Genomic DNA, 223,084 nt, shown 5'->3' with positions numbered 1-223,084 from the left:
CCCGGCAGCACCACCACCCTCGACCAGGCCCTCGACTCCCTTCCCGGAACCGAGCGGCTCCTCGTCGACACCGCCTACGCGGAAGACCACCCCGACGGTGATCTCGGCATCCCGGTCACGCCCGACCAACTCGCCTACATCTACTTCACCTCCGGCTCCACGGGTGAGCCGAAGGGCGCGATGTGCGAGCACGCGGGGATGCTCAACCACCTCTACGCCAAGATCGACGACCTCCAGGTCGGCGAGGAGCACGTGGTCGCCCAGACCGCGCCCCAGTGCTTCGACATCTCCCTGTGGCAGTTGGTCTGCGCACTGCTGGTCGGCGGGCGGACCCTGCTGGTCGCACAGGACGTCATCCTCGACGTACCCCGCTTCCTCGGCACCCTCACCGACGGCGAGGTCACCGTCCTCCAGGTCGTGCCCTCCTACCTCGAAGCCGTCCTGACGGAGCTCGAACAGCGCCCCCGCCCGCTGCCCGGCCTGCGGTGCGTGTCGGTCACCGGCGAGGCCTTGAAGAAGGAGCTCGCAGAGCGCTGGTTCGCCGTCCAGCCCGGGATCAAGCTGGTCAACGCCTACGGGCTGACCGAGACCTCGGACGACACCAACCACGAGGTCATGGACCGGGCGCCGGAGCGCATCCTGCTCGGCCGCGCGGTCAACAACGTGCGCGTCTACGTCGTCGACGAACACCTCACCCCGGTGCCGCTCGGCGCCCCCGGCCTGATCGCGTTCTCCGGGGTCTGCGTCGGGCGCGGCTACATCAACGACCCCGAACTCACCCGGGCCTCCTACCTGGTCGATCCGCACCGCGAAGGCACACGGCTCTACCTCGGCGGCGACCACGGCCGCTGGCACCCCTCGGGAAAGCTGGAGTTCCTCGGCCGCCGTGACGCCCAGGTCAAGATCCGCGGGTTCCGGATCGAGATCGGCGAGATCGAGAACACCCTGCTCCGTCTCCCCGGTGTCCGCGACGGCGCGGTGGTGACGGTCGAACGCGCCGACCGGAGTAAGCACCTGGTCGCCTTCTACTCCGGTCCGAAGCCCCTGGACACCGGGACCCTCAACGACCGGCTCGCCGAGTCGCTGCCCGAGTACATGGTCCCGTCGGCCTTCCACTGGCGCGAAAGCCTGCCGCTGACCGCCAACAGCAAGATCGACAAGAAGGCCCTGGCGGCCCTCGCCGAAGAACCCGCCACCACTGACGACGAGCACCAGCCGCCGGCCACCCCGACCGAGCAGCGCCTGGCGGCCGCCTGGGCGAAGGTCCTCGGCGTCCCGCAAGAACGGATCGGACGCAGCGACCACTTCTTCGACCGCGGCGGCACCTCCCTCTCGGCGGTGAAGCTCGCCATCGCCCTGGACCGCGCCGTGTCCCTCAAGGACGTCACGACACACCCGGTCCTCACCGACCTCGCCGCTCTGGTCGAACACGGACCCCAACGCCACACGACCCCACCACCGGCCTCCGCCGGACCGGCATCGACCTGACCGGCATCGAAAGGAACAGCACCATGCCGTACGCGACCCCGGCGCCCCTCATCGAGGCGGACCCGCACCCCGGCGACACCTTCCAAGGACCACGCGAGGTCCTCCTCGCCATGGCCGGCCGCTGCGCCGGGCCGCGTGGCCGCCGGCCGGCGAGGTGAGCGCCGTATGACCACCGTCCGTTCCATCACACGGGAGCCCGTCATGTCCCAGCCGCACCTCGTGCCGGCATTCGCAGTGATCTCCGGCGCCCAGGTCCAGCACGCCCTTCAGGACCGGGAGAAGCAGATCGTGGACCTCGTCGAGGCCACCTATCACCTGCACGCCGCCGGAGAGTCGGTCAACCCCCCGTCCTCCTTCCTGCGCTTTCCCGACCGACCCACCGCCCGGATCATCGCGCTGCCCGCCTCCATCGGCGGACCGGCGCCGGTGGACGGCATCAAATGGATCTCCAGCTTTCCCGACAACGTCCAGGCCGGCGTCCCCAGGGCCTCCGCGGTACTGATCCTCAACGACCACGACACGGGCTACCCCTTTGCCTGCCTGGAGAGCTCCATCATCAGCGCCACCAGAACCGCCGCGTCAGCGGCGCTGGCCGCCGACCACCTCACCCGCAACCGGCTGCGCCCCACCCGCATCGGCTTCTTCGGTACGGGCCTGATCGCCCGCTACATCCACACTTTCCTGACAGCCCTGGGATGGTCCTTCGAGGAGACCGGTGTGTACGACCTGTCAGGCGACAGCGCCGCCGGATTCCGCGACCACGTCCAACAGAGCGACGCCGCGGGACAGGTCACCGTGCACGAGAGTGCCGAGGCGGTCATCCGCTCCAGCGACCTCGTCGTCTTCGCCACCATCGCGGGCGAGCCGCACATCGGCGACCCGGCCTGGTTCGACCACAACCCCCTGGTCCTGCATGTGTCCCTGCGCGACCTCGCACCCGAGATCATCCTCGCCTCGGCGAACATCGTCGACGACGTCGACCACTGCCTCAAGGCCGACACGTCCCCCCATCTGGCCGAGCAGCTCACCGGCAACCGCGACTTCCTGCACGGAACACTCGCCGACGTCATGACCGGCCGAGTGACACCACCCACCGACCGGCCCCTGGTGTTCTCACCCTTCGGACTCGGTGTGCTCGACCTCGCCGTCGGCACATACGTCTACAACGAGACGGCCCGTTCCGGGCACCTTCACGTCATCGAGGACTTCTTCCACGACCTGCGCCGACACGGCTGACCGGCAGAGCTCGCTTCAGAGGGAGTGAGACACGTGTTCTCGTCAACGAGAGGTGTGCTCTCAGGGTCCGACGAGGTCGGCCCACCGAGTGATCCCGCCGGAGTGGACACGTATGCCGTGCCGAGCCGCCAGCGCGTGGACGATCTCCTGGCCCCGGCCGTGCTCGTCCGGATCGATTCCGGGGGGCGACTGTCCGGCCGGAAGCGCGGATCCCGCGTCGGTGACCTCGACGCGCAGAGTGCTGAGCCCCTCGGCCCGCACCCAGGACAGCCGCAGCTCCGCCGGGGGCAGGGCGTGGACGATCGCGTTGGTGAGCAGCTCCGAGACCACCAGAAGACAGTCCTCGGCGGTCTCGCAGGACACGTTCCAGTCGGCGAGGACCGCCTTCACGCGCCGGCGTGCGGCCGAGACGACCTCGGCGACGTGGGGCAGCGGACCGACGTGTTCGACCGCCTCCCGAAGCATCGTATTGAGCTGTGCCGCCATGTCTTCTCCTCCGGTGAGCGCTGTCGGCCGGTTGCCGAGCCACAGCGCGCGTTGCCGGGCCTCAGTGAACGGTAGGAAGCGAAGTGGGGCCGGTCAATGAACGGCGGTCGCCATTACCGAACGCTCACCTTGACCCAGTGGTGAACCGGCGGCGGCCTGCACGTAAAGCGAACCCTCCGTGGCGGTACTAGGCTCGGCTCATGGCCGGCCCAGTCCAGTCGATCGAACGGGCGGCGGCGATCTTGCGTCTGCTCGCTGGTGGGCCCCGTCGACTCGGGCTCGGCGAGGTGGCGGCCTCGCTCGGGCTGGCGAAGGGCACGGCGCACGGCATTCTCCGCACCCTCCAGCACGTGGATTTCGTGGAGCAGGACGCGTCGACGGGGAAGTACCAGCTCGGCGCGGCGCTGCTGCACCTCGGCACCAGCTACCTCGACATCAACGAGCTACGGTCGCGCTCCATCAACTGGGCCGATGCCCTGGCCGCCCGTAGTGGGGAAGCGGTCCGCCTGGGCACCCCCTTCGAGGGCGAGGTCCTCGTGATCCACCACGTGTTCCGGCCGGACGACACCCTCCAGACCCTGGACGTGGGTTCACTGCTGCCGCTGCACGCCTCCTCGCTGGGCAAGGTGCTGCTGGCGTACGGGACCGCGTCCCTCGAGTCGGCTTCGGCAGCCGGGCTGGAGGCCTACACCCGGCACACCGTGGTCGAACCGGCGAAGCTCACCCGGGCGCTCGCCGAGGTCCGGGAAGTCGGCTGGGCCGCGGAGATCCAGGAAATGAGCATGGGGGAAGCCGGTATCGCCTCGCCGATCCGGGGGCACGGCGGCCTCGTCGTGGGTGCCGTCGGCCTCTCCGGCCCGGTCGAGAGGATCTGCGACAGCCACGGCCGTCCCCGGCCGAACCTGATCACTCTGCTCCGCGAGGCCGCACGGGCGATCTCCAGAGATCTGGGAGCAGCACGCTAGGAGAACCCCGCCTCCTCGACACATCGGAAGGCAGACCGGATCATGGTTGAACGGTATGTGATGTCCATCGATCAGGGCACCAACTCCACCCGATGCATTCTGTTCGACCACCATGGGCGGCTGGTGTCGGTCGTCCAGCGGGAGCATCAGCAGCACTTCCCCAAGCCCGGCTGGGTCGAGCACGACGCCGTCGAGATCTGGCGCAATCTGCGGCGCATCATGCCCGAGGCGCTCTCCGACGCCGGTGTCGGGGCGGGAGAGGTCGCCGCGATCGGTATCGCCAATCAGCGCGAGACGACGGTGCTGTGGGACCGGCGGACGGGTGCGCCGCTGGGCAGGGCGATCGTCTGGCAGGACACGCGTACGGCACCGCTCGTCGAGGAGCTGAGAAACCGGCCCGGGGACGAATTCTTTCTCGAGCGTTGCGGTCTGCCCCCCTCGACCTACTTCTCGGCACCGCGGATCCGCTGGCTGTTCGACCATGTGAACGGACTGGATCAACGCGCCAAGGACGGCGAGGTGCTGTTCGGCACGATGGAGAGCTGGCTGATCTGGAACCTCACCGGGGGCGCGGAAGGTGGCCTGCACATCACCGACGCCACCAACGCCAGTCGCACCATGCTGATGAACATCCGGGCCCTCACCTGGGACGAGGAGCTGCTGGAGTTCTTCGGGGTGCCCCGCCCCATGCTGCCCGAGATCCGGTCCTCGGCCGAGGGCTACGGGGATGCCCGCTCGGTCCTGCCTGGTGTCCGCATCACGGCAGCTCTCGGTGATCAGCAGGCCGCCCTGTTCGGCCAGACCTGCTTCACACCGGGTGAGGCGAAGTGCACGTACGGAACGGGCAGCTTTCTGCTGCTCAACACCGGTACCGATCTCGTGCGGTCCCGGCACGGACTCCTCACGACCGTCGCCTACAAGATCGGGGACCAGCCCCCGGTCTATGCCCTGGAAGGATCGATAGCCGTCACCGGCTCGCTGGTCCAGTGGTTCCGTGACCGCCTGGGGCTGATCAACAGCGCGCCGGAGATCGAGACGCTCGCGCGGACGGTCGAGGACAACGGCGGTTGCTACATCGTCCCCGCGTTCTCGGGTCTCTTCGCACCCCACTGGCGCAGCGACGCACGCGGTGTCATCGTCGGTCTCACCTCCTACATCACCAAGGGACACCTGGCCCGAGCCGTCCTGGAGGCCACCGGCTGGCAGACGCGCGAGGTCGTCGACGCCATGAACGCCGACTTCTCGGTCGCGCTGAAGGAGCTCAAGGTGGACGGCGGCATGACAGCGGACAACCTGCTCATGCAGTTCGTGGCCGATGTGCTCGATGTGCCCGTGGTGCGGCCCATGGTCGCCGAGACGGTCTCCCTCGGCGCCGCCTATGCCGCGGGGCTCGCCGCCGGCTACTGGCCGGACCTGGAAGTGCTGCGCCGCAACTGGCACCGGGCCGCCCAGTGGCTGCCGGACATGGACCCCGAGCGGCGGGACCTGGAATACGGCAACTGGCAGCGCGCCGTCGAGCGGTCGCTGGGGTGGATCAAACCGCCGAGGCCCACGTGATTCCCGGGCGACGCTGACAGCGCGCCGGAGTGACACCGCGCCGCCCGTACCCGCGGCGTGCGGGTACGGGCGGCGCGGTGTGTGCGGCCCAGGTGTGTTGTTACACGGAGCTGCGCCGGATGCGGCGCAGGAGCACCAGGCCCGCGATCACGAGAACCCCTCCGGCCGCGGCCGGCCAGAGGTTGGTGCCGGTGTCGGCCAGATCGCCGGTGACCGCCTGCGGTTCGGTCTGCGACTGCGACTGCGACTGCGAACCTGCCTGCGACGTTTCCTGCGCTGTCGCCTGCGTGGACGGGGCGTCCGCGCCCGCGGCCGGCGTCTGCGCGCGGTGGGTCGCTTCGCTTCCGTGGTGCTCGTGCGCGGCGGCCGTGTCGCTCGCCGCGGCCGAGGGCGACGTGTCCGCCTTGGGGACGATGACGGTGTGGCCGGTACCGGTGCCGGTGGTCTGGCCGCCGCGTGTCGGTTCGGTGGTGCCGGGCGTGCTGGCCGGAGGCTGCGTGGTCTGTGTGTCCGTGGGGGTTGCGGAGGCCGTCGCTTCGTTGCCGCCGGAGGAGGCGTCAGGACTCGGGGACGGCTCGCCCTGCGACGGCTCGCCCGTGCCGGCACCGCCGCCACCGCCGTTGCCACCCGCACCGCCATTGTCACCAGCACCGCCGCCGGTTTCTCCACCAGCGCCGTCGCCGCACTGTCGTCCGGCGTTGATGCAGTCCACCATCTCCCGCATGAGGGATGCGTCGAAGACGTTGATGAAGTCGTCGTGGTCGGTGATCGCCTTGTGCACCTGCTCCGGGAACCCGTCCACGGCGTACGGGTTCTTCACCTGGCCGTTCTCGAGGGTCGGCGCGGGAACGTCGTAGAGCAGGCGCATCGTCAGCTGCGGGATCGCCTTGAAGCCGCCCGCGCAGTTGCCGTTGGCGTCGGCGAAGGCGACGTGCGTGCGGTGGTTGGCGCTGTCGATGTTCTGACCGTCCCAGCAGCTCTGGAAGGCGAACGACCGCACCACGCTGCTGCCCTGGGGACAGATCGGGTACTTGTCCGTCAGTTGCACCTTGTCCTCGAAGCCGGTGCAGCTCCAGTGGGCGTTGGCGTTCGCGGGGCCGTTGGTGAACGCCTTCGCGTCGCCCGTGATGATGCGCAGGAACGTCGGCATCTCGACGACCTTGCTCTGCGGGTTGCCGATGAACTCGATCTGCGCCTGCTTCGCCTGCAGGACCTTCCCGACGTTGCCCTCCAGGCCGCCGCCGTTCTTGTCGGCGTCGAACTCCTGCGTACCGTCCTGCACTCGAAGCACCGGCCAGTAGTACGTGGACTTGTCGCCCTGGTTCTGGCACGTGGTCGCGGCTTTGGCGAGATCGTCGTTCGTGGCGAACGCGTCGTTCGACTGGTTGCCGACATAGTCGTGCAGGTGGTGGGCGCCGTTGGTGACACCGGGGGCGACGATCACGTTGTCGGTGTTGAACTTCTTGTTGGCGTTCACGCCGCACGAGCTGGTGAACGTGCCGGTCGATGCGTTGCCGCTGCTGCCCGGCTTCTGCGGCACGTTCGGCTGGAGCGTCGTGATGTCCACGAAGTCCGCTGCGACGGGGCCGCTGACGGGGCTCGCGCCGCCGCCCTGCTGGCCGCCGCCCTGTTGCCCGCCCTGCTGGCCGCCGTTGTTGTTCTGCTGCTGGCCGTTGCCGTTCTGGCCACCGGCGTTGTTCTGGGTCTGGTCCGCGGGGACCGCGGTGCAGGTGGCCAGCGCGTCGAGCGCGTTCGGGGCTTCGGCGCCCGCGTTCTTGAAGTCGGTCTTGATGCGGTCGATGACCGCACCCCGCTTCTCCTTCAGCGGACCGAGGATCGCGTTCTGGACGAAGTCCGCGTCCTGTGCCTTGGCCTGCTTCTCCGAGGTCATTCGTGCGTACGCCTCGGAGACCTGCTGGTCGAGAAGGGCGAGTTCCTTGTCGACCTCCGCCCTCGCCTGCTGTGGCACTTCGGCGAGTTCGCTGCCCACGTCCGGACAGTCGATCGTGGCGGCACCCGATGCCCAGGTCTGGTTGCTCGGGTTCGCCTGACCGGGCTCACCGGCCGAGCCGCTCTCGGTCGCTGAAGCGTAGACATTGACCGCTACCAGCCCTCCGCCGCCCAGTATCAGTGCGGCTGCGGCAAAAGTTGCACGCTGTGCCCCCATGGGGCGTCTGCGCGTGTTGCGTCTCACGTGTGTACTCCTACGTCCCGTGGCAGGCCAGACATGGAAATCCCCCATGCCATACGCAGACGGGCCCGGCAGCGTTCAAACGCCGCACGAATTCACAGCAGCCTCGTAGCTCGCGGCCAAACCTGCCACGTTGATCCCGGGCGATATCCGTCAAGCCCGCCCGTGTGCCTTCTGCGAGCGGCGTGACAGCGAGTCGATGACCACCGCGGCGAAGAGCACCCCGCCCGTGATGACGAACTGGACGGCAGCCGGGGTGTCCGTGAGCGCCATGCCCGAGGCGATCGACTGGATGATCAGCATGCCGAGCGCGGCAGACCAGGTGGTGCCGCGTCCTCCGAACAGGCTGGTGCCCCCGATGACGGCTGCCGCGATCGCGTTGAGCAGCAGGACGCCCGAGCCCGAACTCTGGCTCACCGAGGTGATGCGCGAGGCGAGGAACAGACCGCCGATCGCGGCCATGGTGCCCGAGATCGCGAGCACCGCGGTCCGCACCCCCGTGACACTGAGACTGGCGCGACGGGCCGCCTCGACGCTGCCGCCGAGTGCGTAGATCTGCCGTCCGTAGTGCGTGCGGCGCAGCACGATGTCCAGACCGGCCACCACGACGAGGAAGATCAGGAGGGCGAGCGGCAGGCCCTGAAAACGGTTGAGCAGATACGCGCCGGTGAACGCGATCACCGCGAGTACTCCGGTGCGCGCCACGATTCCCCGCAGCGAGCGATACGGCATGCCGACGGTCTTGCGGCGCCGTCTGTCCTCGTAGCGCACGAGGAAGACCGTGGCCGCGGCGATCGCCGCCAGGCCGTAGGCGACGGCGTCATTGGTGAAGTAGTAGCTGGTCAGCTTGGCGACGAGGCCGCTCTCGTCGAGGTTGACGGTGCCGCTGGACTCGAGGATGTACAGCATGAAGCCGTTCCAGGTGAGCAGTCCCGCGAGCGTGACGACGAACGCGGGCACCCGGGTTTTCGCGAAGGAGAAGCCCTGGATGGTTCCCGCCGCGGTACCCGTCAGCACCCCGATGATGGCGGCAAGCCACTCGGGCACGCCGCTGTTGACGTCGAGAACGGCGAAGACGGCCGCCGCGAGACCACTGATCGAGCCGACCGACAGGTCGAGTTCACCGATCAGCAGGACGAAGACGATGCCGACCGCGATGAGGCCGGTGCCCGCGACGTCCACGCTGAGATTGGACAGGTTCCGGGGCGAGAGGAAGTTCTGGTTCAGGGACTGGAAGGTGATCCAGACCGCCGCGAGGACGAGGACGACGGGCAGTGAGCCCAGTTCGCCGGCGCTGAGCTTGCGCCGGGCGACGGCGGCCCAGCGATCGACGACACGGGCGAGGGCACGGACGAAGGGCTGCCCGCGGTGGGGCTGCGGGGCCTCGGCGTCGGGTTCGGTGGGTTCGGCCTGAGCGTTGTCGGCCGTCCTGCGCATTCCTTTCACCACCCCGACTCGGGGGAGGCCATCCGGTGGGGCACGTTCTCCGTGGCGCCGGTGATGGAGGAGATGATCTGTTCCTGAGATGCGGTGTTCACGTCGAAGAAGCCGTTGTTGCGACCGAGCCGCAGCACGGCGGCCCGGTCCGCGAGGGCTTTGACGTCGCCCAGGTTGTGACTGATGAGCAGTACGCCCAGGCCACGGTCGCGCAGCTGGTCGACGAGGTCCAGGACCTCGCGCGTCTGCTCGAATCCCAGAGCCGCGGTCGGTTCGTCCAGGAGAAGAACTCGCGGGCTGCCGAGGAGTGAGCGGGCGATGGCGACTGTCTGCCGCTGGCCACTGGAGAGTGAGACGGTGGGAACCCGCAGATCGGGGACACCTCTGGTCAGGCGTTCCAGCAGGTGTTTGGTACGGCGCTCCATCTCCACCTCGTCGAGGAACCCGAACCTGCGGATCTCGCGCCCGAGGAAGAGGTTGCCGACCACATCGAGGTTCCCGCACAGCGCGAGGTCCTGGTAGACGGTGGCGATACCGAGGTCCCGGGCGTCGTGGGGGCGTTTGATGGGGACCGCCCGGCCTTCCCACTCGATGGTGCCCTTGTCCGCGGGGGTGACGCCGGAGATGACATTGACGAGGGTGGACTTGCCGGCCCCGTTGTCCCCGAGAAGAGCGAGGACCTGGCCGGCGTAAATCTCCAGTTCGATGTCGGTGAGGACCTCGACGACGCCATAGCGCTTGCACACGCCACGCAGCGCCAGCAAGGGGGGAGTCGGCACGGTCACCATCTCCTTCCCGGGGCCCGGACCTGCTCGGAACCCGCCTGTCAGGTGAGCCCCGCCTTGCCGCATGCGGCCGCGAGTTGAGGCGTGCAGATCTGCCGGATCGTGTAGACGCCGTCCTTCACCAGGGTGTTCTTGATGTTGCCGACGGTCACGGACACGGGGGTGAGCAGGGCGGCGGGAACCGTCCTCCCGTCGCGGGTCCGCACCTTGCCCGTGGCGACCCGGTCGAGGTTTTCATGGCGGGCCGCGGCCACGGCCATGGCCGCGGCGGCGGAAGCCTCGGGTGGGAAGGGTTTGTAGACGGTCATGTACTGATCGCCTGCGACGATGCGCCGCAGGGCCCCCAGTTCGGCGTCCTGCCCGGTGACGGGAGGCAGGGGGGCGACCTTGTTCGCCTTGAGGGCGGAGATGCTGCCCGCGGCGAGCCCGTCGTTGGCGGCGTAGACCCCGTGGATGGTGGAGACGCCGAGGGCGGAGATGGCGCCGGACATGTCGAGGTTCGCGGTGTCCGGCCGCCAGTGCAGGATGTCGTAGGCCTTGCCGATCTTCACTCTCCCGTTGAGCACGGACAGTGCGCCTTTCTTGAACGCCACCGCGTTGGGGTCGCTGGGATCGCCGTTCAGCATGACGATCGCACCGGTGCGCGCCTTGGCGCCCATCGCCTTCAGCAGTGCCCTGCCCTGGAGCCTGCCGACCTCTTCGCCGTCGAAGGAGGCATAACCGGAGATCGGGCCCTCGGAGAGACGGTCGTAGGCGATGACCGGGATACCTGCCGCATGGGCCTTCTTGACCGCGACGCCGAGTGATCTGGCGTCGACGGCCACGAGCACGATGGCATCGACCCCCCTGGTGATCATCGAGTCCATCTGTTCCTGCTGGGTGGCCACATCGCCCTTGGCGTTGACGTGCTCGACCGTGCAGTTGTGGCACAGCTCCGTGATCTTCTTCGTGAGCAGCGGCGTGTCCTGTGTCTCCCAGCGAGTCGTGGTGGCGTCCGGCAGCAGCAGACCGATCGTCAGGTTCTTGCCACCGCCGGAGCTGTTCCCGGCGTCGTGCCCGCAGGCCGTGAGAGCGACGGCCGTCGAGATCGCGGCCATGACGACGGCCGCGCCCCGGATGCAGGCCTTCATGCGAGAGACCTCCCTGTCCTTCACCTCGCGCGGCGAGGGCCCGGTGGCAGGACGACCACGTCGTAAGTGTGACACCGGCTGAGGAATATGTCCCATTAATACCCATATACGATTCTGGTGTGGAGCCACGGGCATATCAGGCCGACGACGCCGCCGCCGACGCTGCCGACACCGGTTCACCGCCTCCGGTGCCGGAGGCGGTGACGAGCGAGCGGGCCCTGACGTTCGCGGGGGCGGCGCTGACAGCGGTCTATCTGCCCGGTGCCGGGAATCAGGAGCTTCGGCTGGTGGAAACGGCCGGATGTGCCCGTTGCGAGTACGGACTGCCGGAGCGTTTGCCCCTGTCCGCTGATTCACCCGCGGCGCACACCTTTCGCACCGGCCGACCACTGTGGCTGACCCCCGATGCGCTCGCCTCCTACTCCACGGGCGGGCCCACGCCTCCGCGGCCGGAGACGTCGCTCGCCGCGCTGCCCCTCGGGACGGAGGGCCGGCGGCTGGGCTGCCTCGTCGTCGTGGGGGATTCGGCGGACGGCTTCGAGGCCGAGCAACGGCGCTTCCTGGAGCAGTACGCCGACGCCGTCGGCGCCGTGCTCCGGGCAGGAACCGGGCGGCCCGCTCCGCCGCTACTGAGTCCGGCCCTGCGGAGTCTGTGCGTCGGCTCCTTCGTCATCACGCCGGACACCGGCCTGATCGAGGCGGACGAGACGCTGCTCGAGCTCGCCGGCATCACGCCCGATGACTTCGACGGCAAGGCGGACACCCTGCTCGCGCATGCCCTCCCGGAGGACATGCACGCGCTGATGTCGGTGCTGGAGCCCTCCACCCAGACGGTCGGCCGGCGGGAACTGGAGTTCCGTGTCCGCCGCCCGACCGGTGAGATGCGCTGGCTGAGCCTGAGCTGCCAGGTGGCGGCCGGCTTCGACGGCCGGCCGGAGCAGGTCCGGGGTGTGGTGACGGCGACCTCGGTCCTGCGACAGAGCGCCGACGACGTGTCCAGGATCCAGTGGCTGACTGCCGCACTCGACGATGCCGTAACGGTCCGTGATGTCAGCCGAGTGGTGGTCACCGCGCTGGGCGAGCCGCTGGGCGCCGACCGGGTGGCGCTCGCCGAGTTGCAGGACGACCGGCTCGCCGTCACCGTGCTCGATCCGCCCGAGCCCGCCGCCTGGCCGCAGTGGTGGCGTTCCGAGTGGCGTTCGGAGTGGCCCGACGCGCCGGTCAGCGCCCTGCCCACCCTTCAGATGGCTCTGCGGGACGGACGTATGGATCTGTGGCCCGTCGGCGCGGCCCTCGAACCCGGACTCGCGGGCATCGGCGCCGGAGGTCTGGCCGTCCTGCCGCTCCCCGCCAAGGGCTGGGTCGCCGGCGTGTGCCTGGTCGGCTGGGACCAGCCGCACGAGTTCGTCCCCGAGGAGCGGTTCCTGCTGACCGCCACTGCGGCGCTGGTGGGACAGGCACTCAAACGTGCGCGCGCGCACGACGCCGAACAGGAGCTCGCGACGATGCTGCAGCGCAGTCTCCTGCCCCGGCGCCTGCCCGAGCTGCCCGGCGGGACGGCCGTCGCCCGCTATCTGCCCGCCAGACGGGGCTTGCAGGTGGGCGGTGACTGGTACGACGTCATAGCCCTCTCCGAGGACCGGGTGGCGCTGGTCATCGGAGACGTGCAGGGACACAGCGCCGGAGCCGCGACGATCATGGGCCAGATGCGCACCGCGATCAGGGCGTACGCCGTGGAGGGCCATCCGCCCGACGTGGTCGTCTCGCACGCCAACCGGCTCCTCGTCGGTATGGAGACCGATCTGTTCGCCACCTGCTGCTATGCCGAGCTGGACATGGAGGAGGGCAACGCCCTGTTCGTACGGGCCGGGCACCTCGCACCGCTGGTGCGCCATCCCGACGGCAGGACCGAGGAGGTACAGGTCGAGGGCGGACTCCCGCTGGGCATCCTCGCGGACGCGGAGTTCCCCATGACCACCTGCGCGCTGGCCCCCGGCACGGTGATCGTCATGGTCACCGACGGCCTGGTCGAGGCCGTCGACCTGCCCCTGGACGAGGGCATGGACCGGACCCGCAGCGCGCTCGCCGCGGCTGATCCGGCGGATCCGGGAGAAATGGCCGACGAACTGCTCGGCGAACTCGACCCTCGTGAGGACGACGTGGCGCTGTTGCTGCTGCGCTACGACGGCATGAAGACCCGACCGATACGGGCCGGCTGGGCGGTGTGGCGGCTGCCCGACGCCGTCATGCATGCACGCCGTTTCACCGCACGCGCGCTGCGTCGGTGGAAGGTCGAAGAAGTGACCGACGCGGCGTTGCTGGTCGTGTCGGAACTGGTCACCAACGGCCTCGTGCACACTCAGGGCCCGGTCCGCGTCGACCTGATGCTCCGCGGGGACCGGGTGCGGGTCAGCGTGAGCGACTGCTCACCGCGTGCCCCGGCCAAGCCGGTGATCGTGGACTGGGACGCGACCGGCGGCCGAGGGCTGCTGCTCGTCGAAGCGATGTCGGAGTCCTTCGGCTCCGTGCCGGTGGCCGGCGGCAAACAGGTGTGGAGCGAGCTCGTCGTGCCGCACTGCGAGCAGGCTCACGTGGACGCGGGGCCCCGGACGGAGCGAGGGGGTCTGCCATGAGGACCCGTACACGGCACGTCGTCGCGGTGCTCGTCGCGGGATTCATGACGACGTGCCTGGCCGCCTGCGAAGAAGTGGAAGAGGAGAGGGGCAAGGACGGCTTCACCGTCGGCCTGCTGCTCCCGAGCCGAACCGTCCCCCGCTGGGAGCGGTCCGACAAGCCGCTGATCGAGAAGCGGCTGAAACAACTCTGCCCCCACTGCACCTTGGACTACGCCAACGCCCAGAACGACGCGATGAGGCAGCGGCAACAGATGAGCTCCATGATCACCAAAGGGGTCAAGGTCCTCATCCTCGACGCCACCGACACCAGGGCGCTGCGCTCCTCGATCCAGGAGGCGCACGAGGCGGGTGTCCCGGTCGTCGCCTACGACCGGCTCGCCGAAGGCCCGGTCTCGGGCTACGTCAGTTTCGACGGCGCGCAGGTCGGCAGGCTCCAGGGCGAGGCGCTCCTGAAGGCCATGGGCGACAAGGCCAACGGCGCAACCGTCGTCATGATGAACGGCGATCCGAGCAGCCCCAACGCGGACTGGTTCCGCAGCGGCGCACTGTCCGTCGTCTCCGGCAGGGTGGAGATCGGAAGGGCGTACGACACCCAGGGCTGGAGCATGGACAGCGCCCACGCCAATATGTCCGCCGCGATGGCGGCCCTGGGCCCGGACCGGATCGACGGCGTCCTGGCGGCCAACGACACCATCGCCGCGGGCGTCATCGCCGCTCTCAAGAGCGCCCGGGTCAAGGACCTTCCTCCCGTCACCGGTCAGGACGCCGACCTCGACGCCGTGCGGCGCATTGTCAGGGGCGAGCAGTACATGACGGTCTACAAACCCTTCAAGGCGGAGGCTGCCGCGGCCGCCGCCATGGCCGTCGCCCTGGGACGCGGCGAGGACCTCGGCGAGTTCGCCACGACGACGACCGACAGCTCCACCACCAGACACATCCCCTCCGTCCTGCTCACGCCGAGGGCGGTGACGGTGGACAAGATCAAGCCGACGCTCCTCAAGGACGGCATGTACACGGTCGACGAGATCTGCACCCCCGAGCTCCGGCCCGCCTGCGACCAGGCCGGACTCACTCGCTGAAGGGTCGGACTCATCCGCTGAGAGGACGAGTGGCGGGTACTCAGCGCACGGGAAAGCCGAAGGAGTACCCCTGCTGCTTCAGCCAGGGCAGGACCTCACGCAGGGCGGCCACGGTCTGGGAGCGGTCCCCGCCGGCGTCGTGGAAGAGGATGGTCGGGCCGTTGGAGATCTCGCTCTTGACGGTGGCGATGATGGCGCCCGTGCCGGGGTGTTCGAAGTCCTTGGAGTCGACGTTCCAGCCGAGCGGTCGCATGCCGTGGGAGGCGGCGAGGTGGCGGCTGTAGGGGGTGAAGGCGCCGCCCGGGGCGCGGTAGTACTCCGGCCGGACGCCTCCGGAGGCCTGGGTGATCATGCGTTCGGCGTCCAGGATCTGCTGGGACTGGTAGGCCTGCGACTTGGTGTCCATGGTCGTGTCGTGCGAGACGGTGTGGTCGCACAGCCGGTGCCCGGCGGCCACCACCGCCTTGACCAGCTCCGGGTGGGCCTGGGCCTGGGTGCCCACCATGCAGAAGGTGGCCTTCACGCCGTTGTCCCGCAGCACCTGGAGGACCTGCGGCGTCCACGTGGGGTCCGGTCCGTCGTCGATGGTGATGTTGACACCGTGGGCCCCGCGGTCCGAGGCATGGGCGATGTCCACCGACACCGGCTTCCCGCCCGGAGCCTTGGACCCGGCGTTCGGCGCGCCGGAGTGCGCCGAGCTGCCGGCCGGCGTGTGCCGCCCCTCGACGGGATTGGCCTGCGCGGTCCACATCGAGGTGGCGGCAGCCGCCGCCGTCACCCCGACCGCCGCCGCGAGAACCCGCCCGTGCCAACCCCGTCCCCCATGCCGCGACATGTCCGCCCCACTCCTCGTCGTCCTTGTGGATCTCGTGCACCCGTGAGGACGGCGATGGACCGCCGGGGGATGCGTCTGTTACCGATCACGGACAATTCCGCGGGGATTCGGAGACAGAGCGACGGCACCACGCAGGGAAAGTCCTCCGAACGAGCGGCGGTGAGCGCGGTGTTGGTGACCCCGACCCCCTCTTCCGGTATGCGGCCCGGGCTACGGCTGAGCTCGGTCCGAGCGGGTTCGCTGCTGACCGACTGCCAGCGTGAGTGCCGCCGGCCGCAGTCCGGGTGAGCTCGCGGTGAGGGTGACGCGGCCCGGCCTCTTCGCGGGCCGGAGGATCGCGAGTGCCTGCCCGTGCCAGGTGTGGCGGCGTGGTTGCCGGAAGCTGTCGACGTTGTGCGGATTGCCGTTGCCCACGGCGGCGAGCTCACCCGCGCCGTTGACCCGGAACGTCACCTCGAGCGTCGCGTCGGGGACGAGACGGCCCTGGCTGTCGGTCACTTCGACGCGTACGTGCGCGAGGTCGTCGCGGCTCGTGGTGAGATCCGTGACGTCCGAAATGAGCCGCAACGCGGCCGGAGCGCCCACCGTCCCGAGCGTCGTCCGGCCGATCTCCTCACCGTCGCGGAGGGCGACCGCCGTCAACTCGCCGGGGGCGTACGGCACGGTGAACGTGGCCATGGAACGTTCGGGAGTCGCGGCGCCGCCCGGCATCTCGGCACCGTTGAGCAGCAGCCGCACACGGTCGCCCGGCGTGTAGACATGAACCGTCATCGGGCGGCCGGGCTCCACGTCCCAGGTCCAGCTCGCCAACTCGTCGAAGTAGCCCCACCAGACGGCCACTTGCTCGGTCCCCGGTAGCGTCGGACGCTCCACCAGCATCTCCACGGGGCTGACGCCGGACACGGCCGCCCGCCAGTGGTTCTGCGGTTTACGCCGGCCGATCAGATCGATGTCCCCGCAGTTCCCCTGGAAGTAGGGATACGGGTAGCCGAAGCCGCCCCAGGAGTGGTGCAGCGTCCGGGCGATCGACCAGCCGGGCATGACGTCCTGGTCGCCGATGCCCGCGGCCGTGCCCTCGGGGGCCATCGGCGTCTTGCCGATCCCGGACTCTCCGAGATAGTCCCAGGCGGCCCAGACCCAGTTCCCTACGGCCCACGTGTGGTCGTTCACGAACTTCGTGTCCTGGTGGATCGTCGCGGGAAAGCCCTCGCTCTGGGTCATCGCCCGCTCGGGGTGGGCGTCGTGCAGGGGCCCGTAGCCCTTGCCGTTCGCGTTGTAGTGCACGTCGCCCACATCGACGTAACTCCAGGACGGATCGTCCGCGCTGAAGGTCGAGCCGCCGCCCAGGGTGATCGGGCGGGTTCGGTCGAGGGAACGCAGACGATCCGCGAGCTGTGCGCCCCGCCGTCCGTTCGTCCTGTCGGTGATCTCGTTTCCCAGGGACCAGATCACCACGCTGGGGTGGTTGCGGTCCCGCAGCACCGCGCTGGTCAGGTCCCGCTCCCACCATTCGGGGAAGTACACGGAATAGTCCTGGGGGTTCTTGCCCGTGTCCCACACGTCGAAGAACTCGTCCATCACGAGCATGCCGAGCCGGTCGCAGGCGTCGAGCAGAGCGGGTGTCGGCGGATTGTGGGCGGTGCGCAGGGCGTTGAAGCCGGCCGCCTGGAGGATCTCGACCCGGCGTTCCTCCGAGCGGTCGAGCGCGACGGACCCCATCGGCCCGTGGTCGTGGTGGACACACCCACCGGTGATCTTGAGCGGTTCGCCGTTGAGCAGGAAGCCGACCCGGCCGTTGCACACCAGTGAGCGGATCCCGAACCTGACGGTGACGGTGTCGACGACCCTGCCGCGCACCAGCACTTCGGCGCGTGCGATGGAGAGGTTCGGTGAGCCGGGGGACCACAGCGCGGCCCGCTCGATCGGGATGTCGAGCGACGAGTCGGCCGTGACGCCCGGTCCGACACTCCGTGCGGGCGCGTGTCGCGTGGCCACGACGTGCCCGCGCGGGTCAAGGACCGTGACCCGTACGGACGCCGGGGCGGGCCGTGCGCCGAGGTTGGTGACCGACACCTCCACGTGAGCGACCGAGCGGCGCTCGCTCACCTCGGGCGTCGTCACGTGAACGCCCCAGAGCGGGATCCGCACGGGCCCCGTCACGGTCAGCCACGTATGCCGGTAGATCCCCGATCCCGAGTACCAGCGGCTGTTCTGGCCGCTGTTGTCGACCCGGACGGCGAGCACGTTCGGACCTGTCGGGTTCAGGTGCGGGGTCAGGTCGTAGGCGAACGCCGTGTAGCCGTAAGGGTGGAAGCCCAGGTGTACGCCGTTGAGCCAGACGTCCGCGTTCTGGTGGACGCCGTCGAACCGCAGCTCGACCTGTGGCCCGCCCGCGTCGAGGCCCGACGTGGAACGACCGCCGCCGAGCTCCGGCACCCTGAAGTGCTTGCGGTACCAGCCGATCCCGCCCACCGTGTATCCGGTCGAGCCGCCGTTCTGACTGTTCTTCGTGTCGAACGGGCCTATCACCTGGGGAGGTTCGGGCGGCGACGGGTCGGGTTCCTTGAGCACGAGGAGGGACGGGTCGCTGGTCGCTCCGCCGTCGGTGGAGGTGGCGTACGGGAGGTCCTCGATGCTCCAGTCGTGCGGAAGGTCGAGCGCCCGCCAGGAACCGTCGTCGAAGGACGGGTCCGCGGCGTCGCTCGTGTCGCCGCGGAAGAAGAGCCACCCTTCGTCGAACGACCGCTCCCTGGCCCACCCGACCCGGGCCGGACCGTCCTGATCGGACGCTGCGGCCGGCGGGTCGAACTCGAGCGCTGTCGTGCCCACGGCGACCGCGCCCAGTTGCAGAGCCCGACGCCGTGATACGCCGCCACCCGGGGCGCCGCGCGAGTCCTCGACCGCGTCGTCACCGGCCCGCTTCTCCGCGTCGCCGTCGCGCCGCTGTTCCTTCATCGTCATGTCGTCCACCCCACCCAGTGATTCGGCATTTCGAACAGGAGTCAGTATGTTGAACTGTCGCAGACATGACAGAACTAGAGGGGCGGAGCCGCCGAGTCAAGACGGCGAAGGGCGATCACCTCTCGCCGGAAGGCTCCATGAGGCTTCGGCCCGACGATCGTGGGAGCTGGGGCATGCTGGCAGGATGCGGGCCATGTCGAGAGAACCGCTGCTGGTCAGAGCCCGTTTGCTGTGGGAGGGCCTGGCCCGGGTGCCGGTGTCGTTCACGCCGACGGGCGGTGTGAACGTGGTGGTCTCCGCGGAGTCCGGGCTGTGCCCGGTCGGCTGGGTCGGAGTCGTCGCCCTGGGCGGATCGGCGATCGTGACCGTGCCGAGCGAGAGCGCCGCCGTGATCGTTCGCGACGCGGTGGCGGGTCTGCCGGTGGGAGACGTCGTGGATGGCGTCGCGGTCCGGGAGGTGCTGCCCGTGGCCCGGGTGCTGGGGCCGGCAGCGCTTTCTTACGTGTCTTTGGAGGCTTTTCGTCCGGTGGAAGCCGGTGCGGCGACAGTGGAGCGACTGCCGGCCGGCCACCCGGAACTGCGGCTGCTGGAGCAGGCGGCAGGTCGTGAGGACGCCGGTGAGGCCGCACTGGACGAGATCACGTCGCCCGTGTTCGTAGTCCGAGAACATGGGCAGGTGGCTGCCGCCGCCGGATATCGGGTCTGGCCGAGTCGGACTGCGCACATCGGCGTGCTGACGGCGCCGGGAGCGCGAGGACGCGGGCTGGCGCGGGTGACGGGCTCGGCGACGGTCGAGCATGCCCTCGCTGCCGGACTCCTGCCGCAATGGCGCGCGCGGCCTCCCGCCTCCCGGCGTGTCGCCGCCGTACTGGGTTTCGAGGAGCTGGGCTCCCAACTCAGCGTTGAGATCGCCGGTTGAGATCGCCTGGGAGCGGTCGACGGCCGGTCCCGGGCCGCCCACCGGTGTCGCACGGCCAGGCCTGGACGAGGACCCGTGCCTACGAGGGTGCGTTGTTCCGGCGCTGTTCCGCCGGTGCCGGGCCGGCCGCAGCGGGCGGTCGGCTCTGCGGCGGGTTGTCCTGGGCGGGACGCGGCCCGCCGCGTAGGGCCGAAGCGAGGGCGGAGACCAGCGCCATGCCCGCGGCGACGCTGAAGACGATGGCCAGTCCGTGGTGGAACGGGCCGGAGACCAGTTGCGGGAAGAAGGCGTGACCGGTCAGGGTGGCGTGCTGGGCCGCCGTGAGGTGGGTGAGGGTTCCGCCGGATCCGAGCAGGTGCTCGATGGGGTTGTTGCCGAGGAACGTGGCGAACAACGTGCTCACCGGGGGCAGCGACGCGGCGTGCTCGGCGGTGCCGGCCGGTACGCCGTGCGCCTGGAGTCCGCTGCTGAGCGCCGCGGGCAGGGATGAGGCCAGTCCGGAGACCATCAGGGAGAAGAACACACCGATGGACAGAGCGGTGCCCGAGTTCTGGAACGTGGAGCGCATGCCCGAGGCGACGCCCCGGTACTCGGGCGGCACGCTGCCCATGATCGAGGACGTGTTCGGCGCGGAGAACATGCCCTGGCCCAGCCCGTTGAGCAGGAGCAGCGCCGCGAAGAGCCCGTAGTCGAAGTTGATGGGCAGCGCGAGCAGCCCGAGGAAGGACACCGCGACGACGACCAGTCCGGCCGTGGAGAACATCCGGGCGCCGAACCGGTCCGACAGGTAGCCCGAGACAGGGCCCGCGATCAGGAAGCCGAGCGTCAGCGGCAGCATGAAGATGCCCGCCCACAGCGGGGTGTCCTCGAACGCGTAGCCGTGCAGGGGCAGCCAGATGCCCTGCAGCCAGATGATGAGCATGAACTGCAGCCCGCCGCGTGCGATCGCGGTCAGCAGCGCCGCCAGGTTGCCCGCGGCGAACGCCCGTATCTTGAACAGCGACAGGGTGAACATGGGGTCGGCCACGCGCGACTCGACGTAGCAGAAGAGCAGCAGCAGGACGACGCCGCCGATCAGGCCGCTGAGCACCCACGGATTTCCCCAGCCGGTGGCGTCGGAGCCGTAGGGCTGGATGCCGTAGGTGATGCCGGCCAGCAGGATTCCGGCGCCCGCGGCGAAGGTGATGTTGCCCAGCCAGTCGATGCGTCCGGGGCGCCCCGCCGCGGTCTCGCGCAGGCTCAGGTACGACCAGATGGTCCCGGTGATGCTGATCGGCACGCTCACCCAGAACACCGCGCGCCAGTCGACGGCGGCGAGGAGGCCACCGGCGAGGAGGCCGAGGAACTGGCCGGCGAGCGCGGTGATCTGGTTGATGCCGAGGGCCATGCCGCGCTGCCGGGTGGGGAAGGCGTCGGTGAGGATCGCGGCCGAGTTGGCGGTGAGCATGGACCCGCCGAAGGCCTGCACGATGCGCCAGAGAATCAGCCACATCGCGCCGGCGCCGGCCCGGAATGGGTCGAGGGACAGCGCGACGGAGGCACAGGCGAAGATGAGGAAACCGAGGTTGTAGATCTTGACCCGGCCGTACATGTCGCCGAGTCGGCCGAGGACGACGACGAGTACGGCCGACACCAGGAGATAGCCCAGGATCATCCAGAGCAGATAGCCGATGTTGCCGGGCGCGAGCGGGTCGAGCCCGATCCCGCGGAAGATCGCGGGCAGCGAGATGATCACGATGGAGGCGTCCATCGTGGCGATCAGTACACCGAGCGTGGTGTTGGACAGGGCGACCCACTTGTAGCCGGGGCCCGCGGGGGTGTCCTTCCGGCGCGTCCAGCGCGAGGTGGGCGCGGTCACAGCCGTTCCGCCAGTCGGTCGAGGAGGGGCAGGGCCGACGCGAGTGTCCCGCGCTCCTCCGGGGTGAACTCGTCGAGGACGGCCGAGAGCCGGTGTACGGACTCGGAGCGCCGCTCCGCCAGCATGGCCCGTCCCTCCTCGGTGATCGCCACGATGATCCGTCGCCCGTCCGCCGCGTCGGGGCCACGACCGACGAGCCCGCGCTGTTCGAGTACGGCGAGCGTGCTGGCCATCGCCTGTGGCCGTACGCGTTCCAGGTCGGCGAGGGATCCCGGGGAACTGGGGCCGTCGGCGGCGAGCCGCGCGAGCACCGAAACACCGGAGAGTGACACGTCCCCCACGGCGTGGGCCTGGCGCAGTCGTCGGGTCATGCGGCCCACGGCGAGGCGAAGGTCGGAGGCGAGCCGGACGGTGTCGCTCGGTCCGTGGGCGTGATCGGTACCTGCTTCTCTGTCCATCTGCACAAGTACTAACAATAGTTTTATCAGTCTGGACTGATCAATCAAATGTGAGTAATGATCGGACGGCTGACCCCTGGCGACGGCAGGTGATCCCCGACGGCGACACTCCGCTTCCCGTGCGCCCGCACTGCCGCGGCGCACCCTCTGTCGCGTCCGAATGATTGAACGTACTCTGACAAGTCATAGAACTTCGGGCGTGATTGACTGGGGGAGCCGTCATGTCCTGGGACAACAACGGCCCGCGCGCCGGATTCGTCGTACCGCCGATGCCGAGCGCACCGCCGCCCGCTCCGGCTGACGGGCCCCGAGCGGCCGCGGTGGCCCTGCTGAACCTGTGCGGACTGGGCCTGGGTTACGCACTGGTGCGCCGTCGGGGACTCATGGCGCTGTGCTGGGTCGCGACCGCGCTGCTGCTCTTGGTGGCCCTCCCCGCGGACCCGGACGGCGTCCCGGGTGCAGCCGTCGTCGCCTACCTGGTCTTCCTCGGTCTCGCGGCCGTTCATGGTGCGATCGTGGGGTTGCGGACCCGTCTGGTGTGGCCGCCGCGCGCCTGGCTCGCGATCGCGCTCGGGGTCGTCCTTCTGGCCGTGCCGACCGGAGGCGTCGCCCTGTACGACGGCGCGCGTGACGACGCGACCGAGGCGATGCTCATGGACCGGCTGGAGCGGGCGGACAAGCTCGTCCAGACCGCCGGCGAGCAGCCGTTCGCGACGGCGGAGGCCGCCTACCGCCGGGCCCTGGCGGTCTATCAAGGCCTGCGCGGCGACCATCCCGGCTCCCGCGCGGCAGCCCGGGTCCCCGACCGGCTCAAGACGTACTACGCCACAGTCGGTGCGCCCTACGACCAGAAGAACTACTGCGACGCCATAGCGCCCCTGAAGTACCTGCGCACCGTACCGAGGACCATGGGCAAGCGGGCACTCGGAGCACTGTCCACCTGGCCCGACGATCGGCTGGCGACCTCGCTCTACGAGTGCGCGTCGCAATCGCTGAGCGGTGGCGAGGCGGACTGGCCCACACACTTCAGTGATCTCCTGACGACGTTCCCGCGGTCCGCGTCGGCCGCGAAAGTGGAGCCGACCGTCAAAACGGCCGTCGACAAGGCCGTGAAACAGGTGGCCGGCGGCGATCCCTGCACGGCTGTCCAGCACCTCAACAGCCTGGGCACCCAGGTCCGTGCGCTGCCCGGAGAAGAAGCGGGTGTGGCCGGGGACCTCGGCAAGGACGCCGACCGGGCCGACAGGACGGCGGACTCGGGTACGTACGCCTGCGGAGTGGACCAGTACAAGGACGGGCGCTTCGACGAGGCCGTCACCACGATGAACGACTTCGTCAAGAACCATCCGCACCACACGAACCGAGCCCGCGCCCAGAAGATCGCCATCGCGGCGGAAATCGCCCAGACGGTGCCCGCCGCGGGCAAGAGACTGCCCACGACGGCGTCCGGTGGCAGTATCTCCGTCACCGTCAAGAACGACAGCCCCGACGACATCACCGTGATGTACACGGGGCCGGTGACGGGAAGCTTCCCTCTGAAGGCCTGCGGGAGTTGCACGTCCTACTCCCTCGCCAGCACGCTGGTGCGAGGCTTCACACCGTGCAACGACAGCGGGAAGAACTATCCACAACGGACCATCCGACTGCCCGCGGGCACCACGTACTTCGTGCACAAGGCCCGGAGCGGAACCGGGAAGTCCCCGGCCTCGGACACGGCCAGGCTGAGGTCCGGCTACATCTACACCGAGTGCGCCTACACGACGAGCTTCGGCTACTGAGGCCCCGGCGTGTGGGACGGTCGTGGCCCCGGCTGATCGCGACGCTGTCGCCCGGTGCGCCGGGAACTCGCCTCGCGGTCGTCCACGGCCGACTCGGTGACCGACCGCAAGGAGAGGGGCATCGTGGCGGACGAGCAGAGCGAGGTGCCGGACAGCACCGCGGTGCGCGTCGCCCTCTGGCGGGCGATGCACGTGCGGGTCGACCCGCCGCCCCACGTGATCGAGGACGAGATCGGGCTGCGACTGGCGGCACCTGAGGAGGGATGGCAGCTCCGCCCGGACATGGACCCGCGGGGCACCAGCGGGTTCCGGGCGGCCATCGTGGCCCGAGCCCGATTCATCGAGGACCTGGTGGCCGAACAGGCCGGCCACGGCGTCGCCCAGTACGTCGTGCTGGGCGCCGGTCTGGACACCTTCGCCCAGCGCAGGCCCGAGATCGCCGCCCGTCTGAGGGTGTTCGAGATCGACCAGCCGGGCACCCAGGCCTGGAAGCGCCGTCGCCTGATCGAACTCGGCTACGGGATCCCCGACTGGCTGCGCCTCGTGCCGGTCGACTTCGAGGCCGGTGCGGACTGGTGGGAGCAACTGTCCGACGCCGGCTTCGATCCCGGCCGGCCGACGGTCGTCGCCTGCACCGGCGTCACCATGTACCTCACCGAAGACGCCATCGCGGCGACCCTGCGGCGGCTCGCCCCGCTCGCCCCGGGCTCGACGCTCGCCATGACCTTCATGCTGCCGGCCGAACTCGTCGATGACGCCGACCGCCCCGCACTCGAGGCGACCAAGCCACAGGCGCAAGCGGCCGGAACGCCGTTCATCAGCTTCTACGCCCCGCAGGAGATGGTGGCGCTGGCCCGTGACGCCGGCTTCAAGGACGTCCACCACGTGCCGGGAACCGTCCTCGCCGAACGCTACTTCGCCGATCGGACCGACGGCCTTCGCCCGTCGAGCGGAGAAGATCTGTTGTTGGCCACTACCTGACGGGTGGCAGCTGACGCGACCGCACTGGAAGGGGCGTGGACGAGTACGCGCAGATGCGGCGCGTGGACATCGTGGAGGGGGCGTGACGGAGCACTCGGGCAGCGTGCCATTACTTCCCCCCACGCTCCTTTTGCCACCTATATCCGTTCGCCTAGCGTGGTGGCGCACGACCACCGCCGGGTCCGGACCGCCGACGCGGGGGCGGTCGGCGTGAACAGGGGGGTGGGGACGATCAACAGCGAAATGGCACGCCCACGGAGTCGGCGCTCTCTGGCGCGCGGGGTTCTGGGATTCGTCGCGGCCGTCTGCGCGGTGCTCATGCTGAGCACGGCGCCGGCACAGGCCGCGCAGCACCAGGACGCCAACGAGTACGCGATATGGAACTTCCACGGCGCCAAGGGGTTCTGGAACATCGACCAGCGGGTGCAGATCACCCAGAAGGCGAAGCACTCGTACTGGGCCATGATGTGGGACTTCACGGCCACACCGGGCAACGGCGGGTACATGGGCCTGCAGACCGACGGGACGCGCTTCAATCACACGACCGGTGAGACGGCGATCTTCTCGCTGTGGAACGCCAACGCCAGCAGGGGGAGCTGCGGGGCGTTCGGCGGCGAGGGGACGGGGCTCAGTTGCCGGCTCGCTTATGCCATCGACCGGCAGGCCGACTACCGGCTTCGGGTGTGGCGCCTGAACGCGGACGCGGGAGGGCAGTGGTGGGGCGCGTGGATCCAGAACATGAAGACAGGCGTCGACACCGCCATCGGAAGTCTCCGGGTGCCGCGCGATCAGACCCTGCTCGGCGTCCCGTCCAACTTCAGCGAGTACTTCGGCACCGCCGTCGCCTGCGACAAGGTGCCCCAGTCGGTCGCCTACTTCACCCAGCCCGCGGCGAACGCACAGGGCAACGGCACCTACCGGTACGGCTCCACGTATGAACGGTCGACCCGTGGCCGTTGCACGGGCGGAAACGTGCGGCTGGTCGACCTGGGGTGGACGAAGGCTGCCAAGGTGACGCTCGGCGGACGGTGACGTCACGCCGGGGCGCCGCACCACCGTGGCCCATCGCGAACCGGGAGTGCCGGTGCGGGAGCTCGCGTGGCGGAGACCGGGTTCCTCGTGAGGCCGGCTCGCAGCTGACCGGGTGAGCTCGGGCAGTCGGTGGCCCCGCGCCTGGTGGGTGGGCGCGGGGCCGTGCGGTGGGGTGGAGCTACCGGGCGGTCGCGGGGCCCTGAAGGTTCTTGGCGGCCAGCGCCAGTCCCTCGGTCCGGGAGTAGGCGGCGTCCTCGTGTTCTCTGTGCACGGCCATGTCCGGGTCGGTCTCGGCGAGGGCGCGCAGGAACTCGGTCCAGTAGGTGACGTCGTGTCCGACGCCGACGGCGCCCGACGGCGGTCACGACATCGGCGGTGCGCTCCAACTCGGCCATGGCGCGGGCGTCTTCCCTCGACCCGGCAAGAGGTTTCTCGCACGGCACGTGCTTGCCCGCGGCGACCAGTGCCTCGGCGATCGGCCGGTGCAGCGCGTTGCCGACGACGATGCTGACGGCGTCGATCGTCGGGTCCTCGGCGACGGCCGACCAGTCCGCCATTGGCGTCCTGGCCGCTCTGTCCCGTGCCGGGGTCGCCGTGCCGGGCGAGGTGTCCGTGGTCGGCTACGACGTCGACGACGCCCTCTCCCGCCTGAGCTGTCTCCATCTGACCACGGTCAGCCAGAGCGCCCGTGAACAGGCCCGGCATGCGGTGGTCGCCGCCGTCGAGCGCCTGAACCAGGGCCGCACCGAGCCCCGCGAGGTCGTACTGGCGCCACGCCTCGTCCTGCGTGGCACCACCGCGGAGCGGGTCTGACGGGCGCTCTGGGGCCACCGCCTGCACGCGGGCGCGGCGGCGCGAAGGGGAGGCGTGGTCTGCGGGGAGTGGCACCGTGACACGGACCTGCTCGCCGAGTCGGCGGCCTTGCGGTGCGGGTCGGCGGCCTTGCGGTGAAGGTCGGCGTCAGGCGGCCGGCCGCACCAGGCCCGTCTCGTAGGCGAAGGTCACCGCCTGCACGCGAGCGCGGGCGCCGATCTTGGCGAGGATGTGGCTGACGTGTGACTTGACGGTGGTCGGCGCGATGGACAGCCGCGCGGCGATCTCGGCGTTGGACCAGCCGGAGGCGACGGCGGTGAGGACGTCGCGTTCCCGCTCGGTGAGCATGTCGAGCCCGGTCTCCTGCTCGGCGGTCCGGGCCGGCCGCTCCTGGCGGACTGCGTCGATGAGCGCACGGGTGACGCTGGGCGTGGTGACGGCGTCTCCGGCGGCCACGATCCGGACGGCCGCGGTCAGTTCGTCGGGGGTGGCGTCCTGGGGGAGGAACCCACCGGCTCCCGCGCGCAGTGCCGCGTAGGCGTACCCCTCCTGACTGCTGGGGGTCAGGACCAGGACGCGCGGGGGGCGTCCGCCGGCTCTGACGGGCTCGCGTGCCGGAAACGGGGTGAGGGGCCGAGTGATGCGGCGGATGGCCTCGACGCCGTTCGGATCGGCTTCGTGGTGGCCCATCACGACGACGTCGGGACCGAGCGCGGCGCTCATGCGGACCGCCTCGGCGCCACTCGTCGCGTCGCCGACGACGGTCAGGTCGGGCTGGGCCGCCAGCAGCATGTGCAGACCGAGACGGTGCAGGGACTGGCTGTGCACCACGAGTACGGAGGTCATGACGGGCGCCCTTCGTGAGGGTGGGGGCGACTGCCGACGCGGGTCGGGTGGCCGCCACCGCACTCCCTGTGAACGAAACGGTTTCGTTCACTTCGTTGCCGTCAGCGTAGCTCGGGCGCTATCGAAACGGCATCGTTTTCTTTGTGGTCTCGGTCACTTCTCGATCGGCGGGGCGTCGGACCGTTTGTGGAGTGGCCTTGCATGACCATGCGGGATGTTGCATAATCTTGCCATGTCCAAGGTCCTCACTTCCCTCCCCACCGGCGAGCGCGTCGGCATTGCCTTCTCCGGCGGGCTCGACACTTCGGTCGCCGTCGCCTGGATGCGCGACAAGGGTGCCGTCCCGTGCACGTACACCGCCGACATCGGTCAGTACGACGAGCCCGACATCGCGTCCGTGCCCGGCCGTGCCACCGCGTACGGCGCCGAGATCACTCGGCTTGTCGACTGCCGTGCCGCGCTGGTCGAGGAAGGGCTGGCCGCACTCGCCTGCGGTGCGTTCCACATCAGGTCGGGCGGGCGCCCGTACTTCAACACCACGCCGCTGGGGCGTGCCGTGACCGGCACGCTGCTGGTGCGGGCCATGCTCGAGGACGGGGTGCAGATCTGGGGCGACGGCTCCACGTTCAAGGGCAATGACATCGAGCGGTTCTACCGGTACGGGCTGCTCGCCAACCCGCACCTGCGGATCTACAAGCCCTGGCTGGACGCGGACTTCGTCACGGAGCTCGGCGGCCGCAAGGAGATGTCGGAGTGGCTGCTCGCGCACGGGCTGCCGTACCGGGACTCGACGGAGAAGGCGTACTCCACGGACGCCAACATCTGGGGCGCCACGCACGAGGCCAAGACCCTGGAGCACCTCGACACCGGTATCGAGACGGTCGACCCGATCATGGGCGTGCGGTTCTGGGACCCGTCGGTGGAGATCGCCACGGAGGACGTGACGGTCGGCTTCGACCAGGGCCGTCCGGTGACCGTCAACGGCAAGGAGTTCGGCTCTCCGGTCGACCTCGTCATGGAGGCCAACGCGATCGGCGGCCGGCACGGCCTCGGCATGTCCGACCAGATCGAGAACCGGATCATCGAGGCCAAGAGCCGCGGCATCTACGAGGCCCCCGGCATGGCGCTGCTGCACATCGCCTACGAGCGTCTGGTCAACGCGGTCCACAACGAGGACACCGTGGCCGCGTACCACAACGAGGGCCGACGGCTGGGCCGGCTGCTCTACGAGGGCCGCTGGCTTGACCCGCAGGCGCTGATGGTGCGTGAGTCGCTGCAGCGCTGGGTCGGCACGGCGATCACCGGCGAGGTGACCCTGCGGCTGCGGCGTGGCGAGGACTACTCGGTCCTCGACACCCGGGGCCCGGCGCTCAGCTACCACCCGGACAAGCTCTCCATGGAGCGGACCGAGGACTCGGCGTTCGGCCCGGTGGACCGCATCGGCCAGCTCACCATGCGGAACCTGGACATCGCCGACTCCCGTGCCCGTCTCGAACAGTACGCGGGCCTGGGCCTGGTCGGCAGCGACCACCCGACGCCGATCGGCGCCGCGCAGGCGGCCTCGACCGGTCTGATCGGCGCCATGGACGAGGGCGGCGCCGAGGTGATCGCCTCGCGGGGCGAGGCCACGGACGAGGAGACGATGCTGGACCGCGCCGCGATGGAGTCCGGCACGGACTGACGCCGGTCACCGGTCGTACGTACCCGCGCGGCGGGCCCCGGCGGATTCTGTTCCGCCGGGGCCCGCCGTCGTCCGCTGCGCGAGGGGGAGGGGTTCACTGCCATGGCTGCTCCCGTCGCCTCCAGCGACCTCACGCATGGGTCGCCTCCAGCGACCTCACGCATGGGTCGCCTCCAGCGACGTCACGCATGGGGAGTGACGGGGCCAGGCCCACGGACGACCGTCCGCCGACGTTCCCTGTCCGCCGGGCAACTCCCCGCGCAGCCGGCAGGGCATCACATCGCGACAGCCGGCGAGCGGCAGTGGGCGCAGGCCGCGGTCCGCAGGGCTACGGGTGCAGTATCACCTTCGTGTAGCCCTCGATCCGCTTGTCGAACTTGTCGTAGCCCGACGGCGCCTGATCCAGGGGCAGTTCATGGGAGACGACGAAACTGGGCTTCGCCCTGCCCTCGATGATCATGTCGCGCAGGTACCGGTTGTAGCGCTTCACGTTGCACTGTCCCGTCCCCATCCGCAGGCCCTTCTCGAAGAGCTTGCCGATCGAGACGAGGAGCATGCCCTGCTTGGCCTGTTCGTCGGGGCCGCCGGGGTCGGAGGGCACATAGAGGCCGGGCACCCCGAGCGCTCCGGTGGCTCGAACCGTGCCGACGAGCGAGTTCAGGACGGTCGCCGGTTCCTCGCGGTCCGTGCCGTGCCCTGTCGCCTGATAACCGACGGCGTCAATGCCCTTGTCCGTGCCGATGCCCTCCGTCTGGTCCTTGATCTGCTCGATCGGGTTGCCCTCGGAGAAGTTGACCGGAACCGCGCCTATCTCCTCGGCCTTCTGCAGCCGTTCGGGGACCCGGTCCACGACGAAGACCTTCTTCGCGCCGCGCATCAGAGCCGAGTAGGCGGCCATGAGTCCGACAGGCCCTCCGCCGTACACCGCGACGCTCTCGCCCGGGCGGACCTGGGCGAGCTCACAACCGTGGTATCCGGTGGGGAAAATGTCGGCGAGCAATATGAAATCGCTCTCGTGCTCGTTTCCCGGCGGCAGCTTCAGGCAGTTGAAGTCGGCGTACGGTACGCGCAGATATTCGGCCTGGCCGCCCTTCCAGGGGCCCATGGCGACGTATCCGTACGCGCCGCCCGCGAAACCGGGATTGACGGTCAGACAGTAACCAGTGAATCCCTCGACGCAGTTCATACAGAACCCGCAGGCGACGTTGAAGGGCATGACCACACGGTCGCCCTCCTTGAGCGAGGTGATGCCCTGGCCGAGTTCTTCGATGATTCCCATGTTCTCGTGGCCGAAGACGATGCCGGGCTCAGCGGCGGTACGGCCCTCGTACATGTGCAGATCGGACCCGCATATCGCGGTGGAAGTGACCCGTACGATTACATCGTTCGGATGCTGGATGCTGGGCTTTTCAACCTCTTCGACCGCAACGCTGAACGGCCCTTTGTAAACGACGGCCTTCACGGCTGCCACCTCCGCTCGGTGACGCATGTATGTGATGTCCACGCGCCCGCCCACATTCTCCGCGTGACCCATCTCTCATGATTCTCCGTCCTACGCGATCGGACAAGCCGGTACCGTCGATGTGAATAACTGCCCGGTGCCGTGCAGAGAAATGCAGTGGAGAAGGAGGCCGAAAGATGTCAGCACAGCGACTGGGAACGCTGCTTGTCCCCGTGCCGGGATTGTCCGGCACCACCTATCCGCCGGGAACGACCGTGACGGTCCGCGGACGAGGCGCCACGGTCGACGCCTTCGTCAACGGCGACTGGCTTCCCCTGTCGTGGTGGGAATTCTCCGACGGCCTGCGCGAGGACATCGCCGACCGCTGACCCTCGGCGCCGATGCCGTCGCGGGCATCGGCGATGACGACGGTCCTGGGCGGGGTCGTGGCGTTCCTCTGGAGTCCAAAGCTCCCCGGCAGCCTCTGTGCCTGCCGGGGGCTTCGTGTACCCGCCCACCGTCATGGATCGGTGGTGAGGGTGTCCGTGTCGGATTGTCTCTAGCGCTGGGCCGTGGCGGGCCGGTCGCACTGGCCGGTGTTCCTGGCCCGTCCCGTGCGCAGCCTTTGGGCGGCGAGCGCGAGGGCGCTGAAGGCGATCACGGCCGCGCTGTAGACGACCGAGGTCTCGTGCAGGCCGACGTTCGTGGTGGCGATCCCCGCGACCACGGCCGGGATGCTGAAGGCCAGGTAGGAGATGACGAACGCGACCGCGAACAGTTCGCCCCGCTCGGCCGGCGCGGCGATTCGGGCCAGTGTGCCGAAGCTGGCGAGAGCCGAGCCGCCGAAGCCGATTCCGGCGATGGCGGTGCCGGACGCGGCCATGGTGAGCGAGTTCGCCTCCACACCGCCCAGACCGACGGCCGTGCCGAGCAGCAGCAGGGCGGCCGAAAGGGCGAGCGTGCGCTCGGTGGGCCAGCCGCGCAGCGCGAACGCCGTGATCGAGGCGGGCACGCAGAGCAGGGTGACCACCAGGCCGCCGATGACATGGCTGGACAGGCCGAACAGGTTGGCGGCCACGGACGGGCCGAGTGAGAGATACAGTCCGCCCAGTGCCCAGCTCGCCACCAGGATCGGCACGAGTGCCATCAGGTCCGCGCGCAGTCGCGGAGCGACGCCGAGGCGCGGCTGAAGCGACCGTACGACACCGGGCCGGCGCTGTGCCGTCTCGGGTATGAGGGCGATGAGCAGACCGGCGAGGACCAGAGCCGCGAGCAGCAGCACGTAGACCAGTCGGGTCGGGTGCGGCCCGTACTCCGCGAGGACACCACAGCCCAGTGCGCCGAGGCCCAGCCCGAACGCCGGGGCCGCACCGGTGATGACCCCGGCACGGTGCGGCGCGTGGGGCGGATTGAGATCGACGAGGGTCGCGCCGAGTGTGGTCATGGCCGCGCCGGTGGCGATGCCCTGGACGAAGCGGGCCGTCAGAAGGATCGAGACGTCGTCGGCGACGATGAACAGTGCCATCGCCACCGCTTCGAGGGCGATGGCCGATGCCAGGACCGGTCGGCGGCCGATGTGATCGGACAGTGCGCCGAGCACCAGGAGTGCCCCGATCATTCCGACGACGTACACCGCGAAGACCGTGGTCAGCGTGGTCGCCGAGAAGCTCCACTCGTGCTGGTAGATGACGTAGAGCGGCGACGGCGCGCTCGACGCGGCCATGAAGAGGACGAAGACGGCCGCGATGGACGCGAAGGCGACCGGTCGGCTCAGCCCCCGCCGCACACGGCCGGACGGTGGGCCACCTGGGGCTGGGGCCGACGGGATCTTCTTGTAGGACGTGGGTGCGTCAGACATGCGCTCTCTCTCCGAATGCAGCGATCACTGCGTTAGCAGTCTCCTCTAACGCAGCGATCAGTGCGATAATTTCCGCATGACCGAAGCAACAGTCCAGCCCCGTCCCGGCGGCCGCTCCGCGCGGGTGCGCGCGGCCGTTCACCGCGCGGTCGGGGAGCTGCTCGCCGAAGAGCCGACCGAGGTGCTGACCATTCCCGCCATCGCGGCGCGCGCCGGCGTGCACGCGACCACGGTGTACCGGCGGTGGGGTTCCGTGGCACAGCTCCTGGCCGACGTCGCCACCAGTCGCTTCAGTGGCGACGTCGTGGTGCCGGACACCGGCTCTCTGGCCGGTGACCTGGAGCGGTGGACGGGCGATGTCGCCACCGACCTCGCCGACCCCGACGTCCTCGCCCTGATGCGGGCGACGATCGGCTCGGGTCCGGAGGGCGGATGCGCCTGCACGGCCGACCGGCACGCTCAGCTCGAGTCCATCATCGAGCGGGAGCGAGGTCGAGGAGGCAAGGTGCCGAGCGTGGAGCGGGCCGTCGACGGACTGCTCGGTCCGCTGTACTACCGCGCGATCTTCAGCGGGGAGCCCGCGTCCGGGGAGTGGGCGCGGGGTCTGGTCGCGCCGTTGCTCGCTGCGGTCTAGGGCTGCGACCGGACAGGTCGGCCAGGACGGAGGGCAGTGGCCGCAACCGATCGTTCGGACGGCGGCGCCGCCTGCGTCACACGTCGTACGCCGAGAAATCGACGACCGCTGTCGAGTCCTCGCCGTACCGCACGTCTATGTCCACCGCCATCGCCCCGCCTTCGGCTTCGGGGTGCAGATCGATGTGAGCGCAGACGTCCACCGGTGTCCCGGAGCAGTTCTCCTGCGTGAGAGGGGTGCCGGGATAGGCCGCCTTCAGCCACGCGTCCAGATCCGTTCGTGGGATCGTGAATCGCGCCTGGTATTCCGTGTCCAGCCAGACGCGGACGGTGCACTTCGCGTCCTGAGCCCCCTTGGGCAGCCCGTCCTGGTCCGCGTAGTGCATGGCGTCCGCGCACGAGGCGGCTTCCACCTGGGTCATCGGGTCGGCGGTGAAGGCCGTGAAGACCGTGAAGACCGTCCAGACGATCCACCCCACGAAAGCCGCCGGGAACGCCACAACTGTGGCGAGCGCCCATTTCCGCCTCATGATCACCCTTTGCTGTTGTTCGCGCCCCGAGCGGCGGCCGTCACTCTGCAAGACAGACAGGACGCACAAACGTGCCCCGCGGTTCTTGGCCGAGCGATCCGCAAACTCGCCCCCTACCAGCGCCGGCGCAACGCCGACGCACGCCACCCCGACCTCCTCGTCGCTCAGCGGCGCATGGCAGGGTCATGGCTCTCGGTGCTCATGGGCCGCCGATTCCAGCGTCGCGATCTCCGCCTCGGCCAGGCGGGCCTCGGCATCGACGTCGATCGACCGGGTGAGCAGCCAATAGAGCACCGCGGAGACGGGGAGCCCGATGAACAGGGCGATGTCCGCACCGCCGAGCGCGTGGGCGGCGGGTCCGACGTAGAGCGTGCCGACGGAGAAGAACGGCACCATGACGGCGAAGCCGACCAGGTAGGCGATGATGCCGTGCCAGCCCCAGCGGCCGTAGATGCCGTGCGGGTTGAAGATCTCGGCGACCGCGTAGTGGCCGCGGCGCACCACGTAGTAGTCCATGAGGTTCACGGCGGTCCACGGAATGAACAGGTAGAGCACCAACAGCAGGAAGTTGTTGAAGTTCTCGAGGAAGTGGGCGGTGGAGGCCAGTGCCCCCACCACGGAGAGCGCCGCGGTGAGGCCGATGGTCACGAGCCGTACGGCGACGGTCGGCCGCACTCTCTTGAACGAGTCGATCGCGCTGATGAGCGTGAGGGACCCGCCGTACATGTTCAGGGCGGTCACCGAGATCAGACCCAGGGCGGAGAACAGCAGCACGATCGCGCCGAAGCCGCTGAAGACCTTGTCGCCCGCCGCGTTGATCGAGCGGACGGTCTCGAAGTCCTTGCCCGCCCACGCGGCGAGCAGAGCCCCCAGACACATCAGCCAGATGCCGCCGAGCGCCGACCCGAAGTACGTCCAGTAGAAGGTCTTGCGGACGGTCACGTCCGGCGGGAGGTAGCGGGAGTAGTCCGAGACGTAGATGGCCCAGCTGATCTGGTATCCGGCGACCACGCCGAACTGCGCGAGGAACGGGGTCCACTGGAAGCCGCTGAGGTCGAAGGAGCCCGGGGGATAGTGCAGGGTGAGCAGGATGCCCACGGTGAAGATCCCGAAGACGACCAGGAAGGTGTAGGTGAGGACCCGTTCGGCGCGGTGGATGACGTCGTAGCCCACCAGCGCGATGACGAACCCGATGAGTGTGACGACGACGACCCACAGCTTGACGCCGCCGTGCAATGTGGTGTGCAGGGCCTCACCGGCCAGGATCGTGTTGAAGATGTTGAACCCCGCGTACTGCACATAGGCGAACAGCCATACGAGCAGGGCCCCGACGTAGCCGAACTGCGGCCGTGACTGGATCATCTGCGGCAGTCCCAGCTGCGGACCCTGCGCGGAGTGGAAGGCCATGAAGAACGTGCCGAGGATGGTGCCGGCGGCGATCGCGATCAGCGACCAGACGAGGTTGCCGCCCTCGGTGATGCTGATCAGCCCTACCGCCAGGGTGGCGATCTGCGCGTTGGACATGAACCACAGAGGCCCCAGGTGCCAGAGTTTTCCGTGCCGCTCGTCGAGGGGGACGTAGTCGATGGAGCGGATTTCCAGACCCGATACCCGTGGCTGCGACGATGTGGTCACGAGTGCCTCCTTTGAGCGGGTTCGTCATATGATGAGAAGGTTATCCACTTGTGATCACGTTCATCTTCTTGTCGTACCGGCCGAGGGGGGCTGTACCGGTCAGCATGTCCGACCGGTACGCAGTGCAACCCCACGTGTGCCACGCCACCGGAAGGATGAAAACAGCCCTGCTCCCGGCGGGACGCCACCGGACGCGATGTGACGCTGGATTCCCTCAACAGGCCCCGGCGAAAGGCTGGTTGGCCGCTGCTCTCGTTCCGGCCGCGGAGATCAGTCCGTCGCGCGCCGAGCGGAATGATCGAACGCCAGCGAGTGCTGCTCGGGCTCGGGCCTGCCGCCGCGCCGGGCCTCGTGCTGGTCGAGGAGGGTCAGCAGGCCCTCTACGGTCAACCCGGCCTCCGCCGGGTGCCGGAGGATGGTCCCCGGTTCGATGTGGTAGATGTTCGAGCGGCCCTGGCGGGTGTGGGTGAGATAGCCGTCCTGCTCCAGATCGGAAATGATCTTCTGGACGGCGCGCTCGGTGAGTCGGCACCGTGCGGCGATGTCACGGATACGGGTTCCCTGATCCCTGGAGATCGCGGCCAGCACTCGGGCGTGGTTGGTGAGAAAGGTCCAGCCGGTATGCCCCTGCGGTACTTCACCCATGTCTCGAGGATACGGCTCGGCATTCGTGCATTCAAAAGGGTGAAAGAAAGTTCCTGTATCTCTTGACGTGTGAGGATCCGAAGGCCGACGCTTGGAGTAGTGAGATAGGCGGATGCCCCAGGAGCGACTGCCATGCACGAACGTCCACTCTCCGCCCAGGCCGGCAGCGAAGGCTTCTGCCCGCTTCTGAAGGGCGAGGCACGTTCGGCCGGTGGGCGGGCGGCCGCCGCGATCTCCGGTGCCATCGACACCGAGCACCCACTCCAGCGCTCCCTGTGCGAAGCCCCTGTGCGGTCGGTCGGCGGACCGCCGGCGGCCGTGACAGGCATCCCGGCAAGAACGACAGAGCGCACAAGGAGGATGGGTTGAGCGGCGACGCCGAGCAGGACCTGCGCACCGAAGTCGTCCAGCTCAAACGGGCCATGCAGACCCGGCCGGTCATCGATCTGGCCCGGGGAGTGCTGATGGCCTCGTTCGGCCTGAGCGCCGCCGACGCCTGGAATGTACTGGTCGAGGTGTCCCAGCACACCAACACCAAGGTCCACCATGTCGCGGGAGACCTGGTCGGCGCCGTCAACGGAGATCCGCTTCCCGACCCGCTCCGGCACCATGTGTCCGCGGCGGTCGCCGAAGTCCTCGGTCCCCATGCCCCCCACCATCCGAGCGCCGAGTGGACCTCTCCCATCGACCGGACGTCACGGGCGGGCGGTGACAAGGACACGCCGCCGATGTCCGACCGATGTCGCGATCTGTCGTCGGACCCACTCTGACCCCTGGTCCTTGGCCCCGTCACGCAAGCTTGCGGCCGACGCCTGCGTACACCCAGTACTCCGACGGGTTCTCCGGTATGTGGTCGTCCGGAGCCGGGCGCCACAGGGGTACGTAGACCAGGTCGGGCTCCACGAGGTCGAAGCCGTCGAAGAGATCCCGGATCTCGCCACGGGAGCGGGCGGTGACCGGGGATGTGGCCTTGGACCGGTACAGCTGCCCCACGGCGGCGGCCGTGTCCGGGCGATCCTGGTTCGTCGCATGCGTGAGCGCCAGCCAGCTCCCCTCCGGCAGGGCGTCCCGGAACGCGGCCACGATGCCGGCGGGGTTCTCCTCGGGCGTGATGAAGTGCAGGATCGTGATCATCAGCACCGCGACGGGCTGCTCGAAGTCGATCAGCTTCCGTACCTGCGGGGACGACAGGATGTCGGCCGGCCGGCGGATGTCGGCGTCGACGATGTCCGCGCCGGGATTGTCGGCGAGCAGGGCGGTGCTGTGGGCCACGGCCACCGGGTCGCTGTCCACGTAGACCACCCGGGCGTCCGGGCTGGCCGCCTGTGCCACCTCGTGCACGTTGCCCTGTGTCGGGATGCCCGATCCGAGGTCGATGAACTGCCGTACCCCGGCCTCGACCAGAAAGCGCACGGCCCGGCCGAGAAAGGCGCGATTGGCCCGCGCCAGCGTGCGCACCTGGGGGTCGATCGCCGTGAAGGCCGCCAACGCCTCCCGGTCTATGGGGAAATTGTGCTGTCCGCCGAGCATTGCGTCGTACATCCGGGCAACGCTCGCCTTGTCGGGATCGATCCCCTGCGGGAGACCGTCGTTGTCGGCCAACTCAACTCCCTGTCATGTCCTTGATCTTGACGCTCCATCATATAGTTGCCGATCAGGCGTGGCGGGTCGATGCCCAGGCCACGCTGCCGGACCCGCGTCCCACCGGAAAGGCACAACCCTGCGGAACGAAGCGCACTGTCCCATGGACGACGAACCCGCCACAGCGCGTTCACCGCGTCGGCCGGCCCTTTCCCCCGCGGCCGACGCCATCGGCTCGGAACTCGACCTGAGCCTGACCGGCAGCCATGTCGTCGACGCGCTGACGCCCGGGTTCTGCGACGCGGCCTCCGTCTACCTGCTGGAGCGCTGGCTGCTGGAGGAGAACGCGTACGCGTCCGCGGAACCACCGCAGATCGAGGCCCGCCGACTGGCGCTGCGCATCGGAACGGACGCGCCCGAGGACTGGGAGGGGCTGCTGCCGGTCGGCGAGGTCGTCGTCTTTCCGCGCGGGACGCCCTACACGCGTGCCATCGCCACCCTCGAGACGCAACTGCTCGACACGGTCGACGCCCATACGTCCGCGCGGCTCAGCACCGCCGGTGGCGGCGACGCCCGCATGGACGTCCTCCTGCGCACGGCCTCCTTCCTCGTCGTCCCGCTGCATCTGCGCGGTACCGCCGTCGGATTCATCGCCTGCACGCGCGGCCCGGACCAGGCGCCCTTCCTGCGCGCCGACGCCGAGGCCGTGGAGTCGCTGGCGGTACGCGCCTGTGTGGCCTTGGACAACGCGCGCCGGTACGAACGCGAGCGCCGTACGGCACTGGCCATCCGCCGAAGCCTGCTCCCCGCCACCGAGCAGGTGTTCGAGGGATGTCGTATCGCCCACGGCTACCTCCCCGCGGGGCACGACAACATCATCGGCGGTGACTGGTTCGACGTGCTGCCCCGGTCGGGAGGCCGCGTCAGTCTGATCGTCGGGGACGCCATGGGGCACGGTCCGGAATCGGCCGTCGCCATGATCCAGCTACGCACCGCGGTCCGTACCCTGGCGGGACTGGACATCACCCCGGCCGAGTTGATGCACCGTCTCGACGCGCTCGCCTGTGACACACCCGGAGCTTCCTTCGCCACGTGCATGTACGCCGAGTGGGACGCGAGGCGCCGCATCTGCACCTTCGTCGGAGCCGGCCACCCGCCCCCGCTGATCCGCGATCCGGGCGGACGGACCGGGCCGGTCACTCTCACCAGCCCGGGCCTGCCCCTGGGACTCGGTATGGGGACGTACGAACCCACCGTCCTGCACGTGCCCGACCCGGTGCTGCTCCTGCTCTACAGCGACGGCCTGGTCGAGTCCCGCCACACCGACATCGACCAGGGCATCGCCCGCCTAGCCGGCCTTCTCGACATGGACGGCGTCGACCCCGACCGCGTCGCAGGCCCGGACACCCTGGACTCCCTGTGCCGGCGCCTGCTGCACGGCACGTCGGCCACCAACGACGGAGCGGACGACCGCACGCTCCTGCTCACCGAACTCGTACCCGCGAAGATCCCATCCCCGCCGCAGACGCCGGAGAGCTCCCCCGATCACCTGCCGCAACCGCGCTAATCGCCTGCCACGACCGCGTTAGGAGTTGCCCTGCGGTGGTACACGGAGGTGACGAGGGGGGCTGATTGCGGGAGGTTGCCATGCTTGTCCTCGGCATCATTCTGCTCGTCGTCGGTTTCGTCACGGGCATCAGCATTCTTTGGACGATCGGCGTGATCCTTGTGATCATCGGACTCGTCCTGTGGATCCTCGGGGCTGCCGGACACGCTGTCGGTGGCCGCCGCCACTACTGGTGACGGGGGCCGCGGGCAGCCCCCTGTGCGCGCCGGGTCGTGAAACGGTGATCGCCGGAGCCGACCTGGTACACCACGCAGCCGTCCTCAGTCCGCAGAAACGTCGCGTGGGTGTGGGTCACCACGTCCGGGTCTTCCCCGGGGACCCACACCTCCGCGGTCGTGTTGGGAGGCACGGCACACGTCAGGACGAAGCCGCCCGGTCGTTGGCGCCACCATGTGGAGACCGGGCCGTAGACGGAGGCGAACGTGGCACGAGCGGTGGTGACGTCGCCGCCCGGGCGGGGGCGTACGACGATCTCGCGGTAGCCGGGCCGGCCCGCCGCGATGCCGGCGATGTTGGTGTACATCCACTCGCCCACCGAGCCGTACGCGTAGTGGTTGAAGGAGTTCATGGCCGGGGTCTGGAAGCTGCCGTCGGGCTGGATGGAGTCCCAGCGTTCCCACATCGTGGTGGAGCCCTTGTCGATCTGGTAGCCCCAGCTGGGGAAGGAGCGTTGCCGAAGCAGCCGGTGGGCGACGTCGGTGTGGCCGGTGTCGGTGAGGACGGGCAGCAGCCGGGGTGTACCGAGGAAGCCCGTCGAAAGGTGCCAGTCCTTGGCCTCGATGAGCGCGACGAGGCGGTCGGCCGACGCCTTGCGCATCGCGTTTGGCAGCAGGTTCATCGACAGGGCGAGGACATAGGCCGTCTGCGTGTCACCCTTCACCTTGCCGGCGGTGGTGACGTAGGCGTTCTGGAAAGCGGTGCGGACGCGCTCGAAGAGGTCGAGGTAGGGGGCGGAGTCCTTGCCGAGCTCCTCGGCCGTGCGGGCCGCGAGGTCGGCGCTGTGCGCGAAGTACGCGGTGGCGATGACGTCCTTGGGAGTCTCGTCGGAGACGTTCAGCCAGTCGCCGTACCCGCCGGCCGGCCGCAGCAGGTGGTCGCTGTTCTTCTCCAGGTACTTCAGCCAGGCCTGGATGGAGGGCCAGGCATCTTCCAGGACCTGTCGGTCCCCGTACGCCTGGTACAGGGACCAGGGGACCGTGACGCCCGCGTCGCCCCATCCGGCGACACCGTTGCCGACCGTGCCGACCATGGGTGCCACGTCCGTGAAGGCGCCCTCCGGAGTCTGTGCGTCGCGCAGGTCCACGAGCCACTTGGTGAGGAAGCGGGCCGATTCCATCGTGTACGCCGCCGTGGGCGCGAAGACGTTGATGTCGCCCGTCCACCCCAGGCGCTCGTCGCGCGCGGGTGTGTCCGTCGGGATGGACAGGAAGTTGCCGCGCTGCCCCCAAGTGATGTTGCTGTGCAGCTTGTTGAGCATCGGGACATCGGTCTCGAAGTCGAGGGTGAAGGGTGCGGAGGTGTGCATGACGCGGCCTGTCACGGCCGTCGCCGGGGGAGTGCCGGGGAAACCGGTCACCTCGACGTAGCGGAATCCGTGGAAGGTGAAGCGCGGCTCGTACGTCTCCTCGCCGCCGCCCTTGAGGGTGTACGTGTCGGTGGCCGCGGCGGTGCGCAGATTCGCGGTGTAGAGGGTGCCGTCCGGGTTGAGCACCTCGGCATGCCTCAGACGTACGGTCGTTCCCGCCTCGCCCGAGACGCGCAGCCGTACCGATCCGACCATGTTCTGGCCGAGATCGAAGACGAAGACGCCCGGCTGTGGTTCGGTCACCGTCCTTGCCGTGAGTTCCCCGGCCACCCGGACCGGGCCGTCCACCTGCGCGACGATCAGGTCGGGAGCGGCGTCGCCCGCGGCGCGGACGTCGAGCCAGGTACGGTCGTCGAAGCCGGGTGAGGTCCAGCCGGAGGTCTCCTTGCGCGCGTCGTACGTCTCGCCGCCCAGGAGGTCGGCGGAGACGATCGGTCCGGAGGCGGCCCGCCAGTCCGTGCCCGAGACGACGCGCTCACTCGTCCCGTCGGCGTACTCGACCTCCAACTGCGCGAGCAGCGCGGGGCGTTCGCCGTACTGGTGGGGTCCGAACATACCGACGTTGCCCGCGTACCAGCCCGGAGCCACGTACGCGCCGACGGCGTTGGCGCCGGGCCGCAGGAGCGCGGTGACGTCGTACGTCTGGTACTGGACGCGTTCGTGGTAGTCCGTCCAGCCGGGAGCGAGCTGATCGCGGCCCACGCGGCGGCCGTTGAGGTGGGCTTCGTACAGGCCGAGAGCCGTGGCGTACAGGCGGGCGCGGGCCACCTTCTTGCCCGGGAGCCTGAACTCGTGGCGCAGCTGGTTGGCCGCGTACGACGCCGGGACGACCCGCCCCCAGGGCCCGGCTCCCCAGGCGGCGGCCTCCTTCGCCGCCGGCCAGCCGCTGTCGTCGAAGTCCGCCTCGCGCCAGTCGGCGGCGGGCTCCTTGTCCGTCGACCTCCAGGAGTCGTCGGTGACGATCCGCTGTTCGCCGGATGCCGTGTGCAGGACGAGGACGGCGACCAGACCGGCGGGTCCCTCGGTCGCGTTGGTCGCCGAGACCGCGAGGACGTTCTTCCCGGAACGCACCTGAGCGAGGACATCGATCACGGCCGGCCGGCGCCAGCCCTCGTTGTCCGTCGCCAGGTCGGTACGGGCCACCTCGGTGCCGTTCACGGAAACGGCGTACACGTTGTCGGCGGTGATGGCCAGGGTCGCCGCCGTGACGCCGTCCGGGAGGTCGAGGGCGCGACGGAACCAACGGGTGGCCGCGGGCGCGCTGTTGGCCGGCTCGCCCTCGGGGAACCAGATCCAGGCGCTGCCCTCCAGCGACGGTGCGTCGGTGAGGGCCGGAGGGGCCGAGACCCATTCCGCCGACCACTGTGCGGCGTCCATGAGGCCCGTCTCCCACCAAGCCGCCGCGCTCCAGGCGGAGGCTGCGCCCTTGGCGTCCCAGACGCGTACGGACCAGAAGTAGCGCGTCCGCGGCTTCAGTTGGGGGCCCGCGTACGGGACGAGTACGGACTCACCGGAGGTGACCTTTCCGCTGTCCCAGACATCCGGGTGCGAGAGGTCCGACGCACTGGAGGCGACACGGATCTGATAGGCGCTCTGGCGCACCCCCTGTTCGTCCGAGGCCATCGGCCAGCTCATCCGCGGGTGTTGCGCGTCGAGGCCCAGCGGGTGCTGAACGTACTCGACGGTGGGCGTGGTGATGCGCAGGGCACCGCGTGGTGCACCCGCTCGGGCTGGTGCGGACGCCGTAGCGGCCACTGCTGATCCGGTGTCGGCCACGACGGCCGCGGCCGTCGTGGCCGCCGATGCCGCCAGGAAGTTCCTCCTGCTGATCACTGGGGCCCCTCACGTAGAAGCGATGAATCGATTCACGGCGGTGAACGTAGGGGCGTGCGGGACGGAGGTCAATGAGTGTGCGGGATTTTCTTGCTGTGCTGCCGGGTGGGTACGCGCTTTCGGTGGAACCTGACGCGTCCGAGGCGGGGGCGATTGAACGGTTTCAATCGCCCCGTGTGTTCAGGACGAACTGACGAGGCGGTCCAAGGAGTCCGCGAGGACGGGGGTGAGGGCCGCGGCGTAAGCCTCGGAGAGGTGGCTTTCGTCGCGGTAGACGGCGGTGTCGGCGACGACTACGGGGCAGACGCCCGTGCGGATCGCGCAGACCCAGGGCCGGGGGTCGATGACCGTGGTGCCGGTCTCGGCGGCGGCGTTGCGGATGGCGGACTGGCGGGTCGCATCGTGGATCGCGTCCGGCAGGTGGTTCGCGCAGGCGTGCAGTTGCAGGGAGTTGTCGGCGGCGCAGTCGACCGGGTCCCCCTTGGGCCACGGGGTGTCGAGCAGGGCGGCCACGTGGGCGCCGGAGGTGGCGAGGTCCCGGAAGGTGTCCTCGAAGCCCCTGGTCCACTGCCGCAGGGCGTCGTCGGCGGGCTCGGCGGGGTCGCCCGCGTCCGAGGAGGAGACGACCACCAGCGCAGGGTGAAGGGCGTTGATCCTCGCCACGACGTGGGAACGCCAGGTGTCGCAGGCCGTGTACGGCTTGTGGCGGTTGATGATGGTCACGCCGGCGACCTTGCAGGAGGCCTTCGTCAGTGAGACCAGCTTCCATCCGCGCTCGGTCGCGAGACCCTGCAGAGCCGGGAACCACTGGGCCGCGTGGGAGTCGCCGAAGAGCACGACGGTCCGGGAGGACGCGCGGTTGCCGTAGACGCACGGAGGATTCCGCGTGCTGTCGTAGTCGACGTGGCAGCCGTCCCGGTAGACCGCGGACCGGGAGGACTTCACCTTCGGCAGGGCCGGGGTGAGGTTGTTCGGCAGGCTGCCGGAGGACGCGGCCAGGAGCTCGGCCAGCCGCGCCTGCGGGTCCGGTGCGCCGGCCAGCTCCTGCGCCAGTACGGGCGCGGGCCCGCCGACTTCGATCGTCGGCGGGACCGCCGCCGCTGTCAGCGCCAGCACCGTCGCCCCCGCCGACAGCCCGACGCCGAGCGCCAGGGCCCGGTTCGGCCGTCCCCGGAACGCCCGATGGAAGCGGACCGGGTTCTCGACGAGGCGCAGCGTCAGCCAGGCCAGGCCCAGCGCGACCGCGCACAGCCCGAGCGCGAGCGGCACCCCGGCGGCGCCGTCCGTACGGCCCAGCGCCACCGGGGCTACGACCAGCAACGGCCAGTGCCACAGGTACCAGCCGTACGAGAGCCCGCCCAGCCACACCATCGGCCGCCGTCCGAGCAGCCACCCCGCGCCGTGCGAGGCGGGCGCGCAGCCGCCGGCCAGGACGAGTGTGGCGCCGAGGACCGGCAGGAGGGCGTGGTAGCCCGGGAAGGGCGTCGCGTCGTCGTACCAGACCGCCGCCAGCGCGACGCAGGCCAGGCCGAGCCAGGTCAGCGGGGCCGCGAGGGCGGCGGGCAGCCGTTCCAGCCGGGCCGTGGCCAGCGCCAGAAGCGCGCCGGCGCCGAGCTCCCAGCCCCGGGTGGGGGAGCCGAAGTACGCCCAGGGCGCCGAGGAGTTCGTCACCAGGACGCTGACCACGAACGACCCCAGGCACAGCACCCCGAGCACCAGCGCGATCAGCCGGCGCCGGCCGCGGGCGGCCCGCCAGCTGAGCAGCAGGAGCAGCGGCCATACCAGGTAGAACTGCTCCTCCACGGCGAGCGACCAGAAGTGCTGGAACGGCGAAGGCGGACTGTTCTGGGCGAGATAGTCCGTACCGGCCGCCGCCAGCCGGAAGTTGACCGCGTACAGCGCGCTGCCGAGGGCGTCACCCGCGTACTCGGCGAGCCGCGCCTTGGACAGGAACAGCCATGACCCGGCCAGCGTGACCGCGATGACCAGGGACGACGCGGGCAGCAGCCGCAGCGCACGGCGGGCGTAGAAGGTGCGGACCGACAGGCGACCGGTGGTGGCGAGTTCGCGCAGCAGCAGGGACGTGATGAGGAAGCCGGAGATCACGAAGAAGACGTCGACCCCGACGTATCCGCCGCTGACCTGTCGCACCCCGGCGTGGGAGAGCACCACGAGCGTGACGGCCACCGCACGCAGCCCCTGGATGTCCGACCTCAACGAGTGGCCTCCGGGTGGTGCGGTTCTGCCGCCCGCTGGGATGGTACGGACCTCGGCGGGCGTGGTGCTCGGCATCAGGCGCAACTCCTTGGGGACTGACATGGATTGATTCCGTACTGTCCGGCCGCCGTCCGGAGTTCGGGTGAACAACGCCTCAACTTCACGAGAATCCCCGGCGTGACGAGCATCCTCGGCGCGCCCGTGCGGATCCCGCTGGTCGGAGGGCTGACCCCGCCCTGCGGATGTCAGGTGGTCGAATGGGGGAGAGGAGGTAATCCGTTCGAGCGTCGAGGTCCGCCACCTGTCCGTGGCGATGGTGGCGGCGGGCCGGCTCCCGCACGATCTCCCGGGGGGATTCCTGGAATTCGTGCTCGAGTGAGGGACGTCTTGTCGACCGATTCAGCGACGGCGACCGACCATGCTGCCGTTCGTGCAATGCCGCTGGGTGAGGCGCTGGACGGCGCGCCGATGTCCCGGTTCCATGTCCGGTTCTGGTTGCTGGCGGGACTGGGCATCCTGCTGGACGGCTTTGACTTCTTCATCATCGGGGTGGCCAATCCGCTGGTCGCCAAGGACTTCGCGGTCGGCTCCGCGCTGCAGGGACTGATCTCGGCTGCCGCGATCGTCGGTGCGATGTGCGGCGCCGCGCTGCTGGGGCCGTTGGGGGACCGGATCGGCCGTAGCCGGATCTTCCGGCTGGACCTGTGGATGTTCGTCGTCTTCTCGGTGCTGTGCACCCTCGCCTGGGACCCCTGGTCGCTGGCGGCGTTCAGATTCGCTCTGGGGCTGGCGGTCGGTCTCGACTATCCCATCGCCGCCGGTTACCTGGCCGAGATCCTGCCGTCCAAGAACCGCGGACGGTGGTTGGTGGGCGCGTTCAGTCTGCAGGCGGCAGGGATCCTGCTCGGGGCGGTGGTCGGCGTCGTGGTCCTCAACGTCCGGCCGGAGGTCGACTCCTGGCGGATCATGCTGGGGTTCGGCGTGCTGCCCGCCCTCCTGATCATCTGGCTGCGGCGCGCGGTGCCGGAGAGTCCGCGCTGGCTCGCCCAGAACGGACGCGAGGAGGAGGCCCGCGAGATCTGTCGGGCACTCGTCGGTGTGCCCGTGACGGTGACCGGTGCCGACCGGGAACGCCTGGAGGCTCCCCCGGAGGGGTTCCGTGCGTTCCTCCAGCCGCAACTGTTCTCCCGACGGTGGAGGCGGCGCACGATCTTCACCGCGGTGCCCTGGTTCCTGATGGACATCGCCACCTACGGCGTGGGCATCTTCACCCCCACCTTGCTGGCCTCGTTCGCACTGGCCGGCGCCAACAGTACGTTCATCGCCGATGACATCGCCTCCACCAAGGGCACCGCCGTGCTGGACGTCTTCCTGGTCATCGGCTTCTGGCTGGCCATCGTGCTGGTCGACCGGGTCGGCCGGGTGCCGCTGCAACTGACCGGATTCGGCGTCATGGCTCTCGCGCTGTGCATTCTGGCCTGGAGCGCCCAACTGCCGGGCGGAGCGCAGGCCCACCTCTCCATGGTCGTGGTCGGGTTCGCCCTGTTCAACACCTTCATGAACCTGGGCCCCAACTCCACCACCTTCACGCTGCCCGCCGAGGTGTTCCCCTCCGAAATGCGAGCCGCCGGCCACGGCTTCGCCACCGGGTGCGGCAAGTTGGGCGCGGCCCTGGGCACCTTCCTGTTCCCGGTGCTCCTGGCGCGGCTCGGCGAGAGCCTGTTGCTCTACGGGGTGGCGGTCACCAGCGGGCTCGGCTTCCTGGTGACTTACCTCTTCCGTATCGAACCGCGTGGACGGTCGTTGCAGGAGCTGTCGGGACTCGATGCCGCCGCACTGGCGCCCCGTATCGCCCCTCCGTGACCCGTCGACGTCACCGGCCGCGCTCAGGGTTGCCAAACGGACTGGCGGTCCGTATGCTCCAATGCATACGGACTGTCGGTCCGATTTCATTCGGGTGTCCCGCGGCGGGGAACCGTCATCACTGGACAACGCGCTTCTCGTGACGAGTGGTCGTACCCCACGGGCTGGGATCGCCGTGCCTTCGAGCAGAACGGAAACCTTGATCATGGCAATACCGATGACGGCCGCGGAGCTGTACCGCCACGGCCTGCGACTGCTGGTGGAGAAGGACATCCTCGGCTGGGTGGACCTGTGGGACGAGGCCGGCGTCCTCGAGTTCCCCTTCGCGCCCCAGGGCTGGCCGGAGCGGCTGGAGGGCCGGCGGGCCATCGGGGACTACATGCGCCACTACCCCGACCACGTGGACCTCCACGACTTCCCCGACGTGACGATCCACCAGACCACCGTCCCCGAGACGATCGTGGTGGAGATGCGCGGAGTCGGCCGCCTGGTCGAGACCGACAGCCCGTTCGACATGACCTACATCGCCGTGGTCACGGTCAGGGACGGACGCATCACCTCCTACCGCGACTACTGGAACCCCCTCGCCGTTCAGCAGCCCGGCGCCGACTTCGTAGGAGCCAACTGATGAACACCCCCAGCGCCACCTTGGTCATCGGGGCCACCGGCACCACCGGCAGCCGTGTCGTCGCCGGGCTGGTCGCCGAAGGCCACCGCGTCAAGGCGGCCGGTCGAAGCGCCACCCCCGTGGAGGGTGCGGAGGCTGTCCGCTTCGACTGGAACGAGCCCGCGACCTTCGGTGAGGCCCTCGATGGCGTCGACCGCGTCTACCTCATCCCACCGATCGGCTCCTCGGACCCGGCCGCGGCCATGCTGCCCTTCCTCCGTCAGGCCCGGTCGGCAGGCGTGCACCGCGCGGTGCTGCTCAGCTCATCGGCGATCCCCGCGCGCGGTCCTGCGGTGGGACAGGTCCACCAGGCCCTGCCCGGCCTGTTCGCGGAGTGGGCGGTGCTGCGGCCGTCCTGGTTCATGCAGAACTTCGCCGGCTCCACTCCCCACGCGCGCAGCATCCGCGAGGACGGCGCCATCCTGACGGCTACGGGAGACGGCCGCGTCGGGTTCGTCGACGCGGAGGACATCGCCGCCGTCGCCGTACGTGCCCTGACCGACGAGCAGGCGCCCAACGCCGACCTGATCCTGACCGGGCCGCAGGCGCTGAGCTACGACGACGTCGCCGCGACCATCACCGAGGTCACGGGCCGGCCAGTCGTGCACCGGCATCTGACGTTCGACCAGCTGCGCGACCGCTGGGCGGCGGAGATACCGCTGGAGTTCGCCACCATGCTGGCAGGCATGGACCGTGCCATCGCCGACGGCGCGGAGGACCGTACCTCGGACACCGTCCAGCGCCTCACCGGCCGCCCCCCGGGCACGTTCCACGCCTTCGCCGAACGCGAGTTGTCGTGAAACAGCGGATGTTCCATGACGATCCGCCTTCCTGGTCCGAGGCCCTGCGCAACCCAAATCTCGCCGCCTACGGCGGCTCGGTCGTCGGCGAGGTCATCGCCGCCACCTCCCGCGTCACTCCCGGCGACCACGACAGCCGGCACGACGCCTGACTCTCCACCGCCGAACGCCTGGAGCCGAGGCACTCGGGATCCACCCCGTCAGCGCACGCGACGGACTGCCGTGCGCCTCCAGCCACTGCCGGGCGAGCGAGTTCTTCCTCCACGGCCACCTCGAGGACCCGCGCATCGACCACGCCTACGAGCGCGGCGTCTCCTGCTTCCGTGACGCCATCGCCCACTTCTCCGACGTCACGGCCGCCTACGAGCCGCGCCGGCAGCCGAGCACGACGAGGAGATGACCGCCTGATCGCCGACGCCCGGGCGCTGGGCGCGATCCTGCGCCGGGCCTTCGACCACAGAAGATCACCTGTACTGCTCCACCGCCGGGGAATCCGGTCCGCGCAAGCCGTACCGGCACCTCACCGCACCGAAGACGCTTCTCGGCTTCACCGAGAAAGAGGCGGTGATGCCCACTGCCGCGCCTGTGTGCGGGAGGCGCGGCCGGGCGCGAGCCGCCACTCGCGCGAACCCACCGCATATCATTTCCGGGGGCCGGGACAGGCCGAAGACCGAGGAGGCCCCGTGGCCCAGCGCACAGAACGCGCGGACGCCCTGCGCAACCGAGAAGCCGTCCTGGCTGCCGCCGACGCCCTCTTCGCGGCCAGCAGCAGCCCCCGCAGCGTGTCGATGGACGACATCGCCGCGGCCGCGGGTGTGGGCAAGGGCACCCTCTTCCGCCGCTTCGGCGACCGCGCCGGCCTGATCGCCGCTGTGATCGCCTCCCGCCTCGACCCCCTCCAGCAAGCCGTGCGGGAAGCGCAGGACGCAGCCGGATCCTCACCGCGGCAGCGGGTGCTGGACCTCCTCGATGCCTCCCTGCGCTTCAAGATCGAGAACCGGAACCTGATGACGGCCGCGGAGGACGCCGGGCTCAGCAGTCCCTACCAGGCCGAGCACTACGGCTGGTGGCACGAAATCCTCCGTGCGGCACTGGAACAGGTGCCCGGCGTCCACAACGCGGAATTCACCGCCCACGCCCTGCTGGCCGCCCTCCGCGCCGACCTCGTGGCGCACCTGATCGACGATCAGAAGATGACGCCCGAAGGCCTGCGCTCCTCGCTCGCGGCCTACATCGACAGCGTTCTCGGCGGCAGTTCCGATCAGCCCTGCACGCGCAAGGAGGCGTGAGCGACTGCTCCCGGGCTGATGGTTCGGGCTTGGTGCGGCCTTGGATCAGTGACGCGGCGTACGCGGCTGCCAAGGACATCGCGATGGCGAGGGCGAAGACCACGACCAGGCCGTGATGGAAGGGGCCGGATATCAGGTGCGGGAAGAAATCCCGTCCGGTCACGGGACGGGAGTCGGCCGGCGAAAGCTGCGCGAGCAGGTGGGGGCCGACCAGTTGTCTGACGGGGTCGTAGCCGAGGAAGGCGGCGAAGAGCGTGCCGACCGGGGGCAGGGCGGCGGCCGGGTGTGCGGGGCCGGTCGGCACGCCCTGGGAGGTCAGCCGGACGTGAGGGTGTGCGGCAGGGATCCGGCGAGCCCGCCGATCATGAGGGAGAAGAACACACCCATGGACAGCACCATGCCGGCGTTCTGGAAGGTGGCCCGCATGCCGGAGGCCGCCCCACGGGCCTCGGGCGGCACGTTCGACATGATGATGGAGGTGCTCGGTGCCGCCAACAGGCCGCCGCCCAGTCCGTTGAGGAAGACAAGGAAGGCAACGAGCGGAGAGCCGAAGTCCGTCGGCAGCACCAGCAGCCCGGCGAACGAGGCCGCCATCACGATGAATTCGCAGACCGCGAACGGCCGCGCCCCGAACCGGTCCGACAGATACCCGGCCGCGCTCGCCGCCGTGTGAAGCGCGACGTCAGCCCGAAGCCTCGTTCAAAAGGGCGCGCGCCTTGCGTTCGACCAGGACCGGAACGAAGTCGCGCACGGGTCGCTCACTGAAGGCGGCGTGAGCCGTGGTGACAGCCGCCTCGACCTGCTTGGGCGTACGCGTCTCGGCGTAGGTGCTCGTGAGACGTTCGACGACTCCGCGGATGGCTTCTTCCTCGCGCGTCTCGACAGCCACGACGTCCCCTGCCCGAAAGATGTGCTTCTCAGCTCCCGCTGGAGTTGTCACGCGGAAGCACCATGTCGTGGTGATCATTACACTTGGCCGTCGGCGTATCGCGGGAAACCGGCCACGACTGATGGGCCTGAAGAGCGAGGCTCACCAGGGTCAGCAGCAGGTCCATGTCCGTCTCGACTTCGAGGCGTATCGTCACCCAGCGCGAACCGGGCACCAAACGGACCGCGGTCGCGCCCCTGAGGTGGTCTTCGAAACGCCGAATGGCACGGGCGGTGAGGTGCAGGTCAACGTCTTGGTCGGTATGGAAGTGGACGATCTCGTCCTGGACCGAGCGCAGCGCCCGCCCCGTGCCACAGCTTGGCGGTGTCTCCGTGAGGTCCGGCCAACTCGCCAGTCGCGCCATGGCGCGCAAGGCCAACGTCATGTACCCATCATGCCCAGCTCACCACGAAGTCACCATGACTTGAGGAAGCCGTAACTGACGCGCACCGCCTGAATGTCCGGATAGCAGCTCGCAGGCCGACGGGGCTTCTACGGCGCCCTGGCCCCGGGCGTCCGCGAGGTGGAAGTCTTCCAGCCCGAGATGCTCACGCCTCGAGCCACGAGGTGGTCAGAGCCTGTACGGCCGAGCCGTCGGCGTCGGCCAGCTTGACGGCGGTGAAGCCGGCCGCGGACTCGGAGCTCTGGTAGCGGAACCGGGGCTCGGCGGCGGTCAGCGCGCCCACGACGGTCTCCGCGCACGCCCGCGCCGACTGGGCCGCGGAGAACGCCTGCTGGGTGCGGGCCAGATAGCCGTTGATCACCGACTGGTAGTCCCCGGCCCCGGCGACCAGGGCCTCGACGTCCCGGTCGGCCCGCACGTTCGCGACGAACTCGGTGGCCACCGCGCCGGGCTCGATCACGCTCACCGCGACACCGAGCTTGCCGACGACCGGCGCGAGACTCTCCATCCAGCCCTCGACCGCGAACTTGGCCGCGCAATAGGCCTCGTTGAACGGCTGGCCGACCACGCCTCCGACGCTGGTGACCGTGATCAGACGTCCCTCGGCAGCGCGAAGGTGCGGCAGCGCGGCCTTGGTGACCTGGACGACTCCGAAGAAGTTGACCTCCATGACGTCGCGGACGTCGTCGACGCTCTCCAGCTCGATGGTGCCGAGGTGTCCGGCCCCGGCGTTGTTGATCAGCGCGTCCAGTCGTCCGTGGTCGGCGATCACGCCGTCGACGCAGGCCCTGACCGAGTCCGGATCCGTCACGTCGAGCTGTCGGACGTCGGCGTCGGGCAGCCGTTCGAGCAGCGCTGCGGCCTTGGCGGTGTTCCGCATGGTCGCGATGACCTCGTAGCCCGCCTGTGCGGCGAGTACGGCGGTTTCCAGACCGATGCCGGTCGACGTGCCGGTGACGAGGGCGATCTTCATGACGAGCCTCCATGGATGCGTGTACACACACATATTAGAGTTGTGTGTGCGTGCACGCAAATTGGTAGACTCACCTGGTGACGGACATCAGGCTCAAGCAGGCAGAACTGCCTGTCGAGGACCAGGCGTACTACCGCCTCGTAGGGGTGAGCAGTGCCCTCACCTCACGCGCGAGCGCCCGACTGGAGGGGGACTTCCGCCTGCCGGCCTCCTGGTTCGAGGTACTGCTCTGGCTCTACCACCAGGACGGGCCGCTGTCGGCCACCGATCTCGGCTCCTGTGCGCTGATCAGCCGAAGCCAGGTCTCCCGGGTGATCGACGCCCTCCAGGCCCGCGAACTGGTCACCCGCGCCCCCTCGGCCACCGACGCCAGGTCCGTCGAGGTGACCATCACACCGCAGGGCCGCGACCTCTTCGAGCGCGCGGACGCCGCCCGCCGCGAAACCCTGTCTCCGGTCCTGGCGGACAGGCTGGACCCGGCCGAGCTCGAAGAGCTGGCCCGCATTCTCCTCAAGCTCAAGGGCTGACAGCGGTATCGGTCGGCGCCGTCCCGGTGCACGTCCGAGGGCGCACCGGGACCGGACCGCCGGACCACTCCGGTTCAACCTGAGCTGTCAACGCCGGCCAGCGCCGGGGCGAGCCACTCCAGCTGGCCCACGCCCACCGAGAAGTCGGTGCCGACCTGCGACAGCAGCGTCACGTGATCCGCGCCTGCGGCCAGGTGCTCGCGCACCTTGGCCGCGATCGCGGCCGGATCGCCATGGGCGATGACCGCGTCCACCAGCCGGTCACTCAGCAAACAGCCTGCGCGCCGACCTCACCACGATCCCGCTGAAGGGTGTCGAACCCAGCCACGTCGTGCTGGGCACCCGCGCCGGCGACCGCGGCCCTCTCGTGACCGCCTTCCGCCGATACGCCGAAGCCCACCTCACCGCTCCCGACCCGGGGAGTCCTCGGACCGGCCCTCCTGCGTGATCGCGGAATGAGTCCATGGCGCGGCTGGAGAATGGCGGGCGGCCGACGGCTGGCGGCCGGCGCATGGCTACTGGCGCATGGTCAGAGGATGAGGACGATCGCGGAGCCTGTTGCGCCCAGGAACGGAGCGAAGGCCGCTTCGGCCCAGCCACCTTTGCCCCACGGGAAAATTCGGTCGACGGCCAGCATTCCCGGGCCGATGGCCGCGACGGCGAGTGCGGTGACAGTGATACACACCCTGTACTCCACACCGCCTTGGGTATCCCACAATCCATGCGCCCCGGTCACGGTCGCCATGGCATTGACCATCACGCCGATCAGGGCAGCCGCCGCCAGCGGTGTGAACAGCCCCAGAGCCAAGCCGATGCCGCCCAGGAATTCGCAGCCGCCGCCCATGACGGCGTAGACCTTTCCGGGACGGTACCCCAGCGCGGCGAATCCCTTGCCCGTGGCGGTGAGGCCGTCGCCACCGAGTATCCCGAAGAGCTTCTGGGCACCGTGTCCGGCCATGAGCAGGCCGAACGTCAGCCTGATGAGAAGCAGACCGCAGTCACTGGCGCAGACCGCTGCCCGCGTGGGGGCGCCGACTGTCGGAGCGGTGGAAGAGTGCAACGCGCTCCGGAGCGGTACCGGCTGACCATCCAGGAGCTCGCAGAACTGATGGTCCGGTCGCCATGACGCGTTGAAGACCTTCAAGCCTCATGGTCGAGCGTTCGACGGGGAAGGTATGCGAGCACGACAGGCGGAATACGGAGCGCGACTCACGGTCCGCTGGGAGCCTGGGCGATGTCCACCACGACCTTGCCTGCCGCGGTGCCCTGTTCGACCGCCGCGTGTGCGTCGGCGACGGAGTCGAGCGTGAAGGTGCGTGGGTCGACCCGTGGCGTGAGGGAGCCCGCTTCGACGAGGGTGGTGGCCTCGCGCATGATCTCGCCGTGGTGTGCGCGGTGGTTGCCGGTGAGCATGGGCATCAGGGTGAACACACCGGAGTAGGTGGCGCCCCGGAAGGAGAGGGGAGCGAGGGCGTGGGTGCCCCAGCCGAGTGCGCTGACGACGTGGCCGGTGTACGTGCGCACGGCGGTGAAGGAGGCGTCGAGCACGGGACCGCCGACGGTGTCGAAGACGATGTCGAAGCCCTCGCCGCCGGTGTGTTTGCCGACGTACTCCGCCACGGACATCGCGGTGCGGTCGATGGGTGTGGCGCCGAGGTGCGCGACCGTGTCGGCGTGGGCGGGGGAGGTGGTGGCGTAGACGTCGGCGCCGTGGGCACGGGCGATCTGGACGGCCACGTGTCCGATGCCACCGGCTCCGCCATGGATGAGGACCTTGTGTCCGGGGCGGACTCGGGCGCGGTCGATCAGGCCCTCCCACGCCGTGATGAAGACCAGAGGCAGTGCGGCGGCTTCGCGCAAGGTCAAAGCGGCGGGTTTGACGGCCAGCAACCGGGCGTCGACCGCCGCGTACTGGGCGAGGGAGCCTTGGAGGTTGCCGACCCCGCCGGTGAGCCCGTAGACCTCGTCGCCGACTTCGAATCCGGTGACGTCAATACCGACTTGTTCGACCACACCGGCGAGGTCGAGGCCGAGTACGGCGGGCAGGACGGTCCGGGCGTGTGCGGCCTTCCCCGCCCGGATCTTGATGTCGAGCGGGTTCACTCCGCTGGCCGCGATCTTCACCAGCACCTCGCCCGGGGCGGGGGCGGGCCGGGGGAGGTCTTTGAGCACCAGGGGTGCCGCGAACTGTTCGAGGATCGCTGCGCGCATGGCCCTGCCTTCCTTCCTGGAAGCTGTTCGTGAGTACGGAGCCGGAGGAGTGGGGCGTCTCGCGGTCACGGGTGTGCCTGGTGGCCTGTTACGGGAGGCCGTCGGCCGTGTCACGGCGGGTGTGGTCGACGAGCAGGCGCCGGGCCGCGGATCTGGCCTGATCCACCACCGCGCGGTCCTGGAGCAGCCGTCCGGACGCGAGGGCGCCGTCTATCAGGAGGCCGAGGTGGCGGGCGAGGGAGTCGGGGTCGGCGGCGCCCGCCTCGGTGCTGAGCTGCGTCAGCCAGGTGTGACGGCGTTCGGTGTGCTGCACGGTGATGGCCCGGGCCTCGGAGTCGAGCGAGGTCTCGACGGCGGCACTGACGAAAGGGCAGCCGAAGAAGCCGTGCCGGTCGAAGGCGTCCGTCAGTGCGTCGAAGAGCCCGGTGATCCGGGCCGCCGCGTCGTCGCCCGCCCGTTCGGCGGCCGCCTCCAGTTGGGCGCGCCAGGATATGTCGGTTCGGCGCAGGTAGGCCGCGACCAGCTCGTCCTTGGTGCGGAAGTGGACGTAGAGGGTGGATTTCGCCACCCCTGAGGCGGCGATCACCTGGTCCACGCCGACGCCCCGTAGGCCGTTCGCGTAGAACAGGTCGGCCGCCGTGTCCAGGATCTTCTCGACCGTGTTCGTCCTTCTCGTGCGCGTCGCCATGTACGGGCACCTCCCTTAATCGAACAGACTAGTTCGTTCGATTAAGGGAGGCAATGTCGGCCACCGGGATCGGCACTCGTTCGCGCCGAAACGTTTCGGGCCACCGTTCCACCGCCCCGCCGTGCGTCTGCGGCCCCGAGCCGGGCCTGACCGCCTGGTGCCCCGCTCGATATCTACTTCGACCGATATGATGCGTTTTGTGATCATGTCCGGATGGCTGCGGCGCCGTCGTTCCCTCGGCGGTGGCTGGTGGGAAGCTGCCCCGCTGTCACCGGTAGTCCTCACCCTCCTCATCACCTGCCTGGCGTTCTCCACACCGAGGGAGATCGCCGTCAGCCGACTCCTGCCCGCCGCTCCTGCCCTCGCCGCCGCGATGTGGCCCGTACTCCCCACGATCCTGCTGGGAGCGTTCTGCCTGCTGGTCATGATCAGCCTCAGCTTCGTCTACGCCGACCTGGGCACGCAGTACACCGCGGCGGCGATCGTCGCGGTCACCCTGGCGGCCGCCTACGCGAGCCATGTCCGACTTCAGCGCGAGGAGGCGCTCTTCCACATCCGCCTCATCGCCGACGCGGCCCAGAAGGTACTGCTGCGTCCTCTGCCACGCCGCATGGACGACGTCGAGATCGAGTCGCTGTATCTGGCGGCCCAACAACAGGCCAGGATCGGCGGCGACTTCTATGAAGCCGCCGCCACGTCGTACGGGGTCCGGCTGCTCATCGGCGACGTACGCGGCAAGGGCCTGTCCGCGGTGGGGGCGGCCTCGGCGGTGATCAGCTGCTTCAGGGAGGCCGCGTACGACGAGCCCGACCTGAGAGGCGTCATCCATCGTCTGGAGATCAGCATCATCCGCTACAGCGCCGCGTTTCCGGCGCAGGACCTGCCGGAGCGCTTCGCCACCGCTCTCATCGTCGAGATCCCGCACGGCGGCGGCCACGTCAGACTTCTCAACTGTGGGCACCCGCCGCCGTTGCTCGCGCATCGCGGGAAGATCCGCGTCCTGGATCCCACCGCTCCCTCGCCGCCTCTGCACCTCGCGTCGCTCATCGGAGACCACTACTGCGTCGACACCGTCGACTTCAGCCCGGGCGACCAGCTACTGCTCTACACCGACGGCGTATCGGAGACCCGGGGCCGCACCGGCGAGTTCTTCCCGCTCCCGGACTGGATGCGGCGGCAGGGCCCGAGGCCGCCTCGTGAGCTGCTCGACCGGCTTCACCAGGACCTGCTTCACTACAGCGGCGGCAGGCTGAACGACGACATCGCGGCCCTCGCGGTGAGGCGCCCGAGCACCCAGGCACCGGAGTACCCGGTGTAGGTGGCCGCATGATGCCGTGGCCGGGGCCCGCGGTCGGATCCGCGGTGCGGCGCGGGCGGTGGCGCAACGAAGTCGGCCAGGACTCGTTGATCACCGCATGAAGAACGTCCTCATGCGGCGGCAGTTGCGCGTCCTGGCCACGGTTGCCGCCCTGACGCTGGGAGTCGCGGGCGCGGGAAGCGCGCAGGCAAGCCCGCTGGCGCGGGGTTGCCCCACTGCGGAGATCTTTGCCACCGGCAACACCGCGATCATCACGGATCCGGCCGACGCCCGGCTCCACACCCGCCTGACGCGCTTCGACCACGAGGTGCGCGAGATCATCCACGCCAACGGTGCCAGACCCGGCTCCTCGACCCTGCTGGACGGCGTCTTCTGGTCCGGCGACCTGAAGAAGGCCACCTACGAGCGTTCACGCGAGTTCGACGTCGACCAGGTCGGCCGCGACGGGCTCCACCACATCGCCGACGTTGTCGCCAAGCAGTACCACCAGGAATCGGTGCTCACGTTCCGCTGCCTGCCGCGCACCTCGCCGGACACCGACGCGGTCGAGATCCAGGCTCCCGGCGTGAGCCGGACCCGTCTGCATGACGCGCTGCTCGCGGACGCGGAGGCCCGCGATCGGCTCGGCGGCGGCTCGGTCACCCTGGACGGGCGGCTCATCCTCATCGCCCCGCTCGCCGACCTGCCGGTGGCCCAGAGGTTCACGGCCGAACTCGGCGTCGACTGGAACCGAGCCGAGGTGCGCTACGGGGAAGAGGAGTTCGTGAGCTGAAGCTGTGTCCCCGCCCGGCTGAACGTCACGCGCGTCAGCCGGACGCACGACAGGGAAGGTTGCGGCGTCAGCAACGGCAAGGGGCGGTATCCGTCGGCCCTCCGTCGCGCACTCGGTGCGCGGGCCACGGACACCGCCCCGACGGACACGGCTACAGCCGTGTCCGATGGGTCGCGTGCTCCCACAGTCGCGACCCTCCTGCACCCGTGTCAGCCATCACGGGGCGCAGGCGGCTTGGACGGCGACGCCGGTCGGCCTGAGGGTGGAACACCTCACGAGGCCATCAGCTCCCGCACCCGCGGGGCCACCTTGGTGCCGAAGAGCTCGATGGTGGTCATGAGCGTCTCGTGCGGCAGACCGTTCATCCCGTACTTGAGGTCGAAGCGGCTCGCACCGAGCTCCCGGAGGGTGGTGGCGATCTTCTGTGCTACGGTCTCCGGCGATCCGACGAACAGCCCCCCGCCGGGACCGACATCGTTCATGAAGTGCTCGAATGCCGGGACACGGAATCCTCGCTGCCGGGCCATCATGCGCATGGTCTTCTCGTAGTACGGCCAGAACTCCTCCACCGCCTGCTCGTCGGTCGCGGCCACATGCCCCGGACTGTGCACGCCGACCGGCACATCGGGTCGGCCGAACTTCTCCAGCGCCTGACGGAAGAGCTGCGAGAAGGGGGCGAACCGCGCGGTCGGACCGCTGATGATCGCGAGCATCAGCGGAAATCCGTAGCGTGCGGCACGGACGACGGACTGAGGATTTCCGCCGACGCCGATCCAGGTGGGGATCGCTCCGGACTCGCTGTGCGGGTAGACGGGCTGGTCGGCCAGTGCCGGCCGGGTGCTGCCGGACCAGGAGACGGGCTTCTCCTTGCGCAGTTCGGCGAAGAGGCCGACCTTCTCCTCGAAGAGGGTGTCGTAGTCGCCGAGGTCGTAGCCGAAGAGGGGGAAGGACTCCGTGCTCGAGCCCCGGCCGAGAATCACCTCGGCACGGCCGTCGGACACGGCGTCGAGGGTCGCGTATCGCTGGTAGACCCGAACGGGATCGTCCGAGCTGATGACGGTGACACCGGATCCCAGGCGTATACGCGAAGTACGCGACGCGATCGCGCCGAGCACCACGTCCGCCGCCGAGAGCGGCATCCAGTCGACGTGGTGCTCACCGATGGCGAAGTGGTCGAGTCCGGCCGCATCGGCGAGGACACCCTCCGCCACCAGGTTGCGGATCGTCTCGCCGTGCGAGAGCGGTCGGCCCCGGGCGTCGTCGGTCACGTCGCCGAACGTGTCCAGCCCAAGCGTGATCGGGTGCCCACCCGCGGAGGAGGCAGCACGTTCTGACATCAGCGGATTTCTCATTTCCCGTAACGGTCGAAAGGTGGCTCAGGACCCGCACCCCGCACCGGTGTCGGACGCCGGTGCGGGGCACGGGTGGGCGGCGCCCCGTGATTCCTCGCGTCAGGCGGCGCGCAGCGGAGCGAGGGCCTTGCTCCACGCCACGACCTGGTCGAGGGTGGCGGTGACGGCGTCACGGTGGCTGTCGGCGGGCTTGAAGGCGCTGAAGTTCTCGAAGTCGGTGAACAGGGAGAGCGCCACCTGGGAGCGGACGTCCGCCATCTGCAGTTCACCGGCGATCAGGCGCAGGTGCTCGACGGCGCGGACGCCGCCGGTGGAGCCGTAACTGACGAAGCCGACAGCCTTGTTGGCCCACTCGGCCGCCAGGAAGTCGATGGCGTTCTTCAGCGCACCGGGCACCGAGTGGTTGTACTCGGGGGTCACGATGACGAAGCCGTCGAACGAGGCGATCTTCGCGGCCCACTGCTGCGTGTGCGGCTGGCTGTACTGGCCCATCGCCGGCGGGTAGGCCTCATCCAGCAGCGGCAGCTTGTAGTCCACCAGGTCGACGAGCTCGTACTGTGCGTCGGTGCGGTGCGTGGCCAGCTCGTGCACCCAGTGGGCGACGGCCTCGCCGTTGCGTCCGGGGCGCGTGCTGCCGAGGATGATGCCGATCCTGATCATGGTGTGCACCTTCGCTTGTATGTGTGCTTGTCGAGTCAAGTAAATGTATGGGTGCTTGCTGTGTCAAGGAGATAGGGTGTGAGGCATGCCCTACGACGAACAGCCCCTGCGCCCCATGGACCAGACCGAGGAAGCGCTCGTGCGCGCTCTGGCCCACGTCATGATGGCGCTGCCACGACTGGTGGACGCGGACATGGTCGGCGACGGAGGGCTGCCCCTTTCCGAGTACACCCCGCTCATGTTCCTGTCCGAGGCGCCCCACCGCCGGATGCGGATGAGTGAGCTCGCCACCGCCTGCAATCTCTCGCTCAGCGGGATGACGCGTGTCGTCAACCGCCTCGAAAAGCAGGGATTCGTCCAACGAGCCAAGTGCCAGGAAGACCTGCGCGGTTGGAACGCCGTCCTCACCGACGACGGCCTCGCCCGCCTCCAGGAGGCCTGGCCCGCCCACCTGGCCAGCATTCGACGGCACGTTCTCGACAACCTCGCCGGCCATGACCTCGCCGCACTCACCGCCGCACTCGAACGCGTGGCGACGACATCCTGACCGGATGGCGGTCGCCGCCTCAGCGCTCCAGGACCAGGGCCAGGCCCTGCCCGACGCCGATGCAGAGCGCGGCCAGGCCCGTGCCCGAGCCGGCTTCCGCGAGCTGATGGGCAACCGCTCCGGTGATACGAGCACCGGAGGCGCCGAGGGGATGCCCGAGGGCGACGGCGCCGCCCTTCGGGTTCAGGATGTCGGAGTCGAGTTCCGGCAGGGCGGCGAGACAGCCCAGCGCCTGGGCGGCGTATGCCTCGTTGAGCTCGACGGTGTGCAGGGCGTCGAAGGTGCGGCCCGCCTTCGTCAGGGCCTTGCGGATGGCGTCGACCGGGCCGAGACCGAAGTACTGAGGCTCGATGCCCGTCACGGCACTGGCGCGGATCCGGGCCAGCGGCTCACGGCCCGTCTCGGCCAGCCCGGCCTCGTCGACCAGCAGCAGGGCCGCCGCGCCGTCGTTGAGAGGCGAGGCGTTGCCGGCCGTGACCGTGCCGCCCGCACGGAAGACCGGCTTGAGGCGGGCCAGCGCCTCGAGTGAGGTGTCGTCCCGGATCCCCTCGTCGCGGGGCAGGTCCACACGCTCGACGGGGACCACCTCGGCGTCGTATGCACCGTCCTTCCACGCCCGGGCGGCCTTCTCGTGACTGGCGAGCGCGAAGGCGTCCTGGGCCTCGCGGGTGATGCCGTACTTGTCGGCGATCAGCTCGGCGCTCTCGCCGAGCGGGATGGTCCACGCGTCGGGCATCCGCGGGTTGACCATCCGCCAGCCGAGGGTGGTGGAGTACAGCTCCTGGTTGCCGACCGGGAAGGCCCGCTCCGGTTTGGGCAGGACCCACGGGGCGCGGCTCATGGACTCCACTCCGCCGGCCACGGCGACGGAGGCATCGCCGAGCGCCACCGCGCGGGCGGCCTGGATGACCGCCTCCATCCCCGAGCCGCACAACCGGTTGACGGTGGTTCCGGGGACCGTCACGGGCAGACCGGCCAGCAGCACGGCCATACGGGCGACGTCCCGGTTGTCCTCCCCGGCGCCGTTGGCGTTTCCGAAGAACACGTCACCGATGAGGGACGGGTCCAGGGCGGGACTGCGGCGGAGCAGTTCACGTACGACTCCGGCGGCGAGGTCGTCCGGGCGTACGGCGGACAGAGCACCGCCGTATCGGCCGATCGGGGTGCGGACGGCGTCGACGACGTAGACGTCCCGCAGGCGCTCGTTCATCGGGACTCCTTGTGGTGGAGGGGAGTTGGGGAGGGGGGAGTACTGAATCGGGGTCAGCCGACGGGGTCCGGCACGCGCACGGGCGCGGCGGTACGGCTGACGATCTCGTCCGTGCTGACGCCGGGAGCGGTCTCCACGAGGACGAGTCCGTCCTCGGTGACGTCCAGCACGCCGAGGTCGGTGATGACCCGGTCGACGCAGGCCACTCCGGTGAGGGGCAGGGTGCACGCGGCGACGAGCTTCGCACTGCCGTCCTTGGCGCAGTGGTCCATGACGACGACGACTCGGCGGGCGCCGTGGATGAGGTCCATCGCACCGCCCATGCCCTTCACCATCTTGCCCGGGATCATCCAGTTGGCGAGATCTCCGGTGGCGGAGACCTGCATGGCTCCCAGAATGGCGGTGTCGATGTGACCGCCCCTGATCATTCCGAAGGACAGCGCGGAGTCGAAGAAACTCGCACCCGGCAGTACGGTGACCGTCTCCTTGCCCGCGTTGATCAGGTCGGGGTCCACGTCCTCCTCGGCCGGGTACGGCCCGACGCCGAGGACCCCGTTCTCCGACTGGAGCACCACGTGCACTCCCTCGGGCACGTGCTCGGGCACCAGCGTGGGCAGTCCGATGCCGAGGTTGACGTAGTCGCCGTCCTGGATCTCCGCTGCCGCGCGTGCGGCCATCTCGTTCCTGGTCCATGGCATCAGTGCCGCACCGTCCCTCGTGCCGACGGCGCGGAGACAGTGCGCCGTTCGATGTGTTTGTCCGCGGCCTGCTCCGGCGTCAGTTCCACCACACGCTGGACGAACACGCCGGGGAGATGGATCTCGTCCGGGTCGAGCTCGCCGGGCTCGGCCAGCTGCTCGACCTCGGCGATCGTGACGCGGCCGGCCATCGCGGCGAGCGGGTTGAAGTTACGGGCCGAGCGGTGGAAGACGAGATTGCCGTGGCGGTCGCCCCTGGCCGCCCGCACCAGTGCGAAGTCGGTGGTGATGCCGCGTTCGAGCACATGACGCCGGCCGTCGAACTCGCGGACCTCCTTGGGAGGTGAGGTGACGGCCACGGTGCCGTCGGGGGCGTAGCGCCAGGGCAGGCCGCCCTCGGCGACCTGGGTACCGACACCGGCGGGCGTGAAGAAGGCGGGGATGCCGCATCCGCCGGCGCGCAGGCGCTCGGCGAGCGTGCCCTGCGGCGTCAGTTCGACCAGCAGTTCACCGGAGAGGTACTGGCGGGCGAACTCCTTGTTGTCGCCGACGTACGAGCCGGTGACGCGGGCTATGCGACCGGCGGCGAGCAGGATGCCCAGGCCGCCGCCGTCCACGCCGCAGTTGTTGGAGACCACGCTCAGCCCGGTCACACCGGTCGCGTACAGCGCGCGGATCAGCACGTCGGGGACGCCGCTGAGGCCGAAGCCGCCCACGGCCAGGGACGCTCCGTCCATGACCCCGGCCAGTGCCTCCTCGGCCGTGGCAACCACCTTGTCCATGTGTACTGCGCTCCGTTCCGGTCCGGCAGACTCGCCCCGAGCGGTGTCTGCCTCTGTTCGGGTTTCCGTGTGGGTGTGTGGCTGTACGCGGGTGTCGCGTCGCGGTCGTCAGCGGTGCAGTACGGTCCTCAGGGCTTCGAGCAGCTCGCCGTACGCCGCGGAGTCGGCGTCCGGCGCCGAAGAGGCCCGCCAGGCGATGTGTCCGTCCGGGCGGACGAGCAGGCACCCGTCCTCGGCCATCTCCGATGTCCGGCGCCACTCGCCGTAGGCGTCGCGGCTGTCCTCGGCGCCGATGCGGACGCATTTCAGGGGAATCCCCAGAGCCTCGGCGCAGTCGGCCGCGGCCGACTCCCACACGCCACCGGACAGGCCGGTGATCATCGTGAGGGTTCCTTTGCCGACGACGTCCAGCGTGGACAGGCGGTGGCCGTTGCCGTCGACGAGCCAGGCGTGCGGGAGTTTCGCGCCGGGGCGGGTCGTCGGCTGGTGGAAGAGCTCCGGATCCCGGGTCCATTCCTCGGCGGCGCCGACGCCCTGGACGACCGCGGAGGAGTCGTAGCGCTGGTTCATCTCCACGCCATGGGCGTTGAACTCGTAGTTCTTGAGCTGAATGGCCTCTTCCAGCGCCTGCCGTCGCTTGGTGCCCTCGGCCGTCCCGCTGCGGCACGCGGCGAGACCGTTGGCGATGTCCTCCTCCTCGCTGTACTCGTCGAGTCCCAGTGCCTGGAAGATCGGGCCGAACTGGTCACGGCTCAGGTTGGCGCGATCGACGATCTGCCGGCCGACCGGTGCCCGCTCCGCGGTGTACGTGTCGAGGAGCCCCGGGCCGGCCTGCCCGCGGATGACCATGGCGAGCTTCCAGGCGAGGTTGTACGAGTCCTGGATCGAGGTGTTGGAACCGAGGCCGTTGGACGGCGGGTGCCGGTGCACCGCGTCCCCTGCGCAGAAGACCCGCCCGGACGAATACGTCGTGGCATAGCTGTGGTTGACCGTCCACAGCGAGCTCGACGTGATCTCGACGGGAATGTCGCGGTCGCCGATGAGGTCGCGGACGATGTCACGGGCGGTCGCCTCGTCCATGTGGGGCGGGGGCTGCTCGATGTCGTATCCCCACACCAGCAGCCACTCGTTCCACGGCCGCACCATGCGCACCAGCCCCATGCCGATGCCGCCCATGTGGGCGCCGGGACGCATCACCCAGTACAGAACGCTCGGGCGGTGGGCCACGTGCCGGGACAGGTCGGCCTTGAAGACGATGTTCATGCTGCCGGCCTTGCCGCTCTGCCCGTCGATCGGCAGTCCGATCTGCTCCGCCACGCCGCTGCGGCCGCCGTCCGCGCCGATCAGGTAGCGGGCTCTCACGGTGAACTCGTCGCCGCGCACCCGGTCCCGGAGCCGGGCGGTGACGCCGTCGGCGTCCTGTTCCAGGCTGAGGAACTCGGTGTCGAAACGGATCTTGGCTCCTCGCGCCGCGGCGTTCTTCACCAGGATCGGTTCCAGAAAGGTCTGCGGAAGGTCGATCATCTGCGCGGGGCTGGCGGCACCGTACTCGGTCGCCGCGTGCGGGCCGGTGCCCCAGCTGCGGATCCGGCCGATCTCCTCGCCGGCCAGGGCGGTGCACAGAACGGTGTCGCCCATGAGTTCGGCGGGGCTGCCGGCCGCGGCGGCTTCGCCGTCCAGGCCGAGGTCGCGCAGTACCTCCATCGTGCGCTGGTTGGTGATGTGCGCACGGGGGGTGTCGGCCAGCCAGCCGTACTTGGTGACGAGCAGCGTGCGAATGCCGTACGTGGCCAGGAGCAGGGCCGCGGATCCACCGGCGGGGCCACTGCCGACCACGAGGACGTCGGTGTCGTAGGTGTGGGTCGAGTCCATGAGACTGCTCCAGGTCAGTGTGCGGGGCCGTCGGCCAGGCGGGCGATGCGGAAGGTGAACTGCAGGCTGCGCCATTCCCCGTCGACGGCACGGCCGTCCGGGGTCGGCCCGATCCGGGGTGTGAAATCCACGATCAGGCCCTCCTTGACGCCGAACACGGTGTCGGAGTCGATGTAGTGGCCGCCCTTCACGAACAGCTGGGTGACCAGGCGCTGGTGGCCGGCGGCGGAGATCATGAAGTGCAGGTGGGGCGCACGGTAGGGATGACGTTCGACGGCTTGGAGCAGCTGTCCCACCGGTCCGTCGTCCGGGATCGGGTACGCGGCCGGCAGGGTCGTCCAGAAGCGCAGGCGTCCCTGCTCGTCGGTGCGCAGGCGGCCCCGCAGCACCGGTCCGTCGAACTCGGGCAGCTGGACGTCGTAGAAACCGTCCTTGTTGGCCTGCCAGACGTCCGTGACGGCGTCCGGCACGGGACGTCCGTCCGTATCGGTGATGAGGATGTCGGCCCACAGGGGAGTGCCGGCCACGCCGTGTGAGATGTCGCCGCCCTGTGCGGTTTCCGGCGGCCCGTCCGTGTAGAAGGGGCCGAGGACCGCTGACGGTGTGGTCTGCGGGGTGCGTGAATGGGTGAGCAGGTCGACGATGCTGGAGACCCCGAGCGTGTCGGACAACAGTACGAACTCCTGGCGGGTGCTGGTGGAGATCTGTCCGGTACGGGTCAGGAAGTCGATGGCCCGCTCCCACTCGGATTCGGTGACGTCATTGCTCGTCACGAAGTGGTGCAGGTGCCGTACGAGGTCGCTGATCAGCTGCCTGCCCCGCGGATCGGGTGCGTCCGCGAAGCTCTCCACCACCTGGGCGGTCAGGCGCTCCACGTCCGAAGCCACTCCGTGCCCCGCGGGGGCCGACAGCCCAGGGGTTCGCGGAGCAGGAGTCGGCGCCGCGGGAACCGTCGGACGGCGGCCCTGCCAGGCATCGCGCAACAGGCTCTCGATTCCCGTGGGCGTCAGCTCACGGGGGTTGGGGTACGGCGTGGCGAGCGCCAGCCGCGCGGCCTGCGGCAGATCCGCCTCCGCCATGCCCAGCTCACGCAGTGAGGTGGGGCCCCCGAGCGAGGTGATCAGGTCGAACATCCCGCTCGGAGCGTCCGGCACGCCGAGTGCGCCGGCGATGCGACTCATGGCGTCCCCAGCGGCCGGCGCGTTGTAGGCCATCGCGTGCGGCAGGATCACGGTGTGCGTCGCGGCGTGCGCCAAGTCGAAGGCGCCCCCCAGCGTGTGGCACAGCTTGTGATGCAGGCTCATACCGACGGAGCCGAGGCAGGTACCGGCCAGCCACGCGGCATGCAGGAGGTCGGCGCGTGCCGCGGTGTCGGACGGCTCGGCCACGAGCGCCGGCAGGGCGCGGGCGCTCAGCGCGATCGCGTCGAGCGCCATGGCGTCGATGACAGGGTTCGCCTCTGGCGCGTACAGGGCTTCCACGGCGTGGGCCATGGCGTTGACGGCGCTGGTGACCGACAGGCCCATCGGCAGGCCAAGGGTGAACTCGACGTCGTAGACGACGGTCTCGGGCAGGATCGCGGGGGAGGCCACCGTGGTCTTGCGTCCGTCCTGTGTCTCGCCGAGGACGGGGGTGACTTCGGAACCCGCGTAGGTGGTGGGAAGGATCAGCTGCGGCAGATCGGTGCGCAGCGCGAGTGCCTTGGCCAGCCCCGTGGTGGAACCGCCGCCGACGGCCACCAGGCAGTCGGCGGAGTGTTTCCGCAGGACGTCGAGGGCCCGTTCGGTCACGTCGACCGGAGTGTGCATGGTGGCACCGTCGAACTCCGCCACGATGACGTCACCGAGGACATCACGGACCCGGGCGGCGGCCTTGGCCACCGACGGAGTGGACAGGAGGAGGACTCGGGAACAGCCGAGTCGCTCGACCTCCTCGCGGACCTGGCTGACCGTTCCGGTGCCGAAGACGATCCGCGAGGGATGGGAGGTGTATACGAAATTCCTCATGGGGGTCCGCCTTCGCGTTGCCGTGGGTCCCTGAATTTCTGACACCGAGTGTGGGGACGGCGGGCGCTCGGACTCCTGCACGTTTCGCGCGTGTTTCTGCAGGATCGGCGCGGTGCGGTGGCTCTGGCGGGGGCGCGGGGCGGATGTGGCGCCTGAGGTGTGCCGGAGAAAAGGGGCGGGCGGGACGGGACGGGGCGGGCCGTGGAACGCGGCGTCAGCCCGCGCGTCGGACCGCGGCGGGGGTCGTGCCGAGCTTGGCGCGCATCACGCGTGTCAGGTGTTCCTGATGGGAGAAACCGCAGTGGACGGCCACGTCGGGGATGGGCAGGACCGTGGTGCGCAGCATCCGGCGTGCGTGGTCCAGCCGCAGTTGCAACAGGAACTGGTGCGGAGATTTTCCGGTGCTGGTCCTGAACTGCCGACTGAACTGGCTCGCGCTGAGCCCGGTGGCGGCGGCCAGCTCGGAGACGCGCAGCGGGTCGGAGATGCGCTGCTCCATCAACTCCCGTGCGGACACGAGCTGTTGAGTGGTCAGTCCCGACATCGCGCCGGCCGGCGCGGGAGGCCGACCGGCCGTGTGCGCGTGGGCGAGCTGGGCGGCGAGCATGCCGACGAGGTGATCGACGTAGGTGCGCGCGGAGGGTTCCCCCTGCCGCACGACGCCGTCCAGAGCCAGCATGACCTGCTCGATCAGGGGATCCGAGCTGCCCAGTTCCTCGGCGAGTTCCACCGCCCCACGGCCGCCGTGCGCTTCCTGGAGGGCCGAGTCGCTGAGATAGAGGTGGACGGTGTCGAGGCCCCCCTGGAGTTCGACATCCAGCGCGCGACCTGCCGGGTGGACAAAGAGCCCCCCTGCCGGAATCCGCTGGGCCCGCGTCGACCGGCCGGACCGGCGTCGGACGGTCACCGGGCCACTGAGGTGAAGGATCAGCAGATGAGTGGCGGCACCGTCGAAGGTCGAGTGGTACGGCGTTTCCCGCTGGGTGGACAGATAGGCGTGCTCCCAGCCCAGGCCCGAGCTCGTCCGGTGCGGGGCGACCCATGCCTGGCGCAGGATGCCACCGGTGTCGAGGAGGCCCAGCTCAGACATAGTTCCATCCCCGATCTCGGCGGTGGTGCCCATGCGAGCCTCCCATACGGTCGGCGATCAGGTCCATATTGTTGAGTGCTAAATCATTGTCGGATATTCCCGCCGGGGGAGGGGTGGGTCGGTCGGCGGGACGCCGACGGATGGTCAGGTCGGGCGGGCCGGGTCCGGCACCCACCCCGCTGCCGGCGTGGGCAGCCGGACCAGGCCCACCGACGGCGACCCCGCCGGAGGCGCGGACGCCCGGGACGACACGGTCGTCGATTGGTTGCGTCAGCGTTGTCCGTGTAGTCCCGGTGGAGCCAGGCGTGTCGGGACGCCGAGGAGGCTTTCGATTCAGTGGCTCAGTGGCTCCGCGGCTCAGTGGCTCGGTCCCGGGTTGCCCTGCGGCCGGCCGGCCGCCTCGACGGCTTTCGCCGTGACATCGGTCGCGGCGCGCGTGGCCCTTCCGGTCACCCGCCAGGCGACCATGCGCAGCGCGGTGGCCGGAGCGGGCGGGAAGACGCCGAGCTGGCCGAGCATGGTCATGTCGTCGCGCACCGCTTCGTGTCCGACCACTTTGCCGTCGCGGAGTTCGAGCACGTGCATCTGTTCGAAGTCGATGTCACGCCCGGTGGGGGGTATGGCCTGGTCGAGAGCGCCGTCACGGAAGCGGACGAAGGGACCTGTGTGGCGGCCCTGCATGCGAAGCCGTACCCAGACCTGTTCGTCGTTGCGGGCGATGCCGAGGACGGCGAAGGTCAGGTCGCTGAAGGCGAAGCGCATCCACGCGCCGGAGGCAAGGACTCCCGCCGGTCCGGGGAGTGCGCAGGCCGTGGGTGACACGGCGGCCTCGCGGTTGTGGAAGTCCTCGTGCACCACCTCTGAGGCCAGTGCCGGATCGCCTGTCTCGAGGACCCGGAAGAGTCCGTGGGCCAGGTCCGTGGCATCCATGCCCATTGCGTTGATCCTTTTCGACGGGTGTGTGATCTGAGGGGTGACGCCGACCGGTCCGAGGGGGACGGGCGGCGCGGTCGTGGCCGGGGCCGGGAGTGAGGCCGGCCGGGGGATATTGAGGTTATAGCACGCCTAATGAATTCACGCCTTAGGATGACGCCATGCCGTCCAAGCGCCGCTACGTCTCCCCGCTGCGCGAGCAGGCCGCCGCACGGACGCGGGCACTGATCCTCGGTCAGGCCACGGAACTGTTCGCCGAGCGCGGCTACGGTCGCGTGACCGTCGCCGACATCGCTTCAGCGGCCGGCGTCGCCTCCAAGACCGTCTTCGCGAGTGTCGGGAGCAAGAGCGACATCCTGAACCGGATCGTCGACCAGGGTGTGATCGCTTCTGGTTACGAGCAGGCCATGGAGGACCTGCTCGCCCTGCGGACACCGGAGTCGGTCCTGAAAGCCCTGGCCCACGGCACGCGGACGGGCAACGAGGGGCAGTTCGCCGTGCATGAAGCGATCCGCAAGGCGCTGCCCGTGCATGAGAACGGTGAGGCCCTGTGGGAGCGCGCGACCGCGGCGTACCGGGACGCGCTGCGCGCGACCGCCCAGCACCTGCACCACCTGACTCCGCCGCCCTCCCACTCGGTGCAGGAGACGGCCGACCTTCTCTGGTACTGGTTCGGTCCCACCGGCTGGCGAACGCTCGTGGTGGAGAACGGCTGGTCATGGGAGCGCGCCGAAGAAGTCCTGTACCGCACTGCGGTCGCCACTCTTCGCTGACACCGTTCGCCGAAAGCCGCCTGCGCGACGACGCTGGTCGGGACGCCGTTCGACAACTCCACGCTCAGGACGCATTCCGGCGGCTGAAGCTGTGCCACGCACCGCGATGCCGCGTCGGTCTCTACGACCGTTCGACGAATCGGGACGCGGGCGTGAATGGTCGCTCGTGCCCTACGGATGGGTCCGTCGAGGTGCGATCAGCGGCAGACTTTGGAAAGCTCCCGGCCGTGGGCCGGGGCAATCCGCAGGTCCGGAAGGGAGATCGAGATGGCACGAGTTCTCTACACGGCGGAGGCAACCGTGACCGGCGGCCGTGTGAACGGCCACGGGCGCACCCATGACGGAGTCCTGGACGTCCAGCTCCGCGCGCCGAAGGAGATGGGCGGCGAGGGGGGTGGCACGAACCCCGAACAGCTCTTCGCGGTGGGTTATGCGGCCTGCTTCGAGGGCGCACTCGGCGTGGTGGGCCGTCGCGAAAGGGTCGAAACCGGCGACGCTTCGATCGAGAGCCGGGTCAGCCTCCTGCCCACCGAGGATCGCGGTTTCGCACTTGCCGTGGAGCTTCACGTGACCCTGCCGCAGATCGCGGATCCCGAGCAGGCAGCGCAGATCGTCGCGGCCGCACATCAGGTGTGTCCCTACTCGAACGCTACCCGGGGCAATATCGACGTCACCTTGACCGCCAATGGTCACGGGGTCGCCCCGGGTGTCGGCGACTGAGTCGGCCCGGCCCGGCTCACTCCCAGCAGGGAAGCGGCTCCTTCCGGGTGGGGCCACCACAACGACTGGCGGGCGTGGTCGCCGTCGGGCGGTCCGTCTCTGTCCAGGATGGCGGCCTCGACCAGGGGCGCGGCTACGGTGCGGGCCGCTGTCTCGGCGCTGGGGTCCGTGGTCCGGCCAGGCACTGATCCCGGCGCCGTCGTAGAGCAGGATCGAGCGGCACCCGTGCGGGCGCGGCGGCCAGCCGGTGGGCGAGTGACTTCGCGGCCGTGGCGCCTGCCTGCTGGGCGAGGTCGAAGAACAGCTCGTGCAGCCAGGTGCGGTTGTCCAGCGCGGCCTGTTCGACGACACCACCGGGCGGGGCGTCGGGGCTCGCGCTGATGAACGCGCAGCTGCGGAACCCCGGCTCGGTGAACGACAGCCCCCGCACCTCGAACGCGCCGACCAGGCGCTCTTTCGAGGTGTCGTAGCGGGCTTCGAGTCCGCGTGCCATGCGCTCGGCGGTCGCCGCGTGCCGTGCCTGGAGACAGGCACGGACCACGCCGTCCTTGCTGCCGAAGGCGCCGTACAGCGTTGCCTTGGCGACTTTGGCGACTCGATGACACGGTCGATCCCGGCCGACTGGACTCCCTCGGCGTAGAACAGCGCGTCGGCGGCGGCCGGCGGCCGGCGGCCGGCGGCCGACAGCCGCGCCCGTGCGGCCACCCTGCGTTCCCGAGGGGACCGCATCTGCTCAGACATGGGTGACCATGAGGTGACCATGGGCAGACAGATCCGTCTGCCTTCGAAGGCGCATCCCCTGTCTGTGGAGCGCGAGGACAACCTCGACCTGTAACCCACTACCGCAGTACCCGGCCGGCATCGACCGGCTGGCCGCCGCGGCCGGTGAGATCGACGTCCTGGTCAACAACGCCGGGCACGCGGTCTGGGCACCGACCGAGGAGACGAAGGTCTCCGACTACGACGCGATGTTCGCCGGCACCGTGCGCGCGGCGTTCTTGGTCGTCGCGGCATTCGCCCTGGCGACGGCGGCGAAGGGATCGGGTAACGTGATCAATATCGGCAGCATGGCGGGCAGCCTCGGCCTGGCCACCGGTGCCGCGTACGGCGCGACCAAGGCCGCGCCGGCATCCATGACGCAAGGCTGGGCGGCCGAGTACAGCGGCCGCGGCGTCCGCTTCGACACGGTTGCCCCCGGTCCCGTTTCCACACGGTTGCCCCCGGTCCCGCCCAGACCCGGCCCCATGCTCAGGACCTGTTCGACGCCCTCGGCGGGACCACTGCGATGAAACGCGCGGCCGAGCCCGCCGAGGTCGTCGCCTTCGTCGTCTCGCCGAAGGCCGGCCAAGTCACCGGCGCGACCATCGCCGTCGACGGCGGCCGCACCGCCATCCGAACCCGCCCGTTCCTTGTGCGGGGATCGGGCACCAGAGCTGACACGACGCACACATGAAAGGTCACAGCCATGAACAGGCTGGACGGAAAGGCCGCCGTCGTCACCGGCGGCAGTAGCGGTATCGGATTTGCCACCGCGCAACAGTTCGTGGAGGAAGGTGCCTTCGTGTTCATCACCGGACGGCGCCGGCCCGAACTGGACAAGGCGAAAGACGAGATCGGCAGGAACGTCACGGCCGTCCAGGGTGACGTCAGCGTCTCCGCCGACCTCGACCGGCTCTTCCGGACCGTCGCGGAGGAGAAGGGGAAGATCGACGTCGTCGTCGCCAACTCGGGTGTGGTCGATCCGCAGGTGTTCGGCCGGATCACCGAAGCGGGTTTCGACCGTACCTTCAACGTCAATGCCCGGGGCACCCTCTTCACCGCCCAGAAGGCCTTGCCCTTGATGAACGACGGCGGTTCGGTCATCCTCGTCGGATCGATCGCGGGCCACATCGGCGTCGAGGGGTACACCACCTACAGCGCCACCAAAGCCGCCCTGCGCTCCTATGCCCGCACCTGGACCAAGGAGCTCAAGGGCCGCGGCATCCGGGTCAACGTCCTCAGCCCCGGCCCGATCGACACCCCGATCTTGGACGGCCAAGCGGACTCCAAGGAAGGCGCCGACGCGCTCAGAGAGGCCTTCGCATCCGTCATTCCACTCGGACGCATGGGACGCCCCGAGGAGGTCGCCGCGGCCGCCGTCTTCCTCGCATCCGACGAGAGCAGCTTCTGCGCAGGCATGGAACTGAGCGTCGACGGCGGCATGGCACAAGTCTGAGGAGGGAGCCCGTCGAACGGGGGCTCTCGACCCCGTCACGTCGCGGCAGGTCAAGCGGCTCCCGACAGGCCGCCCGGAGGGCGTCGGGCAACTGGTCCAGGTTCCCCAGCTGTTCGGCGCCCATCGCTCCGAAGGCCTCCCGCAACACCTGTTCCTCCGCCGCGGTCCCCGCGGCGAGCGCCTTGGCGCCCTCCGGGGTGAGGTGCGCCCGCTTGGAGCGCCCGTCATGAGGATCCGCCGTCCGCTCGACCAGTCCCGCACGCTCCAGTGCGGCAAGGGAAAAGCCGCCGGCCGTCATGCCGTCGGCGACCACTCTGCGCAGGTCGGACCCGAGCGGCAGAGACGGCGGTCCGACTAGGGGGGCACCTTCCGACCTCTCACGGCCAGCACTTCGGAGGGGTACGCCGAGATGACCGCCGTGAACCATCTCGCGCCGTAGGTGCTCTTCGCCGCCAAGACCGCAAAGCCCCTGCACTGCCCTGAGGTCGGGCCGAATGGCCATGCCCAGAAGATGTAGACACTGGCATCATTGTTGTCGTTGACATCATTGTTTCCAGTGACTACATTCGGGGGCGCAGATCCTGCGGAAACCCCGAGGGCTGTTCGTCGAGGCGGCAGGTCGACAGTGAACCTTCCGTCTCACCTCAGCCTCGGCCCACCTGGCTATCACTACGGAGACCTCTCATGCCTCTGCCGCGCCTCGGGCGGTTGCTTCGCCCCGCCGCCTTCGGCGGCATCCCCACCGGTGCACGACTGGAGCGCATGCAGGCATCTCCTCAGTACGCCGACGGCAGCTTCCGCAATCCGACGGCCACCCTGACCATGGCTTCCGGCTCCGCGCTCGACTTGGCCCGGACGAACGTTCACCGCGCCGATCGCGTGCGTCGCAGGCCGGCCACGGCGATCCCCCTGCACCGACCGACCCTCACGGGACCCGACGCGGCGCCGGAATCCGGTCTGCGACTGACCTGGACGGGGCACTCCACCGTTCTCACCGAGATCGACGGCGCAAGGCTGCTGTTCGACCCGGTGTGGGGCGAGCGGTGTTCACCGGTGGGCTTCGCGGGACCCCGACGACTCCACCCGGTCCCGCTGCCCCTTGAGGACCTCGGCCCCGTGGACGTGGTGGTGATCTCCCACGACCACTACGACCATCTGGACATGCCCACCATTCGCGCCCTCGTCGGCACGGGCGCCCAGTTCGCGGCCCCGCTGGGCGTGGGGGCGCACCTGGAGCGCTGGGGAGTCGCACCCGAACGGATCACGGAACTGGACTGGCACGAGTCGACACAGGTCGCAGGTCTGACACTCACTGCCACACCGGCCCGGCACTTCTGCGGACGAGCCCTGCACCGCCGTACGCTCTGGGCATCCTGGGTGGCGACCGGTCCCAGGCACCAGGTCTTCCACAGTGGGGACACGGGTTACTTTCCCGGCTTCGCCGAAATCGGGGCGGCACACGGTCCGTTCGACGCGGTGATGATGCAGATCGGCGCCTACAGCGACTTGTGGCCGGACATCCACATGACACCGGAGGAGGGTCTCCGCGCCCATCTCGACCTGGGCGGAGGCGAGCCGCACGGTGTACTGCTGCCGATCCACTGGGGCACCTTCAACCTGGCCCCGCATCCGTGGGAGGAGCCTGCCGAGCGCACATACGCGGCCGCTGCTGAAGCAGGTGCTCGGGTTGCCCTGCCCATACCGGGTCAACCCTTCGAACCTGGTGGCGAATTGCCCCAAGCCCCGTGGTGGCGGACGGTGGCAGCGCCCGCGTCCGACGCGGCCTCGACCGTCTCCAAGGCCCGCCGCCCGGCGGGCGCTCGCCCCGCACCGGCCCAGCAGCAGCCGTAACTCCGACGCACAACAGGGCCGCGAGCGGTGTCTCGCGGCCCTGCGTCGACCTGAGCCGCGCGGGCGCTCGCGCGGAGACTTCCGCACCCTGTAGCGGACGGCCGCTGCGGTGGAACCCGATGTCGAGAGGGTTTGTCTATCCGTGGTCCGGACCTGATGGGGCGGTGTCGTTCGAGGTTGCTTCGGGTCTGGTGTGGAGCACTTCGCGGGCCTGTTCGGCGGCGCGGGTGATGCTTTCGCTGATGAAGTCGAGGAAGCGGGCGATGTTCTCCAGGCGGATGGCGGCGGGGGTGCGAGGGCCGAGGACGGCGACGCCTTGGCGTGCGGTTTCGACGAGTTGGTCGTTGGCTCGGGCGCTGGCGATCGTCGCCTGGTAGAAGAGTTCGTCGTCGACGACGTAGCGGTCGCGGCGGCGTTCGTCGCGTTCCCGGCGGACGAGGCTCTGGCTCTCCAGGAAGGCGATCGCTTTGGAGATGGACGCCGGGCTGACCTGGAGCCGTTGGGCGAGCTGGGACGCGGTGAGGCTGCCCGCGTCGGTGGTGAACAGGCAGGTCAGCACCCGGGCCGTCATCTTGGTCAGGCCCGAAGCCATGAGGACGGTGGTGAACGTCTCCTCGTACTCGGCCACGGCCTCGGCGTCGCGTCCGTGCGGCTGAGGGGCTGACTCCGGCCCCCGGGAGGGGGCCGGCCTGCGCCGGTGGGCGCGGCGCTCGGTGGCGCGGTGGGCCAGGTCGGCGCGGTAGGCAGTGGGGCCGCCGTTGCGCATCACCTCACGCGTGATCGTCGAGGTCGGACGGTCGAGGCGTCGGGCGATCTCGGCGTAGGGGAGGCTGTCGGCCAGCCCCAGCGCGATCTGCTGGCGTTCCTGCTGGGTGAGCCTGCCTCCCGGCATCGCAATCTCCTCGGTGGTCCTTCGTGGCGGTCTATGCCCCCCACTGTAGCGTTCACGCTGTACCCATTGCAATGACAGGGACGGTTGTCGTTGCGTTACTCTCAGAACCGTTGCAACAGTTTCCAGGCATCTACCTGCATAGATGTCAATTCTATGCAACGAGCTCGTTGTCAGCTCCTTGAAAGCAACGTAGCGTTTCCGATGTCAGAAACAACGAGCGAGCACGGGAGAGCATGATGCAGAAGTTCGACACCCCCGCCCCGATCTCCGCCGTCCTGGACATCCCCGCCGGACGCATCCAGTTCATTGCCGCGGACCGCGCCGACACCACCGTCGAGGTCCTGCCCGCCGACCCCTCCAAGAGCCGCGACACCAAGACCGCTGAGCAGACGGCAGTCGCCTACGCCGACGGCGTCCTGCGGATCACGACCTCGACCTCCGACAACCAGCTCTTCGGCCCCTCCGGATCCCTGGAGGTCACCGTCCAGCTGCCCGCCGGCTCCCGTATCGAGGCCAAGACCGCGAGCGCCGAGCTCCGCGGCGTCGGACGCCTCGGCGACGTCGCCTTCGAGGGCGCGTACCGCCAGATCAAGATCGACGAGGCCGCGCGTGTCCGCCTCACCGCGATCGACGGCGACGTCGAGGTCGGCCGGCTGGGCGGCTCCGCGGAGATCCGCACCGCAAGGGGCGACATCCGGATCACCGAGGCCGTGCGCGGCACGGTCGTGCTCCGCACCGAGTCCGGCGACATCTCGGTCGGCGCCGCCGCCGGCGTCTCGGCGGCCCTGGACGCCGGCACCGGCTACGGCCGCGTCAGCAACGCGCTCAAGAACGACGGCACCACCGAACTCGACATCCGCGCCACCACCTCCCGCGGCGACATCACCGCCCGCAGCCTCTGAATGAACTGAACCGGAACCAGCCAGGGGGAACACATGACGAAGAACAGCACTTCCTCGATCAGTTCGAAGTGGACCGGCATGGTGTCGGTCGACGATACGGCCCTGGCCGTCACCGACACCGGCGGTCCCGGTATCCCTGTGGTCTACCTCAATGGCCAGTTCGCCACTCAGGGGTACTGGCGGCGGGTCATCGCCGAACTGGGCACGGGGTGGCGGCACATCACCTATGACGAACGGGCCCGCGGCAGATCGAAGCGTTCGGCGGACCATTCCTTCGAGGCAGCCGTCCGGGACGTCGATGCCGTTCTCGCGGCCAGGGGTGTGGACCGGGCGCTGGTGGTGGGCTGGTCCTACGGGGCGGTCGTCGGGGCGCACTGGGCCGGCCGGAATCCGGAGCGTGCCCTGGGCGCGGTCCTGGTCGACGGCGCGTTCCCGTACGACTGGCTCGACGAGGCCATGGAGCAGCGGATCCGGAAGCTGTTCCGGCGGATGGGCTGGTTCCTGCCGCTGCTGCGCCCGACGGGGCTGGCCCCGCGGATGACCGCCGAACAGCAGGCGAACAGCAACATCGAGCTCGGCAGGCTCTCCCGCGAGCGCGAGCTGGGCCCCGTGCTCGACGACATCACCGTCCCGGTGCGGTACGTGGTCGCCTCGGGGACGTCCTTCGGAAGCCGCGGTGACGAGCAGGAACGGATACGCACCGGTCTCGACGCGGTGGTCGCCCGCAACCCGAACATACGGATCGGCGCGAAGGTCGCCGGCAACCACGGTGCGATCCTCAAGAAGGACTTCCCGTCCATCGCCGAGGCCGTGCGCGAGGTCGCCGCCCTCGATCGCGCGGGGCGGACGGGGTGAAGCCGTAGCGGCCGAGCACGTTGCGGGGGTCATGGAAGCGCGGGGAGATGCCGGCGAACTTCCCGTACGCCTCGGCCTGTTCATCAGCAGTGCCGGTCCGGGCCCCTTGGGCGCGGACCGGCACACGCGGGTCGATCGGACCCCGTCAGTGGCTGTGGCCGCCACCGCCGTGACCGCCGTCGGGGCCGACGATCGTCCACGGGCGCATCAGGTCGTCGTCCTCGTGTTCGAGGAGGTGGCAGTGGTGGATGTACGTCGCCGGGAGCTCGGCGCCGCTGTTCGGAATCGACGCGATGTCATCCTTGGGCGGGACGAATTCCTGAATGATGATTCTGGTCACCATCTGCGCAGGGGCCTTGACCGTGTCCTTGTAGGACAGCGTTTCGTCCGGGTTCGGCGGAATCGGTGGGCCGGTGAAGTAGTTGGCCAACACCGGGTAGTCCTTTGGTTTGCGGCCATGGTAGATCCACTTTTCGTAATCCTCCTGGTAGTGGGCCGCGTCGATCGGCTGCCTGTTCAGCACCTGGAAGTTGACGAGGTGGACATGCATCGGGTGGGCGTCGTGGTTGGGATTGATGTACTCCCAGATCTCGGTCGAGCCCTCCTTGATGAAGTCCTGGGACGGCTCCATGTAGGGCACCGCGTTGAGCGTCATCGTCCTGAAGAGCTTGTGCTGGTACACGACCCATTCCCGCCGACGGGTGTGTGGTTTCGGTTTGATGGGTGCGACCGCCTGCAGCCTGAGTTTCTCGGGCGGCGTCGTCCTGTCCCTATCTCCGGACAATGGCTTGACCCGGAACTCCATGATGTCCGCGATTTCCGGCCCGCAGCCGGGGACGCCGGGGAAGTGGACCTGCGTTCCCGGATAGTTCGTCAATCTGACCTTCGTGCCCGCGCGCACCTGACTGAAGTCGACGATCAGGTCGTACCGCTCGGCCGGACTGATCAGGAAGTCCAGCATGCGCAGCGGGGCGCGGAAGCCGCCGTCGGTGCCGATCAGCCAGAATGGCAGTGGGGGCTCCAGAATTGCGTCTCTGGGGTCTACGTCGAACTTCAGCCGCCAGAAACGCTCGTTCGAAGCGTTGAGAATGCGCAGCCGGTAGCGTCGTTGCTCGACGTCCAGGAAAGGGTATGCCTTCCCGTTGACGACCGGGGTGTCCTCGCCTTCCCTGTCCACCATGGTGTAGGCGAGCGAGCCGTCCCGGTTGAAGGTCCGGTCCTGCAGGATGAGGGGGACCTCGAATTCGCCTTGCGGCAGCCCGAGCCGCTCGTCGGCGGGGTCACGAATGAGGTAGAGGCCGGCAAGGCCCGCATAGACGTTGAGAGCGCTCATCCCCATGGCGTGATCGTGATACCAGAGCATGCACGAATGGTCGTGGTTGGTGTAGCCGTAGATCGCTTCGTTGGGTTTGGCCCGGTGCGGGTCCAGGGTGGTGTAGCCATCGGCATGGAAGCCCTTCGGGCTGAACGACTGCTCCGGCAGGCCGTCGGACTGTGGTGCTGTGTAACCGCCGTGCTGGTGTACGACGTTCCACACGTTGATGTCATCGGGGAACTGCTTGACGTACTTGTAGGGAGGCGGAGGGACCGGGGCGACCAGGGGGTTCTTGTGGCGAATCTGGTCGATCACCTTCTGGAACATGTGGGTGGTCGGCAGCTCGTTGCGCCACTTGACGACCGTCGGGTGGTCCCTGGTCGTGCTGATGGTGGCCCCGAGATAGCCCATGCCGATCGGCTTGTGAGGATCGTGCGGGTTCGTGGCCCAGTAGCCCCACGCGGGTGACGGCGCGAGATCCCGGTGGAAGCGCCACGACCCCTGCCGCATCGTGAACTCGTAGTAGTCGGCGCCCGGATAGACGGAAGGATCTGAGATGGCTGTCAGCGGCCTGGGCAGCGGGTCGACGAACCTCTTCAGCGGAGGGGTGTTCGGCGTCCCCGAGGGGTCCTCACACCCTGCCGGCGGGTGAGCCGTCGCGGAATACGCCCGCGTTCCCAGAACACCCCCTGGAAACATGGCCGCAGCCCCCAGGCCACCGGCCATGAGGAATTTCCTTCGCTCAATCATCGTCCCTGTCCTTCCGTCGCCACACGTAGCAACCAAGGAATACAGGGGCTTATTCGGAGCGTAAGTGCAGCACGCCAGTCGGTTCCGAGAAGGCCACTCATTGAGCCGATCTCAGCAGTAAATCAGAAGGCATCGGAATTGGAATCAAACTATTACCGCAAGTCTGAATGCATACGCCATTTGAATACATGCGCCATTCTTCTGGCGCGTCCCATTCGGCTGCGCGGCGGACTGTGGGGCCGACTGATCGTTTCAGAGTGGGCTTCGGAGTCGCCTCAAGCACATGTTGCTGCGCGCGAGTTGAAGTGCTCGACCACCCAGCGGGTCGTGGAGCCGTACGGAAACGGGACCGGAGGATGCGGCGCCGGGACGGCCGCGCTCATCGGCGACCATGAGACGGATGAGCGGGTCGCAGATGAGCGCTCCCTCCACTGGTCGTGGGCACTGGCCGGGGCGACGTCAAGAGGTGACAACACGGCTTGATGCACGCCCGGCGGTCTCAGCAGTTCGCGCTGTAGCGGATGCGTCCGGGTGGCGGGGTGTGGCTGTGGTCCCACTCGTGCTGCGAGGCCGTCAGCGATCCGCCTGCCAGGAGGGCCACCAGCAGGTGCGCGATCACCGTCCAGCGGGCACGAAAGATTGCCGCGAGAACTGCCAGAATGAGTACGGCGATCAGCAGCATCCGTACCCGCCCCATGTGCGCGAGGCCGGCCGCGTCGATCTGCGCTTGTTCGCCTTGCGCTGCCCATACCTCCAGGCCGTAGCCATATATCCAGTCCACCACGAGCCACGCGGTCTCCAACAGGAACAGCGGGATCGCGAGGGCGAGGTCCACGCCCAGGCGTGTTGGGTGCGACCAGGGGCGTCGGCGTTCCGGGGCTGGAAGGGTGTCGGTCATGGCTGCAGGGTGCCGCGGCTGGTGGTGAGGCGCATGAGTACCCATACTCAACTCCGGTCGGCAAAGCGGCAGGTGAGGGGGGCTTCGTCAACTGACCGTGCGAACCCCGCTACCTGCCCGGACCCGCAGGCCACCTGCCGTCACCGGCCAGGGTGCAGCTCTGCCCCGACTCGACGTCACAACGGAGTCGTTCAGACCGTCCGCGTCAACTCGGCCTATCTGATGGCACGTTGAAAGATATGAGCTACACGGACCAGGACGTCTGTGACGGCCGTCGCGTGGCCGGCTTCGTGTCTCCGTGGCCTCCACGGCAGCGGCCGGCTCGGACGCGGGGACGTGACCTGACGAACGGTCAAGTTCCGTCGTCGAGCACCGAGGACCGCGGTCAACAACGCCGTAGCATCTGTCCGGTGAAGATCAATGGAATATTCAAAAAGGGTCTGAGACCCGCTGCGGCCACCGCGTATGTGGCGGTGGCCATGCTGTTGGTGTCGGCGGGCACCGCTCAGGCGGCCCCCGGCGACAACCCCAACAAGCTGACCACGATTACCTCGTCCTCGGAGCTGTCGAAGCTCCAACTGGTCGAGCACCGGGTCCCGACGGCCTCCCTCGACAATCTGGCGAGCGAGATGGGCACGTCCCGCGGGGTCGACCAGGTCCTCGCCAGTGCCAACCACCCGATGCGGAACGCGGCGAACTGCAACAGCACCGAGACCGCCGCCCTGCCGGTGAAACCGACCGCTGAATCCGCGTACTGCTGGGACACCGGTGACGCGGTGACACAGGACTGGCTGCCGCAGTCCGTGACCTCCTCCGGTGACGCGGACAACGACGGCGTGTGGGGCACCAACAAGGTCATCCTGTCCGGGTGGGGACAGAACGGCACCACCACCACCGACCACATGGGCCGTATCGCCTTCATCGACGCCAACGACCCGAACAACCTCACATACCGCTGGGTGCTGCCGGTCATCCCGCTCAACGGCGGCACCGACTACCGCGCGCTCAAGTCCCACATGGGCGGCATGGTCTGGTACCAGGACAAGCTGATCGTCACCTCGTGGGAGCAGGACTCCGACGACAACGTGATGTACATCTTCGACATGAAGCGCATCCTCCAGGCCACCGTCAACAGTTCCGCGGTCGGCAAGGTGAGTGGCGGATGGTCGGCGGACGGCTACCAGTACGTGATGCCGGCCATCGGCTCGTACAGCCTCGCCGGAGGGGACTGCAGCGCGGCCAACGATGACTCCCGGCCGTGCTTCGGCTCCATCTCGCTGGACCGCAGCAGCGCGCCGGACAGCCTGGTCGCCACCGAGTGGTTCTCCTCCGGCGGCACGCAGCCGGCCCGCATCTGGCGGTACGACTTCAGCTCCGAGCCCGGCTACCTCGCCACGGACAGCAGCAACCACGTGAACGCCTCGAAGGCGTACGAGACGAACGCCGTCGGGCTGCAGGGCGTGCTGTCGCACAGCGCCACCAACGGTGGCACGCCGAACTTCTACGTCGACGACGCGCGCGGCGGCGTCGGCCAGCACGGCATCCTGTGGCGGCAGAACACCAGTGGAGCCACGGCGGCAGCCAACTGCGGGCAGGACATCACCTACGCCTGCTGGGGCCAGCACACCGAGAGCATGTCCTACTGGTGGAGTACGGGCCGGGTGTGGACGCTCACCGAATGGGCGGCCGACAGCACAGGTCACTGGACAGGAACCGGCACCGCGATTCCGCAACGGGTGCTGTTCTCCGTGCCGTTGACCTCGATAGACAACTCACTCCGCTGACTGGAACGTGCGCCCCGGGACGGCGATCCCTGGGGCACATGTCCCGTCACGCGTCACCGAGCGGTTTGCCCAGTTCATCCAGCCGGGCACGGACCCTCTCGGCGTCGGGGTGGGCGAGTTCGGTGAAGAGGGTGAGGGCGCTGCGCCAGGCGGCTCGGGCGGCCTCGTGGTCGCCTGCCGCACGGTGCGTGTCACCGATGCGGACGAGGGTTCCCGCCTCCTCGGACGGCACGCCCAGGTCCCGGAAGATGGTGAGAGCGTTGCGGTAACTGGTGAGGGCCTGCGGATGGTCGCCGAGATTGTGGTGGGCGTAGGCGATGCTGTCCCAGGTGGCGGCCTGGCCGATGTGGTCTCCGAGATCCCGCTGAATGGTCAAGGCCTCGAGGCAGTGGCTGAGGGCCTGTGGGTGATCCCCGAGCGTCGCGTGGTCCCAGCCGACCGCGTTGAGGGCGGTTGCCTGCGCGGCCTGACGGCCAGTGGCCCGGAAGAGACCCAGGGCCAGCTGATCGTGCCGGAGAGCACCGGGGAGGTCACCGTGCCGCTCGGCCTCCCAGCCGAGGCTCAGGTGGACGTAGGCCCGTCCGACGTCGTCTCCGAGTTCGGTGAAGAGTTCCAGGACACGGTCCAGGTGGGCACCGGCTTCCTCGCGCAGGCCCAGTCGGCCCGCCACCCGGGCCAGTCCGAGCAGGCCGTGAGCTTCCACGACGGGGTCGGACAGCCGCAGCGCGGCGTCGAGGGCGGTCCGTTGGGCGGCTGCCCAGTCGTGCCAGAGCCCCTGCCGGTCGAAGAACCGCTCCAGGGACGAGACGAGCAGGCAGACAAGGCGGTCCGAACCGGAGCTCGTGGCCGCGTCGATGACGGCGAGCAGCACCGCGTACTCGGCCGTGAGCCAGGTCAGGGCCGACTCGTCGTCGGCGAGTGGTTCGGGGAGGGTCCCCTCGGGGAGAGGCGGGAGCGGCATGGTGTCCACGTACGGTGCGATCAGCCGACCGGCGGCGTGCGCGGTGTACAGATAGTGCTTGAACAGCTGGTTCACGGCCGCCCGGCACTCGGCCTCGCTGTGCTGGGTGTGCGCCAGTTCGGCGGCGTAGGCGCGGAGCAGGTCGTGGAAGGCGTACCGGCCGGGGGCGTGCTCGTTGATGAGGTGCACGCGGGAGAGCTCGGTCAGCAGCAGCCGCGCCTCCCGTACCGCGAGCCCGGCCAGGGCGGCCGCGGCCGGCGCGGTGACATCAGGTCCGGGATGCAGTCCGAGCAGTCGGAAGAGGCGGGCGGCGGCGGGGGAGAGGGCGCGGGAGGACCAGGAGAAGACCGCGCCGACATCGGCCGACGTGTCGGCCTGGATGAAGGCGTCGAGACTGCCATGGGCCTCACGCAGCTCGGCGGCGACGGCCGACAGCGAGAAGTGCGGGTGGGTGGCCGCGCGGGCGGCGACGCAGGCCAGGGCCAGCGGCAGCCCGGCGCACAGTGCGGTGATCTCCGCCGCCGCCTCCCGCTCGGCGGAGACCCGCTCGGCCCCCAGGCGGCGGGTGAGGAGTTCCCGTCCCTCGTCGGTGCCGAGCGGACGCAGGGTGAGGGACTGGGCCCCATGAGCGGCCACCAGTCCGGAGAGCTGGTTGCGGCTGGTGACGATCGTGAGGCAGCCGGGCGTGCCGGGCAGCAGCGGCCGCACGTGATCGGAATCCCGCGCGTTGTCCAGCAGGACGAGGAACCGACGTCCGGCCAGCATGCTGCGGTAGAGCGCGGCCTGGGCGTCCAGACCGTGCGGGACGCGTTCCGGTGGTACCCCCAGCGTGTCCAGGAAACCGCGGACCGCTTCGTCGGGACGCATGACGGCCCCCGAGGGGTCGAAGCCCCGTAGATTGACGTAGAGCTGCCCGTCGGGATAGCGATCCGCGACCCGATGGGCCCAGTGCACGGCGAGGGTGGTCTTGCCGATTCCGGCCATTCCGCCGATGGCACTGATCACGACTGTTTCGGCGGACCGCCCCTCGCTCGACAGCGGTGCGAGGACCTCGGCCAGTTCGGCCCGCCGACCGGTGAACGTCGGTAGATCGAGCGGCAGTTGCGCGGGCACGGGCAGGGAGGCCGCTCGCGGACCGACGAGGTCCGAGGCCGCTGAGCTCTGGGCGGTGCGCGCCTCGGAGGCGTCGGCTGCGGGCCCGGTCGCCGTGGATGGCGCGTCGCGCAGCACCGCCTGGTGGGCGTCGCGCAGCTCCGGTCCAGGATCGATGCCCAACGCGTCGGCGAGACGGTTCGACACGGTGAGGTATGCGCTGAGCGCCTCGGACCGTCGACCGGTGGCCGAAAGAGCGAGAATCAGTCTGGCCATCAGCGGCTCGTCCAACGGGCTGTCGGCAGCGGCCTCCCGGAGCCGGGGGAGGACCACATCCGGCACGTTCGCACGCAGCGCGACATCGGCGGCCTCCTTCACGGTCGCGAGGCGCTCGCCCTCCAGTGAGACGAACGCCGCGTGTGCGCGCGCCTCCACGGGGATCCCGTGGGCCGTCGGCCCCTGCCACAGCGACAACGCCTCGGTGAGGAGGTCCACGGACCGTGCGGGTGCTCCGTCCGAGGCGGCCCGCCGGGCCTCGACCCGCAGCGCACGGAAGCGCAACAGGTCCAGAGAGTCACTGTCGGCCACCAGTCGGTATCCGCCCGCGTCCCGGAGCAGCCACCGGCCCGTCGCCCGGGTGGGAAGGCCGGGCTCCAACAGGCGGCGCAGTGCCCCGACGTGCCGGTGGACCACATTGACCGCGGTGTCCGGCGGACGCCCGCCCCACAGGACGTCGACGATCTCGTTCACGGAGACCGGCTGACCTGCCCGTACCAACAGCAGTGCCAGCAGTGCCCTTTCCTGTGGACGTGCGAGGTGCAGCTCCGTCCCCGCCCGCCAGACCCGAACCGGTCCGAGTACCGCGAACCGCACCGGATCCGGCGCCACCTCATGCCCCCTCTGGTCTTCCACCCCGGCGCTCACCCTACGTCACGCCGCTGGGACGCCTACGTGTAGGACGACCGGCATACGGCAGTGTCCTGGAAGCCTCCGGCATCAGCTGAATTCCGCGCCACGCGTGCGGTCACTCCTCCGTCGGCAGCCGGCAGCCGTGCGGTCCCAGCGGCACGTGCACCGGGATCCGTACGGGCGCCACCGGGCCCGCCTCCGGTTCCTGCACCGCGAAGACCAGCAGCAGGCTCGTCCCGTCCGTCGCGTACGTCATTCAGCCACGAGCCCGCGGCGCCCTGGGTGTCGTACCCGCGCAACGCGTCGAATTCGCTCGAGAGGAGTTCCGCACCAGGGGTGCGCGCCGTCGGCGCGCGGCTGCGGCGGCGGCGACCGATCAGACGGTCGTCGACCCGCGGGAACTCCATGTGCGAGTCGTCGAGCAGCCTGCGCCGCAGGGTCCCGGCGGCCGGATCGATCACGGCTCGTGCCAGACCTCTGTCGCTCTCCCCGTCGGCCGCTCGGCCCGATCCCGACCTTGGGGAGTCACCGAGTGTCAACCGGTGCCACTGTACGTAGTCGAGCGTCACCGTCGGGTCCGGTCCGTCCGACTCGCTGGGCCGGTCTGACGAGTCGTGCGCGTTGACGGTGTGCCACAGCCAGCAGGCCTCGTCCCGAGAAGCGGCTCGTCAACGCCATGTCGTGGATCATCACGGGTTCGTCGACCCCGGCCACGACGGTGGGACCGGGCCGCACCGTGCCATCGGGTCCGATGGTCGACCAGGTCAGCGACACCGGGGGACTTCCGCAGCGGATGCGACGGGGTGGGGGCGGTCGCAGCATGAGAAGCAGAGGTCCTCGCCTCAGCGCCCGGCCGGGGGATTCCTCTCGCTCGCGGTTTCCGACATGGGGGCGCCATCCGCGGAGGTGTCCGATGGCTCAACCCGAAGCGAATCGAGGACTCGGAGCGACGGGGAGCGGCGAGTCTCCGCCGTCCAGAATGACGCCGCCCAGAATGACGCCGTCCGGAATGCCGGCGGCCGATGCGCAGGCCGATGTACCCAGCGGCGAAGCCCTGCGCACCAACAGTGTCTTCCTCGGTTTCGCCCCCTGGATCATCTTCGACGTGGTGGCGAGCCCCAGTACGTGGAAGTACGCCGCACTGGCAGCGCTCATCGCGGCCCTGGTGTTCAATGTGCCCGACCTGCGGCGCGGGAGCTTCAAGATTCTGGAGGCGGCGAGTCTGGTGTTCTTCGCCGTCATCTTCGTACTCGGGCTCGCGGTGGAGCGTCAGGACCTGATGTGGCTGGAGACCTACGCGCAGACGTTGGCCAACGGGGTGATCGCCGTCGTGGCACTCGGTTCCCTCGCTTTCACACCGTTCACCGAGCAGTACGCACGTGAGTCGGTGCCCCGCCAGTACTGGGACACACCCTTGTTCCGGCGCACCAACAGGATTCTGACGGCGGTGTGGGGCGGGGTGTTCCTGGTCACGGCCCTGCTGGGGCTGCTCGCACTGCATGTGAAGTCGGGGTCGGACTGGCTCAACTGGGTCATCCCGATCGCCTTGCTGGTCGCAGCGATCCGCTTTACGAAGTGGTACCCGGCACATGTCAGGGCGCAGGCGCGGGGCTGACCCGGCGGAGGCCACGCTCCGCAGTTCGCGTGCGTCGACCGTGATGTCTCACCGTGTTCGCTTCCTCCCGTAGCGGGGGAGAGGTAAAGCAATCGTATGGTCTAGTCCAAGAGTTATCTGGTCTAGGCCAATCTATTGGCATGGACGCAACACCTGCAGGAAGCTGGGGCGACTCTCCCCCACCTCCTGGAGGCACGCAGTGAGACGTCTTCGCGCATGTCTGGGCGCGGCAGCCGCCGTTGGACTAGCCGCAGCGGGCACGACCGCACTCGTCGCGGGCAGCGCTTCCGGCGCGACCTCCGCACTCAGCAACCGCTGGTACGCCGCGGCTCCCTACCTGATGCCGCTCGACAACGACCCGCCGGACCCGGCCACCATCATGGACGCCACCGGCCTCAAGGCGTTCCAGCTCGCCTTCGTCCTCGCCCCCAACGGCGGCGGCTGCAGCCCCACATGGGGCGGTACGGCCGCGGTCTCCTCGGACACCGCCGTGCAGTCGGTCGTCAACACCATCCGTGCCAAGGGTGGCGATGTCTCCGTCTCCATCGGCGGGTACGGCGGCACCAAGCTCGGCCAGGTGTGCTCGGACGCGGCTGCCACGGCGGCGGCATACCAGCAGGTCGTCACCAAGTACGGCCTGCACGCCATCGACTTCGACCTCGAAGAGCCGGAGTACGAGAACACGGCGGCCATCAAGAACGAGATCGGCGCCGCGAAGATCCTCCAGCAGAACAACCCCGGACTCTACGTCTCCGTCACCACCGCCGGCACCGCTGACGGCACCGGCTGGTTCGGCAAGCAGATGCTGCTGGAGGCGAAGTCACAGGGCTTCACCCCGAACAACTTCTCCATCATGCCGTTCGACGGCGGCTTCAATGGCGCGGCGTCGCAGACCAGCGCGCTGACCAACTTCAACCAGATCCTGCAGTCCACCTTCGGATGGGACCAGGCGACCGCCTACGCCCACGAGGGTTTCTCCGGGATGAACGGGCGCAGCGACGCCGGTGAGTTCTTCACGCAGACCGACTTCCAGACCGTGCTGGACTACGCCACCAGCCACAACATGGACCGCTTCACGTTCTGGTCCCTCAACCGCGACCGTCAGTGCACCCCGGCCGACAACGGTGGCCGGACCTCGGGCACCTGCTCCAGCGTGGCGCAGAATCCCTGGGACTTCGCCACGTACTCGGTGAAGTTCGCCGGGGCCACACCGCCCTCCTCGACTCCCACCCCGACGCCCACGCCCCCGAGCACCGGGTGCAAGCCGGCCTGGAGCTCGACCGCGGTCTACACCGTCGGCAACGAGGTGTCGTACAACAACCACAACTGGAAGGCCAAGTGGTGGACTCAGAACGAGACCCCCGTCGCCTCCGACTGGGGCGTCTGGCAGGACGAGGGTGCCTGCTGACGATCTGACCGTCTGACGACGACCTGACCGCCTGACGATCCGACCGCCTGAGGTCTGCCGGACCGGTTCGGCGGGGCCCGCGAGGTGCCCCGCCCACCGGGCGCCGCGCGGCCCGGAGCTCAGTGCCTGGTGCGTGCCCGTGCGCCGATCAGCGCCGCCACCGCGTGCGCCGGCCCTTCAGAGGGACGAAAATGGGCAGAGGCCCGGTCGCCGAGGACACGCGGCGCCTGCCGAGAGGAACGTCGCCATGCGCGGACAGCCGCCATTGCCGTCAGGGGCCGTTCGCGGTGCACGTACCGGCGCGGGCGGCGAGCACGCATGACGCCGGGGCCGGGCGGTGCCGCGATCCTACGACGGTCGATCCAGGTCACCTGCTCGGCGAGCGTCGGTTTCTACACGTTCCTGTACGGCCTTCAGCAACCCGTGGCGGCACTGTACGCACTGTTCACACCGATCGCGCTCGGCCTGTTGTCCACCATTCCCGGGACCGGCCGGCAACAGGCATGGATCACCTTGCGGACCCTGCCGTTCGGAGTGGTTCTCGTCGCGCTGGGCACGGCACTCGCGGTGAGCACGGCGGCCGCCGTGGTCGGCATGCTGATCGTCGGATTCCTGTTGAGTTTCACCGTGGTGGCCGGACCTCGTACCGCGGGTCCCGCCCCCGGTCTCCAACTCCTCTACATCCTGGCCTGCTTCCCGCCGTACGCCCCTCAGACGCTGGGCGCCCGGCTGACGGGCGGGGCCGTGGGCGTCGTACTCCTCTCCCTGTGTCAGGTGTTCGTGCTGTCCGGTCCACCTGCCACGAGCTACCGGATCGTGCTTGCCGACGCGCTGGAGACGGCCGCCGCGGCAGTGGTCCATCCGGCTCGTGTCTCCGTCGCGAGGCTGCGTGATCTCAGCGAGGGGATGCGGCTGTCGCAGGTTTCCCCAGGTGAGCGCCCGACCGGCCCGGGGCGCCGGGACCGGGCCCTGGCGCAGGCGGGAGCCGCGGTCCGCCGGGTCCTGGACCAGTTGGCGTCGCGGAGCACGACGTCCGCGCCCCCTGGCACGACACCGCGCACGGATCGATCGTCCGCCGTGCTCCGCGAACGCGTCGCGCGGACGTGCGAGGACACGGCTGCGGCCCTGCGTGCCGGTGAGCGGCCACCGACGGCCGACGCGCTCGACGGGGCGATCCGGCAGTTCCAGGCGGAACGGATCCGCCGTGCGGCCGACCAGGGGGAGCCCGGTGCGGACACCGACGTCCTGCGGCGACAGGCGGCGGAGCTGACACTGGCCGAGTCGACGTGGATCGCGGTGACAGCCGTGGGTGTCTCCACCGCCGGGCGCAGAACCTCGCCTCTCCGGCCCCGCGAACTCTTCTGGTACGCCGACCTGCCCACGACGCAGCTGTGGGCGCGTCGCATCGTGGGCAACGCGACGCATCGCTCGGTGTGGTTCCAGAACGCGGTACGGGTCGCGTGCGGCCTCGCCATCGCCCGTCTTGTCGCGGGCACCCTCGACCTCACGCACGGATTCTGGGTCCTCCTCACGGTCCTCACGCTGGGGCGTACCACGGTCGGCGCCACCTGGCGGGCCGTGCGCCAGGCCTTGATCGGCAACCTGGTGGGGGCGGTCGCGGCAGGTGCGCTGCTCATCGCCCTCGGCCGGCACCTGGATGCCTACGCCGTCCTGCTCGTGCCGGGCATGCTCATAGCCTTCGCTCTGGGCCCGCGGCTCGGAATCGCCTACGCACAGGGACTGTTCACGCTGGTGGTCACCCTCGCCTTCGCCCAGATCACCCCGACCAACTGGCGACTGTCGGAGGCCCGCATCGTCGATGTCGTCACCGGCAGTGTCATCGGCCTCCTGTGTGGGCTGCTCGCCTGGCCGGCGGGGGCACGGAAAGAGGTTCACCGCACCATGGCGGGGCTGCTGCGCTCGTGCGGGACGCTGGTACCCGACACGGTCGAGGCGCTACTGGCCCCGTCGACCGCTCCGTCTCCGCCCGCGACATTGCCGACGCTGCGGCATCTGCGTCTGGCGGAGTCCGCCTATGCGCAGTTCCGCAGCGAGCCCCCCACCGCCTGGGAGGGCGCCCAGGCCGACTGGCACGGGGTGCTCGTCGTGGCGTACCACACGGTGCTCGGTGCCCAGCGGCTTCCCTGCTTCGAAGCGCCCCTGGCCGATGTGCCGCCCGACGCGTGCGCATGGGTCCGTGGGACGGCCGCCGAGCTGACGACGGACGCCGACCGCATCGCCACGTGCTTCACCAGCGACGAACGCCCCGCGCCGGGCCGGAGTCCCCCTGGCCCACCGCTGCCGGAGCACCACCCGGCCATGCCCACACTCATCGATCTCGAAGTGTGGCTGACCGCCATCGGCCACCAGCTCGCCCGCATCGAAGACTCCGTCGGCCCCAAGGCCTGATCCCGACGGGCCCCGGCGGGGGAACACCGCGGGCGCAGGCAACGGAGCATGACCGAGCGAACGCGGCCGGGTGCGCCCACCACGCGCCCAGCGTCGAACCGGTCTTCGCGGAGCCCTGGCTGGGCCTACCAGCTGTACATCGGCTGAGAGGGGCCCCGCCCACGGGTCCGTGGGCCGCCGCGCGCGGCCTGCGGACCTGTCAGGTCACTCGACGCGGGTGAGTGGAGGGCATTCCCATACCGCGTCCACGACCTCGCGGTGCGGACGGTACATGCGCAGGATCACGAACCAGGTGCCGTTTTCGGGTGTGGGCAGCCAGTTGGACTCACGGTCCTCTCCCGGTGATGTGGACTGCAGATGGAGGGTCAGACCGCCGTCAGGGTTCATGACGAGCCCGGTCGTGCGGTCCCCGACCGAGTAGCGGTTGGCCGGGTTCGGGATCAGGTTCATGTCGTCGCCGTACGCGGACAGGGACCAGAAGGCAACGACGGGCGGCATCGCGCCCGCGTCGAAGCGCAGCGCGTACCGGCCCGACGACAGCTTGTTGCCGTCCGCGTCGTCGTAGTTGAGCAGATAGACCGCCTCGTCCGGATCGTTGGCCATGATGCCCGCCAACGACTGGTCGGCGGCACGCTTGACGAAGTCGTCGCCGAAGCGGCCCATCTGCGGTGGCGGATAACGCCAGCCGTTCACCACATGGGCCCACTCACCACTGAGCATCTGCTGTTTGAGCATCGGCACGCCGACAGCCGCAGCTCGGATGAGGTTCTGTCTCACCGCCTCGGGCTGGGCCTCGACGTCGAGACCGGGACCGATGCCGACCTCGGCGAACTGCTTGAGCAGGATCGCGTGGTGTGCCGGCGGCGGGTTCTCGGCCAGCATGGTGTTGAGCGTCTTCCAGGGGCCGAGGGGATCCCGCGCGGGGTCCACCGGCGCCGGCACCTCGTGGCTCGCCGGGAGCCGCGCCGGGTCGACGGGGCCGCCGCCCCTGCCGAAGAAGCTGAGCGGAGTGAGCCGGTACTGAGCTTGGAGCGTCTGTACGTTCGGCACGTCGTCCTCGCCGTCGACCAGCGTCCTGCCGAGGATCAGGATCCACGGGCTCGGCGCGGTCGCGACACGGCGCACACCATCGGGAAGCTTCCCGCTCCAGTCCGGACCGACGATCGCGAAGTGGCCGGCCTCGGATCCCGTGGAGCGCTGACCTATGTAGTCGAAGTTGTCGGAGGTGATGCCCATCAGCTCGAAGGAGAAGTAGCGATCACCCATGTCCGGATGCGAGAGAATGACCGGCTCGCTGCGCAGGTTCACCCACGCGGTCGAGTACAGGGTGTCGTTGTTCGGACAACCGCCGTCCTGGTACGAGGCGTCCAGCAGCCGCTGCGCGTGCCAGAAATGGTTGACCGCCGCGTACGGCACCGTCGCCGGGTCACGCGGCTGGGTCACCCACTGGTGGCGCAGCCTGGCGTTGTAGATGTACGGAAAACCGTAGACGAATGCCTGCTCACCCAACGTGTAGGCGTATTCCCCACGCCAGTCACGTACGCGTCCGGTCAGGAGGGGTGTCACCGCCTGCCGCACCAGCGGCAGCGCCTGCGGCAGATGCCGCAACCGCTCCACCACGGCCTGGGGGTGCCGTACGGCATCCGCCGCGGCCCGACCGGCGGCGCCCGCGGCACTCGCTGCCCGGTTGATGGTGGTCGTGACGCCCGCGCCATCGTCGTGCGTCCGCCGAAGCGGGCGGTGATGCGTGGCATGTGTGGCTTCGGACATGATCATGTCCTCCCCGTTGTGAACACCTTATGGGAACCCCCTGCACCATTTCTCACCATAAGTCGCATCCGGAGGAGCGCCAACGCGGCGGAGATGTCAGACGCGGTCAGCCGTGATGAGCAGGTACTGGAAGCTGCCGTTCTCGTAGGCGCTCAGGAACGTTTCCTCGATGCCGGTGACCAGGTGGTCGGCCTGCTTGCGGAGTTTCCAGTAGGGGATGGTTTCGGCGGTCAGGTCCTGGACGTGGACGGGGACGAGGCGGTTGCGGGCCATGGCGCGGAAGTATTCCGACCGTGGGTGGATGTCGCAGATGTAGTGGGCGTTGATGAGAGACACCTCCCGGGAGGCCCGCCCGTAGGCGTCGTTGTAGCAGCCGGTGATCGTCACGTAGCGTCCGCCGCGGCGCAACAGCCGTGCGTGCTCGGCGAACAGCAGGTCGAGTTCCACGTACATGGTGGACTCGTTGTTCCAGGAAGCTGCATACGCGCCGGAGGGCAGGCCGGTGTCGAGCATGTTCCGGTGGTGGTAGCGGACCTTGTCGTCGATGTTCCGCTTGCGGGCCTGGGCATGGGCGAAGTCGGCCTGTTTCCTTGAGATCGTGACGCCGTCGGTGTGGCATCCGTACCGTAGATGGGCCACCACACTTCCGCCGCCGCGCCCGCAGCCTGCGTCGAAGACGCGGTCGGCGCGGGAGAGAGGGCCGAGATGGGAGGCGAGGAGGTCGGCCTGTGCCTGTTCCAGCCGGTGCAGTTCGGCGGTGATCCGGTCACGGCGCAGGGCAGCGTCGTCCCCGTCCCCGTCCCGGCCCGCGTCGAGCACCGACCAGTCGACGTCCCCGATGCCGTAGTGGTGGTGGTAGAGGTCGTCGATCTTTCCGAGTTCGAGGTTGACCGGGTTCTCCTCGGCGTTCCAGTAGTCCGCGACGCGGGTCTGGTACGTCGACTGGCAGGTGGCCTGGGTCGGCATCGGTGCTGCCGCGGTACCGGCATCGGTGATGGGCAAAGGTGACTCCTTGTGGCGCGGTGGGCGACGGGCCGGGCGGCAGGGCGTTACCAGTAGTTCGGCAGGTGGTAGCGGTGGGTGTTGGTGGCGTGCCATTCGTGGTTGCCGGACACCCAGGCGGCCAGGCCCCTGGCGTAGCGCTCGACGAGGGGTGAGGTGGCGGACAGAGCCGCCGCCTCCTCCTCGAACGCCTCCATGACCTGGTTGTGGATCTCGACGGCCTTCAGGAAGGCGGCCTTCAGCCCGCACCGTTCGTTCGCGGCGATGACCTGAGGCAGATTGAGATGGCTGGGATCGTTGGCCAGTTCCTTGGTGAAGGAGTACAGGTCGTTGACGATCGTGGTGGCGTTGCCGGCGAGTGCGGTGATCCGCTGGATCTCGGGCCGGACGTAGAGGGCCTCGGGCAGCTCGTAACCGTCCACGGCGTCGACGATCGACAGGCAGGGGCGGAAGTTGTTGAACTGCCGCATCATCAGGTACTCCCAGACCGGTGGCACGTACCGGATCTCGGCCCAGGCGGCCTCACCGAGATAGCCCAGATGCAGCCGGGCGAGATCGTGCACCAGCCGGTCGGTCTGGCTGGGGGTGGCGAAGACGGCGTAGTCCTTGAGGGCCCCGTGATACGAGCGCAGCGGCCCGTCGGCCTGTACGCCGCACCGCCACCGCGCTTCCAGTTCGGGAGTGGAGTGGAAGGGGTCGAGCGCGGACTGGGCCCTGATCAGCCTGCCGCCGAGGCCGCGCGATGAGCCGCCTCTGTCCTCGTCCTCCTCGCAATAACAGTTGTCGACGAGGTTCTCGGCCAGCAGCAGCTTGCCGGCCACGGTGAGACGTTCGAGGTCGGCCGCGCCCGGATGCTGGAGTACGACGGCCCGGCCGAACTGGAACCCCGTGAAGTCCCCCGTCCACGCCTTCGGGAACGCGTCGAGCCCACGGACCCAGGCCTCCAGCCTGCGGTCGACCTCCGCTGCCTTCGCCGGGTCCGCGGGCGCGGCGGGCCGGTGGCGCAGCCCGGGGATCGCCCCGCTCCGCCGGGCTTGCGTGACCGGGACGAGGCGGGGCGGGCCGGGCAGTCGCGTCGGCGATCCGGAAGCCGATGGTGTGCTCATTCCGCGGTCCGTCCGACCTGGACGTTCTCCAGGATCCCCGCGGCGTCGGGTACGAGGATGGCCATCGCGTAGTAGGCGGTGACCAGGTAGCTCATGATCGCGGTGCTGTCGATGCCCATGAACCGTACGTTCAGACCGGGCTCGTACTCCTCCGGGATGCCGGTCTGGTGCAGGCCGACGACTCCTTGGTCCTTCTCTCCCGTGCGCAGCGCGATGATGCTGCTGGTGTGCTGGGGACTGATCGGGATCTTGCTGCACGGGAAGAGCGGAACGCCGCGCCACGCCGGTACTTCGTGGCCGTCGAGGTTCACGGTGCCGGGCACAAGCCCACGCCGGTTGCACTGCCGGAAGAAGGCCGCTATCGCCTTCGGGTGGGCCAGGAAGAGCCGGGTCTTGCGGCGCATCGACAGCAGTTCGTCGAGATCGTCGGGCGTGGGGGGACCGGAGAAGGTGCTGACGCGCTGGCCGTAGTCGACGTTGTGCAACAGACCGAACTCGCGGTTGTTGACCAGCTCCCACTCCTGGCGCTCGCGGATCTCCTCGATGGTCAGGCGGAGTTGCTGCTCGGTCTGGTTCATCGGATGGTTGTAGAGGTCGGCGACCCTGGTGTGGACGCGCAGGACGGTCTGGGTCAGGGACAGCTCGTATTCGCGCGGCGCGAGGTCGTAGTCGACGAAGCCGCCGGCGAGGACCGGTTCGCCCACGTGCCCGGCCTGTACGGGTACGTCGGCCTCGCCCTTGCGGTTCATGGGCTTGCTCTGCTGCTGCGCGAAGGCGTCCAGCTGGGCGGCGAGCGACGGGGTGCGCTCCACGAACGCCAGGAGCGTGTCCCAGTTGAGTGCCAGCACCACGCCCGGAGTCTCGGCCCGTACCGAGCTGAACCACAGCGGATCGGCCTGGCCGATGGCCTCGTCCCCCATTCCGTCGCCGTCCGAGATGACTCCGGTGACCTCCTGCTCGCCGTACTTGCCGGTGGTGTAGCGGGTGAACCGGCCGTGGACGACGAGATAGGCCTCGGTGACGGGCTGCCCGGCGTCGAAGAGGACCTGGCCCGTACGCACCTCACGCACCCTGAACCGTGAGGAGATCTCCTGGAGGGCCGCGGTGTCGGAGTAGCCGCGCAGGGCGGGCAGCTCGGTCAGTGTCTCGGGAATGACCCTGATGTCGTCCGCGCCGTTCTGCTCGAAATGCACCCGGCCCCGGCCGACGCGGAGTTGGAGTCGCCGGTTCACCCGGTAGGCGCCGCCCTTGACGTCCACCCAAGGCAGCATCTTGAGCAGCCATCGCGAGGTGATGGCCTGCATCTGAGGTTCGGACTTGGTGGTGGTGGCGAGCTGACGTGCCGCGTCGGTGCTGAGGCTGGTGGACCGTGGTCCGTCGGCGGTGGGCCCGGCGGCGCTGTCTGGGGAGCTTTCCGGGACTGTCACATGTCCTCCCGATACGTGAGCGGGCGTGGGTGGATACGCACGAAGATCAGCGAACAAGGCGGGGCGTCGACGCCGTACGCCCCGGGCAAGGGCTCCTGCTGCCCGGCCATGGACGACGTCTGACCTGAACCCGTGTCGAAGGGGCGCCCCGGCGACGCGTCAGAAGCCGTGCGGCGTGGGTTCACGGAGGCGGTGGGGGTCGAAGACGGATTCCGGGGAGGCGGGCGCCAGGACAGCAACCTCGTGACGGTCCGGGCAGTTGGGCAGCGCGCGCCCCATGTCAAGCGAAACAGTCACCGGTGGCGGTCGGAACCGCGTGAAAGGGGCGCATTCGTGCCCTCGAAGTGGGCATTCATCGCGCGAGGCAGACCGGCCATGAGGGCGCGCTCGCACGCCGGTCGCCGGGACCCGCGCCACCGGCGCGAGGGCGTATGAGCGTCTCAGCTGGGCGTTCCTCTTGATCAGGTGGCCCCGCTCGAATGATCAAAAGGGCGTCGGGCTACCATCTGAGCGCCACCTAGCTCGAAAGATGAATCTGTGACTGTCAATGACGACTCGTTCACCAACTGGAACCACCGCGAGGAGATCGCGGAGTCGATGATCCCGATCATCGGGAAGCTGCACCGGGAGCGGGACGTCACGGTCCTGCTGCACAGCCGTTCCCTGGTGAACAAGTCAGTGGTGAGCATCCTCAAGACCCACCGGTTCGCCCGGCAGATCGCCGGCGAGGAACTCTCGGTCATCCAGACGCTGCCGTTCCTGCAGGCTCTCACCACGCTCGATCTCGGCCCGTCGCAGATCGACATCGGCATGCTCGCCGCGACCTACAAGTCCGACGACCGTGGTCTGTCGGTGGCGGAGTTCACCGCCGAGGCCGTGGCCGGCGCCACGGGCGTGAACAAGATCGAGCGCCAGGAGCCGCGCGACGTCGTCCTCTACGGGTTCGGCCGCATCGGCCGCCTCGTCGCCCGACTGCTCATCGAGAAGGCCGGCTCCGGCAACGGGCTGCGGCTGCGTGCCGTCGTCGTCCGCAAGGGTGCCGGGCAGGACATCGTCAAGCGCGCCTCGCTGCTGCGGCGTGACTCCATTCACGGCCAGTTCCGGGGCACGATCACCGTCGACGAGGCGAACAGCAAGATCGTCGCCAACGGCAACGAGATCAAGGTGATCTACTCCGACGACCCGCTGTCGGTGGACTACACGGAGTACGGCATCAAGGATGCCATCCTCATCGACAACACCGGCAGGTGGCGTGACCGCGAGGGTCTGTCCCAGCACCTTCGCCCCGGCATCGCCAAGGTCGTCCTGACCGCACCGGGCAAGGGCGACGTTCCCAACATCGTCCACGGCGTCAACCACGACACGATCAAGCCGGACGAGCAGATCATGTCCTGCGCCTCCTGCACCACCAACGCGATCGTCCCGCCGTTGAAGGCGATGGCGGACGAGTACGGCGTTCTGCGCGGCCATGTGGAGACCGTCCACTCGTTCACCAACGACCAGAACCTGCTGGACAACTACCACAACTCCGACCGCCGCGGTCGTTCGGCGCCGCTCAACATGGTCATCACCGAGACCGGTGCCGCCTCCGCCGTCGCCAAGGCGTTGCCCGACCTCAAGGCGAAGATCACCGGCAGCTCCATCCGCGTCCCGGTTCCGGACGTGTCGATCGCCATCCTCAACCTGCAACTCGCCCGCGAGACCACGCGCGAGGAAGTCCTCGACCACCTCCGTGACGTTTCGCTGACCTCGCCGCTCAAGCGCCAGATCGACTTCATCAGCGCCCCCGACGCGGTCTCGAGCGACTTCATCGGCTCGCGTCACGCCTCGATCGTCGACGCCGGCGCGACCAAGGTCGAAGGCGACAACGCGATCCTCTACCTCTGGTACGACAACGAGTTCGGCTACTCCTGCCAGGTCGTCCGCGTCGTCCAGCACGTCTCCGGCGTGGAGTACCCGACCTACCCGGCCCCGGCGGTCTGATCGCGGCAGCCTCTCCCGGTCGGCATTCAGTTGCCCTCCGCTCCCACCGTGCCCCGGCGGTCCTGCGACCGTCGGGGCACGGTGCGTCGCTCGCGTTACGCGGAGAGTTCCTTGCTGATGTGGTCCAGCATGAACGCGGAGGATTCCTCGGCGCGTTCCTCCCAGCCGAAGACGCACGCGGTGGCGACGCCGTCGAAGTTCAGTTCCCGGAGCGTGCCGAAGAAGGCGTCCCAGTCCACCTCGCCCTGGCCGATGTCGAGGTGCTGGTGGATGCGGGCCGTGGTGCCGGGCGGGTTGAGGATGTAGCGCAGGCCGGAGGAGCCCTTGTGGTTGAAGGAGTCGGCGATGTGGACATGGTGGAGCTTGTCGCCGGCGTAGCGCATCATCGCCGCGATGTCCGCGCCGACGTCCGAGGCTCCGGAGAGATGGAAGGAGTGCGGGGCGCAGTAGAGGTAGTTCACCCAGGGCTTGTTGACGGCGCGAACGAGGTCGACCGCCGGCGTGTTCTCCTCACAGAAGTCGTCCGGGTGCGCCTCCAGATTGAGGGCGATGCCCTCGCGTTCGAAGACGGGGAGCAGTTCCTCCAGGGAACGCCAGAAGGCGGCCTCGCTCTCGGCGGCGCGGTCGGGGCGGCCGTTGAACTCCGAGTTCATCAAAGGGCATTCGAGCTCTGCGGTGATCTCGATCATCCGCTTCCAGTAGCGGACGGCGGCCTGCCGTTCGGTCTCGTCGGGCGAGGACCACTTGTAGAGCGGGAGGACGGAGGAGAGCTGGACGCCGTGCCTGCGCAGTGAGTTCTTCAGCTCGGCCACACGCTCGTCGTCCGCCCGTGGGTGCAGGAAGAACGGCATGAAGTCGTCGCGCGGGGACAACTCGATGTACCGGTAGCCGAGTTCGGCGACCGTGCGGACCATCTCGTCGAGCGGCAGGGCGCGGAACATGTAGGGGTCGAGGGCGATCTTCATGCGGCGCCTCCGTACAGGGCGGGGCGGGGCTTCATGTCCACGGTGACGACGGTGCCGTCGGACTCCAGGGAGCGGACGGCGGCGTCGGTGATGACGGTGGCGGCGTAGCCGTCCCAGGCGGAGGGGCCGGTGGGCTCGCTGCCGGTGCCGACGGCCGCGACCCATTCGCGGAACTCGGTGTCGAAGGCGTCGGCGAAGCGGTCCTGCCAGTCCTGCGGTACGGCGGTCGCGTGGTGTCCGGCGGTACGGACCTCGACGGCGGCCGGGTCGGGCAGCCGGACCAGGCCCTCCTCGCCGACGGTCTCGCACTGGATGTCGTAGCCGTACTGGCAGTTGACGAAGACCTCCAGGTCGATGCGGACCCCGTGGGCGGTCTCGAAGAGCATGATCTGCGGGTCCTTGAGGTGCGCGAAGCGCTTGCCGGTGGCGCGTGGGGTGATCACCTGGGCGGAGACGATCTCGTCGTCGAGCAGCCAGCGCAGGACGTCGATCTCGTGCACGGCCGTGTCCTGCGCGGCCATCACGGAGGTGTACGCCTTGGGCACGGTCGGGTTGCGGTGGGCGCAGTGCACGATCAGTGGGGCGCCGATCGATCCCGAGGCGAGGACCTCCTTCATCTGGCGGTAGCCGGTGTCGAAGCGGCGCATGAAACCGACCTGGACGAGCCGACGGCCGTGGGCGCGCTCGGCCTCGACGACACGCAGACATGCGCGAGCATCTCGTCCCAGGCTTCCGGTCGGTGCAGCGCGCCGAAGGCGGTGCCGCCGCAGACCTGGAGCCCACGGGCGTCGAGTTCGGCCTTCAACCGCCGCGGGTCGGTGGGGAGATAGCCGTACGGTCCGAGCTCCAGCCACTCGTAGCCGGCCTGCGCGAGTTCGTCGAGGAAGCGGGTGTACGGGACCTGATGCTCGTCCTTGGGGAACCAGACGCCCCAGGAGTCGGGGGCGGTTGCCGACCAGTCCGCGGTGACCGGACGAGCGCCGGGGCGCCCTTACTTCGCTCTTCAGGGGCTCTTCGTCGGTGCGCGACCCAGGCCGGAGCTTGGAGTCGGAGGCTCGACGTCCGCCGCGCCCGCCCGGTCGGCGCTCGGCCGTGCGACCGTCCCACCCGTCCCGTAGAAGGCGGCAGACCGCAAGAACACCACATGGCTTTGGCCAGATTGGACGTCTGTCGGGTGTTCGAACCCGGCGATACTCAGGGCTGGGCAATCCGCCCCAATCCCCACATCCACCGGAGGTCTCTCATGCCCCAGACCAGCGTTGCCACCACAGCCGTGCTCGATGCCTGGCTGGCGGGCGCCGAGAGCGCGTACGGCCAGTCCAACCCCGCCGGGCCCCTCTACGTCGGAGGCGCCGCCGCCGAGGCCGCGCTCACCGACCCGAGCGACTCCCTCTACGGCTTCTGTTCCAGCCCGAGTGGGTCGCACGGCAGCTGGTGTTGCTGATCGCCTGCGGTGACTCCAGGGCCCTTTGCGCAGGGCCTGCCCGCTGACTGCCCTCTCCAGGGCGCGCTCATTGACCGTATCGCCTGCGGAGTACGCCTCTTCGGGGGCGCTCCTGCGGAGTGCGGTTCATAAAGCCGGAGCGTGGGAAACCGCGCGCCAAGCCACGACGCGTCCGCACCCGGGAACGCGCCGCAGCCTGCCGAGTTGGTTGCCGCCCGCCCCGCGCGCGTCGGGGATGCGGGGGTTCCCGGCTCGGTCGGTTGCTGCCGGGTGCGGATGGGTCCGGGCTGGTCGCACAGTTGCCCGCGCTTCCTCGGAACGACCGCAAGAAGCGAGTTCACGGCGGAATGGGGAGGGTGGACGGTGAGCGGATCGGCGCCGGAAAGATCGGAAAGGCCGGGGAAGCCGAGGAAGCCGGGGGAGCCGGGGAGGCGGGACGAGGCGGAATGGTTCGCCCGACCCGTACGGACCATCGGCCGCCCCTGGCGGGAAGAGCTGGCCCGGCGGCTGGCCGCCATTGACGCCCTGAGCCGGGACGAACAGGAAGCGGTACTGGACGCCGGCCACACCGCCCTGCTCAAGTCCCTGCACGCGAAGCTGTCGCGCCTGTTCCTGATCGAACTGCACGCGCTGCGCATGACCGCGGGCGGCGCACGCCACGCCGAGGACGCGGGGGCGGGATCCGACACGCGGACGTGGACCGCGTTCCTGGAGCAGGCCGGGGAGGAGGGCTACCTCGACCGGCTGGCCGGCCGATACCCGAACGTCGGCCCGCGGATCGCGTCGGTGGCGCGGCTGTCGGTGGCGGCGACGGCCGGATTCGCGGAACGGCTCGCCGCGGACCGCGAAGTGCTGCGGCCGCTGCTGGGGGGATCCGCGGGGGAGATGCGAGCCGTGGCGTTCGGGGCGGGCGACACCCACCGGGGCGGCCTGACGGTCAGTCGGGTCGACTTCGCCGGCGGGAGCGTCATGTACAAGCCCCGGCCGTCCGAATCCGACGTGGCGCTGGGCGCGCTGCTGGACGAGCTCTACGCGGACTTCCCCGGCGCCCCGTCGCCCGACGAACGCATCCGGGTGCCGCGGACACAAGCACGCGAGGGCTACGGCTGGGCCGAGTTCGTCCGCCACCGCTACTGCGCGGGCGAGGCCGAACTCGCCGCGTTCTACCGGAACGTAGGGCACTGGCTGGCCGTCCTCCGCTTCACCGGCGGCACCGACATGCACGCGGAGAACATGATCGCCGCGGGTCCGGTGCCGGTGATCGTGGACGCCGAGACGCTCTTCGACGCCCCCGCGCCCTTCCCGCCCAGCGGCCGGGGCGACGCGGTGGACGTGGCCGCGGCGGCCATCCGCCGTACGGTGCTGCGCACCGGACTGCTGCCCGTACGCGGCACCGGCTTCGCGCTCGGCGGGGTCGACATCTCCGGAGTCGGGTCGCTGCCCGGCCAGCAGCCTCTCATCCCGAACCCGGTGATCGCGGACGCCGGGACCGCGGCGGCCCGTTTCCAGGTGGACCTGGTGGCGATGCCCACCGCGGGCAACCACCCCAGTCCCACCCCCGTGCTGAGTGCGTACTGGGACCGGATCCTGGCCGGCTTCCGTGAGATGACCGCGCACCTGCGCCGGACCGGGACGGATCCGCACCTGCTGCTGCGCCGCTTCGAAGGCGCCCAGGCACGGCGGATCCTGCGGCCGACGCAGGCGTACGTCGACATCGGCCGGATGCTCTGGCACCCGGCGTCGTTGCACGACGAGGCGGCGGCGGTCGAACGGGCCCGGGACATCCTGCGGCGCAACGCCGAGGTGCTGCCCGGCGCGCCGACCGAGCGTGCCGTCATCGACGGCGAGATCGCGGACCTGTTGGCCGGTGACGTGCCGATGTTCACCTTCACCGTGGACTCGGCCGCCGTACGGACCACCGTGGAGGACTGGCGCACCGCCGACCTGGCGCTGGAGGAGGCGGTGATCCAGGACGCGCTGGTCGGCGCGTACCTCAACGAGCGTTCGCTGCCCACGCGGACGCAGGCCGCCGCCCGCGACCCGCACGCCCGGGACAGGGAGCGCCGCCGCCGTGACCTGGCCGCGCAGATGGTACGGCGGCTGTGCGACGGGGCGGTGCGCGGTGAGGACGGTACGGTCACCTGGATCAGCCCCGTCTTCACCCCCGCGGGGTGGTCGATCAGGGTGCTGCCCGCCGACCTCTACACCGGGCAGGGCGGGGTGGCGCTGACGCTCGCGCAGTACGTGAATGAGGTGCGGGCCGGGCGGGCGGAGGAGGTGCCGGGCGTCGCCGAGACGTTCGAGGGGGCGTTGCGGGTCCTGGTCGGTACCGAGGACCGGACACCGACGCCGTCACCCGGGGCTTTCAGCGGTGCCGCGTCGCAGGTGTGGACGTGGCTGGCGCTGCACCGGGTGCTCGGTGAGGACTGGCTGCTGGAGCGCGCCGCCGCGAGGGGCCTGCTGCTCGCGGAGGGCCGACTGGTCGAGGACGACGTCGAGGTGGACCTCCTCAACGGGGCGGCAGGCGCCGTCGTCCCCCTGCTCAACCTGGCCGTGGCGACCGGGCAGGACCGCTGGCTCGGCGCCGCCGCGCACATCGGCCGCCGACTGACCGGGCTGGCCACCCTCGACGCGAGCGGCGCTCGCTGGACGACCCGGCTCAACCCCGAGGGCATCGGCGGCTTCGCCCACGGCGCCACCGGCATCGGCTGGGCGCTGACCCGGCTCGCGCTCAGCGACGCGGGCTCCGCGGCCGAACGGTGCGACTGGAACCACCTCGCCGAGCGGGCCTTCGCCTATCAGGAGTCCCTCTACCGACCCGAGCACGGCAACTGGCTCGACGTCCGCGTCGGCGCCGAGGAGCACTTCTTCACCAGCTGGTGCCACGGCAGCGCGGGAGTGGGCATCGGCATGCTCGACCTCCACCGGCGCACGGGCGATCCCGCCCACCTCGACATGGCCCGTCGGGCCGCACATGCCTGCGTCGCCGAGGGCTTCGGCTGGAGCCATACCCTGTGCCACGGCGACCTCGGCCTCTGGGAATTCCTCACGTCCATGGACTTCGGCGACCCCTCCGACCTAGACGCCGAAATCCTCACCGGCCTCGAGCAACGCGGCCCGGTCGGCGGCCTGGCCCGCGAGGCGTTCTCGCCCAGTCTCATGTCCGGCCTCTCAGGAGTACTTCACACCCTCCTGCGCATGCACCCCGCGGCCACCCTGCCGAATCCCCTCCTCCTCGACTGACCCGCCCCGGCCGTCGTCGCGGAGGTGGTCGCGCTCCGTGTCCGACCGGGCGGCCACCGTGGTGAACGCGACGCCGGACGGGCAGCGTGAGCCCCTGGTCGCCTGCGGTTGGCGGCCGGGCGGCAGCCCTGCCGACCCCGCGCCGGGCGCCGGTGCGGGGTCGGTTCCGTCGCTGCGTGGTCCGGCGCGTGCGGGACGCGCGTGGCAGTCTTTCCGGCGCTTTGCCGACAGTTGCTGGCTGCGCTCGCAAGCTGTCCTGGGGCGGTGCACTGTGGAACATGTGGGGATCTGGAATCGCTTTGCCGGCTTCGGCCCGGGGCCTTCGAAGCATGGGCTGCTGGCGCTCCCCGTCCTGCTGATCGTGATGATCACGGTCGTCGACATCGTTGCCCCGGCCGACATCCATCTGGGCCCGCTGCTGGTGATCGCGCCGGCGATCACCGCATCCTTCGCCGGTCCCCGGCTGACCGGGGCGATCGGCGTCCTGGCGCTCGCGGCCGAGGCGGGCATCGCCCTGCACGACGGCATCCTCTTCTCGCGCAACGTCATCGTGCAGATGGTCGCCCTCGCCGTACTGAGCCTTCTGATCGTGGGCTACTCCGTGGTACACGAACGACACGGACGGCAACTGGCCCAGGTGAGGTCGGTCGCCGAGGCCGCACAGCACGTACTGCTGTGGCCGCTGCCCAGCGGGATCGGCCCCCTGCGTACGGCGTCCGTGTATCTGGCCGCCGAGGACGAGGCCGAGATCGGTGGAGACCTGTATGCCGTCACGCGTACCGACGACGCCACGCGCGTGCTCATCGGAGATGTCCGAGGCAAGGGCTTGGCGGCCATCGGAGAGGCCGCCCTGCTGCTCGGCGCGTTCCGCGAAGCCTCCCATCAACACGCCGACCTCACCGCGCTGACGGACGCGCTGGAACAGAGCATCTCCCGCTACCACGGCGAATTCACCCCGCCGGAGGACGAGGCCGGGGCCGAGGAGCGCTTCGTCACCGCCCTGTTGCTGGAGATCCCCGATGATGCGGCCATCGTCAGGATGACCAGTTGCGGGCACCCCGCGCCCCTGCTGCTCAGCCCGGAACACTCCGTCACCGCACTGAGGCTGCACCCCGCGCCCCCGCTGGGAGTCGGTGTACTGGGCCCATCGCCGCGCACGCTGGACGTGTTCACCTTCGAAGCCGGGGAAACTCTCCTGCTCTACACCGACGGTGTCATAGAGGCGCGCAATCAGAGCGGTGACTTCTATCCGTTCGCCGAACGAGCCACCCAGTGGACCGAGTGCGGCCCCGAACCGCTCCTGCGTCACATCCGGCGTGACCTCCTTGCCCACGTCGGTGGACGCCTCGGCGACGACGCCGCGCTCATCGCCCTGCGCCGGGCGCCCACCCACTCCGGCCACCACCTCGCACGGCTCATCCACGCCGAACCCTCCAGAGGGCGGGTGCGGAACTCCCAGGAACGCAGCTCCTGAGGAAGTCCTGGCCTGGTTACCCGTGCGTCGGGGCGCGACCGAGGAGCCATGAACACGAGCGGCACCGACGTGGAGGGCCTGGAACTGATCGCTGTCGTCGCCGTCGGTGTGGTGGAGAGGGGCCGGTCGTCGCGTCGTACGTGTCTGAGTGAACCGCTGCTGCTCGGCGCACTGCCTTGTAGGACTGGGAGGCGCGCATCACGCAGCGGCGGAGTCCTCCCAGGACGGCCCCACGCACTCCTGGGGCCCCCTTCGAAAGCGGATCAAGGCCGTGCGTGATGATCGCGGCCCGCGGCGTGGGAAGACCCGGGGCTTGGTCAGCGGACGACGTCGAGGACGTTCATCTGCAGGCCGTTGGAGTACACGGCGTGCTCGACGAGCTTGAGCTTCTGGGTGTCCTTGTCGGTGGCGGGGAACAGGCGCTTGCCCGCGCCGAGCAGCAGCGGGTGGACGAGCAGGTGGTAGCGGTCGATCAGGCCGGCGTCGGCCAGGCTGTGGTTCAGGGCGACGCTGCCGTGGACGATGATCGGGCCTCCGTCGGTCTCCTTGAGGGCGGCGACCTCGTCGAGGGAGCGAAGGATGGTGGTCTCGCCCCAGTTCGAGACGAGCTTGTCCTCAGTGAGGGTGGTGGAGACGACGTACTTCGGCATGGACTTGTAGTGGGCGAACTCGTCCATGTCCGGCCACACCGGGCTGAACGCCTCGTAGCTGGTCCGGCCCATCAGAACGGCGGTGGATTCCTGCTGTTCCCGCCCCTTGATGTCGAACGCCTCGGGGACGAACTCGACGTCCTTGAAGGTCCATCCGGAGTTGCGGTAGCCGGGTTCGCCGCCCGGGGCCTCCATGACGCCGTCGAGCGAGATGAAGGCGGAGCTGATCAGAGTGCGCATGCTGGTTTCCTTAGGGGTTTCAGGTGTGTGGTTCTCGATTGCCCGCCGCCGCTTCGACCACGTTCGAGGCGGCGGCTTCCTGGTGGGGATTCATTGCGGGCCGCCCAGGAGGGAGAGCCGGTGCGCCGCCGTCGGTATCCGGTGCGCTCGTCGTCCGGCCGGACCACCTCGCCGTCCAGCGGCGGCAGGTCCGCGGGCTCGGCCGTGGCGGGTTCTTCGGTCTCAGCGACGTCCAGCACCGCTCCAGGATCTCTCCGACAAAAAAAATTGTCAAGGAGAGAAGTCTTGTCGGTGAGCGGATCGGCGGCGGGCAGGGCAGGCGTGGGAACCGCCGGGCAGCGGGAAACGGCCCGGGAAGTGCGACGGCGACCTGGGCGGGCCCGCGAGGGCGGCGGCCGTAGCCAGGGCTGTTCGACGAGGCGCCGGAGGAAGCCGTCCGGCCGTGGAGGGCCGAGCGCGCTCGCGCCGGCCCGCTCGCACGTGGGTCGGGGACCCGCGTGCGAGCCGGCTCCGGGACCGGTCGTCAGCCCGCGGCGGCGGTGAGCGCTTCGAGGGCGCCGGCCTGGGTACGCCAGTCGGCCTGGTGGGGGCTGGTGCCGACCCGGCGTGCGCCGAGGGAGCTACGGTCCCGCGCCCACAGCGTGTCGGCCTGCTTCTGGACGTAACTCTGGTAGGTGCCGCAACCGGTGGCCTTCGCGAGGTCGGCGAAGTTCCGGATGAAGATGCCTTTGAACTGCTTCTGGTTGTCGTCGCGGGACGCCGAGCCGACGTCGCAGGACTCGGTGAGCACTCCGCCGGAGGTCAGCGTCGGGCTGCTGAGCGCGGCGTCGGCCAGGGCGCGCGCGGTGGTCGGCAGCGAGCTGTCCCCGGTCGTCTTCCACAGTTCGGTGAAGCCGCCGATGGCCAGTCCCTGGTTGTAACTCCACACGGTGGAGCCGTTGTTGGCGCAGGCGGAGGTCGGCCCGTCGTTCACCGGACCGGAGGAGTTGATCACCCGCTGGACCGGTACCAGGCGGCGGACGTCTTGGCCCGCTGCAGCCATACGGTGTCGCCCGGGACCTGGGAGGAGCGCTTCGCGGCCGACGGACCCGTCTACGCGGCAGTCGTCGCCCGGATGGGGATCGGCGCGGGGCAGACGGTGGTCGACCTGGGGTGCGGCACCGGACGGGCGCTGCCCGCGCTGCGGGCGGGAGTCGGAGACAAGGGTGTGGCCCTCGGGGTGGACGTCACCGCGGCGATGCTCGACGCCGCCGCCCGGCACGGCCGCGATGAGCTCGCGGCGTTGCTGCTCGCCGACGCCTGCCACCTGCTCCTGCCCTCCGGCTCGGTGGACGGCATCTTCAGCGCCGGACTCGTCAACCACCTGCCGAACCCGCCCCGCACTGGGCGAACGGGCCCGGGTGACCGCGCCGGGCGGCACCCTCCTGCTCTTCCACCCCTCGGGCGGCGTCGAACGCGCCGCCCGGCACGGCCGACCCCTGGACCCCGACGACCCGCTGGCCGAGACCAACCTGCGGCCCGCGCTGGACGCGGCCGGCTGGCGGCTGGCCCACAACGAGGACGCGCGGCACCACTTCCTGGCCCGTGCCGTACGGGTCGGCTGAGTTCCTCGGCTCAGTGCGGCAGAGTAGGCGGCGCGATCGAGCCCGCAGCGGGTAGTGCGCCACAACGCCCGGCAGAGGGGCCGGAATCTCCCGGGCGTCTGGTCCAGAATCTCCCGGGCGTCGTCGTGGGCACCCGCTTCTCACTGACCCGGCGAGGTAGGCGTGAGCGACTTGGTGCGCGGCGGCAACCTCCGGCGCCATAGGGGGTAAAACGACGGCGACACGGTGGACACATGACCATACGTGCCGCAGCCCCGGTGACCTCCTGCCGCGATGTGCCGTGGTCGCGGGCGCGCGAACTGGCCCACGCGGCCCCCATGCCCCTGCCCGCCCGGCAGGTGGCGCTCACCTGGGCCGCCGGGCTGACGCTGGCCGAGGACCTGTGCGCCAGGCAGCCACTGCCGGCCTTCGACACCGCGGCCATGGACGGATACGCCGTCGCCGGCCCCGGCCCGTGGCGGCTGTCGGCCGGAGCGGTGCGCGCGGGTGCCACGGAGGTGCCCGCGGTACTGGCCGAGGGCGAGGCGGTGGAGATCTCCACCGGCGCGCAGCTGCCCCGCGGCGCCCGGGCGGTGCTGCCACTGGAGCACGCGGTACGGGCCGGGGCGACGGTACGCGGCCCGGTGTCGGCTCCGGGCCAACACATCCGCCTGGTGGGCGAGGACGCCCTAGCGGGCGCGTGCCTGGTGCCGGCAGGAACCGGGGTCGGTCCCGCCCTGCTCGGTCTGGCCGCCGCCTGCGGCCACGACACGCTGGCGGTACGGCCCAGGCCTCGCGTCCGGATCCTTGTCACGGGCGACGAACTGATCCCTTCCGGGCGGCCGGCCCCCGGCCAGGTACGCGACGCGCTGGGCCCGCTGCTGCCGCCGCTGGTGCACACGCTCGGCGGCGAGGTCACCGACGTACGTCCCGTGCCGGACCACCCTGTCGGGTCATTGGCCACGGTCGTGCTCACCACGTCGTACGACTTCGACGTGATCGTGGTGACCGGTTCCACCTCGGTCGGCGTCACCGATCAGCTGAGGCGGCTGCTGGCCGAACACGGAGCCCGGTGGGTGGTGGACGCGGTCGCCGTCCGCCCGGGCCATCCTCAACTGCTCGCCCAACTCCCCGACCGGCGCTGGATCGTGGGCCTTCCCGGCAATCCGTACGCGGCACTGACCGCCGCCCACACCCTGCTCGCCCCACTCCTCGCGGGCCTGACCGGGCGCCCCCTGCCGGCCCTGCCCCGCATCCCGCTGACCGGTGACATCACGACCGCCCCTGGCCGTACCCGGCTGATCCCTGTCACCTGGGACGGCGCCACCGCCCGCCCCGTCGGCGGACACCGGCCCGCGTTCCTGCACGGCGCCGCCCTCGCCGACGCGCTCGCCGCCGTACCACCGGACTGGCGGCCCCACACCTCGGTGCCCCTGCTGCCGCTGACGGGATGAGGCGCACCTCACGCCGCTGCGCCGGTCGGCCCTCGACCGCGCGGCGAGGCGTGCCGTCAGCCCGGCGGGGCGGTGCTGCCCCGCCTGTAACCGGTACCTGGGGTCGACGGCGCACGACTGCGGGCCCGCCGGAGCCGCCCGTCCTCGCCCACGGCGAACGACCGACTGACGCAGGACGATGTCCCGACCGCACCGCAGCCTCGGCTACGACCGTGAGCCGGGCCTGGACCGGTCCTGGCAGCGGCTGCAGCCGTGACGAATCCGGTTGCCGGACGATGATTCACATGTCTACGGTCGGCCCCGTGGGGGATGACGAACCCACCTGCGCCGCACGTCTGTTGGATGCCCAGGCGAAAGCGAAGCGGCTGTAACCCGCCGGACCGGGTCATCGCCGCGGACGACATCGTGTTCGCCGACTTCGGTCCCCTCTTCGATGAGTACGAGGCCGACTTCGGGCGCACCTTCGTCCTCGGCGACGACCCGGTCAAGCAGCGGTTGCGCGACGACCTGCCCGCGGTCTTCGCGGCCGGGCGTCGCTTCTTCGGGAGCGACCCGGACATCACAGGCAGGCGGCTGTACGCCGAGGTCGAGCGGCTTGCCATCGACGCGGGCCGGGAGCTGGGCGGCTGGCACGCCGGGCACCTCGTCGGCGAGTTCCCGCACGAGACGATCCACGGTGCGGACGTGGAGTCGTACATCGCGCCGGGCAATGACACCTCGCTGCGACGCACCGACAAGGCCGGGCGCCGCTGCCACGGGATCCTCGAGATCCACCTCGTGGACCGGGGGCGCGAGTTCGGCGGCTTCTACGAGGAACTGCTCGACCTCGGCTGATCCGGCACGCTCGCTCGACGAAGGGCGACCGGGTCGAAGGGACCCTCGTTCATCGACGGTCGTGGCTCGGTCACGTCAACGGCGGGGCGGCCGCCGGCAAAGGCCGGGGCAAGAATCGCCTCCGTGGCCCGCCACTCGCGGCGCGATGACCGTCTGGCAACGCACTGTTCACGCAGGGGCCGCCGGGGCGCGCCAGGGTGCGGTGGTTGTCAGCTCAACTGCTCGCCAGAGAGGGCACCATGGTCACACAGACAGGGACATCGGACGAGTCGACGCAGTCTTCCGAGGGGGTCAGCCGTCGCCACGCGCTGGGCCTTCTCGGTACGGCAGGAGCCGGCGCGGCCGTCACCCCGTTGCTGGGAGCAGGTACGGCGCAGGCCGCTCCGCTTGACGCCCCGGCCCTCCATCTCACCGCGGACTCGGCCGGTGCGCCCCCGGTCCAAGGGCTGCACCTGACCTTCGGGGCGGATCCGCGCACCCAGATGACGGTGTCGTGGATCACCGACAGGCCGGTGACCAGACCCGTTGTGCACTACGGCACGCTGGAGCACGGCTTCGGATCCAGCGCCGACGCCCGGACCGTCACCTACGTGGACGGCACCTCCAGCCGTACCGTCTACGTCCACCACGCCTCGCTGAACCGGCTCACCCCGGGCACCGACTACGTCTACCTCGCCACTCACGACGGTACGACGCCCGACAGCGGTACGTTCCGCACGGCTCCGCGTGGACGGAAGCCGTTCACCTTCACCAGCTTCGGCGACCAGTCCGCTCCGCAGGTGACCTGGGCGGCCAACGGCACGGTGGCGCTCGACGCGAACTCCACCCCCGCGACGAAGGACATCGTCACCGGCATCGAGCAGGTCGCACCGCTCTTCCATCTGCTCAACGGCGACCTGTGCTACGCGAACCTGGACGTCGACCGGGTGCGTACCTGGAACAACTTCTTCACCAACAACAGCCGTTCCGCGCGCTTCCGCCCCTGGATGCCCGCGGCCGGCAACCACGAGATCGAGAAGGCCAACGGCCCGCTCGGGCTCGGCGCCTACCAGACCTACTTCACCCTGCCCTCCACCGAGACCGACGCCGAACTCGCGGGCCTGTGGTACGCGTTCACGGTCGGCTCCGTGCGGGTGATCGTGCTGCAGAACGACGACAACTGCCTCCAGGACGGTGGCGACGTCTACATCAGCGGCTACTCCGGCGGACGGCAACTCGCCTTCCTGGAGAAGGAGCTGAAGGCGGCGCGCTCCTCCGGTGACGTCGACTGGGTGGTCGTAGCCATGCACCAGGTCATGATCAGCTCCTCGGACGCGAACGGCGCCGACCTGGGCCTGCGCCAGAAGTACGGGCCCCTGTTCGACAGGTACGGTGTGGACTTGGTCCTGTGCGGCCATGAGCACAACTACGAGCGCTCGCTCGCCGTCCGCGGCGTCGTCACCGGCAGTGAGACGCTGACCCCGCGCCCGGTCTCCGAGGCCACCGATTCCATCGACACCGGTCTTGGCACCGTGCACATGGTTCTCGGCGGCGGAGGCGTCTCGGGCACGACGAACGAGAAGTTCTTCACGGACGGCACCGCCAAGGTGATCACCGCTGTGTCGGCGACCCCCGGTTCCAACGGCAAGCGCACCTCCACCTATACCAAGGAGGAGGCGGTCTGGACTGGCGTCCGGGACATCGAGCACCCGTACGGCTTCGCCGCCTTCACCGTCGACCCCGGACGGCACGCCGGTGACACCACCCGCATGCACGTGACCTACTACAACGTGAACAAGCCGAACGGCGACCTGTCGGTGTTCGAGACCTTCACGCTCCACCGTCGGCGCTCCGACGGCCACACGAGGTGACCCTGCCGATCCAGCTGCCCCCTGGTCCCCGCTGACGCAGGCGTGAACCGCACTTCGTGCCGAAAGCGATGGAGGCTCATCGAGCGGTCCATGAGCCGAGAATGCGGCGCGTGAAAGGTGCCTGACGGGTAAAGCCCAGGTCAGGCGCCTTTCTTCGTGCGCCTGGAAGAAGCCGGACTTCTTCAGTGACCAGATCACCGTCGCATACGGAGACAGCGTCAGCAGGCGTGGCGGCGGACCGCGTCGAGCAGCTGGTCGATGTCGTCGGTGCTGTGGGAGAAGGCGGTGACGAGCCGGACGATCCCCGGTTCCCAGCGGTCGTGGTAGAACACGTACCCCTCGGCGAGGAGTCCTTCGGTGACCTGCTGGGGCAGTCGGCAGAAGAGGATGTTGGCCTGTGGGGTGGCCAGCAGGCCGGTGCCGGGGATGGACTTGAGGCCGTCGCCGAGGCGGGTGGCCATCGCGTTGGCCTGGCGGGCGTTGCGCAGCCACAGGCCGTCGGTGAGGTACGCGTCGATCTGGGCCGCCTGGAAGCGCATCTTGGAGGCGAGCTGCCCGGCACGCTTGACGCGGAAGGCGAGTTCGGCGGCGAGTGCGGGGTCGAAGGAGACGATCGCGTCGGCGGTCATCGCGCCGTTCTTGGTGGCACCGAAGGACAGGACGTCGACGCCGGCCTTCCAGGTCATCTCGGCCGGGGTGGCGCCGAGATGGTCGAGGGCGTTGGCGAAGCGCGCGCCGTCCATGTGGACGCGCAGTCCCGCGTCCTTGGCGATGGCGGACAGGCTGCGGATCTCCTCCAGGGTGTAGACGCTGCCGCTCTCGGTGGCCTGGCTGATGCTCACCGCGGACGGCTGCACGCTGTGCACGTCACCGGTCCGGCGGCGCACCGCCACCCGCAGCGCCTCGGGGTCGATCTTGCTGTCGGGGCCTGGCACACCGACCAGCTTGGCGCCGTTGGTGAAGAACTCCGGAGCGCCGCATTCGTCGGTATTGATGTGGCTGTCGGGGTGGGAGAGCATGCTGCCCCACGGCGGGGTGAGGGCGGCCAGGCTCAGGCCGTTGGCGGCGGACCCGGTGGTGACCGGGAAGACATCGACGTCCCGCTCGAAGATCTCGCTGAGCCTGCGGCGAGCGCTGTCGGTGAAGGGGTCGTTGCCGTACGGCAGGACCTGTCCGGCGGCCGCGTCGGCGACGGCCTGGGCTATCTGCGGGGACGCCCCGGCCATGTTGTCGCTGATGAAGGCACGGTGGGAGGGAGTGATGGCGAGGGTGGTGCTCATGAAGCGTCTTCCTTGGTCTCAGGTGCTGATGGGGGAGGCGAAGACGACGGTGATGTCCACTTCCTCCGCGCCGGTGCGGTAGAAGTGCGGGGCGTCCCCTGCGAAGGCGAGCATGTCGCCGGGGCCCAGATCCTGCGGGGCGTCGACGGGGCCGGCGGTGACGTGCCCGGTGGCGACGAGCAGGTGCTCGATCGTGCCGGTGGCGTGCGGGACGCCGGGCAGCTCCGTCTCGGGCGGAATGCGCAGCCGCCAGATCTCCAGGCTGTTGCCGCTGCTGATGCGGCGCAGCAGTTCGCGGGAGACCTCGCCGGGCTCGATGTCCGTGCCCGGCCGGAAGACCGGCCCGGTGTCGGCGTCACGCGCCAGCAGGTCGGCGATCGGAATGCGCAGGGCGATCGCGATCGCGTCCAGGGTGTCGATCGTCGGATTGCCGTTGCCGGCCTCCAGCTGCGACAAGGTGGCCTTGCTCAGCCCGGCGCGCCGGGCCATCTCCGCGGCGCTCATGCCGCGCTGCTGGCGGCGCAGACGGATCTTCGCGCCGACCGCGGCTGCGGTACTGCTGACCGGTTGGCGGCCGGACGGAGGGGGCGTCATCAGGGGCTCCTGTGGTGTGCGGTGCAGGAGACGCGGATGCGGACCCAAGGAGCCCCGATTGAGTGAACCATGCGTTCACTATACCGAACCTCCCGCTAAGCAGTGAACACGACGTTCGATTTATTGAACGACCCTGATCGGCGGGAGGCGCGCCGCCCGTGGCTCATACGCAAGACCCGTGTCTGCCGGCCGCTGTGCTGCGGCCGGCCGACACGGGTGCCCCTCACGGTGCGGTGCTCCGTCGGTCGGGAGCCGGGGAGGTCAGCTCGTCCAGATGCGGAGCCTGATCGTGCGGGCCTCGGGACGCAGGGCGAACTCGGGCCCCACGTCCGGGCCGCACGACCGCGAACCGAGTCCGTGCTGCGCCGCGTCGATGGTCAGACGGCTCGTCGCCGAGGCGGGGAGTTCATACGGGTGTCCGGCCCGTGCGAGTTCCTGGGGTGTGTGGCGGCTGAGCGTGAAGCCGGGCCGCCGTCCGTGCGTGTCGGGCAGGGCCTCGACACGGAAGACCTTCGCGCCCGTGCTCGTGAGGGTCAGCCGGCGCAGGCCGGACCGGTGTCCGGTCTCCTGGGGACGTGCGTAGTCGACCGAGAGGTCGTCGATGCCGTAGGAGAAGCGGCCCGTGCGCGCCGCCCGCAGACTGTCGGGTACGACTCCCACGGGCCGAGCCCGAACCACTCGGCGCCGTCGACGGGTGCCTCGCCGTCGGGCAGGTCGAAGCGGATTCCGATCCGTGGCCACACCGTGCTCCAGCCCCTCGACGGCTCGATCTCCACCCGGAGTTCGAGCTCGCCGGCTTCGAGCGACCAGACGGACTCCACCATCACGAACAGAGCGGAGTTCGCCGCGGAGACCTTGTCGAGCGTGCGCAGCGCGTCCGCCGTGTCGTGGGGCCGCTTCACCGACACACGACGTGCAGTCAGCCGGTCGAGACCGTCGCGACGCCACAGCTCTGCGTTGGACACCCCCGGGACACTCGCGTCGCTCTCCTCCACACCGTCCGACGGGCTCTCGTCGTTGTCGGTCGGGGCACGGAACAACTCCAGCCGTGGTCCTGTCACGGCGCGGCCGGCCAGGCTCACGAGGCGGCCGTCCACGAACTCGGCGGCCCCGAGCGTCAGCGTTCCGGGGCCCGGTCGCCAGCCTGTGCGGTGCCGGACGGCGGGCACGGGGCTGTGCGGCGAACGGTCCGACTGGACGGTGGCCACCACATGGCCCTGGGGGGCCCAGGGGGCGGCGGTCGCCAGGACCACGTCGATCGTCAGCCATGTCTCGCCCTCGGGCGCCACCTGGACCGGCGGGAGGGACACCCACCCCGACTCGCCCGCCGCGACCACCGGGACCTCGAGGTCCCCGGCGTCGACAGATGTTCCGTCGTGTTCGACGCGCCAGCGGAAGCGCAGGTCGGACGTGTCGGCCGAGTGCCGCAGGTTCGTCACCGCGACCTTGTCGCCGTCGAAGGCGAAACGGACCGGCTGGACGACCGCCTTGTACTCGTACAGGCTGGGAGTCGGGACGTCGTCGCTCAGCAGCATGCCGTCCATCACGAAGTTGCCGTCGTGCACGACCTCCCCGAAATCGCCTCCGTAGGCGTGGTACGCAGTGCCGTCCGGCGCTGTGGCCAGGATGCCGTGGTCGCGCCACTCCCAGATGAATCCGCCGTGCAGCCGCGGATGTTCGTGCACCAGCGCCTCGTACTGATCGAGCGCCCCCGGCCCGTTGCCCATGGCGTGGGCGTACTCGCACAGCAGGAACGGCTTGGCCCGCTGCCGGGCACTCTGCGCGGGGGTGCAGTTCAGCAGCGGCGTGTCCGTGCCGTCTGTGCCGATGCGCTCGGTCTCCGGCACCGACGCGTACATGCGGGAGTACACGTCGGTGTACTCGCCGGTGAAGTCGCCCTCGTAGTGCACGGGGCGTTCGGCGTCCCGTGCGTGTACCCAGGCCGACATGGCGGCGAGGTTGCTACCGGTACCCGACTCGTTGCCGAGCGACCACATCACGATGCTCGGGTGGTTCTTGTCCCGTTCCACCGTCCGCCGGATGCGGTCGAGGTACGCCTCCCGCCAGGCCGGGTCGTCGCTCGGGTTGCCCACCCAGCCGAGCTTCTCGAAGCCGTGGGTCTCCAGGTCGCATTCGAGCACGACCCAGAAGCCGAGTTCGTCGGCGAGGTCGAGCAGACGCGGATGCGGCGGGTAGTGGCTGGTGCGGATGGCGTTCACGTTGAACCGCTTCATCCGGGCCAGGTCCTCGCGGGCGTGCTCCTCGTCGAAGACCCGGCCGCGCACGGGATGCGCCTCGTGGCGGTTGACCCCGTGGAACACGACACGACGGCCGTTGACCAGGAACCGGTCACCGCGGATCTCGACCGTCCGGAAGCCCACGCGCAGCGCGATGCTCTCCGCCGCCGTCGACACGGTGGCGTCGTACAGACGGGGCCGCTCGGCCGACCAGGGCTCCACCTCGCCGGCGTCGACGGGCGTCACGTCGGCAGCGGTCGCCCAGACCCGCTCGATGCCGAGTTCGGGGATGCGCAGGGTGACCGGGAACGCGGACGCCTCGGCGGTGATCTCCGCCTCGACGCGCCCGTGACCGTCGCGGAATCCGGTCCGCAGCCAGACGTCCTCGATGCCGCCGAGCGGCCGGGCGGTCAGCGTGACGTCGCGGAAGATGCCCGGCAGCCACCACTGGTCCTGGTCCTCGACGTAACTGGCCGCCGACCACTGATGCACTCGTACGGCGACGACGTTGTCGCCCGGACGCACCGCCCGCGTGACGTCGAACTCGTGGGCGAGCCGACTGCCGCCGGCACTGCCGATGTCGACACCGTTGACCCAGACCCGCAAGAGCGACTCGACACCGTCGAACCGCAGCACGATCCGCTCGGCGTCGGACCAGTCGGCGGGGAGGGCGAAGTGACGCCGGTAGTCGCCGGTGGGGTTCTCGTCCGGGACGTGGGGCGGGTCGATCGGGAACGGGAACTGGATGTTGGTGTAGATCGGCCTGCCGTGGGCTCCGTCGCCCTCCAGCACCCAGTGGGACGGCACCGGGATGCTCTCCCAGCCGTGGTCGTCGAATTCCTCGGCCGCGAAGTCCTGTGCGACCGACGCCGTGGGCGACAGCCGGAAACGCCAGGCTCCGTTCAGCGAGAGCGAGGGAGCGTCGGAGTGCAGCCACGAGCGTGCCGGGCGCAGCGCACCGCGCCCGGGTGTGGGGTCCGAAACGTACGCGGAAAGCTCGGAGGTCAAGAGGTCACAACTTTCTTGGTGGCAGCGGGGAGATTCTTTGAGGGCCGGCGGAGGATCACGGTGCGGATCTCCCAGGGGCCGAGGGCGAGTTCGAGGCCGTCGCCGGACGATTCGGCTTCCACGGAGAGCGGTCTGCCGAGCAGGTCGACCGTTGTCGCCTCGGTGAACGAGCCGGAAACCCGGACGACCGAGCCGGTGTCGCTCAGCGCGGCCAGCCGCACCTCGGTTCCGGACCCGCGCTCGTCGTCGGTGACGCGGCGGACGCTGGAGACGAGGACGTCCCTGCCGTCGACCCGGAGTCCGGTCGCGTCGTCCGGCAGGTCGCCTCCGCCGGGTGCGGTACCGCGGGTGACGAGCACGTCGTTACGGAAGTCCTCGGCGAGGGCGACCGCGTCGGCCCCCTGCCACCCGGTCGAGGAGGGCAGCACGGCGAAGCGGTTCGCGATCCGCATGCCGAGGTCCTGCGCACCCGGCGCGGCGATCTCGCTCGCCGCGGGCTCGTCGCGCAGAGGGTGGATGTTGACGCTGATCGAGCCGATCGCGCGCAGCAGGGTGACGGCCAGTTCCGCGCCGCCGTCGACGAGTTCGTACTCGCTGGAGTGGTCGAGCAGCACGGTCGCCGCTCCGGCCGACACGAACGAGCTCGCCGGGAAGGTCGGGAGCGGGTACTCGCCCCAGCCGCCCTCGGCCGTGAGCCCGCGCTCGGTCACGGCGAACTGTCCGGCGGACGCGGAGACGGTCACCGGCTCGGGCAGCGGCACGTGGAAACGCAGCCGGTGGTCGGCGGACTGGTTCAGGAACGACGTGGAGACCCGCACGAACGGCTCGCCCGCGCGCACCTCGACGAGCGTCTCCACCGGAGTCGCCACGGTCCGCTCGGCGCGCAGATCGCGGTCGTCGGACAGCGCGGCGGGCCATGCGTAGACGCGGGTGATCCGCAACCGGGAGCGCAGCGGACCCTCTTCGACGACGTCGACGGTCGTCTCCACCGGCTCCGACACGAGTACGTCCCGCGCCGGGGGCGCGTAGTTGTAGCTGTCGCCGCGATCACCGCCGTCGACGAGGCGGCCGACGCCGCTCAGGACGGTGCCGTCGGCGCCGGTCACGGTCAGGGTGCCGTCGGCGGCGACCTCGACGTCGACCAGGCCGTTGGACACTCCGCGAGGCGTCGCCGTGGCATCCGCGAGGGTGGCCGACGGGGCGGCCGGCCACCGGCTCGGCGCGACGCGGAAGCTCGCCAGCCCGGAGGCCGGCACGTGCACGGGCACCAGCGCGGTCGCCCGCGCCTCCTCCAGCGTCAGCACCCGCCACTCGCCCGGGTGCGTGGTGGCCGCCTCGGCGACCTCACGGCGCAGGTTCAGCAGGTCGAACGGTCCGCTGGTGGGCACCTTGGCGAGGTGGAACACGAGCGAGTTCGGGGCGAGTTCGTAGTGGTCGATCTGCCGGCCGAACAGTTCGCGGCGGTGGATGCGGCGCAGGACGCGTTCGAGCCGGGAGGCGTCCATGCGCTCGTTGCTCAGCACGGTCGGGGCCTGTGAGATCAGTTGCACAGAGTGCGTGGAGCCGTCGGCGGCGGTCGCGACCAGCCCGGCTCCCGCAGGTGGCGCCACGACGTCCACCTCGACCAGCGCCGTACGGGCGAACGGCAGCGGGTTGACGACGAGATGAGCGTCGCTCGGCACCCGGGAGGCGGGCTCGGCGAGCGCGGCGTCCCGCACGGCACGCGCGGTCTGCGCGGCCTCGGCCAGGCGGGCGTCGACCTGGTCGCAGGTCTCATCGGTGCCCGAACCGACGACCGAGTCGTGCGCCGTCGACTCGATGATCTTGTGCCAGGCGAGTGACAGGAACGACGTGTCGTCCCGCCGGGACCACAGGGCGTTCACACGCTCGGCGTGGTCGACGGTGCGTTCGGCCACGGCCATCCGCTGCTTGAGCCCGAGCCGCACGGAGAGCACGCCGGGCAGGATGTTACCGCGGACATGGCTGCGCAGCTCGCCGGTGACGACGGCGGACACCTCGTCCCGCACGTGCTCGCGGATGTACTCGTCGAGGGTCGCGATCGTGATGGCGCGCTCCCCGCCGGAAGCGCGCCGCAGCCAGTCCGCGAGCCGCGGGTCGGGCGCGTTGTGGTCGGTGCCTGCCATCGCCAGCACCGGGTCACCGCCCCATCGCTCGGCCGTCATCCGCGCGTAGTCGCCGAGCGCGCGGCCGATCCGGTCGGGCACCAGCAGGACGTCGAGACCGTTGTCGTAGCCGTCGAAGAGGAACTCGGTGCGCACCTCGGAGCCGTCCGGCGCGCGCCAGCGGAAGGCATGGCCGTCGACGGAGCCGGGCACACCGCGCCACAGCGCCGCGTGCTCGATCCCGGCGCGGGCCAGGATCTGCGGCATCTGCGCGATGTGGCCGAACATGTCCGGCAGATACCCGACGGGCATCGCACCGCCCAGTCGCTCCGCCGCGTCCCAGCCCATCCGGAGGTTGCGCACGATCGTCTCGCCCGAGCAGAGGAACTCGTCGAGCAGGATCAGCCACGGTCCGATGGCGAGCCGGCCCTCGCGCACCAGCGCCACGAGGCGGTCGCGGTTCTCCGGCCGCATCTCCAGGTAGTCCTCGACCGCGGCCATCTGTCCGTCGACGGTGAACCGGAAGTCCGGGTTCGCCTCGGCCGTCTCCAGCACGGTGTCCAGGGCGGTGACGAGCCGGTGCCGGAACACCTGGAACGGCTCGTACCACTCCCGGTCCCAGTGGAAATGGGGCACGAAGACGGCGGAGTTCTGCATGGCGAGGGGGACCTTCTGTGCGGATGTGCGGGGGAGAGCGGTCACTTGAGGGAACCGGCGGCGAGCCCGGTGCGCCAGAACCGCTGGAGGAGGATGAACACGATGATCACAGGCACGATCGACACCAGCGAGCCGGTGATCACGGACTCCTGGAGCAGCGGGGCCCGGGCGGTCTGGCCGTTCCACTCGTACAGGCCGAGCGTGATCGGGAACAGTGACTCCTTCTGGAGCATCACCATCGGCAGGAAGAAGTTGTTCCAGATGGCCACGAACTGGAACAGGAAGATGGTCACCAGGGCCGGCGTCATCAGCCTCGACGACACCGAGAAGAACGTGCGGAACTCGCCCGCGCCGTCCAGCCGCGCCGACTCGATCAGCTCCTGCGGGACGGCGGCGTTGGCGAAGATGCGCGCCAGATAGACACCGAACGGGCTGACGATGCTGGGCAGGAACACCGCGAGGTAGGTGTTGACGATCCCGGTCGCCGAGAAGAGCAGGAACAGCGGCAGTGCCAGTGCGGTGGTCGGGACGAGGACACCGCCGAGCACGACGGAGAAGAGGAACTCCCTGCCACGGAAGCGGAACTTGGCCAGCGCGTAGCCGCACAGGGCCGAGATCAGGGTGCCCACGGCCGCGCCCAGCACGGCGTAGATGACGGTGTTGAGGGCCCACCGCCCGAAGATGCCGTCGCTGCGGGTGAACAGGATCCGCAGGTTCTCGAACAGGTTGAAGTGCGAGAACGCCAGCCCGTTGGTGGTGGCGAGCTCACCCTGCGGCTTCGTCGCCGCGACGACCAGGAAGTACACCGGCAACAGGAAGTAGACGGCCAGGAGGAACATCAGGGCCATGACGGCCGTACGGCTGCCCCGGCTCTCGCGGATCGTGGAGGGGTTGCTCACAGTCCCGCCTTCTTCGAGGTGAGTCGCATGAACCCGAAGCTCAAGACGAAGGTGATGACGGCGATGACCACCGAAATGGCAGCGGCCTGCTGGTAGTTGTTCCCGGAGGCCACCGCGTAAGCCAGCATGTTCGGGGTGAACGTGCTGGAGATGTTCGAGGAGATCTGGCGCAGCACGGCCGGCTCGGCGTAGAGCTGGAGTGTGCCGATGATCGAGAACACCGTCGTCAGGACGATCGACGGAGCGATGATCGGGACCTTGATCCGCCATGCGATCGTCCAGTTGGTCGCGCCGTCGATCTTCGCGGCCTCGTAGAGCTCCTGCGGGATCGACTGGAGCGCCGAGTACATGATCAGCATGTTGTAGCCGGTCCAGAGCCAGGTGGAGACATTCGCCGCCGACCACAGCACGGCGCCCGGACCGAGGAAATCGGGGTGCAGGCCTATGCGCTCGAACAGGTCGACAACGGGGCTGAGCTGCGGCGAGTACAGGTACGACCACATGATCGCGGCGATGACGCCGGGAACGGCGTACGGCATGAACGCGGTGATACGGAAGAACGCCTTGAGCTTCAGCAGGGGCGTGTCGAGCAGCAGCGCCATGACCAGTGCGACGAACAGCATGACGGGCACCTGCACGATGCCGAACAGCCCGATGCGGCCGATGCTGTTCCAGAACTCGCCGTTCTGGAACACCTGCGTGTACTGGTCGAATCCGCCGAAAGTCGTGTACGAGGTCCCGTACTGGCCTCCGGTGCGGCGCACGACGCGGAAGCTCTGCCAGAGCGCGTAGCCGACGGGCACCAGGTAGAACAGCACGAACGGCAGGAAGAACGGGGTGAGGAACGAGATGACGGTGCCCGCCCGGGGGCCGCCGCCTGGACGGCGGCGGCCACCTGACGTCACCGCGGGGGGTGCGATGTCGGTCATTCCCAGGTCACTTGCCCGCCGTGGCCGGGATCGCCTGGGCCTTCATCGACTTCAGGGCGGCTGCCTGGGCGGCCGAGAGCGCGTCGGTCAGCGTGCCGTCATCGGCCGCGGCCTTGGCCATCGCGTCCTGGAGGGCCAGGTTCACCGTCTTCTGGGTGGGGCCCCAGGCGAAGTTGGTGTCGATCTTCCTGGACGAGTCGGCGAAGACGTCGAAGATCCTCTCGTTGTTGTAGTACGGCACACCCTTCGACAGCGCGGGCAGCTTGAGCCCCGCGTCGGCCGCCGGGTAGAGACCGCCCAACTGGTTCTCCAGTGCCAGCGCCTCCGGGTCGGAGTTCAGCCAGGTGTTGAACTTGACCGACTCGTAGAGGTGCTCGCTGCCCTTCATGAACGCGACGGTCGAGCCGCCCCAGTCGCCGGAGGCGCCGTTCGCGCCCCACGTCGGCATCGGTACGATCGACCACTTGCCGGACTGCTTGGGCAGGTTGTCGCGGAACATGCTGTACCCCCAGGCGGCGCCGACGTAGCTGGCGATCTGGTCCTTCTGGTAGGCGGCGTACATCTGCGTCGAACCGTTGGCGAGGTCGGTGCGTACGAGCTTGCCGGTGATCAGCTTCTGCCAGTAGTCGGCGACCTGCTTGCTCTGGTCCGACGCGACGGTGACGTGCCACTTGTCGCCGGAGTAGCCGTACATCTGGGCGCTGTTCTGCCAGAGGAGCCCGTTGAACCACTCGGCGTTGTTCGGGTCGAAGAACGTGATGTCGAGGCTGGGGTCCGCCTTGTGCAGCTTCTGCGCGGCCGCCGCGTACTCGTCCCAGGTCGTGGGGATCGCGATGTCGTACTTCTTGAAGATGTCACTGCGCACGTACAGGGCCATCGGACCGGTGTCCTGCGGGAGGGCGAAGACGCCCGTGCCGCCGAAGCTGGTCTGCGACCAGGTCCACGGCACGAACTTCGACTTGGCCGCGGTGGCCGCGGAGCACGCCGAGGCGTCCACGAAGGCGTTCTGGGTGCGCAGGGCGGGGAGCTCGTCGTAGCCCACCTGAGCGAGGTCCGGCGCCTTGCCCGCCTTGAGGGCGTTGCCGAGGGTGCCGTACTGGTCGTTGGAGATGTTCTTCGTCTCGACCTGGATGTCCGGGTTCTTCTTGTTCCACAGGTCCACGACCTTGTCCATGCCCGGAACGGTGTTCCAGTACTGGAGGGTGACCTTCCCCTTGGCGGGAGTGCAGGAGGCCGCGGACGCCTTGTCCGACGGAGCGGACGACGAGCAACCGGCGAGGGCGACGAGAGTGGCTGCCGCGGCGACGGCGGCGAGACGGGTGCGCGTGACTGTCTTGCTCATGTTTTCCGTTCCAGAGAACGACTAGCGGCGGCGCTAGGCGGGTCGACGTTGACAGCTCAGGCGGGGATGCCTTCTGGTTGGGATAAGGTTCGTGAGCGTTCACGTGAACGTTCACGTGAACGTTCACGGGAGCGCTCACGGGACCATGTGACGAAGCGACTCGGAGTTTGCGCCGCGGCACGGCCGAGTGTCAAGACTCTCGAGTCGTCCATGGGTCCGGCAGGTCAAGGAGAGCTCACATGACGCCGCTGACCACCGACGATGGCCTGGCGCCAGCGGCGAAGGCCGCACCACGGCCATGATCGTCGAGCGCCCGCGCACAAGGTCGCACCATGGCTTCGGCCCGGTGCATACTCAATGTCCCTACGGCGCGCCTGCGTCGACACAGGTACGGAGGTAGTGATGGCGTCGTCGGGGACCGGACCCCGCAGAGTGACGATCAACGATGTGGCCCGGACCGCAGGAGTGTCCCGGCAGACGGTGTCACGGGCGCTCAACGACAAGGGCGAGATCGACGTCACGACCAAGCAGCGCGTCCTCGACGCGGCGCTCGCGCTGGGGTACCGCCCCAGCAGGTTCGCCAGAGGGCTCGTGCGACAGGACACCATCAGCGTCGGGCTGGTGATCCCCGACCTGCTCAACCCGTTCTTCACCGAGGTCGCCGCGGCAGCTCTGGACGCGGCGCGGTCCCGTGGCTGGCATGTCGTCGTGTACGACACGGGTGACCGCATCGAGGAGGAGCGCGGCACACTCCAGGTGATCGCCTCCCAGGTGGACGCCGTGGTCGGCTATCTGAGCCAGCCCGAGGACGAGATCGACAAACTGGCACGCGGGCTGCCCGTGGTGCTCATCGACCGGGAGCACCGTACCGAACGGTTCAGTTCCATCCGGATCGACGGGGAGAAGGGCGTCCGCGCGGCCATCGCGCACCTCGTCGAGTCCGGGCACCGGCACATCGGCATGCTCGATCACGCGGGCCGGTCCGAGCCCAGCATCCGCCACGCCTGGTTCGCCGACGCGATGGCCGCCCGCGGGCTCGACGCCGGCCCGGTGAGCCGCGCCGACCAGAGCGTGGAGGGCGGGGACAGCGCGCTGAAGGACCTGCTCGCCGAACACCCGGATGTGACGGCCGTGTTCGCCTTCAACGACATCGTCGCCATTGGTGCGCTGCGCGGAGCGCGCCGGCTCGGACGCGAGGTTCCTCGCGACCTCGCGGTGATCGGCTTCGACGGCCTCCAACTGGGGGCGCTCGTCGAGCCGCCGCTGTCCACCGTGGCCCTGGACACGCGGGCGCTCGGTGCACTCGTCGTGGAGCAGACGGCCCGGCTGCTGACCGGCGAGGATCCGCTCGGCCAGGACGACCTGGTGGTGGGGGCGGAGCTCAGGCTGCGTGAGTCCGCGTAGGCCGTGTGCGGTCGGTCGGGGAGGGACTGGCCTGTCCCGCCGACGGTGGCCGTCCGGGGCCGGCTCCGCGGCGGTGACCAGCGCCCTCCCGGCGGACCCTAGCCGTTGATGTCGAGCGCCGTTCCGTACAACCGGTCCACCTTCAACCGGATGACCAACCGACGTTCGTGGACCAACTGCCGCAGGAACGCGGCTTCGTCCGCCGGCTTCGAGTCCTTCGGGACCATCCCGAGGAGTTCCCGCCCGACCGCGTCACCGGGAACCGTCGTGATCTCGGAGACGGAGGCCGTGCCCTCGGCGACGGCGAACGACCACACATCTCCGCCGTGCACATGCAGCGCGGCATGCGGGTCGTGCCGCAGGTGCTTGACCTTGACGCGGTCGGCCGTCGTCGAGAACCGCAGGACGCGGGCCTCGGCGTCCCAGCTGTAGAGCATGGTGGTCAGGTGGGGATGGCCGGAGCGTTTGACCGTGGCGAGGGTGCCGAACCGCTGCTTGCCGAGCAGGTGGGAGAGGGCTTCGTCGGACAGGAGGCGCGGTGCGGGATCTTGAGTCATGACGTGAGCAACATCCGCTGTGCGCCCGGCATTTCCCGGGTTTCGTCAATCCGACGTCGCCACTGCGGCCGGTCAGCGCCACCGTCGCCGCACCCTCGAGCGTGGGCCAGGCCCGCCTGAGGCCGGGCTACGAGTGGCGGGGTGTGATCCGCGGGCGTGGAGCCTCGGCGGTACACCGATCGGCGAGCTCTACCTGGTGTACGGACGGGCCCACAAGCAGCTGACCGAGCGGGGCATCGAGATCGGGCGCAGCTACGTGGGTGAGTACCGCACCTCGCTCGACATGGCCGGCGTCTGCGTCACACTGGTCCGGCTGGACGACGAGATCTCCGATCTGCTCGCCGCCCCCGCCGAGATCCCGATCCGCGTGTTCTGAGGGAACGACGACACTCCTCGCCCGGAGGATCAGACGCCGACTTCCCGGCTCAGCTGGTCAAACGTTCGGCGCGGTCAGCCGAGGCACACCAGGAGCAGGCAGATGTGTGAAGGTGACGTCGTTGTCGGCGTCGGGGCCGCCTGCGGTGTTCCCGAGGCCGTGCTGTCGGCGCCGGCAGGCGCGGACGTCTCCTGCGCCGACGTAGTGGTGTGGTCGGGCACCGTTCCGACGGAGGACGGGGAGGCGGCCTGAGGCTGCGGGGTCGCCGACGCCGCCGTCGGATGAGAAGAGGCAGCGGCGAACGGCTGAGCGCTCGCCGGCGTGACGTGGGACGGGGCATCGACGGACTGCCGGCGTGCAAGGGCGGTCGTGGTCGACTGCGCGGGGGGAGTGTGCGAAGACACGTGAGTTTGAGGTTGTGTCGACGACGGGCTGGGCTGGTCGGTCGCCTGTTCGTCCGCGGTGCCCATGGTGGTGACGTCAGGCGCTGTCGCCGCCTGTGCCTGGTCGGCGGAGTGCCGGTTCATCGAGGCGACGGTCAGGCCGCCGCCGACGAGCGCGACGGCAGTCGCGACCACGGCCCGGCGCTGGTTCTTCTTCCAGCGGGCCATCTGGCGACGCCGCGCCGCCCGCCCTTGCGGTGCGGGCGGCGCGCCCTCGATGTCGCCGTACGGGTCGGTCTGCGGGGCTTCCTCCGGGTCGGCCGCGACGGCTGCCTCGTCATCGAGACGGCCGTCGTGCCACGCCTGCGAGGCCGGGTACTCCCACGGCACCGATGCGCTCACCGCTGTGCTCGTCGGCGCCCTGCCGACCCAGGTCGGGACGATGCCACGGTCGACGGTGACCGGCGCGATGTCCGGAGCGTAGGCGCCACACCCGGGACACACCAGGGCGCCATTGAGATGCCGCCGACACGAGGAGCAGTAGTCCATTTGCGGTCTTCCTGAGTTGACATGCCGTCGCCCCGACGGGCCCGGTCGCGCTCGCACGTGGGATCGAGCAGCCAGCAACGCTAACGAGGCTTTCGAAAGCCTGTGTGCAGTCCGTGTGGCGCTGTTGTGCGGATTCTCAGGGTCGGCCGACGCGTTCCGGGATGTCAGCCGGAAGTCAGAGCGACGTCATGACGTGCTTGATCCGGGTGTAGTCCTCGAAGCCGTACGCGGAGAGGTCCTTGCCGTAGCCGGACTTCTTGAAGCCGCCGTGCGGCATCTCGGCGACGAGGGCCATGTGGGTGTTGATCCACACACATCCGAAGTCGAGGTTCTTCGACATCCGCATCGCCCGCGCGTGGTCCTTGGTCCACACCGAGGAAGCCAGTGCGTAGTCGACGCCGTTGGCGTACCGCACGGCCTGGGCCTCGTCCGTGAAGGACTGGACGGTGATGACCGGGCCGAAGACCTCGTTCTGGATGATCTCGTCGTCCTGCTTGAGGCCGGAGACCACGGTCGGGGCGTAGAAGTAGCCCCGCTCGCCGACCCGGTGGCCGCCCGCCTCGATCCTGGCGTGCTCGGGGAGGCGCTCGATGAAGCCGGTGACCTGGGCGAGCTGGCCCGCGTTGTTCAGCGGCCCGTAGAGCACGTCCTCGTCGTCCGGCAGCCCGGTCCTGGTGTCGGCCGCGGCCTTGGCGAGGGCGGCGACGAACTCGTCGTGGACCGACTCGTGGACCAGGACGCGGGTCGCGGCCGTGCAGTCCTGACCGGCGTTGAAGAAGCCGCCGACCACCAGGTCCTCGACCGCCTTCGCCAGGTCGGCGTCCTCGAAGATCACCGCGGGGGCCTTGCCGCCGAGCTCCAGGTGGACCCGCTTGACGTCCTTGGCCGCGCTCTGGGCGACCTGGATACCGGCGCGTACCGAACCCGTGATGGAGGCCATCGCGGGGGTCGGGTGCTCCACCATCAGGCGGCCCGTGTCACGGTCGCCGCAGATCACGTTGAAGATTCCGCGGGGCAGTGCCAGCTCTTCCAGGACACCGCCGATGATCTCGGCGATCAGCACCGTGGAGGCCGGGGTGGTGTCCGAGGGCTTGAGGACCACCGCGTTGCCCGCCGCGAGCGCCGGGGCGAACTTCCACACCGCCATCAGCAGGGGGTAGTTCCATGGCGCCACCTGGGCGCACACACCGACCGGCTCGCGGCGGATGATGGAGGTCATCCCCTCCATGTACTCACCGGCCGAGCGGCCCTCCAGCATGCGGGCCGCGCCTGCGAAGAAACGGACCTGGTCGATGGCGGGGGCGAGTTCCTCACTGCGGGTGAGGTGGAGCGGCTTTCCGGTGTCCCGGCTCTCGGCGGCGACCAGTTCGTCGGCCCGTGCCTCCATCGCGTCGGCGATCTTCAACAGCGCGCGCTGCCGCACGGACGGGGTGGTGTCGCGCCAGACGGGGAACGCCGAGGCCGCGGCTGCCATCGCCGCGTCGACGTCGGCCGCCCCCGAGAGCGGGGAGGTCGCGTAGACGTCACCGGTGGTGGGATCCACCACATCGAGCGTGCGGCCGTCCGAGGCGTCCGCGAACGCACCGTCGATGTAGTTGCGGAAGATGGTGCTCATGGAACGTCTCTCCTGGTCAGGCGGCGGTACGGGCGGACAGGTGCTCGTGGACGGCGACCCAGCCGCCGTCGTCGGCGCGGGTGAAGACGATGGTCTCCCGCTCGTGGACCGTCTCCTCCCCGGCGTGGGTGGCGACCCGGGTTTCGACGTCGTGACTGAAAACGGCGGTGTCGCCGACGGGCTGGATCAGCTGTGCCGACGAGGTGCAGCCGAGGATGCGGAAGCCGTCCTGTTCCACCCACTGCTGCCAGAGCGCGCGGTACTCGGCCGTGGAGCCGAGCCGCTGCGGGGTGGTGTGGAAGATGAAGGTCGCGTCGGGGGCGAAGGCGCCGAAGTAGTCGTCGAGGCGGCCCTCGGCGAAGGCGGCGACAAGCGCGTCCGCGGCGGTCCGGACTTCCTGGACGGTGGTGGTGCTCATGCACGGCTCCTGGTCACGGGCGTTCGGCGGCGGGGCCGGAACGGCGGGCGTTCGGTTACGGGGGAGTGAGGCCTCAGTGGGCCGCGGCGGGTTCGGGGACGATCTCCTCGCTGCCGCCGGTGATCGGCGGCACCGGGGCGTCCGACGCCCGGACGAAGCGGGGTCCGGCCGGTCCGTACACGGCGCGCGGCTCGGGGAACAGGGTGAGCAGGGTGAGGTAGAGCACGACCGCGAGGGCGAGGCCGACCGGCAGCGAGATGTCCGTACCGCCCGCGAGGTTGCCCAGCGGGCCGACGAACTGGCCGGGCAGGTTGGTGAAGAGGAGTGCCACGACGGCGGAGACGAGCCAGGTGGACATACCGCGCCAGTTCCAGCCGTGCGTGAACCAGTAGCGGCCCCCACGTTGGCGGCGGTTGAAGACCTGCAGCGCTTCCGCGTCGTACCAGCCGCGCCGGGTGACATAGCCGAGCGTCATGACGATCATCCACGGTGCCGTGCAGGTGATGATCAGCGTGGCGAAGGTGGAGATGGACTGTGCGAGGTTGAGCGCGAAGCGGCCGGCGAAGATGAACGCGATGGACAGGGCGCCGATGAAGAAAGTGGCCTGGACGCGGCTGAAGCGGGTGAAGACGCTGGAGAAGTCGAGCCCCGTGCCGTACAGGGACGTCGTGCCGGTGGAGAGGCCGCCGATGAGGGCGATCAGGCAGAGTGGCAGGAAGTACCAGCCGGGTGAGATAGCGAGCAGTCCGCCCACGTAGTTCGGGGCGGCCGGGTCGACGTACTTCGCGGCCTTCGACGCGATGATCGACGCGGTGGCCAGGCCGAAGAGGAACGGCAGCAGGGTGGCGACCTGTGCGAGGAACGCGGCCCCCATCACCCGGCGGCGCGGAGTCCCGGCCGGGATGTAGCGGGACCAGTCACCGAGGAACGCGCCGAAGGAGACCGGGTTGGAGAGCACGATCAGCGCGGCGCCGATGAATGACGGCCAGTACAGCGGGTCGGCGGTGGAGGTGAAGGTTCCCGCGTAACCGGGGTCGAAGTCTCCCGCGAAGGCGAAGGCGCCGAGCACGAAGAGGGCCGATGCCGCCAGCACCGCGATCTTGTTGACCAGCAGCATGAACCGGAAACCGTAGATGCACACGACGAGTACGAGCCCGGCGAAGATCGCGTACGCGATGCCGTAGGTGACGTCCGACTCGGGGACGTGGACGAGCCGGTGGGCGCCGCCGACAAGCGCGTCTCCCGAGGACCACACTGAGATCGAGAAGAACGCGACGGCGGTGAGCAGGGAGAGGAACGAGCCGACGACCCGGCCGTGCACGCCCAGGTGAGCGGAGGAGGAGACGGCGTTGTTCGTGCCGTTGGCAGGGCCGAACAGTGCCATCGGGGCCAGCAGCAGCGCACCCGCCACGAGGCCCAGGACGGTCGCCGCGAGCCCCTGCCAGAAGGAGAGGCCGAAGAGGATCGGGAAGGCGCCCAGCACACAGGTCGCGAAGGTGTTGGCACCGCCGAAGGCAAGCCGGAACAGATCGATCGGGCGGGCCGTGCGGTCCTCGTCCGGGATCCGCTCGACACCATAGGTCTCGATTTCGGTGATCGAGCTCGTCACGGGCGATTCACCTTCCGTTCATGCAGGGGGGACGGTTTCACAGTGTGTGGCCCATGGCTGACCAACGACAATTGTGTCCATCACAGAGACGTACGCTGTTTTGTGTGGCCAGCAACAAACTCACCGTCGGGGACCTGCTCTCCTTCCCCGCACTCCAGCTCTCCGTGAAGGCCGGCAGCGGCGGTCTGAACCGGTCCGTGTCCTGGGCGCACGCCAGCGAACTCGCCGATCCGACACCCTGGCTCCTGGGCGCCGAGGTGATCATGACGGCGGGCCTGGCGGTCCCCCGTACCGCGGCCGGACAGCGTGCCTATCTGGAGCGGCTGGACGACGCCGGGGTGTCCGCTCTCGCGCTCTCCGCGCAGCTGCACATGCCCCCGCTGCACGACGCGTTCTTCCAGGCGGCGGAGGAGCGGGGCTTCCCGGTCCTCGAAGTGCCGCTCGCCGTCCCGTTCATCGCCGTCGCCCAGGAGATCGCGGCCGCGGCCCAGGAGGACGCCCGGCACCGGCTGGGCGCGCAGCTCCAGGTCTTCGGCGCGCTGCGCTGGCTCGTCGCCGAGAACCTCGACACGCCGACCCTTCTGCGCCGTCTCGAAGGCCTGTCGGGTTACGACGTCTACCTCTGCACCCCGCAGGGCCGCCCCCTCCTGCCCGGCGTGCCCGTACCGGATCCCGCTGTCCTGCCCGCCTCCGTCGACGCTCCGCCCACGATCCCCGGCGGATTCGTCCTCCCGGTGCCCGCGCCCGGGGGCCCGGCGGGCTTTCTCGTCGCATACGAGCGTCAGGGTGCCCAGCCCGCGGGACTCGCCGTCGTCCAGCACATCGCCACCGTGGCGGCGCTGCGGGTGGCGATGGTACGCAACGAACGCGAGACGCTGCGCCGCGAGGGCGCGGAGACGCTGGCCGAACTGCTGCAGGAGGTGCTCGACCCGGAGGCGGCGCGCCGCCGGCTCGCCCGGCACGCGATCGAGGGCGACACCGTCCTCCTCGTCGTGCGCCACACCACCGACGAGGCGCTGCTGCGCTGTCTGGAGGACCGACCCCATCTGCTGCTCACCCGAGGCGAGGACCGCTACGTCCTGGGGGCACCGGAACTGGGAGCGGCCGTCGGTGAGCTCCCGGCCGTCGCGGCCGGGATCAGCCGCCCCTTCCTGCCGGGGGCCGCGCTGAAGGTCGCCCAGCGCGAGGCGCTCTGGGCGGTCTCCAAGTCCGTGGAGTCGGGCCGACCCGTCGTCCGATACGGCGACGACTCGACGGGCCGGTGGCTGCCCGACGACCCCGCTGTCCTGACCGCGCTGGTCGAGCACGTGCTCGGCGAGGTCCTGCGGTACGACGAGGTTCATGACTCGCAGCTGCTGGTCTCCGCCCGCACCTGGATGGAGCGCGACCGCCGTACGGAGACGGCTGCGGCGGCGCTCCACATCCACCCCAACACCCTCGCCTACCGGCTGCGGCGCTTCGGTTCCCTCGCCGATCGTGACCTGACGTCGACGGGAGCCCTGGCCGAGGTCTGGCTGGCGATCCAGGCAGCGGGGGCGCTGGGCCTCACCGACTGAGCGGGTCGATGGCAGGCGGGGAGGGCCGGGTCGGTGGGGACGGAGGCTGCGCCGAGGTGACGGAATAGCGCCAGAACGGTCGCACAAGCACGGCGCCGAAGATGACGACGATCATGCAGAGCAGCGAGCTGCCTGTCCATGCGAGGCCGAGACCGGTGGCGGAGGCCATGGCGCCGGCGCGCAGGTCTCCGAGGCGGGGACCCCCGGCGACGACGACGGTGAAGACGCCTTGCAGACGGCCGCGCATGGCGTCGGGTGCGGAGGTTTGCAGAATCGTCTCGCGGTAGACCGCGCTGACGAGGTCCGCCGCTCCGGCAGCGGCCAGTAGTGCTGCGGCGGCGACGAGGTGGTGGACGGTGCCCGCGAGGGCGATGGCCGCCGCCCAGGCGGTGACGGCGACGGCCAGTGCCCGGCCTTGGCGGCGCACGCGTCCGATCCATCCGCTGAACAGCCCCGCTACGACCGACCCGATGGCGATGGCCGAGTACAGCAGCCCCACTCCTCCGCCGAAGCGCAGCTGAGCCGCTTCCGGGAACAGGGCGGTCGGCATGGCCAACGTCATCGCCGCGATGTCGACCGCGAAGGACATCCACAGCACGGGGGCGGCGGCGATGAACCGCAGTCCGTCGAAGACCGAGCGCAGCCCGCCGGTCCGGGCCCCCGATCCGGTCGGCATGATCGGGGGCAGGTGAACGGCCGAGTACAGCAGGAGAGAGAACAGCACGGCGTCGGCGCCGTATGCCCAGCAGTAGCCGTTCGGCAGCGAGATCAGGATGCCCGCTACAAGCGGCCCGGCGACCTGCCCGACGTTGCCGGCGGTGAAGTACAGCGTGTTCGCGGCGGGTACCAGGGGTGTGGGAACGATGCGGGGAATGATCGCGCCCCGGGCGGCGGACGACACGGCGAAGGCGCCGGCCTGGACGGCGACCAGGGCCAGAATGAGGGGAACCGAGCGCAGATCGACGACTGCCTGAAGCAGCAGGGCGAGTGTGGTCGCCCAGGTGAGGCATGCCGACGCCAGGTACAGCACACGGCGGTCGAACCGGTCGGCGATGGCACCGCCGTACAGGCCGAAGACCACGAGCGGCACGAGGCCGGCCAGTCCCGTCAGCCCTACGGACAGCGACGACCGCGACAGCGCGTAGACCTGTACCGGGATGGTGACGCCGGTGACCATGGTCCCGACGTATGCGGCGCTCTGCCCGATCAACAGGCGCCGGAAGACGGGGAGCGCCAGCGGGCGCGTGTCGAGGGTGACGCCGCGCAGACCGGAGGCCAGCCGGGCTTTCAGTGCGGGTGGGGCGGCGGGGGGAAGATCACGCGGGGTGTCGGATGTCGTGGGCATGGTCATAACGCTGGCAGGACCGCACGGTGCGCCGCTTCCGTTATTCTGCCGTCGTATGTCGGAAAACGGTCAGACGGAGAAGGCGGTGGCGGAACCCAGGGACAGCACCCATGCGCACCTCGCGGGTGAGGTCATCGGCCGCCACCAGCATGGCTATCACCAGCTTCTCTACGTCAGCGCCGGTGTGGTGGCCGTGCAGACGGGCGAGGCGTCCTGGGTGGCGTCCAGCGCGCGCGCCGTGTGGATTCCGGCGGGCACCTGGCATCAGCACCGGGTACACGGGCGCACCTCTGTGCATACGCTCGGCTTCGCCGCCCACGACGTTCTGCTGAGGTCCGACGCGCCGGTCGTCGTGGTCGTGGACGCCCTGGTGCGTGAATTGATCATCGCGTGCAGTGAGCCGTCCCTCCCGCAGCAGGAGGCACGCCATCTGCGCGCCGTCCTGCGGGATCGGCTGCGGCGAGCCCTCGTGGAGCCCTTGACGCTGCCCACCCCCAGCAAGTCTCTGCTGCGGCAGGCGTGCGCGCTGGTGACCGACGATCTGCGGCAACCGCGGACCGCCGCCTGGCTCGCACGGCGCATCGGCGTGAGCGAGCGCACCCTGGCCCGGCTGTTCAGGTCCGAGTTCGGCATGACGTATCCGCAATGGAGGACCAACATCCGGGTCTTTCAGGCCATGGTGCTGCTGGCGGAAGGAGCAAGCGTCAGCGAAACGGGACGACGGTGTGGGTGGGCCACGACCAGTGCGTTCATCGACACGTTCGGCCGCACCATGGGCCAGACACCGGGAACCTATCGCATCGGATCCGGTGGGTAGATCCACAGGCCGCCTGTCTGATCCAACGACCTGGGGGTGTCTGGATCACCGGCCGTCCCCAAGACGATGTCCGCGATCGCCTTCAGCCCTTGCCGGTGATCACCTTCGCCCGCGCCGCCGCCATCGGCTTCGGCGCGGTGGGTTCGGGCAGCGTGCGGAACAACAGCCGGCTCAGAGCGGGCATCAGGATCAGTGGTGTCAGGGAGGTCGCGTCGTCGACGCTGCCGATGAGTTCGGATTCCCGACGGCACTACGGAGGCCGCGCAGACCACAGAGACAGCGGACGGCTGAGCCGATCGGCGCCGCGGTCGAGTGGAACTCCCGCCCTCTTGCTGCGTTCGTGAATTGTTCGTGCGTCGGAGGCGCCGTCAAGGACGACTGACGGACGGTCTCCTCATCCCCCTGCTCGGCTTGTTCGCGTACTCCACGGGTTTCGTCGACGAGACACAAGGAAGCCGGTGGCCCGCCGAGTTGAGCCTGCCGCCATCGAAGCCGCGGCTGTCGGATCCGACGGTCCAGCCGCGAGGCGGCCCCCGCCGATCATGCCGACCCGGCCTCGGCGACGTACGACGGGCGTATTGGCCCTGTAGCGGCATTCCGACCGCAGTTCTGTGAACGACGGGTGAGGTTTGTACGGTCAGCCCAGCGCTGCGCTCGCCGCACGCAGCTCGTCCAGGGCCGCCAGGGTGTACTCGGCGAGCCCGTCCTTGGCGTCGCGGTCGCCCTCGGACCATTCGGCGTACCCCCGCTTGAACGCGAGGACGCCCAGCTCGCCCGCGAGAGCCGCGGTCGGATCGGGTACGCCGCGGGCGACCAGAGCGACCGTCATCGCGGCCGCGAGGCTGACGCTCTTGAGGGCGTCACGTTCTTGAAGTTCGGCGCTGGCGGCGACGGCCGCCTTCAGACGAGGGGCGAGCTCGCGATTCATGGGGCCCATCGCGCTCGATGCGCGCTCAAGACCGGCAGCGACCGCCTCGAGCGGGCTGGCAGCACCGGGCGCCTCGGCGATCCCCTCGGCCAGCAGCCGGCTCAGCGTCTCCTGTCCGGCCACCAGCAGCTCGCGCTTGTCGGGGAAGTGCCGGAAGAAGGTGCTTTTGGTGACTCCTGCGCGCTCGGCGATTTGCGCGATCGTCGTGGCGTCGTAGCCCTGCTCGGTGAACAGGTCGACGGCGGCCATGACGAGGCGTTCGCGTGCGCCTGGTTCCCATCGACCCATGGGGCCATCGTACGTGACGGGACTCTTGTCCCATCACCCTGCTATGGTGATGGGACAAGAGTCCCATCACTTGGGGGAGAGTTTCATGCGCGTCTTTGTCACTGGTGGCACCGGTCTGATCGGTTCCGCCGTCGTCGCCGAACTGCTCGGCAACGGCCACACCGTCCTCGCGCTCGCCCGCTCCGACGCGTCCGCGCTGGTCGCCGAGGAGGCCGGCGCCGAACCGCTCCGGGGAGGTCTCGCCGATCTGGACAGCCTTCGTGCCGGCGTTGCTCAGGCCGACGGGGTGATCCACTTGGCATTCGCCAACGACTTCAGCAGCCCCGACGCCCTTGCACGGGCGGTCGCCGAGGAAAGTGCCGCCCTCGCTGCCCTCGGCGAGGAACTCGTCGGCAGCGACCGCCCCTTCGTCACCGTCTCGGGTACGCCCTATGTGCCGGGCCGCGTCTCCACCGAGGCGGACCCGCTGCCGACCGACGGGCCGGTCGGTGGTCGCGGTCGCGCGGTCACGGCGGTCCTGGGCTTGGCTGCACGCGGAGTCCGGAGCACGGCCGTACGCATGCCGCGCACGGTTCACCACCAGGGCACGGGCGGGTTCGCCGGTCTGCTGACGGGCATCGCACGCCAGACCGGGGTGTCCGGCTACCCGGGCGACGGCGCACAGCGTTGGCCGGCCGTGCACGCACTCGACGCGGCAGTTCTCTTCCGGCTCGCCCTGGAACAGGCGCCGGCCGGTACCTCCTGGCACGCCGTGGCCGACGAAGGAGACAAGGTGAGGGACATTGCCACGGTCATCGGCCGACGGCTGGGCCTGTCCGTCGAGTCGGTCCCAGCGGAGACCTACGGTCCTCTCGGCCCGATCTTCGCGACCGACCAGCCCTCGTCCAGCACCCACACCCAGCAGGCACTCGGCTGGGAGCCGAAGCACCCGCGCCTCCTGGAGGACCTGGAGAACATCCAGCCCTGACCGGCGACCGGGGGAAGATCGGGCGGACCGCTGCCGACGTTCACGCCGGCAGCGGAGGGCCCTCACCTACGTCGGCTCTGTCCGCATCTCCGTGAATCCCCAGGTCAGCGGGGAGAACGGGGGATCGTTTCGCAGATGATCGGGTGATCGGGGTCCTGGAGCGCATGCGCGTGCACTGTCCGGCGGGCGGCCATTCGCACACCCGGCCGGACCATCTGAGCGGTGACACGGCGTACTCATCAGGCGGCGACCGCCGTTACCCGCGGCGTCGGCGGACCAAGCACAGGGCATGCCAAGACGGCCGTTGGATGTCTGAATCGCATGCGATGTATCGGACATGCCCTGCACTGCCTGGGAAATACCCAGGTCGCCGTCTCCTTAATTCACGCAGGTCGGCGCGGGCGCGCGGCGGTGGAGACCGGAAACTGGCGACGAACTCTACGGCGGTAAAAGGGTCGCCAAAGCCACAGCAACGGCGCTCCTCGCCCTCGACGCAGGTGTCGGCGCCTCTCCACATCAGCACTGCCGCAGTGGGGGCGAACTCCCGCCGATATTCGGCCAATGGCCAAAAGCAGGCAGGCCCGTAACTTCGCCCGTGATGTGACGTGCGCCACTCGACTCACCCGGGGGTGGGACTACGGGTAACTAGGCGGTCGGGCGATTGCCTGATTCTTCCCCTCGAGAGAGGAAGGTCCACGCGCATAGGGTCACAGCGGAACGACAGCATCCGTTTTCTCGCGGGAATCCACGTAGACAGCAGGAGGGGCGATCTGATTGGCTCGCGCTGCTGTTATTCGCTTCGCCCATACATGATTCTTGAGTTTCTTGGGCGGCAACTTGAATGATTTCCAGAGGGGGATCTCATGACCGTGCGAAGCAAGCACGCAGCAAGAATCATCTTTTCGGCGGCTGCAGCCAGCCTGGGCATACTCGGCCTGACTGCTCCGCAGGTCGCGGCAGCCGACCAGCCGGTTCCCAGCATTTCGGTCAAGGCCGACAAGAATGCCAGGGCAATTGCATCGGAGAATCCCGTCGCAGTCGTAGCAGCCGCAACTGTCTGTGGTACGGGATACAATCTCTACAAGGCGGAGCAGTTGCCCGACGCCTCGCGCCTGGGGACTCTCTTCGTCTATGTCAAGGGATCCAACCCCGCGAGTAATGACGCTCCCACGTGTGCCATCTTCGATAACAACACGAGTGGCGCGAAGTGGATGAAGCTCAAGCTCTGCTCGAACTACACGGCAGAGGGCTGTGCGAGCGACGAGGGCAACTTCAGCGAGTATGCAGGACCTGTCTACCGCGCCCACGGCGGTTGCGGCACGGTCACCGCACTGATGAAGAACAGCTCAAGCTCAAGCACATACCTCGTCAACGCCGTTCGAGACTCGACGAACTGCAACTAGACAACGCTGCACGAATCGCAAGCCCGGGATTCCATGCCGTCACACTGCATGGAATCCCGGGCGCACTGCTGATCTCGGCCGAGCTCTTCACCTTTAACCGGGGCCTTTGAGAGGCAACCGGAGGCTGCTGTATGAAGGTGATCGGGATAGGTAAGAGCACGCAGGCTTTGCGTGCAAATGCCGGATGAAACCCCGCCCCGGGCGGAGGGGCCCCGCCATGCCTTGACCAGGCACGGGAACGGCATCAACAGATAACCCGGCGCGGTTCCAGTGAAGGACGGCACAGTCGCCGCACTCGGCAGCTGCCCCCACTCGAAGCCTCGCTGAGGAACACGGTGGTCGCGGCGCCCTGCTCGATCGTCTTGCGGTAGGGCTCAGAGGTCCGCAGGCCTCCGGTGTGGCGCTGGGATCAGGGCAACCGGTGTGTCCCGGCGCTGCGCCGCGAGGAGGTCGCGTTCCTAGCGGGCATCAGCTCTGATTACTACAACCGCTTGGCGCAGGGCCACGACAGGAACCCCTCGGAGCAGGTCCTGCGCAGCATCGCCCGCGCCCTGCGGCTGGACGATGAGGCGACGACGTACCTCCTGGAGATCGCCACACGCAAGAGCCCGCGGCGCAAGCGGCCCCGCAGGCCGGAGCAGGTCAGTGACGGCCTGCGCACGCTGTGGGCCCGGCAGGACGTCAAGCACAATTCCACCGGCACCAGCCTGCTTCGTCACCCCGAGGCCGGCCCTCTGGGACTGCACTACGAAAACCTGCTGGTCCCGGGGACCGGCGGGCAGACGCTGGTCACCTACCACGCACAGCCGGGCAGCGCCTCCGAAGAACGCCTCCGTCTGCTCGCCAGCGTGCACGCCCCTGACCGCGTCGGCGGTACACGGCCGGCCGGCGACCAGAGCCGGACGCCAGGACGCGCCATGCCTTGACGTGCTTCCCGGGCGTCGGCGACCGGTCCGGTCGCCGACGCACTCGCCGTTCTTCCGCACGCTGGATGAGCTGGTTGCCGCCCCGCGCGGTCAGCCCTCCGCGTCAGTCCTCCGCGCGGTCAGCCGTCCGCGCGGGCGGGCAGCCGCCATCCCGGGCGCGGGAAGTGGCAGGTGTACCCATCGGGGTAACGCTCCAGGTAGTCCTGGTGCTCGGGCTCGGCCTCCCAGAAGGGGCCGACCGGCTCGACCTCGGTGACGACCTTGCCCGGCCACAGTCCGGAGGCGTCCACGTCCGCGATGGTGTCCTCGGCGATCCGCTTCTGCTCGTCGTCCACGTAGTAGATCGCCGAGCGGTAGCTGAGACCGATGTCGTTGCCCTGGCGGTTCTTGGTGCTCGGGTCGTGGATCTGGAAGAAGAACTCCAAGATCGTGCGGAAGTCGGTCTTCTCGGGGTCGAAGTGGATCTCGATGGCCTCCGCGTGGGTGCCGTGGTTACGGTACGTCGCGTTCGGCACGTCACCCCCGGTGTATCCGACCCGGGTCGCTGTCACGCCCGGGAGCCGGCGGATCAGGTCTTCCATCCCCCAGAAGCATCCGCCCGCCAGTACGGCCCTCTGCGTCTGCGCTGCCATTTTCGGCCCCTCCAATGTCTGTCGCCTCGGTCACTCGGGCTGCTCGGCTCGCACACCGGCGGCATCCCATGCCCTTGGCTTCATCAGCGCGTGAGGGTTCCAAACAATTCCGCGCCGGCCCGCCCCGCCGGTGATCAGCCGGGGCTGGGGCACCGCCGCAGCCTGCGGAAACCGTCCCGGGGCGGTGGCTACGTCACCGCGAGATCCCGTTTTTAAGTTAATTAGCAATTAATATTGACACGCTTGAGGGGCCTGGGCACAGTTTCCGCCGTGGCACCGGCGCCCAGGCACGATCGGAGCGGGGTGCCCCGTACCCCCAACTCTCGGGAGAATTCAGTGGCTTCGCATCGTGCAGGGATGGCGCGACCGCGGCGGACCGCGGTGGTGCTCGGTGCCGTGGTGCTGGTCGGGTCGGCGGTTCCGGCGGCACACGCCGCGGACGACCAGGGCGCGCCGCAGTACTACGACAGCGGTCTCGCCTCCACGCCGTACATGGGATGGAACACCTACTACGGGCTCGGCGCCCCGACGGAGGACCAGGTCAAGAAGGTCGCCGACCACCTCGTCAGCAGCGGGCTGCGCGACAGCGGTTACGACATCGTCTGGCTGGACGGCGGTTGGCAGGCGGACCAGCCGCGCGATCCGCAGACGGGCAGGCTCGTGGCCAACCCCACCCGCTTTCCGTCCGGCATCCCCGCGCTGGTGACGTACCTCCACAAGCGGGGCCTCAAGGTCGGCATCTACACCGACGCGGGTGAGTACGACGGCGGGAAGTGGTGTGGCCTGGGCAGCCGCGGTCACTACGAGCAGGACGCCCGCCAGTTCGCCGGATGGAAGGTCGACGCCATCAAGGTGGACTTCCTCTGCGGCATCGGCGCCGGGCTCGATCCGGGCCCCGCCTTCAAGGAGTTCAGCGACGCCGTCGCCAAGTCCGGGCGGAAAATGCTGCTCAATCTGTGCAACCCGCTCACCGACGACTGGGGCATGCCGCACACCCCGGAACAGGACGCGCACAACACCTTCGTCTACGGTCCGACGGCAGCCGACTCCTGGCGCACCGGCACAGACATCGCCTGGGGCACCCCGACGGCGGGGGAGTGGCCGAACATCCTGCGCAACATGGATGCCAACGCCTGGCACCCCGAGGCCCAGGGGCCCGGGCACTGGAACGACCCCGACTACCTCATCCCGATGCGCAAGCTCGCCGAGGGTGGCTACGAGCTGACGGAGGAGGAGTCCACCACCCAGTTCGTGATGTGGGCCGAGATGGCCTCGCCGCTCGTGCTCGGCAGTGACCCGCGCACCCTGGGGCAGTCGATGATCGACACCCTGCGCAACCCCGAGATCATCGCCGTCGACCAGGACCCGCTGGGCATCCAGGGTGCTCGTGTGGCGACGGACTCGGTCGGCGACGTCTACAGCAAGGTGCTGCAGGGCGCGGGCAAGCGGGCGGTCGTCCTGCTCAACCGTTCCGACCAGGCGCAGGACCGCACGGTGACCTTCGCGGACGCCGGCCTCGCGGGCAAGGTCGCGGTGCGTGACCTGCGGGCCCGTGCCTCGCGCGGCACCTTCACCGGCTCGTACACGGTGCGCGTCCCCGCGCACGGCACGGCCTTCCTCAAGCTGACCGGCACCGACGAGGCCCCCGGCACGCAGCTCCCCGGCGGCTCGTCGGCGAGCCCGGCCCTGGTGCGCGACGGCGACACGCTGACCGCCTTCACCCGCGGCACGGACGGCGCGCTGCGCGCGCAGACCGCGCGCGGTGGTGACTGGGCCACGTCCCGGACCACCGATCTGGGTGGCCCGACGCGCGGCCGCATCCTGGGCCAGCCCGCGGCGTACGCCTCGGCCGGGGGACGGATCGACGTCTTCGTGCGCGGCACCGACGACACCGCCTACCGGCGCGTGTACGCGGACGGGCACTGGGGGCGCTGGCAGAGTCTCGGCGGGACGCTGACGGACGCGCCGACCGCGGCCTTCGCGGGACCGGACGACTGGACCCTGTTCGGGCGCGGTGCGGACGGCAATGTGTGGTCGCGCGGCCCGGCCTCCGGCTGGACCTCGCTCGGCGCCCCACAGGGCCGGCCGTTCTACGGACGTCCGTCGGCCGTCGTCGACGACGCCGGACGGCTGCACGTGGCCGTGCGCACCCCCGATGACTCGGTGTGGTCGCGGACCCGCGACACCTCCGGCACCTGGTCGGACTGGACGGCCCTCGGCGGCACGACCAGTGGCAGCCCGACCTTGGTGGCCTCCGGAGGCACCGTCCACCTGTACGCGCGGGCCGGGGACTACACGCTCTGGACGCGCAGTTGGACCGCCGACGGCGGCTGGGCCGGCTGGAGCAAGGACACCGACTTCGCCAGCGGTGCCTTCGACGGCGCGCTCGGTGCCGTCGCCGGGCCGGACGGCGGCGTACTGGCCGCCTACCGCGGGGTGGACGGCCGCGTCCACCAGACCGAGCTCTGAGCTCCGCGCGCTCCAGAACACCCAGAGCCAACAGGTGTGCCTCCGGGTCTTGTTCGGCCTGGAGGCACACCCTCCGAGAAATAAATTAGTAATTAATCTTGACGGTCCCCGGACCCCTGCGACAGGCTGTGCCTGCCGCAGGCAGAGCCGGGCCGTCAGGGGGCCTCAGCTCCGTTCCGTGGGCACTTAGGGAGTGCATAGATGACCGCCTTCAACGCCAACCGCCGCAGATTCCTCGTAGGAGCCGGCGCAGTCGGTGCCGGCGCGCTGCTCAGCAGCTGCGTCACCCAGAGCCCGTCCGCCTCCGGAGGAAAGTCCGGCGGCCCGGTGACCCTGCAGTCCAACCTCTCCTCTCCGCAGGCCAAGACCGCGTTGCAGGCGATCGTCGCCGCCTTCGACAAGCGCGGCGACACCAGGGCGCAGCTCAACACCGTCGCGTCCGAGACCTTTCGCACCCAGCTGCCGACCTACCTCACATCGGCCAACCCGCCGGACGCCTACACCTGGTACCCCGGCTCCGTGGCCGAGTCGTACGCCAAGAAGGACCTGCTCCTCGGTCTCGACGACGTATGGGAGAAGCCCGAACTCGCGGGCTACTCCGACGCGCTGAAGAAGCTGTGCACCTCGGCCTCCAGCGGCAAGAAGGTCTTCGTGCCCACCAGCTACTACTGGTGGGGCATGTTCTACCGGAAGTCCCACTTCGCCAAGTGGGGCGTGAAGGAGCCCAAGACCTGGGACGAGTTCCTCGACCTGTGCGACAAGCTCAAGAGCAAGGGTGTCGCCCCGATCGGCCTCGGCGCGGGCGGCGACACCCCGTGGGTGGCCTCCGCCTGGTTCGACTACCTGGACATCCGTGTCAACGGCGCCAAGTACCACCGCGAACTCCTCGCGGGCAAGCACCGCTTCGACGACCCCGAGGTCCGCAAGGTCTTCGACACCTGGGACCAGGCCCGGCCGTACTTCGACCCCAACGGCACGGCGATCCCCTTCCAGGACGCCACCACCGCCCTCCTTCAGGGCCGCACCGGCATGATGCTCATCGGTACCTTCTTCGCCGACGCCGCCCCCAAGGACGCCCTGGGCGACCTGGACTTCTTCCAGTTCCCCATCATCGACCCGAAGGTTCCGGTCGCCGAAGAGGCGCCCACGGACGGCTACTTCGCCAGCGCCCGCACCAAGCGCGCCGACGGCGTCAAGGAACTGCTGCGCTACCTGGCCTCCGCCGAGGCGCAGGAGCTGTACCTCAAGAACTCCTCCGGCACCGCGCTGCCCACGCACCCGGACGCCAAGGACGCCGGCACGCCGCTCGTCCTCAAGGGCCGCAAACTCATCGAGAGCGCCACCGACGTGACGCAGTTCTTCAACCGGGACTCCAGCGACGCGCTCCAGCCGACCGCCGACACGGCGCTCGTGCACTACCTGGCCAAGCCCAAGGAGATCGGCTCCATCCTCACCACGTGGCAGCGCAGCGCACAGAAGATCTGGAGCCAGTGACAATGGCTTTGATCGGCTCCACACGACGGTCCAGGGCCACTCGGGTGCCCCCGGTGGTCCTGGCCTTCGTCCTCGTCCCGCTGCTCGTCGAGGCGTTCTGGGTCTTCTGGCCGGCCCTCCAGGGCTTTTACCTCTCCCTGACCTCATGGGACGGTCTGTCGGCCCCGAAGTTCGTCGGCCTCGGCAACTTCAGCGAGATGGTGCACGACGAGGTCTTCCGCACCGCGGCAGTCAACACGGTGCTGTGGCTGCTGCTCTTCGGTGGGCTGTCCGCCGCCCTCGGGCTCGGTGCCGCGCTGCTGCTCCAGCAGGAGCGGCGCGGCATCGGGTTCTACCGGGCGGCGCTCTTCCTGCCGGTGGTCTTCTCACTGGTCGCGACCGCGCTGGTGTGGCAGGCCATGTACCAGCCGGACGGCCTGATCAACAACGTGCTCGAAGCCATCGGTCTGGGTGGCTTGAAGCACGCCTGGCTCGCCGACCAGGACACCGCCTTCTACGCGGTGATCGTGCCCGCGCTGTGGCGCCAGGTCGGCTACGTGATGGTGCTGTACCTGGCCGGCCTCAAGGGCATCGACCCCGTGCTGTACGAGGCGGCGAAGGTCGACGGCGCCTCCCGCCTGCAGCAGTTCCGGCACATCACCCTGCCGCAGCTGCGCAGCGTCAACGCGGTCGTCCTGTCGGTGATCGTCATCGACTCGCTGCGCTCGTTCGACGTGGTGTGGGCGCTCACCCGCGGCGGCCCGTACCACTCCTCCGAACTGCTGAGCACCTACATGTACTCCACCGCGTTCCAGTCGCTGCGCCTGGGATACGGCTCCGCACTCGCCGTCGTCATCTTCGTGCTGGCCTTCGGCGTCATCGCGAGCTACCTCGTGCGCGCCTTCCGGGAGGCCGACTCATGACCGCCACCCACGCCACCACGGACCTCAAGGACGCCGAGGGCCCGGCGGGCCGGCCCGGCCCCGCCAAGGTCGCGGCGCCCCGCCGCTCCGCCCTGAGCGGCCGCGCCCTGCGCACCGCCGGCTTCCACCTCTGCGCGGGCCTGATCTCCGCGCTGTGGCTGCTGCCGATCGCCCTCGTCCTGGTCACCAGCACCCGGACGTTCGACGACATCGCCGCGCACGGCGTCGGCAGCTGGCCGCACTCGTTCACCTTCGACAGCTTCCGGCAGGCGTGGGTGGACGGCGGCCAACAGCGCGCCCTCATCAACAGCATGCTGGTCACCATCCCCACCGTGGCGCTCTCGCTCGGCCTCGCGTCCATGGCGGCCTTCGCGCTCAGCCGCTACGACCTGCCCTTCCGGCGCGTCCTGCTGCTGCTCATGCTCGGCGGCAACCTGCTGCCCCCGCAGATCCTGCTGATCCCGGTCTCCAAGCTCAGCGAAATGCTCGGCATCTACGACCAGTTGTACGCCCTCATCGGCGTGCAGGTCGGCTTCGGCGTCGGCTTCTACGTCTTCGTCCTGCACGGATTCATGCGGGCGATCCCCGGCGAGATCCAGCAGGCCGCCGTCATCGACGGCGCGAACCCGTGGCAGATCTACTGGCGGGTCATTCTGCCGCTGGCACGCCCGGCGCTGGCCGCGCTGACCGCCCTGTCGTTCACCTGGATCTTCAACGACCTGCTGTGGGCCATCACGGTGCTGCGCACCGACTCCCAGATGCCCATCACCGCCTCACTCATCGGGCTGCAGGGCCAGTACGTTTCCATGTGGAACGTGATCGCGGCCGGCTCGGTGATCGCCGCCGCCCCGACGGTGGCCGTCTTCCTCCGCTTCCAGCGCCACTTCGTGGCCGGACTGAACCTCGGAGCCGTCAAGTGACCATGCACGACCGGTGGCTGCTGCGCACCGACACCACCACCTACGCAGTCACCCTCGGCGGCGACGACCGCTGGGCCGAACTCGCCGCCTGGGGGCCGCACGGCGTCGAGGACGGGCCGTCGCCCATGGACTGGTCGCGGCGCACCCACTTCATCGTTCCCGCCGACGCCGCCCCGGCCGAGTACATCCCGTACGGGCTGCGGCCGTTCACCGGCGCCGACCTGGTCGCTTCCCGTCCCGGCGGCGACCGCGGCAGCTGGTGGCGATTCACCGGCGCCACGCAGGACGGCGACCGGGCGCTGCGCCTGGAGTTCGCCGACGACGTCCTCGGGCTGCGTACGACGCTCCGCTACGAGACGGTGCCCGGCACGGACGTCGTGCTGCGCTGGACGGAGCTGACCTGCACCGGCGAGACCGAGGTACGCCTGGAGCGCTTCGACTCCGCCGCCGTCAATGTGCCCGTCCAGGGCGGCGCGCGGCTGACGTACCTGGCCGGACAGTGGTCGCAGGAGTTCCAGCTGAAGCACGTGGAGCTGGAGCGCGGCCGCTTCGAGATGGAGAGCACCCAGGGCTCGGCCGGGCACGCGTACCACCCCTGGCTCGCGGTCCAGGACGCCGCCGCCCCCGCCGAGGGCGCCACCCCCACGTACGGCATCGCCCTGGAGTGGTCCGGCAACTGGCGGATCACCGCCGACACCGAGCCCGGCGGCGCCGTCCGCGTACGCGCCGGCCGCGTGCCCCACGAGGGCGCGGTCCGCCTCGCCCCTGGCGCCACCCTCGTCACACCCCGGCTGGCCTGCGCCTTCAGCCCGGACGGGCTCGACGGACTGGCCCGCGTGTGGCACCGCTACGAGCGGCACCTCACCGGCGACCGGATCCACCGGCGGCGCAGGGTCCTCTACAACTCGTGGGAGGCGACCGGCTTCGACGTCGACGCCGCCGGGCAGCTGGAGCTCGCGAGGACGGCCGCGGACATGGGCGCCGAACTCTTCGTCGTCGACGACGGCTGGTTCACCGGACGCGCCGACGACACCGGCGGTCTCGGCGACTGGGACCCGGACCCGGCCGAATTCCCCGGCGGGTTCGACCGGTTCGTCGAGGACGTCCGCGCCCTCGGCATGGACTTCGGCCTCTGGGTGGAGCCCGAGGGCATCAGCCCCCGCTCCAGGCTCTATGCCGAGCACCCCGAGTGGGTGTACCGGATCGAGGGCCGGCCCGCGACGCTCGTACGCAACCAGCTCCTGCTCGACCTCGGCCGCGAGGACGTCCAGGACTTCGTCATCGGCACGCTCGATCGGCTGCTCGGCTCGTACGCCATCAGCTACCTCAAGTGGGACATGAACCGGCCGCCCACCGAGCGCGGCCGCCCCGGCCACCCGGCTGGTCCCGACCCCGAGCTCCAGGACCTCGACGCCGCTCACGTCGTCGGCTACCTGCGCGTTTTGGACCACCTGCGCACCGCCCACCCGCACGTCACCGTCGAGGGCTGCGCAGGCGGTGGCGCCCGCGTCGAGCACGCCACCCTCGCCCGCACCGACGTGATGTGGCCCAGCGACAACACCGGGCCCATGGACCGGCTGCGCATCCAGTACGGCTACCTCCACGCGCACGCCCCGCACACCATGAGCTCCTGGGTCACCGACGCCCCCGGCGTCTTCGACCCGCGCCCCCGCTCCCTCGCCTTCCGGTTCGTCAACTCCATCGCCGGAGTCCTGGGCATCGGCGCCGACATACGCCACTGGACGCCGCAGCAGCGCACCGAGGCCACCGAGTGGATCGCCCGCTACAAGGAAGTCCGCGACATCGTCCACCACGGCGAGGTGAGCCTGCTCGGCAGCCCCGCCGACCCGACCTGCGGCATCCAGTACGAGGAACCCGGCGGCGCCCGCCTTGTGGTGACGGCCTGGAACACCGGCCGGCTCGACGGCGCGCCCCTGGTGCCCGGCCGGGCCGCCCGGCTCCGACTGCGCGGCCTGAGAACGGACGCCGGCTACACCGACACCGCGACCGGCACCCGCTACAGCGGGGCGTACCTGCTCCACTCGGGGCTGCCGTTCGCCTGGACCGCCGGACACGACGCGGAGCTGACCGTGCTGGCCCGGCAGTGACGACAACGGAAGAATTCGCCCCGCCTCTCGAACATCTGCACCCCACCGCCCTCTCGAACAGGAGACGACCCGCCTCATGAACCCAGCGGCCCGCTTCACCAACCGCGTCGCCGTCGTCACTGGCGCCGCGTCGGGCATCGGCGCGGCCACCGCGGCACGCCTCGCCGCGGAGGGCGCGGCCGTCGTCCTGGTCGACATCGCCGCCGAACGCGGCGAGGAAGCCGCCGAGCGGCTGCGCAAGGACGGAGCCCGGGCCCTCTTCGTCGCCGCCGACGTCGCGAGCGAGGACGACTGGCAGCGGGTGATCACCGCCGCCCACCGCTTCGGGCCCGTGGGCGTCCTGGTCAGCAACGCGTACACGGTGGCGGTCGCACCGGCCCACGAGACCAGCCTCGCCTCCTGGGAACGGCAGCTCTCGGTCAACCTCACCGGCGCCTTCCTCGGCGTCAGGGCGACACTGCCCGATCTGCGCGAGCACCAGGGGGCCGTGGTGCTCATCTCCTCCGTCCACGCCCACCGGGGGATCCCCGGCCACCCGGCGTACGCGGCGAGCAAGGGAGCGCTGCTGTCGCTGTGCGGTCAGCTCGCCGTCGAGTACGGCCCCGGGGTACGGGTCAACGCCGTACTGCCGGGACCGATCCTGACCGCCGCCTGGGACCGGGTCCCGCAGGCCGAGCGCGAGCTCAGCGTCGCCGAGACCGCGGCCCACCGCTTCGGCACCCCCGAGGAGGTCGCCGCCGCCGTCGCCTTCCTCGCCGCCGACGAGGCCTCCTACATCACCGGATCGAGCCTGCTCGTGGACGGCGGCTGGAGCGTCAGCAAGGCCTCCGCGTGACGGGACCGACCGCTCCAGCCACCGACCGACCAGCAAGAAAGGCAAACACATGACGCCATACGCGCGCCGCGGAGTGCACGGCCAGACCGTGGAGACCCTCGCCCGCCGGGTGCTCAGCGGCGAGATCCCCGAGGGAGCGACGCTCGACATGGCGGCCCTGCAGAGCGAACTGGACGTCAGCCTGACCGCCCTGCGCGAATCCCTCAAGGTGCTCGCGGCCAAGGGCATGGTCGACGCCCGGCAGAAGCGCGGCACGTTCGTGCGGCCCCGCTCCGACTGGAACCTGCTCGACGCCGACGTGCTGCGCTGGCAGTTCTCCGAGAGCAGCGGCACCGGCGCCGACCCCGCGCTGCTCCGCAACCTCGGCGAGGTCCGCGGCATCATCGAACCCGCCGCCGTGCGGCTGGCCGCGGCCCGCCGCACCGACGCCGACCTCGAAGCACTGGAGGCGGCACTGACCGCGATGGGCCAGGAGGGCGGCGCGAGCGACGCCGTCGAGGCCGACCTCGCCTTCCACCGGGCGCTGCTCGCGGCCACCCACAACGAACTGCTGGAACGCATGGAGATGGTCATCGAGTCCGGCCTGGCCCAGCGCGATCGGCTCGTGCACAGCGCCCCCCACAGCGAGGACCCGGTCCCCAGCCACCGCGCCGTCCTCGACGCCGTGCGCGACCGGGACCCCGACGGCGCGGAACACGCCATGCGCGCCCTGCTCGACCAGGCGACGCGCGACCTCGACAAACTCAGCGGTCCGTCCGCGCCCGAGGGCGCGGACGGCTCCACCCACGAGAAGGACGGCCAGGCACAGTGAAGATCGCGCGCGTCGAGACCTTTCTCGTCCCGCCCCGGTGGCTGTTCTGCCGCATCGAGACCGACGACGGCGTCGTCGGCTGGGGCGAGCCGGTGGTGGAGGGCCGGGCCGAGGTGGTCCGGTCGGCCGTCGAGGTGCTGGCGGAGTACCTGGTGGGCCAGGACCCGCTGCGCATCCAGGACCACTGGCAGGTGCTGAGCAAGGGCGGCTTCTACCGGGGCGGCCCGGTCCTCTCCAGCGCCGTCGCCGGCATCGACCAGGCCCTGTGGGACATCGCGGGCCGCGCCCTCGGGGTGCCGGTGCACACCCTGCTCGGCGGCCCGGTCCGCGACACCGTCCGGGTGTACGCCTGGGTCGGCGGCGACGAACCCGCGCGGCTCAAGGAGGAGGTCACCGCCCAGGTGGAGGCGGGCTTCACCGCCGTCAAGATGAACGCCGCCGGGCGCACCCCGCCGATCGGCAGCCCCGCCGAGACGGCTGCCGTCGTCGAGCGCGTGGCGGCCGCACGCGAGGCCCTCGGCCCGCACCGCGACGTCGCCGTCGACTTCCACGGCCGCTTCAGCGCCGCCAACGCGCGCCGCGTACTCCACGAGATGGCCCCGCTGCACCCGCTGTTCGTCGAGGAACCCGTTCTGCCCGAGCAGGCACACCTGCTGCCCGGGCTGGTCGCCGCCTCGTCCGTGCCGCTGGCCACCGGCGAACGGCTCTACGGGCGGGTCGACTTCCTCCCTGTGCTGACCGCGGGCGTCGCCGTGGCCCAGCCGGACCTGTCGCACGCCGGAGGGATATCGGAGGTCACCCGGATCGCCTCGCTCGCCGAGACCTTCGGGGCCCACCTGGCGCCGCACTGCCCGCTCGGTCCCATCGCGCTGGCCGCCAGCCTCCAGGTCGCCTTCGCCACGCCGAACTTCCTGATCCAGGAGCAGAGCCGGGGCATTCACTACAACAAGGACGCCGACCTGCTGTCCTACCTGGTCGACATCGAGCCCTTCCGCTTCGTCGACGGCCAGGCGCACCGCACCGGACTGCCTGGACTCGGCATCGCCGTCGACGAGGACGCGGTCCGCGCCGCCGACCGGTCCGGCCACGCCTGGCGTAACCCCGTCTGGCGGCACGTCGACGGCTCCTTCGCCGAATGGTGAGCGCCGCGCGGTTGCCCGTCCGCGTCGCCACCGACCCGGACCACGGCGGACGCTGGACGTCACTGACCGCCGGTGGCCGCGAGTGGCTGTGGCACCGCGACGAGCCCCGCCGCCGCGTGGTCCGGCCCGGTGACCCTTTTGCCGACGCCGGCGGCCTGGAGGAGTGCGTGCCCACCGTGCGCGGGCTGCCCGATCACGGGGACGCCTGGTCGCGGCCCTGGCGGAGGGCGGGGGAGGAGGACGTCGCGGAGTGCCCCGACTTCCGCCTGACCCGGCGCATCGGCGAGCGAGGGGACGCGGCCGTCGCCGATTACACGCTCGCCGCCGAGCCCGGCTACCGCTTCGTGTGGGCCGCCCACGCCCTGCTCGACCTCTCCCCGGCCGCCCGGATCGGCGTCGTCGCACCGGCGGTGACGCGGCTCTACCCGGACGAGGGCGACCGCTGGGTCGCCGGCAACTGGCCCAGCGTCGACGGCGTACCGCTGGACCGGCTCGGCCCGGACGACGGGAGCGCCGTGGGAGCGGTCGTCCTCACCTCCCGGGTGTCCGTGCACGACGGCGCCGACACGCTGCACCTGTCCGTCGAGGCCGCCGGGCAGCCCGTCGCCGTCGCCCTCTGGCGCAACCTCGGCGGCTTCCCCCAGGGCGCGCCGTACCGCTCGATCGGCGTCGAGCCGATGCTCGGCCGCGTCTTCGACCGCGCCGAGGCGGACGACGGCGACACCGCCACAGTGCCGCCGGCCGGTGAGGTCACCTGGCGGCTCACCGTCACCGCGACCCGCCGCACCTGAACCACCGTCACCAGAAGGGATCTCGGATGAACCTGCTCGCCGCGCTGCGCGCCCACCGGCTGCTCGCCATCGTCCGCGGCAGCGACCCGGACGCCGCGCTGACCACCGTACTCACCCTCGCCGAGGAGGGCGTCACCCTCATCGAGGTCTCCCTCTCCGGGCGCGACGCGCTCGACGTCATTGCGAGGGCCCGTACCGCACTCGGCCCCGACGCGACGCTCGGCGCCGGAACCGTGCTCAGCTCCGACGACGCCCGGGCCGCCCAGAAGGCCGGCGCCGCCTTCCTCGTCACCCCGGGGGTCAGCGACGGCATCGCCACCGGGCGGGAACTCGAACTCCCCGTGCTCGCAGGCGTGATGACGCCCACCGACATCCTCCAGGCACAGCGGCTCGGCGCCGACGCCCTCAAGCTCTTCCCGGCAGGCAGCGCCGGGGGCCCCGGCTATCTGCGAGACCTGCGCGGACCCTTCCCGGACCTGCCCTTCGTACCCGTCGGGGGAGTGGACGCGGCGGCAGCCGCCGACTACCTGCGCGAGGGAGCCATCGCCGTCGGCGTCGGATCGCCCCTGATCGGCGACGCCGCCGAGGGCGGCGACCGCACCGCCCTGCGTGAGCGTGCCCGCGCCTTCCTGGACGTCGTCCGCGCGGACACCCGCCCGTGACCGCCCCGGCGGTCCTGGGGACCGACCGCCTCGAACTGGGCGAGGGCATCCGCTGGACGGACGGCCGCGCCGTGCTGACCGACATCCTCACCGGCCGACTGCTCGCGGTGCCCGACGGACCCGACGCGCCGCTCGCCCCGATCACCCGACTGCCCTGCCCGCTGGGCGCCGTGGCACCGGTGGAGGGGCGCCCCGGCCACTGGATCGCGGCGGCGGGCCCCGGCATCTGCCGCATCGACCCCGCGGGCCGCGTCGACTGGATCGCGCGCCCCGAAGACGGCGCACCCGTGCCGATGCGGATGAACGACGGCGTCGCCGACCCGCACGGCCGCTTCTGGGCGGGCAGCATGGCGTACGAGGCCACCCAGGACGCGGGCTCCCTCTACCGCGTCGACCGCGACGGCCGCGTCACCCGCGTCCTGCGGGACGTCACGATCCCCAACGGCCCGGCCTTCAGCGCCGACGGCACCGTCATGTACCTCGCCGACAGCGCCCGGGGCGTCATCCGCCGCTATCCGGTCGACCCCGTGACCGGTGACCTGGACACCCCCGAACACTTCGTCACCCTCGGCTCCGGCAGCCCCGACGGCATGACCACCGACATCGACGGCTGCCTGTGGACCGCCGTCTGGGGCACCGGGCAGGTCCACCGCTACCGCCCCGACGGGGGCCTCGACCGGATCGTCGACCTGCCCGCCGGGCAGCCCGCGGGACTCTGCCTCGGTGGCCCCGACGGCCGTACGCTCCTCGTCACCAGCGCGCACATCGGCCTGTCCGTCCCGGGACCTCTCGACGGCGCCGTCTTCGCGCTCCGGGTCGACGTTCCCGGCGCCCCGGCCGCCCCGTACCGTCCGGCGGTCCCCTCCGTTTCGGCTCCGGCGGACCGCGCCGGCACTCTCTAGGAAGCCCACCATGAGTACCCACCGGCCACTGCGCCCCGGCCCCGTGGTCTGCGTCGGCGAGACCATGGCCGCCCTCGCCCCCGACCCCCTCGGGCCGTTGGACGGCGCCGACCTGCTGCGCGTCGACATCGCGGGCGCCGAGTCGAACGTCGCCCTCTACCTCGCCGACCACGGCATTCCCGCCCGCTGGGTCTCCGCGGTCGGCGACGACCCCTTCGGCCGCCGCGTCCGCGCCCGGATCGCCGAGGGCGGCGTCGACGTGAGCGGCGTGCGCATCGACCCGCAGCGGCCCACCGGACTGCTGCTCAAGGACCCGGGCCCGCGCGGGCACGGCACCCGCGTCCACTACCACCGCGCCGGATCAGCCGCCTCGGCCCTCACCCCCGACGTGCTCGACGATCCGGCGGTGGCGGGCGCCGCACTCGTCCACCTCAGCGGCATCACCCCCGCCCTGTCGCCCGGCTGCCGCGCCCTCGTCGAACGCGCGCTGCGCCCCGACCGCCCGTGGCCCGTCAGCTTCGACGTCAACCATCGCCCCGCGCTGTGGGACGGCCGCTCCGCCGCCGACGTGCTGCGGCGGCTCGCAGACCGGGCCGACATCGTGCTCGTCGGCCTCGACGAGGCCCAGGCCCTGTGGGGGGACGGGATCACCGACGCCGAACGGGTCCGTGAACTCCTGTCCGGCCCGCACGTGCTCGTCGTGAAGGACGGGGACCGCGCCGCCACCGCCTTCGTGGGGACCGCTGCCCACAGCGTGCCTGCCCTGACCGTGCGCGTCGCCGAGCCGGTCGGCGCCGGTGACGCCTTCGCCGCCGGATTCCTCAGCGGCCTGCTGCGGCAGCTGCCCGTGGACCGCGCCCTGCGGCTGGGCCATCTCACCGCGGCCTCGGCCCTGAGGGTCGCCGCCGACCACGGCCCGCTGCCGGGCCCCGCCCTCGTCGCGGCGCTCCTGGACGCCGACGAGGAGACCTGGCGGGTCGCCGTGATCGACTGATTCCTCCGGACAGGACCATCCGGGGTGCTACCTCGGCTCGAACGCTCCTTCGTGTCAGCCCCCCCATGAAATGCACCCGTGATGCCGCCACTGGCGACGGAAGCGCGCAGCTTCTCCGCCGCCGGGGCTGGTGTCAGCGGCCCTGCCAGTGCGGTGAGCGCCTCTCGGCGAAGGCGTGGGCGCCCTCCTGCGCGTCGTGGGACGCCAGAACCGGTGCGACGATCCGGTCCTGCTCGGCAAACGCGTCGTCGTCGCTGAACGCTCGCCGCTCGTTGACGACGCGTTTGATGGCGGCCACGGCCAGAGGCGCGTTGTGCGCGATGCTGGCGGCCAGTTCCAGGGCCCGCTGCAGGGCCTGGCCCGGTTCTGTGAGGTGGTTGACCAGGCCCAACCGCTCTGCGCGTTCGGCGGGCAGAGGCTCGCCGGTCAGCAGTAGCTCCAGGGCGATGTTGCGCGGGATGCGCTCGGGCAGGCGAACCATGCCCCCTTCGGGTGGCACGATGCCGTAGTGGACCTCGGTCTGACCGAAAGTGGCGTTCCGCGCGGCCACGATCATGTCGCAGGCGAGCGCCATCTCCGTACCGCCGCCCAGCGCGTAGCCCTCGACGGCGGCGATGAGCGGGGTCTTGATCCGGGCGCGGGTGATGCCGGCGAAGCCCCGTCCCTCGACGATGGGCTTGTCTCCGGCCGCGAAGGCCTTGAGGTCCATACCGGCGCTGAAGACGCCGCCGGCCCCGGTGAGGATACCGACCAGGAGGTCGTCACGGGACTCCAGGTGATCGACGGCAGCCGCCAGGGCCCTGGCGGTGGCGCCGTCGATGGCGTTGCGAGCCTTGGGCCGGTCGATCGTGATCACAAAGATGCCGTCGGTCTCCTCAGTTCGTACGGTCGGTGTGTCGTTGGCCGTAGTCATGATGGTGTTTCCCTTCTTCCGTCGCGTCGCTGAGTCGCGGCTCCAGCCGACGGCTTCGGCTTTGCGCAGGTCCTCGATTCCGGCGGCGCCGAAGCCGAGGTCGCGGAGCACGGACTCGGTGTGTTCGCCCTGATCGGGGGCCGGGCCCGGACGGACCTTCTGTTCCTGGTCCAGTCGGACGGGGCTGTCGACGCTCAGGTGCGGGTCGTCGTCGCCGTCGTCGATCGGCACGAACACCCGGTTGGCGAGGAGGTGGGGGTTCTGGGCGCACTCTTCGAGCGTCTGGACGACCCCGTACGTGAAGCCCGCGGCGTCGAGCGGCTCGCGACACTCGGCCAGGGAGCGAGTCGCGAATGTCCTGTCCAACAGGGTAGCGATCTCGGGGGCGGGGGCGCGACGGCTCGGGGTGTCGGCGTAGTGCGGGTTCTCCGCTGCCTGGGGATGACCGATGGCCTTGAGGAAGAGCGGGACCTGCTTGTCCTCGTTGACGAAGACGAGGACGATCCAGCGGTCGTCGCACCGATGTCGTCCGTATGGTCCAAGTCGGTTGGTAGATGGTGGTGTAGATCTGCCGGTCGGCAACGTCGACGCGTGCACCGAGACACATCGATCAGACGCTGTCGGACGAAGCTTTCAGCATCGTGTCGGGCACTTTCGGCGGCGCGGTGAACGCCGGCTGCAGTGTGGTGCCGTTGCCTGATGCTGGGTGCCTCTCGTCGGTGTCGGCCCAGTGGGTTGTGGGTGTGTCGTCAGTGGTGGCTCGGTGTGATGTGGGGCGGTCTTCTCCGGACCGGTGCGGGGTCGGGGCGGTCTGGGGCTGGGGCAATACGGGGGCGGCCGGGCGTTGTTCGGTGGTGCGGAAGGCCAGCAGGACTGCGGAACCCGCGGCCCACAGGATGAGTGTCGCCAGCGGGGCGAGGACGTGGGAGCCCTGGAAGTAGCTGAGGTCGGCGATGGCGCGGACGGCGGCGCCGGGGGGCAGCAGTGCCGACACGGCCCGTGCTCCGCTGGGCATCAGGTCGGTGCCGATGGTCGCGCCGCTGGTGGAGTTGCCGACGGTCAGCAGTAGCAGGGTGGCGAGGGGGATACCGAGGGGGCCGACGTAGGTGGCCAGCATCTTCGTGGTGAAGGCAGCGGCGGCGGCCAGCAGGGCCAGGACGAAGGCGAGGGGGAGATACGGTGCGGGGACGGCATCGAGGATGGGGCCGGCGATGGCGGCCGCGACAAGGCCCGACGCTGCGGCGAACCCGGCCATCAGGGTGAAACGGTGCCGCAGGTGGAGCAGGCTGCTGAGTCCCACGACGCTCTGGGCGAGGGCGAAGCCGGAGAGGGTCACCCCGAAGGAGACGTAGAACCCGGCCAGGCCGCGGGCGTCATACCGGTCGAGCGGCACGATGTCGGAGACGCTGAGGTGCTGGTCGGCGCCGTGTGCGTAGGCGGTGACGAGTTTGGCGACGGCGGTGGTCGTGGACAGGCCGTTCGCGCTCGCGACGTCGAGTTGGAGGCCTTTGCCGTGAGGGCCGGTGCCAAGAACGGCCACGGTGTCGCGGTGGCGCAGCGCATCGAGTGCCTCGGTGGTGGAGTCGGCGCGCCGGACGTCGATCGAGTCGCCCAGGGCCTGCTGGACCTTGTTCGCCAGCTGCGGTCCCGTGACCGCCACGGGGATCCGGTGGGGCTGGGGGTCGCGCATGAGTCCGATGTAGCAGCTCACGAACGCAGAGACGATGACCAGGCCGATCAGGAAGGGTTGCAGCCAGATGCGGATGGGAAGGCGGCGCCTGTGATGCGGGGGGTGGGGCTGGGGATGCACTCCGGGTTTCTCCATGACTGGTGGTGGCTCGACGACAGTGGGATCCGTTCGCGGTGACTCCGCTGGGTGGCTCACCGCCGGGCTGCCCCCTCGAGCCGGGCGGCGGTGGCGACGGCCTCGGCGACGCCGGGGGTGTAGGCGAGGGAGAGAGGGTCGTCGCTGTCGCGCAGCGGCACCGTCGATGTGATCGCCAAACTTGCCGCGGCGGTGCAGCGCGAAGACCGGCTTGCTGTCCCGGCCGACGGCTTCGCCGTACACGGCTGACGTGGCGCTTTCTGCGTTCATGACTGCTGTTCCTTCGTGCGCGTCGCGCCTGCCTGCCCTGGGCAGGCAAACGCGAGGGCTGCGGTGGAGGTCCGTTCCCCTGGGCTGGTGCCGTACGAGACGGTGCGGTCGCTCTGTCGTACGGGCGCCGTGTGCCGTGGTGCCGGGGGCCTAGCGGCCGGCACCGCCCGGGCCATGGTGTGGCCGCCCTGCCGGGCCTTGGTGCCGGTCATGCGGGGCCGGTCACGATGGGTGCCGTGCTCCGGGCATCGGTCACTCGTCGGCGGGTGCCCGCGGCAAGGGGCGTGGTGCCTGGGGAGGGGGCCTGCGGCTTTCTGGGGTGGCCCGGTCAGCGGCCCTGGAAGTCGACGGCGGGCCGGGGCTGCTTTGCCTTGAACGCCTTGACGGCAGAGGCGAGGCCCTGGTTGACGTCGTCGGTTTCGAACAGAGGCATGGCGATGTCGAACATCGCCTCGTCCGCGGCGGAGACGCCGCCGACGGCCCAGGCGCGCAGCAGGGCCTTGTGCGCGGCGTAGGCGCGGGTGGGTCCCTTGGCCACCTTGCGAGCGAAAGCGGTCGCCTCGGCCAGCAGGGTGTCGTCGGCGACGACCCGGTTGACGACACCGGCGTCGGCCATGACCCTGGCGGGCACCTGCTCGGAGGTGAGTGCCCACTCCGCGGCGCGTGCCCGGCCCGCACGCTCGGCGACCCGGTAGATCCCGCCGAGCAGGGTGACGATGCCCAGGGTCTGCTCGGGGTGGCCGAAGCGGGCCGTCTCGCCGGCGAAGATCACGTCGGCGCGGAGCGCGAGTTCCAGACCGCCGCCGAAGCACAGCCCGTGGACGGCGGCGATCACCGGCAGCGGGAGCCGCTCGAGCTGGTTGAAGACCTGCATGTAGCGTTCGAAGAGGGTCCGCAGTTCACGTACGTCCGCATCCGGCCAGTCGACGATGTCGCCACCGAAGCTGAAGTCCGGGCCCTCGGCGCGCACCAGGACCGCGCGGGCGTCGCTGTGGCCGATCGCCTCCAGCGCTTCGGCGAGGTCGGTGGCCATCTGGGGGTCGATGCGGTTCTGCGGCGGGTTGGTCAGGACCAGCGTGGCGAGGCCATCGTCGATGGAGTAGGTCAGATGGGGCATGGTTCGTCCTTGCACTCTGTGGGGGCGTTCGTCAGGAGAGGTGCCGGCGGAACCAGTCGAGGGCGCCGGTGCTCGCCTGGTCGAACTCGGTGGTGTACGGGTCGAAGTGGCCGCCGGGGATCATCTGCAGCCGCTTGGGCTCCAAGGCCTGCTCGAAGGCCGCGAGCCCCGTGTCGGTGAGGGTCACGGTGTCGTTCGCGGCGACCATCATGAGCAGCGGCGTGGGGGAGACCCGGGTGACCCAGGTCCCGGGCTCGTACATGCGGGCCAGTCGGTTGGAGCGGATCGTGACCTCGTTGCTCCACACGCCCTCCGGTACGGGCTGGAGGTAGAAGTCGATGGCTTCCTGCGTGCGGTAGGAGGCGGGCACAGCCGGGTTGTCGCCGACGACAGCCTGGGTGCGGGGGGCCTCGCCGCGGGCCTGGGCGCGCTCGTCCTCGTCGAAAGCCGCCTCCAGCTTCGTGACCGCTTCCGGCGCGATGCGGCGCCGCCCCTGCTCGAAGCCGCTGATGGTCGGCACCTGGGAGACGATGGCGCGCAGCCGCCGGTCGGTGGCGCCCAGCACGATCGCGTGGCCGCCGGCGTAGCTGGTGCCCCAGAGGCCGATCCGCGCGGCGTCGACCTCGGGTCGGCTCTCCAGGCAGGAGATGGCGCGGCGCCAGTCGGCGATCTGCCGCCAGGGGTCGATGTCCTGCCGGGGAAGGCCGTCGCTGGCGCCGAAGTTGCGGTGGTCGTGCAGCAGGACGACGAAGCCCGCCTCGGCGAAGGCCCGCGCGAAGGGCTCCAGGCCGTGGTCCCTGACCCCGGCATAGCCGTGGGCCATGGTGATCGCCGGGTGGGGGCCGGGACCGTCCGGCAGGAAGAGCCAGCCGCGCAGCGTGACCCCGCCGTCGGCGTCGAATGCGACATCCTCGCGCTGGACCATGGAACAACCTCCTCGGTGCGGCCAGGGCCGGGCCCTGGCCGGAATGACGGAAACGGGGGCTCAGCCTCGGTGGAAGTACTCGGCGTCGAGCACGCCGTTCAGCCTGCGGCCCAGTTCGGCGGAGAACTGGTGGACGGCACCCAGCGGCCGGTGGTGGATGGCAGCCCGGACGATCTGCCCGTCCGCGTTCTTCGTCAGGACCGTCACGCCGTCGATCTGCGTGCCGCCGAACGCGGTGGCCCGCCACTCCAGGTAGCAGCGCTCTCCGCTGACGGTCTCCTGGGTGAAGACGAGCGACTCGTAGATCGTGCTCGCCGCTGCCATCACGTTCTTGACCTGGTCGCGGCCCTCGACCGTGCGGGTGAGGACGCTCGCGTCCAGTGTCACGTCGGCGGCGAAAGCGTCGCTGAACGCGTTGGCCGACTTCTCCACGAAGGCGTTGGTCCAGGCCGGAACCCGCACGGCGGGCAGCGCGCGGGCCAGGAAGCGATCTAGGTGGCCCGCGACGCGGGTCGGCTGCTCCAGGTGGGCCCAGTGCCCGGCCTGGGCGACCGCCACCGTCTCGGGCGCGGCGAACCGCGGCGCGACCCCCTGGGCGACCGATTCGTCGGTGACGAAGCCGTCGTCCTCGGCGTGCACGATGAGCACGGGCCCCGTGTACCGGCTGGGCTGCTCGCCCGCCGGGTGCCCGGTGTTCCAGCAGTCGGCGGCCTCCCGCACGGTCTCGGGATGCATCCGCGTGCCGCTCACCACCAGCCGGTCGAGGTCCGCCTCCGCCAGCGCGGCCGACAGCTGCGTCCTGACCGCGCGCTGCGCGTCGCTGTCACCGCCCAGGGAACGGAAGGTGTCCATGACCTCGTCGGGCTGTCGGGTGCCGGCCAGTGGGACCGGGGTGACCAGGACCAGACCGAGAGCCCGGTCGGGGCGCTGTGCGGCCACCAGCTCGGCCACCGCCGATCCCAGGCTCTGCCCGACCATCACGAAAGGCTTGCCGAGGGCGTCGGCCACGGCGCCCACCTCGTCGGCGAACCGGTCGTAGGTGAACGGCCCGCTCGCCTGCGTGCGGTCGCCGCTCCCGGCCAGATCGAGGGTGACGCATTCGATGCCGGGAGTGGTGAGTTCGCCGATCAGGCCGTCCCAGACGTACTGGTCGTCCAGGAAGCCGTGGACGAACACCACAGCGAAGTCTCCCTCGCCCTGCCGCCGGAATCGCACATCGCTCGATCCGATCCGCTCTGTCCTCATTGCTGTGCTCACTTTCCGGGAGCGACCCTGACCTCGCCCGAGGGGGACCATTCCTCGGTGTTGATCGGGGACCAGTCGGCGGGCCGTCCGTCCAGGCGCTGCATCCGCCGGCCGTGCCGGGCTTCGAGCAAGTCCTTGTCCAGGGGGGTGGTGAAGACGTTCTCGACCAGCGTGTACTCGGCGGCCAGGCGTCCCACGGCCGGGAGGGCGGCGGTGTCGATCCGGCCCCGCTCCAGGTAGAGGTCGTCCCGGACGTGGAAGCGCACCACCCGGCCCCACACCACGTGGTCGACCATGTCGTCCCCGACGGGGATGATCCGGTCGACGACGCACTCGAACGAGATCGGCGCGTCCTTGACCCGGGGTGCGCGCACGACCTCTGACGGCTCCTTGCCCAGGTCGAGCGCCTCGAACTCATCCACGTCCGGCTCGAACCCGTACGCCGAACCGTGCATGGCGTCCGCCTGCGGCAGCGTCACCAGGTTGGTGACGAACTCGCCGGTGTCACGGATGTTGATGAAGGTGTCCTTCAGCGTGACGCCGTCCGCCTGCGGCTGCATGGTGATCGAGACCATGGGCGGCTTCCTGCCGACGGCGGTGAAGAACGAGATGGTCGCGAGATTGGCCACGCCCTCGGTCGACACCGTGCTGACCCAGGCCACGGCGCGCGGAATGATGCTTCCGATCAGCAGTTTGTACGCGTGGGCGGCGTCGAGTTCCGCAGCGTCGATGATCATCGTCAGACCTCCTTCGGTGGGAACGCGGCATGGGAACAGCGCTGCACGCCGTACGACCACTGCCGGGTGAACGGCTCATGGGTGGCGCCGGGGGAGGGGCGCTGCACTTCGAGCTCCCGTTGGAAATAAGCGTATGCCGTTTGGTTATGTCGCGCAAGTCGGGCATTACGGTACCTGGCCGCCACTGCCGGAGAATGTAGGAACATGGCTGCGTCGCGGTTGCCTGTGGCGATAGCGCGGCAGCGCCCGCTGTGGCGACGCTCAGAGCGGGTTGGCCGATGAGGATCCTGGGTGCTGGGTGCTGGGTGCTGGGTGCAGGCGCGAAGGGCGGATGCTTCGGGGCTCGGCTCGGCCCGGCCCGGCTCGCGCGGGCCGGCCGGGACGTGACCTTCCTGGTGCGGGCCGCCACCGGGCTTGCGCAGGCCGTCGACGGTATGGCGGCCGCGGTCGGTCACCGCCGCCAAGCTGCCGGAGGCCACGCCGCGCACGGCGGAGAAATCAAGCAGGAGCTCAGGGGCCAGCCGTATGCGAGCGCGGCCCACCCCGCCATGGGTGGCAGCGGACCAGTACCGGCCCGTGACCGCTTGGACCGTCTTGGCTGTGGCACGTCAGTCGAGATGTCTGGACAGATCGACGGTGTGTCGGACCAGGTGGGTTGAACATGGTGAGTAGTTCGAGCTCGGCGACGTCGGCGAGTTGGGTCAAGTCACCGACGTCCAGCTGGGAACGGCGACGGGCCCGCCCTGACCGGTGGCGGCGGGCCCAGGTGTCGCGTGCGGCGGCGTCAGTGGTCAGGCGTGAGGCGTCCGGAAGGGGGTGCGGTCGGCCTGGCACGGAGCGGTCACGTTCCGCCGCTGCCCCAGAGGCAGGTCCTCAGCGGGGCTCGCGACCGGCGTTGTCTGCCATGGCGGAAAGTCGGATGCGCGTCAGAGCGCGCCTCAGTCGGCTCGCTGATCCAGATCTCGCCCGGCAGGTAGCCGAAGTCGAGGGTCAGTGCAGCGAAGGCGGCACCGGCATCGCGGTCCATGACGGTGTGCCCTGCGCCGGTCAGGGCGTCGCGCAACTGGGTGTTCGTGGTCCCATCGTCCGGCGCGGACTCAGGGCGGGGGCACTCAAACGGCGTGCACCCGGCCGAGGAAATCGCGGACCGGGACGACGACCTTGTCCAGATGTGTCTCCACGAGCCGGTGTCCGCCGCGGTCAAGCAGCTGCAGCTAGGCACCGGGCAAGTCCCGGAGATGGGCGCGGGCGGCGCCCTCAGGTAAACAGCCGTCGTCACCAAGGCCACACATGACCAGTTGGCGCCCGCCCGTCGCCGTCCCACCGCACACATCGCAGACCTGGGAGCCGGGATCACGATGCTCCAGTACCGGCCGCCGCTTCTCTCAGGAGAAGGTCAGGGAAGAGGACCCGAGTGGGTGCACTTCCCGGAGTCCTGCCGGTCGAAGACCAGCTCCGCCGGAACTGCCGGTTACCGATGCCTGCCAGGTGCCGGCCGATGACATGGTGCGATGCGTTCTCGATGCCGCAGGCTCCCGGATTGTGGTGGTCGCCGACGGGAGGCAGAGTGGTCTCGGGACTATCTGAGCGAGGCAGAAGGCGCACGGTGTGTCACGGATGCGGGCTGTGGTCCTCATGATGGAGCAAGTTGTGTGAGCCCGGAACCGACGAACGAGTGGATCGCTTCACTGGTCCAGACACAGCGGTCGACGCAAGTTCGTCCATTTCAGGCAGGGTTACGGAGGTGTGGTGCATGTCAGAGAAGAACCCAGTGCACGGGACCGCCGACGAGGGGCACGAAATCTCGTTGCCGCCCGAAGTCCAGTTGCTGCAAGACGTCACTCCGCCCTTCTTCCCCGAGGGTGGTTCGGGAATGACCATCCTTGTCGATTGGCCTCCTGGTCACCCCGGGCTCCCTCCGCACCGTCACTCGGGGCCGTCGTTCGGCTACGTGATGGAGGGCGCGGTCCGGTTCGAGCTCGAAGGCGAGCCGGAGCGTGTGGTCGAGGCCGGTGGGACGTTCTGGGAGCCGGGTGGTGACGTGATCCACTACCAGGACGGCAACGCCCTGTCGGATGCGCCGACCAAGTTCGTCGTGACCATGGTGTGCGCGCCGGGTCAGCCGATGCTCAAGTTGGTCGACGAGGAGGAGCTGAAGGAGCGGGCGCACCTGCGGGCCCCACGTCCCTCCAAAGGCTGACCCGCGACGCCCTGCGATCCCGGGCTCCGCCTGCAAGTCCCGTCTGGCCCGCGGACGGACGGCGCTACGTTCGTCAACGCCCTAGGCGCTCCAGCACACCCAAGTGCGCATCCCCTGCATCCGGCCAGCTTAGTCTGGTGATAACACCCGGTTCAGCAGCCGAGCGCGCGCTGCTGCGGCCGGAAAATGACGTATCCAATTTTCTGACCAGCGAAGTGATTACTGCATGAGCAGAGGTTGACTGAGCTCCCTTAGCCGCATGCGATCAATCAGCGCACGGTTACGTGCTGACCCGCGATTGATCCTGGGGCGTGCTGGTCTGCGGGTTCGGCAAGCAGGTGGGTCAGCAGGCCGTGGCGCGGACGTGTACCAGCTCGGTGCTCGGGCTGTGCCGGGTGGGTCGTTTGGCGGCGCGGTCGGAGACCAGGGCAGCGATGGCGAGGTGGGTTTCGCCGTAGGTTCCTCGGCGGCCGGTGTTTCGCTGGAGCGGGCGCCACTGGCGGACTTCGGCGTTGGCGTGCTCGGCGCAGGGCGCGAGGACTGGAGTCGTTTCCTCGCGCCGGCCGTAGCGTTCGGTGACCGGCCCCTCGTTCGGGCCTTCATGTCCTTCGGTTTCCTGGGTGGGTGCTGACCTGGTCGGGGAACTCGTTGGCCAGGCCGCGGTAGCCGTCGTCGGCCTCGGCTCTCACGCCGGGGTGCTGGTGGAACCGGTCGGCGATGCCCTCGGTGCGCACGGAGGTCTGGTCGTGCGTCCGGGCGGGGCGCTGGGACCCGGACCACAGGGTGCGGTCCTGGCTGTCGCTGATCATGGTCGTCTTGACGGTGTGCTGCTGCCTGCGCTTGCCGGAGACGAAGGCCCGCCGGCCGGGACGGCCCGCCCGTCGGCGGCGGACCTGGGTCTCCATCCCGTCGATCCGCAAGGTGATGTCCTCGGCCGCGGCGTAGGCGAACATGTCGTCCAGGGTCCGCAACCGGATGCCCGGGCCGGTCGGGGACGGCGAATCCACGGTCCGCCAGCAGCGGGCGGACCTCCCGGATGGCCCGGCCGATCGTGGAGGATCCCACCTCGTAGAGCACGCCCAACGCCTCATGGGTGAGCCCGGTCCGCAGATGGACCAGTGTCACCAGGAGCCGGTCGTTGAAGACCGGTTCGTATTTCGGCCCGGCCCCCGCCTCCCGCCGACGGTCGCCGTCACGTCGCCCATGACGCCCGGACACGCAGGGCGCTACCCAGTGCGGGGCGAGTTCCGCGGTCAACTCGCCGAGATGTTGGCGCGACATCCCGCAGAAGTCAGGATGGGACATGGCCGCGCGGGCCTGTTCGATCGTCACGCACCAGACGACTTGCGCGGCCGTCTCCATGTCCCCGCCCCCACCGACCAACATCGATCGCAGGTCGGCTCGTTAGGGTCGGAGGCATGACGACACCTCTTGCCGGCAGTGCCTTCGACTCGCTCCGCCTCGACGCCGTGCCCGACCTGGAGGCATTGCGCCGGGCGTACGAACTCCCCGGCGACGCCGCTGTGCGCAAGCAGATGACCGAACTCACCGAGCAGACACGGCGGTTGATCGGCTGCTCATCGCTGGTCCTGGTCGCCAGCGCGGACGCCGAGGGCAACTGCGACGTCTCGCCGCGCGGCGGCCCCGCCGGGTTCGTCGCCGTCCTGGACGCACGGACGGTGGCGATACCGGACGCGACCGGCAACAAGCGGCTGGACACCCTGCAGAACGTCATTGCCACCGGACGGGCCGGGCTCCTGTTCGTCATCCCCGGGCGGACCACCACCCTGCGGGTGAACGGCCGGGCTGTCGTCTCCACCCGCCCGGAGCTGCTGTCCCAGCTGACCGCCGTAGGCAAGCCGCCGGCCAGTGCGCTGGTGCTGGGGATCGAGGAGGTCTACCCGCACTGCCCCAAGTCGCTGCTGCGCAGCGGGGCCTGGAAGCCGGAGCAGTGGCTGCCGACGGACGCCCAGCCGACCTCGGCCGAGGTGACGCTGGCCCAGCTGCGGATGCCGGAGCTGACGATCACCGACATCGAGCAGGCGGAGGCGGACTCGCTGAAGTACCGGTACGAGTAACGGGCCGATCTGCGAGTGAACCACCACCAGCCGAACCCCAGGCCGGCACGCCCCAAGATCAATCGCGGGTCAGCCCGTTGGGAGTGAGCAGCTCCGACGTGCGCCAGACGCGACCTCGATCGTTCCCAGGAGGCGGAGCGCGTTTGAGGTCTCCTGCTGCGCCTGTTCTGGTTGGGTAGCTTGATCGGCATGGAGCAGGGGCGGGTAGTTGAAGCGTTTCGTCTTGAGGCGGGGCAGCTCGCGCAGGCGATGACGGGGGTTTTGGCGGTCGAGTGGGGTCTGCCGACGCGATGTGCACCGTGGAAAGTGAGCGAGTTGCTGGCGCATGTCCGGGTGGTGATTGCCTGGCTGCCGGGCATGCTGGCCGCGCCGGCGCCGAACCGTGCCGAGGTCTCGGCAGTGGAGTACTACCGGCCCGACGACCGTTTCGCTCCGGACACCAACGCGGCTCGGATCGCTCTGGCCCAGGATCATGCGACCGAGCGGCTCAGCGGTGCCGTGCTTGCCGAGGACTTCAACGCCACTTGGCGACAGGTGGACCGACTGTGCCGGGCCGAGCCCGAAGGGCGTGTGGTGCGCACCCGGCACGGCGATCCGATGCTCCTGTCGGAGTTTCTGCTGACGCGCGTGGTTGAGGTCGCCGTGCACGGCCTGGACCTGGCGGACGCCCTGGGGCGCGAGCCGTGGCTGACTTCCCAGGCAGCAGATTTGGTGCAGGATCTTCTGCTCGGACCGGATGGGGCAGCGGCACTGGAGAAGCTGGGCTGGGGTCAGCTTCGCTTCCTGCGCAAGGCGACGGGGCGCGAGCCGATCACCAGGGAGGAAGCATGGGAAGTCAACCGCCGGGGTATCCGATGGCTCACGCTGGGTTGAGGACGTCGCCAACGGACACCGGCCGAACGATGGATCTCCATCGCGTTGTCATGGCCTGGGACGAAGCCGGGGCGTACGGAACTGCTTCTCCGGTGCCCTGGCCGGCGAAGTGATCACTGCATGAGCAGGGGTTGGCTAAGGCTGTCGCGCGGCCATGCACCCGAGCAAAGTCGCGACCAGGTCCTGTTGTCCGTCGAGCCAAGCGTTATCGGGTTCGTGCGCGATGCGAACTCGCCCCCAGGGGGTTGCCTGGCATCATCGCGTCGGCTTCATTTCTGGCCATCTACGGAACGGTTCTCCTGCCACCGCTGTACTGCCGTTTGCACGGCCTCCTCGTCTTCGAGAGCATGGGCACCGGATGCGCCTGCGGCACCGAGGATCAACTCACCGTCGGTGACCAGAACACCGCCGGCCCACGGGACGAAGTCGCCGCCGTAGAGGTGCTGGATGCTGTCGACGATCCCTCCGGGTAGGTTGATCTGGCTGGAGGGCTTCAGCGCGATGAGTGCTGTGCGCGCCTTGGCCACAGCAATTCGGCTGGTCATGGGCATACCACCATCGTCTCGCCGCAGGACGATCACCTCTCCGGCAACGTCGACAACGGCCACCGCCAGCGGAGGGAAGCCTCGCTCCGTACCGACCGCCAACGCGGCGTGCACTAACCAATCCGCCTCGGCCAACTTCAGCCCTGGAAGGCGCGGAGTATCAGACATGAACGCGAAATTATCGGCGACAGCTACTGGAGTCAAAGCAGCCATCATTCCAGGCGCGCAAACCGTGCATGCCCACAGTGGCCAACCCCGACGCGCGTCGGACACCGCTCCGACCGTACCGAGGACGGCCTCAGCCAGCCCTTTGACCAGTGAGGTTATTGCCGCACGAACGGCAGTTGACTGACGTCATGTGGAGCAAGCGATGCCGCTCCCGGCAGGACCGTCCAACGGAATCGACCTCCGAGACTCAAGGCCCCCGGCCACGCATACCATCGTAACGGGCAGCGACGTAGTAATTCGGGCTGGGGGCGTCGATGTCGGCGGCCGCCTCCGGCTGTTCGGCGGCCGGGGAATGACCGAGGCGTTCCTCGGCCTGGAACGAGACGAACCAGTAACCCCGCTTGCGCCGGACGTTCGTGAACGCGGACGGCAGGGCGCGGCGTCGGCGAGTGCCTTGCGCCTGGCTGTCTTGGCCGAGGGGGAGACGGGCGCGTCAACAACTGCTGGGCCCTATCGCGCTCGCGGCATGTCGACCGTCCGGAACTGTCACTGGGTCAGGTGCGGGGGCACCTCGCCGCCGAGCAGGGCGACCAGTCGGGCGAGGTGGGCGTCGAGTTCGCGGCCGACGTCGGTGATGCGCGGGTCGCCGTAGCTGGCGAACAGCAGGCTCGGCTGGTCGATGGCCAGTTTCGTGACGCCGTCGAGGTCCATGTACAGGAGGGTCCGCAGGGGGGCGTGGAGCATGACCGATGGGTCGTGGCGGTACATGCGTTCGGCGATGGTGTGGTTGCCCATGAGGTACTGGGTGGCCTTCCAACAGGACACCGATCCGGTCATCACCGCGGTGATGTCGCTGCGGTAATAGCGCATGAAGCCGTGCGGAGCGTTGATCTCGGCCAGTTCGAGCGTGGCCTGCCAGGAGGGCATGTCGTCGAAGCGCCTGAGATCGGCCTCGGGGACGTGGGTTTCGTAGTGCTCGCGGGCCGCGTCGTAGGGAGTGGGGAGCCCCACGACAAGCCGCCGGGCGGCGTGGTCGATGACGTCGGTACGCGTGGTCATCTGAAGTTCCTCCGGGAAAAGGGAACTCGAACCGGGCTCCTGCAACGCAGGGTGGGGGGAAGATTCGAACGGCCGCCTTCCACGTCTCGCGGTCCGCAGCCCGCCGCGTGGCCTGCCGCGGCGTCACCGTCGCGCGCTGGGTGCCCATCGCCCCGGACGCCCCGCGGTTGGAGCGAACGTGTCTGGTCTGGACGGGACCAGGCGGTGCAGGGGACCAGATGTAATCCCTCTTGCGCAGGGGGCGTCAGCTGCATGCCGAGGCGGAGGGCGGCGGCGCGGCAGGACGCCTCGGTGGGCGACGCCCGCCTACGGCGTGCTGGGCGGCGCTCTATTGGCAGCTCCTGCCCTGGTCACGGGCGGTCGGTACTCCCTTCAGGATGGCTGCCGGCCGGCAGGGGCGCGACCCGAGCCGGGCGGGGCGGGACGGCGCCCGCGCGGTTCATGGCCTCAGATGGCGGCGAGTGGGCGGTAGTTCGGCTGCCACATCGTCGTGCGATGGGGGCCGCGGGACGGCCCCCTCCTGAAGCCGCGGTGACGTGTTGTCGACCTTCGACTCACTGGCCTGGTCGAGCACCCGGATTCCGTAGCGTGAAGTTACTCAGGTGACCGACGATGTCTCGCTGGCACCGTTCGTGTCAGCCGCCGCTCTGTCGCCATCACGGCTTCTCCGGGTCACTTTCCCAGTAGCCCGATCGCTCCACACCACACCGGACCCGGGTTGAGCAGATCCGGGTAGAGCCCTGTCATCCGGTCGAAGAAATCGTGCGCGGCTCGAGCGCGGCGACGCGATCGATGGCCGTAAGCCATTTCCGCAGGCCGCCATCGCCGCCTTCGAGGATGTACTGATGCACCCCGTTGTAGGCGACGTCGCCGGCCACTATGAGACCGATGGACGGTACGTGCAGGACGGACGTCTCGTCGGTGTCCGTGTGTCCGACCTCGACGGCCTGGACCAGATTGCGCTCCAACTGGAAGCCGTCGGCGGGAATGGGCTGGGCCAGAACCGGGCTGTCGGGGATCAGGCCGGGGAAGCGCTTGTCCCAACATCTGTTCGCGCCCGTCGGTGGCCTGCTGCTGCATGACCTCGATGGTGCCGCGGGTCGCGTAGACAGTGACCCTGGGGAATCGCTTCACGAGTTCCGCGCTGCCGAACCAGTGATCGCCGTGCCCGTGGGTGGAGTAGATGTGGGTCAGGCGCCTGCCGGACCGCTCGACCCAGTCACCGACCTGTTCGGTCTGATCACGGGTGAAAAGCGGATTGACCAGCACGGCGTCGTCTTCCCCGAGGATCAGGGTTGAGGTCAGCGATGAGGAAACGAGTCTGGCGCCGTTCGGCAGCGTTCCTCGCCGGCCCGGGGTGTGCCGTCGGAAACGAAGGTCTCGTACTCCAGAGAGCTGGGCGCGGATGCGGTCATGATGACTCCTCCCTGAGGGGCGACGTGCAGCCCGCGCGGTCCTCTGGTCACGTACCTGCGGCGGCGGTCCGCTTGCGCAGCGGATTTCAATGCCTGCGCAACGACGACCATGCAACATAACCATATGCATTTTGACTCTGTCGTTAAGTCGAGTTACTTTCGGCTGGAGAAGTACGACAGGCCAGGCAGCATTCACAAGTATCGACATGGCTGATCGGTTACAGCTCCCTCGTAGCTGCCTCTGAGTCCCAAGGAAGCGATCATGCCCGGAGCGCAACTGAGCTGGAGTGTCCACGTGGCGCCGTCGATCCCTACCGAGATCGCGGACCTGCCGCCCGACGTCCCCCGGCGCATGTGGTCGCCCATCACGGCCACACTGATCACGGGCGAGCGCGATGCGGTGCTGGTCGACGCGCTGATGACTGCCGACCAGGCCGACCGGCTGGCCGACTGGGTTGCGGCGAGTGGCATGAACCTCGCCACGGTCTTCGTGACCCATGGGCACGGTGACCACTGGTTCGGGCTGGGCACCCTTCTTGAACGCTTCCCCGGAGCGCGCGCAGTGGCGACGCCGGCGGTGGTGGAGCAGATGAAGAAGCAGATGGCACCGGAGTTCGTGGCGTCGTTCTGGGACAAGCGCTTCCCCGGCCAGATCCCGGACAGGCTCGTGGCCGCGGAGCCGCTGGCCGACGATCGGCTGGAGTTGGAGGGCCATGACCTTGTCGTCGTGGGGCTCGGGCACACAGACACCGATGACACCACCTGTCTGCACGTGCCGTCGATCGACCTGGTCGTGGCCGGAGACGCCGTCTACAACGATGTTCACCTCTATCTCGCCGAATCGCCCGCCGAGGGCCGGCGAGCCTGGCTGAACGCGCTCGACACCATCGCCGCGCTGGAGCCAGCAGCGGTGGTCGCGGGACACAAGAACCCCGACCGTCCGGACGACCCGAAGGCAATCTCCGAGACCCGGCGCTACATCCACGACTTCGAGGTGGTCGCAGAGCGCACCACGACCACTCTCGACCTCTACCGCGGCATGTTGGAGCTGCATCCTGGCCGCGTCAACCAGGGCGCGCTGTGGGGCTCGGCGAGGTCCGCCAAGGGCTGAGCGGCCGCGCCTGGCCGCCTGGTCGCGCAACGGTCGGGGCGCCCAGGGCGAAGAGGCGTCAGCCGAGTGCGTATCCGACGTCCGGATGCTTCTGTCCGCGACGCACCCGAGCCGCACAGCCCGCATGGGCGAACCCGCCGGACCCTACGCGGAACTTCGGGAAGCTGTCGCTCGTCATTCGGAGAGTTACACTTTCAGACGTAATAAGTAAATAGGCTATGGACATGTTGCTGTAGCTGCCGTCACCGAAAGAGATCCGCGAATGTCCTGGACTGCGACAGCCCGATATGGCCTGGAGCCCGCCCCGGGCGGGCTGGCCTTCGTGCAGGACCTGCTCAACACACTGTCCGCCAGCAAGCCCCGGGAGCCTGACCTTCTGCAGACCGCTGAGGCCGCCCGTGCTTGGCTTGACCAGGCGTTGAAGAGCTGGAGTGGCGTGACCCACCGGCCCGCACCCGGCATCGAACTGACAGCCGAGGACGCGCAGGGCCTGCGCGACTTCCGTCACGACCTGCGTCAGAGCCTCCACGCCCAGCTCGGTGACTCGGCGACGGAGGGCGGCCCGGCGGCTTCCCTGATGACCTTGCCCACCGCACTGCGGCTCGATGAGCACGGGGTCATCCACGCCGAGCCCCGCGGTACGGGATGGCGGCAGGTGGCGTCACTCGCCCTCATCGAGGTCTACCAGGCGCAGTGCACCGACACTCTGCGCCGCCTGAAGTCTTGCCGAAACACACGCTGCCTGACTGCCTTCTACGACCGCTCCCGCAACAACAGCGGCGTCTGGCACGACGTCCACGTCTGCGGCAACGCGGCCAACCTGCGCAACTATCGTGCACGCAAGAGGGCTAGCTAGCGCCGACCAGGTCTGACAGCCGGTCCTGCGGCGTGATGCTCGCCGTTGTACCTCGCTTCTGGGCGCCTGAGCCGCCTGCCGCAGCAGGGCAGCCTCCTCCGTGAACGGATGTGTTCTGCAGGAACGACCCACGGAGTAGCTGGGTGTAAGGGTGGCCGTTGCGGAGGCGGGCGAGGGTGAGCAGGGCTTGCTGTCACCCGGATGCGCTCCTCGGCGAGGAACCAGGGCTCCGCTTGGCTGGTGCTGTCAGGAGTAGTGGACATCGCGCAGGTCGATACTGACCATGAGGTGATCGTGGTCGGGACGCCCGTCGGACCGGCGGAGGTACGCGCGACGCCTGGTCGGGAACGTGATTCCGTCTGCTTCGTCGATGTCGTAGACGTACTGCGCGGCCGCGAAGCCCCCGGCGATGTCAACGTGGTAGTCGTGGCGCCTGAGCAGAAGGTCGTCCCCGAAATAGAAGTCCTGCACGGTGCTGTGGCTTGCGATGTCGGCCGGGAAAGTGACCCGCAGATGACGCCATCGCTCAGTTGACGACTCGTTCCACGGTTCCGCCTCCTCTACGCCCATGCCGTTCATGATCGCGAAGAACGGCGTGGTCAGGTACGTCCACAGGGCGTAGCCGTTGAAGTAGGCGCGGTCCAGTGGATCCCAGGGCGTTTTCAGGGTGTGTCCCCGGAATGACGCTCGTGGATGGAAACGTTCGGCTACGACGGTGCCGTCGGCGCGTTCGATCGCGATGCGGTCCGGTGTGAAGTCCGAGCGCTGTGCGGGAGCCCCGAAAGGGCGCACTGAAGCGTGTTCCTTGTGCATGTCGACGGTCATCCGGCGTGGCTGGAGGTCCTGGGGCAGGCCCTTGGCCGCAAAGAGCTCTCCGTCACTGACGATGGTGGCAGTCACGGTTGCGAGCCGGCCCCACCGCTCCGTGCCGCCATGGGCCTCGAGAACTGCTGAGAGTAGGTTGGTCACATCTCCTCCAACAGCCAGTGAGCCGGGTGCTCGGTTTGCGCCTCACGGAGCCTGGAAGGGCCCGGAGACGTTGATGCCGAACGCCCCGCGACTTGGTGGACTGGTTCGTCGCAGAGCCGGGATCGCCCGGACGAGCCGTTTGCTCCGCATGAGGATCAGCTTCACCGACGCCAGGATGCCCAGGAAGCCGCTTGTTGCTTTCTGGTCCTGCCCGTCAGGTGAAGTATGTGTCGTCGATGTCGATCGCGAGAGAGCTGGACTCGCGAGCCCGGGTTTCCGGGTACAACGATGCCGTCGAAACGTCGGTGCAGCGAGACATGGTGCACCGCCGGGCCTGGCCTGGCCCGAGCAGTTTGAACAGGGTTCTGCTTCCTCGGTGTGGATGTCGTCGTTCAGTGGGTGGAACGGAACGGTGAGGTAGTTCCAGCCCGAAGATCTGGCAGAGCGCCTCACGCTGTGGATCGGGCAGCTTTGACAGCTGTCTCTCCAACCTCGAACTCACCCAGCGCGCCATCCGGAAGTTCGTCGACACCGGCACCGCCAGCCGCATCGTCGTCGTCAGCTCGATGGGCGGGTTGATGACCGCCACCGGGCTTGGGTGCGTACTGCGCCAGCAAGCACGCACTCGGAGCCATCGCCGCGACCCTGCGCGACGAGCTCGCGCCCACCGGTCACCGTCCGGACCATCAACCCCGGCCCGTACGAGACCGGCTTCAACGACCGCATGGCCGACACGACCTACCGCTGGCACGACGACGCGGTCAACTTCACCCGCGAGGACGACGTCAGGGCCAACTTCGCCCAGATCATGGCGGGTAAGTTCGACCCGCAGGACATCATCGACAGGATGGTCTCCGTCATCGGCGCCGAAGACGGCACTTACCGCAACGTGTGGCCGCCCGCCATCGAGGACCTCCTCAAGCAGGCCCAGGAGGGCGCCTGGACCCGAAGGATCTGACCGGCACGAACGCGATGGCCCGGGCGGGATCGCGCCGAGTCGAAGGCCGACCGCCCGATGGCCCGGCGGTGTGTACTTGATCAGGCGAGACCGAGCTGACGGAGCATGCCGAGCTCATCGCTGCTACCCCAGCGCTCGACCATCTTCCCGTCGGCGAATCGGCTGATCTGCATGCCTCGGTAACTCACCGTCTTTCCCGTTGGACTGTGCCCCATCAGTTCACCGAGATGTGTGCCCGTGATGGTGTAGGAGAACGCGACTTCGTCGTCGGTGGCCATGACGTGCTCGACCTCGATGTGCAGATCGGGGAAGGCCCGCCTCATCGTGCCGAACATCTCCTCATAGCCTTCAGGTCCCGGAACCTGTCCTGGGGCCGGATCGTGGTCCACGGAGTCGGGCGCCACGTATTCCTCGAGCTCGCCGAGGTGGTCAGTGTTCACCGCTGATCCGAAGCCCTCCAGGATGGCGGCGTTGCTGCTGCGCGACATGACGCGCTCCTTGACGTTGCAGCCCTGGGCGTACACATCGACGATGTGCAGTCGCCCCTTCCTCCCCTCCACGATAGGTGTGGCGGCCTGAGGGGGCCTGCTGGAACGGAAAGTGAGTAGAGGTGGCGGTCAGCGTGGTGTCGGCGGTCGCGTACTTCACTTGAGGCCGCTGAGCATGACGCCGCGGATGTAGTACTTCTGCAGCAGCAGGAAGAGGATCAGGACCGGCAGGATGCTCAGGACGAGGCCGGCCATGACGATGGGCATCGTGCGGGTCGGGTCGACATAGTCCTGCAGGAGCTGGATGCCGACGGGCAGGGTCATCACGTCTGGGTTGGCGGTCGAGACGAGCAGCGCCCAGATGTACTCGTTCCAGGCATCGACGAAGGTCAGCAGCCCGAGTGTCACCATGACCGGCTTGGTCTGCGGCACCACGATCCGCCACCACACGGCGAACTCGCCGGCCCCGTCGATGCGCGCGGCCTCGAGGACCTCGTCCGGGATCGAGACCATGAACTGGCGCATCAGGAAGATCCCGAAGCCGTTGACGAGGAACGGCATGGCGAGCGCCGTGATGCTGACGGTCAGGCCGGCGCCGCCACGCCCGAACAGGTCGTTGCCGCCCGCGAACGGCCAGTGCACCAGGATCAGGAAGTGCGGGATGAAGAAGAGGAACGGGGGGAACATCATCGTCGACAGCACAAGGCGGAAGACGAAGTTCCTGCCGGGGAAGTGGAGTTTGGCGAGCGCATAGCCCGCGAGTGACGACGTGAGCAGCACCGATCCGGTGATCAGGGCGGTGGCGATGACGCTGTTGCGGAAGAGCACCGGCAGATCGAGCTGGTCGATCGCCGCCCGGTAGTTGGACAGGTCGAACGCCTCGGGCAGAAACCGGTACGGCAGCGTGCCGGACTCGCCGGGCCCCTTGAAGGACGTCATCACCATGTCGAGGAACGGCACCACCGTGAGCACGGCGCCGGTCACGACCACCAGATAAGAGAACCACGGGAAACGGCGGCGGATCATGTGTCCTCCCCCTTGCGTCGGAAGATCCACAACTGCACGAGGGTGACCACGAGGACCACCAGGAACAGCACGAAGGCGGCGGCGCTCGCAGTGCCCCAGTCGCCGTACGAGAAGGCCTGGCGGTACATCTCCAGTGCGGCGACATTGGTCGCGTCACCCGGGCCGCCCTTGGTCATCACGATGATCAGCGCGAACGACTGCAGGCCGGTGATGAACTGCGTGATGCACACGAAGAGCAGAGACGGCCGCAGCAGTGGCAGTGTGATCTTCCAGAAGACGATGACGGGCCCGGCACCGTCGAGCGCGGCGGCCTCGTAGTACGACTCGGGGATGGACTTCAGCCCGGCGGTCAGGATGAGGATCGCCGTGCCGACCGAGGCCCAGGCCTGTACGACCACGACCGCGGGCAGCGCGGTGTCCGGGTCCTGGAGGAACGCCACAGAGCCGAGCCCGAGGGCGTTGAGGACGCCATTGACGAGGCCGCCCGGCTCGTACATGTACTTCCATACGTTGCCGATGGCGACGACGGTCGTGACGATCGGCAGGAAGTACAGGGTGCGCCACAGCCCTTGGAACCGCAGCTTGTCGATGCAGTTGGCGACGAGCACGGAGCCGGCGAGCGCGAGGGCCACGGTGCCCAGGGCGAACAGCAGCGTATTGGTGAGGATCGGCGCCAGGAACGTCGATCCGTCCACGAAGAGGTCGGTGAAGTTGTCCAGGCCGACCGGATCGATGTCGCCGAGGTCGAACCCGGCCCAGCGGGACATCGACAGCAACAGCGCGAAGCCGAGCGGCAGGATCAGGAAGACCGCGAAGAACAACAACGTCGGGGCCAGGAAGAGACAGGCGACGACGGCCTGGCGGCGTCGAGGCCGGGTCCGGCGGCGGCCGTCGACGGCGGACCCGGTGGACCCGGCGCCCCGTGGGCTGTGCACCCGCTCGGTCGTCTCCGGCGCCAAAGCGTTCACCACGAGCGCGACACCTCCTGATCGACCTGACGGCGGATGGTGCGCAGTGACTCGTCGACCGACCGCTGACCGGTCCACAACGCCTCGATGTTCTTGCGCAGCAGCGACTTGGCCTGCTGCGCGCCCGGTACGTTCGGCTCCGGCACCGCGTACGCCAGCGCGTCCAGGAACGGGCGCAGGTTCGGATCGCTGCCTTCACTCAGGAGTGTCCGCATGTCGTCGGCGCGGCCGGTCAGAGAGCCGACCGACACCTGCAGGGAGCTCATCCGGGTCGCTGTCGCACCCTTCTTGGCGCTCTTCGTGCCCACTTTCTCGGTGTTGAGCCAGCGCAGGAACTCCCAGGCCTCGCCCGGGTGTTCACTGGCCGTGTTGACCCCCAGCATGAAGCCGGTGGAGAGCGTGGCGCGCTTGTCGTCCGCCTCAGGGACGGGCAGCGGAGCGACCCCGACATCGCGGTAGGCCTTGCCCATCTCGGTCTTCAGGCTTCCGGTCCACCAGCCGGCGCTGACCACCATGGCCACCTGTCCGGACTGGAACGCCTTGTAGACGTTGACGCCGGGAGCGCTCGCGCCTTTGACGACGAGGCGGTGCTCCAGATCGAACACGGCCCGGCCGGCCGGCGAGTCGATGGCGGTCCTCCTGCCGTCCGTGGAGACGAACGTTCCGCCGGCGGCGTTGAGCAGGGCGAGCGTCTGGCCGACGGTGGTGGAGTCGTCGTAGGTCGACAGCCCGAATCCCTGCACCAGCGTGTTGCCGTACCGGTCCCGCTTGGCGGTGCGGTAGGCCGCATCCTCCAACTCACGCCAGGTGCGCGGGGGACGCTCGATGCCGGCCTCGCGCAGCAGTCGCTTGTTGTAGTAGAGGGCGTACGTCTGCACCTCGGTGGGGTAGCCGTAGATCCTGCCCCCCACCGACGAGGCGCCGACCGCGGCCCTGCCGTAGCCGCGCCTGATTTCCTCGGCGTGCTCGGACGGAGCGGGCCGCAGGACGCCGGCCTGGACGAGCTGGCCGTTCCACAGGCAGTACGGGTGGAGGATGTCGGCACCCTGACCCGCCGCCTGCCGGACCATGAACGTGGTCAGCAGATCCGTGAACTCGACGGCCTTCGTCCGCACCTTGACCCGGTCATGAGTGGCGTTCCACTCGTCGACCGGGCGCTGCAGGGCCTCCTTGAGTGTCCCGCTCGCGTAGTGGGAGAGCAGGGTGAGGACGATCGGATCCCCGGGCCGCCCGGTGCCCTGGTACGGCGCGGCGCATCCGGAGGCGAGCAGGGCCGGGGGGAGCAGCGCCCAGGGGAGGGCAAGCGCGAAATGACGGCGGCTCAGACCACCGGTTCGGTGTGACGGCGTCATCGGGCGGTCTCCCGGCGCATCACGCGAAACACCCGGGTCGTGGAGAAGCCGCTCTTGCGGTACAGGTGGCCCGCCGGGGACTGCTCGCCGGTCCACAGGAACCACGCGGAGTGCGCACGGCGCGCCCGCATCCGCTCCAGGACGAGGTGGAGCAGGACCTTGCCGAGTCCGGTGCCGCGCATCTCCTCCAGCACGCCGAACGGCCCGAACCGCTCGTCCACCGCATCGAACGTGCCGTGCATCGCCCAGCCGACCAGGCGGCCCGAAGGGTCCCGGGCGACGACGATCCGGTCGAGCGGCGTGCCCGCGGCCAGACACTGCCGGATCGTGCACGCCCAGTCCGGGCCGAAGTGGTTCCCGGCGAGCGCGAACAGGTCCACCAGGTCGTCGTCGCGCGGAGTGGCGAACCGGTAGCCCTGCGCCGTCAGTTCGTCCAGGCGGCACGCGACATCCTCCGGGATGCGATAGCCGACCAGGCCGCGGTCCATCGCCGCCGCCTCGTACAGCGTGCGAAAGCCCAGGGACTCAAGGAGCCCGGCCGCTTCCGGGTACGCCTCGGCGTCCAGGCCGGGGAGGACGTAGTTCGGGGTGTACGAGGAGAAGTCCACCCGGGTGCGGCCGTGGCCGTGCAGCCAGTCGACGGCTTCGGTCAGTAGCCGGCGGCCGAGGCCGCGCCCGCGGACGGCCGGATCGACGAAGAAGAACGGGATCCAGCCCTGCTCCGGCTCCAGATCGGTGCCGTTCATCGGCGTCAGACGGCGCACCGCGTAGGCCGCGCCGACGACACGGTCGCCGTCGACGGCGACCCGAAGCCCCTCCGGATCGAAGTTGGCGTCGAGCAGCACCAGGGAGCGGAAGCGGTCCGGGGTGATGGAGTCGGCCGGCGCACTCCGGCGCCACGCCTCCACCAACCCCGGGCCGTCGCCCGCGCCGAAGCCACGAATCTCGAGCCGGGATGTCGTCGTGCGATCGGTCGTCGACGGCGTTGTCGTCATCAATGGGGTTGTCCTTCCATACGCAGATCACGGACGGCGTCGAACGTCGCCCGCGGCGTCGGCGACGGGGCTGGGCGTGGCGTTGGTGGTGGCAGAGGGCAACGCGTCGCGGCGGCGGGCCAGGAGGTCTCAGGAGTAGAGCAGCACGTCGTCGCCGGCCCACCGGCCGGGCGGCGCCGGCGGATCGCACAGCGGCAGCGGGTCGTCGCCCGCGTCGACGGCGCGCCGTAATCGGTCGGCCCCCCACAGCAGGTCGATGAAGTGACGGTGGCCGGTCCCCTCCACGACGCCGTCCGAGGTACGCCAGTCGAAGTCGTCCGGGTACAGCCGGCGCAGCGTGGCGAGCATCGCGACGGCGGTACGCACGGGCGCGAACACCTCGCGATCGGTGATGTGGAGCTGGACTCCGCGCAGTGGCCGTCCGGCGTGTTTGTGGAAGGTCGGTACGTACCGAAGATCACGGAAGTGCACTCCAGGCAGGGCGAGCTCGGCGAGCGAGGGCGCGAACCGCGCGTCGATGTACGGGGCCCCGACGATCTCGAAGGGCTGCGTGGTACCACGGCCCTCCGAGAGATTCGTCCCCTCGAACAGACAGGTGCCGGGGTAGAACGCGGCAGTGACCGGCGTCGGGATGTTCGGCGAGGGCGCAACCCACGGCAGGCCGGTGGCCTCCGCGTCCATGGCGCGTCGCCAGCCGGCAGCCTCGATCACCGTCAAGTCGGCGGCATTACCCGCCACTTGGGGCACGGCCGAGCCGTTGAGATGCCGGGCGAGTTCACCGCAGGTGAGACCGTGGCGGACGGGTACCGCCGCGCGCCCGACGAAGCTGGCCCACGCCGGGTCGAGCAGCGGGCCCTCGCTGACGAGTCCACCGAGGGGATTCGGCCGGTCGGCGACCACGAACCGTACGCCCGTACGAGCCGCCGAGACCATCAGGTCGAACATGGTCCACACGTAGGTGTAGAACCTGGCCCCGATGTCCTGCAGGTCGTACACGAGGGCGTCGACGCCGCTGTCGACGAGCAGTTCGTCGAGGCGCTCGCCGCTGCACCGGTATGTGTCGTGGACCGGCAGGCCGCTGGTCGGGTCCGCCTGAGCGGCCTCGCTCTCGCCGGCCTGGCCGGTCCCGTGCAGCCCGTGCTCGGGACCGAACAGGGCGACCAGCCGCGCGCCGGCCTCGAGCAGCGCGGGCGCGGCCGGGCGCAGGTCGGGGAGGACGCCGGTGTGGTTGGTCACCAGCCCGAGCCGTCCGGGCCCGGCAAGTCCGGGCGACGCGTGCAGTCGTGCGATGCCGGTTGTCACCGCGACGCGGTCGTCCGCGCTCATCCTTCACCCCCGTCTGCCGGTGACATCTCGAAGCGGTGGTCGGAAATGTACTTGCATATCCTGGAATGTTGCCATGATTCACCGGCAGTTCGTGTCAAGGGTGGGCGCGGGGTCTCTCGCGGCGGCGGCACACGTCGAGCGGACTCGCCCAGGAGAGACCGGGGAGTGAACAGCACGGCATGGGTGACCGTGGACATCGTCGCCGACCTGACAGTCGCGATGGTGTGCCGCACCGCCGCACCCGGTCGAGGAGAAGCCTGCCGACTCGAACCACCGCGCTCCCTGAATCTGGTTCAGGCAAAGAAGATGTACCACCGTGCCGGACTTCCGCCACTGCGGAGGAGAAATCCTCTGGCCACCCGAAGGCAGCCACTCATAGGCGATGGGGACGAGAGAAGACGGACCATGGACTCCCGCATCCCCCGACTGCGCCGCAAGCAGGCCAGGATTCCATTCCGACCGTGGCGCAGGGGCAGCTGGCAGCACGGTGCGGCGAGGAGGGAATTGATCAGGTGCCGGAGCGGGGCGTCAGCTCTCGGCGGGACAATCCGTCGTGGTGACACGCACGTGGTCAACGTGGCGGCGAGTCATGAGTACGGTTGTGCAGGCAGGTAACCACAGATGGTCATGAAGTACCGGCGTGACGTGGGGAGTTGAAGGGCGATCGCGTGCCCTCACCCGCCGGGACACATGGCGGCAGCACCTGCACACGTGTGCTCTGATCCGGCCGGAAGCCACGGGGGAGACACGCATGAAGCTGGCCATCTGCCTGCCGGCCCTGCCGGTCCTGACGACCGAGGGCGTCGGCGGAGGATCTGCAGAGCCGAAGTGGAGATCGCCTGTACCTGCGATGCCCGGACAAGGAGGTGAGCGCCACGGGCAAGCGCGATTGCCGACGCTCGCTATGCGCCGTCCAGCGGCTACGGCTCCAGGCCGGCTGGCCCGGGTCCTATGGGGAAAGTGCTGATCACAGTCATTCGTTGAGGACTGTGACGAGCGCGGTCGCCTCGTAGCGGACGGCAAGCTTCTCGTACCTGGTGGCCACGGCCCGGTGACGTTTGAGACGGTTGACCCCGCCGTCCACGGCATGGCGCTCGCGGTAGTCACGAGCCTGGGGTGCGTTTTTGAAGTGCTTGGCCTTCATGGTGCGCGTGGCCGAGGTGACGAGGCGTTAGCGATCCGGGACAGGCGGCTCGATGCTGTCCGGGTCTGCGTGCCACCACGGCGCCGACGTGATGTCCTCGATGATCTGCCGCCAGCCTTTCGTCCGGTGGCCTCCCGTAGGGGCTGTGTCGTCCAGCCAGATCTCTGTGCCCACGGGGAGATCCGCGGGCTCGCGGTTGCCGCCTATGGTGACGGTGAATTCCGGGTCCGACGGGCTGCTGTGACTGTAGTAAACGCCGCCCCGGCTCCACGCCTCGACGCCGAACCCGGCCAGCGGCGCCTGCCATGTCCCCTCGCCCGGGAAGAGAAGCAGAAGCTTGTCGCCCGGCATCGGTATGTCCAGGTCTTTCACCCGTGACGCCAGATCCTTGATCCGCACGGTGGGTTTGATCTGGAGGCCGAAGCCGGTGCGATGCGAGCTCTCCACTGTGAGCAGGTAGTAGGGCACGACGGATCTCCCGGGATGACAGGTTCGCGCGTACGACGGGCGTATCTGACCACGTCGCGGTACTCGCGTTCAACGTCGTCAGAGCCACTCGTTGATGCCAGTGATGGTGACGGTGACTGTGGCTTCGTGGCCGACGGCGAGTTCGTCGTACCTCGTGGCCGCTGTCCGTTGGCGCTTCGGGCGATGGATCCAGCACTCCGCCGTGTGACGGTCGGTGTAGGCGTTCTTGTCGAAGTGGGCGTGATCGCGTGATGAGGGAGCACGGGGGACGGGGGATCTCTCCGGAGGCCACGGTGCGGATGCCGTCGAGGAGCGCGTCGGCGCGGATGGCATCGGTCGCGGCGAGGCCGTCGGTGGCCGCAGCGACCACGTCCATGTCCTCGCAGGAGTCGAGCAGGATCCGGAAGGTGGCCCGCGGCAGGGTCTGGTAGTCGACGAGCAGCACGCGGATGGTCATGGGGCTCTTGCGGGTGTCTGGAGTGGATGGGGACTTCGGCGGTCACGGCGAAGCCACCTACGGGGCGGTGGCCCACCTGCAGGTGGGCGGCGGAGGACTGGGTGCGCTCCCGTATGCCGATGAGGCCGAACCCGCCGCCCGGAGCCGGTGGAGGGGTGGTGTCGCCGTCGTCGCTGACCGTGCGGGTCAGCCGGTCCGGGGTGAGACCATCGGCCATATGAGGGGTGCCACCTCGCTGGCCAGGGGTGATGACGAATGCGAGCGGCCGCCGTCGGCCCTCGCTCGCGTGCTGGATCCTGGAGCTGAAGCTGCCCCGCGAACGGCCCAGGGTCTCATCGTCCCGATGCGTGGCAGGGCGAGTGCGGGTACCCGGGCCGCGGGACGGACGCAAGATCCATCTCCATCTCCGCCTCCATCTCCCCACCCGCCTCCGCCGTCCGGCGACCGTGCCCGTCCGCTGCCCCGGCAGACCTCGCCCAGAGCATCCGGCAGCTTGCGGATCCATCGGCGCGGATCCATGGGCGCGGACCCATCGGCGCGGATCCGGCCGACCGCGGCGCCGTCAGGGTCGCGTCAGTGTCGCGACAACCGCGCCTACCTGCGGCGTTGGGGGGGATCAATCGAGTGGGGGATTTCGGCGAGCGTCGCGCCTGCGACGAGCCGGGGCCGCCCGCTCGTTCAGTGTCTGGGCCATGCCGACCAGGGCAAGGGCGCCTTCCGCGTCACGGTCGGACCTGGTGATCGGCGCTCCGGCTGTGGGGCGTGGCAGGCGCGGTAGGAGTGCCGCCTGTCGGCGCGGGCGCCGGGGCGCGATGCGGTGTATTCAGGACATATGGTTTCTCGACGACTCGGTAAAGATCAAGGTTTGTCAGGGGAGCCACGTCACGTCCTGCTGGCGGTACCGATCGCGTTGATCGCGATTGTCACGGTGGTCGACATACTCGCTCCGCCCAGCGTCCACCTCGGGCCCTTTCTGGTCGCCGCACCTGCTCTCACCGCGTCGTTCGCAGGGCCCTGGGCGACCGGTCTCATCGGCGCGCTCGCCGTCCTGGCCCAGACCGTGGTCGCGGTGATTCGGACCAGCCTTATTGATCTGAACCACACCTTCCAGCTCATCGTCCTGATCCTGATGTCAGCGCTCGTGACCTTCTTTGCCCACCTGCGAGGACGCCATGAAAGGGAAGTGAGCCGACTGCGCTCGGTGGCGATGGCCGCACAAGAAGTGGTGCTCAAGCCGATTCCCCAACGGATCGGCCCGTTGCGCATCGCCTCTGTCTACCTGGCCGCGGAGACCGAGGCGCAGATCGGTGGCGACCTGTATGCCGCCGCCCGCACGGCCAAAGGAACCCGGATCGTCATCGGCGATGTCAGGGGCAAGGGTCTCGAGGCGGTCGGGGACGCCGCCCTCCTTCTCGGCGCATTCCGGGCCGCGGCCCACAGACAGGCCGACCTGCCCGCGTTGGTCGCCTTCCTGGAAGGAACCGTCTCCTCGGACCTGGACGACCCCGCGACCCCCGAAGACGAGGCAGAGGATCGCGGCGAGGCATTCATCACCGCCGCCGTGCTGGACGTCCCGGACTACGAACCGGCCCTTCACATGATCAACTGCGGGCACCCCCCGCCCCTGCTGCTGCGCGGCGGCCAGGTCGGCCTGCTCGAGGTGAGACACTCAGCGCCTCCTCTGGGTCTCACCGAATTCGTGGAATCCGAACTCTTCCCGGAAACGTTCGCCTTTGAGCCCGGCGACATCGCCCTTCTCTACACCGACGGCGTCATCGAGGCCCGCGACCGGAACGGCACGTTCTACCCGCTCGCGGAACGCGTGGCCGGCAAGTCCGGCAAGGGGCCCGACGCTCTCCTGGCCCACCTGTGCGCGGACCTGTTGCACCACGCCGGCGGACATCTGGATGACGACGCCGCCATGGTGGCGATCGAGCGCATGCCGGGGTCGTGGTGAGCACCGGTAGGAACATCTCGCGCCTCCAGCGGCCGAAGCGCCCGCTGCCCGGCGCGGCCGTGTCCGATCATGAGGGGCAGGAGAGTGCCTTGCCCCACGCGGATCTCACCCAGCGGCTGTGCACGAATCGGGGTGGCCGATCCGCCGGTCGCCAAGGACTTCGCGGTCGGCTCCGCGCTGCAGGGACTGATCTCGGCTGCCGCGATCGTCGGTGCGATGTGCGGCGCCGCGCTGCTGGGGCCGTTGGGGGACCGGATCGGCCGTAGCCGGATCTTCCGGCTGGACCGGCGGATGCGCGTCGGCTTCTCGGTGCTGTGTACCCTCGCCGGAATTTGGTTCTGGCCGCCGTTGCGTGAATCCCCAGGACAGGGAGGAAAACGGTGGGGGGTGTGCTGTTTTCCGGGATCGATGTGCGAGTGGAGCGCGCGAACGCCTGCGCGGACGTCGTAGTGGTGAAGGCGGTGTCCGTCGGCGGGCCGGAGTGGTGCCCGGATTGTCGCAAACGGGCCGCACGGGAGCACAGGTCGTATCAACGGATGCTGGACGAGCGGTCGTTGGGCGGCCGACGGGGCGTGGTTCTGCTTCGGGTACAGCGGCCTTACGGGGTGGAGGCGGTCGTTCGCGGTGGAGCTGGGCGGCTGTCCGGCCGCGCGGCTGTGCTGGGGGTTAGGGCTGGCCGCGGGTCCCTCCGCCAGGACCTTGACACCGTTACCGCAGGCCTCACCCTGGCGTGGACTCCGGTGTCGTCGAGCCCCCTTCGAACTTTCCGGACCCGTACCCCCCCCACAAGCCGGCACAGCGCCTGCCTGGCGGCGGGCAGCAGGCGCGCGTCCTTTGGCAGTTGACGGCCCGCGGCCGTCGACGCGGATCTGGCGCCCGAGCGGCTCCCGCGGGACCCCGACGCCGTCCCCGAGTGGTGTGACCTCCCCGAGCGAACCGGCGGCGAGGTGCCGGACCGCGGCCCTCGGTCGCCTGCGTCGAGGAGAAGCTGCAACACGTCGCGAGGTCCGGGGCTCCCTCGTCCTTCCATGCTCCAGCGCTGATGCCCTGGGGGTATCACCGCTGACGGAAGAGGTCTTGGACGCCGGCCGCGGCACGGAGACAGGGTGGAGGAGCGGCGGAATCTCCCGCCGCCGACCACAAGGACCGTGAGAGCGATGCAGATCTTCATCACAGGCGGCTCCGGCTACATCGGCCGCTCCACCATCCGTGCACTGACCGGGCACGGCATCGGCGTGACGGCGCTGGCGCGCAGCGAGCACGCGGCGCGCACCGTGTCGGACCTCGGTGCCACCCCGGTTGCGGGGGCGCTCAGCGACACCGATGTCCTCCATGAGGCGGCCCGCAGGGCCGACGGGGTCATCCACCTCGGGGTGGACTACGCCGAGGGCACGGCGGACGTCGACCGCGCGGCGGCGGCGGCCTTGCAGGACGGCGTGGGAAGCGGACCCTATGTGCACACGGGCGGGGTGTGGGTGTACGGCGACACTGACGGGGTCGTCGACGAGGACGCCCCGCTGAGCCCGCCGCGTATCACCGCCTGGCGCCTGGAGAACGAGAAGCGGGTGCTCGCCCGGGCCGCCACCGGAGAGCGCCCTGTGGTCGTGATGCCAGGGCTGGTCTACGGCCGCTCCGGCGGACTGGCGCAGTCGTTCTTCGTCGAGCCGGGGCGCACCGCGGGAGCCGTGCCCTGCATCGGGGACGGCTCCAACCACTGGGCACTGGTCCACGTCGACGACATCGCCGAGCTGTACGCCCTGGCCCTGAACGCCCCGGCCGGTTCCGTCTACGCCGGGGTCGGCGGCCAGAATCTTCCGCTGGCGGACGTCACCCGGGCCCTCAGCCACGCCGCCGGATGCCCGGACCGGATCGAGTCGCTGACCGTCGAGGAGGCCGTACGGCGGATGGGCCCGATCGCCGAGGCGTTCGCCCTCGACCAGCAGTTCAGCGGCGCCCGGGCGCGCCGCGAGCTCGGCTGGACGCCCACCCGTCTCGACGCCCTGGCGGAACTCGCCCAGGGCTGAACAACCAGGCAAGGGGGTGCCTGACCCATCGGGAAGGCGGTGCCGCATGCGGGGCCTGGAAGTCATCACGGCAATTCTCGCGACCGTGCTGGCCATGACGTGGCTGGCTCGCCGCCTGCGCTGGAACGAGCCGGTCCTGCTGGTGGCGGGTGGCTGCCTGATCGGTCTCACCCCCGGGTTCCGCACGCTGGTCCTGCCGCCCCCGGTCGTTCTGCTGCTCTTCTTGCCACCCTTGCTCTACTGGGAGTCACTGACCACCTCGCTCCGCGAGATCAGGACGAATCTGCGCGGGATCGTACTGCTCGCGACCGGTCTGGTGCTGGCCACCGCTGCCGCCGTGGCCGGGGTGGGGCACGCGCTGGGCCTCTCCTGGCCGCTCGCCCTCGTCCTGGGCGCTGTAGTGGCCCCCACCGACGCCATCGCTGTGCAGTCGGTCGCCCGGCTCCTGCCCCGCCGGATCCAGACCGTCCTGAGGGCGGAGAGCCTGATCAACGACGGCACCGCACTTGCCCTCTACGCGGTGGTCGTCGGGGTCGCCGTTCAGGGACAGGCTGTCACCTGGACGGGCACCGCCGCACGCTTTCTGCCGGCCTACGCGGGCGGTATCGCGATCGGCGCCGCCTGCGCCGCCGCCGTGGTGGCACTGGGCAGACGGTTGCGCGACCGCGTGTGGGAGAGCGCCCTGACCGTGCTCACCCCGTTCGCCACCTACCTGCCCGCTCAAGTGCTGGGTGTCTCCGGCGTCCTGGCGGTGGTCACCTGCGGGCTCATCCTCAGCCAGGCGGGCCCCAAGGTGACCAGCGCGGGGGTCAGAGTGCAGATCACCGGCTTCTGGGAGGTGAGCACCTTCATCCTCAACAGCGCCCTGTTCGTTCTGGTGGGCATCCAGACACCCGCCATCGTGAGCGCGATCAGCTCCGCCTCCCTGGGACACGCCGTGGTCACCGCGTCGCTGGTCGGTGGCGTGGTGATCGCCACGCGCCTGCTGTGGCTGTACTCGGTGCCCTACCTGCTCCGTGCCGTCGACCGTCGTCCGGTTCAGCGCACGCTGCGCTCCGGCGCCCGGGAAAGGTTTCCGGTGGCCTGGAGCGGGGTGCGCGGGGCCGTGTCGCTGGCGGCCGCTCTCGGTGTCCCGGCCACCACGGCCGCGGGTCGGCCGCTCGAAGGACATGGCCTGGTGGTCTTCACCGCCGTGGCCGTCATCCTGGTCACGCTGGTCGTCCAGGGCACGACCATGCCCGCGGTGATCCGCTGGTCCGGACTGCGCGGAGATCCCGACGAGACCAGCGAGGAACGCAGCGCCCATCGCCAGATCGTCACTGCCGCGCTGGCAGTCCTTCCCGACTACGCCGACCGCCTGGATACGCCGCAGGAGACCACCGACGCCATCCGGAGCGAACTGCGCCAATACGCTGCCCAGGACGCAGGACCGCCCGGCACCGGGCCCGGCGTGCGGACCGGGCTTGAACTGCGCCGTGCCCTGATCGGCGTCAAACGCAGCGCCCTGATCCGTCTGCGCGACCAGCGCATCATTGACGACATCGTCCTGCGCCGGCTGCAGGCGGTCCTGGACAGCGAGGAGATCAGGATCGAGCTGGCCCTGCGTGCCTTCACCGGCCGCCCGGCGGCGGTCATGAACACCCACACCCGCTGACCGGCCCGGCTCTGGTCGATCCCCTCACCGACGGCGTCGATCGTGCCGGCGCCGTCGGTGAGGGGTGACCTCCGAGAAGCGCTTGGGGTGGGCGACGCCGGAGCGCGCCTGCCAGTCGGTCGGGTTGACCCCGGACACGGCAACCCGGACGCGAACCTCGCCAGGGCCGAGCGCGGGCAGGTCACGGTCCACGTGGCGAAGAACGCCGGGGCCGCCGTTGTGGCGGCAGATGATGGCCTTCATGATCCGCCCTATGAACGGTTCCGGTCAGCCGATGGGGAGCTCGTTGGGACGGGACTCGATGGCATCGAGGGTGGCGAGGGTCGCGGCTTCGAAGGTGATCTTGCCGGCCGCCAGGTTGGCCTCGAGGTGGGCGGCGTCGGCGGTGCCGGGGATGAGCAACACGTTCGGGGCGTGGTGCAGTAGCCAGGCGAGGCCGACCTGGGAGGGTGCGACGCCCAGGGACTCGGCCACGGCGTGCACCACCGGCTCCTCGGTGATCTTGGGCAGACCTGGGAAGGCCCCGCCGAGCGGGAAGAACGGCACCCAGGCGATGCCTTCGGCTGCACACAGTTGCAGCATGTCCTCGTCGTCGCGGGAGACGAGGCTGTACGCGTTCTGCACGCAGGCGATGCCCGCCGGCAGAGCGCGGCGCAGGCCGTCGAGGGTGACGCTGCTCAGACCGATCGCACCGATCTTGCCCTCGTCGCGCAGGCCGGTCATCACCGCGAGCTGGTCATCGAGGCCGACCACTTGGTCGCCCTCGGGACGCAGGCCGGGGCCGGTGTCCAGGCGGCGGAGGTTGACCACCGGGAGCTGGTCGACGCCGAGGCTGCGCAGGTTGTCCTCGACGCTGGCGCGCAGCTGTTCGGGGCGCTGCGCCAGCCGCAGCGGCAACCGCCCGCCCGGGTCGGGGTCGGCGCCGACCTTCGTGACCACCAGGACGCCGTCCTCGGGGCGCAGCGTCTCGCGGATCACGTCGTTGGCGAAACCGAAGCCGTAGAACTCGGCGGTGTCCACGTGGTCGACGCCCAACTCGACCGCGTGACGCAGCAGTTCGACCGCCTCGTCGCGGCGGTCATGCAGGCGTTCGAGCTGTAGTGCGCCGTAGCCGACCCGTAGAACGGTGCGGCCGGCGAACGAAGCGGTCAGGGCGGTCATAAGGCTGTCTCCTCGGTCGGTGATCGCAAGGCGGCGTACAGTAGTTCGGCCAGGTAGAGCGCCGCGATCCGGTGAGCGATCGGGGTGGCGCGCTCGCGGGCCTCGGCCGGCTCCTGGCGCTCGACCTTGACCAGCCAGGCCGTGACGCAGTCGTGCAGCAGTGCGCGCAGCCGGTCTGTCATGTCGACGACAATGTCGCGGATGGCCGGGTCGGTCGTCGCCTCACCCCAGGTCTGCACGCCGACCCGGGCGTCGACGACGTCGATGGCGGCGATCAGGCGGGCCAGCAGTTCCTCCGGGTCGGGCGGGGTGTCGCTGCCCGCGTACTCGTCGAGGACCGCGGCGCGCTGGGCGAGCACCTCGCGGGCTGCGGCTTGGACCAGGTCGGCCTTGTTGTCGTAGTGGGCGTAGATCGAGCCGGTCGAGAGGCCGGACTCGGCGGTGATGTCGGCGATCGAGGTGTGCTCCAGGCCGTTGCGGCCGAAGCAGCGTACGGCGGCCTCGGTGATCTGGGCGCGCCGGAGCTCCTTGCGCGCGTCGGTGAGTCGCGGCACCGCACCCCCCACAAAAGGATCTGGCATTCTGCTTGTGAAGCACACTAACAGAACAGTCATTCTGTTTGCGGTGCAAGCTCAGTGATCTTGTGGGCGGAAGCAACTGAGGTCCCCTGAACGGGATGTGACGCCACCTCAGTTGCGGTGGTTGATCACAGCTGGGTCAGTGAGTCCAGGAGTTCGCGGCCATGCGGCCACGGGCCCAGGCCGCTGGCGGAGTTGATGTGTCCGCACGCGCCCGCCTGATGCCATCGCGCCGCCCATCGCTCCGCGAAGTCCATGGCTGCCTCGGGGGTGCAGTACGGGTCGTTGGTGCTGCCCACCACCAGGGCCGGGCACGGCAACGGTCGTGCGGACAGTTCGATGAACGTCGGGGCCTTCTGGCGTGGGAACGCCGGCCCCTGTGGGTCGGGAGGCGCGACCAGGAATGCGCCGTGTATCGGGCTCGCCGGGTTCTTGTCCAGCCAGGCGGAGGCCGCCCAACAGCCCAAGCTGTGGGCTACCAGCACAACGTGGCTGTCCTCACGGCAAGCATCGTCGTATGCCCTCTGGACAGCGTCGACCCAGTCATCCAGGTCGGGGGCGGACCACGAGGCAGGGGAGATTCTCACCGCTGAGGTTCCCCATTGTTGCTCCCACAAGGTCTGCCAGTGCTGCTCGTCGGAGCCGTCGATGCCGGGGATGATGACGTACGTGACCACTGCTGCCACCGTTTCACTCGTTGCCCCCTGCGATCCTGGGGACGTCTGGCGCCGATTCTGTTGGAAGTGACAGAACAGCGACAGCGACGCAAGCGATCTCTAAGAAGATGGTGCGGACAACGATGGAATCACTTGACCGGATCGACCGGGACATCCTCGCCTTGCTCCAGGCCGAAGGCCGGTTGACCGGAGCGGAGGTAGGACGCCGCGTCGGACTGTCGCAGCCCGCGGCCAGTGCCCGCATCCAGCGGCTGGAGAAGAACGGCGTCATCACCGGCTACCGGGCCGATGTCGACCCCGCGGCACTCGGTCTGAACATTCACGCGATCATTCGCCTGCGCACTACGCATGCCCAGCTCTCCCGCGCCCTGGACGTGGCTTCCCGGATCCCCGAGGTCGTCTCCACCCTGAGAGTCACCGGAGAGGACTGCCTCATCTTCGACGTCCGTTGCCCGCAAGCAGGACGACTCGAGGAAGTCGTCGACGCACTTGCCCGCTACGGCCCTGCCACCACGTCACTCGTGCTCCGCGCCTACCCGCCGAAACCGCTGACCGACGCCACGTCAACAACGTCGTGACCCGCCCCGACCGGCCGTTCGAGGGCCGACACCTTCGCCAGGGGAGCAGTGGCGTGAGTGCTCCCGCCGGCCCGCGCGGAAGGCATCATCGAAGACGCGGAACGGCGCGGCTGAATGATGGCCAAGATCGCAGCGGAACTGTCGGCCGTTCATGAGGGCGTTGCGGGGCGAATCGCCGCGGTTTCCGCGGAGTGGGTGGCGAGCTACGGAGCCGCATCGCGCGGGCCCAAGCGGAAGGCTCTCTGCATGCTGACGCGGACAGCCTCGCCGGCCTTCTGCTTCTTCGGATACCTGACCACCAGAGGTCCCAACCGGGCCGATCACACGGCCGTTCGCACTGGTGAGGGGCAGTCCGCCACCGAAGGTCACCAGACCGCCGTCGGTGACCTCCACGTTGTAGAGGTCACCACCTGGTGGGGAGAGCTCTCCGATCGCGGCCGAGGGCATCGTGAACAGGGCTGCGGTCTTCGCCTTCTTGATCGCGATGTCGATGGATCCCAGCCAAGCGTCCTCCTGGCCTCTGCGCGGTTCACCGCTTCCTACAACGTGGGGGCAGCCACTGTCCCTGGTCCTTCCCGCGCCCGCCCGAGGCCAATTTCGAATAGCGGCGTTTGAGCCCAAGCCGACTCACTTGATGATTTCCAGGAGCCGGTCGGCCAGAACCGTCGCCGAGCTGGGGTTCTGCCCTGTGACGAGGTTGCGGTCTTCCACCATGTACGGCTCCCATATCGGGCCGCGGCTGTAGTCGACACCGACCTTCTCCTTCAGATCGGTCTCCAGCAGCCATGTCGCCCGGGGTGCCAGTCCGACGCCTTCTTCCTCGTCGTTGGTGAAACCCGTGACCCGGTAGCCCTTGAAGGGCGACTCGCCGTGGATCCTGGTGGCCAGCATCGCGGCGGGGCCGTGGCACACGATGAAGAGCGGCCTGCCCGAGGCGAGCTGCGCCGTCAGCAGTCGGCCGACGTCGGCGTCGAAAGCCAGATCCGCCATCGGACCGTGGCCACCGGGCAGGTAGACCGCGTCGTAGTCTTCGAGGCGGACGTCCGACAGCTTGAGGGGCCGCCGCATCGCCTCCGCGGAACGGATGATGGCCTCCAGCTCCAGGGCCACGTCCTCACCGCCCGTCATGGAGGGGCGCAGGCTCATCATGTCGACGTTCGGGATCACACCGCCCGGAGTTGCCACCACCACCTCGTGGCCGGCCTCCGTGATTTTCTTGTACGGCATCGCGAACTCTTCGGCCCAGTAGCCGGTCGCATACCTGGTCCCGTCCTTGAGCACCCAATACGTCGCTCCGCTGACGATGAAAAGTACCTTCGCCATCGCACGTCGCCTCCGCATCTCACGTGACGTACTCCCCCATCTCAGCCTAGGCGCATGACTGAACGGGCGCATGCGGACGGCCTTTGCGCACCCGAATTCCGCGCGTAGGTGCACGTAGAGTGTGCAAGCCCATTCGAAGAGCTCTATACCTACGTGCGCGTCGAGCGCGGTCCGTGCGCCATGCCGATCTGACAACTCCGCGGCATGCAGGCCGCATTCGGTCAGTTTCGTCGTGCGTCCCGCGGTAGGGCGCGGTACTTCCATGGAACCTGGCCACTCCCTGATCAGGCCTCGGGCCGTCCATCCCGTGAAAGCGCGAGGCTAACCATTCACTTCCTTTGGTGTGATCGTGAGGGATGCCTCTTGTGCGGCGAGCGAGGCTGTCGTCGATCTCGCGGTGGCAGGGAGGTCGGGGCCGTGATTGTGTTCGTGGCCACGACCGGCTGCACACGGAAGCAAATGTCGCGGCCACACTCATCTGTTACCGCATACTCCCCAAGTGAAATGGCCTGTAACTCACACTAGTTCGGGTTGCGGTTCCGGTAGCCGCGCTGGTGCGGTCTTCGGATCCCACAGCCTGGCGGTCTGCATGTAGCCGCGGACCACTGAGGCCATTGCCAGAATGAGAAGTGGCCCAAATAGCCACGGATATTTGGCCATCTCCACCGGCAGATAGCGATATGACACCAAGAGCGCGGCGAAGACCGTGGCACTGTAGGTGACCAGCTGGATTCCCGACCGGTCCCAGCCACGGTCGAGCGAGCGCAGCGCTGCCTCGATCGTGAATGCAAACACCACACCGGCAACGAGATCCACGCCGTAGTGGTAGCCGAATCCCAGCGTTGCGCTGAGCGTGGCAATCAGCCAGAACGTGCCTGCGAATCGCAGAATCCGTGGGCCCCTACGGGAATGAATGAAAATCGCGGTGGCCCACGCTGTGTGCAGGCTGGGCATGCAGTTGCGTGGGGTGATCTCGTCGAATGGCATCTGGTGCGGGGTATTGATCGGCGGCGGCGTGTTCGGCCACAGGTTGGCCACCGCCCAGTGCCCGCCGTCCGCGCCGAAGGCGAAGACCGGTCCGACCACCGGGAAGATCATGTAGATGGCCGGCCCGAGGAGGCCGATGACCAGAAAGGTGCGCACCAGATGATGGCGCGGGAAGCGGCGCTCGACCGCCACGCTACGCAGCTGGTACAGCGCCACGATGACCGCGGCCACCGCAAGCTGAATGTAGACGAAACCGAGAACATGGGCGCCGATCGGTCCGGTGGCTGTGACCATCCGGCCCACCAGCCACGACGGGTTGCCCAGCGCGTGGTCGGCGGTTGCCACGTACTGGTCGAGCGTCGTCGGGCGGGTCTTCGACGTGATGAGGAGCCAGGTGTCGCCAGTCTTGCGCCCGGTCACCAGCAGCAGGCCGAGGCCGACGCCCTTCAGCAGCAGGACACGTTCCCGGCCGGTGCGGCGCGTGATGGCGATCACCGCATGGCCCAGAATCACCCACAATGCGCCGTTGCCGAAAGGGTGGCCTTCGGTCACCTCGGCGTCGACCGCCCACCGCACCAGCAAGATGGCGACATCGATACCCACTGCGGCACCAGCCGCGATGAACCGTTGCCGCCAGGTGAGGACCACCATCATCAACGCCATACCGGCGTACAGCAGGAAACCCGACTTGGGAGCGAATATCACCTCGCGCGCCTGGTTGGTGATCGGCCCCGGCAGGCCGTAACGACGCGCGGCGATCTCCAGGGCGACGAGGAACCCGAAGGCCGTCACGCCCGCCATGACCCACAGCATCGCCCGCGGTTGGCGCCACGCAGCGAACGCAATTCTGCAGTTTATTCGCGAAAACACCCGCGATGATCTCGATATCAACTGTTTTGGCCGATTTGTTAGATGTTGGCTAAGTAGATCGATCATGCTATCGGAGTGATGCGGGTGGGTTCCTCTGGTTAACGGATGACGCGAAGGTCGTTCGATCGGCGCTCGCTGGTCCAGCGTCTCGGGAATGACCATGAAACTCTCGACACCCGGCGGACATCGAGGGCGTCACGGGTTGCCCAGCGGCTCCGCCGCCGTGAGACCCGTTCACTTGTCCCGCGAGGATGACGTTGTGCATGCGGGCGATGTCGAGCAGGGCATGGTGGACGCCGTCGCCCCTGAGGCGGCAGTCGCGGAGGATCTTCCGGGTCTTCGTGCGGGTGAGGTTCGCTCAACGCGAGCGCGGACCTGTAGGGGCGAGCGGTTGTGCTCCTACTTCCAGTCGAGGAGTTCTTCGCCAAGGGGAAGGAGTGGCTGACCGGCTTCCTCGGTGACATCCCAAGTGCCGCTGTTACCAATGCGCTGCTGGAAAGGGGTTCCGCGACTCGGATAAAGCGAGAATAGGAAGCAGGTTCTGGTCGAGAGGTCATGGAAGTCGTCGGGGAACAGTTCACGGGCGGCCGGGTCGGGCTGCGGCTCGCTGATGACGGAAAGGCGGAAACCGGCGGTGGTGAAGGCATCGGTCATCGCGTGCAGCGGCTTGCGCCAGAACCTCATCGGGACGGACTGCCCGTTGAACGTCCAGTCGAAGGTGTAGCTGGTGGTCGCGAAGTAGTCGGGCCGAGGCTCCTGGAACGTGTAGGCCACGAAAGGGTGGTCCACCGACGCGATCAGCCGGCCGCCGGGCCTGAGCACCCGCCGCAACTCGGCCAGTGTCGGCCCCCAGTCCTCCAGGTAGTGCAGCACCAGCGACGCGACCACGTCGTCGAACGCACCGTCGGCGAACGGTAGGCGGTCGCTCAGGTCGACCACGTGCAGGGCTACGTCGTCACCGAGCCGCCGCCTCGCCGACGCCGGCATCCCGGCGCTGGCGTCGATGCCGGTGACGACGGCACCGCGATCGCGCAGTGCGGCGGACAGGGGGCCCGAGCCGCAACCGGCGTCCAGGATCCGGCGGTCGGCCACGTCTCCGGCGAGGGCCTGCTGCGGTCGACCTCCGGGGCGTGGAACCGGACGCGGGGCGTGGCGCGCCGCTGGTGGTCCGGTCGTAGCTCCTGAGGTCGCGGCCGGTGCCGGGTTTCCCAACCCAGCGTTCACAACCCAGCCGTCCTCGGCTTCCTCGGACTCCGGGTGGGGAGGTCTTGGGGGCCTTATGTGACTCATCATCAGGAAGCCGACGGTGTCCATGCCCAGCTCCCGTGCCGCCGCGATGTGTTGGGCGCAGATGTCGGCCTCGGTGCAGTGCGTGGCCACCCGGACGACTGTCGCGCCCGCGCTGTGGGCGTCGTGCAGGTCGTGGACGGAACCGATGCCGGGCAGGAGGAGAGTGGCGACCTCGGCCCGGGTGGCGGCGGAGGCGACGGCCTCGATCCACTCCAGGTCGGTGTGGGCCCCGAAGCCGTACACGCAGGACGAGCCCGCCAGGCCGTCGCCGTGGGCGACCTCGATGGAGTCCACGCCGGCCGCGTCCAGGGCGGTGGCGATGGCGACGGCCTGGTCGACGGTGTACTGGTGGCGGACGGCGTGCATACCGTCCCGCAGGGTGACATCGCTGATGTAGAGCCGGTTCATCGGGCGACTCCGGCGGTGGTCTGCGCGTACTGGGCGTACGGGGAGTGCTGGGCGTACGAGGATTGCTGGACGTGCTGGGTGCGCTGGGCGATGCGCTCGGCTGCGGCGACGGCCGCGGAGGTCATGATGTCGAGGTTTCCGGCGTAGGCGGGCAGATGGTCTGCGGCGCCGGTGACTTCGAGCATCACGGTCACCTTGGTGCCGGTGAACTTCCCTGTCTGCGGGATGTGCAGGGGGTCGTCCGGACCGTATGTGTCGAACTGGACCCGCTGCTTGAGCCGGTAGCCGGGTACATAGGCGTGCACCCTCTCGGCCATGGCCAGGACGCTGTTCTCGATGGCGATGTGGTCGCAGTCGTCCTCGACCAGGCAGTACACGGTGTTGCGCATCAGCATCGGAGGCTCGGCCGGGTTGAGGATGATCACGGCCTTGCTGCGCCGGGCCCCGGCGACCTCGCGCAGCGCTCGTGACGTGGTCTCGGTGAACTCGTCGATGTTGGCGCGGGTGCCGGGCCCGGCGGACCGGGCGGCGATGGAGGAGACGATCTCCGCGTAGGCGACGGGGGCGACCTGGGCGACGGCGGCGGCCATGGGGACGGTGGCCTGGCCGCCGCAGGTGCCCTGGCCGGACCACGACCGGCTGCGCTTCCGCTGCGACCCCGCGCGGCCCGCAGTGGACTGCCCCACCCCGCTCGGTCACCACCGCTGGGAGTTCCCGATCCTGCCGGGTGACGACGAGAAGTACCTGACCGGCGACGAGGCGGTGTACGAACTGGTGGCCCGGTACGGGATCAGCCGGGACAGCGTCAAGATCCTGCGGACCACCGTCTACAGCCACCACGTGCGCTTCGCCGCCCGCTTCCGGGCGGGCCGGGTCTTCCTCGCGGGTGACGCCGCCCATGCCATGCCGCCCTGGATCGGCCAGGGCATGGCCGCCGGCGTGCGCGACGTCGCGAACCTGTGCTGGAAACTCGACGCCGTCCTCCGGGGCGAGCTGCCCGAGACCGTGCTCGACAGCTACGAGACGGAGCGAAAGCCGCATGTCAAAGAGGTCACCAAGCGGGCGGTGTTCGTCGGGCGGATGATCACCGAACGGCGACGCCTGGTGGCGAGAGTCCGCGACTCGGGGCTACGGGCCCTGAACCGCGTGCCTGGCTTCGGTGACTGGCTGCAGGACTCGAACTGGATCCCCGTGGCTCGCTACGCCGAGGGTCTGCAGGCCCGCCCCCGGGCCCGCGCGTCCGGCCGTCAGATACCCCGGCCCTGGGTGACCGGGGCCGACGGCGAACGCGTACGGCTGGACGACGCACTCGCCGCTGGCTGCTCCTGCGCACCGGATCGGCCCCGCCCCAGCCCGCATGGGACCGCCTCGGCATCCCCTCGCTCACCATCACGCCCGCCCGACCCCGCCCGGCGGAGGGCACCCTCGTCGACAGCGACGACGTACTGCTCGCCTGGTTGGCGGAACACCGCGCGGCCACCGTCGCCCTGCGACCGGACGCGTACGTCTACGCCGCCGCCCCCGCGGGTGCTCAACTCCCGCCGCCCCTGACCGGATTCGCTCCCGTGCCGCACCCGATCCCGACCACCGCTCTGTGAGGACCGACATGACCACGCATACCGAACTGCCACCGATGCGGGAGCGCCCGCTCGACGTCGGGGACAAGAAGATCTTCGTTGCGGAGACCGGTGACGGCCCTCCCGTCCTGCTGCTGCACGGCGACGGTCCCGGTGCCTCCGGCGTCGCCAACTACGCCCGCGATACTGGGGAGTTGGCCAGGGAGTACCGGGTCGTTGTTCCCGACCTGCCCGGTTACGGACGCAGCACCAAGGGTGTCGACGGCGCGGACCCCTTCGGTCATCTCGCCGACGGTATCCGTGGCGTGCTCGACCGACTCGGCCTGGAGCGTGCCCACATGGTCGGCAACTCCTACGGCGGTGCCTGCGCCCTACGCCTGGCTCTGGACACGCCCGACCGGGTCGACCGTATGGTCCTGATGGGCCCGGGCGGCATCGGCACCACTCGCGCCCTCCCCACCCCGGGTTTGAACAGCTTGCTGAACTACTACTCCGATGGCGGGCCTTCGCGGCTGAAGCTGGAGAAGTTCATCCGTGACCACCTCGTGTTCAACGCCGCCGACGTGCCCGACGAGGTCATCGACGCGCGCTACCGGGACAGCATCGATCCGGAGGTCATCGCCGCTCCGCCGCTGCGCCGCCCGTCCGGCCCGAACGCCCTGCGCACCCTGTGGGGAATGGACTTCACCCGCGAACGACGCCTGGCCCGTCTGCCCGTGCCCACGCTGGTGCTGTGGGGTGCGAAGGACAAGGTCAACCGGCCCGAGGGCGGGCGCATGCTGGCCGATCGCATGCCCAACTGCGACCTGTACCTGGCAGCGAACACTGGGCACCGGGTCCAGTACGAACGCGCCGAACTCCTCAATCGCCTGTGCGCCGACTTCCTGGCCGGGCGCCGATGAACACCGCCTGCGCAGCAGTCCGTCTTCGGTGCCGTCCACCTCGGCTACATCGTCATCGAGACGAACCGCTTCACCGACTGGCGCCGCTTCGGCACCGACGCCATCGGCATGCATCACGACGCCCCCGACACCGGGCTGATGCGGTTCCGCCTCGACGACCAGGAATGCCGCTTCCTGCTGAGGCGAGGCCCGGCCGAGGACGTCGTGGCCACCGGCTGGCACATCGCCGACCACACCACGTTCGAACGGATCGAGGCCCGCGTACGCGCCCACGGCGTCCCCCTCGTCCAGGGCACCGCCGAAGAAGCCGCCCTGCGCGGGGTCGAACGCCTCCTGCGCTTCCCGGGGCTCAAAGGCATCACGCAGGAGATCTGCACCACGCCGGTGAAGTCGGCGGAGCCCCTGCGCATGCTCGCCTCGGGATTCGTCACCGGCGACCCGGAAGCCACCGTCCCCGCCCTCAGCGGAACCGGCATGCCCGACGACTGACCGCCGGGCCGGACCCCGCCGGCCTCGAGCTGGAACAGGTCCGGTTCCGGATCACGCTGAAGAACCCGTGGCAGACTGGGCGGGCGGCTCGTCCCGGTCCGTCATTCACCCCATACTGATCCACCGAGGTTGTTTCCGTGCCCAAGCCCATGGCCCGCGAGCCAATGCGACGTAATTCACGGTCCAACCGGGCGCGCATCCTGGCCACGGCCCGCCAGGAACTGGGGCGCAACCCTGACGTCACCCTGGAGGAACTCGCGCGAGCCGCCGGTGTCGTGCGGCGCACCCTCTTCGGGCACTTTCCCGGACGCGCGGCGTTGCTGGAGGCTCTCGCCGAGGAGGCGTCCGAGGCGATTCGGAGCGTCGTCTCGGCCGGAGCGGACTCGACGGAGCCGGCCGAGCGGGCCCTCGCGTACTTCGTGCTCTCCGTGTGGCCGGTAGGTGACCGCTATCGGATGCTCGTGGCGCTGGCGCGCAAGGACCTGGGTATGGAACGCGTGGCCGAGATCCTGGCACCGGCCCGTGACGAGGCCACGGCCATCCTGGAACGAGGGCAGCGTGACGGCGTCTTTCACACCCATCTGCCGCCCGCTGTGCTGAGCGCCGGACTGGAGGCCATGACGCTCGCGCTGCTGGAAGCCGTCAACACCGGGGCGCTGGACGACGACGGAACCCGGGTCGCCGTCGCCACGCTCATCGCGGCCGGTGTGCCGGAGGAACAGGCGGGTGCGGTGGTCGACGACGTCGCGTCCGCGGCGGTCGCGAAGGCTGCCGCCGACGCGTGAGCCGCCGTACGGCCACCGATCGACCGGGACAAGGGCTTCGCCGAAAGCCTGCGTCGCGTGGACCGGCCGAGGGCGCTCACATGACGGCGGCGTCAACCATGTCCAGGTCGGGCAGGTCCGGCGAGCTGATCCGCGCGGCCTCGTCGGCGGTCATGCCGAACTGGCGCAGCAGTCCACGGACGACCAGGTCCGAGGAGTTCGCATCGTCACGGTCGGGCTGCGCGTGCAGGAGCGAGCCGAGGGCCAGTTGGGCGCCGACCGTCATGGCGAGGGCGAGGTCCAGATCCTCCACCTCGAAGCGCCCGGCGGCCGCCGCGGTACGGATGTCGCGCAACGCGCGTGGCGCCAACCCGCGGGCGGAGTAGGCCACTTCGAGCCCGTGATTCAGGAGAACCCGGCTGAGCTGCGGGTAGCGGCGGTGCAGGCGGCCAGTCATCCGGAAGCTCTGGGCGTACGCGACCGCCGGGTCGTCGATGTCGGCGGTGAGCTGGTCCATGAGACCGCCGAACCACTCCAGCGCGTCCTCGACCGCGGCGCGGAAGAGGTCTTCCTTGGTGTCGAAGTGGTTGTAGAACGAACCGACCCCGACATCCGCGAGCTCCGTGATCTCCAGGACCACGACGTCGGTGCGTCCCTCGGCCGGCAGGCGTTGTGCCGCGCACACCAGGGAGGCTCGCGTTCGCGCCCGTCGCTGGTCGGCACGCCGGGGCGCGCATGACGCCCTCCGGTCATGCGCGGTGGGGACCACCGGCCGGCAAGGGCTTCCCGGGCATCGCGTCCCGGACGCGAGTCGCCGGCCGAGCCGCGCTCGATCCACACCGCTCTGCGATCCACACCGCTCTGCGATCGCGGTGGTGACCAGCATGTCGCCTGGCGAGGCGACACACCACCCGCCGATCCTCCGCACGTCATCGACCGCATCCGGGGCGCTCACCTCCTTCATGTCCCCGGTCTGGTTCCGCGCGGACCTGCCCAGGGAGAGCGCCATCGAGTACTGGGCGGGACCGCATGCGCAGATCGCCGGGCGGCTGCCCAACATGGCCGAGTGCGTCCAACGGCACTTCTCGCCCACCGATCACGGCTACTGGCCGTCGTCTCCCACCGTGGGCACCACCGTTCCCGCGAACTGGCGCTGCGACGGCGTGGCCGAGGTCCGGTTCGGGAGCACGGTCGCCGCGCTCGCCATGCCGATGCACATGCGGGAGGTCTACCTGGACGAACAGAACCTCTTCGAACGGGTCCTCGGACAGGTCACCGGTCCCGGCGGAGGCCGCCGGTGGACCGACGGCCACGACGACGCCGTAGGCCACCGCACGGTCCTGCTCCTGCGTCGGCGCCGCGGGGTGCGCGGCCGTGTGTTCCGGGCATACGTCCACGACCGCATCGGTTCCGCGCTCCACGAGGCCGGTGCGCGCGACCTGCGCACGTACACGTTCCTGCCCTGGTCGCGGATCGTGCACCCCACGCCAGGTGTCTGTCACGACAACCCGACCTTCCGCCGGTACCACGGAAGCGTCGTCTTCGGAGCCGACAGCCGTGCCGCCGTGGACGAGTTGCTGAAGTCCGAGCAGGTCGCCGGGATCGTCGCCGACCAGCACACGGCCCTGACCGCCGTACAGGCCTACACCGTGGAACGGAGCGTGCCGGTCATCCGTACGTGAGGCGGTCCCGGTGGCGACTCGAGCATCAAGTCCATCGGTTTCGCCGTGGCCCCCGAGGCCGCCGCGCACCGAGCTGATGGCTACGGCGCCCACGCCCGCAGCGCCGCGTCGACCACCGCCTCCACCGGGTCGTGGCCGAGCGTGGTGCCCACGAGAAGACGCTGGTGGACGGGGGCCCCGACGGCCGCGATGGCGAACCTCCCGGCGGTGACGTCGTCGCGGAGCCGGCGCCGGATGCGGCACGCACGTCCTCGGGCGCAGACGGCCACCGTCTGATGCGTCACGGCATCGAGGCCGCCCTTGGTGAGCAGCTCGGTGGCAGCGGACACCATGGCCTCACGGCTGCGCACCAGGCGCGGATCGGCTCACTCCTCCGACATGAGGCATCAGCCAGAAGTCTGCGGCGTGATCGGCGTACGCCTCCGTGTGGCGCAGCACCAGTTCGTCAGAGCGCTCCGCCGCCCGGTCCCGCCACGGCTGTGCCTCCTGGTGGCGGTCGGCGGCCCGCAGGGCGAGCGCGAGAGGAGAGGCGTACTCGGGATCGTCGCTCGGCTGCGCCAGTGGGCGCGGACGAGCGACGGCTGACTCCGGGTCTCCCAGGAGGAGTTCGACCTCGGCGAGGTGGCCGGTCGGGGGCGTATCCCGGCACCCGGCGCCGGGCCTCGTCGAACACGTGCTCCGACTCGGCGGTCTCGCCCCGCTCCGCCTGGAACACGGCCAGAGCTCCCAGCATCGCGAAGTCGGACGAGTGGAGGGCTGCTTTCCTGAGCAGGGACTGGGCTTCGGTGAAACAGCCGACCGCCTGCAGGGCTGCCGCCCGTTGCCTGTCCAGGGTGGCCTGCCCGGCGCCGGCTCGACCCGCGGCGTCGAGGTCGGCCATGGCTTCGGCGAAGCGGTGCAGGGTCGCCCGCGTGCGGGTTGGGGCAGCAGGGCGATGCTGTCTCCGGGTGCGTCGCGCATCAGCCGTTCGGCCAGCTGTGCGGCCTGCTCGTAGTCGGTGACGCGGCCCAGGAGATGACCGCGCAGCGCGAGCAGGCCGACCAGGGCCGCCTGTTGTGCGAAGGCGAAGGGGTCGGCGAAACCCGCCCGCTGTACCCGTGACGACAGGCCGTCGGTCTGGGCCGACAGGTTCTCCAGGGCTATGGTGCCGTTCATCGCGACCGGTTCGTGGTCGCCCCGGACAGGCTGGGTCGTCATGCCGCTCCCTCCTCTCGCGCCGGCGGCGCCAGCGGCGCGGTGAACACGGTCACGAGGTCCGGCGGGTCCGGGTTGGAGGCCATGAGGTAGGGGAATTGGCGCGTGGCCGGCTGGGTCGCCGTGTGAACGCCGTCGCTGATGCCGGGCCCGTCGACGCCGTTCATCAGGAGCGTGTGGTCCGTAGGCTGCGGCGTTCGGCGCCCAGACGGGCGTAGTAGTCGACGAGTTCGGGAGCGTCCACGGCGGCGAGGTTGACGACCTGCTCGGCGGAGGCACCTTGGAGCAGGCGTTTGACCGGGACCTCGAGCTTCTTGCCGGTGCGGGTGTGGGGAATGGCCGGGACCTCGAGGATCTCGTCGGGGACGTGGCGGGGTGAAGCGCCGGTGCGGACGGCGTCGCGGATGCGGTCGCGCAGAGCGTCGTCGAGGGCGACGCCGGGCGCCGGGACGACGAACAGCGGCATCCAGTAGCCGCCGTCGGGCTCCTCCGCGCCGATGACGAGCGCTTCGGTGATCTCCGGGAGGCGTTCGACGACGTCGTGGATGTCGGCGCTGCCCAGGCGTACGCCGTTGCGGTTGAGGGTGGAGTCGGAGCGGCCGTGCACGATCACCGAGCCGTGGGCCGTATGGGTGATCCAGTCGCCGTGCCGCCACACGCCGGGGTACGCGGAGAAGTAGGCGTCGTGGTAGCGGGCGCCGTCGGGGTCGTTCCAGAAGGACAGCGGCATCGACGGCATGGGGCGAGTGACGACCAGCTCGCCGACCTGGTCGACGACCGGAAGACCCTCGGTGTCGTACGCGGCGAGTGCCACACCCAGGTGCGGAGCCGACAGTTCCCCCGCCCAGACCGGGATCGTGGGCGCGCTGCCGGCGAAGCCGGAGACGATGTCGGTACCTCCGCTGATGGAGGCGAGCAGAACGTGACCGCCGACGTGGTCGCGGACCCAGGGGTAGGCGGAGGCGGGCAGCGCGGAGCCGGTGCAGCCGACGACGCGGATCGAGGACAGGTCGTGCACGGACGGGTCGATGCCGAACTTGGCCATGGCCAGGAGGTATTGCGGGCTGGTGCCGAAGACGGTGACGCGGTGGCGGGACGCCAGTTCCCACAGAACGTCCGGGCGGGTCAGCGGGGCGGGACTGCCGTCGTACGTGCAGGTGGTCGCGCCGGTCAGCAAGGTGGAGACGACCAGGTTCCACATCATCCAGTGGGTGGTGGTGTACCAGAGGAGGCGGTCGCCGAGGCCGAGGTCGGAGTGCAGGCCGAGGGTCTTGAGATGTTCGAGCAGGACGCCGCCGTGACCGTGGACGATGCCCTTGGGCAGGCCGGTGGCGCCGGAGGAGAAGACGACCCACAGGGGGTGGTCGAACGGCACGGGCGTGCAGTCGAGTTGCTCGATGCGGGTGGAGGCGTCCTCCCACGGGATGACCAGCGAGGGACAGCTCCGCGAGGGCCAGGGCAGACCGACGTGGTCGACCAGGAGGGTCGCCTTCAACGTCGGCAGCGCATGGGCCAGTTCGAGGGCGGCCTCCCGGCGGTCATGGGTGGTGCCGTTGAAGAGGTAGCCGTCGGCCGTGATCATGACGGTGGGTTCGAGCTGCGCGAAGCGGTCGGCGGCGGCCTGCGGGGCGTAGTCCTGCCCGCACACCGACCAGACGGCGCCCAGGCTCGCGGCGGCCAGGAACGCCACGATCGCGTGGGGGGTGTTGGGAAGGTAGCCGACGACCCGGTCGCCCCGGCCCACGCCGAGGTCGCGCAGGGTCGCGGCGACGGAGGCGACCTGGGCACGCAACCGCTGCCCGGTCACCTCGTGGCTGGAACCGGTCTCGTCGAGGGCGACGATCGCCACGTCGTCGTCCGCGAGGCCGCGCAGGGCGTGGTGGGTGTAATTGAGGGTGGCGCCGGGGAACCAGCGGGCGCCGGGCATCCGCTCGTCCTCCAGCACCCGCTGATGGGGCGTGGCCGCGTCGATGTCGAAGTACTCCCACACCGCGCCCCAGAATCCTTCGAGATCGGTGACCGACCAGTGGTGCAGGGAGGCGTAGTCCGAGTCCACGGCAACACCCCGGTGCCCGGCCGCCCCGTGGGCGAAGTCCACGATGCGACTGGCGGCTGCGGCCTGCGGATCAGGAGTGAAGAAGGGGTCCGGGTACGGCGTGTTCATCGCGTTGTGCTCCTCAACAGGCTTTTCTCAACGGTCCGTTGGGAAGGGACAGGGCTTCGTGTGGTGTGCAGAAGGGACGCCCAGGCGGCGGTGTCCGTGAAGTCGCCGCCGCCGGGCGGGACGACGTCCATCACGACACGGTCGGGCCGCAGCAGCACGGCGTCCGCCCGCCCCTCGCGCAGCCAGGCGGCGAGGTGGTCGTCGTCACCCAGGTCGGCCACGGGAACGGTCCTGGCACCGAGGCCGTCGGCGACCGCCTTCAGCGAGGGTGAGAGCGGTACGGCGGTCAGCAGGGCGAAGGAGTCGCCGAGCAGTTCGTCGAGGCGGGCGCGCCGTCCGTCGACGGCCACCCACGGCTGGGGGCAGAGGGTGCCCACGAGACCGCGGCCGCTCCAGCGGGTACGACGGCGTACGAGCGGCCCCGCGGTCAGGGCGGGACTGAGGTCGCGTGCGGCCGCCGTACTCAGGCCAGGGATACGGACGGCCGCGCTCAGGACACCGCGCCGAACGGCTGCTGCACCGTCCTGGCCGCCGGTCATGGCCCAGCCCATGGCGACCGCGAGCCGTACCATGCGGCGCGTGTGCGGCTTGCGTTCGCTCTCGTAGGTCTCCAACAGCCGTTCGGCAGCGCCCTGTTGGAGAACCCGGGCGAGTTTCCAGGTGAGGTTGTATGCGTCACGCAGGCCCGCGCACAGCCCCTGCCCGATGAACGGCGGGGTGAGGTGGGCGGCGTCGCCGAGGAGGAAGACACGCCCCAGGCGCCAACGGTCGGCGACCCGTGCCCGGAAGGTGTACTGCGCCTGCCGCATCACCTCGAAGTCGGCGCCGTACGTGAGATCCACCCAGGGAGCGATCAGCTCCCGCAGCCGCTCGTGACTCAGTGCCGAGTCGTCCCGGAGCCGGAACTCCCAGCGGTAGCGGTCCTCGCTGACGCGCATGAACGTCGCCGGCCGCTGCGGATCGCAGACCTGTTCGACACCTTCCCAGCAGCGGACCGGGAGGCTGGTGCGCACGTCGATGACCGTCCAGCGTTCCTCGAAGCGCAAGTCCTCCCATGCGGCGCCGATGGCGTCGCGGATCAGGCTGCCCGCGCCGTCGCAGCCGAGGACGGCGTCCGCCCGCAGAAGGTGTTCACTCTTGTCGTCGCGATAGGTCACGCGGACCGGACCGTGGCCGTCCTGTTCGACGCCGACGACCTCCACCCCGCCGCGCAGTTCGCACGCCGGGGTGCGAGCGAGGGTGTCGCGCAGCAGCCGTTCCAGCTCGGGCTGGTCGAACATGCTGGTCTGCGGGAAGCCGTGGGGTCCCTGCGCGACGCGCGGGAACTCGGCCATCACGCGGTGCTCGGCGTCCAGTAGTCGCAGCCCCCGCGCGGGGCGGGCGATCGCGGCGAACTCCTCCTGGACCCCTGCGGCCTGGAGGATGCGGCGCACCTCGTCGTCAGTGGCGACGGCGCGCGGCAGCGGGTAGACGTCGTGGTGGCGTTCGAGGACGACGGACCTCACACCACGCCGGGCCAGCAACAGGGCGGCGGTCACGCCCACGGGCCCCGCTCCGACAATCACCACGGGTACGTCTGCCGAGTTGTGCTCGACGGTCATGTGCGGCTCACTTCGGGTCACGGTTCGTGTCGGTCAGTTCGCGTCGGTCACGGGGGTGCGCTGTTCACCGAGGTCGATCCGCCCGTCCGGCGTGGAGATCGTCCCGGTCACCACATCGCCGTGCCGGAGGTAGCGAGCGTTCTTCGCCTGGCTCTTGAAGAACGCCTTCCACTTCATGGCGGGCGGCAGCAGCGAGCCGATCTTCTCGACGGCCTTGGGCGGGGCCTTGAGCGCGGTGCCGCCGGGGGTTCCGGTCAGCAGCAGGTCCCCGGGAGCGAGGGCCTGGAAGCGGGCCAGCAGGGTCAGCGCCTGCGCCGGGCGGACGATCATGTCGGCGAGGGTGCGGTCCTGGCGCAGATCACCGTTGACGGTCAACTTCAGCCGCAGGTCCAGGAGATGGGCGAAGTCCTCCTGCTCAAGCAGGGCCAGGTAGGGGCCGGTGGGCGTGAAGGTCGGGTACGACTTGCTCTCGTAGAACTGCGTCTTCGTCAGCTGTACGTCTCGGGCGCTGACGTCGTTGGTGGTCACGAGACCGGCGACGTAGGCGGGCAGGTCCCGCTCCTCGACGACGGTGCCGACCGGGAGGGACGCACCCATGACCAGGCCCAGCTCTATCTCGTAGTCCAGGAACTTCACATGCTGCGGCCGGACGATGCTGTCCTGCGGGCCGCTGACCGAGCCGGACGCCTTGCGGAAGAAGGCGGGCGGGATGTCGCCGGTGAAGCCCGAATCGCGGGCGTGGCTGCGGTAGTTGACCATCTGGGCGACCACGCGGCACGGAGTGGTGACAGGGGAGAGGGCCACCAGATCGGCGAGCGGAGTACCCGGATCGCTGGAGTCGGCGGCCTCCCGGACGGCGGTCCGGTCGGCGAGCAGCTCGGCGGTGGTGACGGCCTTGGTGTCGATACGGACGGCGCGCGCGTCGCGCGCCACCCACCAGCCGTCTGCGGTACGCAGGACATTGGTGCTCATGTCAGTGCTTTCGTCAGGGGGTCGGGGGTCAGGAAGCCGGGGGTCAGGAGTTCGCGGCCTTCAGCAGGCCCAGGAGGCGCGCAGGGTCCATTTCGTTGTCGCCGCGCAGGGCCTGGATGACGTCGCGGACCCTTGCGGGGGAAGGGCCGGCACCGAGGAAGTCGCGGGTCGCCGGTGGTCCCCACTGGGCGAGGCCGCTGGTCGACATGGGTGCCCAACCGGGTTCGAGGTCGCAGGAGAACAGGTCGCCGTCGGCGAAGTGCTCCAGCATGAGGTGGTCCGGGTCGCGCCAGTAGTCGAACAGCTGGCTGCCCTGGATGTGCCGGCCGATGCCCCAACTGCGCTGGTATCCACGCTCACCCAGGTACTCACCGCCGGCGGCGATCGAGTCGAGGTCGGTGACCTGGTAGGCGGAGTGGACGTAGCCGTTGCCCGGCCCCAGGTGCATGGCCAGGGTGTGATGGTCGGCCGGCGCACTCCCCAGGTCGCAGCGGATGAACGCCATCGTCGGACCGCGGTCGCGCTGCCCGTCCAGGAACAGGAAGTCGGACACGATCATCCCGAGCGTGTCGAGATACCAGTCCAGAGCGCGGGCGAACACCCGTGTCTCCAGCACCACATGCCCCAGGCGCTGGATGCGGGAGGGCTCCCGGGGCGGCCGCTGCGTGACGTTCCTACGACGATGGTCCGTACCGAAGTTGAGCAGCAGCGGCTGCTGTTCGGGCAGCCTCGGCAACTGCTCGCCACAGTGTACGACCCGCACCGGGAAGCCGGAGGGGTCGAGCAGGTCGACGACGCTTCCGCCGCCGGGGACGTCCGCGTCGCCCACGTCCGAGCCGGTGGCGCGGGCCAGCCGGTCCAGGTCGGCGCGCTCGGCCGCGCGGAACGCCGGGCCGATGAACCTGCTGGCGCGCCCCTTGCGGATCACCATGCACGGCGAGCCGGCGAAGGTTCCGCGCAGCCACAGCTCACGGTCGGTGCGCGCGGCGACCCCGAAGCCGAAGTCGCGAGCGAACACCTCGGCCCGGTCCAGGTCGGGCTTCTCGAACTCCAGCCAGGCCAGGTCCGCCACCTTGATCACAGGATTTCGGGCCCGGCCCGGGTGCTCGCCGCGCAGGGCCCCTTGCTCACTGTGGAGGTCCTGGTGGGCCGTCCTGACGTCCGTGACGCCGACCGCGTCGACGCGGGTTTCGGACATGGTGTCCTCCAAGCGACATTGCTGTAATGAGGAAATCATCAGCTTTGATTCTTCGATCGTCAAGAGCTGGATCGGGGGTGAGTGACGAAATCGTCAGGTATGTTCTGATCGATTCATCAGAACTGTGGCATGGGGGTCTCATGGGTAGGCTCTGCGCGTATGTCGAGGTCAGCCCCGTCCCGCAACCGCCTCGAACGGTGCCGTGCCGAGACCCGTCAGGCGCTCGTCCGTGCGGCCCGGCAGATCCTCGCCGAGACCGGGGACACCAGTGCGAGCATCCAGGCTGTCGCGGAGCGCGCCGATGTCGGCTTCGGCTCCTTCTACAGCCACTTCGCATCGAAGACGGAGCTGTTCGACGAGGCGGTCATGGACGCCCTCGAAGAGCTCGGCCAGACCTTCGACGAACACCTGCGGGGCATCGACGACCCTGCGGAACTCGTCGCGGCGGGTTTCCGCCTCGGCGCCCGCCTGGCCGACTCGCAGCCTGAACTGATGCAGGTGCTGCGCCACCGCGGCCTCGGCCACATCCACTCCGCATCGGGACTGGCTCCGCGCGCCGTGCGTGATCTGGGGGTCGGCATCGCCTCCGGCCGTTTCACCATCGCCGATCCGACCGTCGCCCTGACCGCCCTGGGCGGCTCCCTGCCGGCGCTGGTGGAGCTGCGGTTCGCCCGTCCGGAACTCGACGGGGACGAGGCGGCCTCGAACCTGGCCGAGATGCTGCTGCGCATGCTGGGCGTTCCCTCGGAGGACGCCCAGGACGTCGCCCGGGGCCCGCTGCCCGACCTCGACGGACAAGCGCCGTGACCAAGCCCGTCCGTGAACCGATGCGACACATTGCGCGTGCCGGCCGGGCGCGCGTCCTCGCCGCCACTGCGACCTGACACCCCCGAGGGATCACGCGGACGACGAACTCGGGTGGAAGGTGACCGCCTTGCCGGTGAAGCGGGCGCTGATGCCGCTCTTCGTCGCGGAGACCGACCGCAGGTGCAGCCCCTCGGGCATGTTCTGGAGGGGGACGGGCTCGGCCAAGGCCTTGTCGAGCAGAGCCTTCACGGGAGGGATCAACTCGCCCTGGGTGACACGGACGTCCGTGAAGGCGATGCGGTTGGCGCCGACTGCCGAGATGGCGGTACTCACGGTCACGTCGCCGACGAGCGGCAGGCCGACCCGCACGTCCACCCGGCCCGGCTCGTCGCCCTGCGAGACCTCCAGGCCGAGCGCGCCCGACACGTCCTCGTACGACAGGAAGGCGGTCGCCTCGACGCTGCGCGCACGGGCCTCGCCGGCGCTCCCCGAAGTCTTCAACCCGTCGAGGCCGACGCTCAGTTCCGTCACCGGTAGCGGCCGGGTCGATCCGCTCGCCGGGATGTCGTGGGCGGTGATGTCGACGTGCCGCAGGCTGCCCTCGGCCAGCTGTGTGAGTACGGGAAAGCCGCTGACGTGCACCGAAGGACGCTGCGGGGTCGCCATGCCCTCCTGGAACGCCTCCGCCGTACGACTCTCCGCGCGGGCCGCGGCAACACGGTCGACGGCGACGGCGCCGGCCAGCACCGCAGCCAGGGAGGCGACGGCGATGATCCTGCGCCGCCTTCTCGGTGCCGGGGAGCTCACATACAAGGCGGCGTCACCGTAGTACGGCTCGCCCGCGGGCTCCGGGTCATGCTGGGACTGGTACATGGCTTTCCTCTCGGGTCCTCTCGGGAAGTGATCTCCGGACGCGCGCCCAAGCCGCCGGAGTCGGAGGCGGACTGGGACTCGGACTCGGACGGGTTTTCTAGGCGCCGACGGGCTCGGGACGGCCGAGCCGGCGGACCTGCGCCGCGGCGAGGTCGACGTCCGCCCCCACCGCGATCAGGGCGGCGGTCGCGGTGCGCGTGCCGTCGTCGCGCCAGGTTCCGGCGTTCACGCACTCCAGGAGCGCCAGCAGATGCCCTTCGAGTGCCCGACTGAGCGGCCCGGGCGGGACGCGGGTCCGGAAGACGCCCTGCCGTTGCCCCCGCTCGATGATCGACGCCGCCATGTCACGGGCAGGGGCGAGGACTTCGTTCACGCGTTCCGCTCCCAGGTCCTGAGGCGCGAGTCTCAGCAGCATGCGATAGCGGTCGCCGACGGGCCACAGGGCCAGGACGAAGCGGGCCATGTCGGTTGCGGCGCAGGGATCGCGGATCGTCACGGCCGCCAGTGCCCGTCGCAGCGCTTCCGCGGCGTCCGTGACGAGCCCCTCGACCAGCGCGGACCGGCCGGCGAAGTGGTCGTAGACGGTACGACGCACCACGCCGGCTGCCTCGGCGATGTCGCTGAGGCTGCTGTCGGGATCGCGGCCGAGCTGCTGCCTTGCCGCTTCGAGGATGCGGGCCCGGGTGAGCTGTGTCTGGCGGCGCTCGCCGCCTGTGACGCGTGGACTGATCATGTCGGACCTCCGGTCGACGGGGGAGGGCACTTCGATACTTGCACATCAATGGGCAACAAACTAGTCTGCACATCGTTGAGCAAATATCTGCCAGCAGTGCCGTGGCCGTGCCCGCACTGCTCCTGCAGACCCACCACCCCCTTGAAGCTGCCGCTTCGCCCTGAGGAGCTTCCGATGCCGCTCTTTGCCCACACGCCCGCCGAGAAGATGACGGAGCCGTACCCACGACGCTGGTGGGCCCTGCTGGTGCTGTGCCTGAGCCTGCTGATCGTGGTCATGGCGAACACATCGCTGATCGTGGCCGCGCCCGCCATGACCCGGGACCTGGGCCTGTCCAGCAGTGACCTGCAGTGGGTCATCGACGGCTACACCGTCCCCTACGCCGCGCTGATGCTCGTTCTGGGCTCGATCGGCGACAAGTACAGCCGCCGCGGCGCGCTGATCCTGGGCCTTTTGATCTTCGCGGGCGGCTCGGTGATGGGCGGCCTGGTCGACGAGACCGGCTTGGTCATCACCGCCCGCGCGATCATGGGTGTCGGCGCCGCCGTCGTGATGCCGGCCACCCTGTCGCTGCTCGTCGCGATCTTTCCGAGGGCGGAGCGCGCCAAGGCCATCACGGCCTGGAGCGCGACCTCCGGCCTCGCCATCGCCGCCGGTCCGCTGGCGGCCGGCTGGCTGCTGGAGAACCACGCCTGGGGCTCGACCTTCCTGATGAACGTCCCCATCGCGGTGGTCGGCGTCGTCGGCGCACTGCTCCTGGTGCCGCCGTCGAAGGCGGACAAGATGGGCGGGATCGACTACGTCGGCGGTCTGCTCTCGATCGCCACCGTCGGCAGCCTGGTCTACGCCACCATCGAGGGCCCGCACTTCGGCTGGGGCACCGGCCCCATCACCGCGGCCGTGGTCGCCGGTCTCGGCCTGCCGGCCTTCGTCGCGTGGGAGCTGCGCCACCCGCACCCCATGCTCGACGTACGCAAGTTCAAGGAGCGCCCCTTCAGCGGCTCCATGCTCTCGGTGCTGTTCTTCTTCTTCGGCACCTTCGGCTCGATCTACTACGCCACCCAGTTCCTCCAGTTCGTCCTCGGCTACAACGCGCTGGACACCGGCGTACGACTGCTGCCGCTGGCCGGGGCCGTCTTCGCGGGCGCCGCGGTGACCGGACGACTGGCCCCGAAGCTGGGCGTGAAGCCGGTGGTGGGAACCGGCATGGTGGTCGGCACCGCAGGCGTCTTCCTGCTCACGCGGATCGAGTCGGGCTCGGCCTACACCGACTTCCTGGCGCCTTTGCTGCTGCTCGGCTTCGCGATCGGTCTGAGCCTGTCCCCGGCCACCGACACCATCATGGGCTCCTTCCCCGAGTCGGAGCTGGGCGTCGGCGGCGGCGCCAACGACACCGCGCTGGAACTCGGCGCCTCCCTGGGCATCGCCATCCTCGGCTCGCTCCTCGCCACGTCCTACAAGGACAAGCTGACCGACCTGCTCGGCGGCCACCTCCCGCCCGCCGCGATGGACACCGCCAAGGACTCGGTGGGCGGCGGCCTCGCGGTCGCCGAACAGGTCGCGAAGAACCCGGGCGGCGGACCCCAGCAGGCCCAGACCCTGATTGGCGCGGTCCACGAGTCGTTCGCCCACGCCATCGCCCACACCAGCCTCATCGGCGGCGTTATCATGGCGGCCGGAACCCTGATCGTCCTGGCGGTCCTGCCCGGCCGCCGGGCTACCGGCAAGCACCGCCAGGAGGGGCCGGTGACACCGGAAGCCGACCGGGGCGAGGAGTACGCCGACTCCGTCGGGTGATCCGCGCGGACTTCTGAGAATCCTGCCCGGCCTCCTCCGGCCCAGGAGCTGATCGGCTGGGCCGAGCTCGGTTGGAGCTCTTGGGCCATGCAGGAGATCCGCACCGGGCCCTCTCGCTGCAGAGCTGTCAGTGGTGATCGGTATGGCCGGCGCACTTGATCAGCTGAGGAGTGTGAGCATGAAACATCCGGCCGAACCGGACAACGTGCAGTGGCACGCCCTGACGCACGCATACGGCTCCGCCGAGGACGTGCCTGAGCTGATCAGGGCGCTCTATCAGGGCGACGAGGAGACTGCTGAGGAGGCGATCCATGAGCTCAGAAGTTTCTCCACGAGGCCGTCGGTCACCATGGACAGGCGTGTCCCGTGCGGGGCCCGCGGGACGGCGGGCGGCGGATGCGGGAACCCCAGGTTGATACTCGTGAAGCGGCCCGTGCGGGTGGTGGAACCGTGGCCCGGTGGACTCTCCCCGTAGGGCTTGAACCGCGTTGGATCGGAAACCGACGCTTGACGGTGTCAGGTCTGAGGACGGTCAGCCGGCTGGGTGGCCCGGGGTGATGTCACGCGCGTCGTTCAACGACAGCAGAGTGGTTCGGTCGTCGGCGAGGTTCTCCGCCGCCTCCGGAGCAAGAAGGAAACCGATGTGGTCGCGTCGCCGCCGTCAATCCGACTCCGATGCCGTCCACGGGCTCGACGAGCGGTTCGTCCAGCGCCTCGGTGGCGCGTTCATGCCGTGTCGCCTGGTGGCGCAGGGCCTCGAGGAAGGGGCGCTCGGGCCCCGGCTCGGCGGCAGTGGCGGTTCCTTCGACCAGAGATCCATGTGGACGGAGTGCCCGTGATCCAGAACGTCGCACATGGCCGCTCTTTTGTGCGGCTGGACCGAGGGCACTCGCTCTCGGAACTGCCATGTTGCCGGGGTTCAGTCGGAGGGCGGCAGCAGGGTGCCCAGCGGCCCGAGGTCGAGGTTGAGGTCCTCCATGGTCAGTCCGTACTGGGCGCACAGGTCGCTCATGCGGTCGTGGAGGAGCATGAGGGTCGCTCCCAGGCGTTCTTCCTGTTCGTCGGTGAGGTCTCCTTGGTCGACGCGGTGCAGGGCCTGTCGTTCCATGAGCTGGCGCAGCAGTTCCACGAGAGTGAGGACGAGCTTCATGAGGTCCCGTTCGACGGTGTCGCGGTCGGAGCTGATCCGCCGGGCCGGGGAACGCGAGCCCTTGCCGGCCGGCGAGTCCAGGTCGCGCGGGGCGGCGGGCAGCAGCCGGAAGGCGCGCGCGGCGGCCTCCGCGACCTCGTTGGCGCGGCGCGGTCGCCGGCTCTCCCCCTCAGTTGTCATGGTCGCCGCCTCGCAGCGGATCAGTCCTCGTCCATGGCGAGGGATTCTGCTCGCTGATGGAAACGATCAGGGCACGCAGTGAGACGCGTACCAGATCGATGTCCGCGATGGACAGCACAACGTCACCGGTGAGGACGACCCCACCGCTCAGAAGTCGGTCCAACAGATCGATGAGAGCGACCTGCCGCTGAGGCAGACGCTCCGCCTCGGGCGCAGGGCCAGGCGTGATCACGGAGGTGCTCCCTCAGCACCGCCGGATTCACCGAGTGGCATGGCGAAGGAGTACGGAGCCCAGGGGCCGGTGGCCTCGACCCGCACCCCGTCCAGCCCGTCAGCGGCATGTGTCACGTCGGCCAGGAAAGCTTCGCAACGCTTCAGGGGCACAAGGTAGGCGTCATTGACGACGTTTTCGCCGACGGCGCCGGCCGCGTCGGCGAGAAGCCCCTGCTGTGCGCGATGCCGGACACGGTCGGAGGCGTGCTTGCGGCCCGCGGTCTCCATCCGCTCTGCGGCCTTCTGCGCCGCCTGGTACACGGTGTCGCGAACATTTTGCTGTTGCCGGCGGTTACGCAGATAGGCGCGCCCGGGAGTCAGGTCTGCCGCGGGAACAGTCGGCGCCGCGGGGACCGCAGACGATTCGACATAGATCTTGACCCCCCATTCGACCTGTTCGGAGAGCTGGGCCAGGCGCTCCGCGAACATGGTCCGCCCGGCTTCCAGCACCTCCCGAGCCCGGTTCTCGTCGAGATAGACGGTCGCCAGGCGCAGCGGAAGCACGGTGGTGTGCTCGCCCAGAACTTCGATGACGCCGTGGTGAGCGCGGGCCACCGCCTCCAGCCACTCCAGGTCCTCGAGATGCTGCTTGAGCGCGTCCTCTTGGAAGTCCTGTCCGGGCACATGGCTCACCACGAGCCCCAGTTGATCGTCACCGGAGTCGGTGACGAGGCTGACCGGGGTGTCGGCGACGCCTCGGAGCGGTGCGGCTGCCTCCCGCAGTCCCTCGGCGTTGCGTACCACCGCATACGCGTACGTCAGCAAGTCACTCATCGCGAGCACTTCCCCGGCGACGGCTGCGCGTGTCCCGGGTCACTTCCTCCTTTGCGGGGAGGGCGTTGCCCTGGCGGATGGCATCGATCTCGGCCCGCAACCGGCGGTTCTCCTCGGCCAGTGAGTGTTCACCCCTGCTCCGAGAGGACAGCGAGGGGTCGTGCTCCCACCAGTCGATGCCCATCTCCTTCGCTTTGTCGACGGAGGCGACCAGGAGGCGCAGCTTTATGGTCAACAACTCGATGTCGAGAAGGTTGATCTGTATGTCGCCTGCGATGACGATGCCCTTGTCGAGAACCCGTTCAAGGATGTCGGCGAGATTCGCGGAGGAGCCCTGCCCGTAGGGGGGCGCTGCTCGGGACGGATAGGAACCAAGCCTGTTGGCCAGGGGTTCAGTCACGGTTGCGGCCTCGTATTCCCTCGCGCCGGATCAGGAGTGTCAGCCCTGCCGATAGGCACGGATCTCCTCCAGCCGGTCGAGCAGTTCGTCCTCACGCCGGTCGAACGTCTCCTCGTCGATGTCGCCTGCGATGAGGAGACGTTCGAGCTCGGCGAGTTCGCGGTGCACCGGCGCGGGGTCGTAGTACTGGTTCTCGGCTTCCTCCCGGACGCGCTCCACCACCCATACGACGCCGCGCACGGGCGCCAGGGGAAGGGTGACGAGCTGTGTGAGCAGGCCCATGAGAACTCCTCAGACGAAGCTGTAGGGGGGCAGGGGGCCGTTGAGCCGGAAGTCGAAGTCGTCGCCCATCTGGTGGGCGAAGCTCAACTCCGAGGTGACGAATGCCTCTTCCTGGTCCTCGGTCACCAGGAACGACACGTTGAGAAAGTCCGAACCCGTCGGCTGGGATGTTTCGAGCGTCCGGGCGAAGGGGCGCAGTGCTTCGATCACACCCGCCGCCAACGTCTCTTGCCGTGCCTGCACCTCTTGGGCGACCAGCTCACCGAGTTGCAGCGATGCGTCGGGGTCGGCGGTGCCGCCGCGGATCTCTTCATTGAGTTCTCGCGCCATGTCCGACTCCTGCAGGACCTGCCGCAGCAGCGCGTCTTCGTCCTGCGATGCCTTGAGGTGGTACTCGGTGCACCCCTCCAGTACTTGAAGCCGGTCCGTATAGTCCGCGGCATTCTGCTCCAGAGCCAGCAGGATGGCCTCGTCGTTCTCGGCGATGAGGCCGAACCGCATGGGGAGCACGGTGCCGTCAGCCATGAGGCGCTTCTGTACTTCCTGGTGCGCGATGATGTCGCGGCGCTTGGGGCGTAGATCCTCCGGCGCATCGCTGACCACCGCGCACAGCGGTCCCGCCGTCACTGCCCGCAAGGCCGCCGGTGACTCACCGACTCCGCCGAGACCGTCGAGGTGGAGCGGGTGCTGCTTGCCGGTGATGGAGTAGATGTATACGGCCATGGCTCATTCCTTCTCGCCGGGTGAGCCTTATTCGCGCTCACGTCGGGAGGTGCGCCGAGCCGGCCGCCGTCGCCTCTCCACGGGTTCCTTTTCCTTGCCCTCTTCTTCTTCCTCCTCCTCTTCCTCCTCGTCGTCACGACCGGTGATCCCCTTGAGGGAATCGGTGACCGCTTCCGCCGCGCCTGAGAGGGCCCCCTTGGATTTGCCCTTGGCCCCGCTCTCCACCGTCTCTCCGACGATGTCGGTCAACTGGGCGGGTGCCTTCCTCCCGGTCTCGAGGTCGAGACGGTTGCATGCCTCGGCGAAACGCAGATAGGTGTCGACGCTGGCCACGACGATACGAGCGTCGATCTTGAGGATTTCGATCCCCACCAGTGACACGCGGACGAAGACGTCGATGACAAGCCCGCGATCCAGAATGAGTTCCAAGACGTCGTAGAGGCTGGTGCCACCGCCACCACCGCGCGCGACAACGCCTCCACTCTGCGGCACCACCGTCATGGCGCCTCCCTTCATGGCCGTTGCGGCCTCAGCCCAGCCGGTCGATCTGGCCGCGGCTGTAGCGACGCGTCCTTCGGTACTCCACCAGGTCGCCTTCCTTATCCAGCGTCACTCGGTAGGTAGCCATCACGCTCGTGGTTTCGGGGACGCGTTCCAGTTCGAGTACCTCCACGTCGGCCTCCCAACCGGCCTCGGTGGATTTCAGTGCCGAGACGGACTCGGGGGCCCGGCCGAGCAACTCCTGAAGTTGTTCGACTGCGGAACGAATGGCCCAGGCTGCGTTGCCCTTGCCGGAGCGTCGCCGGGGGCCACCTGTGGTCCCCCGGTCCGTGCTGCGGCCACCGCTGCTGGATCGTCGCCGGGGTTCTGCTGCGGCCATGGTCTCTCCGATGGTCGGAGCGCGCGCCAGACTCCACGCACGAACACTATAATTCCATCATATAGGGGTACATATGGTCGGGCATGGATGGCTTTGAGCGAACCTGCCCGGTGGGGTCACGACCTGCCCCGGTGGGGCCGCATGGCGTGTTCGGGGTGCTCTCAGCGGGCCGAGAGACGCGTCGCGTGCGATCCGCTTCTGTCTCAATCACTGGTTGAGCAGGGGACGTTGGCCCGTATTCGAGTGTGTTCACCTCCCCTTTCCGAAGGGAACCGGCTCATGAACGACACGACCAAGATCGGCCTCGCAGCCGCGGTCGCAGCTGGCTATGTGCTCGGACGTACGAAGAAAGCCCGCGTCGCCTTCGGGCTGGCAACCTATCTCGCAGGTCGCCGATTTGGGCTCGATCCGCAGCAGCTGATGACGGCCGGTCTGCAGAAACTCGGTGACGTTCCTGGGGTCGCCGAGCTGAACGAGCAGGTGCGCGGCGAACTACTGGACGCCGGACGCAAAGCCCTGGCCGCCACCGCCGACCGGCGCCTCGCCGACCTCGCCGACTCTCTCCATGAGCGCACGCTGCGCATCGGCGAGGAGAAGGGCGAGGAGGAAGAGGGCGAGGAAGAGCCGGAGGAGGGCGAGGACCGCTACGAAGACGAGGAGGAACCGGAGGAGGAAGAGGGCGAGGAAGAGCCTGAGGGGGAATTCGAAGAAGAGGAAGAAGAACCAGAGGAAGAAGAACCAGAGGCAGAAGCGGAGGAGGAAGAAGAAGAGGAGGAAGAGCCAGAGGAAGAGGCTGAGGAGGAGCCGCCACGGCGTCGTCGCCACCGCGTAGCGGGACAGAAGCACCCGGCCACACCCTCTCCACGTAGGGCGGCCGCCAAGGAAGCTGCTCCGGCGAGGAAGAGGACTCCTGCGAGGAGGCCTCCCGAGAAGAAGGCTCCCGTGAAGAAGACCGCGGCGCACAGGCCCCCGGCCAAGAAGTCGGCAGCGCAGAGGCCCGCGGCCAAGAAGACCGCCGCCAAGAAGTCCGCGCCGGCGAAGCGGACCGCGAAGAAGTCTGCGCCCCCTGCCAAGAAGGCGGCGGCGAAGAGGGCACCGGCGAAGAGCGCGTCCGCGAAGAAGGCTCCGTCCAAGAAGGCGGCTCCCGCGAAGAAGGCGACTGCCAAGAAGACTCCCACGCGGCGGAGGTAGGTCATGGCCGACAAAGAGCGTGACTCCAGCCGGGGAGAGGGTTCCGGCCTCGAAATGTTGCGCGACGAACTGACCGACTTCCTCGGTGCTCAGGTCGAACATCTCGTCGACAAGGCCGGGGAGAAGTTGGGGGATGTCACCGACCAACTCCTTGATACGGCCGAGAACGGCGGATCTCTTGTCGGCATCGGCGGACGCATCCTCCAAGGTGACTCCCCCTTGAAGGCGTTCGTCGGTGAGAAGGCCAAGGGCCTCAAAGACAATGTGATGGACAAGGTCAAGAACGTTTTCGGCGGAGGACGCGGAGGCAAGTCCGGCAGCACCAAGGTGATGAACATCATTGAAGTGCTGGACGTGGGTGTGCCGATCCGCGTGGTGTACAACTACTGGACCCAGTACGAGGAGTTCAGCGACTTCACCAAAGGCGTACGGAGTGTGTCCCGGAACGACGAGACCGCCAGTGACTGGAAGGTGAAGGTTGGTCCCTCGACTCGCGGTTGGAAGGCGACAGTTCAGGAACAGGTGCCGGACGAGCGCATCGTGTGGAGCTCCGAGGGCGCGAAGGGCACTACTCACGGCTGTGTCAGTTTCCACGAACTCACGCCCGACCTGACGCGGATCGTGCTTGTCGTCGAGTACTACCCATCAGGTCTCTTCGAGAAGACGGGCAACCTGTGGCGTGCCCAAGGACGCCGTTTGCGGCTGGACTTCAAGAACTTCCAGCGCTACGTCACGTTCGCGGACGAGGAAGTCGAGGGCTGGCGCGGAGAGATCCGCGACGGCGAGGTGATCCGCAGCCACGAGGAAGCCCTGGAAGAGGAGGAAGCGGCAGGGGAGGACGAGGAGCAGGAGGCGTACGAAGAAGAAGACGAGGAGACGCCCGACGAAGAAGGGGAAGAAGAGGAGTACGACGAGGAGGAGCCAGAGGACGAGTACGACGAGGAGGGCGAGGCCTGAAACGGCCCGAGCCGAGCGATTCCCCGGACCTGCTTCGGGAGTCGGCTGGCGTTCGGCTCATGGGCGGGCTCGTACGGTCTGACCAGTACCGGCGGGCGCCAGTACTGAGCCCCAAGGCGTACGGGCCGGCCGTACGCCCGCGATCAGTGCCCGCTCCGCTTACGAAGGTGGCCCGTCGCCCTTTCCGTCACCTCATGTGCTTTGGCGCGCAGCTGTTCCCCACGCCCAGCCTGCTGCATCGATGAGTCCCCCAGGGCCTTGCCGAGAGTCTCCTTCATCTTGCCCCTGATCTGGTGCACCTTCGCATGGGCCTTGGCCATCAGAATCGCCGTCCTCTCGAAGACGCTGGGAAACGCGGCCCGTCCAGGACCGACACATCCTTGTTCACCGTGCGCCTGCCCGCGGGGCCCGGCAACTGGGAGCGCTTCGGTGCCTGCGTCGGCAGCGTCGACGTCGACCATTCCTTCTTCCGGGGATCGAGGTCTCACTGGTCGCGGATATCGCGGGCCAACAAGCCCTGCATCGAAAGGAGTTCTCGGATGGTCCACAGGATGGATGGTCGGTCTCCTGCCTTACTGCGCGCGGTGCGGTTTGTGGTGGGCGACCTGTAGCCGGACCTCGGTGTGCATGTGGGGAGAGCCGGTGGACCGACGAGCGGTACGGAGCGGGCCTTCGCACAGGGCGTCGAGGGTGGCGCCGGGTGCACCTTGGGGGGTGAGAGCAAGCACGATGTGGGTGCGGGGGTGGGCAGCGCGGCCAGTGATGTGTACGGCCGCCTGCTCAACCCCGGGCAGGGCACCGGATTCGGCGGCGATCGCGTCGCTGAGCGCGTGGTCGCGCAGTTCGACGCCTTCCTGCGGGGGTGTGCCGCCGACGGGCAGCGCTCCGGGGTGGCGTCGGTGCAGTTGGACGAGCAGCCACCAAAGGGCGAGCAGGGCGACGATCGTGAGGGCGGCGATGACGGCGGGCCACCACCACCAGCCCTGACCGCTCCAGCGGGCCCGGTCGGCGGACCCGAGCAGGACGTCGTGCGGGGTGGTCAGGGGCCAGCCGACGGGCGGGACCAGATCGTGTCGCCGGTAGACGTCGAGCCCGGCGAAGAGAATCAGCAGACCGCCGCCGAGCAGTACCAGTCCGGCGAGGGCCAGCAGACCGCGGTTGAGTACGGTTCGCGGCGTCATGATGTGGGCTCCGGTGTTGGGGGATTTCGCTCAGTCGGTGCGTCGCCGCACTCGTACGACGACGCGGGGAGGTCGGGAGAGCGCGAACCGGTCGCGCTCCTCGTCGAGGACCGCGGTGAGGTCGTCCTTCACCTGCTGGGGGTCGCGGAAGCGGACGTCCGCGCGGGCCTTGACGCGGTGGCGGCGCACCCGGATGCGAGCAGTGCTGACTCCCGGGACCCGCATGGCGGCGTCGCGCAGCAGGTCGGCGGCGCCGTCGCGGTCCAGGGAGGCCCGCAGCCCGGGCGCGGGGGAGTGCAGGGGCAGCCAGTGACGTAGGCCGGGGGTGAGGGCCAGAACGATCAGCCAGATGCCGAGCGCGGCGGCCACGGCGGCCCCCGTGAGCACCCACACGTCGTCCAAGGGGCGGGTGGCCAGTTCGTCGGCCAGGTGCCGTCGCCAGGCGCCCGCGGGGCGTCCTGCCTGTACGGCGACGACGTCGAACAGCGCCGCGGCCGCCGCCACGAGAATCACCGAGGCGACCAGTGCGGCCGGAATGCGGCGCGCGGACCACGGGCGGTGGGTCCGGTGTCGTCTGTCGTGCTCGCCCGTCGCCAAGTCCGGCGGAAGGGGCGCGTCGTGTTCGGGTGGACCGGGCTCTCTCGGCTCCTCCGGCTCCTCAAGCTCCTTCGTCATCGGTGCGGTGGCACGGCGCGCGGATGGCGTGGAGCTGCATGCGGGAGGGTCCGGGTCGGGTGTCATTCCGGTCCTCCTTTCTTCGCGGTGTGCCATGCGGCCCGGGCCGCGAGGCGCCTCATCGGACCCGTCCCCGGTTAGCGTCGGCGGCGGTCACCAGCCGCCGGACGGTGAGGGTGACTTCTCCCACCTCCAAGCCGGTCAGCTGAGTCACCCGTTCGGCGACGTCGCGCTGGATCCGCACGCAGACGTGGGGGATGTCGGTGGGGTAGGGCAGGTCCATGGCCAGGTGCAGGCGCACCGATCCGGTACGGACAGCTGCGGAGGCGCTGGGTGCCGCCGGCCCGCTCCGGTCGGGCGGTATGGCGGCGCGCCGGGACTGGGCTGTGCGTGCGGCCCTGGCGGCGATACGGGCGACCACCCTTTCCGGGATGACGGTGGCGCCCCGTTCGGCCGGAGGCGGCAGCTCGGGGGATCGCCTGGGTGGGCCAGCCTCTTCGCCAGGGGGTTGGGAACCGGGCCGGGTACTCACCGCTGCCTCCGCATATGGAGGTCGAGGTCGCCCTGCACGACGAGGCCGACGATCAGTCCCACCGCACCCAGAACCAGAACCAGCAGGAATGCCCAGAAGCCTCCGAAGTATCCGGCGAAGCCCAGAGCCACGCCGGCCGCGAGGCCCGTCGTCGCTGCGTTCATCATCCACTCACCCGTCTCGCGAACGTGATCGTCCGTGTGAGCACCCGCTCATGCCCAGGGCATGGCCGTGGTCACGGCGGTCGGTCACCGCACGCGGCCCTCGTCCCGCTCGGCCTCTTCCTCCTCGTCGGGGAGGTGGACGTCGTCGACGGCGATGTTCACCTCGACGACCTCCAGTCCCGTCATTCGTTCCAGGGCGCTGATCACGTTGGTGCGTACGGCGCCGGCGACGTCGACGATGGAGACGCCGTACTCGACGACGACGTCCAGGTCCACCGCGGCCTGGCGCTCGCCGACCTCGACCTTCACTCCGCGCGTGACGCCTCCGCCTCCGCCGGGGACACGTTCCCGCATCGCGCCGAAGGCGCGGGCCATCCCCGCTCCCATGCTGTGGATGCCCGGTACCTCGCGTGTGGCCATGCCCGCGATCTTGGCCACCACACCGTCCGCGATGGTGGTCTTCCCCCGTGTCTCGGCCGGTGCTCCGGCCCCGGTACGGCCCTTCAGGGCGCTCACGCCTGTGTCGGGCCGGCTGCCCCCGCTGACGCTGGTGATGTTGTCCGTCATGGCGGTCGCCTCGAGTGGCTCGGTGTGACACCCGCGTGGTGTCTCTCAAGAGGTTGGACACCCGGGGCGGCGTACCTCTCACAGACGTGACGTGTGATGTGCATCACACGGGTGTGGCAGGGGTACACGCTCTTTCCGAGCCCCCTGCGAGAGCGTCATGATTCAACGTATTGCTTTCCCACGGCTGGGATGCGACCTGCCGGACGGAGTGCTTGCCGTGCGGGCGGCCGAGGGAGACGAAGACTCCTTCGCCGTTCTCGTCCAGCGGCACAACCGGTCCCTCCTGGCCCTGGCCCGTGGCCTGCTCGGCAACCCCCAGGACGCCGAAGAGGCCGTTCAGGACGCCTTCGTCAGCGCCTGGCGGCGTCTACCGGAGTACCGTCACAACGCGGAGTTCAGCACCTGGATGTACCGGATCACCATCAACCGCTGCTTGACCATGCGACGGCGGCGCCGACCGCCGCCCCTCCCCCTGGACACCGTCGCCGAACCCGCGACGGGCGACGCGAGGAGCCAGCCCGCCCGGTCCGCCGAGCAGGACGCGGCCACCGAGGCCCTGTCCCGCGCGCTTGCCGAGCTGGACGCCGACCAGCGGACCTGCTGGATCCTGCGTGAACTGCAGGGCCTGCCCTACAACGAGATCGCCCACGTGACACGGACCAGTGAGCAGACGGTGCGCGGCAGACTGTTCAGAGCACGCCGATCCCTGCAGGAGGCGATGGGCCCATGGCGCTAGACGACCCGCAGGCCCGGCCGTCCGGACCGCCCCATGCGGACGGGCCTCGCACCAGCCCCATGGACGCCGACGTGCCCCCGTTCGCGGATGATGAGGTACTGCCCTGCGGCCGACTGCTCAGCCGGGTCTGGGAACAGGTGCAGGACGCCGCGCCGGCCGCGGACCCGCACACGGTGTCCTGTCCCCACTGCCGCGAGGCGGCCGAGGGACTGGCCACAGTGAACGCGGCTGCCCGGGCGCTGCGTGAGAAAGACCCTCCCGGCCTGCAGGCACTCGCCGACCGTGTCATGAACGTCGTCAGGGCAGAGATCCGGCTCGGACGGCTGCTGCCCCTGGCCGACCCGGACCGGGACCTGCGAATCGCCGAGAACGCTGCCGCGAAGGTACTGCGGCAGGCCGCGGACACGGTCCCCGGGGTGAGGGCCGCGACCTGTCGGCTCGTACCCGCGGACCATGGCACCGAGGTGCGGGTGACCATGGCCCTGGCCGCTGCCCTCGACCGCCCGCTGCCCGACCGGGTTGATCAGGTACGCCAATCGGTCCTCGACTCGGCCGGACGGGATCTGGGTCTGGCAGTGACGGCCGTCGACATCACCGTGGTCGACGTTCTGGAGCTGTGGCCACCCCTGAGCGCCGGCGACCCTACGGGCGGGGGCACGTGATGACCGCCTCCGGCACGACCATGCTCCTCGGCGTCGCGGCCGAGGCAGCCCTCGCGGTTCCCGGCGTGAATGGCCTGCAACCCCGCCTGGCCCACTGTCTCGCGGCAGCCGCCGCGCCCACCCGGACGGACACCATGCCACACCGCATGCCGCCCGAGGCGGGCATCCGCGCCGACCGGGCGCCGGCCGGTTCGGGATGGCGCATCGAGGTGCGCTGTGTCCTGGCCGAGGACCACCGAGCCCTGGACACCGCCAAGAACGTCCACGACCGGGTACGGACCGCCGTCACCTCCCACCTCGCCACCCACGGCGTCGCGGAGCCGGTCACCGTCACGGTCACGGTGACGCGTATCGCCGCCCGAGCCGCCACGGTATGAGTGCCCAGAGCACCGGCGAAGGCCCTTCACGACCATGGCCTCCGGTGCGGTCCTCGGCCAGGCCTCCTGTCGGAGGCTGCATATGCGGCGTGACCTGGCGCTCTGTCGCACCCGAGGGGTGGAGCTGAGGCCAGTGGTCCGTATCCGGTCCACACGCAGCACGCAGCACCTCGTCGATTCCGAAGGCGCGGTCCTCGCCGAGCTGAGCCTCGACAAAGTCCGCGCGGAGTCCCTTCTGGCCACGGCCACACCGGCCTCATGGACTGAGGTGGAGGTCGAACTCGCCGAGGACGCCGATCCCTTGCTGCTCGACCTCGTGGACGAGGTGCTGCGCAAGAAGGGCATCGACCGTGCGAGTAGTCCGTCCAAGCTGAGCCGGGCCCTGGAGGAAACAGGAACGGGAGCGTGGCGTCTGCCGGACGCACGTGCCGAGGTCGTCGTATCCGGCTCGGCCGCCGAAGAGGTCCTCCGGTATGTGGACGGACATGTGCACGCCCTGGTGGACCTCGATCCCGCGGTACGCCGCGGCCTGCCGGACTCGGTGCACAGGATGCGCGTCACCTGCCGCCGACCGCGCAGCACCCTGCGTTCCTACCGGGCGGTGCTGGAGCGTCAGGTCACCGATCCGATCCACGAGGAGCCGACAGCTGACCGGAGCCGATCGGCCGGCGCGTGGCCGGGCCGCCATGTCGGCGCACACGGCAGCTCAGGCCGCACTCCGACACCGCCGACCGGGTGGTCGAGACACGGTGTGCGCCATGGGAGTGCGACAAGGACGGGCTGCGCACCGCATGGACCGAGGCTCGCCGCTGCAGGGGACTCGACCTGCTGACCAAGGCCCGCCTCCACCCGATCGGGTCAGAAACAGACGAGACTGCCCTACCCGCCGAACTCACCGCACAGCCCACAAGTGAGCTCACCGAGTGGCCGTGGATCCACCACTCCAGCGGACGTGCCCCATCTCCGCCGGGCGGGATTGCTTCCACCCTGTCCCTCTCGGGCCTTGCCGCGAAGCTGTTCGCCGGCCTGGCCGCTGCATGGGTTGGTAGCCCAGGACTTTACCGAGAGGCCTCCCTCATCTCGCCCTCGATCTGTTTCGTCCTGGCATTTCTTGGTGCTGCCGCATTTCGCGGACACGGCTGCGCCACCGCCTTGTGGCTCGGTTGCGGAGCCGTCGTGCCCAGCGCATGGTTTAAGCAACAATTCGAGCCTCATTGGAGGGCAACGAGTCATGAGCAAGGCGAAGGCAAAGGCCAAGCAGGTCAAAGGAAAGATGAAAGAGACCACTGGCAAGGCCGTGGACGACGAGGGCATGCAGGCCGAAGGCCGTGGTGAGCAGATCGTCGGTAAGACGCAGGAGACCGCGGAAAAGGCGGCGGACCGTGTGAAGAGGACCGGCCGGTAGGACTGCTCGCTCCGGCGACACATTCGACGGGACGCACCGAGCCGAGCGAACGCCGAGTCCGAAGATCTCGTCGGTCGGCACCACCTGTGGTTCGGCTGCGTGAGCCGAATCGAGGCGGTCGGACAGCCCCGACCGCCTCGGTCTGTTGCGCGCCACGGCAGGCAGTTCGACTCGTCTGGCGTCGGTCGCTGCGCGGTGCGCGCGGAACAGCGGTTGCCGCTCGTTCGAAGGGGCACCCGGCTCTTGGGCGACCACCGAGTCCGGAGCCGACCCATGCCCCATGATGACAGTGGTGTCAGGCAGGTCAGGCGGTACGACGATGAAGAGCGACGCAGTACTGCACGGTGAGGTCACCGCCAGTCACTCGGTGTTCGGAGCACCCTGCTGGGTCAGCCTGGCCACACGCGATCTGCAGGCGGCGGAGGACTTCTACCGCGCCGTGCTGGGCTGGGAGTGGCGCATGGGCCGCACGCTGGGAGACCAGTACCGGGTCGCGAGCGTGCAGCGGGTCCCGGTCGCAGGGATCTCGGAGGTGAACTTCGGGGTGAACACGGCCGTCGCGTGGACGCCGTATTTCGCGGTGGCGAGTGCGGACGAGACGGTGTCCCGCAGTCAGGAGCGCGGGGGTACGACCGCGGTGGGGCCGCTGTCGTTC

Annotated in this window: 205 protein-coding genes and 17 pseudogenes (1 of these 222 cut by a window edge); 95 read left to right on the top strand and 127 right to left on the bottom strand. The window is 69.5% G+C overall.

The window, feature by feature from the left end:
- The 3 genes in view from ACIRA5_RS19855 to sbnB are tightly spaced (at most 23 nt apart) and all read left to right on the top strand, a layout consistent with a single transcriptional unit that may run on beyond the window.
- Positions 1-1,488, top strand: partial view of an amino acid adenylation domain-containing protein gene (locus ACIRA5_RS19855; RefSeq protein ID WP_403692313.1) — the 3' portion only. The gene continues 1,083 nt to the left of window position 1, outside the view; the window shows 1,488 of its 2,571 coding nt (coding positions 1,084-2,571); its start codon lies off the left edge, out of view; it ends in the stop codon at positions 1,486-1,488.
- 23 nt (positions 1,489-1,511) lie between these two features.
- Positions 1,512-1,646, top strand: a complete 135-nt coding sequence (locus ACIRA5_RS19850; RefSeq protein WP_403692311.1) for a hypothetical protein — start codon at positions 1,512-1,514, stop codon at positions 1,644-1,646.
- A gap of 7 nt (positions 1,647-1,653) precedes the next feature.
- A complete protein-coding gene (gene sbnB, locus ACIRA5_RS19845) occupies positions 1,654-2,724 on the top strand; it encodes a 2,3-diaminopropionate biosynthesis protein SbnB (RefSeq protein ID WP_403692309.1) in 1,071 nt (356 codons plus the stop codon).
- A 60-nt stretch (positions 2,725-2,784) separates the two neighbouring features.
- On the opposite strand, the gene ACIRA5_RS19840 is transcribed toward sbnB, so the two are convergent.
- Positions 2,785-3,210, bottom strand: coding sequence for an ATP-binding protein (locus ACIRA5_RS19840; RefSeq protein WP_403692307.1), 426 nt, complete (start codon positions 3,208-3,210; stop codon positions 2,785-2,787).
- A 200-nt stretch (positions 3,211-3,410) separates the two neighbouring features.
- On the opposite strand from ACIRA5_RS19840, the gene ACIRA5_RS19835 reads away from it, so the two are divergent.
- Together ACIRA5_RS19835 and glpK are read left to right on the top strand one after the other, a co-directional pair.
- Positions 3,411-4,175 (top strand): IclR family transcriptional regulator, encoded by a 765-nt coding sequence (locus tag ACIRA5_RS19835; RefSeq protein ID WP_403692305.1) that lies wholly within the window; start codon positions 3,411-3,413, stop codon positions 4,173-4,175.
- Between the two features lie 42 nt (positions 4,176-4,217).
- Positions 4,218-5,732, top strand: coding sequence for a glycerol kinase GlpK (gene glpK / locus ACIRA5_RS19830; protein WP_403692304.1), 1,515 nt, complete (start codon positions 4,218-4,220; stop codon positions 5,730-5,732).
- Between the two features lie 100 nt (positions 5,733-5,832).
- On the opposite strand, the gene ACIRA5_RS19825 is transcribed toward glpK, so the two are convergent.
- The 4 genes from ACIRA5_RS19825 to ACIRA5_RS19810 form a co-directional block, all read right to left on the bottom strand.
- Complete coding sequence (locus ACIRA5_RS19825; RefSeq protein ID WP_403692751.1) at positions 5,833-7,899, bottom strand: DUF1996 domain-containing protein; 2,067 nt, start codon at positions 7,897-7,899, stop codon at positions 5,833-5,835.
- Between the two features lie 177 nt (positions 7,900-8,076).
- Positions 8,077-9,360: a sugar ABC transporter permease gene (locus tag ACIRA5_RS19820; RefSeq protein WP_403692302.1), complete on the bottom strand. Its 1,284-nt coding sequence runs from the start codon at positions 9,358-9,360 to the stop codon at positions 8,077-8,079.
- 5 nt (positions 9,361-9,365) lie between these two features.
- Positions 9,366-10,148, bottom strand: coding sequence for an ATP-binding cassette domain-containing protein (locus tag ACIRA5_RS19815; RefSeq protein WP_403692299.1), 783 nt, complete (start codon positions 10,146-10,148; stop codon positions 9,366-9,368).
- A gap of 38 nt (positions 10,149-10,186) precedes the next feature.
- A complete protein-coding gene (locus ACIRA5_RS19810) occupies positions 10,187-11,275 on the bottom strand; it encodes a substrate-binding domain-containing protein (protein ID WP_403692298.1) in 1,089 nt (362 codons plus the stop codon).
- A gap of 188 nt (positions 11,276-11,463) precedes the next feature.
- Here ACIRA5_RS19810 and ACIRA5_RS19805 point away from each other — a divergent pair, with 188 nt between their 5' ends.
- Positions 11,464-13,908: a SpoIIE family protein phosphatase gene (locus tag ACIRA5_RS19805; RefSeq protein ID WP_403692749.1), complete on the top strand. Its 2,445-nt coding sequence runs from the start codon at positions 11,464-11,466 to the stop codon at positions 13,906-13,908.
- Positions 13,905-14,990 (top strand): sugar ABC transporter substrate-binding protein, encoded by a 1,086-nt coding sequence (locus ACIRA5_RS19800; RefSeq protein WP_403692296.1) that lies wholly within the window; start codon positions 13,905-13,907, stop codon positions 14,988-14,990. Before ACIRA5_RS19805 ends, ACIRA5_RS19800 begins: the two co-directional genes overlap by 4 nt.
- A 40-nt stretch (positions 14,991-15,030) precedes the next feature.
- Here the strand turns inward: ACIRA5_RS19800 and ACIRA5_RS19795 are convergent, their stop codons facing one another.
- Positions 15,031-15,825 carry a polysaccharide deacetylase family protein gene (locus ACIRA5_RS19795; RefSeq protein WP_403692293.1) on the bottom strand — a complete coding sequence of 265 codons (795 nt, stop codon included), beginning with the start codon at positions 15,823-15,825 and terminating at the stop codon, positions 15,031-15,033.
- 210 nt (positions 15,826-16,035) lie between these two features.
- Positions 16,036-18,786, bottom strand: coding sequence for a glycoside hydrolase family 2 TIM barrel-domain containing protein (locus tag ACIRA5_RS19790; protein WP_403692290.1), 2,751 nt, complete (start codon positions 18,784-18,786; stop codon positions 16,036-16,038).
- Positions 18,787-18,979: 193 nt separating this feature from the next.
- On the opposite strand from ACIRA5_RS19790, the gene ACIRA5_RS19785 reads away from it, so the two are divergent.
- On the top strand, positions 18,980-19,705 hold the full coding sequence (locus tag ACIRA5_RS19785) for a GNAT family N-acetyltransferase (protein WP_403692288.1): 726 nt from the start codon (positions 18,980-18,982) through the stop codon (positions 19,703-19,705).
- A gap of 79 nt (positions 19,706-19,784) precedes the next feature.
- On the opposite strand, the gene ACIRA5_RS19780 is transcribed toward ACIRA5_RS19785, so the two are convergent.
- Positions 19,785-21,455 (bottom strand): MFS transporter, encoded by a 1,671-nt coding sequence (locus ACIRA5_RS19780; protein ID WP_403692747.1) that lies wholly within the window; start codon positions 21,453-21,455, stop codon positions 19,785-19,787.
- 104 nt (positions 21,456-21,559) lie between these two features.
- The gene (locus tag ACIRA5_RS19775; RefSeq protein WP_403692285.1) at positions 21,560-22,021 is read right to left on the bottom strand and encodes a MarR family winged helix-turn-helix transcriptional regulator; all 462 of its coding nucleotides are present in this window, start codon (positions 22,019-22,021) and stop codon (positions 21,560-21,562) included.
- Positions 22,022-22,242: 221 nt separating this feature from the next.
- On the opposite strand from ACIRA5_RS19775, the gene ACIRA5_RS19770 reads away from it, so the two are divergent.
- From ACIRA5_RS19770 to ACIRA5_RS19760, 3 genes are all read left to right on the top strand, one after another.
- Positions 22,243-23,799 (top strand): hypothetical protein, encoded by a 1,557-nt coding sequence (locus ACIRA5_RS19770; RefSeq protein WP_403692282.1) that lies wholly within the window; start codon positions 22,243-22,245, stop codon positions 23,797-23,799.
- A gap of 123 nt (positions 23,800-23,922) precedes the next feature.
- Positions 23,923-24,780 (top strand): class I SAM-dependent methyltransferase, encoded by an 858-nt coding sequence (locus tag ACIRA5_RS19765; protein WP_403692745.1) that lies wholly within the window; start codon positions 23,923-23,925, stop codon positions 24,778-24,780.
- Positions 24,781-25,023: 243 nt separating this feature from the next.
- Positions 25,024-25,812: a DUF3472 domain-containing protein gene (locus ACIRA5_RS19760; RefSeq protein ID WP_403692279.1), complete on the top strand. Its 789-nt coding sequence runs from the start codon at positions 25,024-25,026 to the stop codon at positions 25,810-25,812.
- A gap of 2 nt (positions 25,813-25,814) precedes the next feature.
- On the opposite strand, the gene ACIRA5_RS19755 is transcribed toward ACIRA5_RS19760, so the two are convergent.
- Positions 25,815-26,369, bottom strand: a complete 555-nt coding sequence (locus tag ACIRA5_RS19755; RefSeq protein ID WP_403692276.1) for a Gfo/Idh/MocA family oxidoreductase — start codon at positions 26,367-26,369, stop codon at positions 25,815-25,817.
- Between ACIRA5_RS19755 and ACIRA5_RS19750 the strand changes: the two genes are divergently transcribed.
- The gene (locus tag ACIRA5_RS19750) at positions 26,260-26,625 is read left to right on the top strand and encodes a substrate-binding domain-containing protein (RefSeq protein WP_403692274.1); all 366 of its coding nucleotides are present in this window, start codon (positions 26,260-26,262) and stop codon (positions 26,623-26,625) included. The genes ACIRA5_RS19755 and ACIRA5_RS19750 overlap by 110 nt on opposite strands.
- A gap of 147 nt (positions 26,626-26,772) precedes the next feature.
- Here the strand turns inward: ACIRA5_RS19750 and ACIRA5_RS19745 are convergent, their stop codons facing one another.
- Positions 26,773-27,471: a LuxR C-terminal-related transcriptional regulator gene (locus ACIRA5_RS19745; RefSeq protein ID WP_403692271.1), complete on the bottom strand. Its 699-nt coding sequence runs from the start codon at positions 27,469-27,471 to the stop codon at positions 26,773-26,775.
- Positions 27,472-27,703: 232 nt separating this feature from the next.
- On the opposite strand from ACIRA5_RS19745, the gene argG reads away from it, so the two are divergent.
- Positions 27,704-29,152 (top strand): argininosuccinate synthase, encoded by a 1,449-nt coding sequence (argG, locus tag ACIRA5_RS19740; protein ID WP_075029507.1) that lies wholly within the window; start codon positions 27,704-27,706, stop codon positions 29,150-29,152.
- A 328-nt stretch (positions 29,153-29,480) separates the two neighbouring features.
- On the opposite strand, the gene ACIRA5_RS19735 is transcribed toward argG, so the two are convergent.
- Entirely contained in the window at positions 29,481-30,614 is a 1,134-nt protein-coding gene (locus ACIRA5_RS19735; protein ID WP_403692268.1) for a glutathione-independent formaldehyde dehydrogenase, read from the bottom strand.
- Between the two features lie 176 nt (positions 30,615-30,790).
- Between ACIRA5_RS19735 and ACIRA5_RS19730 the strand changes: the two genes are divergently transcribed.
- Positions 30,791-30,982: a hypothetical protein gene (locus ACIRA5_RS19730; RefSeq protein ID WP_030190387.1), complete on the top strand. Its 192-nt coding sequence runs from the start codon at positions 30,791-30,793 to the stop codon at positions 30,980-30,982.
- A gap of 170 nt (positions 30,983-31,152) precedes the next feature.
- On the opposite strand, the gene ACIRA5_RS19725 is transcribed toward ACIRA5_RS19730, so the two are convergent.
- A complete protein-coding gene (locus ACIRA5_RS19725; RefSeq protein ID WP_403692265.1) occupies positions 31,153-32,451 on the bottom strand; it encodes an MFS transporter in 1,299 nt (432 codons plus the stop codon).
- Positions 32,452-32,527: 76 nt separating this feature from the next.
- Between ACIRA5_RS19725 and ACIRA5_RS19720 the strand changes: the two genes are divergently transcribed.
- Entirely contained in the window at positions 32,528-33,085 is a 558-nt protein-coding gene (locus ACIRA5_RS19720) for a TetR/AcrR family transcriptional regulator (protein WP_403692263.1), read from the top strand.
- 76 nt (positions 33,086-33,161) lie between these two features.
- Here ACIRA5_RS19720 and ACIRA5_RS19715 read toward each other — a convergent pair whose 3' ends face one another.
- The 3 genes from ACIRA5_RS19715 to ACIRA5_RS19705 form a co-directional block, all read right to left on the bottom strand.
- On the bottom strand, positions 33,162-33,614 hold the full coding sequence (locus ACIRA5_RS19715; protein ID WP_403692261.1) for a hypothetical protein: 453 nt from the start codon (positions 33,612-33,614) through the stop codon (positions 33,162-33,164).
- A gap of 183 nt (positions 33,615-33,797) precedes the next feature.
- On the bottom strand, positions 33,798-35,249 hold the full coding sequence (locus ACIRA5_RS19710; RefSeq protein ID WP_403692259.1) for a purine-cytosine permease family protein: 1,452 nt from the start codon (positions 35,247-35,249) through the stop codon (positions 33,798-33,800).
- A 270-nt stretch (positions 35,250-35,519) separates the two neighbouring features.
- Complete coding sequence (locus tag ACIRA5_RS19705) at positions 35,520-35,894, bottom strand: helix-turn-helix transcriptional regulator (RefSeq protein WP_403692256.1); 375 nt, start codon at positions 35,892-35,894, stop codon at positions 35,520-35,522.
- Between the two features lie 365 nt (positions 35,895-36,259).
- On the opposite strand from ACIRA5_RS19705, the gene ACIRA5_RS19700 reads away from it, so the two are divergent.
- Positions 36,260-36,664 (top strand): ANTAR domain-containing protein, encoded by a 405-nt coding sequence (locus ACIRA5_RS19700; RefSeq protein ID WP_403692253.1) that lies wholly within the window; start codon positions 36,260-36,262, stop codon positions 36,662-36,664.
- A 19-nt stretch (positions 36,665-36,683) separates the two neighbouring features.
- Here the strand turns inward: ACIRA5_RS19700 and ACIRA5_RS19695 are convergent, their stop codons facing one another.
- A complete protein-coding gene (locus ACIRA5_RS19695; RefSeq protein ID WP_403692251.1) occupies positions 36,684-37,496 on the bottom strand; it encodes an SAM-dependent methyltransferase in 813 nt (270 codons plus the stop codon).
- Between the two features lie 142 nt (positions 37,497-37,638).
- Between ACIRA5_RS19695 and ACIRA5_RS19690 the strand changes: the two genes are divergently transcribed.
- A complete protein-coding gene (locus ACIRA5_RS19690; RefSeq protein ID WP_403692248.1) occupies positions 37,639-39,042 on the top strand; it encodes a PP2C family protein-serine/threonine phosphatase in 1,404 nt (467 codons plus the stop codon).
- Between the two features lie 80 nt (positions 39,043-39,122).
- Complete coding sequence (locus tag ACIRA5_RS19685; protein ID WP_095856802.1) at positions 39,123-39,278, top strand: DUF6131 family protein; 156 nt, start codon at positions 39,123-39,125, stop codon at positions 39,276-39,278.
- Here ACIRA5_RS19685 and ACIRA5_RS19680 read toward each other — a convergent pair.
- On the bottom strand, positions 39,269-42,520 hold the full coding sequence (locus tag ACIRA5_RS19680; RefSeq protein ID WP_403692245.1) for an alpha-L-rhamnosidase: 3,252 nt from the start codon (positions 42,518-42,520) through the stop codon (positions 39,269-39,271). The genes ACIRA5_RS19685 and ACIRA5_RS19680 overlap by 10 nt on opposite strands.
- Before the next feature lie 180 nt (positions 42,521-42,700).
- Positions 42,701-44,839 carry an acyltransferase family protein gene (locus tag ACIRA5_RS19675; protein WP_403692243.1) on the bottom strand — a complete coding sequence of 713 codons (2,139 nt, stop codon included), beginning with the start codon at positions 44,837-44,839 and terminating at the stop codon, positions 42,701-42,703.
- 333 nt (positions 44,840-45,172) lie between these two features.
- Between ACIRA5_RS19675 and ACIRA5_RS19670 the strand changes: the two genes are divergently transcribed.
- The 5 genes from ACIRA5_RS19670 (at position 45,173) to ACIRA5_RS19650 (ending at position 49,356) form a co-directional block, all read left to right on the top strand.
- Positions 45,173-46,600, top strand: a complete 1,428-nt coding sequence (locus ACIRA5_RS19670) for an MFS transporter (protein ID WP_403692240.1) — start codon at positions 45,173-45,175, stop codon at positions 46,598-46,600.
- 205 nt (positions 46,601-46,805) lie between these two features.
- On the top strand, positions 46,806-47,228 hold the full coding sequence (locus ACIRA5_RS19665; RefSeq protein ID WP_403692237.1) for a nuclear transport factor 2 family protein: 423 nt from the start codon (positions 46,806-46,808) through the stop codon (positions 47,226-47,228).
- Positions 47,228-48,067, top strand: coding sequence for an NmrA family NAD(P)-binding protein (locus tag ACIRA5_RS19660; RefSeq protein ID WP_403692235.1), 840 nt, complete (start codon positions 47,228-47,230; stop codon positions 48,065-48,067). The genes ACIRA5_RS19665 and ACIRA5_RS19660 overlap by 1 nt, the downstream gene beginning before the upstream one ends.
- Positions 48,064-48,219, top strand: a complete 156-nt coding sequence (locus tag ACIRA5_RS19655) for a hypothetical protein (protein WP_403692232.1) — start codon at positions 48,064-48,066, stop codon at positions 48,217-48,219. The genes ACIRA5_RS19660 and ACIRA5_RS19655 overlap by 4 nt, the downstream gene beginning before the upstream one ends.
- A gap of 531 nt (positions 48,220-48,750) precedes the next feature.
- On the top strand, positions 48,751-49,356 hold the full coding sequence (locus ACIRA5_RS19650) for a TetR/AcrR family transcriptional regulator (protein ID WP_403692230.1): 606 nt from the start codon (positions 48,751-48,753) through the stop codon (positions 49,354-49,356).
- A 315-nt stretch (positions 49,357-49,671) separates the two neighbouring features.
- Here the strand turns inward: ACIRA5_RS19650 and ACIRA5_RS19645 are convergent, their stop codons facing one another.
- The 4 genes from ACIRA5_RS19645 to ACIRA5_RS19630 all read right to left on the bottom strand — a co-directional run bounded on the left by ACIRA5_RS19645 (position 49,672) and on the right by ACIRA5_RS19630 (position 51,660).
- Entirely contained in the window at positions 49,672-49,956 is a 285-nt protein-coding gene (locus tag ACIRA5_RS19645) for a hypothetical protein (protein ID WP_403692743.1), read from the bottom strand.
- 82 nt (positions 49,957-50,038) lie between these two features.
- Positions 50,039-50,245: a three-helix bundle dimerization domain-containing protein gene (locus tag ACIRA5_RS19640; RefSeq protein WP_403692227.1), complete on the bottom strand. Its 207-nt coding sequence runs from the start codon at positions 50,243-50,245 to the stop codon at positions 50,039-50,041.
- Positions 50,246-50,273: 28 nt separating this feature from the next.
- On the bottom strand, positions 50,274-50,669 hold the full coding sequence (locus ACIRA5_RS19635; RefSeq protein WP_403692224.1) for a luciferase family protein: 396 nt from the start codon (positions 50,667-50,669) through the stop codon (positions 50,274-50,276).
- 163 nt (positions 50,670-50,832) lie between these two features.
- Positions 50,833-51,660, bottom strand: coding sequence for an SDR family oxidoreductase (locus tag ACIRA5_RS19630; protein WP_403692222.1), 828 nt, complete (start codon positions 51,658-51,660; stop codon positions 50,833-50,835).
- A 77-nt stretch (positions 51,661-51,737) separates the two neighbouring features.
- Between ACIRA5_RS19630 and ACIRA5_RS19625 the strand changes: the two genes are divergently transcribed.
- The gene (locus ACIRA5_RS19625) at positions 51,738-52,187 is read left to right on the top strand and encodes a MarR family winged helix-turn-helix transcriptional regulator (RefSeq protein WP_403692220.1); all 450 of its coding nucleotides are present in this window, start codon (positions 51,738-51,740) and stop codon (positions 52,185-52,187) included.
- Positions 52,188-52,261: 74 nt separating this feature from the next.
- Here ACIRA5_RS19625 and ACIRA5_RS19620 read toward each other — a convergent pair whose 3' ends face one another.
- The 4 genes from ACIRA5_RS19620 to ACIRA5_RS19605 form a co-directional block, all read right to left on the bottom strand.
- Positions 52,262-52,441: a hypothetical protein gene (locus tag ACIRA5_RS19620; RefSeq protein WP_403692218.1), complete on the bottom strand. Its 180-nt coding sequence runs from the start codon at positions 52,439-52,441 to the stop codon at positions 52,262-52,264.
- A 275-nt stretch (positions 52,442-52,716) separates the two neighbouring features.
- Positions 52,717-53,247, bottom strand: coding sequence for a DoxX family protein (locus tag ACIRA5_RS19615; RefSeq protein WP_403692742.1), 531 nt, complete (start codon positions 53,245-53,247; stop codon positions 52,717-52,719).
- Between the two features lie 149 nt (positions 53,248-53,396).
- Positions 53,397-54,398 (bottom strand): zinc-dependent alcohol dehydrogenase family protein, encoded by a 1,002-nt coding sequence (locus tag ACIRA5_RS19610; protein ID WP_403692216.1) that lies wholly within the window; start codon positions 54,396-54,398, stop codon positions 53,397-53,399.
- Positions 54,399-54,486: 88 nt separating this feature from the next.
- A complete protein-coding gene (locus ACIRA5_RS19605; protein ID WP_403692214.1) occupies positions 54,487-55,086 on the bottom strand; it encodes a TetR/AcrR family transcriptional regulator in 600 nt (199 codons plus the stop codon).
- Positions 55,087-55,285: 199 nt separating this feature from the next.
- Here ACIRA5_RS19605 and ACIRA5_RS19600 point away from each other — a divergent pair, with 199 nt between their 5' ends.
- Together ACIRA5_RS19600 and ACIRA5_RS19595 are read left to right on the top strand one after the other, a co-directional pair.
- Positions 55,286-56,404 (top strand): PP2C family protein-serine/threonine phosphatase, encoded by a 1,119-nt coding sequence (locus ACIRA5_RS19600; protein ID WP_403692212.1) that lies wholly within the window; start codon positions 55,286-55,288, stop codon positions 56,402-56,404.
- A 97-nt stretch (positions 56,405-56,501) separates the two neighbouring features.
- Positions 56,502-57,176: a hypothetical protein gene (locus ACIRA5_RS19595; protein WP_403692210.1), complete on the top strand. Its 675-nt coding sequence runs from the start codon at positions 56,502-56,504 to the stop codon at positions 57,174-57,176.
- Positions 57,177-57,448: 272 nt separating this feature from the next.
- Here the strand turns inward: ACIRA5_RS19595 and ACIRA5_RS19590 are convergent, their stop codons facing one another.
- Positions 57,449-58,513 (bottom strand): LLM class flavin-dependent oxidoreductase, encoded by a 1,065-nt coding sequence (locus ACIRA5_RS19590; RefSeq protein ID WP_403692207.1) that lies wholly within the window; start codon positions 58,511-58,513, stop codon positions 57,449-57,451.
- Between the two features lie 114 nt (positions 58,514-58,627).
- The gene (locus ACIRA5_RS19585; protein WP_403692205.1) at positions 58,628-59,188 is read right to left on the bottom strand and encodes an NADPH-dependent FMN reductase; all 561 of its coding nucleotides are present in this window, start codon (positions 59,186-59,188) and stop codon (positions 58,628-58,630) included.
- Positions 59,189-59,273: 85 nt separating this feature from the next.
- On the opposite strand from ACIRA5_RS19585, the gene ACIRA5_RS19580 reads away from it, so the two are divergent.
- A complete protein-coding gene (locus ACIRA5_RS19580) occupies positions 59,274-59,735 on the top strand; it encodes a MarR family transcriptional regulator (protein ID WP_352047475.1) in 462 nt (153 codons plus the stop codon).
- 19 nt (positions 59,736-59,754) lie between these two features.
- Here the strand turns inward: ACIRA5_RS19580 and ACIRA5_RS19575 are convergent, their stop codons facing one another.
- The 7 genes from ACIRA5_RS19575 to ACIRA5_RS19545 form a co-directional block, all read right to left on the bottom strand.
- A complete protein-coding gene (locus ACIRA5_RS19575) occupies positions 59,755-60,945 on the bottom strand; it encodes a thiolase family protein (protein WP_403692202.1) in 1,191 nt (396 codons plus the stop codon).
- Positions 60,946-60,998: 53 nt separating this feature from the next.
- Positions 60,999-61,643, bottom strand: coding sequence for a CoA transferase subunit B (locus ACIRA5_RS19570; protein ID WP_403692200.1), 645 nt, complete (start codon positions 61,641-61,643; stop codon positions 60,999-61,001).
- The gene (locus tag ACIRA5_RS19565; RefSeq protein WP_403692197.1) at positions 61,643-62,425 is read right to left on the bottom strand and encodes a CoA transferase subunit A; all 783 of its coding nucleotides are present in this window, start codon (positions 62,423-62,425) and stop codon (positions 61,643-61,645) included. Before ACIRA5_RS19565 ends, ACIRA5_RS19570 begins: the two co-directional genes overlap by 1 nt.
- A 108-nt stretch (positions 62,426-62,533) precedes the next feature.
- The gene (locus ACIRA5_RS19560) at positions 62,534-64,297 is read right to left on the bottom strand and encodes an FAD-dependent oxidoreductase (RefSeq protein ID WP_403692195.1); all 1,764 of its coding nucleotides are present in this window, start codon (positions 64,295-64,297) and stop codon (positions 62,534-62,536) included.
- Positions 64,298-64,311: 14 nt separating this feature from the next.
- Complete coding sequence (locus tag ACIRA5_RS19555) at positions 64,312-66,303, bottom strand: maleylacetate reductase and hydroxyquinol 1,2-dioxygenase domain-containing protein (RefSeq protein ID WP_403692193.1); 1,992 nt, start codon at positions 66,301-66,303, stop codon at positions 64,312-64,314.
- A gap of 214 nt (positions 66,304-66,517) precedes the next feature.
- Complete coding sequence (locus tag ACIRA5_RS19550) at positions 66,518-67,426, bottom strand: helix-turn-helix domain-containing protein (RefSeq protein ID WP_403692191.1); 909 nt, start codon at positions 67,424-67,426, stop codon at positions 66,518-66,520.
- A gap of 324 nt (positions 67,427-67,750) precedes the next feature.
- Positions 67,751-68,323 (bottom strand): ester cyclase, encoded by a 573-nt coding sequence (locus ACIRA5_RS19545; protein ID WP_403692189.1) that lies wholly within the window; start codon positions 68,321-68,323, stop codon positions 67,751-67,753.
- A gap of 164 nt (positions 68,324-68,487) precedes the next feature.
- Between ACIRA5_RS19545 and ACIRA5_RS19540 the strand changes: the two genes are divergently transcribed.
- Positions 68,488-69,099: a TetR/AcrR family transcriptional regulator gene (locus ACIRA5_RS19540; protein WP_403692186.1), complete on the top strand. Its 612-nt coding sequence runs from the start codon at positions 68,488-68,490 to the stop codon at positions 69,097-69,099.
- A gap of 267 nt (positions 69,100-69,366) precedes the next feature.
- Positions 69,367-69,819 carry an organic hydroperoxide resistance protein gene (locus ACIRA5_RS19535; RefSeq protein WP_403692185.1) on the top strand — a complete coding sequence of 151 codons (453 nt, stop codon included), beginning with the start codon at positions 69,367-69,369 and terminating at the stop codon, positions 69,817-69,819.
- A gap of 133 nt (positions 69,820-69,952) precedes the next feature.
- On the opposite strand, the gene ACIRA5_RS19530 is transcribed toward ACIRA5_RS19535, so the two are convergent.
- Positions 69,953-70,360, bottom strand: coding sequence for a hypothetical protein (locus ACIRA5_RS19530; protein ID WP_403692183.1), 408 nt, complete (start codon positions 70,358-70,360; stop codon positions 69,953-69,955).
- Positions 70,361-70,613: 253 nt separating this feature from the next.
- On the opposite strand from ACIRA5_RS19530, the gene ACIRA5_RS19525 reads away from it, so the two are divergent.
- From ACIRA5_RS19525 to ACIRA5_RS19515, 3 genes are read left to right on the top strand one after another with little or no spacing between them, the layout of a single operon-like run.
- A complete protein-coding gene (locus ACIRA5_RS19525) occupies positions 70,614-71,108 on the top strand; it encodes an SDR family oxidoreductase (protein WP_403692740.1) in 495 nt (164 codons plus the stop codon).
- A complete protein-coding gene (locus ACIRA5_RS19520) occupies positions 71,105-71,272 on the top strand; it encodes a hypothetical protein (RefSeq protein ID WP_403692181.1) in 168 nt (55 codons plus the stop codon). Before ACIRA5_RS19525 ends, ACIRA5_RS19520 begins: the two co-directional genes overlap by 4 nt.
- Before the next feature lie 12 nt (positions 71,273-71,284).
- Positions 71,285-72,034, top strand: coding sequence for an SDR family oxidoreductase (locus tag ACIRA5_RS19515; protein WP_403692179.1), 750 nt, complete (start codon positions 71,285-71,287; stop codon positions 72,032-72,034).
- Positions 72,035-72,233: 199 nt separating this feature from the next.
- On the opposite strand, the pseudogene ACIRA5_RS19510 reads toward ACIRA5_RS19515, so the two are convergent.
- Positions 72,234-72,332 (bottom strand): annotated as a pseudogene (locus ACIRA5_RS19510) (winged helix DNA-binding protein); the annotation flags it as partial.
- Positions 72,333-72,718: 386 nt separating this feature from the next.
- Here ACIRA5_RS19510 and ACIRA5_RS19505 point away from each other — a divergent pair.
- Complete coding sequence (locus ACIRA5_RS19505) at positions 72,719-73,885, top strand: MBL fold metallo-hydrolase (RefSeq protein ID WP_403692177.1); 1,167 nt, start codon at positions 72,719-72,721, stop codon at positions 73,883-73,885.
- 136 nt (positions 73,886-74,021) lie between these two features.
- Here ACIRA5_RS19505 and ACIRA5_RS19500 read toward each other — a convergent pair whose 3' ends face one another.
- On the bottom strand, positions 74,022-74,777 hold the full coding sequence (locus ACIRA5_RS19500) for a helix-turn-helix domain-containing protein (protein WP_403692174.1): 756 nt from the start codon (positions 74,775-74,777) through the stop codon (positions 74,022-74,024).
- A gap of 236 nt (positions 74,778-75,013) precedes the next feature.
- Between ACIRA5_RS19500 and ACIRA5_RS19495 the strand changes: the two genes are divergently transcribed.
- Both ACIRA5_RS19495 and ACIRA5_RS19490 read left to right on the top strand, forming a co-directional pair.
- A complete protein-coding gene (locus ACIRA5_RS19495; protein ID WP_403692738.1) occupies positions 75,014-75,679 on the top strand; it encodes a DUF4097 family beta strand repeat-containing protein in 666 nt (221 codons plus the stop codon).
- Positions 75,680-75,712: 33 nt separating this feature from the next.
- Entirely contained in the window at positions 75,713-76,534 is an 822-nt protein-coding gene (locus ACIRA5_RS19490; protein ID WP_403692171.1) for an alpha/beta fold hydrolase, read from the top strand.
- Positions 76,535-76,679: 145 nt separating this feature from the next.
- On the opposite strand, the gene ACIRA5_RS19485 is transcribed toward ACIRA5_RS19490, so the two are convergent.
- Entirely contained in the window at positions 76,680-78,599 is a 1,920-nt protein-coding gene (locus ACIRA5_RS19485) for a multicopper oxidase family protein (protein WP_403692169.1), read from the bottom strand.
- A 499-nt stretch (positions 78,600-79,098) separates the two neighbouring features.
- Complete coding sequence (locus ACIRA5_RS19480) at positions 79,099-79,497, bottom strand: DUF6234 family protein (RefSeq protein WP_403692168.1); 399 nt, start codon at positions 79,495-79,497, stop codon at positions 79,099-79,101.
- Positions 79,498-79,907: 410 nt separating this feature from the next.
- Here ACIRA5_RS19480 and ACIRA5_RS19475 point away from each other — a divergent pair, with 410 nt between their 5' ends.
- Positions 79,908-81,281 carry a hypothetical protein gene (locus ACIRA5_RS19475; protein ID WP_403692166.1) on the top strand — a complete coding sequence of 458 codons (1,374 nt, stop codon included), beginning with the start codon at positions 79,908-79,910 and terminating at the stop codon, positions 81,279-81,281.
- Between the two features lie 46 nt (positions 81,282-81,327).
- On the opposite strand, the gene ACIRA5_RS19470 is transcribed toward ACIRA5_RS19475, so the two are convergent.
- From ACIRA5_RS19470 to ACIRA5_RS19460, 3 genes and pseudogenes are all read right to left on the bottom strand, one after another.
- Positions 81,328-84,246 (bottom strand): AfsR/SARP family transcriptional regulator, encoded by a 2,919-nt coding sequence (locus ACIRA5_RS19470; RefSeq protein WP_403692163.1) that lies wholly within the window; start codon positions 84,244-84,246, stop codon positions 81,328-81,330.
- A gap of 112 nt (positions 84,247-84,358) precedes the next feature.
- Entirely contained in the window at positions 84,359-84,499 is a 141-nt protein-coding gene (locus tag ACIRA5_RS19465; protein WP_403692161.1) for a hypothetical protein, read from the bottom strand.
- An 82-nt stretch (positions 84,500-84,581) separates the two neighbouring features.
- Positions 84,582-84,881, bottom strand: a pseudogene (locus ACIRA5_RS19460) (carotenoid oxygenase family protein); the annotation flags it as partial.
- 371 nt (positions 84,882-85,252) lie between these two features.
- Here ACIRA5_RS19460 and ACIRA5_RS19455 point away from each other — a divergent pair.
- The 3 genes from ACIRA5_RS19455 to ACIRA5_RS19445 all read left to right on the top strand — a co-directional run bounded on the left by ACIRA5_RS19455 (position 85,253) and on the right by ACIRA5_RS19445 (position 89,675).
- Positions 85,253-85,858 (top strand): hypothetical protein, encoded by a 606-nt coding sequence (locus tag ACIRA5_RS19455; RefSeq protein ID WP_403692160.1) that lies wholly within the window; start codon positions 85,253-85,255, stop codon positions 85,856-85,858.
- Positions 85,859-86,057: 199 nt separating this feature from the next.
- Positions 86,058-87,266, top strand: a complete 1,209-nt coding sequence (locus tag ACIRA5_RS19450) for a carbohydrate-binding protein (protein WP_403692158.1) — start codon at positions 86,058-86,060, stop codon at positions 87,264-87,266.
- 318 nt (positions 87,267-87,584) lie between these two features.
- Positions 87,585-89,675 (top strand): FUSC family protein, encoded by a 2,091-nt coding sequence (locus tag ACIRA5_RS19445; RefSeq protein ID WP_403692157.1) that lies wholly within the window; start codon positions 87,585-87,587, stop codon positions 89,673-89,675.
- A 204-nt stretch (positions 89,676-89,879) separates the two neighbouring features.
- Here the strand turns inward: ACIRA5_RS19445 and ACIRA5_RS19440 are convergent, their stop codons facing one another.
- The 4 genes from ACIRA5_RS19440 to ACIRA5_RS19425 all read right to left on the bottom strand — a co-directional run bounded on the left by ACIRA5_RS19440 (position 89,880) and on the right by ACIRA5_RS19425 (position 94,980).
- The gene (locus tag ACIRA5_RS19440; protein ID WP_403692156.1) at positions 89,880-91,445 is read right to left on the bottom strand and encodes a DUF1254 domain-containing protein; all 1,566 of its coding nucleotides are present in this window, start codon (positions 91,443-91,445) and stop codon (positions 89,880-89,882) included.
- A gap of 96 nt (positions 91,446-91,541) precedes the next feature.
- Positions 91,542-92,411, bottom strand: coding sequence for a geranyl diphosphate 2-C-methyltransferase (locus tag ACIRA5_RS19435; RefSeq protein WP_403692735.1), 870 nt, complete (start codon positions 92,409-92,411; stop codon positions 91,542-91,544).
- 83 nt (positions 92,412-92,494) lie between these two features.
- On the bottom strand, positions 92,495-93,553 hold the full coding sequence (locus tag ACIRA5_RS19430) for a family 2 encapsulin nanocompartment cargo protein terpene cyclase (protein ID WP_403692155.1): 1,059 nt from the start codon (positions 93,551-93,553) through the stop codon (positions 92,495-92,497).
- A complete protein-coding gene (locus ACIRA5_RS19425; protein WP_403692152.1) occupies positions 93,550-94,980 on the bottom strand; it encodes a family 2B encapsulin nanocompartment shell protein in 1,431 nt (476 codons plus the stop codon). The genes ACIRA5_RS19430 and ACIRA5_RS19425 overlap by 4 nt, the downstream gene beginning before the upstream one ends.
- A 537-nt stretch (positions 94,981-95,517) precedes the next feature.
- Here ACIRA5_RS19425 and ACIRA5_RS19420 point away from each other — a divergent pair.
- On the top strand, positions 95,518-96,963 hold the full coding sequence (locus ACIRA5_RS19420; protein WP_403692151.1) for a glyceraldehyde-3-phosphate dehydrogenase: 1,446 nt from the start codon (positions 95,518-95,520) through the stop codon (positions 96,961-96,963).
- Between the two features lie 95 nt (positions 96,964-97,058).
- Here the strand turns inward: ACIRA5_RS19420 and ACIRA5_RS19415 are convergent, their stop codons facing one another.
- The 3 genes and pseudogenes from ACIRA5_RS19415 to ACIRA5_RS19405 all read right to left on the bottom strand — a co-directional run.
- A complete protein-coding gene (locus ACIRA5_RS19415; RefSeq protein WP_403692149.1) occupies positions 97,059-97,928 on the bottom strand; it encodes a sugar phosphate isomerase/epimerase family protein in 870 nt (289 codons plus the stop codon).
- Positions 97,925-98,644 (bottom strand): annotated as a pseudogene (locus ACIRA5_RS19410) (Gfo/Idh/MocA family protein); the annotation flags it as partial. The gene ACIRA5_RS19415 and the pseudogene ACIRA5_RS19410, both read right to left, overlap by 4 nt.
- A pseudogene (locus tag ACIRA5_RS19405) lies at positions 98,632-98,877 on the bottom strand (2-keto-myo-inositol dehydratase); the annotation flags it as partial. The pseudogenes ACIRA5_RS19410 and ACIRA5_RS19405, both read right to left, overlap by 13 nt.
- Positions 98,878-99,171: 294 nt before the next feature.
- On the opposite strand from ACIRA5_RS19405, the gene ACIRA5_RS19400 reads away from it, so the two are divergent.
- The 3 genes from ACIRA5_RS19400 (at position 99,172) to ACIRA5_RS19390 (ending at position 104,089) form a co-directional block, all read left to right on the top strand.
- Positions 99,172-99,372: a DUF6229 family protein gene (locus ACIRA5_RS19400; RefSeq protein ID WP_352047503.1), complete on the top strand. Its 201-nt coding sequence runs from the start codon at positions 99,172-99,174 to the stop codon at positions 99,370-99,372.
- A gap of 363 nt (positions 99,373-99,735) precedes the next feature.
- Positions 99,736-102,615: a type 2 lanthipeptide synthetase LanM family protein gene (locus ACIRA5_RS19395; RefSeq protein ID WP_403692145.1), complete on the top strand. Its 2,880-nt coding sequence runs from the start codon at positions 99,736-99,738 to the stop codon at positions 102,613-102,615.
- 364 nt (positions 102,616-102,979) lie between these two features.
- Positions 102,980-104,089 carry a PP2C family protein-serine/threonine phosphatase gene (locus ACIRA5_RS19390; protein ID WP_403692733.1) on the top strand — a complete coding sequence of 370 codons (1,110 nt, stop codon included), beginning with the start codon at positions 102,980-102,982 and terminating at the stop codon, positions 104,087-104,089.
- 317 nt (positions 104,090-104,406) lie between these two features.
- On the opposite strand, the gene ACIRA5_RS19385 is transcribed toward ACIRA5_RS19390, so the two are convergent.
- Positions 104,407-104,979, bottom strand: coding sequence for a dihydrofolate reductase family protein (locus ACIRA5_RS19385; protein ID WP_403692144.1), 573 nt, complete (start codon positions 104,977-104,979; stop codon positions 104,407-104,409).
- 523 nt (positions 104,980-105,502) lie between these two features.
- Positions 105,503-106,021, bottom strand: coding sequence for a glycoside hydrolase family 76 protein (locus ACIRA5_RS19380; protein WP_403692142.1), 519 nt, complete (start codon positions 106,019-106,021; stop codon positions 105,503-105,505).
- A 72-nt stretch (positions 106,022-106,093) separates the two neighbouring features.
- Between ACIRA5_RS19380 and ACIRA5_RS19375 the strand changes: the two are divergent.
- The 5 genes and pseudogenes from ACIRA5_RS19375 to ACIRA5_RS19355 all read left to right on the top strand — a co-directional run.
- A pseudogene (locus ACIRA5_RS19375) lies at positions 106,094-106,303 on the top strand (methyltransferase domain-containing protein); the annotation flags it as partial.
- Between the two features lie 76 nt (positions 106,304-106,379).
- Entirely contained in the window at positions 106,380-106,583 is a 204-nt protein-coding gene (locus tag ACIRA5_RS19370; RefSeq protein WP_403692774.1) for a hypothetical protein, read from the top strand.
- 233 nt (positions 106,584-106,816) lie between these two features.
- Entirely contained in the window at positions 106,817-108,016 is a 1,200-nt protein-coding gene (locus ACIRA5_RS19365; protein WP_403692140.1) for a molybdopterin molybdotransferase MoeA, read from the top strand.
- Between the two features lie 339 nt (positions 108,017-108,355).
- A pseudogene (locus ACIRA5_RS19360) lies at positions 108,356-108,850 on the top strand (M24 family metallopeptidase); the annotation flags it as partial.
- Between the two features lie 239 nt (positions 108,851-109,089).
- Positions 109,090-110,700 carry a purple acid phosphatase family protein gene (locus ACIRA5_RS19355; protein WP_403692139.1) on the top strand — a complete coding sequence of 537 codons (1,611 nt, stop codon included), beginning with the start codon at positions 109,090-109,092 and terminating at the stop codon, positions 110,698-110,700.
- A 218-nt stretch (positions 110,701-110,918) separates the two neighbouring features.
- On the opposite strand, the gene ACIRA5_RS19350 is transcribed toward ACIRA5_RS19355, so the two are convergent.
- From ACIRA5_RS19350 to ACIRA5_RS19320, 7 genes and pseudogenes are all read right to left on the bottom strand, one after another.
- Entirely contained in the window at positions 110,919-111,980 is a 1,062-nt protein-coding gene (locus ACIRA5_RS19350; RefSeq protein ID WP_403692136.1) for a threonine aldolase family protein, read from the bottom strand.
- 18 nt (positions 111,981-111,998) lie between these two features.
- On the bottom strand, positions 111,999-112,574 hold the full coding sequence (locus tag ACIRA5_RS19345) for a helix-turn-helix domain-containing protein (RefSeq protein ID WP_388154910.1): 576 nt from the start codon (positions 112,572-112,574) through the stop codon (positions 111,999-112,001).
- Positions 112,575-112,835: 261 nt separating this feature from the next.
- Positions 112,836-115,819 (bottom strand): annotated as a pseudogene (locus tag ACIRA5_RS19340) (glycoside hydrolase family 2 TIM barrel-domain containing protein).
- Complete coding sequence (locus ACIRA5_RS19335; protein WP_403692134.1) at positions 115,816-118,599, bottom strand: alpha-mannosidase; 2,784 nt, start codon at positions 118,597-118,599, stop codon at positions 115,816-115,818. Before ACIRA5_RS19335 ends, ACIRA5_RS19340 begins: the two are co-directional and overlap by 4 nt.
- A gap of 41 nt (positions 118,600-118,640) precedes the next feature.
- Entirely contained in the window at positions 118,641-119,447 is an 807-nt protein-coding gene (locus tag ACIRA5_RS19330) for a carbohydrate ABC transporter permease (protein WP_352047604.1), read from the bottom strand.
- A 47-nt stretch (positions 119,448-119,494) separates the two neighbouring features.
- Positions 119,495-120,427 carry a carbohydrate ABC transporter permease gene (locus ACIRA5_RS19325; protein WP_403692132.1) on the bottom strand — a complete coding sequence of 311 codons (933 nt, stop codon included), beginning with the start codon at positions 120,425-120,427 and terminating at the stop codon, positions 119,495-119,497.
- A gap of 7 nt (positions 120,428-120,434) precedes the next feature.
- On the bottom strand, positions 120,435-121,769 hold the full coding sequence (locus ACIRA5_RS19320) for an ABC transporter substrate-binding protein (RefSeq protein WP_403692131.1): 1,335 nt from the start codon (positions 121,767-121,769) through the stop codon (positions 120,435-120,437).
- A 402-nt stretch (positions 121,770-122,171) separates the two neighbouring features.
- Here ACIRA5_RS19320 and ACIRA5_RS19315 point away from each other — a divergent pair, with 402 nt between their 5' ends.
- A complete protein-coding gene (locus ACIRA5_RS19315) occupies positions 122,172-123,173 on the top strand; it encodes a LacI family DNA-binding transcriptional regulator (RefSeq protein WP_403692129.1) in 1,002 nt (333 codons plus the stop codon).
- A gap of 98 nt (positions 123,174-123,271) precedes the next feature.
- On the opposite strand, the gene ACIRA5_RS19310 is transcribed toward ACIRA5_RS19315, so the two are convergent.
- Positions 123,272-123,730, bottom strand: a complete 459-nt coding sequence (locus ACIRA5_RS19310) for a PPOX class F420-dependent oxidoreductase (RefSeq protein WP_403692128.1) — start codon at positions 123,728-123,730, stop codon at positions 123,272-123,274.
- 133 nt (positions 123,731-123,863) lie between these two features.
- Between ACIRA5_RS19310 and ACIRA5_RS19305 the strand changes: the two genes are divergently transcribed.
- Positions 123,864-124,106 (top strand): dihydroxyacetone kinase subunit DhaK, encoded by a 243-nt coding sequence (locus ACIRA5_RS19305; protein ID WP_403692125.1) that lies wholly within the window; start codon positions 123,864-123,866, stop codon positions 124,104-124,106.
- A gap of 74 nt (positions 124,107-124,180) precedes the next feature.
- Here ACIRA5_RS19305 and ACIRA5_RS19300 read toward each other — a convergent pair whose 3' ends face one another.
- The 4 genes from ACIRA5_RS19300 to ACIRA5_RS19285 form a co-directional block, all read right to left on the bottom strand.
- Positions 124,181-124,891: a hypothetical protein gene (locus tag ACIRA5_RS19300; protein WP_403692123.1), complete on the bottom strand. Its 711-nt coding sequence runs from the start codon at positions 124,889-124,891 to the stop codon at positions 124,181-124,183.
- Positions 124,892-125,213: 322 nt separating this feature from the next.
- Entirely contained in the window at positions 125,214-126,653 is a 1,440-nt protein-coding gene (locus tag ACIRA5_RS19295; protein WP_403692120.1) for a gamma-aminobutyraldehyde dehydrogenase, read from the bottom strand.
- 16 nt (positions 126,654-126,669) lie between these two features.
- On the bottom strand, positions 126,670-127,071 hold the full coding sequence (locus ACIRA5_RS19290) for a nuclear transport factor 2 family protein (protein ID WP_352047525.1): 402 nt from the start codon (positions 127,069-127,071) through the stop codon (positions 126,670-126,672).
- A gap of 73 nt (positions 127,072-127,144) precedes the next feature.
- Positions 127,145-128,680: a purine-cytosine permease family protein gene (locus ACIRA5_RS19285; protein WP_403692119.1), complete on the bottom strand. Its 1,536-nt coding sequence runs from the start codon at positions 128,678-128,680 to the stop codon at positions 127,145-127,147.
- A gap of 104 nt (positions 128,681-128,784) precedes the next feature.
- On the opposite strand from ACIRA5_RS19285, the gene ACIRA5_RS19280 reads away from it, so the two are divergent.
- On the top strand, positions 128,785-130,236 hold the full coding sequence (locus tag ACIRA5_RS19280; protein WP_403692118.1) for a PucR family transcriptional regulator: 1,452 nt from the start codon (positions 128,785-128,787) through the stop codon (positions 130,234-130,236).
- Here the strand turns inward: ACIRA5_RS19280 and ACIRA5_RS19275 are convergent.
- Positions 130,226-131,581 carry an MFS transporter gene (locus tag ACIRA5_RS19275; protein WP_403692116.1) on the bottom strand — a complete coding sequence of 452 codons (1,356 nt, stop codon included), beginning with the start codon at positions 131,579-131,581 and terminating at the stop codon, positions 130,226-130,228. The genes ACIRA5_RS19280 and ACIRA5_RS19275 overlap by 11 nt on opposite strands.
- Between ACIRA5_RS19275 and ACIRA5_RS19270 the strand changes: the two genes are divergently transcribed.
- Positions 131,562-132,398, top strand: a complete 837-nt coding sequence (locus ACIRA5_RS19270; protein WP_403692115.1) for an AraC family transcriptional regulator — start codon at positions 131,562-131,564, stop codon at positions 132,396-132,398. The two genes, ACIRA5_RS19275 and ACIRA5_RS19270, sit on opposite strands and share 20 nt — an antisense overlap.
- 637 nt (positions 132,399-133,035) lie before the next feature.
- Here ACIRA5_RS19270 and ACIRA5_RS19265 read toward each other — a convergent pair.
- Positions 133,036-133,614, bottom strand: coding sequence for a TetR/AcrR family transcriptional regulator (locus ACIRA5_RS19265; RefSeq protein ID WP_403692113.1), 579 nt, complete (start codon positions 133,612-133,614; stop codon positions 133,036-133,038).
- Between the two features lie 85 nt (positions 133,615-133,699).
- Between ACIRA5_RS19265 and ACIRA5_RS19260 the strand changes: the two genes are divergently transcribed.
- The 3 genes from ACIRA5_RS19260 (at position 133,700) to ACIRA5_RS19250 (ending at position 136,910) form a co-directional block, all read left to right on the top strand.
- Positions 133,700-134,581: an SDR family oxidoreductase gene (locus ACIRA5_RS19260; protein ID WP_403692112.1), complete on the top strand. Its 882-nt coding sequence runs from the start codon at positions 133,700-133,702 to the stop codon at positions 134,579-134,581.
- Between the two features lie 863 nt (positions 134,582-135,444).
- Complete coding sequence (locus ACIRA5_RS19255) at positions 135,445-135,984, top strand: hypothetical protein (RefSeq protein WP_403692109.1); 540 nt, start codon at positions 135,445-135,447, stop codon at positions 135,982-135,984.
- Positions 135,985-136,379: 395 nt separating this feature from the next.
- A complete protein-coding gene (locus ACIRA5_RS19250) occupies positions 136,380-136,910 on the top strand; it encodes a helix-turn-helix domain-containing protein (protein WP_403692106.1) in 531 nt (176 codons plus the stop codon).
- A 119-nt stretch (positions 136,911-137,029) separates the two neighbouring features.
- Here ACIRA5_RS19250 and msrA read toward each other — a convergent pair whose 3' ends face one another.
- Positions 137,030-137,542, bottom strand: coding sequence for a peptide-methionine (S)-S-oxide reductase MsrA (gene msrA / locus ACIRA5_RS19245; RefSeq protein WP_352047539.1), 513 nt, complete (start codon positions 137,540-137,542; stop codon positions 137,030-137,032).
- Between the two features lie 357 nt (positions 137,543-137,899).
- Between msrA and ACIRA5_RS19240 the strand changes: the two genes are divergently transcribed.
- The 12 genes from ACIRA5_RS19240 (at position 137,900) to ACIRA5_RS19185 (ending at position 151,572) form a co-directional block, all read left to right on the top strand.
- The gene (locus tag ACIRA5_RS19240) at positions 137,900-140,011 is read left to right on the top strand and encodes a glycoside hydrolase family 27 protein (RefSeq protein WP_403692104.1); all 2,112 of its coding nucleotides are present in this window, start codon (positions 137,900-137,902) and stop codon (positions 140,009-140,011) included.
- Between the two features lie 201 nt (positions 140,012-140,212).
- Positions 140,213-141,505: an ABC transporter substrate-binding protein gene (locus tag ACIRA5_RS19235; RefSeq protein WP_403692101.1), complete on the top strand. Its 1,293-nt coding sequence runs from the start codon at positions 140,213-140,215 to the stop codon at positions 141,503-141,505.
- Positions 141,506-141,549: 44 nt separating this feature from the next.
- Positions 141,550-142,407, top strand: coding sequence for a carbohydrate ABC transporter permease (locus ACIRA5_RS19230; RefSeq protein WP_403692099.1), 858 nt, complete (start codon positions 141,550-141,552; stop codon positions 142,405-142,407).
- Positions 142,404-143,327, top strand: a complete 924-nt coding sequence (locus tag ACIRA5_RS19225; protein ID WP_403692096.1) for a carbohydrate ABC transporter permease — start codon at positions 142,404-142,406, stop codon at positions 143,325-143,327. The genes ACIRA5_RS19230 and ACIRA5_RS19225 overlap by 4 nt, the downstream gene beginning before the upstream one ends.
- Positions 143,324-145,435 (top strand): alpha-galactosidase, encoded by a 2,112-nt coding sequence (locus ACIRA5_RS19220; RefSeq protein WP_403692095.1) that lies wholly within the window; start codon positions 143,324-143,326, stop codon positions 145,433-145,435. The genes ACIRA5_RS19225 and ACIRA5_RS19220 overlap by 4 nt, the downstream gene beginning before the upstream one ends.
- 76 nt (positions 145,436-145,511) lie before the next feature.
- Positions 145,512-146,270 carry an SDR family NAD(P)-dependent oxidoreductase gene (locus ACIRA5_RS19215; RefSeq protein WP_403692093.1) on the top strand — a complete coding sequence of 253 codons (759 nt, stop codon included), beginning with the start codon at positions 145,512-145,514 and terminating at the stop codon, positions 146,268-146,270.
- A 49-nt stretch (positions 146,271-146,319) separates the two neighbouring features.
- On the top strand, positions 146,320-147,081 hold the full coding sequence (locus ACIRA5_RS19210; protein ID WP_403692091.1) for a FadR/GntR family transcriptional regulator: 762 nt from the start codon (positions 146,320-146,322) through the stop codon (positions 147,079-147,081).
- Positions 147,078-148,223, top strand: coding sequence for a galactonate dehydratase (dgoD, locus tag ACIRA5_RS19205; RefSeq protein ID WP_403692089.1), 1,146 nt, complete (start codon positions 147,078-147,080; stop codon positions 148,221-148,223). Before ACIRA5_RS19210 ends, dgoD begins: the two co-directional genes overlap by 4 nt.
- A complete protein-coding gene (locus ACIRA5_RS19200; protein WP_403692088.1) occupies positions 148,217-149,014 on the top strand; it encodes a hypothetical protein in 798 nt (265 codons plus the stop codon). Before dgoD ends, ACIRA5_RS19200 begins: the two co-directional genes overlap by 7 nt.
- A gap of 26 nt (positions 149,015-149,040) precedes the next feature.
- A complete protein-coding gene (locus ACIRA5_RS19195; RefSeq protein ID WP_403692085.1) occupies positions 149,041-149,676 on the top strand; it encodes a bifunctional 4-hydroxy-2-oxoglutarate aldolase/2-dehydro-3-deoxy-phosphogluconate aldolase in 636 nt (211 codons plus the stop codon).
- Positions 149,673-150,578, top strand: a complete 906-nt coding sequence (locus ACIRA5_RS19190) for an SMP-30/gluconolactonase/LRE family protein (RefSeq protein WP_403692082.1) — start codon at positions 149,673-149,675, stop codon at positions 150,576-150,578. The genes ACIRA5_RS19195 and ACIRA5_RS19190 overlap by 4 nt, the downstream gene beginning before the upstream one ends.
- A gap of 10 nt (positions 150,579-150,588) precedes the next feature.
- A complete protein-coding gene (locus ACIRA5_RS19185) occupies positions 150,589-151,572 on the top strand; it encodes a sugar kinase (protein WP_403692079.1) in 984 nt (327 codons plus the stop codon).
- A gap of 133 nt (positions 151,573-151,705) precedes the next feature.
- On the opposite strand, the gene ACIRA5_RS19180 is transcribed toward ACIRA5_RS19185, so the two are convergent.
- The 8 genes and pseudogenes from ACIRA5_RS19180 to ACIRA5_RS19145 all read right to left on the bottom strand — a co-directional run bounded on the left by ACIRA5_RS19180 (position 151,706) and on the right by ACIRA5_RS19145 (position 159,667).
- Positions 151,706-153,082, bottom strand: a complete 1,377-nt coding sequence (locus ACIRA5_RS19180) for a crotonase/enoyl-CoA hydratase family protein (protein ID WP_403692076.1) — start codon at positions 153,080-153,082, stop codon at positions 151,706-151,708.
- Between the two features lie 13 nt (positions 153,083-153,095).
- Positions 153,096-154,295: a hypothetical protein gene (locus ACIRA5_RS19175; RefSeq protein ID WP_403692074.1), complete on the bottom strand. Its 1,200-nt coding sequence runs from the start codon at positions 154,293-154,295 to the stop codon at positions 153,096-153,098.
- Between the two features lie 98 nt (positions 154,296-154,393).
- Positions 154,394-154,520, bottom strand: a pseudogene (locus ACIRA5_RS19170) (NAD-dependent malic enzyme); the annotation flags it as partial.
- A 388-nt stretch (positions 154,521-154,908) separates the two neighbouring features.
- Positions 154,909-155,697 (bottom strand): enoyl-CoA hydratase/isomerase family protein, encoded by a 789-nt coding sequence (locus tag ACIRA5_RS19165; RefSeq protein ID WP_403692072.1) that lies wholly within the window; start codon positions 155,695-155,697, stop codon positions 154,909-154,911.
- Between the two features lie 31 nt (positions 155,698-155,728).
- A complete protein-coding gene (locus ACIRA5_RS19160) occupies positions 155,729-156,622 on the bottom strand; it encodes an alpha/beta hydrolase (RefSeq protein ID WP_403692070.1) in 894 nt (297 codons plus the stop codon).
- 60 nt (positions 156,623-156,682) lie between these two features.
- Positions 156,683-157,867: an alpha/beta fold hydrolase gene (locus tag ACIRA5_RS19155; protein ID WP_403692068.1), complete on the bottom strand. Its 1,185-nt coding sequence runs from the start codon at positions 157,865-157,867 to the stop codon at positions 156,683-156,685.
- A gap of 8 nt (positions 157,868-157,875) precedes the next feature.
- Positions 157,876-158,604 (bottom strand): flavin reductase family protein, encoded by a 729-nt coding sequence (locus ACIRA5_RS19150; RefSeq protein WP_403692066.1) that lies wholly within the window; start codon positions 158,602-158,604, stop codon positions 157,876-157,878.
- An 841-nt stretch (positions 158,605-159,445) separates the two neighbouring features.
- Positions 159,446-159,667: a hypothetical protein gene (locus tag ACIRA5_RS19145; RefSeq protein ID WP_403692065.1), complete on the bottom strand. Its 222-nt coding sequence runs from the start codon at positions 159,665-159,667 to the stop codon at positions 159,446-159,448.
- Positions 159,668-160,357: 690 nt separating this feature from the next.
- On the opposite strand from ACIRA5_RS19145, the gene ACIRA5_RS19140 reads away from it, so the two are divergent.
- Positions 160,358-160,804 carry a cupin domain-containing protein gene (locus ACIRA5_RS19140; RefSeq protein ID WP_352047557.1) on the top strand — a complete coding sequence of 149 codons (447 nt, stop codon included), beginning with the start codon at positions 160,358-160,360 and terminating at the stop codon, positions 160,802-160,804.
- A gap of 599 nt (positions 160,805-161,403) precedes the next feature.
- On the opposite strand, the gene ACIRA5_RS19135 is transcribed toward ACIRA5_RS19140, so the two are convergent.
- Both ACIRA5_RS19135 and ACIRA5_RS19130 read right to left on the bottom strand, forming a co-directional pair.
- Complete coding sequence (locus ACIRA5_RS19135; protein WP_403692062.1) at positions 161,404-161,811, bottom strand: transposase family protein; 408 nt, start codon at positions 161,809-161,811, stop codon at positions 161,404-161,406.
- 55 nt (positions 161,812-161,866) lie between these two features.
- Positions 161,867-162,085: pseudogene (locus ACIRA5_RS19130) on the bottom strand (transposase family protein); the annotation flags it as partial.
- Positions 162,086-162,222: 137 nt separating this feature from the next.
- Here ACIRA5_RS19130 and ACIRA5_RS19125 point away from each other — a divergent pair.
- Both ACIRA5_RS19125 and ACIRA5_RS19120 read left to right on the top strand, forming a co-directional pair.
- Complete coding sequence (locus ACIRA5_RS19125) at positions 162,223-162,882, top strand: MSMEG_1061 family FMN-dependent PPOX-type flavoprotein (protein WP_403692060.1); 660 nt, start codon at positions 162,223-162,225, stop codon at positions 162,880-162,882.
- A gap of 189 nt (positions 162,883-163,071) precedes the next feature.
- Complete coding sequence (locus tag ACIRA5_RS19120; protein ID WP_403692731.1) at positions 163,072-163,755, top strand: maleylpyruvate isomerase N-terminal domain-containing protein; 684 nt, start codon at positions 163,072-163,074, stop codon at positions 163,753-163,755.
- A gap of 269 nt (positions 163,756-164,024) precedes the next feature.
- On the opposite strand, the gene ACIRA5_RS19115 is transcribed toward ACIRA5_RS19120, so the two are convergent.
- From ACIRA5_RS19115 to ACIRA5_RS19100, 4 genes and pseudogenes are all read right to left on the bottom strand, one after another.
- Positions 164,025-164,468: a heme-binding protein gene (locus ACIRA5_RS19115; RefSeq protein ID WP_403692057.1), complete on the bottom strand. Its 444-nt coding sequence runs from the start codon at positions 164,466-164,468 to the stop codon at positions 164,025-164,027.
- Positions 164,469-165,014: 546 nt separating this feature from the next.
- Complete coding sequence (locus ACIRA5_RS19110; protein WP_403692055.1) at positions 165,015-165,527, bottom strand: hypothetical protein; 513 nt, start codon at positions 165,525-165,527, stop codon at positions 165,015-165,017.
- A 743-nt stretch (positions 165,528-166,270) separates the two neighbouring features.
- Entirely contained in the window at positions 166,271-166,495 is a 225-nt protein-coding gene (locus ACIRA5_RS19105; protein ID WP_403692771.1) for a hypothetical protein, read from the bottom strand.
- 181 nt (positions 166,496-166,676) lie between these two features.
- Positions 166,677-167,060, bottom strand: a pseudogene (locus ACIRA5_RS19100) (hypothetical protein); the annotation flags it as partial.
- A gap of 144 nt (positions 167,061-167,204) precedes the next feature.
- Between ACIRA5_RS19100 and ACIRA5_RS19095 the strand changes: the two are divergent.
- A complete protein-coding gene (locus tag ACIRA5_RS19095; protein WP_403692053.1) occupies positions 167,205-168,053 on the top strand; it encodes an MBL fold metallo-hydrolase in 849 nt (282 codons plus the stop codon).
- A 262-nt stretch (positions 168,054-168,315) separates the two neighbouring features.
- Complete coding sequence (locus ACIRA5_RS19090; RefSeq protein WP_403692052.1) at positions 168,316-168,909, top strand: CGNR zinc finger domain-containing protein; 594 nt, start codon at positions 168,316-168,318, stop codon at positions 168,907-168,909.
- 246 nt (positions 168,910-169,155) lie between these two features.
- Here ACIRA5_RS19090 and ACIRA5_RS19085 read toward each other — a convergent pair whose 3' ends face one another.
- Together ACIRA5_RS19085 and ACIRA5_RS19080 are read right to left on the bottom strand one after the other, a co-directional pair.
- Positions 169,156-169,809, bottom strand: a complete 654-nt coding sequence (locus ACIRA5_RS19085) for a hypothetical protein (RefSeq protein ID WP_403692049.1) — start codon at positions 169,807-169,809, stop codon at positions 169,156-169,158.
- A 283-nt stretch (positions 169,810-170,092) separates the two neighbouring features.
- Complete coding sequence (locus ACIRA5_RS19080) at positions 170,093-170,467, bottom strand: hypothetical protein (protein ID WP_403692048.1); 375 nt, start codon at positions 170,465-170,467, stop codon at positions 170,093-170,095.
- A 135-nt stretch (positions 170,468-170,602) separates the two neighbouring features.
- On the opposite strand from ACIRA5_RS19080, the gene ACIRA5_RS19075 reads away from it, so the two are divergent.
- Positions 170,603-170,836 (top strand): hypothetical protein, encoded by a 234-nt coding sequence (locus tag ACIRA5_RS19075; RefSeq protein WP_403692047.1) that lies wholly within the window; start codon positions 170,603-170,605, stop codon positions 170,834-170,836.
- Between the two features lie 80 nt (positions 170,837-170,916).
- Here ACIRA5_RS19075 and ACIRA5_RS19070 read toward each other — a convergent pair whose 3' ends face one another.
- The 8 genes from ACIRA5_RS19070 to ACIRA5_RS19035 all read right to left on the bottom strand — a co-directional run bounded on the left by ACIRA5_RS19070 (position 170,917) and on the right by ACIRA5_RS19035 (position 178,603).
- Entirely contained in the window at positions 170,917-171,324 is a 408-nt protein-coding gene (locus ACIRA5_RS19070; RefSeq protein WP_403692046.1) for an ester cyclase, read from the bottom strand.
- A gap of 156 nt (positions 171,325-171,480) precedes the next feature.
- Complete coding sequence (locus tag ACIRA5_RS19065; RefSeq protein ID WP_403692043.1) at positions 171,481-172,350, bottom strand: carbohydrate ABC transporter permease; 870 nt, start codon at positions 172,348-172,350, stop codon at positions 171,481-171,483.
- Positions 172,347-173,321 carry a carbohydrate ABC transporter permease gene (locus ACIRA5_RS19060; RefSeq protein WP_403692041.1) on the bottom strand — a complete coding sequence of 325 codons (975 nt, stop codon included), beginning with the start codon at positions 173,319-173,321 and terminating at the stop codon, positions 172,347-172,349. Before ACIRA5_RS19060 ends, ACIRA5_RS19065 begins: the two co-directional genes overlap by 4 nt.
- Complete coding sequence (locus tag ACIRA5_RS19055; RefSeq protein WP_403692039.1) at positions 173,315-174,670, bottom strand: ABC transporter substrate-binding protein; 1,356 nt, start codon at positions 174,668-174,670, stop codon at positions 173,315-173,317. Before ACIRA5_RS19055 ends, ACIRA5_RS19060 begins: the two co-directional genes overlap by 7 nt.
- On the bottom strand, positions 174,667-175,665 hold the full coding sequence (locus ACIRA5_RS19050) for a GNAT family N-acetyltransferase (protein WP_403692037.1): 999 nt from the start codon (positions 175,663-175,665) through the stop codon (positions 174,667-174,669). The genes ACIRA5_RS19055 and ACIRA5_RS19050 overlap by 4 nt, the downstream gene beginning before the upstream one ends.
- Before the next feature lie 129 nt (positions 175,666-175,794).
- Complete coding sequence (locus ACIRA5_RS19045) at positions 175,795-176,991, bottom strand: exo-beta-N-acetylmuramidase NamZ domain-containing protein (protein WP_403692036.1); 1,197 nt, start codon at positions 176,989-176,991, stop codon at positions 175,795-175,797.
- A 973-nt stretch (positions 176,992-177,964) separates the two neighbouring features.
- On the bottom strand, positions 177,965-178,135 hold the full coding sequence (locus tag ACIRA5_RS19040; protein ID WP_403692034.1) for a hypothetical protein: 171 nt from the start codon (positions 178,133-178,135) through the stop codon (positions 177,965-177,967).
- A gap of 27 nt (positions 178,136-178,162) precedes the next feature.
- Positions 178,163-178,603: a hypothetical protein gene (locus tag ACIRA5_RS19035; RefSeq protein ID WP_403692031.1), complete on the bottom strand. Its 441-nt coding sequence runs from the start codon at positions 178,601-178,603 to the stop codon at positions 178,163-178,165.
- Between the two features lie 1,289 nt (positions 178,604-179,892).
- Here ACIRA5_RS19035 and ACIRA5_RS19030 point away from each other — a divergent pair.
- The 4 genes from ACIRA5_RS19030 to ACIRA5_RS19015 all read left to right on the top strand — a co-directional run bounded on the left by ACIRA5_RS19030 (position 179,893) and on the right by ACIRA5_RS19015 (position 184,695).
- Positions 179,893-181,017: a PP2C family protein-serine/threonine phosphatase gene (locus tag ACIRA5_RS19030; protein WP_403692029.1), complete on the top strand. Its 1,125-nt coding sequence runs from the start codon at positions 179,893-179,895 to the stop codon at positions 181,015-181,017.
- A 132-nt stretch (positions 181,018-181,149) separates the two neighbouring features.
- On the top strand, positions 181,150-181,467 hold the full coding sequence (locus tag ACIRA5_RS19025) for a hypothetical protein (RefSeq protein ID WP_403692028.1): 318 nt from the start codon (positions 181,150-181,152) through the stop codon (positions 181,465-181,467).
- 707 nt (positions 181,468-182,174) lie between these two features.
- On the top strand, positions 182,175-183,041 hold the full coding sequence (locus tag ACIRA5_RS19020) for an NAD-dependent epimerase/dehydratase family protein (RefSeq protein ID WP_403692026.1): 867 nt from the start codon (positions 182,175-182,177) through the stop codon (positions 183,039-183,041).
- 46 nt (positions 183,042-183,087) lie between these two features.
- Positions 183,088-184,695 carry a Na+/H+ antiporter gene (locus ACIRA5_RS19015; RefSeq protein WP_403692024.1) on the top strand — a complete coding sequence of 536 codons (1,608 nt, stop codon included), beginning with the start codon at positions 183,088-183,090 and terminating at the stop codon, positions 184,693-184,695.
- Positions 184,696-184,719: 24 nt separating this feature from the next.
- Here ACIRA5_RS19015 and ACIRA5_RS19010 read toward each other — a convergent pair whose 3' ends face one another.
- From ACIRA5_RS19010 to ACIRA5_RS18995, 4 genes are all read right to left on the bottom strand, one after another.
- On the bottom strand, positions 184,720-184,938 hold the full coding sequence (locus tag ACIRA5_RS19010; protein ID WP_403692022.1) for a hypothetical protein: 219 nt from the start codon (positions 184,936-184,938) through the stop codon (positions 184,720-184,722).
- A gap of 24 nt (positions 184,939-184,962) precedes the next feature.
- A complete protein-coding gene (locus ACIRA5_RS19005) occupies positions 184,963-185,856 on the bottom strand; it encodes an aldo/keto reductase (RefSeq protein ID WP_403692019.1) in 894 nt (297 codons plus the stop codon).
- Entirely contained in the window at positions 185,853-186,410 is a 558-nt protein-coding gene (locus tag ACIRA5_RS19000; RefSeq protein ID WP_403692016.1) for a TetR/AcrR family transcriptional regulator, read from the bottom strand. Before ACIRA5_RS19000 ends, ACIRA5_RS19005 begins: the two co-directional genes overlap by 4 nt.
- Before the next feature lie 152 nt (positions 186,411-186,562).
- The gene (locus ACIRA5_RS18995; RefSeq protein ID WP_403692015.1) at positions 186,563-187,120 is read right to left on the bottom strand and encodes an RBBP9/YdeN family alpha/beta hydrolase; all 558 of its coding nucleotides are present in this window, start codon (positions 187,118-187,120) and stop codon (positions 186,563-186,565) included.
- Positions 187,121-187,233: 113 nt separating this feature from the next.
- Here ACIRA5_RS18995 and ACIRA5_RS18990 point away from each other — a divergent pair, with 113 nt between their 5' ends.
- The gene (locus ACIRA5_RS18990) at positions 187,234-187,689 is read left to right on the top strand and encodes an Lrp/AsnC family transcriptional regulator (RefSeq protein WP_403692012.1); all 456 of its coding nucleotides are present in this window, start codon (positions 187,234-187,236) and stop codon (positions 187,687-187,689) included.
- Here ACIRA5_RS18990 and ACIRA5_RS18985 read toward each other — a convergent pair.
- The 7 genes and pseudogenes from ACIRA5_RS18985 to ACIRA5_RS18955 all read right to left on the bottom strand — a co-directional run.
- Positions 187,675-188,310, bottom strand: a complete 636-nt coding sequence (locus tag ACIRA5_RS18985) for a heme-binding protein (protein WP_403692010.1) — start codon at positions 188,308-188,310, stop codon at positions 187,675-187,677. The two genes, ACIRA5_RS18990 and ACIRA5_RS18985, sit on opposite strands and share 15 nt — an antisense overlap.
- A 6-nt stretch (positions 188,311-188,316) precedes the next feature.
- The gene (locus ACIRA5_RS18980) at positions 188,317-189,012 is read right to left on the bottom strand and encodes a type 1 glutamine amidotransferase domain-containing protein (RefSeq protein ID WP_403692008.1); all 696 of its coding nucleotides are present in this window, start codon (positions 189,010-189,012) and stop codon (positions 188,317-188,319) included.
- A gap of 516 nt (positions 189,013-189,528) precedes the next feature.
- Entirely contained in the window at positions 189,529-190,812 is a 1,284-nt protein-coding gene (locus tag ACIRA5_RS18975; protein ID WP_403692005.1) for a phosphatase PAP2 family protein, read from the bottom strand.
- Between the two features lie 298 nt (positions 190,813-191,110).
- Positions 191,111-191,289: pseudogene (locus ACIRA5_RS18970) on the bottom strand (IS5/IS1182 family transposase); the annotation flags it as partial.
- Positions 191,290-191,394: 105 nt separating this feature from the next.
- Positions 191,395-191,976 (bottom strand): annotated as a pseudogene (locus tag ACIRA5_RS18965) (class I SAM-dependent methyltransferase); the annotation flags it as partial.
- Between the two features lie 162 nt (positions 191,977-192,138).
- A pseudogene (locus ACIRA5_RS18960) lies at positions 192,139-192,567 on the bottom strand (4-hydroxy-2-oxovalerate aldolase); the annotation flags it as partial.
- A gap of 86 nt (positions 192,568-192,653) precedes the next feature.
- Positions 192,654-193,184, bottom strand: a pseudogene (locus ACIRA5_RS18955) (acetaldehyde dehydrogenase); the annotation flags it as partial.
- 1 nt (position 193,185) lies between these two features.
- Between ACIRA5_RS18955 and ACIRA5_RS18950 the strand changes: the two are divergent.
- The 4 genes and pseudogenes from ACIRA5_RS18950 to ACIRA5_RS18935 all read left to right on the top strand — a co-directional run.
- Positions 193,186-194,165: pseudogene (locus tag ACIRA5_RS18950) on the top strand (FAD-dependent monooxygenase); the annotation flags it as partial.
- Between the two features lie 8 nt (positions 194,166-194,173).
- The gene (locus ACIRA5_RS18945) at positions 194,174-195,046 is read left to right on the top strand and encodes an alpha/beta fold hydrolase (RefSeq protein ID WP_403692003.1); all 873 of its coding nucleotides are present in this window, start codon (positions 194,174-194,176) and stop codon (positions 195,044-195,046) included.
- A gap of 48 nt (positions 195,047-195,094) precedes the next feature.
- Positions 195,095-195,484: pseudogene (locus tag ACIRA5_RS18940) on the top strand (extradiol ring-cleavage dioxygenase); the annotation flags it as partial.
- A 188-nt stretch (positions 195,485-195,672) separates the two neighbouring features.
- On the top strand, positions 195,673-196,320 hold the full coding sequence (locus ACIRA5_RS18935) for a TetR/AcrR family transcriptional regulator (RefSeq protein ID WP_403692002.1): 648 nt from the start codon (positions 195,673-195,675) through the stop codon (positions 196,318-196,320).
- Positions 196,321-196,396: 76 nt separating this feature from the next.
- Here the strand turns inward: ACIRA5_RS18935 and ACIRA5_RS18930 are convergent, their stop codons facing one another.
- On the bottom strand, positions 196,397-196,984 hold the full coding sequence (locus ACIRA5_RS18930; RefSeq protein ID WP_403692000.1) for a TetR/AcrR family transcriptional regulator: 588 nt from the start codon (positions 196,982-196,984) through the stop codon (positions 196,397-196,399).
- 199 nt (positions 196,985-197,183) lie between these two features.
- Here ACIRA5_RS18930 and ACIRA5_RS18925 point away from each other — a divergent pair, with 199 nt between their 5' ends.
- Entirely contained in the window at positions 197,184-197,981 is a 798-nt protein-coding gene (locus tag ACIRA5_RS18925; RefSeq protein ID WP_403691998.1) for a hypothetical protein, read from the top strand.
- Between the two features lie 80 nt (positions 197,982-198,061).
- Here ACIRA5_RS18925 and ACIRA5_RS18920 read toward each other — a convergent pair whose 3' ends face one another.
- The 7 genes from ACIRA5_RS18920 to ACIRA5_RS18890 are packed head-to-tail and all read right to left on the bottom strand — an operon-like array spanning position 198,062 to position 205,110.
- The gene (locus tag ACIRA5_RS18920; protein ID WP_403691996.1) at positions 198,062-198,331 is read right to left on the bottom strand and encodes a hypothetical protein; all 270 of its coding nucleotides are present in this window, start codon (positions 198,329-198,331) and stop codon (positions 198,062-198,064) included.
- Positions 198,318-199,178, bottom strand: a complete 861-nt coding sequence (locus ACIRA5_RS18915; RefSeq protein WP_403691995.1) for a hypothetical protein — start codon at positions 199,176-199,178, stop codon at positions 198,318-198,320. The genes ACIRA5_RS18920 and ACIRA5_RS18915 overlap by 14 nt, the downstream gene beginning before the upstream one ends.
- Positions 199,175-199,342: a hypothetical protein gene (locus tag ACIRA5_RS18910; protein ID WP_403691993.1), complete on the bottom strand. Its 168-nt coding sequence runs from the start codon at positions 199,340-199,342 to the stop codon at positions 199,175-199,177. Before ACIRA5_RS18910 ends, ACIRA5_RS18915 begins: the two co-directional genes overlap by 4 nt.
- Entirely contained in the window at positions 199,342-201,339 is a 1,998-nt protein-coding gene (locus tag ACIRA5_RS18905) for an acetoacetate--CoA ligase (protein ID WP_403691992.1), read from the bottom strand. The genes ACIRA5_RS18910 and ACIRA5_RS18905 overlap by 1 nt, the downstream gene beginning before the upstream one ends.
- On the bottom strand, positions 201,336-202,940 hold the full coding sequence (locus ACIRA5_RS18900; protein WP_403691991.1) for a bifunctional 3-(3-hydroxy-phenyl)propionate/3-hydroxycinnamic acid hydroxylase: 1,605 nt from the start codon (positions 202,938-202,940) through the stop codon (positions 201,336-201,338). Before ACIRA5_RS18900 ends, ACIRA5_RS18905 begins: the two co-directional genes overlap by 4 nt.
- A 33-nt stretch (positions 202,941-202,973) precedes the next feature.
- The gene (locus tag ACIRA5_RS18895; RefSeq protein ID WP_403691989.1) at positions 202,974-203,912 is read right to left on the bottom strand and encodes a fumarylacetoacetate hydrolase family protein; all 939 of its coding nucleotides are present in this window, start codon (positions 203,910-203,912) and stop codon (positions 202,974-202,976) included.
- A 43-nt stretch (positions 203,913-203,955) separates the two neighbouring features.
- The gene (locus ACIRA5_RS18890) at positions 203,956-205,110 is read right to left on the bottom strand and encodes a VOC family protein (protein ID WP_403691987.1); all 1,155 of its coding nucleotides are present in this window, start codon (positions 205,108-205,110) and stop codon (positions 203,956-203,958) included.
- A 159-nt stretch (positions 205,111-205,269) separates the two neighbouring features.
- Here ACIRA5_RS18890 and ACIRA5_RS18885 point away from each other — a divergent pair, with 159 nt between their 5' ends.
- Positions 205,270-205,917 carry a TetR/AcrR family transcriptional regulator gene (locus tag ACIRA5_RS18885; RefSeq protein WP_403691985.1) on the top strand — a complete coding sequence of 216 codons (648 nt, stop codon included), beginning with the start codon at positions 205,270-205,272 and terminating at the stop codon, positions 205,915-205,917.
- 90 nt (positions 205,918-206,007) lie between these two features.
- Here ACIRA5_RS18885 and ACIRA5_RS18880 read toward each other — a convergent pair whose 3' ends face one another.
- Together ACIRA5_RS18880 and ACIRA5_RS18875 are read right to left on the bottom strand one after the other, a co-directional pair.
- A complete protein-coding gene (locus tag ACIRA5_RS18880) occupies positions 206,008-206,790 on the bottom strand; it encodes a DUF2993 domain-containing protein (protein WP_403691984.1) in 783 nt (260 codons plus the stop codon).
- A gap of 97 nt (positions 206,791-206,887) precedes the next feature.
- Entirely contained in the window at positions 206,888-207,523 is a 636-nt protein-coding gene (locus ACIRA5_RS18875; RefSeq protein ID WP_403691983.1) for a TetR/AcrR family transcriptional regulator, read from the bottom strand.
- Positions 207,524-207,697: 174 nt separating this feature from the next.
- Here ACIRA5_RS18875 and ACIRA5_RS18870 point away from each other — a divergent pair, with 174 nt between their 5' ends.
- The 3 genes from ACIRA5_RS18870 (at position 207,698) to ACIRA5_RS18860 (ending at position 210,159) form a co-directional block, all read left to right on the top strand.
- Positions 207,698-209,320: an MFS transporter gene (locus ACIRA5_RS18870; RefSeq protein WP_403691982.1), complete on the top strand. Its 1,623-nt coding sequence runs from the start codon at positions 207,698-207,700 to the stop codon at positions 209,318-209,320.
- 178 nt (positions 209,321-209,498) lie between these two features.
- A complete protein-coding gene (locus ACIRA5_RS18865) occupies positions 209,499-209,795 on the top strand; it encodes a hypothetical protein (RefSeq protein WP_403691980.1) in 297 nt (98 codons plus the stop codon).
- Positions 209,796-209,961: 166 nt separating this feature from the next.
- Positions 209,962-210,159: a hypothetical protein gene (locus ACIRA5_RS18860; protein WP_403691979.1), complete on the top strand. Its 198-nt coding sequence runs from the start codon at positions 209,962-209,964 to the stop codon at positions 210,157-210,159.
- Positions 210,160-210,239: 80 nt separating this feature from the next.
- On the opposite strand, the gene ACIRA5_RS18855 is transcribed toward ACIRA5_RS18860, so the two are convergent.
- From ACIRA5_RS18855 to ACIRA5_RS18820, 8 genes are read right to left on the bottom strand one after another with little or no spacing between them, the layout of a single operon-like run.
- The gene (locus ACIRA5_RS18855; protein WP_403691978.1) at positions 210,240-210,650 is read right to left on the bottom strand and encodes a gas vesicle protein K; all 411 of its coding nucleotides are present in this window, start codon (positions 210,648-210,650) and stop codon (positions 210,240-210,242) included.
- Positions 210,640-210,879 (bottom strand): gas vesicle protein, encoded by a 240-nt coding sequence (locus tag ACIRA5_RS18850; RefSeq protein ID WP_403692728.1) that lies wholly within the window; start codon positions 210,877-210,879, stop codon positions 210,640-210,642. Before ACIRA5_RS18850 ends, ACIRA5_RS18855 begins: the two co-directional genes overlap by 11 nt.
- Positions 210,879-211,697 carry a GvpL/GvpF family gas vesicle protein gene (locus ACIRA5_RS18845; protein ID WP_403691976.1) on the bottom strand — a complete coding sequence of 273 codons (819 nt, stop codon included), beginning with the start codon at positions 211,695-211,697 and terminating at the stop codon, positions 210,879-210,881. Before ACIRA5_RS18845 ends, ACIRA5_RS18850 begins: the two co-directional genes overlap by 1 nt.
- Positions 211,690-212,097: a gas vesicle protein gene (locus ACIRA5_RS18840; protein ID WP_403691974.1), complete on the bottom strand. Its 408-nt coding sequence runs from the start codon at positions 212,095-212,097 to the stop codon at positions 211,690-211,692. Before ACIRA5_RS18840 ends, ACIRA5_RS18845 begins: the two co-directional genes overlap by 8 nt.
- Before the next feature lie 39 nt (positions 212,098-212,136).
- Positions 212,137-212,379 carry a gas vesicle protein GvpG gene (locus tag ACIRA5_RS18835; protein WP_403691972.1) on the bottom strand — a complete coding sequence of 81 codons (243 nt, stop codon included), beginning with the start codon at positions 212,377-212,379 and terminating at the stop codon, positions 212,137-212,139.
- A 9-nt stretch (positions 212,380-212,388) separates the two neighbouring features.
- Positions 212,389-213,102, bottom strand: a complete 714-nt coding sequence (locus ACIRA5_RS18830; RefSeq protein ID WP_403691971.1) for a GvpL/GvpF family gas vesicle protein — start codon at positions 213,100-213,102, stop codon at positions 212,389-212,391.
- Between the two features lie 27 nt (positions 213,103-213,129).
- A complete protein-coding gene (locus tag ACIRA5_RS18825; protein ID WP_403691970.1) occupies positions 213,130-213,603 on the bottom strand; it encodes a gas vesicle structural protein GvpA in 474 nt (157 codons plus the stop codon).
- 28 nt (positions 213,604-213,631) lie between these two features.
- Positions 213,632-213,982, bottom strand: a complete 351-nt coding sequence (locus tag ACIRA5_RS18820) for a gas vesicle protein (protein ID WP_403691969.1) — start codon at positions 213,980-213,982, stop codon at positions 213,632-213,634.
- 279 nt (positions 213,983-214,261) lie between these two features.
- Here ACIRA5_RS18820 and ACIRA5_RS18815 point away from each other — a divergent pair, with 279 nt between their 5' ends.
- Entirely contained in the window at positions 214,262-215,173 is a 912-nt protein-coding gene (locus tag ACIRA5_RS18815) for a histone protein (protein ID WP_403691967.1), read from the top strand.
- A 3-nt stretch (positions 215,174-215,176) separates the two neighbouring features.
- Positions 215,177-216,130: an SRPBCC family protein gene (locus tag ACIRA5_RS18810; RefSeq protein WP_403691966.1), complete on the top strand. Its 954-nt coding sequence runs from the start codon at positions 215,177-215,179 to the stop codon at positions 216,128-216,130.
- Positions 216,131-216,273: 143 nt separating this feature from the next.
- Here the strand turns inward: ACIRA5_RS18810 and ACIRA5_RS18805 are convergent, their stop codons facing one another.
- From ACIRA5_RS18805 to ACIRA5_RS18780, 6 genes are all read right to left on the bottom strand, one after another.
- Positions 216,274-216,450 carry a CsbD family protein gene (locus tag ACIRA5_RS18805; protein ID WP_403692726.1) on the bottom strand — a complete coding sequence of 59 codons (177 nt, stop codon included), beginning with the start codon at positions 216,448-216,450 and terminating at the stop codon, positions 216,274-216,276.
- A gap of 252 nt (positions 216,451-216,702) precedes the next feature.
- Entirely contained in the window at positions 216,703-217,311 is a 609-nt protein-coding gene (locus ACIRA5_RS18800) for an alkaline shock response membrane anchor protein AmaP (protein ID WP_403691964.1), read from the bottom strand.
- 30 nt (positions 217,312-217,341) lie between these two features.
- Positions 217,342-218,052 (bottom strand): DUF6286 domain-containing protein, encoded by a 711-nt coding sequence (locus tag ACIRA5_RS18795; protein ID WP_403691962.1) that lies wholly within the window; start codon positions 218,050-218,052, stop codon positions 217,342-217,344.
- A 52-nt stretch (positions 218,053-218,104) separates the two neighbouring features.
- Positions 218,105-218,407: an Asp23/Gls24 family envelope stress response protein gene (locus ACIRA5_RS18790; protein WP_403691960.1), complete on the bottom strand. Its 303-nt coding sequence runs from the start codon at positions 218,405-218,407 to the stop codon at positions 218,105-218,107.
- Between the two features lie 107 nt (positions 218,408-218,514).
- Positions 218,515-218,685, bottom strand: coding sequence for a hypothetical protein (locus tag ACIRA5_RS18785; RefSeq protein ID WP_403692769.1), 171 nt, complete (start codon positions 218,683-218,685; stop codon positions 218,515-218,517).
- Between the two features lie 81 nt (positions 218,686-218,766).
- The gene (locus tag ACIRA5_RS18780) at positions 218,767-219,249 is read right to left on the bottom strand and encodes an Asp23/Gls24 family envelope stress response protein (RefSeq protein WP_403691959.1); all 483 of its coding nucleotides are present in this window, start codon (positions 219,247-219,249) and stop codon (positions 218,767-218,769) included.
- Positions 219,250-219,406: 157 nt separating this feature from the next.
- On the opposite strand from ACIRA5_RS18780, the gene ACIRA5_RS18775 reads away from it, so the two are divergent.
- The 6 genes and pseudogenes from ACIRA5_RS18775 to ACIRA5_RS18750 form a co-directional block, all read left to right on the top strand.
- A complete protein-coding gene (locus ACIRA5_RS18775) occupies positions 219,407-219,985 on the top strand; it encodes an RNA polymerase sigma factor (protein WP_403691957.1) in 579 nt (192 codons plus the stop codon).
- Complete coding sequence (locus ACIRA5_RS18770; protein ID WP_403691955.1) at positions 219,976-220,647, top strand: hypothetical protein; 672 nt, start codon at positions 219,976-219,978, stop codon at positions 220,645-220,647. Before ACIRA5_RS18775 ends, ACIRA5_RS18770 begins: the two co-directional genes overlap by 10 nt.
- The gene (locus tag ACIRA5_RS18765; RefSeq protein WP_403691954.1) at positions 220,647-221,024 is read left to right on the top strand and encodes a hypothetical protein; all 378 of its coding nucleotides are present in this window, start codon (positions 220,647-220,649) and stop codon (positions 221,022-221,024) included. Before ACIRA5_RS18770 ends, ACIRA5_RS18765 begins: the two co-directional genes overlap by 1 nt.
- 34 nt (positions 221,025-221,058) lie before the next feature.
- Entirely contained in the window at positions 221,059-221,856 is a 798-nt protein-coding gene (locus ACIRA5_RS18760) for a CHAD domain-containing protein (RefSeq protein ID WP_403691952.1), read from the top strand.
- Between the two features lie 399 nt (positions 221,857-222,255).
- Positions 222,256-222,429 (top strand): CsbD family protein, encoded by a 174-nt coding sequence (locus tag ACIRA5_RS18755; RefSeq protein WP_403691951.1) that lies wholly within the window; start codon positions 222,256-222,258, stop codon positions 222,427-222,429.
- Positions 222,430-222,748: 319 nt separating this feature from the next.
- Positions 222,749-223,084 (top strand): annotated as a pseudogene (locus tag ACIRA5_RS18750) (VOC family protein); the annotation flags it as partial.

Source organism: Streptomyces sp. NPDC096311, from assembly GCF_044763085.1.
Classification (GTDB): domain Bacteria; phylum Actinomycetota; class Actinomycetes; order Streptomycetales; family Streptomycetaceae; genus Streptomyces.
This window is presented reverse-complemented; position numbering and strand designations above follow the sequence as displayed.

What these genes read in the sequence shown, in the direction of transcription:
- ACIRA5_RS19850 (WP_403692311.1), top strand. Translation starts at nt 1,512, where the DNA reads ATGCCGTACGCGACCCCGGCGCCCCTCATCGAGGCGGACCCGCACCCC.
- sbnB (WP_403692309.1), top strand. Translation starts at nt 1,654, where the DNA reads ATGACCACCGTCCGTTCCATCACACGGGAGCCCGTCATGTCCCAGCCG.
- ACIRA5_RS19840 (WP_403692307.1), bottom strand. Translation starts at nt 3,210, where the DNA reads ATGGCGGCACAGCTCAATACGATGCTTCGGGAGGCGGTCGAACACGTC.
- ACIRA5_RS19835 (WP_403692305.1), top strand. Translation starts at nt 3,411, where the DNA reads ATGGCCGGCCCAGTCCAGTCGATCGAACGGGCGGCGGCGATCTTGCGT.
- glpK (WP_403692304.1), top strand. Translation starts at nt 4,218, where the DNA reads ATGGTTGAACGGTATGTGATGTCCATCGATCAGGGCACCAACTCCACC.
- ACIRA5_RS19825 (WP_403692751.1), bottom strand. Translation starts at nt 7,899, where the DNA reads ATGGGGGCACAGCGTGCAACTTTTGCCGCAGCCGCACTGATACTGGGC.
- ACIRA5_RS19820 (WP_403692302.1), bottom strand. Translation starts at nt 9,360, where the DNA reads ATGCGCAGGACGGCCGACAACGCTCAGGCCGAACCCACCGAACCCGAC.
- ACIRA5_RS19815 (WP_403692299.1), bottom strand. Translation starts at nt 10,148, where the DNA reads ATGGTGACCGTGCCGACTCCCCCCTTGCTGGCGCTGCGTGGCGTGTGC.
- ACIRA5_RS19810 (WP_403692298.1), bottom strand. Translation starts at nt 11,275, where the DNA reads ATGAAGGCCTGCATCCGGGGCGCGGCCGTCGTCATGGCCGCGATCTCG.
- ACIRA5_RS19800 (WP_403692296.1), top strand. Translation starts at nt 13,905, where the DNA reads ATGAGGACCCGTACACGGCACGTCGTCGCGGTGCTCGTCGCGGGATTC.
- ACIRA5_RS19795 (WP_403692293.1), bottom strand. Translation starts at nt 15,825, where the DNA reads ATGTCGCGGCATGGGGGACGGGGTTGGCACGGGCGGGTTCTCGCGGCG.
- ACIRA5_RS19790 (WP_403692290.1), bottom strand. Translation starts at nt 18,786, where the DNA reads ATGACGATGAAGGAACAGCGGCGCGACGGCGACGCGGAGAAGCGGGCC.
- ACIRA5_RS19785 (WP_403692288.1), top strand. Translation starts at nt 18,980, where the DNA reads ATGTCGAGAGAACCGCTGCTGGTCAGAGCCCGTTTGCTGTGGGAGGGC.
- ACIRA5_RS19780 (WP_403692747.1), bottom strand. Translation starts at nt 21,455, where the DNA reads ATGGACGCCTCCATCGTGATCATCTCGCTGCCCGCGATCTTCCGCGGG.
- ACIRA5_RS19775 (WP_403692285.1), bottom strand. Translation starts at nt 22,021, where the DNA reads ATGGACAGAGAAGCAGGTACCGATCACGCCCACGGACCGAGCGACACC.
- ACIRA5_RS19770 (WP_403692282.1), top strand. Translation starts at nt 22,243, where the DNA reads ATGTCCTGGGACAACAACGGCCCGCGCGCCGGATTCGTCGTACCGCCG.
- ACIRA5_RS19760 (WP_403692279.1), top strand. Translation starts at nt 25,024, where the DNA reads ATGGCACGCCCACGGAGTCGGCGCTCTCTGGCGCGCGGGGTTCTGGGA.
- ACIRA5_RS19755 (WP_403692276.1), bottom strand. Translation starts at nt 26,369, where the DNA reads ATGGCGGACTGGTCGGCCGTCGCCGAGGACCCGACGATCGACGCCGTC.
- ACIRA5_RS19745 (WP_403692271.1), bottom strand. Translation starts at nt 27,471, where the DNA reads ATGACCTCCGTACTCGTGGTGCACAGCCAGTCCCTGCACCGTCTCGGT.
- argG (WP_075029507.1), top strand. Translation starts at nt 27,704, where the DNA reads ATGTCCAAGGTCCTCACTTCCCTCCCCACCGGCGAGCGCGTCGGCATT.
- ACIRA5_RS19730 (WP_030190387.1), top strand. Translation starts at nt 30,791, where the DNA reads ATGTCAGCACAGCGACTGGGAACGCTGCTTGTCCCCGTGCCGGGATTG.
- ACIRA5_RS19725 (WP_403692265.1), bottom strand. Translation starts at nt 32,451, where the DNA reads ATGTCTGACGCACCCACGTCCTACAAGAAGATCCCGTCGGCCCCAGCC.
- ACIRA5_RS19720 (WP_403692263.1), top strand. Translation starts at nt 32,528, where the DNA reads ATGACCGAAGCAACAGTCCAGCCCCGTCCCGGCGGCCGCTCCGCGCGG.
- ACIRA5_RS19715 (WP_403692261.1), bottom strand. Translation starts at nt 33,614, where the DNA reads ATGAGGCGGAAATGGGCGCTCGCCACAGTTGTGGCGTTCCCGGCGGCT.
- ACIRA5_RS19705 (WP_403692256.1), bottom strand. Translation starts at nt 35,894, where the DNA reads ATGGGTGAAGTACCGCAGGGGCATACCGGCTGGACCTTTCTCACCAAC.
- ACIRA5_RS19690 (WP_403692248.1), top strand. Translation starts at nt 37,639, where the DNA reads ATGGACGACGAACCCGCCACAGCGCGTTCACCGCGTCGGCCGGCCCTT.
- ACIRA5_RS19685 (WP_095856802.1), top strand. Translation starts at nt 39,123, where the DNA reads ATGCTTGTCCTCGGCATCATTCTGCTCGTCGTCGGTTTCGTCACGGGC.
- ACIRA5_RS19675 (WP_403692243.1), bottom strand. Translation starts at nt 44,839, where the DNA reads ATGTCAGTCCCCAAGGAGTTGCGCCTGATGCCGAGCACCACGCCCGCC.
- ACIRA5_RS19670 (WP_403692240.1), top strand. Translation starts at nt 45,173, where the DNA reads ATGCCGCTGGGTGAGGCGCTGGACGGCGCGCCGATGTCCCGGTTCCAT.
- ACIRA5_RS19665 (WP_403692237.1), top strand. Translation starts at nt 46,806, where the DNA reads ATGGCAATACCGATGACGGCCGCGGAGCTGTACCGCCACGGCCTGCGA.
- ACIRA5_RS19660 (WP_403692235.1), top strand. Translation starts at nt 47,228, where the DNA reads ATGAACACCCCCAGCGCCACCTTGGTCATCGGGGCCACCGGCACCACC.
- ACIRA5_RS19635 (WP_403692224.1), bottom strand. Translation starts at nt 50,669, where the DNA reads ATGACGTTGGCCTTGCGCGCCATGGCGCGACTGGCGAGTTGGCCGGAC.
- ACIRA5_RS19630 (WP_403692222.1), bottom strand. Translation starts at nt 51,660, where the DNA reads ATGAAGATCGCCCTCGTCACCGGCACGTCGACCGGCATCGGTCTGGAA.
- ACIRA5_RS19610 (WP_403692216.1), bottom strand. Translation starts at nt 54,398, where the DNA reads ATGCGCGCAGCGATCCTCGAACAGTTCGCGGCACCCCTGGTGCTCAAA.
- ACIRA5_RS19605 (WP_403692214.1), bottom strand. Translation starts at nt 55,086, where the DNA reads ATGGCGACGCGCACGAGAAGGACGAACACGGTCGAGAAGATCCTGGAC.
- ACIRA5_RS19595 (WP_403692210.1), top strand. Translation starts at nt 56,502, where the DNA reads ATGAAGAACGTCCTCATGCGGCGGCAGTTGCGCGTCCTGGCCACGGTT.
- ACIRA5_RS19590 (WP_403692207.1), bottom strand. Translation starts at nt 58,513, where the DNA reads ATGTCAGAACGTGCTGCCTCCTCCGCGGGTGGGCACCCGATCACGCTT.
- ACIRA5_RS19585 (WP_403692205.1), bottom strand. Translation starts at nt 59,188, where the DNA reads ATGATCAGGATCGGCATCATCCTCGGCAGCACGCGCCCCGGACGCAAC.
- ACIRA5_RS19580 (WP_352047475.1), top strand. Translation starts at nt 59,274, where the DNA reads ATGCCCTACGACGAACAGCCCCTGCGCCCCATGGACCAGACCGAGGAA.
- ACIRA5_RS19575 (WP_403692202.1), bottom strand. Translation starts at nt 60,945, where the DNA reads ATGAACGAGCGCCTGCGGGACGTCTACGTCGTCGACGCCGTCCGCACC.
- ACIRA5_RS19570 (WP_403692200.1), bottom strand. Translation starts at nt 61,643, where the DNA reads ATGCCATGGACCAGGAACGAGATGGCCGCACGCGCGGCAGCGGAGATC.
- ACIRA5_RS19565 (WP_403692197.1), bottom strand. Translation starts at nt 62,425, where the DNA reads ATGGACAAGGTGGTTGCCACGGCCGAGGAGGCACTGGCCGGGGTCATG.
- ACIRA5_RS19560 (WP_403692195.1), bottom strand. Translation starts at nt 64,297, where the DNA reads ATGGACTCGACCCACACCTACGACACCGACGTCCTCGTGGTCGGCAGT.
- ACIRA5_RS19555 (WP_403692193.1), bottom strand. Translation starts at nt 66,303, where the DNA reads ATGAGGAATTTCGTATACACCTCCCATCCCTCGCGGATCGTCTTCGGC.
- ACIRA5_RS19550 (WP_403692191.1), bottom strand. Translation starts at nt 67,426, where the DNA reads ATGGGCACCACCGCCGAGATCGGGGATGGAACTATGTCTGAGCTGGGC.
- ACIRA5_RS19545 (WP_403692189.1), bottom strand. Translation starts at nt 68,323, where the DNA reads ATGGATGCCACGGACCTGGCCCACGGACTCTTCCGGGTCCTCGAGACA.
- ACIRA5_RS19540 (WP_403692186.1), top strand. Translation starts at nt 68,488, where the DNA reads ATGCCGTCCAAGCGCCGCTACGTCTCCCCGCTGCGCGAGCAGGCCGCC.
- ACIRA5_RS19535 (WP_403692185.1), top strand. Translation starts at nt 69,367, where the DNA reads ATGGCACGAGTTCTCTACACGGCGGAGGCAACCGTGACCGGCGGCCGT.
- ACIRA5_RS19520 (WP_403692181.1), top strand. Translation starts at nt 71,105, where the DNA reads ATGAAACGCGCGGCCGAGCCCGCCGAGGTCGTCGCCTTCGTCGTCTCG.
- ACIRA5_RS19515 (WP_403692179.1), top strand. Translation starts at nt 71,285, where the DNA reads ATGAACAGGCTGGACGGAAAGGCCGCCGTCGTCACCGGCGGCAGTAGC.
- ACIRA5_RS19505 (WP_403692177.1), top strand. Translation starts at nt 72,719, where the DNA reads ATGCCTCTGCCGCGCCTCGGGCGGTTGCTTCGCCCCGCCGCCTTCGGC.
- ACIRA5_RS19500 (WP_403692174.1), bottom strand. Translation starts at nt 74,777, where the DNA reads ATGCCGGGAGGCAGGCTCACCCAGCAGGAACGCCAGCAGATCGCGCTG.
- ACIRA5_RS19495 (WP_403692738.1), top strand. Translation starts at nt 75,014, where the DNA reads ATGCAGAAGTTCGACACCCCCGCCCCGATCTCCGCCGTCCTGGACATC.
- ACIRA5_RS19490 (WP_403692171.1), top strand. Translation starts at nt 75,713, where the DNA reads ATGACGAAGAACAGCACTTCCTCGATCAGTTCGAAGTGGACCGGCATG.
- ACIRA5_RS19485 (WP_403692169.1), bottom strand. Translation starts at nt 78,599, where the DNA reads ATGATTGAGCGAAGGAAATTCCTCATGGCCGGTGGCCTGGGGGCTGCG.
- ACIRA5_RS19480 (WP_403692168.1), bottom strand. Translation starts at nt 79,497, where the DNA reads ATGACCGACACCCTTCCAGCCCCGGAACGCCGACGCCCCTGGTCGCAC.
- ACIRA5_RS19465 (WP_403692161.1), bottom strand. Translation starts at nt 84,499, where the DNA reads ATGACGTACGCGACGGACGGGACGAGCCTGCTGCTGGTCTTCGCGGTG.
- ACIRA5_RS19455 (WP_403692160.1), top strand. Translation starts at nt 85,253, where the DNA reads ATGCCGGCGGCCGATGCGCAGGCCGATGTACCCAGCGGCGAAGCCCTG.
- ACIRA5_RS19445 (WP_403692157.1), top strand. Translation starts at nt 87,585, where the DNA reads ATGACGCCGGGGCCGGGCGGTGCCGCGATCCTACGACGGTCGATCCAG.
- ACIRA5_RS19440 (WP_403692156.1), bottom strand. Translation starts at nt 91,445, where the DNA reads ATGTCCGAAGCCACACATGCCACGCATCACCGCCCGCTTCGGCGGACG.
- ACIRA5_RS19435 (WP_403692735.1), bottom strand. Translation starts at nt 92,411, where the DNA reads ATGCCGACCCAGGCCACCTGCCAGTCGACGTACCAGACCCGCGTCGCG.
- ACIRA5_RS19430 (WP_403692155.1), bottom strand. Translation starts at nt 93,553, where the DNA reads ATGAGCACACCATCGGCTTCCGGATCGCCGACGCGACTGCCCGGCCCG.
- ACIRA5_RS19415 (WP_403692149.1), bottom strand. Translation starts at nt 97,928, where the DNA reads ATGAAGATCGCCCTCGACCCCTACATGTTCCGCGCCCTGCCGCTCGAC.
- ACIRA5_RS19400 (WP_352047503.1), top strand. Translation starts at nt 99,172, where the DNA reads ATGCCCCAGACCAGCGTTGCCACCACAGCCGTGCTCGATGCCTGGCTG.
- ACIRA5_RS19390 (WP_403692733.1), top strand. Translation starts at nt 102,980, where the DNA reads ATGATCACGGTCGTCGACATCGTTGCCCCGGCCGACATCCATCTGGGC.
- ACIRA5_RS19385 (WP_403692144.1), bottom strand. Translation starts at nt 104,979, where the DNA reads ATGCGCACTCTGATCAGCTCCGCCTTCATCTCGCTCGACGGCGTCATG.
- ACIRA5_RS19380 (WP_403692142.1), bottom strand. Translation starts at nt 106,021, where the DNA reads ATGGCTGCAGCGGGCCAAGACGTCCGCCGCCTGGTACCGGTCCAGCGG.
- ACIRA5_RS19365 (WP_403692140.1), top strand. Translation starts at nt 106,817, where the DNA reads ATGACCATACGTGCCGCAGCCCCGGTGACCTCCTGCCGCGATGTGCCG.
- ACIRA5_RS19355 (WP_403692139.1), top strand. Translation starts at nt 109,090, where the DNA reads ATGGTCACACAGACAGGGACATCGGACGAGTCGACGCAGTCTTCCGAG.
- ACIRA5_RS19350 (WP_403692136.1), bottom strand. Translation starts at nt 111,980, where the DNA reads ATGAGCACCACCCTCGCCATCACTCCCTCCCACCGTGCCTTCATCAGC.
- ACIRA5_RS19345 (WP_388154910.1), bottom strand. Translation starts at nt 112,574, where the DNA reads ATGACGCCCCCTCCGTCCGGCCGCCAACCGGTCAGCAGTACCGCAGCC.
- ACIRA5_RS19335 (WP_403692134.1), bottom strand. Translation starts at nt 118,599, where the DNA reads ATGCAGAACTCCGCCGTCTTCGTGCCCCATTTCCACTGGGACCGGGAG.
- ACIRA5_RS19330 (WP_352047604.1), bottom strand. Translation starts at nt 119,447, where the DNA reads ATGGCCCTGATGTTCCTCCTGGCCGTCTACTTCCTGTTGCCGGTGTAC.
- ACIRA5_RS19325 (WP_403692132.1), bottom strand. Translation starts at nt 120,427, where the DNA reads ATGACCGACATCGCACCCCCCGCGGTGACGTCAGGTGGCCGCCGCCGT.
- ACIRA5_RS19320 (WP_403692131.1), bottom strand. Translation starts at nt 121,769, where the DNA reads ATGAGCAAGACAGTCACGCGCACCCGTCTCGCCGCCGTCGCCGCGGCA.
- ACIRA5_RS19315 (WP_403692129.1), top strand. Translation starts at nt 122,172, where the DNA reads ATGGCGTCGTCGGGGACCGGACCCCGCAGAGTGACGATCAACGATGTG.
- ACIRA5_RS19310 (WP_403692128.1), bottom strand. Translation starts at nt 123,730, where the DNA reads ATGACTCAAGATCCCGCACCGCGCCTCCTGTCCGACGAAGCCCTCTCC.
- ACIRA5_RS19295 (WP_403692120.1), bottom strand. Translation starts at nt 126,653, where the DNA reads ATGAGCACCATCTTCCGCAACTACATCGACGGTGCGTTCGCGGACGCC.
- ACIRA5_RS19290 (WP_352047525.1), bottom strand. Translation starts at nt 127,071, where the DNA reads ATGAGCACCACCACCGTCCAGGAAGTCCGGACCGCCGCGGACGCGCTT.
- ACIRA5_RS19275 (WP_403692116.1), bottom strand. Translation starts at nt 131,581, where the DNA reads ATGCCCACGACATCCGACACCCCGCGTGATCTTCCCCCCGCCGCCCCA.
- ACIRA5_RS19265 (WP_403692113.1), bottom strand. Translation starts at nt 133,614, where the DNA reads ATGGGTCGATGGGAACCAGGCGCACGCGAACGCCTCGTCATGGCCGCC.
- ACIRA5_RS19260 (WP_403692112.1), top strand. Translation starts at nt 133,700, where the DNA reads ATGCGCGTCTTTGTCACTGGTGGCACCGGTCTGATCGGTTCCGCCGTC.
- ACIRA5_RS19255 (WP_403692109.1), top strand. Translation starts at nt 135,445, where the DNA reads ATGACCGTGCGAAGCAAGCACGCAGCAAGAATCATCTTTTCGGCGGCT.
- msrA (WP_352047539.1), bottom strand. Translation starts at nt 137,542, where the DNA reads ATGGCAGCGCAGACGCAGAGGGCCGTACTGGCGGGCGGATGCTTCTGG.
- ACIRA5_RS19240 (WP_403692104.1), top strand. Translation starts at nt 137,900, where the DNA reads ATGGCGCGACCGCGGCGGACCGCGGTGGTGCTCGGTGCCGTGGTGCTG.
- ACIRA5_RS19235 (WP_403692101.1), top strand. Translation starts at nt 140,213, where the DNA reads ATGACCGCCTTCAACGCCAACCGCCGCAGATTCCTCGTAGGAGCCGGC.
- ACIRA5_RS19225 (WP_403692096.1), top strand. Translation starts at nt 142,404, where the DNA reads ATGACCGCCACCCACGCCACCACGGACCTCAAGGACGCCGAGGGCCCG.
- ACIRA5_RS19215 (WP_403692093.1), top strand. Translation starts at nt 145,512, where the DNA reads ATGAACCCAGCGGCCCGCTTCACCAACCGCGTCGCCGTCGTCACTGGC.
- ACIRA5_RS19210 (WP_403692091.1), top strand. Translation starts at nt 146,320, where the DNA reads ATGACGCCATACGCGCGCCGCGGAGTGCACGGCCAGACCGTGGAGACC.
- ACIRA5_RS19200 (WP_403692088.1), top strand. Translation starts at nt 148,217, where the DNA reads ATGGTGAGCGCCGCGCGGTTGCCCGTCCGCGTCGCCACCGACCCGGAC.
- ACIRA5_RS19195 (WP_403692085.1), top strand. Translation starts at nt 149,041, where the DNA reads ATGAACCTGCTCGCCGCGCTGCGCGCCCACCGGCTGCTCGCCATCGTC.
- ACIRA5_RS19185 (WP_403692079.1), top strand. Translation starts at nt 150,589, where the DNA reads ATGAGTACCCACCGGCCACTGCGCCCCGGCCCCGTGGTCTGCGTCGGC.
- ACIRA5_RS19165 (WP_403692072.1), bottom strand. Translation starts at nt 155,697, where the DNA reads ATGCCCCATCTGACCTACTCCATCGACGATGGCCTCGCCACGCTGGTC.
- ACIRA5_RS19160 (WP_403692070.1), bottom strand. Translation starts at nt 156,622, where the DNA reads ATGGTCCAGCGCGAGGATGTCGCATTCGACGCCGACGGCGGGGTCACG.
- ACIRA5_RS19155 (WP_403692068.1), bottom strand. Translation starts at nt 157,867, where the DNA reads ATGAGGACAGAGCGGATCGGATCGAGCGATGTGCGATTCCGGCGGCAG.
- ACIRA5_RS19150 (WP_403692066.1), bottom strand. Translation starts at nt 158,604, where the DNA reads ATGATCATCGACGCTGCGGAACTCGACGCCGCCCACGCGTACAAACTG.
- ACIRA5_RS19140 (WP_352047557.1), top strand. Translation starts at nt 160,358, where the DNA reads ATGTCAGAGAAGAACCCAGTGCACGGGACCGCCGACGAGGGGCACGAA.
- ACIRA5_RS19125 (WP_403692060.1), top strand. Translation starts at nt 162,223, where the DNA reads ATGACGACACCTCTTGCCGGCAGTGCCTTCGACTCGCTCCGCCTCGAC.
- ACIRA5_RS19120 (WP_403692731.1), top strand. Translation starts at nt 163,072, where the DNA reads ATGGAGCAGGGGCGGGTAGTTGAAGCGTTTCGTCTTGAGGCGGGGCAG.
- ACIRA5_RS19115 (WP_403692057.1), bottom strand. Translation starts at nt 164,468, where the DNA reads ATGTCTGATACTCCGCGCCTTCCAGGGCTGAAGTTGGCCGAGGCGGAT.
- ACIRA5_RS19110 (WP_403692055.1), bottom strand. Translation starts at nt 165,527, where the DNA reads ATGACCACGCGTACCGACGTCATCGACCACGCCGCCCGGCGGCTTGTC.
- ACIRA5_RS19095 (WP_403692053.1), top strand. Translation starts at nt 167,205, where the DNA reads ATGCCCGGAGCGCAACTGAGCTGGAGTGTCCACGTGGCGCCGTCGATC.
- ACIRA5_RS19090 (WP_403692052.1), top strand. Translation starts at nt 168,316, where the DNA reads ATGTCCTGGACTGCGACAGCCCGATATGGCCTGGAGCCCGCCCCGGGC.
- ACIRA5_RS19075 (WP_403692047.1), top strand. Translation starts at nt 170,603, where the DNA reads ATGGCCGACACGACCTACCGCTGGCACGACGACGCGGTCAACTTCACC.
- ACIRA5_RS19070 (WP_403692046.1), bottom strand. Translation starts at nt 171,324, where the DNA reads ATGTCGCGCAGCAGCAACGCCGCCATCCTGGAGGGCTTCGGATCAGCG.
- ACIRA5_RS19065 (WP_403692043.1), bottom strand. Translation starts at nt 172,350, where the DNA reads ATGATCCGCCGCCGTTTCCCGTGGTTCTCTTATCTGGTGGTCGTGACC.
- ACIRA5_RS19055 (WP_403692039.1), bottom strand. Translation starts at nt 174,670, where the DNA reads ATGACGCCGTCACACCGAACCGGTGGTCTGAGCCGCCGTCATTTCGCG.
- ACIRA5_RS19050 (WP_403692037.1), bottom strand. Translation starts at nt 175,665, where the DNA reads ATGACGACAACGCCGTCGACGACCGATCGCACGACGACATCCCGGCTC.
- ACIRA5_RS19045 (WP_403692036.1), bottom strand. Translation starts at nt 176,991, where the DNA reads ATGAGCGCGGACGACCGCGTCGCGGTGACAACCGGCATCGCACGACTG.
- ACIRA5_RS19040 (WP_403692034.1), bottom strand. Translation starts at nt 178,135, where the DNA reads ATGAAGGCCAAGCACTTCAAAAACGCACCCCAGGCTCGTGACTACCGC.
- ACIRA5_RS19030 (WP_403692029.1), top strand. Translation starts at nt 179,893, where the DNA reads ATGGTTTCTCGACGACTCGGTAAAGATCAAGGTTTGTCAGGGGAGCCA.
- ACIRA5_RS19020 (WP_403692026.1), top strand. Translation starts at nt 182,175, where the DNA reads ATGCAGATCTTCATCACAGGCGGCTCCGGCTACATCGGCCGCTCCACC.
- ACIRA5_RS19015 (WP_403692024.1), top strand. Translation starts at nt 183,088, where the DNA reads ATGCGGGGCCTGGAAGTCATCACGGCAATTCTCGCGACCGTGCTGGCC.
- ACIRA5_RS19010 (WP_403692022.1), bottom strand. Translation starts at nt 184,938, where the DNA reads ATGAAGGCCATCATCTGCCGCCACAACGGCGGCCCCGGCGTTCTTCGC.
- ACIRA5_RS19005 (WP_403692019.1), bottom strand. Translation starts at nt 185,856, where the DNA reads ATGACCGCCCTGACCGCTTCGTTCGCCGGCCGCACCGTTCTACGGGTC.
- ACIRA5_RS18990 (WP_403692012.1), top strand. Translation starts at nt 187,234, where the DNA reads ATGGAATCACTTGACCGGATCGACCGGGACATCCTCGCCTTGCTCCAG.
- ACIRA5_RS18980 (WP_403692008.1), bottom strand. Translation starts at nt 189,012, where the DNA reads ATGGCGAAGGTACTTTTCATCGTCAGCGGAGCGACGTATTGGGTGCTC.
- ACIRA5_RS18975 (WP_403692005.1), bottom strand. Translation starts at nt 190,812, where the DNA reads ATGCTGTGGGTCATGGCGGGCGTGACGGCCTTCGGGTTCCTCGTCGCC.
- ACIRA5_RS18945 (WP_403692003.1), top strand. Translation starts at nt 194,174, where the DNA reads ATGACCACGCATACCGAACTGCCACCGATGCGGGAGCGCCCGCTCGAC.
- ACIRA5_RS18925 (WP_403691998.1), top strand. Translation starts at nt 197,184, where the DNA reads ATGTCGCCTGGCGAGGCGACACACCACCCGCCGATCCTCCGCACGTCA.
- ACIRA5_RS18915 (WP_403691995.1), bottom strand. Translation starts at nt 199,178, where the DNA reads ATGACGACCCAGCCTGTCCGGGGCGACCACGAACCGGTCGCGATGAAC.
- ACIRA5_RS18910 (WP_403691993.1), bottom strand. Translation starts at nt 199,342, where the DNA reads ATGAACGGCGTCGACGGGCCCGGCATCAGCGACGGCGTTCACACGGCG.
- ACIRA5_RS18905 (WP_403691992.1), bottom strand. Translation starts at nt 201,339, where the DNA reads ATGAACACGCCGTACCCGGACCCCTTCTTCACTCCTGATCCGCAGGCC.
- ACIRA5_RS18900 (WP_403691991.1), bottom strand. Translation starts at nt 202,940, where the DNA reads ATGACCGTCGAGCACAACTCGGCAGACGTACCCGTGGTGATTGTCGGA.
- ACIRA5_RS18895 (WP_403691989.1), bottom strand. Translation starts at nt 203,912, where the DNA reads ATGAGCACCAATGTCCTGCGTACCGCAGACGGCTGGTGGGTGGCGCGC.
- ACIRA5_RS18890 (WP_403691987.1), bottom strand. Translation starts at nt 205,110, where the DNA reads ATGTCCGAAACCCGCGTCGACGCGGTCGGCGTCACGGACGTCAGGACG.
- ACIRA5_RS18885 (WP_403691985.1), top strand. Translation starts at nt 205,270, where the DNA reads ATGTCGAGGTCAGCCCCGTCCCGCAACCGCCTCGAACGGTGCCGTGCC.
- ACIRA5_RS18880 (WP_403691984.1), bottom strand. Translation starts at nt 206,790, where the DNA reads ATGTACCAGTCCCAGCATGACCCGGAGCCCGCGGGCGAGCCGTACTAC.
- ACIRA5_RS18875 (WP_403691983.1), bottom strand. Translation starts at nt 207,523, where the DNA reads ATGATCAGTCCACGCGTCACAGGCGGCGAGCGCCGCCAGACACAGCTC.
- ACIRA5_RS18870 (WP_403691982.1), top strand. Translation starts at nt 207,698, where the DNA reads ATGCCGCTCTTTGCCCACACGCCCGCCGAGAAGATGACGGAGCCGTAC.
- ACIRA5_RS18865 (WP_403691980.1), top strand. Translation starts at nt 209,499, where the DNA reads ATGAAACATCCGGCCGAACCGGACAACGTGCAGTGGCACGCCCTGACG.
- ACIRA5_RS18860 (WP_403691979.1), top strand. Translation starts at nt 209,962, where the DNA reads ATGTGGTCGCGTCGCCGCCGTCAATCCGACTCCGATGCCGTCCACGGG.
- ACIRA5_RS18855 (WP_403691978.1), bottom strand. Translation starts at nt 210,650, where the DNA reads ATGACAACTGAGGGGGAGAGCCGGCGACCGCGCCGCGCCAACGAGGTC.
- ACIRA5_RS18845 (WP_403691976.1), bottom strand. Translation starts at nt 211,697, where the DNA reads ATGAGTGACTTGCTGACGTACGCGTATGCGGTGGTACGCAACGCCGAG.
- ACIRA5_RS18835 (WP_403691972.1), bottom strand. Translation starts at nt 212,379, where the DNA reads ATGGGCCTGCTCACACAGCTCGTCACCCTTCCCCTGGCGCCCGTGCGC.
- ACIRA5_RS18830 (WP_403691971.1), bottom strand. Translation starts at nt 213,102, where the DNA reads ATGGCCGTATACATCTACTCCATCACCGGCAAGCAGCACCCGCTCCAC.
- ACIRA5_RS18825 (WP_403691970.1), bottom strand. Translation starts at nt 213,603, where the DNA reads ATGACGGTGGTGCCGCAGAGTGGAGGCGTTGTCGCGCGCGGTGGTGGC.
- ACIRA5_RS18820 (WP_403691969.1), bottom strand. Translation starts at nt 213,982, where the DNA reads ATGGCCGCAGCAGAACCCCGGCGACGATCCAGCAGCGGTGGCCGCAGC.
- ACIRA5_RS18815 (WP_403691967.1), top strand. Translation starts at nt 214,262, where the DNA reads ATGAACGACACGACCAAGATCGGCCTCGCAGCCGCGGTCGCAGCTGGC.
- ACIRA5_RS18810 (WP_403691966.1), top strand. Translation starts at nt 215,177, where the DNA reads ATGGCCGACAAAGAGCGTGACTCCAGCCGGGGAGAGGGTTCCGGCCTC.
- ACIRA5_RS18805 (WP_403692726.1), bottom strand. Translation starts at nt 216,450, where the DNA reads ATGGCCAAGGCCCATGCGAAGGTGCACCAGATCAGGGGCAAGATGAAG.
- ACIRA5_RS18800 (WP_403691964.1), bottom strand. Translation starts at nt 217,311, where the DNA reads ATGACGCCGCGAACCGTACTCAACCGCGGTCTGCTGGCCCTCGCCGGA.
- ACIRA5_RS18795 (WP_403691962.1), bottom strand. Translation starts at nt 218,052, where the DNA reads ATGACACCCGACCCGGACCCTCCCGCATGCAGCTCCACGCCATCCGCG.
- ACIRA5_RS18785 (WP_403692769.1), bottom strand. Translation starts at nt 218,685, where the DNA reads ATGATGAACGCAGCGACGACGGGCCTCGCGGCCGGCGTGGCTCTGGGC.
- ACIRA5_RS18780 (WP_403691959.1), bottom strand. Translation starts at nt 219,249, where the DNA reads ATGACGGACAACATCACCAGCGTCAGCGGGGGCAGCCGGCCCGACACA.
- ACIRA5_RS18775 (WP_403691957.1), top strand. Translation starts at nt 219,407, where the DNA reads ATGATTCAACGTATTGCTTTCCCACGGCTGGGATGCGACCTGCCGGAC.
- ACIRA5_RS18770 (WP_403691955.1), top strand. Translation starts at nt 219,976, where the DNA reads ATGGCGCTAGACGACCCGCAGGCCCGGCCGTCCGGACCGCCCCATGCG.
- ACIRA5_RS18765 (WP_403691954.1), top strand. Translation starts at nt 220,647, where the DNA reads ATGACCGCCTCCGGCACGACCATGCTCCTCGGCGTCGCGGCCGAGGCA.
- ACIRA5_RS18760 (WP_403691952.1), top strand. Translation starts at nt 221,059, where the DNA reads ATGGCCTCCGGTGCGGTCCTCGGCCAGGCCTCCTGTCGGAGGCTGCAT.
- ACIRA5_RS18755 (WP_403691951.1), top strand. Translation starts at nt 222,256, where the DNA reads ATGAGCAAGGCGAAGGCAAAGGCCAAGCAGGTCAAAGGAAAGATGAAA.